The sequence below is a fragment of the Paraburkholderia sp. BL23I1N1 genome (assembly GCF_003610295.1).
In the GTDB taxonomy this organism is placed as follows: domain Bacteria; phylum Pseudomonadota; class Gammaproteobacteria; order Burkholderiales; family Burkholderiaceae; genus Paraburkholderia.
Genome location: NZ_RAPV01000001.1, coordinates 5,289,960 through 5,520,645, shown reverse-complemented (window position 1 = coordinate 5,520,645; position 230,686 = coordinate 5,289,960). Strand labels below are relative to the sequence as shown.

The window sequence follows — 230,686 nt, the reverse complement described above, 5'->3', positions numbered from 1 at the left end:
GCTTTCACATGCTTTCGACCGTCCTGCTTCTGTTGTATTTTTTGACCCGTGGCGCACGTTTCATGCACGAGCGCGATCCCGATGCCGGCAAGTACCGCGGCTTTATCCTCGGCTGGCGCGCCGGGGCACGCCGTCGTTGTCTGCCGTCGTTCTGGAAAATGATCACAGCAGCGCTACGCTATTTCAATCCGCGCCATACGCCGCATCACGAGGGCTCCACCGAGCAGGCGCTGGCCTATCTCGCCACCTCGCCGGCAGCGCAGGCCGCTGCGCATGGGGGCAATTGGGTTCGGAAGGCGAGTTGATACAGGGAGCCGAACTGGAGTCGTATTTAAACCGCCAACGACGCGTTTTGCGGGAACAGCGCGCGGCGGGTTTCCTCGTCGAATTCCGCCTTCAGCATGAGCTTTTCCTTCAGCGCCTGAGCGCGTGTAGCCGCAGGGCGTGCCGAGATTTCATCCACGAGACGTTTGACGTGCGGATAGTCGCTCAGACCCTTCTCGCCGAAGATGTAGCCGGCAAAATTGGCCCAACCCCATAGCGCCATATCGGCGATCGAGTACGTATCGCCCGCCAGATACTTCGAGACGGCCAGACGCGCATCGAGCACGCGATAGTGGCGCTCGACTTCCTTCAGGTAGCGGTTGCGCGCATACGGCAGCGGCTCCGGCGCATGGTGCTGGAAGTGCACTGCCTGGCCCGAGAACGGCGACAGGCCGGTCGCAACGAACATCAGCCACGACAGCATTTCCGCATGCTGCGACGGCGCGGACGGCACGAACTTGCCATGGGTGGTGCTCAGGTGCAGCAGGATCGCGTGGGAATCAAATACGGGGGTGCCGTTGTCGACAATAGCTGGCACCTTGCCGTTCGGATTGATCCTCAGGAACTCGGGCTTGTGCTGGTCGCCCTTGAAGGTATCGACGGCTACGAGTTCAAACGGCGTTTGCAGTTCTTCGAGCAAAAGCGCGACTTTCAGCGGATTCGGCGACGGATGGAAGTAAAACTTAAGCATGGTATTTCCTTTGATAAGACGAGGCGGATCGCAGCCACGCAGGAGAATGCGTGGCCGATCGTGGACTTGGCGCCTGCCTCGGGATGGCGCCGTTGAATGGGGTAATGCAGGTGGCGTGTTAGCGCTGCGAACGGTCATCGCGTTGACGGCGTATTGACGAACTGAACGATTGCCGGGATGGTCTGCGCGGGCGCTTCTTCCATCAGCCAGTGTCCCGAACCTTGAATGACGATCCCCTGCACGTTCGTATCGATCAGACGAGCCTGATTGATCAGGAAAGTGCCTGACGCCTTTTCCCCGGTCAGCACCAGCATCGGCATGGTCAGCGGGGTTTTAGCGAACTCCGCAAAGTCTTGCGCGTCTTGCGGGAACGCCCGGAAGTATTCGAAGCCCGCCCGCATGCGTCCCGGTTGGGCGTAAGTCGCCGCATACAGTTCGCGGTCGGCCTCCGGCATCGCGTGCTTCGGATCGGCCGCAAAGTCGTTCCAGAAGTGTTCGAAGTAGATCCGCTCGCGTCCTTCAACCAGTTTCAGAGGCGTCTCGCCGTAAAAGTTGAAGTGCCATTTGTCGCGCAATAACCATACTTTCTGCCAGTCGCCCACGCCGGGGAGGAATGCATCCATCAAGGTGATGCTTTCCACTTCGTCCGGATACTGGGCGGCGTAGGCGTAAGCCACCATCAGCCCGATATCGTGGCCGACGATCTTCACTTTGCGATAACCGAGTGCGTGAACCATCGCGTGAATATCCTGCGCCATCGCCTTCTTGTCGTAGCCCGTTTCCGGCATGGCTGAAGCGCCCGCCCCGGGGAGATCAGGCGCAATGACGACACGACGGTCGTCGAGCTGGTCGATGAGCGGCAGCCACATGTGACTGGATTCTGCATAACCGTGCAGCAGTACAACGGGCGTGTCGGCGCCATGCCCGGCTTCCAGGTAGTGCAATTCGACACCATTCGCGTTGATCGAATGGTCCTCGATGCGCGGATTCGTTGTGGCGTGTGCCGCGCCTTGCAACGCTCCAGCCATCACAAGCGCCGCGCCAAGTTGTCGGGATACCTTACGAATAATGTTCATGAACTTCTCCAGTGATGGACGGTTGCGCTTGCGCGATGCTTTGGACGTAGCGCGTGATATTCGACGAGAGACTGGCGATCCTGTGCGTGCTGCAGAGAGCGTCAGATTGCGTAGTGAGATGGTGGACTGCGCACGTGCGTTTGCCGTACGACTTTCCCGATGAACACGTTCGATGGAGTTGCACGTGTTTAAAGCGACTGATTCGCACCTTACATTTTGACATGCTATGATGCGAATCATTCGCATTTACAAAAGTGTCGAATCCACCGATCCGACGCGCCCAGTAGCCCATGGCGGCAAACGACCCGGCCCTGCATCACGAGATGCAGGCGCTCTACAGCAATCACCACGGCTGGCTTCAGGCATGGCTGCGTAAGAAGCTCGGCTGCGCGCATCGTGCGGCCGACCTCGCGCACGACACCTTCGTGCGTCTGCTTGCCCGTGATGAACCGCTCGGTCTGGAGGAGCCGCGTGCGTTCCTGACGACGGTCGCGCAACGCGTGATGGCGAACTACTGGCGTCGCGAGCAGATCGAGCGTGCTTACCTGGAAGCCCTGGCGCTCGTGCCCGAGAGTTTCGCGCCCTCGCCTGAAGAGCGCGCGCTGCTGCTAGAGGCGCTGTGCGAAATCGACAGTCTGCTGGAGCGGCTGCCGGTCGCCGTCAAACGAGCCTTTCTGCTGGCCCAGCTCGACGGCTTGAGCCATGCCGAGATCGCCGCACAACTGAAACTTTCCATCTCGACCGTGAAGCGCCATCTGGTGCGCGCCGGGGCCCAGTGTTTCTTTGCGCTGAGCGCGGCGTGACCAATCGTTGGATCGACGGATGAACGCAAGCGCGAGACCCGATATTCCCCGACACATCGCCCTGCGCGCCGTGCAGTGGTGGATGGAACTGCAATCCGGCGAAAAACACGGGCGCGCAGCAACTCGCGCTGGCGCGGTGGTGCGCCGAGCATCCTGATCACGAACGCGCGTGGCAACACATCTGCGGCGTCAGCAGCCGCTTCAGAAGCCTCGCTCAAGCAAGCACGGGAGCCGCAGGCAATGCGGACGCAGGCGGCGCCGCAGCCGCCCGCGCCGCACTGACGCGCTCCGGCTCGGCGAAACGCCGCGCGAGTGTCAAAGTCCTCACAACCCTGCTGTTCGCCGGGGGCGCGCCTTGGATCGCCGGCGAACACGTACCGTGGCGCGCGTGGAGCGCGGACGTGCACACCGCAGTCGGCGAGCGCCGCACCGTCACGCTTGCCGACGGCACCCGCGTCACGCTCAACACCGACAGCGCCATCGATATCGGCTTCAGCAGCACCGAGCGGCGCGTGCGCCTGATCAAAGGCGAAATCATGATCGCGACCGGCCACGGCGCCGGCGAACAGCGGCCGTTCATGGTCGAGACCGCGCAAGGCAAGTTGCAACCCTTAGGCACGCGCTTCGCCGTCAGGCAGCAGAGCGCGCTCTGCCGCCTCGATGTATTCGAAGGCGCCGTGCGGATCAGCCCACGCGATGCGCCCGGCCGCACGCCAGTCGTTCGTGCCGGCCAGCGCGCCCGCTTTACGCGCGACGACGTCAGCGCGCTCGAGCCGATCAGCGAGAACGACGCGGCATGGACGGATGGCCTGATCGTCGCGAGCGGCACGCGGCTCGGCGATTTCGTGACCGAGCTTGACCGCTACCGCGCGGGGCATCTGAGCTGCGATCCCTCAGTGGCTGGCTTGCGGCTATCGGGCACGTTCCCGCTCGCCGACACTGACCGCGTGCTCGACACCGTGACCCGGACCTTGCCGGTCGAGGTCGTCTTCATCACGCGCTACTGGGGCACCGTGCGCTCGTCCCGCGCCTGAAATTCCGAAACCGGCGCGCCTTACCGGCACTGAAAATTTTTTCGTCTGTTGTGAGCTGTTTTCGAATCTCGCGTGACAAGGGAGATGAGAGCAACACATCGTCTATCTTCCTGCGAGCTTTGAACATGGGACAGTATCGAAAGACCGGCGCCGGCAATGACGGCTACCGCAGCCATGGCAGCCGTGGCGCATTGCGCGCGCGACAGCCGGCACACTTCGCGCGGCATCTCGCGACGGCCGCGCTGATCTCGGCGGGATTGCCATTCAACGTGGCGCTGGCCGCCGATGCACCGTCCGCCGCCGAGGCGCCGTTGCGCAAGAGCTACGACATCCCGGCCGGCCCGCTCGAAGCGGCGCTCAATCGGTTCGGACGCGAAAGCGGGCTGCTGCTGTCGTTTCCGGCGGCACTGACGGACGGGCGCACGAGTGATGGCCTGCACGGCGATTACGAGGTACGGCAAGGCTTCGATCGAATCCTGCGTGGCACGGGGCTCGGCGCGGTGCAGCACTCAAATGGCAGCTATACGCTCGTGCCGCGCTCCGATTCGGCCGCGGACAACGGCACCCCGCGCGACGCCACCCTCCCCGCCGTGACGGTCAATTCGACGACCGTAAAGGCCGGTAGCTACCGGCCACCAGTCGACGCGGTGGTGACGCGTTCGGACACACCGGTGCTCGACACGGCCCAAGCTGTCAACATCGTGCCGGCGCAGGTGCTGCGCGACCAGCGTCCGCGTAACCTGGCCGATGCGCTCGCGAACGTGAGCGGTATCGTGCAAGGCAATACGCTGGCGGGCACGCAGGACACCTTGCTCAAGCGTGGTTTCGGCGGCAATCGCGACGGTTCGATCATGCACAACGGCATGCCGCTCGTGCAGGGGCGCGCGTTGAACGCGGCGGCCGACAGTGTCGAGGTGCTCAAGGGTCCGACTTCGCTGCTCTACGGGATCATGGACCCGGGCGGCGTGGTGAATGTAGTGAGCAAGCAGCCCTTACTCAAGCCCTATCACGCGATTTCCGTGCTCGGCTCGACATACGGACACGGCCGCAATGGGGCCGGCGCGACGCTCGATACAACCGGGCCGATTGGCGACTCAGGCCTCGCCTACCGGCTTGTGGTCGATCAGACCGAAGAGCAATACTGGCGCAACTTCGGCGAGCATCGCGAGACGCTCGTGGCGCCGTCGCTTGCGTGGTACGGCCGCGATACGCAGGTGGTGGTGTCGTACGAATATCGCAAGTTTAACTATCCGTTCGACCGCGGCACGGCGCTCGACCCGAAGACCAACAAGCCGCTCGCCATCTCGAGCCGCGAACGTCTCGACGAGCCGTTCAACCAGATGAACGGCGAATCGAACCTCGCGCAGCTTAGCGTCGACCATCAGATCAACGCCAACTGGAAGGCTCACTTCGGCTACAGCTACAACCGCGAGACCTACGACGCGGGGCAATTGCGCGTGCAGGGCATCAACAGCACGACTGGCGCCGTATCGCGCAGCAACGACGCGACGCATGGTGCGCTCAGTACGGACAGCTACGCAATCGCCTATGTGGACGGCCATTTCGACATTGCCGGGTTGCGCAACGATCTGCAGGTCGGCGTGGACGACGAATACCGCCGCATCTATCGCAAGGACCTGCTGCGCCAGGCCACGAAATATCCGTTCAACTATTTCAATCCGGTCTACGGCCTGGAGAGCCCGTCGACCACGGTGTCGGCGAGCGACAGCGATCAGACCGACACGCTGCACGACCGCTCGTTCTTCTTCCAGGACAGTTTGCATCTCACCGACAAATGGATTCTGATCGGCGGCGCACGTTTTCTGAGCTACAACCAGATCGCCGGAAAGGGCCGTCCCTTCGTCGTCAACACTGACATCAACGGGACCAAATGGCTGCCGCGCGCGGGCGTGGTTTACAAATGGACCGACACGGTATCGCTGTACGGCAGCTATACGCAGTCGCTCAAACCGACCTCGACGATTGCGCCGCTTGCCTCCGGCGTGGTGATCGATTCGTCGGTGCAACCTGAACAGGCCACCTCATGGGAGCTCGGCGCCAAGGTGGCGATGCCCAACGGCGTGAGCGGCACGCTGGCGATTTTCAATATCGACAAGAAGAACGTGCTGGTTCAGCAGTACAACGACGTCACCAAGCAGACCGACTGGCGCACGGCAGGCAAGGCGCGTTCGCGCGGCGTGGAGCTCGACGTGTCCGGCCAGATCGGCCAGCACTGGAGCGTGATCGCGAGTTATGCGTACATTGACGCGAAGACCACCGAGGACCCGCTGTACGCCGGCAAGCGCCTGTGGAACGCGCCGCAGAACACGGCATCGCTTGCCGCGGTGTACGACTTCGGCACGATCTTCGGTGGCGACCAGTTGCGCGTTGGCGCTGGCGCGCATTACGTCGGCGTACGCCCGGGCGATTCGGCCAACAGCTTCTCGCTGCCGGCCTACACCGTCGCCAATGCTTTTGCCACGTACGAGACGAAACTCGGCAATCGCCACCTGTCGTTCCAGCTCAACGTGAAGAATCTGTTCAACAAGACTTACTACCCGTCGAGCGTGAACAAGTACTTCGTATCGGTGGGAGACGCGCGCCAGGTCTCCTTGCTGTCGACGCTTGAGTTCTAGGCAGCCACGGCCAGGCCGCGGCTACACCGACACTGCGCGCACGACACACAAGTACTGCGTATCGGTTGGCGACGCGCGTCGGTCTCCTTGCTGTCGACGCTCGAGTTCTGGGCGTCTGCGCTGTCACTGCGCGTCCGAAACACCCGTTCAAATGATCAACATGAGATTGGATCTGTTATGAAGCTTTGGAACCGTTGTGCTGACAAGGGCTTGTTGCCCGTAAACAAACGCCGAACATTTCTCACCGCGGCAGCCGGCCTTGGCGCCTTACTGGCTGTCACGACACCGGCTGCGCGTGCCGCATCGATCGGGCCACGCGCGGGCAAAAAAGTCGTGATGGTTGTGCAACTGAACGGGCTGGAGCTGGCGGTGGACCAGAAGATCGCGGCACACCTTACCGCGCGTGGCTATAGCGTGCGGATGGTGGATCAGGCGCAACCGCCTGAGGCTGTCGGCGATGCGGATCTGGTGGTGATTTCCTCGACGGTTTCATCGAAGCAGGTGGTGGGTGGCTGGCGTTATTTGACCAAACCGTTGTTGACGTGGGAAAACGATTTGCTTGACGACTTTGCGATGACGGGCAAGCGTCACGACGTCGATTTTGGCGAAGCGGAGAAGGAACGTTACTTGTGGCTGGTCAACGCCCCGCACCCGATAGCAGCCGGCTTGCCGGCGGGCGTAACGAACGTCTATGTCAAACAGGCGGCGATGAGCTGGGGCAAACCGGGCCTTGGCGCGACGACGATTGCGACGTTGTATGGCCAACCGGAGAAGGCGGCGATCTTTGCGTATGAGAGGGGTGCGACGATGGACTACGAGTCCCTGGCCCCGGCGCGGCGTGTGATGTTCTTCCTGAACAACGACACATTCGGCAACCTCTCACCGGCGGGCAACACCCTGTTTGATGCGGCCGTCGACTGGACGGCGGGCTTGATGTGAGGGACGCGGTCTGGCTAATGTGACTGTGCGTAAAAAGGAGAAGGCGCCACTAACTCAAGGACAGCTCACGAGCGCAAGCATGGACGCCCAAGAACAAGCCCGTGATGCCCGAGGAACTGGAAGAGATACCACTGGGGCGACCGCGCCGAATGGTACTTGCGGGACCAAACGCAGCGAGTGGTTTTCTGAAGCACCGCTACGGCGCGCGCAGCGCCGCCGGAAGCATGACGCCTTTGTCACTCGCGCCGAATGTGCGAGAACACAGATTCCAGATGCACCACTACCGCAGCTGCGCGGGGGACCCGCTTAAGAGCTGGCGGTTTGAGCCGCTTTCTCTTGCTTACTTCTCTTTGCGGCCGGCAAAGAGAAGTGAGTGCCCCCCGCACAGGGGCGACGCTAATAAACCAAAAAGAAAACAAGGAAAGGCCAACGCCGCAGGCGAACAACCCGAGCATCAATTAGAAGCCCCGGCAGCACCCACCCCACCCGCTCCAGCCGTCTTCAAAGCCGCCGCTTCCCCCGGATGCTGAATAGCATAAATCTCCCGATTCCGGGCAATAGCAGCCTCACTAGGCGGATAGTCATCCTTAGGCGCCGGCACGAGACCTTCAGCCTGAGCCTGCTGCAACTGGGCCACGACTTCAGCCCGCGTCAACCCTGACGAATTAGACTGAGCAAAAGCAGTCGACCCAAACGACAAACCAAGCGCGGCAACAGCTACAGTCAAAGCGATAAAACGTTTCATGATGTCTCTCCGAGAATGTGCAAGAAATGAGTGGCTTGAACCACGCTTCTCATTCTTGTCATTTCACCTGTCGGAGCACTGACTTACGGATTACCGTTTTGTTATCTACGCACCAGGATCAAAAAAAAACCCAAAAACCAAACCACCAGATAACAGAACCGTAATCTACCGGACCACGCCCGGTAAGCGCCCAAACCCCACACTCCTGACTCACAAAGAAGCGCCAAGCCCCGTGCCGCCAGGCGCAGCAACAAGCCCGGCGCTTCCACCCGCCTCTTTTCAGGAAACCGTCATGTGGATCGTCAAGCTCGCGCTGCGCCGCCCATATACCTTTGTGGTTCTCGCCGTGCTGATCTTCATCGTCGGCCCGCTCTCGATACTGCGCACGCCCACCGATATATTCCCGAACATCAACATCCCGGTGGTCAGCATCGTCTGGACGTATAACGGCTTTTCCGCTCAGGACATGGCCAACCGCATCACCTCGAATTACGAGCGTGCGCTGACCTCCGACGTCGACGATATCGAGCATATCGAGTCGCAATCGCTAAACGGCGTCTCGGTAGTGAAGATCTTTTTTCACCCGGGCGCGGACATCAATCGCGCAATTGCCGAGGCGGCCTCCAATTCCGCGTCGATCCTGCGCGTGCTGCCGCCTGGCACGCTGCCGCCGAACATCATCACGTACAACGCGTCGACGGTGCCGATCCTGCAACTCGGACTCTCCAGCGACACGCTCTCCGAACAGCAGCTCTACGACCTCGGCAACAGCCAGATCCGCACCCAACTGGCAACGGTGCAAGGCGCGTCGATCCCGTTGCCGTTCGGCGGAAAGGTGCGGCAGATCATGGTCGATATCGATCCGCGCGCGCTGCAGGCCAAGGGCCTCTCCCCGCTCGACGTGGTCAACGCCGTCAACGCTCAGAACCTGATTCTCCCCGGCGGCACCGCCAAGATCGGCACGAAGGAATACAACGTGCAGATGAACGGCAGCACCGACACGGTGGCCGCGCTGAACGACCTGCCGATCAAGACGGTGGCCGGCGGCGTGGTGTATGTGCGCGACGTGGCCCACGTGCGCGACGGCTATGCGCCGCAAACCAACATCGTGCGCAGCGACGGCAAACGCGCCGCGCTCCTCACCGTCGAAAAATCCGGCAGCACGTCCACCTTGACCATCATTCAGCAGGTCAAAACGATGCTGCCGCATATCGCGGCCGGTTTGCCGAGCGCGCTGCATATCACCGCGCTGTCCGATCAATCGGTGTTCGTGAAGTCGGCGGTTGTGGGCGTGGCGCGCGAGGCGGTGATCGCGGCGGCCCTGACCGCCTTGATGATCCTGCTGTTTCTCGGCAGCTGGCGCGCCACGCTGATCATCGCGGTATCGATTCCGCTCGCCGTGCTGACCTCACTGATCGCGCTTTCCGCACTCGGGCAGACCATCAACATCATGACGCTCGGCGGGCTCGCGCTCGCGGTGGGGATTCTCGTCGACGATGCCACCGTCGCGATCGAAAACATCACGCACCATCTGGAAAACGGCGAGCCTTTGCACGACGCGATTCTGAACGGCTCGGGTGAAATTGCCGTGCCGACCTTCGTTTCGACTCTGTCGATCTGCATTGTGTTCGTGCCGATGTTTCTGCTCTCCGGCGTTGCACGCTATCTGTTCGTGCCGCTTGCCGAAGCGGTGGTGTTCGCGATGATCGCGTCGTATTTCTTCTCGCGCACGCTGGTGCCGACCCTTGCGATGTATTTGATGCGCGCGCGCAGTAACGCGCCAGTCACGGGCAACGGTCCGATTGCTCGCCTGATCCGCTTCCAGACCGCCTTCGAGCATCGCTTCGAGATGCTGCGCGAACGCTATCGCGGCGTGCTCGGCTCGGCGATCGCAAAACCGCGCCAGTTCATCGTCATCTTCCTGTTGCTGTGCATCGGCTCACTTGCTCTCGTGCCATTCGCCGGCCGCGATTTTTTCCCCGCCGTCGATACCGGCGAGATTCGGTTGCATCTGCGTGCGCCGACCGGCACGCGTATCGAGGACACCGCGCGCATCACCGATGAAGTCGAAGCCCGCGTGCGCAGTGTGATCCCGAAGCAGGAACTCGCGGCGATGCTCGACAACATCGGCGTGCCGGTGAGCGGCATCAACCTGACCTACGATTCATCCGACCCGATCGGCCCGGAAGACGCCAACGTGATGATCACGCTCGCCGCCGGGCACAAGCCCACCGCCGCCTATGTGGCGACGTTGCGCACCACGCTGTCGAAAGATTTCCCCGGCGTCACGTTTGCTTTCCTGCCCGCCGACATCGTCAGCCAGATTCTCAATTTCGGCCTGCCCGCCCCGATCGATATCCAGATCGTCGGCAACAAGCTCGACGCCAATCGGGTGGTGGCAAACCGTTTGCTGGAACAACTGCGCGGCGTGCGCGGCCTCGTCGACGCACGCATCCAGCAGCCGGGCGACGAACCCGCGATCAACGTGAATGTCGACCGTACGCGAGCGATTCAGGCCGGCCTGCTGCAACGCGACGTGTCGCAGAATCTGCTGATCGCACTCTCGGGCAGTTCGCAGACCACGCCGAATTTCTGGCTCGATCCCAGCAATGGCGTCAGCTATCCGCTGATGGCGATGATGCCGCAGTACGACATCAACTCGCTGCAGGCGCTGGCCAATATTCCGGTCGCGCAGAACGCTGGCGCAGGTGCGGGCGTGACGGCGGCGTCCACTGCCGGAAACGGCAACGGCCCCGCTCCGCAAAACCTGCTCGGGGCGCTGAGCACGCTGACACGCGGCACCCAGCAAGCCGTCGTCTCGCACTACAACGTGCAGCCGGTACTCGATATTTTCGCGTCGGCGCAAGGGCGCGACCTCGGCGGCGTGGCAACCGACGTGACCCGGCTCGTCGATCAGATCCGGCCACAATTGCCGCCGGGCGCGTCGATTGTGATGCGCGGCCAGGTGCAGGCGATGCACGACTCGTTCAGCGGCCTCGCCAGCGGTCTCGTGTTCGCGATCGCCCTCGTCTATCTGCTGATGGTCGTCAATTTTCAGTCATGGCTCGATCCGCTCATCATCATCAGCGGCTTGCCGGGCTCGCTCGCGGGCATCGCGTGGATGCTGTTCAGCACGGGCACGAGTCTGAGCGTGCCCGCACTGACCGGCACCATTCTGTGCATCGGCATTGCCACAGCCAACAGCATTCTCATGATCAACACCGCGCGTGAATTCCATCACGGCGGCAGGCCGCCGCTGCAGGCCGCGCTCGAGGCGGGCTTCAGCCGCTTCCGTCCGGTGCTGATGACCGCGCTCGCGATGCTGATCGGCATGCTGCCCATGGCGCTCGGTCTCGGCGACGGCGGCGAACAGAACGCGCCGCTCGGGCGCGCGGTGATCGGCGGCCTTGCAATCGGCACGGTGTCCACCTTGCTGTTCGTTCCGGTCGTCTACGGCATGGTGCATGCGTGGCTCGACAAACGCCGTGCGGCTCGCGCCGAGAAACAGGAATCCCGCGTTCCCGCCCGCACACTTTGACTCCGACGAGAACCTCCCCATGAACAATCCATCACTTCCGCCAGACCTCGGCGATCGGTCTGAACCGGCCGTCGAGGCAGATCGAACCGCTGAGACGACCCCAACCCCAAAGCCGCGCCGTCCCATCTGGCCGTTCGCATTGGCTGGACTTGCCGCGGCCTTGCTGATCGTCGGCATCGTGCCGCGTCTGCACGCAAGTGCCGCGCTGACGCAACAGACGCAAGCGCAAAGGGTGCTCAACGTTTCCGTGGTCATGCCGCGCCCCGCGCCGGCCGTCCACGAATTGCTGCTGCCCGGCGCGGTGGCGCCGTTCGCCGAAGCGTCGATCTATGCACGCACGAGCGGTTATCTGGCGCACTGGAACACCGACATCGGCGCGCAAGTGAAAAGCGGCCAAACGCTCGCCACGATCGATGCGCCCGATCTGGACGCCCAACTGCGCCAGGCCCGTGCCGACGAAGCCACCGCGCAGGCCAACTTCGACTTCGCGAAGACCACCGCGCAGCGCTGGCAGGAGATGCTGAAAACTCAATCGGTCGCGCAGCAGGACGCCGATACCAAAGTCAGCGACATGGAGGCGCGCCGCGCGATGCTGGCGTCGGCGCAGGCTAACGTCGCGCATCTGGCCGAACTGGTGTCGTACGAGAAGATCACCGCGCCGTTCGACGGCACGATCACCGCGCGCAACGTCGATGTCGGCGCCTTGGTGACGGCGGGCGGCACGCCCGGCACCGCCGGTATGTCGGGTGAGCTGTTTCATATTCAGCAGACCGGCGAGTTGCGCGTGTTCGTCGACGTACCGCAGAACGATGCGCCGTACGTCACGCCCGATACCGGCGTGTATCTGACCGTCCAGCAATATCCGGGGCGGCACATTGCCGCCAAGGTGGCGCGCACGACCGGCTCGATCGATCCGTCGAGCCGCACACTGCGCGTCGAGGTGGACGTCGATAACAAGGATGGCGAGCTGATGCCGGGCGCTTACGCGCAGGTGCATCTGCAGTTGCAGTCGACCACACCCGCGCTCGATCTGCCGGTGAGCGCACTGCTCTTCCGCCCGAATGGCGTGACGGTCGCCTTGGTTGACGGCAATGGCCGTGCGGTGCTCAGGACGGTGCACATCGGCCGTGACTTCGGCACGAATGTGGAGATCACCACGGGACTCGCGGCGACCGACCGCGTGATCGATAACCCCGGCGATTCGCTGAGCACCGGCCAGCTCGTGCAGATCGCGCCGGCCACGCACAGCTGAGCGCCAGTTATCGAAAGGACGAGCCGAATGTCTCCCATCTCTCTTTCACGCCGGGTGCTGCGCCGTTCGTTGGCGGTCACGCTGATCGGTGCGCTGCTGGGCGCCTGCTCGACGTTGCCGCCGTACCAGCGTCCCACCGCCGAGATCCCCTCGCAATATGCAGGCGCGGCGCCTGGCTGGGCCCAGGCCGCGCCTGCCGACGCCACCCCGCGTGGCCCCTGGTGGACGATCTTCAACGATCCCGTGCTGAATCAACTCGAAGCGCGCGTCGACGTCTCGAATCAGACCGTGCGCAAGGCGGTTGCACAGGTCCAGCAAGCGCGTTCGATGGTGGATTATCAACGCGCCGGCTTCTTCCCGACGATCACCGCCGGCGTCGCGCAGGACCGCTCGCGGACTTCGCAGAACGTCGAGGGCAAATCGCTCGCGGGTAAGACCGTGCCGGATTATTCAGCCGGCGTGTCGGCGAGCTGGGAGCCGGACCTGTTCGGCCGGGTGCGCGACAGCGTGACCGGCGCGAAGTCCGATGCCCAGGCGAGCGAAGCGGATCTCGAAGCCGTGCGCCTGTCGATGAGCGCCGATCTTGCCGTCGACTATTTCTCCCTGCGTTCGCTCGACACGCAAAAGAAGTTGCTCGACGACAGCGTGACCGCCTACGCCGCCGCCTTGAAACTGCTGCAACAGCAACTCAAGGACGGCGCGATCGATGCCTCCGCGGTTGCGCAAGCCACCACGCAACTAGAAGCGACGCGCACGCAAGACACCGACATCGACGTGACGCGCGCCCAGATGCAGCATGCGATCGCCACGCTGATCGGCGAGCCGGCCTCGACCTTCACGCTGCCGCCGAACGGCTCGGCGGCAACGCCGCCGGCGATTCCCGTTGGCGTGCCGTCGCAACTGCTCGAACGGCGTCCCGACATCGCCGCCGCCGAACGGCGCGTGGCTTCAGCGAACGCTCAGATCGGCGAGGCGCACGCGGCCTTCTTCCCCGATCTGGTGTTGTCGGCGAGCGCCGGCCTGGAAAGCACCTTCTTCGCGCCGTGGCTAAGCGCACCGAGTTTGTTCTGGTCGCTCGGCCCACAACTGGTCGGCACGCTGTTCGACGGCGGCAAGCGCACGGCCAGTCTGCACGGCGCGACCGCGCAGTACGACGGCGCGGTTGCGGATTACCGTCAATCGGTGTTGGTGGCCTTCCAGCAGGTCGAGGACAATCTGTCCGCCTTGCATTCGCTCGCCGACGAAGCCGCCAGCCAGCAGCGCGCCACCACGGCCGCCGATCTGTCGTTGCGGCTCACGACCAACCGCTTCAACGCGGGAGCGGTCAGCTATCTCGACGTGGTGACCGCGCAGACGATCGCGCTGACGAACCAGCGCACCGCGGATCAGATCGCGGCGCGGCAGTTGGAGTCGAGCGTGTTGTTGCTGAAGGCGCTGGGCGGGACGTGGCATGGCGAGAGCAAGGGCGCGGCGACGCCGGAGGTGGCCGCGACGACCCAGCCAGCCTCTACCCCCGCCGGAACGTAAGCACAAAACACGTGCTCCGCGCGTCGCTCTCCGCATACACCGTGCCGCCATGCAACTCCATGATCGTGCGGACGATGGCAAGCCCGAGCCCAGTCGAACCCGGGGACCCTTGCGATACGCCAGACGAAGGCAAGGCGCTGCGCGACGGGTCGACGCGATAGAAACGGTCGAAGATCCGTTCGAGATGTTCGGCGGCGATCGGTTGCCCCTGGTTCGATACGGTGACGCGCACGGCGTCGGCCAAAGCGCGAACATCGAGCACGATTTCGCCGCCGCGCGGCGTATAGCGGATCGCATTGGCAAGCAGATTGCTGACGGCGCGGCGAAACAGTTCGAGATCCGCGGTCAGCGTCGCGGCGCCGGTGACCTGCATCCTGACATTCGCATCGTCGGCGATACCTTCGAAGTATTCGGCGATGCGCGTCAGTTCCTGCGCCGCATCGAACTGGCGCATGTGTTTGACGAACTGCGGATGTTCAGCGCGTGCAAGAAACAGCACGTTTTCGATCATCCGCGAGAGCCGGTCGCATTCTTCCAGATTCGATGCGAGCACGGCTTCATATTCGTCGGTGGAGCGTGGCCGCGCGAGCGCGACTTCGGTGGCGCCGCGAATGTTGCCCAGCGGTGTGCGCATGTCGTGCGCGAGGTCGGCGGTGAAACGCGAGAGGCGCTGAAAACCGTGATCGACGCGTTCGAGCATGGCATTCAGTGCTTTCACCAGTGCGTCGAGTTCGCTCGGCACACGCGCCACCGTGATCCGCGTATTCAGGCGGTTGACCGTGACGCGGCCCGCACTCGCCGCCATGTCGCGCAACGGCCGCAGAGCTGCCCGAATCAGCAGATAGCCCAGCAGCATGGCCAGAATTACGCCGACCACGCCCGCGATATTGAGCTTGTCGCGATAACGGTCGAGCAGCCGCCAGCGGTCGCCCATGTTGCGCGCGATCAGCACGGTCGCCGTGTCGCCGTTGCGCAACCGCGCGTCCGCGAGAATGCCGCGGATCGGCGTGCCGTTGCGGCCGCTCCAGGCGCCGATGTCGGCATCGGTAATGCGTGCCGAAGCGGGAACGCGCGTGAGCGGCGGCAACGCGGCGATGGTCTCGACGCCGCCGGCTTTATCCGCTTCGCCGGGATCCTCGAGACCGCCTACATCGCCTACATCGCCCGCTTCGCCTGCTTCGTTCGCTTCACTCGTTTCGCTTGCCGCACTGAGTGCAACGGAAGCATCAGGCGCGTTTGACACCGTAGACGCAGCACTGTTTGCCGTGCCAGCCGGCGTCGCGAAAGTCTCCCCGGCGTTGTGCTCGATCGCCATGCGTCCATCGGGATCGAACACCTCCATCGACATCGTCCGATTGCCCAGCACGGTGCTGGTCAAGCGCTCAGCGTGTTCGCGAATCCCTTTCGCCGAATCGAGTTCCTGGGCAAGCCGCCGCGCATGGCGAGCCGCCAGCACAATGTCGAGGTCGTCCTGCATCTTGATCTGCTTGTCGAGCGCAAGGTACAGAAAACTCCCGACGAGCACGAAGACCGCGAGCGTGGTGACACCGAAGGCAAGCGCAAGCGTCGCGGCAAGCGAGCGGCCCTGCATCAGGCGGCATCCTTCAGTTCGAGCACGTAGCCGACGCCGCGCACGGTATGGATCAGTTTGACCGGAAAGTTATCGTCGATCTTGGTGCGCAGCCGGCGGATCGCGACCTCGACGACATTGGTGTCGCTGTCGAAATTCATGTCCCACACATAAGACGCAATCTGCGTGCGGGTTAGTACTTCGCCCTGGCGGCGCGCCAGCAACTGCAAAAGCGAAAACTCGCGCGGCGTGAGATCGATACGCGTGCCGCCGCGTTTCACGCGCCGGCGATTGACGTCCATTTCCAGGTCGCCCACCTTGATCAGTTCGCTTTCGCGCGGCGGCCCACGGCGCGCCAACGTACGCACGCGGGCCAGCAATTCGACAAACGCGAAGGGCTTGACGAGGTAATCGTCCGCACCGAGTTCGAGGCCGCGCACGCGGTCGTCGACGTCGTCGCGGGCCGTGAGGAACAGCACCGGCGTGGTACGCGTGCTGCGCAGGGTCTTGACGACGGTCCAGCCGTCCATGCCGGGCAGCATCACGTCGAGCACGATCACGTCGTATTCTTCTTCCTGCGCGAGAATGAGCCCTTGTGGACCGTCGTTCGCGACATCGACCGCGTAGCCGGATTCTTCCAGGCCTTTCTTCAGGTAAGCCGCTGTTTTGAGCTCGTCCTCGATCACCAGGATTCGCATGGGGAGTGCTCCGCTGTGCTTGAGCCTTAAATCATACCGGCAAGCAGAGCGGACGGTGATTACGATCCGGTAATGTTGGCTGTGGACGGCGATCCAACCCCTTCATGGCGCAGACGCTTCACGCGGGCGATGAACTCGCGCAGCAGGCCCCGCCCGCCAATCGCCAGCAGGCCCCACTGCGAGTTGATGGTCTGCACGGTCCACGCGGTGGATGCTTCCCCGCGGGACCAGTACGACTTGAAGCGCTCCGTTCCCACGCCGAAGTCCAGGTCGAAGCCGTTCTCGAAGGCCCATTTGACGCATTGCTCCACCGCGATCAAACCAGGGCAGCATTTGCTGTAGAACGGGTCGTAACCCGCAAAGATCGCGCTCGCGCAAGGGTTGCCGAGACTGACGATGATGCCGGCAACCGGCGTTTCATCCACCGTGACCACGATCAGACGCGCCATTGAGGGCACGTCGGGCGAGTAGATCAGCTTGCCGAGAAAGCACTCGAACTCAGCCGAATCGATCCATGGGTTGCGTTTGCCGACCCGCTCGCTCCACAGGCGTTTGCAGCGGAACATCCACGCGATGATGGACACGGTTTCGCTTTCGTCGACGGGGTCGACGATGCGCACGGCGACCTTGCCTTGCTTGGAGAGGCGTTTCGTGAAGGTGCCGGGCCGTTTGCCGAACAGCGTGCCTAGCGTCTGGCAATACTGGTCCCAGCTGCTCTCGCTGCGCAACGCCACGGCAGACGCGCTGTGCGGTTTGGCAAACATCACCCTGCGCGCCTGCGTCGCGAGCCGGTACAGATGCAGCGTGTCACGCACAAACTGCACGCGGATAAAATCGGCGCCGCAGTGCTGCTGCGCGGCATCCCACGCGCCCGCGATCACGGCCGGCGAAGATGCGCTGTTTTCCACCAGCACACTCGAGTAGTCGCCGCCTTCAGGTCCGAGCGGGACGAGATACGTCCAGAGCCAGCGCCGGTAGGTTTCGAGCGGCCAGATCATGACCAGTTGCCCGTCTTCCCGGCACACGATGCATCTGAGCCTGTGGCCAAGCGGCTTCGCTACGAGTTTCCACGAAAGCCAGCAAAAGCTGAACGACTGGTAGTAGTAGCCGGTTGCCTTCGACCACAACGTGTCCCATTCTGCCTGCAAGGCCCAGAATTCCGCCTCGTCGCTGATGATGTCGTAGCGACGAGTGATCTGTGTCGTCTGCGTCGCCGGTGTTGCCTCGTTCATATCGCCTCACATGAAGCCGAGCGGTGTGCTTTGTCCTCATGCCGGTCGATGCGAAACAAGGCGCGCGCAAGACGCTGGCGTGGACTGAAACACATGCACCGAGCATGCACCCAGGCGTTGTTACGGTGTGTGCGGCGGCGCACGCTGAAAGCGCCGTTTTAAACGGTGTGGCAGCGTGCCGGGGCGCCACCCGGACACTGTCACGACACGGAAATATAAGCGCCAGCACTCGCCCAATTTGTTGCGGCGCCGGAGGACGGCCACAAGGAGCTAAACGTGTATAAAAACCGGTCTTGCCACTCTGCCCTGCTTACACGGGCGCCGATGCCGATGCTGCTTTTATCGCTTCTGCTACTGGCACAGCCACGGCCCGCGTTAGCCAGCGAGGACAGCGCCAACGCCAGAGCGGAAGCCGCGGGCCAGCGTGCCCACTTTGTCCGGGAATTCTGCGGAGAATCCGCGCAGGACGTGGAGCAGTACAAGGAGAAACTGAGAACGATTTTCGCCGAAGCCAGCCAGTTCGATAGCCGCTGGCAGGCGGGTTGGCGGCGCGGGGATAGCGATGCGATCCAGATGCGCTCGCTGCAACTCAACTCCCCGCCGGAATTCGCGGCGCGGGTCAAAAGCAATTGCGAACGCATCAAATGGCAGGCCGATAATTCGCTGCGAGCACGCCCGCCCAGGTAGTCCCCCGCCCGAAGCTGTTATTCTTCCCTCTCTCCCGACCGCCACCTGGTCGCCTGCCGCCTCCGGGCGGCATTCCCGAGCGGCGCGCTTACGCGCCCGGCATCAGCGAGACAGGAATTTGCATGTTCGGTTTTCTGCGCGGCTATTTTTCCAACGACCTGGCAATCGACCTCGGCACGTCGAACACCCTGATCTATATGCGTGGCAAGGGCATCGTGCTGGACGAACCCTCCGTGGTCTCGATTCGTCAGGAAGGCGGCCCGAACGGCAAGAAGATCATTCTGGCCGTCGGCAAGGAAGCGAAACAGATGCTCGGCAAGGTGCCGGGCAATATCGAGGCGATTCGCCCGATGAAGGACGGCGTGATCGCCGACTTCAACATCACCCAGCAGATGATCAAGCGCTTCATCCAGATGGCGCACGAATCGCGAATGTTCGCGCCGTCGCCGCGCATCATCATCTGCGTGCCGTGCGGCTCGACCCAGGTCGAGCGCCGCGCGATCAAGGAAGCCGCGCATAGCGCCGGCGCCTCGCAGGTCTATCTGATCGAAGAGCCAATGGCCGCGGCCACCGGCTCCGGGTTGCCCGTCTCCGAGGCCACGGGCTCGATGGTGGTCGATATCGGCGGTGGCACGACCGAAGTGGGCGTAATCTCGCTTGGCGGCGTTGTCTATAAAGGCTCGGTGCGCGTGGGCGGCGACAAGTTCGACGACGCGATCGTCAACTACATTCGCCGCAACTACGGGATGCTGATCGGCGAACAGACCGCCGAAGCGATCAAGAAGGAAATCGGCTCCGCGTTTCCGGGCTCCGAAATCAGGGAGATGGAGGTCAAGGGCCGCAACATGTCCGAAGGCATTCCACGCAGCTTCACGGTGTCCAGCAACGAGATTCTCGAAGCGCTCACCGATCCGCTGAATCAGATCATCTCGGCGGTGAAGATCGCGCTGGAACAGACACCGCCGGAACTGGGCGCCGACATCGCCGAGCGCGGCATCATGCTCGCGGGCGGCGGCGCGTTGCTGCGCGATCTGGACCGTCTTCTCGCGGAAGAAACCGGCCTGCCGGTGTTCGTGGCCGAGGCGCCGCTGACCTGTGTGGTGCGCGGCTCGGGGATGGCGCTGGAGCGGATGGATAAGTTCGGCGGGGCGTTCTCCTACGAGTGAGCGTAGCGCCGCGCAGGCAAAAAAACCATTTCGCTACATCTTCTAAGAATCGACCAAATACTTGGTTGCTGGCACCCCTCTGCCTGCCGTACCGTTCTCAGCTTGCGGCCCCGCCAAGGAGAACTTATGCCAGCACCCAATTCGCCCCCAGACCAGAATCACCCAACCGCGGATGCAGCAACCCTCTTTGCTGACGACGAACTAACCCGTCGTTTCGCACCTGTATTCGCCCGCATCGCCGAGGGCGCCGTTCACCGCGAACAGCATCGCGAGCTCCCCTACGCTCCGGTGGAATGGTTGCGCGAAGCCGGCTACACCAAACTGCGCGTGCCAAAGCGCTACGGCGGCGAAGGCGTCACGTTCACAGCGTTCCTCGCGTTAGTCACGCGTCTTGGCGAAGCAGACTCGAACCTGCCGCAAATCCTGCGCGTGCACGGCGGCTTCATCGAATCGCTGCTGGAAAGCAACGACGAACCGCTGCGCGACCGCTGGCTCACGCGCATTGCCCAAGGCCAGATCATCGGCGGCGCCGTGTCCGAGCGCACCGGCGCCACCCGCAACAGCGTGCGCCTCACCGAAACCAACGGCGCGTGGCATCTCGATGGCGAGAAGTACTACGCCACCGGCACGCTCTACGCGGACTGGGTCGACGTCACCGCACACGACGGGCAAAGCGACGTGCGCGTACTCGTCAGGAGCGATGCGCCCGGTCTCGCCCGGATCGACGACTGGGATGGCTTCGGGCAGCGCCTCACCGGCAGCGGTACGGCGCGTTTCGACCATGTGCCGGTCTCCCTCGACAATCTGTATCGCCGCTATAGCGCCGCCGAACCACGCCGCAACAGCCTCCTGACCGCGTACTACCAGGCGCTGCACGTCGCGAACCTGGCGGGGATCAGCCGCGCAGCGTTGCGTGATGCGGTGGCGTTCACGCAGAGCAAAACAAGAACCTTCGGTATCCCAGGTGAATCGAGCCCGCGCGACAATCCGCTGGTCCATCGCGTCGCCGGCCGACTCGCTAGCCTGGCTTACTCCACGCAGAGCATCAGCGCGGCGCTCGCCCATGCAATCGATGCGGTGTCAGTCGCGCGGCAGGAAGGCCGTACCGACGAGCAAACCTATATCCACCTGGACATCCATACCTTCCAGGCGCAGCAGATTGTTATCGAGCAGACACTGCAGGCAGCAACCCTGCTGTTCGAAGTGGGCGGCGCAACGGCCACCAGCGAGACGCGCCGTTTCGATCGCTACTGGCGCAATGCGCGCGTGCTGGCGTCGCACAATCCGGCGATCATCCGCGAAGCGGCAATCGGTGACTTCTATCTGAACGGCAACGCGCATAACGAGCGGTTTAGCGTGAATACCAGCGCGTCCAGTTGAGCGCTCGCCTGTGGCACAGTATCGTCAAGCGCATGCACTACGCTTGCGATACTGGACAGCCCCGACGAGCGACATGAAGAACCCGACTGCCTACGAGCCCCCGGTCGACGAAGACCAGCTTTTGCTCAAGTGGATCCGCCGCGCGCGCGAATCCCAGATGAGTCACTACGACATGGCCGACCTGCTGTCCGCGCGGGACCGCAGCGTCGGCTGGCTGGTCACCGTATTGACTGCCTTTGTGGGCACAGCGGTGTTTGCGTCGTTGAGTTCAGCCACCGTCTCGCCGGCGCTCAGGATTTTCGTGGGCTTCGTGAGCGTGGCAGCGGCGGTCTCCGCCGCACTGCAAACTTTCCTCAGATACGCGGAGCGTGCGGAAAAGCATCGCGCGGCCGGTGCGCGCTATGGCGCTGTACGTCGCAGGCTGGAAGCGATCTTTGCCGGTGACGCCGACGCGCGCGACGGCCACTATCTCACCGCGATCCGCGACGAACTCGACCGGCTCGCCGAAGATTCACCGAACGTGCCGCCGCGCGTCTTTTATCGCACGCAACGAACGCTGTCCGATGAGCTGCGGCGAAGTCGCGATGCCTAAGCGGTCAGAACGCGGGGGCGTCGTAAGTGTTCTGTGTCAGTTGTAAATTGGCTTAACTTCAATTGAAGCAACGTGGCCGCTGATGTATGTGCACGACCATTCGCGGAACGCGGCGGCGAGTCATTTGCCCATGCAGTTCGGAAGCGGCGCTCGACCGCGGGTCCGGGCGAGGCGGCTGACGGTCCGGTAGAAGCCGCTTCCAGCCATTTAAGGGTCGCTTAAGCAGACTGCCTGCACACTGCTCGCCGGGCAGAATACCCCTATTTTCGGACTGGTTTTTCCATCGGGCATTCGAAGCACGATATGCCGCCCGGCCTGCCGGTATTGACCTCTTTTCGGGCTTTAGCGTCTGCCCGACTATGGTATTGTCCGACCTGCGCTTTAAAGCGCCTTGCCACACTCAATCGGGAAGCGCAATCGCTCCCTAAAAAAAAGATCATGGAAGTCCAAAACGCCCGTCGTTGGGCACCACGGGGAACACGCGTCTGGCTCACCGCGGCCGCCGCATTGGCGATCGCCAGTGGGGTGCGCATGTTGCTCCATCCATTTCTCGGACCGATCATGCCGGGCACCGCGTTCTGTATCGCGGCGGCATTGGTCGAGTATTTTTGCGGGCTGGCTCCGGCGCTCACGGTCATGCTGTTCGGCCTCTGTATCGCCGACTACCTGTTCGTCCCGCCGTACGCAAGCATCGCCGTATTCGACCGCGCCGACCTGCTTCTGCTCGTCTCGTACCCGCTGGTGACGCTGCTCGTCATCATATTGATCGAACGCCTGCGCCGCTCGCAGTTTCGTGCGGAGCTGATCGCATCGGTCGCCCAGTCGCGCTATGAAATGCTGCTGCGTCACGACAACGAACGCATGCTCGCACGCCGCGCCGTCGACGAAACACACCGTCTGCTGCGCCATCTCTCGCACCATCACAAGACCTTTATTTTCATTCAGGCGCTCGAGCGCAACGCGCTGCAACAGGTGGACGACATCAAACCGCAAGGTGTGCTGCCCCGTCTGCCCAACGAGATTGCACCGGGCCCGCGCTTCGCCGATGTCGATTCCGACGACATCCAGCGGCTCAGCAAGTCGCTGTGGCCCGGGAGTCATCGCGTGCATCTGAAAAGCGGCGACGGTACGTCGAGACTGACCGAGTGCGTGTGCGAACGGTTCACTACCCATGCCGGCGAGTTCCTCGTGCTGCGGATCGGGGCCTGATCCATGAGCCAGCCAACGAGTCTCTTCTTACCCGGCGACAATCATGCCGTGTTGATGCTGCACGGACTGTCGAGCTCGCCGCTCGAATTACGTTTTCTCGCACGCTATCTGAACGCCGAAGGCTTCACCACCTGCGCACCGGTCCTGCCGGGCTACAGCGCAGGCTCCGAAGAAACGGCGATGGAGGCCTGGCTCGAGGCCGCCATGCGCGAGTACGACGCGCTCGCCGCGCGCTTCACACATGTCTCGATCTGCGGGCTGTCAATCGGTGCGGCGTTAGCGCTGGCGCTGGCGCATCGTCGTCCCAAGGCGCGCTCGCTCGTGCTGTTGTCGCTGACGCTCTCTTACGACGGCTGGGCAATCCCCTGGTATCGTTTCGTGCTCAACTGGGCGTACTTCACGCCGATGCGCAAACGCTGGCGCTACCGCGAGGAAGCGCCGTTCGGTTTGCGCAACGAGGCGCTCAGGGCGAAGATTGCCCGCGCGATGCAGCGCAGCGACTTCAGCGAAGTCGGCCCGTCGACGATTTCGTTGCCGGCATTGCACCAGGCGAGCCGCCTCGCCGCGAGCGTGCGCACTCAGGTGCGCGACATCAAAACCGATTGCCTGATTGTCCACGCGATCGACGATGAGACGTCGAGCCCCCGCAACGCCCGCTTTGTCGCCGCGAATATCGACACTGCCTTTTTACGAACAATCTGGCTGGATGATTCGTATCACATGATTACGTCGGACAACGAGCGCGAAATCGTCGCGCGTGAAACCGCGCTATTTTTGCGCGAGAGCGAAGCAGCCCACAGCGGCGACGACAGCGGCAAGCAACAGGTCGTTTCGAAAGCCCTGGCGCGACGCCTCAGACAACTCGCGGCGCTGGGCAAGGAGCGCGCATGACGGCGCTTACCACGCTGAGAAACAGCCAAGGCCAGCGCCAGCCCACCGCACGCGCGTCGCGGCCTTCCACGCTCAGGCATGGTCAATCCGCACGCATGGCGCTCCTGCTCGCCGCTGCACTTGGCCTTTGCACAGCGCGCGCTGCCTACGCCGACGATGCAAATCCGAACGCGACGACAGACGCGAGCACGGGCACAGGCGCTGCCACCGAGAGCAAATGGAAAATCGGCGTGGGACCCGGCGTGGTGATCACGCCCAAGTACCCGGGATCGCGGCAGTTGACCGTATTCCCGTTTCCCGCGCTGGACATTTCGTACGACGACCGGATTTTCTCGCAGGGCCCCGACGTGCTTGGCGTCAACGTGCTGCGCGGTCCGGCCTATCACGTAGGCGCCGCGTTGAGTTTCGACTTCCAGACTCGCAAGGAGTCCGACGATCCGCGCCTGCATGGACTGGGCAACGTATATGGCGGCCCGAAACTGAAGCTTTTCGCCGACTACACGTGGTGGGCGTTTACCGGGTCGGTGGCGTTGTACCAGGATATCGCCGGGCATCATCAGGGCACCACGGTCAGCACGGATTTCGTGGCTTCCGCGCCGGTTGGCGGCTGGTTGTTCTCGGTGGGCCCAGGCTTTACCTGGGCGAACGGGACGTATACACGGACGTTCTTCGGCGTGTCGGAGCAGCAGAGCGCTGCGTCAGGATTGCCCACGTACAGCACGAGTGCCGGCGTGCGGGACGTCCATATGAACGCCATGGTGACTTACGACTTTTCCAAACACTGGAACGGGTCGGTCTCGGCTACGTTCGGGCGGCTTGTGCATGACGCGGCAAATAGCCCGATTACCGAAAAAAGATTCGAGCTCAATACGCTCGCTTCGGTAAACTACAAGTTCTAGCTTCCGGTTTTTCGCGCGTTCGCAGCGCGCGAAAAACCAGGAATGCTTCAACCGCCTGCACCAGGCTCTTCAACTTCCATTCCCAATTCAGCGGCCATGCGCCGCACCACTGCCTGAAGCCGGCTCACCTCATCGGCAAGCCGCTTCTGTTCAGCCTTTATCGCCTCGAACGCCGACAACGGCACCGCCTCATCTTCCTCGCCCGGCTGGGCAAGCTCGCTTGCGCTGACCTCACCGCATAGCAGATGCATCCAGCGATTTTCGCGCTCGCCCGGCGTGCGGGCCAGCTTCACTACCCGCGACGGATCGTTGGCAGCCAGTTCGTCGAGAAACGCCTCGACTGACGAGATGTCGGCAAATCCATGCAGGCGCGCGCTGTTCAGGCGCAACTCGGCCGCGGTCTGCGGGCCGCGCAACAGCAAGGTGGTGAGCAAGGCAGCCGACTGGCTCGGCAAGCCTAATACCCGGTTCATGTTGTGCTCGAAGCGCGGCACGCGGCTGCTGCTGCCCTCCATCACCAGGCTCAGGCGCTTCAATCCGTCGACGGCGGTAAGCACTTCGGCTTCGGTCGCGTTCATCACGGGGGCGCGGCCGGTCTTCTGATTGCAGCCCAAAGTCAGCGCGTTCAATGAAAGCGGATAACTGTCCGGCACAGTGTGCTGTTTTTCGACCAGCACGCCCAGCACGCGCCCTTCAAGCAAAGTCAACGCACGGATGGAGGGACGGGAAACAGCGTCGGGAGTGGAGTTCATAGAGGATGTCGCGGCAGGCGCCGCCGGGTCTCGTGGAAGGTGTGCCTGATCGATGCACAGCCCTGTTGCATAGCCGGGCGGCAGGTTTTGGATTGTGGCCACTATGATAAACGCCCCGGTCGCTCGCGGTGCACCTATCTCCGCCATGGTCTGGTGCGCCCCGAACACGTCCACACGTCGGCATCCGCATTTTTTGCGCCGTTGACGAATTTCCATATTCGAGATAATTTCCCGAATATGAAAAAAACACAACCTGACGACAACGTCATCGACCGTCGCATCGCCCAGCGTCTGCGCGCGTTGCGCGCCGAGCGCAACTGGTCCCTCGACGATCTCGCGAAGCTCAGCAACATCAGCCGCGCCACCCTGTCGCGCCTCGAAAACGCCGCCGTGAGCCCCACGGCGAGCGTACTGGGCAAGCTTTGCGTCGCCTACGGCTTGCCGATGTCGCGCCTCATGCACATGGTGGAAGAAGACTTTGCGCCGCTGGTGCCGCGCGAGGCACAAACCGTCTGGACCGACACGAGCGTCTGCTTCCGGCGCCGCTCCGTGTCGCCACCGGCCCAGGCGTTGAGCGGCGAGGCGCTGGAGTGCGAACTCGATGCCGGCGCGCGGATCACGTACGACGCGTCGCCGAGAGCCGGCCTCGAACATCATCTGATCCTGCTCGAAGGGCAATTGCAGATCACCGTCGACGGCCGGAGCCACGACCTGCAACCCGGCGACTGTCTACGCTACCAGTTGTTCGGTCCCAGTGCTTTCGTCACGCCCGCGCACAGCGCGGCCCGCTACCTCCTCTTCATTGTCTGAGTTCGAGCCACCATGAGCGCAACCGCCATCACGAGCTTTTCCGCCGACGACCTCGTTCGCCATCTGCCCGAACTCGGCGCGCTGCTGCATGCCTGCGTCCATGACGGCGCGAGCGTCGGTTTTGTCCTGCCGTATAGCGTCGAAGAGAGTGAAGCGTTCTGGAGCGGCAAGGTGCTGCCGTCGCTGCGCGCAGGTGGGCTCGTGTTGCTCGTCGCGTGCCATGGCGAGTCGATCGCCGGCACTGTGCAACTGGACTACGACACCATGCCGAACCAGCGTCACCGCGCCGAGGTGCGCAAGCTGCTGGTCCGCCCCGCGTTGCGCCGCCAGGGCATCGCCAAAGCGCTGATGACGGAACTGGAGCGCCGTGCGCACCAGTTGCAGCGCAGTCTGCTGACGCTCGATACGCGCACCGGCGACAAGGCCGAGCCGCTTTATGCCGCGCTGGGTTACCAGGCTGTTGGTGTGATCCCGCAGTTTTGCCGCGACACGCTGGAGGAGCGGCTTGATTCGACCACGATCATGTACAAGACGCTCTGAGTGCGGCGCCAGTGGGCCGCCCGTGATGCATGCTCAAAGCGGACGATACGCAATCAGGAAGCCCGCGATGAAGACTCAGGCGAGTCTTCAATCTGCGCTTTAGCATGCTTTAGCGGCGCGCATCGAACGCGATCCGCACGGCCAGACCGGCAAGCACGGTGCCCATCAGCCAGCGTTGCACCAGCAGCCACACCGGCCGCCCGGCGAGAAACCCGGCGATCGAACCCGCCATGCTGGCAATCAGCGCATTGATCGTGACGGCGATCACGATCTGCACGCAACCAAGCGCGATCGATTGCGTCAGCACGCTGCCATGCGACGGCGAAATGAATTGCGGCAGCAGCGACAGATACATCACGGCGATCTTCGGATTCGCGAGGTTCGTGATGAGGCCCATCGTGAAGAGCTTACGGCGGCTGTCGTGTGGCAGGTCGCGCACCTGGAACGGCGAGCGGCCACCCGGCTTGACCGCCTGCCACGCCAGGTACAGGAGATAAAGCGCGCCGCCGAAACGCAACGCGTCGTACGCGTAGGGCACCGTCAACAGCAGCGCCGTGATGCCGAACGCCGCGCAAAACATGTAGAACACGTAGCCGAGCGCGACGCCGCCAAGCGACACTAGCCCGGCACGCCGCCCCTGGCAAAGCGATCGCGAGATCAGATAAATCATGTTCGGGCCGGGCGTGAGCACCATGCCGAGCGAGACAAGGGCGAAGGCGAGCAACGTTGTGGCAGCGGGCACGGCGGTCTCCTCTGTGAATTGAAGTCGGGCAGTGCCGCCAAATATAGCCGATGCCGCCAATTCAAGCCTTTAATCCGGGCATAAATCCGCACATAAAAAATGGGCATTGCGCGCGGCTTCACAGGAAATGTTACAGGAAACACTTGCGAGGAAGTTTTTTGCCCGGTATCGTCGAGCCGTTCTGCAATGCAGCGCGGGAGAGATCGTCAGAGGGTTGTGACGACGCCGACGGAGCAACCGCCCCGGAAACTCTCAGGCAAAAGGACCGCGCAGCTGGAACATCTGGAGAGCGGCGCCGTGCGCGCCCACCGAAGGGGATTCCCTGCATACCGCTTGCATCGCGCGCGTAGGCTCACGGGAAGAAACTCTCAGGTACATGGACAGATGGGGCATCGACGCCGGTTTCGAAATGAAATCGACACCGGTGATGCTCAACTACTCTGGATCATGTCATGTCACGAATCGCCATTATCGGCGCCGGCATTACCGGCGTCACGACTGCTCACGCCCTGGCGCAGCGCGGCCACGACGTCACCGTGTTCGAACGTCATCGCTATGCTGCGATGGAGACCTCGTTCGCCAACGGTGGCCAGTTGTCCGCCAGCAATGCCGAAGTCTGGAACAGCGCGGCCACCGTGTTGAAGGGCCTGCGCTGGATGCTCACGCGCGACGCCCCGCTGCTGCTCAATCCGATGCCCACGTGGCACAAGTATTCGTGGATGGGCGAGTTTCTACGTCAGATTCCGCGCTATCGCGCGAACACCGTCGAAACGGTGCGGCTCGCGATTGCCGCGCGCGAGCATCTGTTTTCGATTGCCGAGCGCGAGGGGATCGACTTCGATCTGGAGCGGCGCGGCATCTTGCACATCTACAAGACACGCAAGGAATTCGACGCGGCGAGCAAGGTGAATGAAATGCTGCACGAAGGCGGCCTGGATCGCAATCCAGTGACGTCGAGCGAATTGCACGCGATCGAGCCCACGCTGCAGGGCGATTTTTTCGGCGGGTTCTTTACGCCGTCGGATTCGACCGGCGATATTCACAAGTTCACGCGCGGGCTTGCCGATGCGTGCGTGCGGCACGGCGTGGAGTTTCATTACGACGCGGAGATTACGGCGATCGAGCAGCCTGCTGAGGGGCGATTCTCGCTGAGCGTGAATCTGGCTGGCGAACCGCAACAGTTTGCGTTTGAGCAGATCGTGGTGTGTGCCGGCGTGAAGAGCCGGGACTTTGCGGCCATGCTCGGCGATCACGTCAACGTGTACCCGGTGAAGGGCTATTCGATCACCGTCTGTCTCGACGATGAAGTCAGTCAGCAGCAGGCGCCCTGGGTGAGTCTGCTCGACGATAGCGCGAAGATCGTGACGAGCCGGCTCGGTGTGGATCGGTTCCGGGTTGCCGGTACGGCGGAGATCAATGGGTTCAACCGGGATATCCGCGCGGATCGGATTGCACCGCTGGTGGATTGGACGAGGCGCTATTTTCCTGACGTGTCGACTTCGAAGGTGATTCCATGGGCGGGGTTGCGGCCTATGTTGCCGAGTATGTTGCCGAAGGTTGGGCGCGGGAAACGGCGCGGCGTTTTTTATAACACCGGGCATGGGCATTTGGGGTGGACGTTGTCGGCAGCGACGGCGCAAGTTTTGGCGGGGGCGATTCAGTAGGCGATTTTTTCGCCGCAGGCCCGGTGTCCGCAAGGACACCGGGCCTGTCAGAGATTGGTGTCCATGGGCCCGGCCAAAGGCAAAACCACCCGCATCTGTTAGTGTTCTCTAACCCCGGCAGCTCGATGGAGCCCACATGCCAAAATCCCGCCCGGCTGCGCACAGAGCAGGCAATATCGCGGGCAGCACGCGCCTGACCGACGGCCAAATCGCCGCCGAAGCCAAAACGCGGTTAGCGTGGGACGCGGCTGTTCCCCAGAACGCCATCAAGGTCAAAGTCTCCCACGGTCGCATCACGCTGCTGGGTGAACTTCACCGTGACCAGCAAAGAACCGCGGCACTCCAGGACGTCACCCGCCTGTTTGGCGTAGCAGGCGTCGTCGACCACACCACGATCAAAGCGCAATAGCATCAGTTGGGAAGCGGTCGATCCGATTGCCTGCCCGAACGTTGGTTAGCACCCCTTCGACTGAATGTTGACAGCAGCTTCGTTGGTGTTCAGCTCAAGGCTCTACGCCTCCTCTTTCTCGTTCCGCTTTGGTGGCTGGTAGCGCCATTTGCTCGCATTGGGGTCGTTGCGCGCGTCGTCGCGTTCACGTTGTTCGGCGCGCGCTTCATCGGCACGGCCAAGTTCGGCGCGCCGGTCGCGCACGGCGGCCGGCGAATCGGCCTGACGCAACGGCGACGCCGAACGTTTCGGAGAAGGTATTGATGACATGGTGCCTCCCTTTTCGAGGATGTGGAACGAATCAACGTTTCTTGCCGGTCCAGCGACGGTCCGGACGGTGTAGGAGACGAAGCTGACGCAGGTATATCGAAGCGCCTAACATCAGCGCCATGCCCGCCACGATGCCCCGGATTGCGGATGTCATGATTTTTCCTTGGCCCGCCGGCCGCACAGCGCTTGATCGCCTGCGACATGAGGGCGGGCATCCGATTGCGCGCGCGACTGCTTTTGAGCGAACCGGGTTGCGACAAGCCCTAAGCAAGGATCATGCGCTCAATTGACCGCTGTGTCTGTAAGCCATTGGAGCGGTGGGCCGTAAAGCCGTTGGCGCGGCCGAGGCCGCCGATCTTGCGCTCGACTTTAAGCGAGCATTAAGTGATTACGATTAAGCTCTTCATGCTAAATGCGCGACGGCGGACCGCATCTGGCGCGTTTTGCCCTGCTCGCCCATTGCCGGAACGGCCACCATGTCGACACCCAGCCGCCTCAAAACGCCTCTGATTCTTGCTCTCTCGCTCGTGCTGTTGTGCGCCGGCGTGGCCGTTCTGGTGGGCGTGTTCGGCTTGCTGGTGAAACTGCTGGGGCCGGCCTGACGGGCCTCGGAAGGCGGAAAACCTAAGCGCCCCCTGCCGTCCCGCCGCTCAGAAGCATATTGACGTCGATATCGGCGAGCTCCCCAATCCGCTCGATCGTCACGTCCGCGGGCGGATTGCTGGAAATCTCCTTGGGATCGAAAGCGTAGTGCCCCTGGCGAGGAAATACCGTAGTCAGCCTTTCTCCCCAGGACTTCTTCATGGCCGTCAGTATCCGCAACTTGTCGTCCACCATCACGTACTGCCGGGCCGGATAACACTCCATCACCTGATCGAGCATCTGCTCCTTATGGATGTAGATCAACACCCGCCCCTCGACCTCGTCCCATAAGCCCGAGCGGGCAATCTTGCGCGGTTGGAACACCACGTCGCCGTCGGACAGAATCACTGCGGGCCCCTGCTTCGATACGTGTTTGATCGCATCCAGGGCCCCCGGATACAGCCGGTTCGCAAACGGATAGTCGATCAGAAACGATGACATCAACAACAGGCGCGTGTCGCGCGGGTGCTCCCACCGATACCGCTGCAATGCCCCAAGGTAATCCGCATAGCCCAGCTCGGCGCGCAAGTCTTCAAAAATTTCCCAGTATCGCGTGCTGTTCTGCTCGCCGAACTCGCGAATCATGTGCGCACGTAAATCGGCCAGTACATGATCGTTGTCCAGCAGCGTGTTATCGCAATCGAACAGAAACACGACGTCGTGAGGCGTAGCGTGATCAGCTTGCATCGTGGCTCCCATGTCCCATGAATTAGCGCTTTGGTTCATCGGCCGGCGCGGCCGGTTTCTCGGCGTGACCGCCGAAGTCGTGCCGCATCGCCGACAACACCCGGTTCGCAAAATCCGCCTCGCCCCGCGAACTGAAACGCGCGAAGAGCGCTGCGCTCAGCACCGGCGTGGGCACGCCTTCGTCGATCGCGGCCGCCACGGTCCAACGCCCTTCGCCCGAATCCGATACGCGTCCTGCGTAGCTTTGCAGGTCGGCGTCGTTGACGAGCGATCCTGCTATCAGGTCCAGAAGCCACGAACCGATCACACTGCCGCGCCGCCAGACCTCGGTGACCTCGGCGAGATTCAATTGGTATTGGTAAAGCTCGGGGCGGCGCAGCGGCGACGTTTCGGCATCGGCTTCGCGCGCGTGTTTGCCGGCGTCGGCGTGGCGCAGAATGTTCAGGCCCTCGGCATACGCGGCCATCATTCCGTATTCGATGCCGTTGTGGACCATCTTCACAAAGTGCCCCGCCCCCTGCGGACCGCAATGCAGGAAGCCCTGATCGGCCGTACTGGCGCCTGGCGTGCGGCCTGGTATGCGACCCGGCGTGGCGGGCGCCGAGCCCGCACCGGGCGCGAGCGTCGAGAAAATCGGTTCGAGCCGCTGCACGACCTCGGCCTCGCCGCCGATCATCAGACAGTAGCCGCGCTCACGGCCCGCGACGCCGCCGCTCGTGCCGACGTCCACATAGTGAAGCTGACGCTTCGCCAGATCGGCGCCGCGACGAATGTCGTCGTGGTAGTAGGAGTTGCCGCCGTCGATCACGATGTCGCCGGGTTCCAGCAAGGGCACGAGGTTCTCAAGCGTCTTGTCGACCACCGCGGCGGGCACCATCAGCCACACCGCGCGCGGCTTTTGCAGTTGCGCGACCAGGTCTTCGAGCGAAGCAGCGCCCGCGATGCCCTCCTGCTTCAGTTTGTCCACCGCGGCCGGTTGCACGTCGTAAGCGATGCAGTGCTGACCGCCCTTCGTCAGACGGCGCACCATGTCCGCGCCCATGCGTCCCAATCCAATCATGCCTAGCTGCATTTCTCGCTCCGGAAAGTGTCTCGTTGCGCGCTTCGAGCCGGTTCGGCGTACTGGGGCCCTGCCGCGTGCTTCATCCGCGGCAAGCGGCTCTCCTGACTGCAGGTGCGTTTGATCTGATCCGACGGACAGACGGTAGCAGTCTCGGATCGTCCGTGCAGTGAAGCGGGCATCCCCGCCTGCACTGAACGACGATACGCTTCTTTACGGGAACGGAGAACCCTAGCGCCGCTGCGCCTGAACCTTCCTGTATTGCGCGCGCGCAAAACGCTGCACCGCGCGCCACATCTGCGGATAGCGGTAACCCGGCACGGCGAACAGCACCAGCGCGCAAAGCGCCAGCAAGCCGCAGAACAGGAACGTGCCGCGATAGCTGAACGCCTCGACCAGCAAACCCGACAACACGCCCGACAGAATCGAGCCGACCCGCGCCGCATTGAAGAACAGCGCGGTCGCGCGGCCCGGCGCGTTCGGCATCAGATCCTGTACGTAGGTCATGCCGAGGCACGAGGTCACCGCGACCACGAACGCATTGAGTATCTGCATCGGGATCAGCGCGTGGACGTTGCCCGCCAGCGACATCGCGATGAAATACAGGGCGTGAACCGCCGCGCAGGCGCCCAGCCAGTTGGGCTTGTGCAGGCTCGACGATTTCGCGCCGAGCGCGAGCATCATCGGAATCTCCGTCAAGGCGCCGAGGCCGAGCATGATCGACACGTCCAGATGCGTGCCGTTCAGGCCGTGCACGATGTAAAGCGGCAGGACGATCATCGTGGCGTTCGCGGCGAGACCGAGCAAGGTGAGCGCCGCCACCGCACGGCGGATGTCATTCTGCGAAGCGACGCCCGGCAGGTCTTCGTGCGCCTCTTCGCCGGGTGCGATCAGCGGCGGCACGGTGATCGAGGCCGACGGCTCCGAAGCCGTGTCTTCCACCGTGTGATCGCCCAGGTGCCCTTGCGGCTCGCGCATGCGCCAGACGATCGCCGCGCAGGCCCCGAAACTCGCCGCCGCAAACAGGAAGAGCCCATAGAAGCCGGCACCGGCAAGCACCAGCGCGCCCACCGACGGACCGAACACCCACGCCGCCGAGAGAATGGTCCGCAAGGTGGCGCTCGCGAACGCGCGCTCCGCGGGGTCCGGCACCGGCAGCGCCGCGCGGCTGAACGAGAACACCATCGAGATGGCTGAGCCGCCCGCGCCGATAAAGATGATGCCCACCGCCAGCAACAGCCGGTAGTCACGCACCACGCATAAACATAGATAGCCCAGTGCGGCGGCCACCAGTGCCGCCAGCAACAAAGGCCGATGCCGTCCGCTCGCATCGCTCCACCGCCCGGCGAAGGTGCTGGCGAGCACCCCGCTGGCGGCGATCAGCGTCATGAAGATGCCGAGCTTGAGCGGCGTCATGCCGGCGCGCTCGACGCCGAACAGTGAGAGATAGGGAGCGGTGAACGACATCGCCACACCGAGCAAGAGGGTGGCGGCGGCCAGCGGCTTGAAGCCAGCGATGCGCAGCAGCTCGAAAAAACGGGCGGTTTTCAACACGGATGGCGGTGGGTCAGGGAGAGCGAGTTGGCGACGCGCCATGCGCCATGCGCGATACGCCGCGGACTTCGTGGCCGGAACAACTGGGGCATTATCGTCCTGGCTTGCGGGCGCGTAAACCTGCGGCGCCGCATCCCAAATTCGTGTTGCGCACCGTTATGCGCCATGTCGAACAATCAGGGGGTTTGCTCAGGGGGACGAACACGCGTGCCTTGAGGCCTGGCAATATCCACTCCCGTCGCACTGCCCTCACCCGCCGGCTGCACAACGATGTATCCGCTCTTTTCGAGCGTCCAGCGGTGCCATTGATTGCCATAGGCGCCACAGGCAACACCGAACACTACAGACAGCACCAGTCCGATCGTGCCGATCGTTTCACCCCACAAACCCGAGAAGAACAGCAGCGTATTGACCGCCAGCATGATGAATGTGGCGAACCACATTCTCTTCGACATGGCCCAGATGAAGCCCAGCAGCAACGCGCCCCAACTGAAGCCGGTGCCGACTGTGACGGTTTCGTCCTTGCCGGGGTGCCGAAGGTAGATCTTTTCTGCCATTTCCTTTCCTGAACGCGATGGTGCATCTAGATGCGAATCATGACGTCTAACATGTCGCGCTGACAAGACCATGAGTTTCTTTGAAATATGCGCGGTGAGGCACTGTTGAGCAATGCGCGAGATAGCCGCGTTACCCCGCCGTTTCGGGCCGGCACTGTGAGTCCACAAGGTCAATGAAAGCCCACGCTGCACGCAAAAACGTCCTCGCCCACGTCACTGACGATCCCGGCCATAGCTGCTACTCTTTACCCAATCAATCGGAGCACCGCACCCATGGCAAGCCAAATCCCCTATTCCCCGCAAGCGCCCTCGCGAGCCGAAGTCGACGCCCTGCCCGGCACCACGGTCATAGAATTTGGCACGAACTGGTGCGGTTTCTGTCAGGGCGCGCAAGCCTCGATTGCCAAAGCCTTCGAACCTCATGCCGGCATCCGGCATCTCAAAGTCGAAGACGGCCCCGGCCGCCCGCTCGGCCGTTCCTTCAAGGTCAAACTCTGGCCCACGTTGATTTTCCTGCGCGATGGCGCCGAGGTTGCACGTATCGTGCGTCCAGGCAGCGCAACGGACATAGCCGAGGCTTTTGCGTCGCTCTGACGCAAGACTTCATCCGCAAACCGGCTTCAAGGGAGTACACCTCATGGACACCCGTAGCGAGCTGCAAGCCACCGTCAATGCGATGGTCCAACCCGGCAAAGGTCTTCTCGCCGCCGACGAAAGCGGCCCGACCATCGCCAAGCGCTTCAAGACGATCGGCCTCGACTCCAGCGAGGAAAACCGCCGCGCCTACCGCAACCTCCTGCTCACCACGCCGGGGCTCGGCGCATTCGTGAGCGGCGTGATCCTTTACGAAGAAACGCTCGGGCAAAAAGCGGACGACGGCACGCCTTTTCCGCAAGTCGCCGCCAAAAACGGCATCGTGCCCGGCATCAAGGTGGACCTCGGCAAGATTCCGCTCGCGCTCGCCCCGGGTGACGAAATCACCGAAGGTCTCGACGGCCTCGCCAAGCGTTTCGTCGACTACAAGCGGCAAGGCGCGCGCTTTGCGAAGTGGCGCGCGGTTTACAACATCACGGCGAGCTTGCCGAGCCGCCTCGCCATCGAGGCGAATGCCGACTCCCTCGCGCGCTATGCGGCGATCTCGCAGGAAGCGGGCATCGTGCCGATCGTCGAACCGGAAGTGCTGATGGACGGCGATCACACGATCGGGCGCAGCGCGGAAGTGACCGAGGCCGTCTTGCGCGAGGTGTTTAACGCCCTGCACCGGCATCGCGTGGTGCTCGAACATATCCTGCTGAAGCCGAGCATGGTGTTGGCGGGCGCCGAACATGCGCAGCAGTCGGCTATGGCGGATATCGCGGCGCACACCGTGCGGGTACTCAGGCGCACAGTGCCGTCGGCGGTGCCGGGGATCGTGTTCCTGTCCGGCGGGCAATCGCCGGAAGAGGCAACGGCCAATCTCGACGCCATGAATCGCCTCGGGCCGCTGCCCTGGAATCTGAGCTTCTCGTATGGGCGCGCATTGCAGGAGCCGCCGCTACAGGCATGGAAGGGTCAGACGAGCAACGTCAAGGAAGCCCAGGCGGCGTTGCTCAAGCGCGCCCGTCTGAACAGCGCGGCGGCGCTCGGCAAGTACGACGCGGCGCACGAAAGGAGCTAGTATCTGCGCTGGGCAGCCGGTGCATGCCGCCGTTTGTCGGCAAGCTCGATCCCTGCCGAACAGGCTTCAACCGAAGCCGTCGGCAGGGACGATCAGACCCGACTCAACGATTCGCGGTGGTGGCGCGCGCAATCTTGTCGAGCAGCGCCTGCAACGAAACCGGCTTGCCGAGGTGGCCGTCGTAGCCGGCGCGGATGGCACGCGTAGCATCTTGCGGCCGGCCGAAACCCGTCAGCGCGAGCGCCGGCACCGAGGCGGTGGCCGGCAGTTTGCGCAGCGCCGTGATCAGCTCGTAGCCGTCCATGCCCGGCATGCCGATATCCGACAGGATCAGATCGAACTGCTGGTGGGCTGCAACAGCAAGCGCGTCAGAACCATTGGTTTGCGGCCACACTTGCGCGCCTTCAAGTTCGAGCAGACTCTGGAACGCCTGCAAACTTTCGACCGCGTCGTCCACCAGCAGAATCCGCATGCCCTTGAGCAAACTGGCGTCGCCCGGCATTTCCCGGATTTCGGGCTGCGCCACCGTGCTGTCGGCCGGCAGCCAGACGCGAAAACGCGCGCCCTTCCCGAGCCCGGCGGATTCCGCCTGCACATGGCCGCCATGCATTTCGGCAAGCTGTTTGACGAGCGCGAGCCCGATCCCCAACCCGCCGCTATGACGCCGATGCGCGCCCTCGGCCTGGCTGAACATGTCGAACACGTTCGGCAGGAAGGCAGGCTCGATGCCGCGCCCGGTATCCTGAACGTCGACAACCGCATAGCCGCCGTCGCGCGAGAGCGTCAGCTTCACCCGCCCGCCCTGCGGCGTGAATTTCACCGCATTGCTGATGAGGTTCCACAGAATCTGTTCGAAGCGCACCGGATCGGCGTCGATAAAGAACGGCTCGGACACGCCGTGCACGGACACATTCACGTGATGCGCCAGCGCATCGGCCTCGATCGCGCTGCCAACCAGCGCCGTGATCGCCGCGATATCCACGCGCGAGCGCTCCAGCGCCAGTTTGCCGGTGCGCACACGCGACAGATCGAGCAGGTCGTCGATAATCTTGGCGAGGCTGATCACCGAGCGGCGAATCGCATCGGCCGCATCGCGCACCACGGGCAGCCCTTGCGTCGACGGCGCGCGGTCCAGCATGTCCGCTTTCACGTGAATCAGGTTCAGCGGGTTCTTCAGTTCGTGCGACAGCACCGCGAGGAACTCGTCCTTCAACCGGCTGGCCGCCTCCACCTTCAGGCGCACCGAACGTTCAAGAGAAATCTTGCGCTGTTCGAGCGCCTCGGTGCCCTTGCGCTGCGTCAGATCGCGCACGATCTTCGCGAAGCCGCTGAAATTATCCGACGACACCTGCGTAATCACGCCGCTGCAATAGAGCCGCGAGCCGCTTTTGTGGATGTACCAGCGCTCGTCTTCGACACGGCCATCGTTCCGCGCACGCTGCCGTTCCGCTAGCGGTTCGTTGGCTTCGCGCTCCTCCGGCAAAAAGAGCCGGTCGAGCAATTGCCCCGTCATCTCGCTCTCGCTGTAACCGAAGATCCGCTCCGCCCCCTTGTTCCACGTCACCACACGGCCGTCCAGATCCTGCACGATGATCGCGAAGTCGTTGGTGCTTTGCGCGGCGAGATGCAAACGCTCTTCGCCTTGGCGCACCAACTGCTCGGCACGCCGCAATGCCGTGATATCGACGATGGTCAGCACCGCCCCTTCGATGTGATCGTCGGTGGTGCGATAAGGCGAGAGGCGCGTCAGGAAATAGCGGCCGTCGACGCCGCGAATCTCACGTTCGATCAGCTGCAGCGATTCGAAAACGGTGACCGTGTCCTCACCCATCTGCGGATAGTCGAGCCGGTGCGTGATGTCGTGCAGCGGGCGGCCCACGTCGGAGGGAATCACGTTGAACAGTTCGGTCGCGGCCGGCGTATAGCGCTTGATGCGCATCTGGCGATCGACGAACAGCGTCGCGATGCCGGTCGAGGCAATCACGTTCTGCAGATCGTCTGTGGCCTTGCCGGTTTCCTCGATCCTGGCCTGCAACTCGGCGTTGACGGTAAACAACTCCTCGTTCAACGATTGCAATTCTTCCTTGCTCGTCTCGAGTTCTTCAGTGGCCGCACGGAGCTCCTCGTTAATCGCCTGCAGTTCCTCGTTCGATGCCTTCAGCTCTTCAGTCGAGGCCTCCGACTGCTCGACTGTCGAGCGCAACTCCTGCTTCGTGCGATGCAGTTCGTCTTCGAGGTGCCCCAGCAGCGAATCCTGGGTGCTCGGACCGGCCTGCTGAACGAGTGGCGCGGGCGCGCCGGCTACGGTCTCTTCAAACAACACCAGCGCGAATTCCAGTGAATCTTCCGTACGCCGGTAGGGGCGCACGATGATTCGCACGTGCGCCTCGGACATGAACTCAATCGGCTCGGTCACGACCTCGCCCTGGCTGCGCAACGCCTGGAACAACGCGCCGCGCAGTTGCAGGCGCAACGCCGGATTCACCAGCATGACCAGGTTGTACGACGGCTCGCCGCGCACAAAGCGCAGGAAGCGGCCGGCGTGCTCGGACATATGCAGGATGTTCGCATCCATATCGACCACCACACTCGGCGGCGCATACAGCTCGAGAATGCGGTGATGCAAGGCCGAAAACGGCAGGCTTTGCGGCAAGGCCGGCGCCGGCCCGACGCTGGCGACGGCGCTCACTCCGTCGTGCTGTATCACCGGCATGCTGATCGGCGGGCGCACCGCGGTGGTGACCAGGTTCGCGCGATAGATGCGGTTCTTCTTATCGACCGGGGTGAACAGATCGCCCGCGGCCTCCGCGGATTCCGAGCTGCCGAGCAGCAAAAAACCGCCGGGTTGCAATGCAAAGTGAAACATTTGCAGCACCTGGTTCTGCACGCTGCGATCGAGGTAGATCAGCAGATTGCGGCACGACACCAGGTCGACACGCGAAAACGGCGGATCGCGCAGCACGTTGTGCACGGCGAACAGCACCTTTTCGCGGATGGTCTTGGTGACGCGAAAGTGCGAGCGTTCGGGCGTGAAGAACTGGCGCAGGCGCTGCGCGGAGACATCCGCGGTGATCGACTCGGGATAGATGCCCGCACGGGCGAACGCAATGGCCCGTTCGTCGATGTCGGTCGCGAATAGCTGGAACGGTATCCCTTCATGCCGCTCCGGATGATCGGCCAACAGCATGGCCAGCGAATAGGCTTCTTCCCCCGTCGCGCAACCGGCGATCCAGACGCGCACCGGATCATCTTCGGTTTTCTTCTGGAACAGCTTCGGCACGATCTCGTGCTCGATCACGTCGAAGGCTTCTCGATCGCGGAAGAAGTTGGTCACGCCAATCAGCATGTCCTTGAGCAGCGCCGGCGTTTCCTCGGGATGCGTGAGGACATAGTCCTGGTATGCCTGCAGATCGGGGATGCCGTTGACCTGCAGACGGCGTTCGATACGGCGCAGGATCGTGGCGCGCTTGTAGTGACGGAAATCGTGGCCGGTGCGGGCACGCAAGGTGGCGAGCACGCCGAGCAAAGCCCGCTCGGCGTTCGACGCGGGGGTGCCGGCCACAGCGTCTGGCTGCGCGACAGCCAGCGTTTCAGGTTCGTCGTCAGTGGGTGGCAGGCGGATTGCGCGGGCGTTGTCCGCAAGTTCGCGGAGCTTGCGCGGCATCTGTGCGGCCGGCAGCGAGAGGTCGATCATGCCGGTCGCGATCGCGTTCTGCGGCATTTCCGGGTACTCGGCGTCCCCCGGGTCTTGTGCAATCGTCACGCCGCCCTGTTCCTTGATGCGGCCGATGCCGGTTGCGCCATCCGCGCCCGTGCCCGACAGCACGATCGCAATGGCCCGCTCGCGGTGAGTGTCGGCAAGGCTGCGGAAAAACAGGTCGATGGCAATCGGGCGGGCACGTGACCGGTCAGCTTCGACGGGTGTCAGACGGCCGTTGTCGAGCGACAGATCGTTCGACGGCGAAATCACATAGACGTGATTTTTGTCGACCTGCACAGGGTGCAGTACCTGGCACACCGGCATGCCGGTCGCGTGTTGCAGAACCTGGTCGGCACTGCTGGCATGGTCGGGCGAAAGATGCAGCACGACCACAAAGGCCATGCCCATATCGGACGGGGCATTCTCGAAGAAGCGCAGCAGCGCCTGCACGCCGCCCGCGGACGCGCCGATGCCGACTACCGGAAATTCCAGCGAATGGGTGTCCGGCTCGCGCGCGTTTGCCGCGTTTGCCGCGTTTGCCGCGTTTGCCGCGTTTGCCGCGTTTGCCGCGTTTGCCGCGTGGGCCGCATCGGCCGCTTCGGTGTCCGCGCTAGCGGTGTTCGCCGGTGTGGCTGTCTGCGTGCCCACCTGCGCGGTCGACTGCGTGTTCGTTGGAGACGCCCCTGCTTTCCTACCCGCCATACCCATCCCTTGTGCGCTACGTTGCGTCCCGGTGCCCTCGCCTTTTTTGCGGCGTTGGGCCCTTGCTGCTTCCGCTCGCATTGTCGCGTGTGTCGTGCCGCATTGCAAAGGCCGGCATCCGAGGGCGCGCACCCGCCTGTTATGGTTCGCACACCACCAGTGCGTGCAGTTCGTCGATATTGAAGGGTTTGGCGAGTATCGCCACGCCGAGCCTGCGCGCCCGTTCGAGTTCGTCGGCGTAGCCCGTCATCAGCGCGATCTTCTGCGCGGGCCACGCGCTGCGTACCTTCTCAGCAAGATCGATGCCGTTGAGCCGGCCCGGCATCTGGATGTCGGACAGCACGAGTTCGAACTTTGCGCCGCCGCTCAGCACGTCGAGCGCCTGGTCGGCGGTCGGTTCGTGCCGCACCTCGCAGCCGAAGGTTTCGAGCACGGCGGCAACGCCCGCCGCCACGTCTACGTTATCTTCCACCAGCAACACGACACCCTTTGAAACCAGCAGCGGCTGTTGCGTCGTTTCGACCTCCGGCACCAGCGCCTTTTGCCGATCGCGATAGCGCGGCAAATAAAGCCTGACTGTTGTGCCGCGGCCTTGCACGCTGTCGATTCTGGCCGTGCCGCCCGCCTGTTCACACATGGCGAGGACCTGAGCGAGGCCGAGGCCGGTGCCTGAGCCGCGCAGCTTGGTGGTGAACAGCGGTTCGAATGCGCGGCGGGCGACGGCTTCGGGCATGCCCTCGCCGTCGTCGGAGCAGGCGATGAGCACGTATTCGCCGTCGGGCAGCAAGGTGTCGCTGCCCACCAGACGGTTGTTCTGGCAACGGATCACGAAACGGCCGCCGCGCGGCATCGCATCGCGCGCGTTGACCGCCAGATTCATGATCGCGAATTCGAGGTCGGTCGCATCGGCCAGCACCTGCCAGACGTTCTCGACCATGTTCAAGGCCATTTCGATGTTGTCGCCGAGCGCCGCGTCGATCAGCGGTGCGGCGCTCGGCAGCCAGGTGGCAAGGTTGACCGGTTCCTGCTTGAGCGGCCGTTTCTTCGCCACGCTCAGGAGCTGCCGCGTGAGCGATTCCGCCGTAGCGGTGGCGCGCTCAACGGCATGCACCTCTTTTTCCAGGTTGTTGTAGCGCTTCAGGCGCGCAAGTTCGGTGTTGGCCGAAACCACCATCAACAGATTGTTGAAGTCGTGCGCGACATTGGCGACGAGATTGCCGAGCGCGCCCATGCGCTGCAATTGCCGGCTTGACGCCTCCGCGGAAAGACGCATGGCCACTTCGCCTTGCCAACGCTCCCACGCGCGGCGCTCGCCAGCGAGCTGGCGCAGCGAGAAAAACACCAGCAGCCAGATAGCCATGCAAGGTAAAGCCGTGATCGCCGCGATCGCCATGAAGTGTCGGCGCCAGGCGGCGTCGATTGAATCAGTCGCATACGCGCTCAAGACGTAGAGCGGATAGTCGCCGACCCGGCGAAACGCCAGCAACCGTTCGGTGCCGTCGACCGTTGAAGTGAGACGGATGTGACCGAATAGCTGCTTGTCGCGCATTGCCGCGGTAAACGCGCTCAGCTGGGTAGGTTTCGCGCCGGCCGCCCACGCCGGATAACGCACCAGCAGACTGCCGTCCTGCCGGTACAGCCCCAACGAGAGCGACGTGTCGCCATTCGTCAGCTCACGGTAGAAACGCGAAAAGTACTCGGTGCGCAGCGCCACGGACACCACACCGAGGAATTGGCCGTTCTCACCCGAGCGGCCGGTTGCGGTGTTGAACACATTGGTCTGCGACAGTGATCCGAACATGGGCTCGGAGAAATAGGGCTGCGGCCGCATCGCCTTGGCCGCGGTGAAGTCTTCGCGCTGACTCGTCGACATGACCGGCGCCGGGTAAGCGCGGCTCGACACCAGCAAATCGCCGTTCGCGCCGAGCACGTAAATCGACGCGACCTGTGCAAAGTCGCCGCCGATCTGCCGCAAACGGTCGTGCAATCCGGCTTCCTGTGCGCGAATCTGCGCATCGTCGTCATTGCCGAGCAGGTCGACAATGCGCGAGGCCATCTGCTGGTTGAGGTCCAGCACCTTGACGGCCTGTTCCTCGGTCACGCGCGCAAGCCGGTCGATCATGTCGTTCGAATCGGCAATCCGGCGCTGGTAATCGAAATACCCATAACCCGCGAGACAGGTCAGAGGAAACACAATCGAAACGGCGAGCACGATCAGAAGCATGCGCCGCGTCGCCGCGAAATTACGCGACGGCATAGGGAAATCGACTGCGACACGCTCCGCACGTTGCACGGTCACAATCTCCATGAAGGATGAGTACAGGATGGGCCGGCAGTGCGCAACGCGCCCACGTTGTTCGTGCGCTATTTCCATTTCCCCGAATTACCGGAATTTACCGCACTTCCGCCGTTCCCCATAGGGTGCCGGGTAATGAAAACGACACACGTGCCACGGTTCTGGCCGGGCACACGGATTGCTGACGGTTGCGCGTCCCCTGACAGGCCGCTCGCTGCGTGTTGCAGCGCGGCGAAGTGACCGCGCACAGCTATGTGGAAATCAGCAAACGCCATACCTGGCGGCCAACGCTTGCGCGAGACCCTAACCTCGTCAGGTGGCCGGGGGCCGTTCGCTTTCGTCAGAGGTCAGTTGTTCTTCCAGCCGATCAAATACGCGTTGGGTCGCGCGGCTCGGCGCATCGAGTGCGAACAGCAGCAAGGAGCGGCCGGTTACCTGATACGCGTCGCCGGCGCTGAATTGGGGCAACTCGGCGCGCACCGGCATGTTCGTATCCAGCAGACACATCCACTGCTCGCCTTCGGGAACATCGGGCAGAGTGAAATTGACCACGTCGTGATGCGCGTTCAGCACCAGCAGCAACGTGGCATCGGACGCTGGACGTCGAATGCCGCTCGCCTGAGCGCGTCCATCGATCACGAGGCCGAAGCAGCGCATCGACGGATCGTCCCACTGTTCCTGCGAAAGATCGGTACCGTCGGGCGAAAGCCAACGCGCGTCGGTCACCTCGAGCGCCTCGTTGAATTCGCCGGTGAGAAAGCGTCCGCGACGCAGTACCGGCAGACGGTGGCGCAACGTGGTCAGATTCTTGACGAACTCGGTGAGCGCGCGCCCGTCGTCGTCAATGCCATTCCAGTCGACCCAGCTAATCTCGTTGTCCTGGCAATAGGCATTGTTATTGCCCTGCTGCGTGCGGCCAAATTCGTCGCCCGCGAGAAGCATCGGCGTGCCCTGCGAGAGCAGCAGCGTAGCCAGCAGATTGCGCTTCTGGCGCTCGCGTTGCTGACGGATATCCGGATCGTCGGTGGGGCCTTCCACGCCCATGTTCCATGACTTGTTATCGGAGTGACCGTCGTTGTTGTCTTCGCCGTTGGCCTCGTTGTGCTTGTCGTTGTACGAGACCAGATCGTTGAGCGTAAAGCCGTCGTGTGCGCTGATGAAATTGACGCTCGCCCACGGACGCCGCCCGCGATGGTTGAATTTGTCGCCCGAGCCGGTCAAACGTGTCGCGAGATCGGCCACCTTGCCTTCGACGCCCTTCCAGTATTCGCGCACCGTGTCGCGGAAACGGTCGTTCCATTCGGCCCAGCCCGGCGGAAATCCGCCCACCTGATAGCCGCCTGGGCCACAGTCCCACGGTTCGGCAATCAGCCGCACGCTCGAGAGCACCGGGTCTTGCCGGCAACTGTCGAGAAACCCACCGCCTTCGTCGAAACCGTGCGTCTCGCGACCGAGAATCGTTGCGAGGTCGAAACGGAAACCGTCGACCTTCATCTCCGTCACCCAGTAGCGCAGACTGTCGGTCACCAGTTGCAGCACGCGTGGATGAGACAGATTGAGCGTATTGCCGGTACCGGTATCGTTGATGTAATAGCGCGGCTCGTCCGGCATCAGGCGATAGTAAGACGCGTTGTCGATACCTTTGAAGCAGATCGTCGGGCCGCGCTCGTTGCCTTCGGCGGTGTGGTTGTAGACCACGTCAAGAATGACTTCGAGGTTGGCGTTGTGAAAGCGGTCCACCATTTCCTTGAATTCGCCAACCGATTCGGTCGACGAAGCGAAGAAGCGCGGATCCGCCGCGAAGAAGCCGATCGTGTTGTAGCCCCAGTAATTGGTGAGACCTTTGTCGAGCAGATGGCTGTCGCTGACGAAGGTCTGCACCGGCATCAATTCGACCGATGTCACGCCGAGACTCTTGATGTAGTCCACCACAACCTGCTGGCCAAGTCCCGCGAAGGTGCCACGTAGATGGTCCGGTACATCGGGATGACGTTGCGTAAAACCGCGCACGTGCGTTTCATAGAAAATCACGCGCTCCCAGGGCAGCGGATTGCGCTCCGGATGACTCCACGAAAAGTTGGCGTCGACCACCTTGCACTTCGGCACGAAGGGCGCGCTGTCGCGCTCGTCGAATGACAGGTCGCCTTCTTCCGAATCGAGCGTATAGCCGAAGATTTCTGGCGCCCACTTAAGCTCGCCAATATGCGCTTTGGCGTACGGATCGAGCAGGAGCTTGTTCGGATTGAAACGGTGTCCTTTTTCCGGTTCATAGGGACCGTGGACCCGATAGCCGTACACCGCGCCCGGCTTCAGATTCGGCACGAACACGTGCCAGACTTCATCGGTATATTCCGGCAACTCGATGCGTTCGATTTCCGTTTCACCGGTTTCATCGAACAGGCACAATTCGACCCGGCTGGCATGCGCGGAGAACAGCGCAAAGTTGACACCGCTTCCGTTCCACGTTGCACCGAGCGGGAAAGGCGTGCCTTCCGCGATGCGCGTCGAATAGCTGGACTGCAATGGCATAAGGTTTCCTGTGGAAGCTGAGGACGCCCGCACATGTGTTTGAAATGCGCAAGCTCGCTGCTTCAGCAAATTCTGGACCCGGGCGTTGCGCATGGTGCAACGAACCTTCGGGCTTTCACGGAGAAACGCTTGAATATGGCGCGCTAGCACTACGCGTCACGCGTGCGCCGTGGATATGAAGGGGGACGGTAATGAAGTGAGGAGGAAAGTGCCGCTAAACCGCTTATGCGGCTATGCCGCTATGCCGCTATCGGGTGAGGACATCGCAGCCCAATTAACGCATCGGGCATGATTCACGGCGGCCCGATTGCATGCAGTGCGGCGGCCGACTCGAGCAAGCGCAAAAGGCGCTGCGGCGTCAGGGGTTTGGCGCAATGCGCGTCGAAACCCGCTGCCCTGGCACGCACCCGGTCTTCGCGCGAAGCAAAGGCCGTACAGGCCACCAGCAGCATGTCCGATGTCGACGGGTTGGCGCGCAGGCGGCGAGCCAACTCAAGCCCATCCAGAACAGGCATCTTGATGTCGAGCACAACGGCGAACGGCTGCCATTCACACGCCATGCCGCAGACGGCAAGCGGATCGATCAGCGCGCGGCACTCGAAACCGTCGGCATTCAGCAGCATTTGCAGCGCTTCGGCCGCTTCCCGGTAATCGTCCACCACGAGCACGCGGCGGTTCGATGCCATCGCATACGGGATAGGCCGCCAGACCACGACGTCTTCGTTCTCGTCCATTCTGTTGTCGAACGTCACCCTCTTCTCCCTGGCTACTTCATGGTGCCGTTTTGGACACCCAGGAACATGCGTGCAAGATTCGCTCCCACCGCGCGGCAAGCACTTTTTTACTGCATAGCACGCGACGCATACGCTTCGGTTTTCACCACGCCACGCCCGTTCCGCCGCCACGCACGCCCTACCTCAACACCATAGCGCAGCGGGCGAACTGCCGCTTCCTGATTTATGCTGTCTTGACGCCTCCCGATACATCGTGGGCAAACACGGGATATTGCGTTGAAATCTGGATGAAACGCACTTCCGTCGTGCATGCCGCCCTTGCTGCGTGCATTGCGCATGACTTCGTGCTCGCCTCACGCATCATCAACCGCTGTATACGACCGGATATAGTCGTGTCGAGTTGGGGAAAACACCCAGGGGTGTCAAAGCGAACCGGGCGGGCGAGCGAAACACATAACGTCTGCATGACTCCGTGCAAACCCGGCCTCGCGGCAAGACTGCGGTAACATGCCCCATCGATGCCGGGCCAGGCGTATTCGCCGCCGATCCCGGCCACGCAACAGGACTCGACGATGAGCTTCAGCAAGCGCAACAACGTAAAGATCTTCGATAGCGGCAAGCGGGCCATGGTGCTGGCGGATGGCCTCGGCTGCGATCGGACCCAGTGGCGCGAACGCGAGCCGCTGAGCCCGTAAGACGATGCAGAGTACGCACCTTCCGTTGCCCTCCTCCGATGCCTTGTTCGAGCACGCTGCCTGCGGCCTGCTCGTGACCGCCTCTGACGGCTTGATCCTGCGCGTCAACGCCACCTTCTGCGGCTGGCTCGGCTATAGCGCCGCGGAGCTCGCCGAGGCGAAGCCTATTCAGGATCTGCTGACCGCCGGCGGCAAGGCGTTCTATCAGACGCACTGGTCGCCGCTGCTGCATATGCAGGGTTCGGTGGCCGAGGTCAAACTGAACATGATGCATCGGGACGGCCACCTCGTGCCGATGCTGCTCAACGCAGTGAGCCGCCGCCACGGCGACAGCAGCTACCACGAAGTGGCGGTGCTGATCGTCCCGGATCGTCACAAATACGAGCAGGAGTTGCTGCTCGCGCGCCGCAACGCCGAAGCTTCAGTCGCCGCGCATCAACTCGCGCAGAAAGAGTTGCAGGAAAGCCGTGACGTGTTGAGCCTCGCCATGCGCGGGGCGCGCATGGGTGCGTGGTCGCATGAGCCGAAGTCAGGCAAATTCTGGTGGAGCCGCGAACTGGAAGCGCTCGCGGGCTACGCCGAGGGACGTTTCGCGAAAATGCCCGGTGGCTTTTTCGAACTGATTCATCCCGGCGACCTGGTCGCGCTCACCGAAGCGGTCGACCACGCCGTGTCGAGCGGTGACGACTACGTCGCCGAATTCCGCTTCATGCATGCAAGCGGCGACTGGTGCTGGATGGAAGGCCGCGGCCGCGCCACCTATGACAGCAACGGCGAGCCGCTGACGATCTACGGCCTCGGCACCGACATTACCGAACGCAAGGATGCGCAGACCGTGCTGTTGCGCCAGGCGGCCATTTTCGAACACCTGAGCGACGCGATCGTCATCACCGATCTGCGCGGCAACATCACCGATTTCAACGCCGGCGGCGAGCGCATGCTGGGCTACCGGATGCGCGACATTCTCGGCAAGCCGATCGCGATGTTCACGCCGCCGCAAGACGCATTGCGCATCCGCCGGGAAGCGCTCGCCGCGCTCGCCGCCGACGGCACGTGGCGCAGCGAACTCACGTTCGTGCGGCGCGACGGCACGCACGGCGTCTGCGAAACAGTGGTCAAGCCGCTGGCGAACGCGCGCGGCGACATCTACGGCGCGGTTAGCGTGAGCCGCGACATCACCGGGCGCAGACGTGCCGAGCAGCAATTGCAGCGGCTGAATCTGGAACTCTCGAAGGCCGACCGCCGCAAAGACGAATTTCTCGCCACGCTCGCGCACGAGTTGCGCAATCCGCTCGCGCCGATGCGCAACGTGCTGGAAATCCTGCGTCTGAAAGACTTCGCCGATCCGCAACTGAGCTGGTCCCGCGACGTGTTCGACCGGCAATTGCAACACATGACTCATCTGGTGGACGACCTGCTGGAAGTGTCGCGCATCACGCAGGGCAAGCTCGAATTGCGCAAGCAGCGGCTCGAACTCGCACGCGCCATGCAGGCTGCGATGGAAGCGGCGCGACCCACCGTGCAGGCCTCGGCGCACCATCTGAGCGTGACGTTGCCGCGCGAGGCGCTCTACCTCGACGCCGATCCCACGCGCCTGTCGCAGATGATCCTGAACCTGTTGAACAACGCCGCCAAGTACACGCCACCCGGCGGCAGCATCTCGCTCGCCGCATCGCGTGAAGGCGATGAAGCCGTGATCGTTGTGCGCGATTCAGGTATCGGCATTCCGCGCGAGCATCTGGAAAGTGTGTTCGAAATGTTCTCGCAACTCGCCCCGGCGCTGGAGCGCTCGCAAGGCGGTCTCGGCATCGGCCTCGCGCTGGTGCGCGGTCTTGCCGAACTTCACGGCGGCACGGTGGCCGCGTTCAGCGGCGGTCCGGGCAGCGGCAGCGAGTTCGTGATCCGTCTGCCGCTATCGAAAGCGGTCCCGGAGCCGGTGAATAGTTCGCCCTCCGAAGTGCCACGCTCGGCGGGCTTGCGCGTGGTGATCGTCGACGACAATGCGGATGCCGCCGATAGTCTCGCGATGGTGCTCGAACTCGAAGGCCACGAGGTACGCACAGCCAGCGATGGCGTCGCCGGGCTCCACCTGATCGGCGAATTCGCGCCGCAGGCGGTGATTCTCGATATCGGCTTGCCGCTTCTGAACGGGTATGAAGTGGCGCGGCACATTCGCCGCGATCATCAGGACACCGGCATTTTGCTGATCGCCGTCACCGGTTGGGGCCAACAGCAGGACAAGCAGACCGCCGAAGAAGCCGGCTTTGATCATCACTTCACCAAGCCGGTCGATCCGCGGGAATTACAGCGGGTCTTGAGCCGCTAACACACAAAAAAATTCAGCCCATGCTCGATGAAGCTCAGGTAATCAGTGCCCTTGCCGCACACGATATCGTTCCCGACGCCACTCAGTGCGATGCCATTGCGGCGCTCGTCACTCTACTGGACGCTAATCGCCGGCGCGCGAAGTCCGGCTCCGCGCTTGCGCATCAGGGCGTCTATTGCCACGGCCTGCCTGGGCGAGGCAAGAGTCTGGTGGTCGATACGGTGTTCGAGCTGGCGGGTTGCCGGAAGCGGCGCCTGCACTTTCACGAATTCCTACGCGAGATGAACCGGCGGCTGGTGAGCGAGCCGCGCGGCGACGACCGGCTGGGGTCGGTCGCGAAACAATGGCTCGATGGTGTGGAGCTGCTGTGCTTCGATGAATTCCATGTGCACGATATCGCCGACGCATTCCTGATGGGCCGTTTTCTCGATACCGCAATCGGCCTCGGCACGCGCGTCGTGCTGACCTCCAACTACGCACCAGACGCCCTGCTGTCCGATCCTGAGTTTCACGAGCGTTTCCTGCCGACGATCGAACAGATCAAAAGCTGCTTCACGGTGATTCACTTCGACGGCGCGCGCGATTACCGTTTCGGTGGCGAAGAAGCGGCGCTGCCGCATTTTTTCGCACCGCTCGACGCGGCAACCCACGACGCGCTGCTGCAAATTTTCGTGCGCTATGAAGGCAGCGAGACGCTGGAGCCTGCCACCGTCAGCGCGGCAGGCCGGCCGCTCGCTGTACGCGCCGCCGGTGCCGCCTTGCTCTGGGCAGACTTCGAGAGCCTGTGCGTGGCGAGCCGTTCTCACCTCGACTATCTGGACCTGGCCGAGCAATGGCACGGCCTGATTCTCGACCATGTGCACACTGCCCGGCTTGCCCAAGGCCATACGCTGCAGCGGCTCATCTGGCTCGTCGATATCTTCTACGACCGCAAATGCGCGCTGTTCATCGCGTCCGATCAGCCGATCGAGGCGGCGCTAAGCGGACTCGAAGGCGCGCACGATCTCTCGAGAACGCTCAGCAGGCTCGCCGAGATGCAATCGCGCGGCTATCGCAACATGCTCGACGGCACGGCCGGAAGAGTTGAGATGGCAGCAACGCAGACGCTCGCTGAACCGTGATAGCGGCGATAGCCGCGCGAACGTCTGCAAACACGTCCTATTCCTTGCTGCTCTTTGCCTTCACCCGCGCAATCTGCTGCTTCGCCGCGTCATACACGTGTTCGGACGTGAAGCCAAACTTCTTCTTCAACTCGGCGAACGGCGCGGACGCGCCGAACGTGTGCATCACCACTTGCGCACCGAGCCGCCCGACATAGCGATCCCAACCAAGCGTTGCCGCCTGTTCGACCGCGACGCGCGCATCCACCTCGGGTGGCAGCACGGAATCCCGATACGCCTCATCCTGGCGCTCGAAGATATCCCACGATGGCATCGACACCACCCGCGCCGCAATCCCTTCGCTCCTGAGTTTCTCGCACGCATCGACGCAGAGCGACAACTCGCTGCCGGTCGCAAGCAGGATCACCTCGGGCTTCTGCCCATCAGGCGCATCGGCGAGCACATAAGCGCCCTTCTGCACGCCCTTGGCCGACGCATAGCGCGTGCGGTCGAGAGTCGGCAAGGCCTGACGCGACAGGACGATGCACGACGGCCGCTTCGGATCCGACATCGCTACACGCCACGCCTCGGCAACCTCGTTCGCGTCGCCCGGGCGCAGCACGGTCAGCCCCGGCACGGCGCGCAACGACGCCAGTTGCCCGATCGGCTGATGCGTCGGACCATCCTCGCCGACGCCGATCGAATCGTGCGTAAACACGAAGATGGATGGCACTTCCATGATGGAAGACAGGCGGATCGGCGGCTTCATGTAGTCGCTGAAAATCAGGAAGGTCGAGCCGAACGGCCGCAAATTCGACAACGCGAGGCCATTCACGGCCGCGCCCATTCCGTGCTCGCGAATCCCGAAGTGCAGGTTGCACCCGCCATAGTTGTCGTGTTCGAAACTGCCCGCGCCTTCAAACTTCAGATTCGTCTTGGTGGACGGCGCGAGATCGGCCGCACCGCCGATCATCCAGGGCACGCGCGCGGCGATCGCGTTGAGCACTTTGCCCGACGAGTCGCGCGAGGCGAGACCCTTCGGGTCGGCATCGAACGTGGGAATGTCGCTGTCCCAGCCCGCCGGCAACTCATGCGCTTCCATCAGCGCGAATTCGCGCGACAGTTCCGGATATTGCTTACCGTACGCGTCGTGCTTCGCTTGCCATTGTTCGCGCGCTGCCTTGCCGCGTGCGCCGATGCCCTGCGCGAAGCGTTCGTGCACACCGTCCGGCACATAGAAGAACTTGTCTTCGGGCCAGCCATAGAACTTCTTCGCCAGCGCGACTTCCTCGACGCCGAGCGCCTCGCCATGCGCGGCGGAGGTGTCCTGCTTGTGCGGCGCCCCCCAACCGATAATGCTGTGGACCACAATCAGCGTCGGCCGGTCCGTGATGCTTTTCGCTTCGACAAACGCGGCCTCTAGCGCCGCGGCGTCGTTCGCGTCGTTCACGCGCAGGGTGTGCCAGTTGTAACCGCGAAACCGGCTTTCCACATCGTCGCTATACGCAAGATCCGTGTGGCCTTCAATCGTCACGCGGTTACTGTCGTAGATCCAGATCAAATTCGACAGCTTCAGATGTCCGGCGAGCGACGCCGCCTCGTGCGAGATGCCTTCCATCATGTCGCCGTCACCGCAGAGCGCGTAGACGCGGTAATCGAACAGCGGCGCGTCCGGCTTGTTGAAGCGGCTTTCGTACCAGCGTGCCGCCATCGCCATGCCGACGCTATTGCCCAGTCCCTGGCCGAGCGGCCCGGTGGTCGTTTCCACGCCGGAGGTCAGGCGGTACTCGGGGTGGCCCGGCGTATTGCTGCCGATCTGGCGGAAATGTTCGATGTCGTCGAGCGAGACGGCGGGTGAGCCGGTCGGTTTGCCGTCGTGGCCCACGGCTTTGACGTTCGCCAGATGCAGCAGCGAATACAGCAGCATCGAGGCGTGCCCCACCGAGAGCACGAAGCGGTCGCGGTTCGGCCACAGCGGCTCGTCCGGGTCATAACGAAGGTGGTTTTGCCACAGATGATAGGCAACCGGTGCGAGTGCCATCGGCGTGCCGGGGTGACCGGAATTGGCCTTTTGCACAGCGTCCATCGATAGCGTGCGAATCGTGTTGATGCACAACTGATCGAGGGCGGGATCGTTTTGCATGGAGACACTCCTTGTTCGGCGGTTGGGAATTTCGCCGGGACGCACTGTTTCGACGTGGCCGGCGAACCGGGTTCGCGTGGAAGAACGTGGAAATAACGCATGAGGAACGCAAGGCTCATCGATGATGCGCCGATGCGCGCAAAACTGCACGGCGCTTTACATCCGCTGCCATGCTGTACCGATGATCGGAACGCGTCCTTTCAAGCGGCTTGCGGTTTTGATGGCGGCTCGCCGGCTTCAATGAGCATGCGGGACGGCACCCGGCGTACTAAGTCTCCGGGGCCGCGCGGTCGGCGGCCACGATTTCGCGGCCGTACGCGATCGCCGCGCGGCGCGCCTCGTCGGCGGTCGCGTAGGGGCCGATCTGCGGCGCACCATCGAATGGAAACAGAAGCCGCCGGTCAGCTTTTCTGATGACCTTCAGGCTGCCGACGTAACGGCCGTCGCCCGTGCCGTGATAGCTGGCATAAATCTCGAAGTCGTCATCAACAACGTCGGCCTTATGTCGCACCATGTGTATGTCCCTTATCCCGGTGTCGTATTCCATCGCCCGTGCCGATGGCGAGCAATACCCGTTCCACACGAAGCGGAGCCGGGTCACTGCGGGAATAAGGGAATGATGGCCACTTGCCGCTCAAGCTGCGTCAAAACTGATGCAACATCCCGAGATATGCGCCGGTTTGCGATTCGCCCGCGAGCGGACTCGTGTTATTGACGGCATCGCGCGGCGACGCTTCAAGCGAAAAATTCGAGTTGCTGCCGTTGCGCACGTAGCCCACTGTCCCGTACAGGAAGGTACGCTTCGACAGGTTGTAGGTGGTGCCGAGCAAGTACATCATGGCGTGACCGGACGGATCGTGCGCGGTATCGCCGCTGCCGTCGCCGACCTTGATGTAGTAGCCACCCGCCGTCACAGCCCAGCGCTGCTGAATGTTGTACGTAGCGCCGAGCCAGTAGTGATCGGCGCTGTCGGCTACGCCCGCCGGGGAATCCGGCGACGAGTAATGCGTATATGCGCCTTGAATCTTCACCGCGTCGAAATGCACATTCACACCGGCGAAGTATTCGCGCGAGGCCTGGAAAATGTTGCTGAAGCGGCCGTTGCTGTCGCGCAGCTCGTCATAGATGCCGCGTACGTCGAAGAGTGGCGAGTGATACGTCAGCATGATGCCGTCTGAGCGGCCAAATTCGCCTGGCGCGCCGCTGTTGAACGCGCCCGCCTGATTGCCGAGCGCATATTGCGCCTGCACATCGAAGCCCCACAACACCGGGCTGTGATACTCGACATTGTTATTGGTCTGCTGCCAGTTGCGCCCGCGCACGAGCGACGCCGACGAAAATGCCTGCTGCACGAACGGATCGAATTCCCACACCCCGTCGCTATCGATAAACAGATTGCGCCCGGCCTGCAGCGTACCCCACTGGTCGCTCTTCAGACCGACGAACGCACGCCGTGACCACAACCGTCCACCACTGGTGGTGCCGTTCATGATTTGCAGGCCGGTTTCCAGGTTGAACATCGCATTCAGCCCCCCGCCCAGATCTTCATTGCCTTTCAGGCCCAGCATGCTGGTGCCCCAATCGCCGCCTTCAGCGCTCCAGCGGCTGGAACTGCCGCCCGCGCCATTGTTGATGTGATTTAAATATTCCAGACCGCCGTCGAGACGGCCATACAACGTCACGCTGGTTTGACCGTATGCCAGAGGACTTGCCACCGCGAGCGCGGCGATTAATTTTGTAGGTAGTCTCATTGTTCTGCCGTGCGTTTCTTCTGTCGGATTGAATTGGCGCACCCCAAAGGAAATCCTTGTTGGGGAGATCGAAAGGTACTCACGATAAGATAGTCGGTCATTTGGCCACCGCCAAATCGAAACGCGCTAATCGTTCACCAATCGTTATTTGACCCGCCATTATTTGCCACTCGCCATGAATGCGCCTGAATTGACCGAAGACGAAAACCTTGGCCTTTACCAACGCGCGACGGAAACCGGCGCTGAATGGTGGCGCGTCAGCGTAGCGGACCGGCCGGAAAACTATCGGCTCGAGCATAGGGTCGACGACGGCAACGGTGCGGGATCGGTCGACATCGATCTGGTGGTCGACGCGGAGAACCTGCGCGCGAAGCTGAAAAAATGGCGCCGCGAGGGCTTTGCAATCGATACGCCCGACACCTCGGCCGAAACGCACGAAAGGGGCACGGCGCAACGGGTGGCCTTCATGCCGGAGTTGCAGCGCGTGGCAGCGCTGGCCTTGACGGCGAAAAAGCATCCGCAGGTTGAGGGCGCAGGCGCGGGCACAACCGTGCGCATCGGCCATATCGACGTGCCGTGCGGTGTGGACAATCCGCTGGTGCCGCGCATCAATCCGGCCTATCTCTTCTCCGAACGCTTTAACGACATTGTCGAAGACATCGTGGAGAACCGGCGCGTGATGCTGATCGGTCACACCGGCGCGGGCAAGACCAGCCTGATCGAACAGGTCGCAGCGCGCTCGCATCACGGCGTGTTGCGCTCGAACATGAACGGGCAAACCACGGTCGGCGATTTTGTCGGTTTCTGGACGGTCAAGGGCGGTGAAACGATCTGGGTAGACGGCGTGCTGCCCACGGCGATGCGTGAAGGCCACTGGCTGATCGTCGACGAAATCGACTTCGCCGAACCGTCGATTCTCGCTGCCCTCACCGCCGTGCTCGAACCGCACGGCCGCCTCGTGCTGAAAGAGAAAGGCAATGAGATCGTCGCGCCGCACCCTGCGTTCCGGCTGTTCGCCACGGCGAACGCGGTGGGTGCGATGAGCCAGTTCCGCCATCTGTATCAGGGCGCGAATCTGATGAACGAGGCGTTCCTCGATCGCTGGCGCGTCTACCTGCTCGACTATCTGACGCCCGCCGAAGAAACCGACGTGCTGATGCGCACCCTCGCCCCGCATATGACACGCGCGCTCGCCGCCACGCTCGCCGCGATTGCCGCCGACTGCCGCGCGGCGTTCGCCCGCGAGGATCTGTCGAGCGCCTTCTCCACGCGGCGCCTGCTCGACTGGGCCGAGCTGATGCTGCGCACCGGCGACCCCGAACGCGCCGCCGGTCCCGCGATTTACGCGAAGGTGAGTCCGGAAGACGCGGCGTTGATTCGCGGCATCGTTCGCCATCATATTGCGCCGGCCGCTTGACGCTTAGTGGGCGCAACGAACACAACGAACACCATGACCGCCATGCACTCAACGCGCGACACGCGAGGCTTCGCGTTCGAATCCACGCTCAGCAAAGTGGCGCGCGTGCTGACCGGGCAATACGGCGTGACGGTCGCCTTCAGTCCGGATGGGCCGCGTGTCGAGCCCGGCCGCATCGTGATTCCCGACTATGAGTTAAGCGGCGGCGTCGAGCGCGACGTGCTAATCGGTTATCTGGATCTGCTGGTGGCGCGCGCCAAGCATTCGTCGCTCGCGCAGATGGAGGCGCTGCCGGCCGGCGTTGCGGCGAATCTCGCGCAGGTGATCGAGGACCGCCGCGTCTCTGCACAACTGCTCGACGAGTATCCGGGCGCGCGCTGGTTCATCGGCAAACTGCGTGCGCATGCGGCCGACCAGGCGCGGCAGCGCTGGCCGAAGCTGCATTGGCGCGACCGGCTGGTCTGGCTGGTGGAACGCGCGCTGTGGGACGAACAGCCGACCCGGATCGAAGCAAGCCATTCCCTGCTGGCCGCGCTGCACGCCGCGCAGGATCTGCTGGACGAAGCACGGCAAAGTCGTTCGACGACGCATAGCATTGCGGCAGCGCGGGCCCTGGTAGCACGCGTGCGGGCTTTGTCGGCGGGCGACGTCAACAGCATGGTGTTCACCGCGGACCCGGTTGAAGACATCGACACGGAAACCGCTGCGTCTTTGTCCGCCCCGTTCAATGATGACGACACCGCCCTGCCCGACCACGACCCCGCAGCCTCGCCGCCCTCCGACAAAAGCGCCGGCGCGCAAGCGGAGAATGCGGTGGGCATGGGGCAATCGCTGGCCGATGCGCAGCAACTATCGACACGTTCCGATGGCGTTGCCGGTGCCGTGTCAGACGCGCCTCGCGCGCGGCTATCGATTCCACTCGCCACCGAATTCGACGAAATCACCGACCTCACCGGCCAGGGCGACAGCACGGCATGGCGTGAGCTTCGCGCGCAGGCCCGCGCTGACACTGCGCCGCTCAAGGAGAAACTCGAACGCGCGCTGAGCGCCGACGAACGCACCCGTTGGCGCCGCGAGCAGGAGCGCGGCGAAATCGATCGCACCGCGCTGGCGAAGCTCGCCACTTCGCCCGGTTACCGTACGCCGTTCCGCACGCAGCGGGCGGCCAAGGGGCGCGACGTTGCCGTGACCTTGCTGATCGATCGTAGCGGGTCGATGGCCGGGCGCAAGATCGAACTCACGCGCCTGTGCGCGACCGCGCTGTGCGATGCGCTGACGCAGTTGTCGTTCGACTGCGAAGTGCTCGGTTATTGCTCGCTAGAGTCCGTACCGATGAAGCAACTTTACGAACGGCAACTGGCGGCCGGTGCAGATTTGCGGCGCTATAACCGCTTCGTGGAACGGCTCGATCTGAAGGTCTACAAACGCTTCGGCGCGACGGATCTGAGCGGCATTGCCAGGATCGATTGCGGCAACGAGAATCCGGACGGCGAGGCGCTGGCCTGGGCTGCGACGCGGCTCGCGGATCATCAGGCCGAGCGGCGCATCCTGATCGTGTTCTCAGACGGCTATCCGTCAACCGGCGACGGCGACCCGCAGGTGCTGCGCCACGATCTGCGCGAACGCGTCGCGGCGATCCAGAAACGCGGGATCGAACTGGTGGGGATCGGCGTACTGACCGATGCGGTCGAAGATTTCTATCCGCACAACGTGGTGGTGAGCCGCCTGGCGGAATTGCCCTCGACGGTGTTTTCGGTGTTGAGTCCGATGCTGCTGACGCGTTAGCGCATCAAGCGCGTCACGCGTCGGCATGCGTCGGCCTAAGCGCTACATCAGCCTGGGTTCGAACGGATACTGGTCGATCTCCCCGCCCCTTGCGACCACGGCCGTGCTCTCCGGAATCTCCTCCCACCAGCCCGGCAAATCCGTGAGCGGCTCCGACAACACCAGGAAGGCGTCTTCACCCACCGCCGCGATGCGCGGGTCATCCGGATACAGGTCGTGCAGATGCCGGAACGAGGTGCTGTGGAAGAGCGAGCGCGACTGCTTTTCGCTCGAATAGCGAACCGTGACGATCTGCTCGCCGTCGGTGGCGCACACCGTCATGTTCAGCGGCTCGGCGACACCGTGTTTGCGCCCCACGTCTTCGACAAAACCCACCATCCGCTCAAGCGAGGTAACCGGTGCGAGTTCGAGACCGAAGGTCAGCGCGAGATAAAACAGCACCTCGGAATCCGTCGAGCCTTCAACCGACGCAAACAACTCGGGATCGATCGCCAGCATCAGATCGCGACGGACCACCGGAAAGTCGCGCACCAGCCCGTTATGCATGAAGAGCCAGCGGCCATGGCGGAACGGATGACAGTTGGTTTCCTGCGACGGCGTGCCGGTGGCCGCACGGATGTGCGCGACGAACAGCGGCGCGCGAATCGCCCGCGCGGCCTCGCGCAGATTGCGGTCGCTCCATGCGGGCTGGATGCAGCGGTAGCGAAACGGGATATCGGTAGGATGACCGTACCAGCCGATGCCGAATCCGTCGCCATTCGTGGTGGTCTGGCCGAGCCGCGAGTTCAGGCTCTGGTCGATCAGGGAGTGTTTGGCGTTGAACAGCACCGTTTCGAGGTGAAGCGGGTTGCCGGTATAAGCGAGCCAGCGGCACATGGGTTTCCCTCCTATCGCAACGAGATACGACGAAACGCGAAGAGATGCGACGAACTGTCTGACGAACCTCGAGCAGGCTCGCGCGCCGCCGTCCGCTATTTGACCACGGGTTGCATCTGCGCGATCGGAATCAGAAACTCGGAAAAACCGGTCAGGATAATCTGCACGCCAATGCACAACAGCAGAAACGACGAGACGCGCATGGCGACCTTGGTGCCGTCCACGCCGAGATACTTGGCGAACACCACGGCCCGGCTGTAGATCAGGTAGACCGTGAAAGCCACCAGGATCGAGATCACCACCGAAGCGATGCTCGACAGCACGAAGGCTGACAGCTTATGCGTGCGGTTCGCGGTCAGCGCGATCGCCGTGGCGATCGAACCCGGTCCGGTGGTGAGCGGAATGGTGAGGGGGAAGAACGCCTTCGACATGGCGTTATCCGAATCCACGCGCTTGACGGCCGGCTGCTCGGCCGGTTGCGTGTCGGGCGCATTGAGCATCTGCCATCCGCCGACGGCAACCGCGAGCCCGCCGCCGATACGCAACGCCTCCATGGAGATGCCGAAGAAATGGAGAATCGGGGTGCCGACAAAGAACGCAACCAGCATCACGCACATGACGTTGAAAGCGATTTTCTTGGCGAGCGCGGTGCGGTCTTCCGTGGTGAGCGATGCTGTCCGGTCGAGAAAGACGAACGCCATGCCGATTGGGTTGATGATGCTGATCAGCCCGGTGAAGCCAAAGAGAACGTCCGAGATCAGACTTTCGACCATATGCGATCCGTGTCGGGCAGCGGCTCGGGGGGCTGATTGACAGACTGCCCTCCGGCGCGCCGCGCTGAGTTGATGTGCTGGACGCCTTCGGCCTGTCCAGATTGATGCTCGCGTTGCGTGGCTCAGATGATATCGCGGCGCGGCACGCAAATTGGCAAAAAAGGGGGCGATGCAAGCAGCGTGCGGCGTTGCACTGCAGCAGACGAGTGCAGAAAGGTGTGCGCGCAACTTTCAGAAAGCCTACACTTTTTTGACTGACTTTACGTACCCGAAGCATCAGGCATAAAGTCCTCAGCGAAACTGCGCTTTCAACGAGACGTACTTACCGGTTCGAGGAGTTGCCCCCATGTTGCTTCGTGTACTCGCTGCGCTGCCGTTCGTCGGCATTCTGCTTGGCGTCCCGTTTGTGAATCGTGTCGAGCCACTGGTGCTCGGCATGCCGTTCGTGCTGGCCTGGATCGTCATGTGGGTGGTGCTGAGTGCGGCCATCATGGCGATCGTCTATCGTCTGGACCCGAGCAATCGTGAGATCGCTGTGGACGGCGAGGAGGTCCGATCATGAGCGCACTCGTTATCATTGCGGCCATTACGCTGTTTGCGCTGTACCTGGGCATGCGCGCACGGCGCGGCCACGACATGAGTCTCGAACAATGGACCGTGGGCGGCCGCAGTTTCGGCACCGCGTTCGTGTTCCTGCTGATGGCGGGCGAGATTTACACGACCTTCACCTTCCTCGGCGGCAGCGGCTTTGCTTATGGCAAGGGCGCGCCGGTCTACTACATTCTGGCCTACGGCACGCTCGCGTACATTCTCTCGTACTGGATGCTTCCGCCCATCTGGCGTTATGCGAAAAGTCACCGCCTCGTCTCACAGCCGCACTTCTTCGCGCGCAAGTACGACAGCCCGGCGCTCGGCACGCTCGTCGCGCTGGTCGGCGTGGCCGCGCTGATTCCGTACCTCGTCCTGCAACTCAAGGGCCTTGGCATCATCGTGGCAACCGCCTCGTATGGCGTGATTTCTTCGACTGCCGCCATCTGGATCGGCGCCGCGGTGGTGACGTCTTACGTGATCGTCTCCGGCGTGCGCGGCGCGGCGTGGAATTCGGTGGTGAAGGATCTGCTGATTCTGGCGATCGTGCTGTTTCTCGGCATCTACCTGCCGTTGCATTACTATGGCGGCTTGAGCAACATGTTCCACGCAATCGACGCCGCGCGCCCGGGCTTTCTGACCTTCCCGGCCAAAGGATCGAGCGTGACCTGGTTCCAGTCGACCGTGCTGCTGACCGCGCTGGGCTTCTTCATGTGGCCGCACACGTTCGGTTCGATTTTCACGGCGAAGGACGAGCGTATTTTCCGGCGTAACGCGGCGGTGCTGCCGCTGTATCAACTCATTTTGCTGTTCGTGTTCTTCGTGGGCTTTGCAGCGACGCTGAAAGTGCCCGGCCTGAAGGGTGGCGACATTGACCTGTCGCTGTTTCGCCTGTCGTTGCAGACTTTCGACCCGTGGTTCGTCGGCGTGATCGGTGCGGCGGGGATTCTGACCGCGCTGGTGCCGGGATCGATGATCCTGACGTCGGCATCCACCCTGCTCGCCAACGACGTGTATCGCGGCATGGTGAGCCGCCAGGCGTCGGATGCGACGGTGGCCAAGCTCGCGCGCTTCCTCGTGCCGGTGGTGGCGCTGGTGGCCGTGGGTTTTACGCTGCACGGGGGCGAGACGATCGTGGCGTTGCTGCTGATGGGCTACAGCTTCGTGACCCAGTTGTTTCCGGCGGTGATCTGCAGTTTGATGCCGCATAACCGGGCGACCAAATACGGTGCGTTTTGCGGGATTCTTGCGGGTGTTGCCGTCGTGACGCTGACGACCACGCTGCATCTGAGCGTTGGGCAGTTGATGCCGTTTTTGCCTGACGCGCTCAAGGACGTCAATATCGGCTTCCTGGCGTTGGCCGTGAACATCATTGTTTTTGTTGCGGTGAGCGCTGTGACGCAACCGCGATCGGCCGAGCAGACTCACGCATCGGTGCACTGAGTTTTTTTCGTTCCCAATGGACTACCTTCTCTACTACTCGCCGGGCGCAGCAAGCATGGCCGTCCACTGGATGCTGATAGAAATCGGCATCCCTTTCGACACCCGTCTCGTCGACATCGACGCCGGCAATCAGCGGAACCCTGACTATCTCAGGCTGAATCCCGCGGGCCGCGTCCCCACACTGGTCGTCGACGGTGCGCCGCGCCACGAGTCGAGCGCGTTGCTCATGCTGTTGGCCGAGCGGCATCCTGAAGCCGCCCTCGCGCCCGCGCCGGGCACTGCCGATCGCGCGGCATGGCTGGAACTCATGGTCTATTTCGCCAACACGCTGCTGCCCGCCATGCGCGACTGGTTTTACGCGGATGTGGACGGCGATCCGGCCGGCGCCGAAGGGGTCCGGGCACTTGCAGAGCGGCGCATTGAAGAAGCCTGCGATCGGCTCGACGCCGATCTCGCCGACGGACGCGCCTATCTGGTTGGCGGCAAGCTCAGCACCGCCGATTTCCTCGCGGTCATGCTGATGCGCTGGACCCGCAATATGCCGCGCCCCGCGCTCGGCTGGCCGCATCTCGCGCGCTATATCCGCGGGCTGCGTGCGCTGCCTTCGTTCGTCGAATTGAATGCGCGCGAAGGGCTTACCGAATGGCGCAACGAGGCCGCTTGATGCGCGCCTGGCGCATTGGCGGTGCGCTGCGGCTCGTGGGACTGACCGGACGTGGCAACCGCTAGCGGCCTAGTTCGTCCGCGCGCCGACGATCACAATGCCGCGCGAAAGTCCGCTCACGCTATCGGCCGCGAGGGCCCCCGCGTACAGTTGCGTGACCGGCACCCATACCGCCGGATACTTGTAGCGCGCAACGTCGAGAAGCAACGCACTATCGCTTGCGGCGTCGTATGCGGCAAGCGGCGACCAGTGGCCGCCACCCGCTTCGCCGATTTCCATGCGCCTGAAATTCAATAACGCAAAGCGGTTGCTGCGGCCCGTCGTGTCACGAATCAGATCGCGAAACTGACCGAGCGTCAGATCGCCGGCGTGGAAGCTCTTCACTTCGATAGGGAACGCGCCGAGAGCCGAACTGAGCTGGTCGAGCGTCATGCCCTCCTTCGATACCCCGGCGGCGGTGGCCACTTGCGGATCGACGCTGCGAAAGAAATCCTCTTGCGAGAAATAGGGGAAATCTGGGTACTGCGTCGACACAGGACGACGAATGCCCAATGCATTGAGCGCCATCACCGAGGTCGCGACCGAACAGTAGGCCTCGTTGCGCTGCGTTTCGAAGTACTGCGAGAGCGGCCAGTACGACTGGTTATGGGCGCTGGCCATCAAGCGCTTCTGGCCTGCCGGTTGCGTCAACGCGATCAGGTTCGGCGGAACCGGCAGCGGCCCGTCGGCTGGGCGCGCCGTGGCCGATGTCGCGGCTTGATGCGGGGGTTGATCCGCCGCCTGATTTCCAGCCGGCGGCAGCGGCGCACAGGCGGCCAGTGTCGCCGTGAGTACAGCAACGATCCACTCAGGCCGGCTTAGGCGCTCCACGGCGCGCATCAATGAATATCTGGACATTAACCCTTCCGCGGCGAATGAATTCGGAACGACTTCGGATCGGCAAGCCCCGATTTTTTAACACGAAATAAACCGGCGCGTGAGTTTGTGCGGAGTTTGTGCGGGGTTTGTGCATGAGGCACGTGGCGGTTCGGCCGCTTGCTATACTCCCGCGGGCATATTTTAGGCAGCACGGTCGACTGGTTTATCGCCGTCGCTCGCCGCTATTTCAAGTAGATCGGATTCGAAAATGAGTGACTTAAAGAGCGCGGCATGTGGCGCAGGATGCGACCCGACTTCTGCGGATGCATCCGATGAAAAACCCGCTCAAACCAGTGGAACCTATGCACCGCTTCCGATTGCAACGGTGCCTTCGCCTTGCATTGATATCTGCAAAATCGACGGCGATACGGGCTTGTGCATCGGCTGCCTGCGCACACGCGACGAAATTCGCGGATGGAAAAACCTGCCCGACGACCTGCGCATCCAGTTGATCGATGAACTGTCGCTCCGCAAAGCGAAGCTCGAAACCGTGAAAGCACAGACGTTGTAAAACGGGCATCGTCAACCGCACGCATCAATTCGGCTCGTCTGCGAACGCGTAACTGTTCTTGCCGCTGCGCTTGACCCGATACATCGCCTCGTCGGCCGCGGCCACGAGGCGATGGTAATCGTCGACAGGATCAGGAAAACTCGCGATGCCGATGCTGGCGCGAACCTGTCCGACGCCTATCTCCTTGTCCGTTTGAACCACGCAGCCGATGAGCCGCCGGGCGATTTCGCCCAGTTCCGCATTCGTCGAAAATTCGCGGATCAGAACGGCGAATTCGTCGCCGCCGATCCGGGCGACGACATCGACTTTACGCACCGACTCACGAAAGCGCTTCGACACCGCGATCAGAAATTCATCGCCGACGCGGTGGCCGAGTGAGTCATTGACCTGCTTGAATCCGTCCAGATCGACATACAGCACGGCAATTCTGCAAGGCGCCGTCAGCGCGACCGGTTTCGTCGCCGCTTTTTCGAGTGTGGCAAACAGCTTGCGCCGGTTCGGCAAACCGGTCATCGGGTCGTGCAGCGCCGCCCATTCGAATTCGTGCGAGCGGCCTGCCAGCAGGCGATTTCGTTTGGCATACATCCCCAGCGCGGTGATCAGCATGCAAAACAGCAACGCCGCCGACGCGATCAGCGTGCGCGCAACGTGGGCAATCCGCACGCGCACATCGGCGCCGTCGGCGTCGCGCTGCGCTCGCCACCAGGCCGATACGGAACTGAGCACGGCGTCCGTCTCGCGCAGATCGGCGCCGGGCGTGAGGGAGGATGGCGGCAAGTGCGGCGCCGCGGATGGACTCGCGCTCACCAGCGCCGCGAGTGACGCGACGCGCTGCGTGAGTTCGTTTCGCGCAAGCTGATACCCGGCGGCTTTGGCTTCCGTGGCGTCCGGCAGTTGCTGCCAGATGCCGACCAGACTCCGGGCACTTTCCGCGCGTTCGACCGCGTCCAGAACGAGCCCCGCATATTCCTGCTTCAACTGGTCGGAAAGGATCGTCCGGATCTGCAACGCAAGATACAGAAGGCCGATCAGCAGACACACCAGCGCGGCGGCGGCGATGGCAGCCGGACCGGGTCTGAAGCGGATTGCGAAAGCGCGCCCACGAGCGGCGCGCAAAGTACGGGTCCGCTCAGGGATGGGAATAGACGTCTTGCTGGCTTCCGGTGCCATGCTTGCGATAACTTACGCGACGAAAGAACGAACCCATCCGCGCGAACAGATTGCCCTTGTGTCTCGCATTCGCTGTCGAAGAAGCTCGACGATCCTGCTGCGCGAGACGCGCATCTTTGGCGGGCCGGTTGGACACCAACTGCTGCGCTACGGGATTGGCTGGCGGCGCCGCGCTCTGAGCGGCAGGCACGGAGGACGCGGCCACGACGGGCGTGGTATCGGCCACGCTGATCTGGCGCGCCGCGGACCCTGGTAGCTGCCTGACCGGGCCGGACCAGGAAGCCAGCTTTCCGCCTTCTTCTCCATCCGCCTGTGCCGCTGCTGCCGCTGCTGCCGCTGCTGCCGCTGCTGCTGTTGCCGCCGGTCGCGGCGCTGCAGAAATTGCCGGCGCTGGCGGTGCAGTCGATTTCGCCATTGCCTGTCCCACCGTTGCCGACACGGCCGGACCGAGCGCTCGCCGCGCGCCCGACATGGCGTCGGCATACGCCTGTTGATCGTGGTTGAACCAGATGCCATACGCGACCGTGCCCAGCACGCCAAAAGCCAGCGCACTTGCCGCCGCGACGAATAGTGCAAGACGTCCGAATCGCACGGGTGGTGCCGTAGCCGTCCGCTCAGCGCCGGTGTCGAAATCGGTATCCGGGCTCTCTACCTCAGATTTTGGCAAGTCTGGATCGTTGAACATCGCAATACTCTCCGGAATCCTTGCGTCTGACAGGTCGGCAGACTTTCGTCACACGATTCAGCGGGTCGATCTGGAGTTCTTGGAAGAATTTATCCCGCTCGCCGGGACGCGACAATACGGCAATGCTGCGCTTTAAACGTCAGTTTTGCGAGCCCGTGGCGCGCCGGCAACGCAGGTAAAAAATTCAACGCCGGGCACCTCCACGGACTGGGCCGTGAGCGCTTGCAGGCCACTTGCACGTTAAGTCGGGGCGGCGGCGATGCGAGCATGCACCGCGCTTCTCTGCCACGCAATAAACACGCCAATAGCGTGGGGGCCAATCAACTTCTGTTTGAAACGCCGTGCACGCGCAGCAGGGCGCCGCGCGCCCCATTCCGGATCCGGCACCTATTGCACGGTGATCGTTTCTTTCATGTTTGGATGAATGCCGCAAAAGATCTTGTACACGCCCGGTTTATCGAATTTGAACTGGAACGTATCGTTCTGATCGAGCGCGGCGGAGCGGAACATGCCGGCGTCGTTCACGACGGTGTGCGGCTCGCCATCGAGATTTTTCCACGTCACCGTCGAGCCGGCTTTCACGGTGAGCGCCATCGGCGAAAACATGAAGTTCTTGATGACCACGGCGTTGGGCGTCTCCGCCCGCGCAACGGAAAATCCGGCCGATGCCGCGATGAGCGCTGAACTTCCGAGCAGCAAGAAAAACGTACGGCGAATAGTTTTAGTTTGCATCACTGATCTCCTGCGAGAAAAAAAATCCTGAAGTCAAACGAGTGTCGTGTCGGCAAGCGTCGCCTTGAGCGGATGCCGTTCGATCTTGATGCTGGTCACGCCAAGCATTTTTGGAAGTTGATCGCCCGCTACCGTGAGTGGCCCGGGGCCGGGGCCATTGCCCGCGGTCGGCTGCGGATAGGCTGTCGAGCGGGCGGTATGGAAGGTGATATTGCCTTCGACCTTCGAGACGATCTGGTGAATATGGCCGTTCAGCACCGTCACTGAGCCAAAGCGCTTCAGGTAACTCATGGCCTGCCCGGCGTCGCCCGTACCCCACCCCCACGGCTCGTAGATCGTCCACATCGGCATGTGGGCAAAGACGACGATCGGTGTGCTGGCCGAGCGGCCCTTCAGGTCGTTTTCGAGCCAGGCCAGTTGATCGTCGCCGAGACCACCCAATCCGTTCGGCTTGAAATGCATGACGTTGACGAGTGCGACGAAGTGCACGCCGTTGTGGTCGAAGCTGTAATAGCCTTTATTGTCCGAAGGCTTGCCGAAGCGGCTGAAGTATTCGGTTCCGGGGCCATCCGTCACGTCGTGCTCGCCCGGCACGGTGTGGAGCTCCGTGATATTCAGACCCGACATCAACTGCTGCGCGAGATCGAACTCGGCCGGCTTGGAAAGATGCGTGATATCGCCCGTGTGGATGGTCAACGCCGGCTTGACCGGCATGGCATTGACGTAGTCGATCGTCTGCTTGAGCGTGCCCGCCACGTCCGGGTTGGCTTCTTTATTGAAGCCGATATGCGAATCGCTGATCTGCAGGAAAAGCGGCACACCCTTAGACGTCGCAGATGATTTCGCGTCGGCCGCAAGCGCCAGTTCCACGGGCGTGAGAATGCCGCCCGCAAGAACGAACACCGTGCCTACGCCGCCGAAAGCGAGGCATTTCAGCGCGCCGCGGCGTGATGAATTAAATGCAGGATCGGATGAATGATGTGACGACATGTCGACCTCACGATAAGGATTCGCAGGCAATCCGCGGGATCATCCTGCGGGCCACACGACTCGGTTCACCAGCAAGACTGCGGCGCCGCCAGATTTATTCCCGGCAGAGAAAATTTGTTTTGGCCGGCGAATCCTGCCGCGTGGGCTGACATGTTCACGTGCCGCAACAAACGGGAATAGCCGCGCCGCGGCGGCGGTCTTGCAGATGAGAGAACCTGAAAGGAGTAGCCAACATGGACATCATCGACATGGCCCGTGCCTCGGGCATGGCGGTTATCCTCGACGGCCGGATTGGCCGCGAGGAATACCAGAGCGTGTGCGGCTCGCTGTCCGCGCTACAGCGATTTGCCGAAGCGGTGCGCCAGGGGACGGTGCAAAAGCACGGACGTCAGAAGCGCGCCACCCCACCCGCTCGCCGAACGTGAGGAGCACGACGATTGTGAAACCAGGCCGGCGCAGCGGCACGCACAATGCCGCTCGACCACGGTCTCCGAAGCCGTTTTCCGGCGCATACGAATTGAAAGGAGGGTAAGGTGCGACCGGACTTGCGGCCTGTTCTGCGCCGTCTGCAACTCGGATCGGGCGTGGTGCTGCTCATTTATCTATTTTTGCACCTGGTCAATCACGCGCTCGGCATCTGGTCGCTCGACCTTGCCGGACGCGGACTGACGTTCGCGCTGTGGATCTGGCATAGCGTGCCCGGCACGATCCTGCTGTACGGGGCGGCCCTTCTGCATTTCGCGCTGGCGGTGCGCACGATTTACGGGCGCCGCCACTGGGCGCTCCCGCCAGCCGAATGGATCCGCTTGTGGGCCGGACTCAGCCTGCCCTTGCAGCTCATCCGCCATGCAGTGGCGACGCGCCTCGCGGCGTCGCTGTATGGCTTCGAGCCGAACTACGAGCGGATCGTGATATCGCTGATTACGAGCGGCACGCAGGGTCTGCAGCTTGCGCTGCTCGCGCCGGGCTGGATCCATGGCTGCCTCGGCGTGTGGTTTCGATTGCGTCACCATGCAGCGGCGCAACGCGCGAAACCCGCCCTGCTCGCTCTGCTCGTTTTTTGCCCTTGCTATCCGCCGTGGGTTTTCTGCGGATGAAGCAAGCGGTCGTAGCAATGCATGCTGTCCTCCCTGCGCCGGATTCCAAACTGCTGACGCACCAGCTTGCGCTCGATGCGTGGCGTCACAACCTCGTCACGCTTTACGTTGTCGTGCTCGTTAGCGCGCTGCTGGCGGGTTTGTTGCGGAATTGGCTGAAGCGCCGACTGAGTTCGGCGTGAGCCGACAGCGGCGGCGATCTCTTCGTTCCAGTCGCGACTTTGCTGGATGATCGACGGTTGCGTCGCGTCCTGCGAATGCATGCAAACGTGCCGTGGCCCGCATCGCTGAGAATGCGGGCCACGGCTCTTTACTGCCCTTCTTTACGGTTCAACACCGCTCATTGCGTCGACTGCGCTTGCGGCTTCAGTTTGAACTTGCCTTGATAGCGGATCGTCGGATGCAGCGATTGCGTTGTCGGCGCCGTCATCAACAACTGACGTGCGAGCGGCGCGGCCGTTGCGCCAAGCGAACCGATGCTGCTTTCACGCGACGGATCCGCCAGACCGTTCTTCACCAGCAGCTTGGCCTCGAGTTGCAGACTGGTCAGCAGAACCGGATCCTTCAGCGCGTTACCCTGCGCCAGCAACTGACTCCACGCATTGTTGCTGTAGTTCGTCACGTAGTAGTCGAGACCGCTCGGGTCCGCAAGCACGGCGGAACAGCCGTTCAGGCGCACCTGCGTTTGCGTGTCTTTCATCGCGATCGTCTTGCGCGAGGTCAGTCCGTCGCCGTAGGCGAGCGTCAACGGAATAGTCCACTGCGTGCCGGGATACTGGTTCTGGTTCGGGAACGGCTGCTGTTTCAACGTGACCACGGTCTGATTGGTCGTCAGATCGCACTGGGTGTCGAGCGAAAGCAAAGGCACGCCGGTTTGCCGCACGAAACTGTCGCCGATCGCGACCATCGGCTCGCCGCTTGCCTTCGCCAGTTCGTCCCACAACCGCTTGGGCGTGCCGTTACCGAGCGCATAGTCGGCCAGATACGCCTGCAGCCCGCGGCGCAACACGTCTTCGCCGAGATAGTTTTCCAGCATCTTCAGTACATGGCCGCCTTTGTCGTACGTAAAGGCGCTGGCGCTCAGCACGAAGTCGTTCGAGGCCCAGCCATTGAAGTTCGGCTGCACCGGGAACGAGGTGGATTTCAGATCGGCGTTGATCACCGCGTACTTGTTCTTCACGTCGTCGACCCAGCTGAAGCGGTCCGGGAAGAAGCGCACCTTCGTCTTGTTCTCGAAGAATGTCGCGAACGATTCGTTCAACCACACATCGTCCCACCAGTCGAGCGTGACCAGATCGCCGAACCATTGGTGCGCGGCTTCATGCGTCAAAACCGTCACGCCATAGTCGGACATGGTGGTGCCCGGCGCCGGCAGAATGTCGTCGGCGAATTCGAGAATCGCACCCCAGTTCTCCATCCCGCCGAAGTTCAGATCCTTTTGCTCTTTGAACGCGTCGTTCGCGGCGATCGTGTCGAACTTGGTGAGCGGCAACGGAATACCGGTGTAGCGATAGTAGTAATCGAGCGCCTGCTTGGTCTGCTGCATCGCCGGTTTCGCCCAGTCACGCATGCCGGGCGGCGTGAAGATACGCAGATGCAGACCCTTGTGGTCGGGCAGCGGGCTCGAGAAGTCGTCTTCGAGAATGTCAAATTGACCGCCGCCAAAGAAGAGCAGATACGAAGGCATCGGCGGCGTCTTTTCGAACGACACCAGCTTGTAGCCGCTGTCCACGTTCACCGCCGGCTTCTCGGCCGCGTTCGACACCACGTTCCAGTTCTGCGGGACTTCCGCGCTCACCTCATACGTAGGCCGGAAAGCCGGTTCGTCCCAGCCTGGAAACCATTGCCGCGCGAGGTTCGATTCACCTTGCGTGAGAATCGCGCCGCTTGTCGTGCCATCGGTCGACTTCAGATCGACGCGAAACACGCCCTCCGCCGCGGAACACCCCGGATAGGGATCGTTGCCGCAACTACCGCCGGTCTTGGCGACAGGATCGTCATAGGTCTTGAAGTTGATGATGCCGCTCCACTCCATGTGCAGCGAGTAGTTGCCCGTGGCGATCTGCCCACTCACGGGCCGAAGCTGGTAGAAATCGCCGTCATCCTGCGGCGTGGCGATCAGCTGGATGTTGCCGGGCTGCAGCGTGATCGTGCCGTTCATGAACTTGATACGGTGCCCGGCAATCGTGATGGCGTTGACGGCCTTCAGCACCTTGATCTGGACGTCCGCGCGGCCGTCAAAGGACGACAGCGCCGGGTTCGGCCTGAACCACAGCTTGTAGTTGATCGGGGTGACCGTGTCCGGCAATTCGACCGGCGGCACGCTCTTGTTGATCGATGCGTCCGCAACGATCGGCGCGGTAGGCGGCGCAAGCGCCACTTCGGAGGCGGCAGCGGGCGTCTGGGCGGATTTGCCCGTCGGCGTAGGCGAGCCGTCTGAACCGCCGCAACCCGCCAGAACCATTATTCCGGCTAACGCCAGGCACTGTATCTGCAATCGGAAATTTATACGCATTATTAATCCTCGACTGACAAAATCGGCATAAAGAAAGTGCGTTGAGTGCTTAAGCTGTGTTTCTCTGTTTTTTCAGCGAAAAGGTCTCCCGCACTAGCGCCGGATTGCTAGCGAGAATATATGGACGTGTTACTACCTCAGCACTTGTGGCTGATTTTAAATGGCCCCACCAAATCATTACAACGCTTTCAGAAAGAGCGATGTGAGCCGCTTTCCTGGGTTTTAATGCGATCGCCTGACTGACGGACAAAGCAGCGGCTTACCTGCGTCTCCGGGCAGGTGGACAGGAACAGGATCAGTTTTTAGCGACAGTGCGTAGCCTAGTTTGGCAAACGTTCCTGTGTCAACTTCCTTTCACAATCTTTCTTTAATTCGTGCATGGTGTATGCAAATCGAATGGATAGCGTAATCGCCAGAGTTAATACTCTAAAAGGTTCTAAAAGTCTAGCGCGCACACGTTTCTACGGGAAACTTTATTTTATTGCGGTGCGGAGTGTGATAAGCGATGTGACGGCAGTCAACGCGTTTCTAAAATGAACTAGCCGTTGAGTTCACGAAACAAACCAAACCGTTAGCGGATGAAATGTCCGCAAATCGGCATTGCGCTGAGCCGCGTATAGAACGACGACTCGCCGCTTCTTACCTTGGCGAATTGATCGGCCGCCAGCGCGGAGCCGGTTGCGGAGCCAATCGCAATCAACACGATTACGATCCGGCGCAGCCACCCGGCCCGGCCGGTCAACGTGCTCGACACACTGCGCCAACTGGCGAGCAACGCCATGGCAAGTGCGACGATCGCACAACACATGGCCGTGCCCTCAGGCGTTGAGTGCAGCGTTTGCGGAGGACGTCACGGGCCGCACCGGAAACGGATTGCGCCATGCCTCGAAGGCGTTCAGTTGATCGTGCCAGCGCCGTACTTCCGGAAATTCGTCGAGCGGGATCGCCGCGCTTTTCGCATACGGCAGCGACACGGCAACGGAAAAGTCAGCGATCGTCAGGCCCTCCCCGAGCAACCATTTACGGCCTTTGAGGTGCTGATCGAGCACGGCGGCAAGCTTGCGAAACGAGCCCTGCTCCTCGGCAACTTTCGCCGGATCGGGGTCGCCTAGTCCAAACCCCGGCTTGATGATGTGCTCGAAGTAAAGCGAGCCGGCATGCGGGTATAAATGATGGCCGTTCCAGCTCAGCCAGCGCATGACGTCGATCTGCCGGCCATCACGCGGCCAGAGGTCGGATTCCGCACGCTGCGCAAAATGGCAGATGATGGCGTCGGCTTCCCAGAGGCTTTTCCCACCATCCACGAGACACGGCACCTTGCCGTTCGGATTGATCGCCAGATAGTCCGGCTTCTTGTGTTCGCCCTTTTTCAGATCGACGAAAGCATATTCAATCGGTATGCCTAAATATCTTGCAACTGCGCACGTTTTCCGTGGGGCCAGCGTTTCGGCGTAATAGAGCTTCATAGTCGACCTCGTCATGAGTTGAATGCGATCCGATGCGTGTCAGTTTCCTTCTTCTTCCAGGCTGGCCATGAATGCCTCGAACTTGTCGAATGCATCGTTCCAGCCGACGTAATGATCGTCGCGCGCGCGCTCATCGAAGAACTGCGCGTGGGTGAACGTGAGTTCGGTGCCTTCTTCGATCGGGCGCAGCCTGATGGTGACGAGCGAGCGCCGTTCGGGCAGCGTGACCCACTCCCACGTGAAGACAAGCTTGCGGTCAGCTTCGACTTCCAGGTATTCGCCGCGACAGTCGTGCGTTTCGCCATCCAGAGTCTGAAACACCACCCGAAAGTGGCCGCCCACGCGCGGGTCGGCTTCGGCGCTTAGCACCGGCCCGGCATCGGGCCCCCACCAGCGCGCCATCAGTTCGGGCCGCGTCCACGCCGCGTAAACTCGGGCTGGCGGCGCCTTGATGCGCCGCACGATAGTCAGGCTCGGCTTTTCCTGGGTCATTCCTCGTGTCCCTCCACAAAATTGGTCAGCCGGTCGAGGCTCGCGGACCAGAAGCGCTCATAGCGCCTCAACCATGCCATCGCCTCTTCCATCGGCCCTGCCACCAGATCGACCGAAACGGTCCGCCCGCTCTTGGTACGCGACACCAGACCCGCGTCGCTCAGCACGTCGAGGTGCTTCATGACCGCGGGGAGCTTGAGCGGCAGCGGCCGCGCGATCTCCGTGATCGACAGGCCGGGCTCCCGCTCGAGGCGAGCGAGGATGGCCCGGCGTGTCGGATCCACGAGGGCGGAAAACGTACGATCGAGTTGACTGACTGGATACTTTGCCATGTGGTGAACTATAGGCGGAGCGCGAGCGCTGTCAAGATTTTTTGTGACCGGCTCACCCTACGCAGAATCCTGTTTGCGGCGCATCGCCAGTCCGTTCTAGACTGCGGTTCGTCCACATTTGAGAGGACAACCCCGTATGGACCTGCTTCAAGGAATGGCGGTATTCAAGCGTGTCGTCGACGCCTCGAGCTTCTCGAAGGCGGCCGATTCGCTGGAAATACCGCGCGCATCGGTGTCGACGCTCATGCAGAATCTGGAGAGCCATCTGGGGGTGCGTCTGCTGAACCGCACCACGCGCAGCGTGCAGGTCACCGACGACGGCGCGCTCTACTACGAATACTGCGCGCGCATTCTGGCCGAGGTCTCCGACGCCGAGTCCGCGTTGTCGAACAAGCGGCTGAACCCGCGCGGCACGATTCGCGTGGACACCTCCGCTACGTTTGCCGCCAACGTGCTGCTGCCCGCCATGCGCGATTTCAATGCGCGCTTCCCTGACATCACCGTGAAGCTCGGACTCGCCGACCGCAACGTCGATCTCGTGCAGGAAGGCGTGGATTGCGTGATCCGGATCGGCGTTCTCGACGATTCAAATCTCGTCGCGCGCCCGATCGGCGGTGTCCGCACGACCGTCTGCGCCTCGCCGGCGTATCTCGAACAGATGGGCGAGCCCACCACACCCGACGAGCTCGACCGCCACCGGGCCGTGAATTATTTTTCCGCGCGCACGGGGCGTCTCTATCCCCTCGAGCTTGAAGTGGACGGCGCGTGGATCAGAAAGTCAGTGAACGGCATACTCGCCGTCAACGAGGGACTGGTGTATGTCATGTCCGCGATCGAAGGATTGGGGATCATTCAGGTTCCGCGTTTCATGGTCGCGAAGGCGATTCAGGCCGGCACGTTGCGCGAAATCCTTTGCACCTATCCACGCCCGTGTTTGCCACTCTCCTTGCTGTATCCGCATCGTCGGCTGAGCACGTGCGTGCGGATATTTAGCGAGTGGGTTCACGAACTCGCGCAGAACAATCCGGACCTTAACGGCGAGGGATTGCCCGAGGGCAGCGCATCTCGCGCGGCCTACGCGCGTTAGAGACCTGCGCTGAGCCGGCGTCATCCGCACGGGTTTCCTGCGGACGTGCCACACTGATGGAACAAGTGATGGAATAAGCAGCGCGAACGCCGAAAACCGCGAGAACAATCCGGATACCAGCAGAAGCGGAGGCCAACATGTCGTCAATTGAATCCACACTGTCGGATCCGCCGCCGCGCGCTCCGCTAACCGCCTTCCGTGTTTTCCGGCGGCGGCAGTCTGGGGGCCATCGAAGTCGGCATGTTGCGGGAACTGCTCAATCGCGGCACCCATCCGGATTTCGTAGTCGGTGCCTCCGCGGGGGCGATTAATGCCGCCTATTTCGCGGGAATGCCGAATCGTGACGGTGTGGCCATGCTCGAGTCCTTGTGGTGCCGCATCCGCCGGCAGGACATCATGCCGTTCTCGATGTTTGCGCTGCTCGACATCGTGCTACGGCGCCGGCCGCATCTCGTAGAACCGACGGCATTGCGTAGGCTGCTCGAAAAGAACCTTTCATTTGCGCGCGTGGAACAAGCGGTGTTGCCATTGCATATTGTCGCGACCGACGTGCTTTCGGGGAACGAAATCGTCATATCGTCCGGTCCGGTGGTCGATGCCGTGTTGGCAAGCGCGGCGATTCCCGGGGTGTTTCCGCCCGTACGAATCGACGGCAGGGATCTCGTCGATGGCGGTGTCGCCAATAACACGCCGATATCCGTAGCAGTCGCGCTTGGCGCGACCCGCATTATCGTTCTGCCAGCAGGTTTCGCCTGCGCGCTCAATGCGCCGCCTACCAGCGCAATCGCTCAGGCCACACACGCGCTCACGCTCGTCATTGCACGCCAGCTGGTTCGCGATCTGGAGCACTACGCCCCCCGCGCCGAGATTTTCGTGGTGCCCCCGGTTTGTCCGCTCGACATTTCACCTTACGACTACACGCAGTGCGATCGCCTGATCGACCTGGCCGCCGGGACAACACGCGCCTGGCTCGATGACGGCGGTCTTGAACGTGCCTTTATTCCCGGCGAATTGCGCGAGCATTCGCACGCGGCGCAGTGACGCCCGCCACCCTCTGAAATTTTTTGCAAATCCCTGTAAGAATTTCGTCCCCGCACCGACTAAAGCCAATTAGACTTTTCGGGCGAGGGATCCACAATGAATGACATCGATTTCGAATGTACTGAATGCGGCAAATGCTGCCACGACTTGCGCCTCGCGCTGACGATTGCCGAGGCCGTCGCCTGGCTGGAACGCGGCGGGCAGATGGAGGTTATCTGCGAGGCCATACCGTGGCCCACCGAGCCCGAGCCCGGCAATGCGCAAGCCGAGTACAAACGGGTGCGGTCAACGCCGGCCATGAGCGGCAGCCTGCCGGTCCGCATTTCGATCGTTCTCGTCGCGGCATTCAACGGAGCATGTCCCAATCTGCGCCCCGACATGCGCTGCGGTATTTATGAACAAAGACCGCTGGTTTGCCGGATCTATCCCGCCGAAATCAATCCGTTCGTCGAACTGGCGCCGGAACACAAGGCCTGCCCCTCCGAAGCATGGCAGAACAAACCGCTGCATAGGCAGGGCATTCTTGTCGATGCGACGACCGTCGAACAGATCGAGCAGTCGCGTCGCGCGAATCAGCTTGAGGCACCGTTGCGCATGCAGGTATGCCTTGAGCTGGGACTGACCCAGGCTGCGCTTGCGAACGAAGGCTTTGTAATGTATTCACCGGATAGCGAAGCGCTGTCGACTGCCCTGCGCCGGATTCACGCGACCGCCAGTTCGCAGGAAGCCTCCGCACAGTGGACATTCGTTTCGAATCGCACCGGCACACTTGAAACGCTCCTATCGGTGGGCGCAGCCGGTCACCTCGCTGAGCCCACCGCTGCCGGCAATTTCCGGTATCACGGTTTTTTCCCGGCCTCATAGACGCGAATAATGGGCCGGCAAGTGCGCTTCCCGGCTCGACACCGGGCGCGTCCTACGGCCAGGTGGCTCACCGTATCGGCGGGAGATGAAACGGCGTGGGCTGCGTGAGTACTTCTGGCTTGAGGATCTCGTCGAGTTGTTGTTTGGACAACAGTCCCCGCTCGAGCACGATGTCGCAGACGCGTCCACCCGAGGCATGGGCCTCCATCGCGACCGATGTCGCGTTGGCGTAGCCGATATACGGATTGAGTGCCGTCACGATGCCGATCGAGTTCTCGACCGACGCGCGCAAGCGAGCCTCGTTGGCGGTAATTCCTTTGACGCAGCGCTCGGCGAGTGTCAGACAGCCGTTGCGCAGGTGGGTCACGCTCTTGAACAGGCTGTGCGCGATGATCGGCTCGAAAGCATTCAACTGGAGCTGACCGGCCTCGGCCGCGAAACTGACGGTGACATCGTTGCCGATGACCTCGAATGCAATCTGGTTCACGACCTCCGGGATAACCGGGTTGACCTTTCCCGGCATGATGCTCGAGCCCGCCTGCATGGGCGGGAGGTTGATCTCCCCAAGGCCCGCGCGTGGGCCGCTGGAGAGCAGACGCAAGTCGTTGCACGTTTTCGAGAGCTTCACTGCCACGCGCTTGAGCACGCCGGACAACTGAACGAACGCGCCACAGTCCTGGGTCGCTTCCACGAGGTTGGGTGCCGTGATAAGTGGACTGCCCGTAATGTCCTTGAGGTGCTTCAGGATCAGCGGTGCGTAATCGGGGTGCGCGGTAATACCCGTTCCGATCGCCGTCGCGCCCATGTTGATTTCGCAGATCAGCAAAGCCGCCTCCCGAAGCCGTTCCTCATCCTCTCCGAGCATCACGGCGTAGGTGCTGAATTCCTGACCGAGCGTCATCGGCACCGCATCCTGCAATTGCGTACGTCCCATTTTCAGAACGTCCTTGAACTCCAGCGCCTTGGCTTCAAAAGCGTGCCGCAAAACCTCCATTGCCTCGATGAGACCCAGGATGCCGAACCAGGTTGCGACTTTCAGGGCCGATGGGTACACATCGTTGGTGCTCTGGCCGATGTTGACCTGCTCGTTCGGATGCAAATACTGGTATTCGCCCTTCTTCTTCCCTAACAGTTCGAGCGCGCGGTTGGCGATGACCTCGTTGGCGTTCATGTTGGTCGAGGTCCCGGCGCCGCCCTGAATCACGTCAACCACAAACTGATCATGCAGCTTGCTTTCCAGTAATTCAGCGCAGGCACCGACGATCGCGTCACAACGCGCCTTGTCGAGCAGACCCAGCTCATGATTCGCCTGTGCGGCGGCCTGATTTATGCATGCCAGTGCCTTGATCAACTCCGGGTAGACGGAGATCGGTGAACCGGTAATGGGAAAATTTTCCAGCGCACGTAGCGTGTGAACACCATAGTAGACGTCAGCGGAAACTTCACGATCGCCAAGCAGATCATGTTCGGTTCTAAAGGAAGTCTCGGCAGCCATGGACATGCTCCTCACGCGGAAATGGAGTGGATTGGGGTTGAAGACAACCGTTGAACAGCGCGCCCTGGCACCAAAGTCAGAAGGTGCCAGAGAAGGCTTGCTGAACCTTGCCAGGGTTCGTTATGCCGTTTGCGATGAGTAACTAGGTAAGCAACCGCGCCTTTTGCGGATTCAGATCGAATGAGACGACGAAGCCGCGCTTGTCGATCCGCCCGGCCGCATTGACCCTACAAGTACCACCGGCTTGTCCGAATGCACAACGTTCTGCAGAAAGAATGCCGTTTCTTCCATCGTATCCGTGCCGTGGGTGATCACGATTCCGTCTGCTTCGTTTCGATCGAAGGCCTCCTGAATACGTCGCACAAGCCGGAACCAGATCTCGTCGCTCATATCCTGCGATGCTGATCGCTTCGATCTGGATCGAGGACGGCACGGCGCGTCACATCATGGACGCGCAGCTTGCCGAGATTCGCGCGCGGCAAGATCTGGCGCGCGAGTTGCTGCCGCAGGAATTGCTGCAGACCGATCCAGCGTGCATGTTCGTTTGGCTCAAGTTGCCGCCGCCGTGGCGTGCCGACGACTTCGCGGCAAATGCGAAAGCACGCGGCGTGGTGGTGATGCCGTCGTCGGCGTTTGCCGTGGACAGGTCGGAGATCGAACACGGCGTCCGGATCAACCTTGCATGCGCGACGAGCCGCGATCAGCTCGTGAGTGCATTACGGCTGTTGACGGGCACGCTGAAGGATCGTCCTCGGGCACTGTTCGGCACGATCTGAAAGAAGGACACCAGGCACGCGCCTCCTCTCCCATCAAATTCTTCAACGGCCAAAGGAATAAACCCATCACGCTGCACGTTCATTCACCGCAACGACCATCGTCATAAGCGAGGTGCGGTCATGAAATCTGTGCTTAACGTGTTGAGCGCCATGGCGGGCGGCGTGGCATTGATGGGTCTGGTCGCGTGCGGGGGCGGTTCGGGGTCGATCACCGCTCAGTCGTATGCGACCAGCACGCTGGTCTCCGACCGCGCGGTTTCCGCGCCACACACCGACGCAAATCTGAAAAACGCGTGGGGTATCGCGTTCAATCCGAAGGGCTTCGTGTGGGTTGCCGATAACGGAACCTCCCTCGCCACGCTCTACGATGGCAATGGTGTGCCGCAATCCCTTGTCGTCAGCATTCCGAACGGAATCAGCGGACCGGCAAACCCGACCGGTATCGTGTTCAACGGCACGACGGATTTCACGGTCACGCAGGGCGCCAAGACCGGCGTGGGCGCCTTTATCTTTTCCGGCGAAGGCGGCACGATCACCGCATGGGCGCCGGCCGTCGCGCCCACGACCGCGATCGTCATGTTCGACGACGGTGCGGGTGGCGCGGTCTACAAGGGGCTCTCGCTCGCCAGCAACGGCACGGCGAACTTTCTCTATGCCACCGACTTCCATAACAACAAGATCGACGTGTTCGACAAGAACTTCGCGAAGGTCGCGATGCCCGGCAAGTTTCAGGACGCTTCGCGGCCGGCGGGGTTTGCGCCGTTCGGCATTCAGGCGATCGGCTCGAAACTGTTCGTGACCTACGCAAAACAGAACGCGGTTGCGCATGACAATCTCTCCGGTGCCGGGCTCGGCTTCGTCGACGTATTCGATACGGGCGGCAATCTCCTGCAGCACTTCGCCTCGGCCGGTCCGCTGAACGCACCGTGGGGCGTCACCCAGGCACCGGGCAACTCGGCAGCTTCAGCGGCGACATCCTGATCGGCAATTTTGGCGACGGCACGATCAACGCCTTCGATCCGGCAAGCGGGCAATCCCTCGGCACCGTCAACCTGTCGAACGGAACCACGTTTGTGCAACCAGGGTTTTGGGGGTATCGCATTCGGCAACGGCTCGATAATCAGCCGGTCAATACGCTATTTTTTGCCGCGGGGCCCAATGACGAAGCAGACGGAGTTTATGGCCGCATCGACGTGAAAATGTGAACGGCGCCGCGCGGCGTGAGCAGCTAACTCTTCACGCTGCGCAACGCACAAGCGGACAGCGTGGCGAGACGCTCCACACTCAGCAGACGGGCGATGCGTTTCAACGCATGGCGCGCGCGACCGCGCAGATGCGCCATGCGCAACCGGCGCCAGAAACGGCCCGGCACAAAATCGTCGAAACGCGCCTCTCTTTCCAGCAACGCCTTACCGCCCGGCAAATGGACGAACGAACAGCAGCGAAACCAGCGCACGTCCCGATAGTTATTGCCGGGCCAATGGCGGCCCACGGCCTGATAGGCGCCCACCTCGATCAGACCGTGCCCCTCGTCGGCCAGCACATTGAGTGCCGCCGAGATGAACGCTTCGTCGCCATGATGTTTCAGTCGCTCGATTTCGGCGATATAACGCGCGTAACTGGCGCGAGCACGCGGCACCAATTGACGTAATGCGGCGGGTGTCGCCAGAAGAAATTCGCCGCCGTACCAGCGCGGATTCTTGAGCCGCCGGTCCGCCACGATTTCCAGATCCGCGACCACCCGTTCGCTGCCGTACGGCGGAAACACCTGATCCGAAATATCGAATGCGCCGAGCCCCATTTCAGCACAGCGCTCGATCAGATCGTGCGCGAGCGGAAGCAACGCGACCATGTCGGCGTCGAGCAGCAACAGCATCGTGTCGGCGGGCAGCGAATCGGCCATCTGGTCCATCAGATCCAGCTTGAAATGCGCGGCGTAGAACGGCGTGTCCTTCGGCAACTCGATCGTCGCATTCAGGATCATCAGCGCGGGCCGGTGCTCCGGCGTCATGCTTTCGAGCCGTTGCGCGACCAGCTCCGGCGCATTGGTCATGATGGTCAGCCTCGGCATGCCAACCTGCCGCAAGCTGTTGTTCAGGCAGATCGCCTGACTCACATACGATAGCGGATCGCGATTCCTCGAGTTGGGACCCGGGCTCGCGTCGACATCCACATAAACCAGCGTGCAAGGAAAAAGATTCACGTTGCTCCTCACGATGCGTGAGAGACGGTTCGCTTTTTCCAGCGCTGCCGTGATCGTTCGCGGATTGATCCACAGGTGCTTTCGTAAGGCAGGCCAGAAGCTCGCGCGAGGCGCGCAGCCGTCATGCCGCGGCTCGCGCCATCATGGCGTCACACTCGAGCCGGGTGTGCTGATCTGCGGCGATGGACTCGGATGAACCGGGGCGCAGGATCAGGTATGAGCTATCGTTTCACGTCCTTGCATGACCTTTCCGCCAAAAGTCAGCGAGACACAACGCCGGTGCCGTCAATCGGCTTTTCGCCGGTCGAAAGTACGCGGCACGGTCTGGTGTTTTTTACAGTTCGGTGAACAAGTTACCTGAGTGCCCTGTGTCACTGCCGCGCGATTTTCGCGTCAACTTTCAGCCGCGCTGTTTTGCTCGTATCGCATGCCGTGCGAGCCGAGCAAACGGTACAGCGTCGTGCGCGAAATGCTGAGTTCGCGCGCGGCGTCGCCGAGCCGCCCGCGATGCCTTAGCAACGCGAGTTCGATGGCCTGTCGCTCCGCCGTCTCGCGCGCCCGGGCGAGGGTCACGGGCAACACCGCGACGTAGGCGGAAAGTTCGAGGTCGTCCGCGCTGATCGTTCGCCCTTCCGACATCACAATGGCGCGGCGAACCCGGTTGATCAGTTCCCGCACGTTGCCAGGCCAATCGTATTGATGCATCGCTGCGATCGCGTCCGGCGAAAAACCAACCAGCCGGCGACTCGCATCCTTCCTGTAGCGATCCAGCGTGTACAGCGCGAGCAATTCGATGTCCTTACCGCGCGTGCGAAGCGGCGGTTCGTCGATTCTCAGTACGCACAAGCGGTGGTACAGGTCCGCGCGAAAGCGCCCGTCTTCGATCGCGGCCTCCATATCGACGTGAGTCGCGGAAATGATCCGCACGTCGACATTGATCGAACCGTTGCCGCCCAGGCGGTCGATGGTGCTTTCCTGCAGAAAACGCAACAGGCTCGCCTGACTCTCGAACGGCAGATCGCCGATTTCATCGAGAAACACGGTGCCGCCATGAGCCGCTTCCACGCGCCCTATTCTGCGTTGACTCGCGCCAGTGAAGGCGCCGCGCTCGTAGCCGAACAACTCGGACTGCAACAGGTGGGGCGGAATCGCACCGCAATTGATGGCGACGAACGGCGCGTCGCGACGCGCAGAGCGCGCGTGAATCGCCGCCGCGGTCAACTCCTTGCCCGTGCCGGATTCGCCGGAAACGAACACGGGGGCATCGTTTGCCGCAACTTTGCGGATCGCCTGGAATAACGCGAGCATGGCATCGCAGGTGCCGATCATGTCGCCTTCCGCCGTGGACGTATCGACGAATACGGGCTCGCCGAGCGAGATCATGCCGCAGGCATGGCCTACCGTATCGACAATCCTGGCGTTTGCCGCAGGGAGCGTCACGTAGTCGAAACAGTAGTCGCGCACCAGCCGGCGTACGGCAGCGTCATCGAATTCCGGGGTCGCGGTCATCGCCACCCAGCCGACGTTCGGCATGGCCACGCAGGCTTCCAGCGCGGCAAGGTCGTGGGAATCGAACACGCTCGACAGATCGAGCAGCCCGGCCGCCAGTGAGCCGTCATCCACCGCTTGCTGTACCTCACGAACCGAACCGATGACTTCAACCTTCCAATCGCGCTCCTCGAAGCTCGCCAATAGATCCGGCGAAGGATCGCGCGTGAAGTAGATAACACGCCGCGTAATGGCTTTGATTTTCTGCATTGTTTTTTGTTGTCCCGCAGAGCCTGCTCTGAAACGCGTTGCGTTCAGGAGCCGCGCTGCTGCTTTGGTCCTGTTGCCCCGTGAACGCGGATGCCTGTCCTCGCAAATCAGGCGCGTGCTTGGAGCTGCCATTTCATGATGCATCGGTTCCGGCGAGCCGACGGTGCTGCTCAACGTTGGCTCGAGAGAAACCGGATGCGATAACGACAGCCGATCATACGCGGCTGCCGGCTTGCTGCAATGCGGCCTGACTATATTTGATAATTGCGTTTGATAATTGAGCTTGATGAAGGGCCCCTGCCGCGTTGCCCAGGTTGGCTAGACAAAAATATCGCACGGCCGGTCGGCCCCTTGAGTCGATGCCTAGTGCCTCAGCTTCCTGAAAAACTTGCGGATCTCGGCAGCGAGCATATCGGGTTTTTCCATCGCGGCGAAATGGCCACCGCCCGGCATGTCGGTCCATTGCACCACGTTGAAGGTCCGTTCGAGCCACGTGCGCGGCGGATGATGGATCTCCTTGGGAAACCGGGCGAATCCCACCGGCGGTACGACGCGTTGCCCCTCGGCGAAGCGCATCGGCTGCAAGCGGTTTTCCCAATACATCTGCATGGCTGAACCGATACTCTGCGTGTACCAGTAGAGCGAAATGTTGGTCAGCAACGCGTCTTTCGAAAACACGCGCTCGATGTCGCCGTCGCAATCGCTCCATGCGCGAAACTTCTCGCCGATCCAGGCGGCGAGCCCCACCGGCGAATCGTTCAGCGACGCCGCCACGGTCTGCGGTTTCGTGGTGTGCATATGCGCATAGCCGCCTTCGAGCGCCGCCCATTCGCTCTTCTCGCGCAGATAGGCTTCCTCTTCGGGTGTAAGCGGCATCTGCGCGGCGCCGCTCGCGGGCTCATATGAGCTCGGCAGGAAGTTGAGATGAATACCGTCGACAACCTCGCGATGCCGTGCCGCGAGCGCGATCGAAACACCCGCGCCAAGATCGCCGCCTTGAGCGCCAAAGCGTTCGTAACCGAGGCCACGCATCAGCGAAGCCCACACATCCGCCACCTGAAACGCGGAGGTGCCGGGCGCCGCGGGCGCCGGCGAAAACGCGAAGCCGGGCAGCGACGGAACGACGACGTCGAACGCATCGGCCGGGTCGCAGCCGAATGCGGACGGATTGCATAAACGCTCGAGCAGCGCGTGGAATTCGAAAAACGACCCCGGCCAGCCATGCGTAATCACGAGCGGATAAGGCGCCGGGCCGACGCCGCGCCGATGCACGAAGTGCACGCGCTGACCCTCTACTTCGGCGAGAAATTGCGGTTGCAGATTCAACCGGCGCTCGGCCTCGCGCCAATCGAAACGCTCGGCCCAGTACTCCGCGAGTTCGCGCAGCCACGGGGAATCGGCGCCTTGCTGCCAGGCGGGCGACGGTGTCGCCGGTGCCCAGCGTGTTGCTCGAATACGCTGGCGAAGATCGTCTATGTCGGCGTCCGGTACGGCAATCTGAAACGGCTCTATCTGCATGTCAGTTCATCCAGCACAAGGTGTGGGGATAGCGGGCGCTTAGGACTCGACAACGCCGGTCACGGCAATTCAGTGGGGAGCGAAGGGTCAAAACGGGCACCGAGCGTACGCGGCAATTCTGCATGGTACACAATGAGCGGATTTTCCGTTCTGCGTCCCGGAGACCCCCATGCTTGCAGCGCTCGCGGCACTACTCATCTTTCAATGCCTTGGAGAAGGCGTGTCCTATGTGTTCCATCTGCCGGTGCCAGGTCCGGTGATCGGCATGCTGCTGTTGTTCGGTTTTCTCATGCTGCGCCCGCGGGCCGCCGATGCAATCGAGCCGACCGCGCTCGAATTGCTGCGTCATCTGTCTTTGCTCTTCGTGCCGGCGGGCGTCGGCATCATGGTGTCGGCGAGCCGGATTCGCGGCGACGCAGTGGCGGTGATCGTCTCCGTTGCAGTCAGCACCACGCTGGCGATCGCCGTCGCCGCGCTCGTGACCCGCGCGCTGATGCGGCGCCAACGCCGGGATCCGGGCGCTTCGGAGGTGGTGTCGTGACCGCCATTCCGAAGCTCGGCGCCATCTGGGTCTATCTCGCCGCGAGCCCCTTGCTCGGCCTGACCATTACGCTGGTCGCCTATCTGATCGCCCAGTCCATCTACGCAAAGGCACGCTTCAATCCGCTCGCCAATCCGGTGCTGATCGCCGTGGCGCTGCTGGTGGTGCTGCTCGAAATTACGCACACGCCGTATGCCACCTACTTCGAAGGCGCGCAATTCGTCCACTTTCTGCTCGGGCCGGCGACGGTCGCGCTAGCACTGCCGCTCTACCGGCAGTGGCCCAAACTGCGCCGGTCCGCCCTGCCGCTGCTCGGCGGTCTCGTTGCCGGGTCGTTGACGGCCATCGTCTCGGCCGTCGGCGTGGCGGCGCTGTTCGGCGCGTCGCATCAGACTGTCGCGTCGCTTGCACCTAAATCCGCGACCACGCCGATTGCGATGGCGGTCGCCTCCGAGATCGGCGGCATTCCGTCATTGACCGCGGTGCTCGTGATATCCACCGGGGTATTCGGCGCCGTTTCGGCTCGTTTCATTCTGAACACGTTGAGTATCGACGAGCCGGAGGTGCGCGGTTTCGCACTCGGGGTTGCGTCGCATGGGATCGGCACGGCGTGGGCGTTCCAGGTCAGCGAGGAAATGGGCGCATTTGCAGGCCTCGGCATGGGCCTGAACGGCATCTTCACCGCGTTTGTCGTGCCGGTGCTGATGCCGCTTGCGGCGCGCTGGTTGTTTGCTTGAGGGCTTGAAGGCTTGAGTGCTTCACCGTCATAAGCAGAAAAGCCCGCGAAATGCGGGCTTTGCTACAACTTACAGCCAGCACCGCCTGCTTAGAAGCGGTGACGGATACCCACCGTGCCGACCACCTGCGAGTCGGTCGCCGAGCGGCTCACGCCAACGATATCCGCCGTGATGCCCGAGTCACCCACGCTGCCGACGTGCTGGTATGCCGCTTCAACATACACGTCGGTACGCTTGGACAACGCATAGTCGGTCTGCACCGTGATCTGCTGGTACTTCGGGCTCGCGCCGTTCAGACGGGCATCGGTGTACGTGTACGCGCCCGACAGCGTCCATGCCGGCGTGAAGGCGTAACGTGCGTTCAATTCATAGTTCGTGAAGCGCGCGCTGCCGCCCGTCAGCGCGAATCCGCTCGACGTACCCGACGCCGACGATCCGATCGCCGTGGCGTTGTTCAGTTGCGTCTGCGTGAACAAGAGGCCGACGTTGGCCGCGCCGAACGCATAGTTCACACCCGCGCCATAGGTGCGCTGACGGCTCGCGTTGAAGGTGGAGTCGCCGTTTGCCACGGCGCCGTTCGTGTTGGTGGTCGAGCCGCCGCCGTTCAATTGCAGGTAGCCCGCGGCAAATTTCAGACCGCCGAATGCGTACGATGCGCCGACGCTGTAGGCGCGGCTGTCCGCGAAGCTGCCCGCTGCATTCGAGAAGCCGTACAGCGCGCCGAACTTGAAGCCGGCGTAGTCGACGCTCTGGAATTTGACGGCGTTGTTGATACGCACCGAGTTGTTCAGGTTGTCGTTGTCGTACGGGTGCGACGCGAGCGTGCCGCCGTATTGCGTGCCGTTCAGCGCGAGCGGGGCAAGATAATCGACCACGCTGTCGTACTGGCGACCCAGCGTGACCGCGCCGAACTGGTCGCTCGACAAACCGACGAAGACCTGACGGCCGAATTCACGGCTGTTCTGACCGAGCTTGCCGGTCGACAGATTGAAGCCGTCTTCCAGCACGAAGATAGCCTTCAGGCCATTGCCCAGGTCTTCCGATCCACGCAGGCCCCAACGGTCGCCGTTCAGGATGCCGCTGGCTTGCTGGAAGTTTTTGCTGCCGCCCGAGTTGCTGGTGTAGGTCAGGCCCGTGTCGATCAGGCCGTACAGCGTGACCGAGCTTTGTGCGTGGGCGGCGCCCGCGGCGCCGACGAGTGCGAGCGAGAGGCCCGACAATACGAATTTGTTCATTGATTTCTCTCCTGTTTCGAATAGCGGATGCTATTGAGCGGCGGAGAATATCTCGCGGATCAAAATACTGTTTTTCAGTAAATTACTGACGTTGCGTTTATGCGACGCCATTGATTTTTTACTTTCAGATCGTTTCATTGGGGCGGCTAGTCTGGCGCCAGATAGGAAATGGAGCGCACTCCTCTCGCGAGCACGCTCCAAGTGCCTGCTTTAATGCTTCTCCCGGAGAAGCAAGCGGGCGCAGAATAGCATGCGGCATGCTCTCCAACGATTCACACTGGCCAATTTATTATTCCAATTAATTTCCACGGAAAGTATTTGGAATACATTTTCAGTCGAATAAACGCATTACGCCGATTATTTCGGCAATTGAAAATAGTCATTGCCAATTTTAAAAGCCGCTGGAATATCGCACGATCGGCAAAAAAGATGCACCCCATCCGCGATCTGTGCAGCTTCAAGGACGCGGCGCGGTGGTCAGGCTCGGTGCGCCGCCGGGTCCAGCCGGGTCTGGATTGCCGAACGCGGGAAGACTGCCGTCGGCGCGAGCGCGGGCGATTTCCTCGCGCACCTGGGCGCGTGTTTTCGGGCCGCTCTCTGACTTCAACGGGGTATCGGTGGCGGGCGTGAACTGCGGTGTCCGTTGTGTCGATTGCGCGGGTGCGGCTTGCGGGGTTGGCGGCGCTGCTGGGGTCAGCTGAATCGGCTGTATCGGCTGCGTCACAGCAGACGCTCTGGTTACGTTAGCGATGACCTTCGCCTCGGCCGGCACAGAAGGTGGAGAACTCGCAATGGCAGGCGCGCCGACGCCATTCGCTTTCCCGCCCGCCATGCTTCCCGCGCTAACTGCGGTTACTGCGGTTACTGCGGTTTCGGGAACCCGCGTGTTTTTCGCGTAACTGGAGGATGGACGGTTCGAGTGTTCGCGTATTGCAACGTGGCTTGCGTGGGGTCGACCTGTTTTCGAGGAAGACGACGCAAGTCGTGCCGATTTCACCCCTTGCCGCGTCGGCTTCTCCACATGCGCAGCAACTGGCGCGTGCTGCGCCTGCTCCGTGCGTGCTTCGACTTCTCTTTGCAGCGCGAGATCCTGTTCGTCATCCCGGTGTGCCGGCCGTATCGCGTCCAGTTGCGCCTGCGCAGCGGCAAGATCGTTGCGCTGCAAACTTCTTCGCGCCGCCCGTAGATTCCCGTCAATGGCCGCAGCGGATTCGCTGCGTGCAACGACCGGTCCGGAACTCACCGAACCGCTTATCGTGTCGCCGCGTGTGTAATGAGCCGACGCACTGTCGCGCTCAAGACCGAGCTCGTCCGTCGGCAACCAGCCTTTTCCCGACTGCGAAATAAAAGCCGCGATTGCCACCGCGCCGACAAAAAGGCTCGTCAGAACGATCTTCCTGGGTTCGCTCACGATGACGCCTCCCTCTCAATTCGTGGACATGCGCGTGTGCGGGATCGCAAACGCGCCCGAATTCATCAGAGGGTTCACAGCGAATCAATAGATGCCGCCGCAACGACCGCGAGTTCGGGCCGATACAGTCACAGACGAACAAGTGTGCAAGCTGGACGCGTCCTATCTGCTATTTATAGTCGCGAAACGTCGATTCGTCCGCTGGCATAGGTGTGTTGGCCGAAAAAGCCAGCTTGCTGGCCAGGCTTTCCTAGGACGATTGTTTGAACTGCGAATCAATGAAATAGCGGCTTTGAATTCGGCGTTTGAATTCGACGCATGCAGCGCGCGCCTACACGAGCGGCCCCTCGGTCTGCTTGCCGCGCACAGCAACCGCAATCGAGCTTCCGACAATCAACGCGATACCGAACAGCGACATGCTGCCGATCGTCTCGCCCCACGCGATATAGCCGAATAGCGCAGCCCACACTATGCTGGTGTAGTTATACGGCGCGAGCGCGCCGGCATCGGCCTGGCGGAATGCCATCGTCATCAGCAACTGCCCTGCCGTGGCAAATCCACCGAGCAACGCCATCACCGCGAGCGCCTGGATCGAAGGCGTACGCCACGCGAAAAATAGCGAGGCCCCGGCGACAATCGTGCCGATCACCGTGAAATACAGCACGGTGGTGCGCGAATCGTCAGTGGCGCGAATCCGCTTGATCTGGATGATCGATAACGCGCCGAAAAATGCGCTTGAAATCAGCAGCGCCGGACCGAGCCAATTCGAATGCGAACCGTCCGGGCGCACCACGAACAGCACGCCGACAAAACCGACCGCGGCGGCCAGCGCATCGCGCGGCTTGAGCGTTTCCTTCAGAATGAGTGGCGCAAGAACGATGACCAGCAAGGTCTCCGAGTAGACGATCGCCACCGCTTCGCTGAGCGGGACATAGGGCAGCCCGGCAAAGAACAGCCCCGAGGCGCCGAGCAACGTCAACGAACGCAAAGTCTGTCCGCGCACATCCATCTGCCTGAAACGATCGACAAGCGGTTTGCCGCGCAGGCAAACCGCCACGGCTGGCAACAGGCCGAACGCCATCCGGAAGAACGTCACTTCATTGGACGGATAGTCAAGCGTCACGGATTTCGCCAGAGCATCGACAAGCGCGAAGCAGAACATTGAAACCAGAATCAGCGCGACACTGCGCAGCGGCACGGCTGCATTCCGGACTGCGGTGATGGGCGGCATGAATTTTCCTCAGAGCGTGCGGAGAAGGCTGCGCCGCTTTGATTTCACCCCGATGAAAGGGTGGCGTAATGGTGACGTAATCGGAAAATGGATTATGCCTGCAGTGCCTCGCGGCATCGACCGGAAAAGCGCACCGAAAATACTGTATAAAAACACAGTATAATATCCAGGATGAACAGCCCTGCGCGCCTTGCGGGGCCATCGCTACGCCACGGTTGGAATGTATGGTGCATCAACAAGGCTTATTCGCACCCGAACCTGTGTCCCTCATCCATGATAAGGAGGGCGGGATTCGTTATTTACCTGATTCGATCCCGGCCATCGCCGCGCAGCAGTGGTTCAACCAGGCGCTCGGGAATATCGGCTGGATGAGCCAGCAGCGCATGATGTACGACCGGGAAGTGGCGGTGCCACGTCTGCTCGCCACTTTCTCGCGTGAGTCCGGAGATCTGCCGGCGCCGCTGGGCGAAGCATTTGAAGCCGTCCGCGCCCTGGTCGGCGCGCCGTTCAATCGCGTCGGCCTCAATCTCTATCGCGACGGCAACGACAGCGTCGCGCTCCACGGCGACAAGACGGAAAAGCTGATGCCCACCCAGCCTATCGCCATCATCTCGCTCGGCGCGAGCCGCCGCATGTCGATCCGGCCGAAAGCGGGGTCCGGCCGGATCGTGCATGTGGACCTGGAGCCAGGCAGTTGCATCGTCATGAGCTACGCCTCGCAATTCACGCATGAGCACGGCATACCCAAGGCGGCCGGCGTAACCGAGCCGCGTATCAGCCTGGCGTTTCGCTGCTTTGCCGTCTGACGCGGCTTCCGAGCCTGATTATTTTGCCGCGAGTTTCGCGGCGATCTGAGCGACGTGTCGGCCCTGGAAGCGTGCAATGGCCAGTTCGTTCTCGCTGGGGTGGCGCGAACCGTCGGCCTTGGTGAGCGTAGTGGCGCCATACGGCGTGCCACCCGAGATTTCGTCCATGTTGAGCAGGCGCGATTCGGAATACGGCACGCCAACGATCACCATGCCCTGATGCAGCAGCGTCGTGTGAAAGCTCGTGATCGTGGTCTCCTGCCCGCCATGCTGGCTCGCGGTACTGGAGAACACGCTGCCGACTTTGCCGATCAGGCCGCCGCTCATCCACAAGCCGCCGGTCTGATCGAGGAAGTTGCGCATCTGCGCGCACATGTTGCCAAAGCGCGTGGGCGTGCCGAAGATAATGGCGTCCGCGTTGCCCAACTGCTCGACCGTTGCCACCGGCACATGCGCAAACGCCGCGCGCGCCGCTGTGGCGCCGCTCTTCTCCAGCACCTCGTCGGGCACGAGTTCCGCCACCTGAAACAGCGAGACGTCCGTATCGGCCACCTCGCGCGCACCTTCCACCACTGCCTCGGCCATTCGATAAATGTGCCCGTACATGCTGTAGAACACCACCTGAATCGTGGTTGCCATTGCCGCTCTCCTGGTTGGTCGGATCACACCGGTTTCACGCTCGCGTCATCTCAGCTTCACATCGCATTTCCACTTCACCGCTCGCTTACGTCACGCCAAGTTTCGCGAGCAGTGCTTTAGCGGCCGCTTCCGAGGACGCGGGATTTTGCCCCGTGATCAGATTGCCCGCGATCACGACATGCGACTGCCAATCCGGCCCCTTCGAATATCTGCCGCCGCTCTTCTTCAACATATCTTCGACGAGAAAAGGCACCACATCGGTAAGACCGACCGCCGCTTCCTCGGCATTGGAAAAACCGGTAACCGGCTTATCGCACACGAGCGGCGTTTCATCCGGCGCCTTCGTATGCCGTAGCACACCAGGCGCGTGACATACCGCGCCGACGGGTTTTCCCGCGGCATAGAGAGCTCCGATCAGGGCAATTGAATGCGGGTCTTCGGCAAGATCCCACAGCGGTCCATGACCGCCGGGATAGAACACCGCGTCATAGTCCGCAGCCGACACTGTGGAAAGCTTCGCGGTATTCGCTAATGCTGCCTGCGCGTCTGCGTCCTTCCTGAATCGACGGGCCGCGTCGGTCTGCGCATCGGGATCGTCACTCTTCGGGTCGAGCGGCGGCTGGCCGCCTTGGGGTGAAGCGAGCGTCATCTCGACGCCGGCATCTTTGAACACGTAATAAGGTGCGGCAAACTCTTCGAGCCAGAAACCGGTTTTCCGGCCTGTGTTGCCGAGCCGGTCATGTGACGTCAGTACCACCAGAATCTTCATGGAAACCTCGCGAGTCAGTTCAATTCGCGCTGCACCAAGCCGTCGATCGGCGTCGCCGGCTCCAAGCGTTCTGGCAGTATAGGCGGCTATCCGGAACGCAGAAGATGTTTTCCCGTTTGCTAAGCGCGGCCGACGCGATTGGCACGATTGTCACGATTCGCAAACAGCCGCGCCGCACATTACAACGCCGCGTCAGACAACATAAATTTCAGGGTTCTCCACCAAGGGCAAGAACTGCCCTGTGCGCCCATCCAGTGCGAGCATCGCGCCACTTCCGATGTTGAAAATCCAGCCGTGCAATCGCAGTGTTTTGTTCGCGAGGCCCACGGCCACCGACGGATGCGTGCGAATGTTCGCCAGTTGAGCCATCACGTTATCTTTGACCAAAGCGTCGAGACGCTCCGCATCCGATGCGTAAGTTCGTGACGCGTTAATCGCTTTCGCCGCATCGGCGTGACGGAGCCAACCCGCCACTGCCGGCAGATGATCCAGGTTCTTGCACGTGCAGATCGCCGTCATCGCCCCGCAATTAGAGTGCCCGCAAATCACGATATCCTGCACGCCCAGTACCGCCACCGCATATTCGACGGTAGCCGAGACCCCACCCGGCTCCGGGCCATATGACGGCACGATGTTGCCCGCGTTGCGGATGACGAACAGTGCGCCGGGCTCCACCTGGGTCAGTAGCTCGGGAACGACACGGCTGTCCGAGCAGGTCACGAACAACGTGTTCGGACGCTGCGAGATCGACAAACGTTTGAACAATGCGCTTTGCTGCGGGAAGACCTCGCGTTGAAAGCGGATGAGCCCATCTATGATTTCCTGCACGACGTTCTCCGGATAGTCAAAGCCTTAAGCCTGCCGAACCTGCGGCAAAGGCCCGAGGCGTGTCTGCGATCGGTTCGCGCGACTATACCGCAGCCGCGGTCACGGCCTTATCCTTCATCGGTCGACGTTGCAAGCTTGTGGTCGATTCTTAAACACAAACTGTACGCCCGCCCATCCTGACGCCGAAGATAAAAAAACCCCGGATGTTGCCAGCCGGGGCCAACTCTCTCGCTCGCACACCGGAAACCGTGCGTGCATCAGTACTGTACCTGCGCGGACGAAGCGGATATATACGCGAGTCTGGAAGAATCCTTTCCATCGCTCGCCCGCTTCGTGGCTTGAACCCAAACGCGTTGCGCTAATGCGCGCCGTCACTTCGCTGCACGCATAAGCGCAACACAACCGGGTCGATCGCCACCGACCGCGTCTTTGGAAAAGCGAATGATTTAGCGGCTATACATCGCATTCCAGTCGGCAGAGGAAACCGCCGGGCGTCCGCTCTGCGATGTCCCTGCAACGCTGCCGCCGTAGCCGCTCATGTTGCTGTTTTGCGCGGCAATCCGTGCTTCCGCGGCCTGGATCGCGTCGGGATAATGCGCTTCGTCGCCGTCACCGACGCGATAACCCGCCTGCTGAAGTTGAACCAGTTCGGCACGCACCTGCTCGCGCGTGATACGGGAATTCGATTGCGCAAAAACGGTGGCCGAGGCAGCAAGCGAAGCAACGATAACGACGGCCTTGATCAAAGACTTCATGATAAAAACAACCTCCGATGAGTGATGGGTTGCGGTCTGTCGAGCGATGCGCTCCGTGACCGCAGAACCTATTATTAGCCCCAATTCCTCCGGGAATAACTGGCGCACATCGAAGGGATTGTTGTTGAGTCTGGAGAAATCGCCCGGCCACGCACGGCCGGAGGAATATCGCAATGTTTGCAACTGCGCCATGCATTGCGACATGAATGACGCGTGCCGCGATCAGAAGCGCGTGCGCAAGCCCACCGTACCCACCACCTGGTTACCGGTCGAAGACGCGCCGCCCGCCGTATTGATGAAGGCGGTGTAGCCCTCACCGCTCACGTGCTGAACCATCGCCTCGGCGTACACGTCCGTGCGCAGCGACAACGCATAGACGGCCTGCAGATTCACCTGATTCCACTTCGGATCGGTGCCAAATGTCGACGTGCCGCCAACATGCGCGTTCGTGTATGTGTACGAAGCACCGAGGCTTAGTGCAGGCGTCACCGCGTACTTGCCATTCACTTCGAAGTTGTTGAAACGCATGGACCCATGCGTCGCACCGAACGACGCCGTATTCTGAAACTGGCTATGCGTGTAGACAAAACCCGTCGTCACCGGCCCGAAGCCGTAGCTCAATGCCGCCCCGGCCGTGCGCTGAACATCCGCGCCAAGCTGGAAACCGACCGTGCCATTGGCCGTCGATTCCGCGAGATCGACCGCGCCGCCCGTGTTCGTCGTCGAGTTGGAACCGTTGATCTGCAGGTAGCCCGCGGCCGCCTTGAACGGACCGTTGCTATAGCTCACCCCCGCGCTATAAGCACGATTGATCGCAAAGCCGGTGTTGTTCGAAAACGCGTAGAGGCCGCCGAACTTCAGCCCGCCGTAGTTCACGCTTGTGTACTTGACGGCGTTGCTGATCCGTACCGAGTGATTCAGGTTGTCGTTGTCGAACGGATGGGCGAAGCCTGTATCGCCGAAGGTGCCGGCCGTGCCCGATAGCGGCGCGACGAAGTCGACGAGCGAGTCGTACTGGCGACCGAGCGTAAGCGTGCCGAATTGCGTGCTGCTCAGGCCGGCAAATGCCTGGCGGCCGAACATGCGGTTGTTCTGGCCGAGCTTGCCGTTCTGCACGTTGTAGCCGTTTTCAAGCACGAAGATGGCCTTCATGCCGCCGCCGAGATCCTCGCCGCCGCGCAAGCCGAAGCGGCTGCCGTTGATATTGCCGCTCGTCGCCTGAACGAGCGCGCCCTGCGAGCCGCCCTTCTTGACGTTGTTGGTATACATCACGCCCGCGTCAATGAGGCCATACAGCGTGACCGAACTTTGTGCGTGCGCCGCGGTAGCGGCAAGTGCTGCGAACGCCGCGACTGCGGCGGAAATCTTTTTCACGGTAATGCTCCTGCGTAGCTGAGGTCGGGTGTTGAACAGCGACGCGGAGTATAAAAACCCGGAACCGTAAAACGAATGGCTGGGCCTTGGAGCAGTCCTTTATAAATTCAGGAACAATCGTTCATCAACATGCAGCAATCCTGACGCGATGCGACAGTGCGCTGTGTCTTGACCACCCGAAGACGCTGACCGGCACGCCGGCGCCGCGGGACAGGTTGCGTGCGAACAACAAGCCGGCCCGCCGGTGCAGTGCGCTATTTCATGCGTTGCCACACGACTTTCGACGATCCATAGCCGAAGGCACCCGGCGTGATGTACGTCAGCCGGTTGCCGTCGAGCGTAAATGGGCGGCGCTGAACGTCGGCGTCCCAGTTCGGAAAGGTGCTCTTCCTGATGTGAAAGACGATAACGTGCGCCGCCGTGTCCACGGTATACGTGCCGAAATGCGCGACGTGGCCGCGGGCGACCTTCGCGTTCTCTTCCGGCGTGCCTTGCTGCCGGTCCCCCGACGTGAATTTCGGCAGGTCGGCACTCAGCACGAGCAGCACGTAGCGGCCGTCGTTCCCGAAGATGAGTTGCCCTTGCGGATGCGGGCCGAGCAATTCTGCTTCGTTGCCGCTCTTCGCCACCGTCAGCGAGACGAGCGACCACGATCCCACGAGGCTGTCCGCCGCCTGAGCAACAGCATTTGGCACTGGCGCGCAGAATGCCATGAGCGCCAGTACGATGGCGGCGAGAAACTGCTGCGTTGGTTTCATGACGTTCTCCACGCGCGCGGGGACGTGAAGTCAGACGAATCCGTCGCGCTTCGCCAGCACCTGCGGAAAGATCCGCCGTCCGATTACACGGCGCGCCATTCCCGGACTCGACCGCGTACCGGCGTCCACAATCGCGTGGAGGCGACGATGTCGGGCGAGACAACAGACAATGGGGATTGTGGCCGGGTGCTTTGAAGCGTAGGTGGTTTGCCGGTGAAAAGCTATGGGAGCGGGCCCGGCGCTCACATGCCGGCCCGCCCTCCCAGGTCAGGATCGGGGCCGCTCGGGCCTCAGTTGAAATCCCCGGTTTCGAGTTCCACGGATTTTCCCCCATTTTTTTCGAGGACCCGGCGCGTAGCATTTTCAATCCGCGCGCGATTGGCTTCAAAGGTCCCGACCAGATTGTGGGCCGATGGACCCTCGTTGCCGAAATGGTCGTTCAGCGCATCCAGCGACACGCTGCACCAGACGTCAGTCCCATCGACATTGGCTTCGAAGGCGACGCGCGCCGCTGCCACCACTTCACGGCGTCCGGTGAATTCGATCCTCATAATGACCCTCCATTTGGCGAAATTCACGCTGAATGGGCGAAACTTGTGCCAGGGCGCTTTGGCGTTGCTTTAACTCCGCTTTGACTTCGCGCTTCAACTTCGCGCTTTAAATCCGCTTACTTGCCGCTTTAGCCCGGTCACCGCTTTCCGCGTTCAGCGCATATTCTCCGCAAGGTGCATACTCGACCTCGGCCGCCTTCTGACGGCCGCGCTTTTGCGTCCCGGCATGGCTCTCACCTGTCACACCGCCGGACGCTTCCCACATCCTAATACTACCGCCCCATGTCCCGCAGCCCGCAATCGTCGCGTCCTTTAGTCATTGCCGCAGTCATGGCCTCAATGGCGATGGTCGCCATCGAAGCCACCATCGTGTCCACCGCCATGCCGCAGATCGTCGCGCAACTCGGCGATCTGCATCTGTATAGCTGGGTCTTTTCATCGTTCCTGCTAACGCAAACCGCCATGACCGTGGTCTTCGGCAAGCTCGCCGATCTCTATGGGCGCAAGCCGGTCATGCTCGCCGGCATCGCGATCTTTCTGCTCGGCTCGGTGTTGGCCGGCTTCGCCTGGTCGATGCCCGCCATGATCGTGTTCCGCCTGATTCAAGGCATCGGCGCGGGCGCGATCCAGCCGGTCACGCTCACCATCGTCGCCGATCTCTATCCGGCGCGCGAACGCGGCAAGGTGCAGGGTTATCTTGCCAGCGTGTGGGCCATTTCAGCGGTGGTCGGGCCAATGGTCGGCGGCTTCATCATTCACAACCTCTCGTGGGCGTGGATCTTCTGGATGAACGTACCGATCGGCCTTGCCTCCGCAGCCGGCTTCATCGCGTTCCTGCGCGAATCGGAGCGGCATGCGCGTCCGTCGATCGACTTCGCGGGCGCGGCGCTGTTCATGGCGGCCATCGCGGCTCTGATGATGGCACTGACTTACGCCGGCGACGACGACATGGCCCGTGCCTCGCTCGCAGGCGCCGCGTTCGCACTGTGCCTGTTGCTGTTCGTATTCCAGGAGCGCCGCGCGGCCGAGCCGATGATCTCGTTCGCGCTCTGGAGCCGCCGGCCGATTGCCGCGTGCAATGCCGCAACCGTGCTGTCCGGCATGATCCTGATGGGTGCCACCACCTTCCTGCCGATGTATGTTCAGGGCGTGCTGCACCGCTCGCCGGTGGTCGCCGGTCTGGCACTCACGATGATGATGGTGGGCTGGCCGGCGGGCGCGACGCTCGCGGCGAAATCGTTTCACCGCATCGGCTTGCGGCGCATTCTGATCGGCGGCAGCGCGTTCGTGCCGCTCGGCGCGTTCCTGCTCATGTTCCTGCAGCCTGGCGGCTCGCCGCTCGTCGCGGCGTTCGGCTCGCTCATCATGGGCTTCGGCATGGGCACATCGAGTGTCAGTTCGCTGGTGCTGATTCAGGAAATCGTCGAGATGAACGAGCGCGGCAGCGCCACCGCGTCGAATCTCTTTTCGCGCAATCTCGGCAGCACGCTGGGCGCGACCCTGTTCGGCGCGGTGCTCAACTTCGGGCTCAGTCACTCGAAGGACGTCGCCGTGGTCACCTCGGATCAATTGAAAGCGTTGCTGCAGAATCACGTGGCGAGTCTCGCCGACAGCGACATGATCCGCATGGTGTTGCATCAGTCGCTGCATCTGACCTTCATCTCGATCTTTGCGATTGCGATTTTTGTGGTCGTGCTGCTGGGCTTCGTGCCCGCAGTCAATATCGGGCCGGCGAAGAAGGTCCCGCTGGAAACGTTGTCGCCGCTTGAGGACTGAGCTTCGCTACGCGCCGCCCGCGGGCAAGGCGGTGGCAAAAAAATCGACCGCCCGTTGGGCGGTTTGCGCATGCACCACGTCGCGATCGACACCCGGATCGTCCTTGCAGATCGTTGCAAGGCGTTCCATCGCTCCGGGGAGGCAGGTGTCCAGAAACGTGTAGTGCGAGGCGCGCGGGACCATCGTGATGCTTGCCTTGGGCATCAACCCTGCGATGCGGTGAATGTTGGTGTCCACCGGCGCGGTCACGTCGGCCATGCCCGCCAGCAGCGACACGGGAATGGTCACGTCCGCGAGCGAGGTGCTGTCGAACGCCTCGCCTAGCGCCGGCGCGATCGCAAAGACCGCCTTGATGCGCGGGTCCCGGTACGAGTCGCCGACTCGCGCCTGTGACGCCTTCGTTTCCGGCGACAGCGCGGCGAGCATCAAGGGGGGCGCGCCGGGGTCCTCATGGAGTCTGGCGAGTTCCGGCGGGTGGCAGATGGCATCGGCCTCCGGTGACGTGCAGAAGCGCTCGAACGCCGCCAGATTGGTTCGCGCGCCCGCCAGTTCGAGAACCGTATACCCACCGAGCGAGAAGCCCACTGCGCCGATCCGGTCCCGGTCGACATGCGGACCCAGCATCGGGTCGGCGAGGACGCCGTCCAGCACTTCGCTGGCATCTGTCGCGCGTTCCCACCAGAGCATGAAGCCGTCGCGGGTCAGCGGCTCCAGGGCGTTGTTCCCCGGATGATTGGTGCCCGCCACGATATAGCCCTCGGCGGCGAGCGCCGATGCCAGCCAGTCGAGACTGTCCGCGCTGCCGCCGGTACCGTGCGACAGCACGAGGAGCGGATAGGTTGCGCGCGCACTGGAAAGCGGCGCATCAACGGCAGCCGGATGCCCGTGGAAAAGCCGATGACCGGGCGCGCCGATGTCATGCGCAACCTCGGGGCGAGCCGGATCGGCCGGATACCAGATGGTCGTCACCAGCGCCTGGGTCCGCGCCTCGCGCCAATGACGGGCCACAGCGGGATGAAAAACGCGCGTCGCCTCGCCCACATGCCAGGAAGCATGATCTGCCGGCACGGCGGCGCCCGCCCAAAACAACGCCGCCGAACACCCGAGCGCGGCACAGCATGAACGAAACATAGTTAGTCCTTGCGAGTGGGGATCGTCAGATTCGTCGCGTTCGGTGCGGGACTTCGTCATGGCGCTAGGATAGCGGCCTCAGTGGCGGAAGATGGTGCGGAGTTTGCGAAATTTGTTGAGGCGCGGATGGCATGGCGGCGCCTCAATCACCGCCCCGGCGGAGCCCCATCATCCACGTATAGACAGCATCCACCGCCGCGGAGCGCGCCGGCTGCGCCGAGCGCATCAACCAGAGCGGCGCGAGCGCGAACCCCGGCACTTGCGGCAAGACCTCGACGCGCCCGCTCGTCAATGCGTCGCCAGCCGTGAGGCGGGACACCATCGCGATACCGCCTTCCTGCTCGGCGGCGGCCACGAGGATGCGAGCATCGTCGACCGTCATCGCACGCCGCGTACGCAAACCGCCGCGCCTCAATTCAGGCAACCAGGGCGCCCACTCCGGACGCGGCTCGTGAACCAGCAGCGGGGCCTGCGTCAGGACTTCGGGAAAAGGCGCCGAACGTAGACGGCGCGCGGTCATGGGCCCGCAAATAGCGATCGCTTCCTCGTCGAGCAAAGGTTCGCAGATCACTTCTGGCGTGCGGATTTCCTTGGCAGACACGACCAGATCGACATCGACACGATCGATCTCGTTCACCTCGTCCCCGGTGATGAGCCAGATCTCGATGTTCGGCAACGCTGCCGAAAACGCCGGCATGCGCGGCATGATCCAACCCGTCGCAAACTGCGGCGCGCAATAGACGATCACCGAATCGGGATTGCCGTACGGCTCGATGCGATCGCGTCCATCCGCGAGGGTCGTCATCGCCGACGTCACGGTCTGCGCATACAACGCGCCGGCGGCCGTCAGCGCCACGCCACGCCCGATCCGCCGGAACAGCGGCTGCCCGGTCCATTCCTCGAGTTGCTGGATCTGATGGCTGATCGCCGATTGCGTCAGCGCCAGTTCCTGCGCGGCGCGCGTGAAGCTGCCGAGGCGCGCGGCAGCGTCGAAAGCGAGCAAGGCCTGCAGTGGGGGAAGTCTACGCATTGGGTCACCATGGCCACGGTCAGCTATTAGAAATATCGATACTTCCAGCAAGATTCTTCGCTATTCGCCGGAATATTGCCTCGCAATGATAGCGCCAGTTGCCCTTCACACGTCGTCTGCCGCGCAGTTTGCCACTGCGACAGACATGAGAAATATTTGTGTGACGGCTCTCATTGAAACTGACCGGATCGACACTGCATGTCCCAGAACCTGCCCCTGAATCTGAACGCTTTGCAACCCACCGCCGGCGCTGACCCTGCTGCCGCGCAACCCGCTGCCCCCACTTACGCCGGCGTGCTCTCCTTCATGCGCCGGCCCTACACGCGCGACCTCACCGGCGTCGACGTCGCCGTATCGGGCATTCCACTCGACCTCGCGACCACCTTCCGCCCCGGCACGCGGTTCGGCCCGGCGGGCATGCGCGCGGCCTCGGTGCAACTGGCCGAGCTGGGCGCGTTTCCGTGGGGCATCGACCCATTCGATCATCTCAACGTAGTCGACTACGGCGACTGCTGGTTCGACGCTCACAACCCGCTTGGCATTCGCGACGCGATCATCGCTCACGCCCGCGAGATTCTCGCGACCGGCACCCGCATGCTGACGCTCGGCGGCGATCACTACATCACTTATCCGCTGCTGGTCGCGCACGCTGAAAAATACGGCAAGCCGCTGAGCCTGATTCATTTCGACGCGCATTGCGACACCTGGCCGGACGACAACCCCGATTCGCTGAACCACGGCACGATGTTCTACAAGGCGATCCGCGAAGGGCTGATCGACCCTGCGCGTTCGGTGCAAGTCGGCATCCGCACCTGGAACGACGACTTCATGGGCGTGCGCATTCTCGACGCGCCATGGGTCCACCGCAACGGCGCGCAAGCGACGATTGACGAAGTGTTGTCGATCGTCGGCGATGCGCCCACCTACCTCACTTTCGACATCGACTGTCTCGATCCGGCCTTCGCGCCCGGCACTGGCACGCCGGTGGCGGGCGGACTGAGTTCGGCACAGGCGCTGGAGATCGTTCGCGCGCTGGGCGCCGTGAATCTGGTGGGCGCGGACGTGGTGGAAGTGTCCCCGCCCTACGATCACAGCGACGTCACCGCGCTCGCCGCGGCCCACCTTGCCGCCGACATGCTGTGCCTGATGCGCAATCAGAAACTGCAACGCCAGCAGCGCGTGTCAGACCACAACCGCTCCGTTGAACCCATCGCAGGATGACCACCATGCCCCATACCGTCACGAAGCGGACGCCCGCCGCACCCTTGCTGGCCGCGCTCCTGTTCTGCGCATTCGGCGCCACCGTGCACGCCGACGAGAAGCAACTCAATCTGTACAACTGGGCCGACTACATCGCGAAAGACACGGTGCCGAACTTCGAGAAAGAGTCCGGCATTCATGTGCAATACGACGTCTACGACGGCGACGAAACCTTGCAGGCGAAACTGCTGACTGGTTCGACGGGCTACGACGTCGTAGTGCCGACCTCGAACTTTCTCGCCAAGCAGATCGAAGCCGGCATCTACCAGAAACTCGACAAATCGAAACTGCCGAATCTGGCGAACCTCGATCGCAGCCTGCTCAAACTGGTCTCGGATGCGGACCCCGGCAATCAGTACGCGGTGCCGTGGGCGTGGGGCACCACGGGGCTTGGCTACAACGTGACGCGGGTCAGGAAGATTCTCGGCAACGATGCGCCGCTCGATAACTGGGACATCCTTTTCAAGCCCGAGTATCTGGGCAAACTGAAGAGTTGCGGCGTGTCGGTGCTCGATGCGCCGACCGATGTGTTCGCGGTCACACTGCACTATCTCGGCCGCGATCCGAACAGCGCGAACCCGGCCGACTACCAGGCCGCGTACGAAGCGCTGAAGAAGATTCGCCCGTACATCACGCAGTTCAACGCGACCAGTTATATCAACGATCTCGCGGGCGACGACATCTGCTTCGCGCTGAGCTGGTCGGGCGACGTGTCGATGGCGAGCCATCGCGCGCGTGAAGCCAACAAAAGTTACGAGGTCAAATACTTCATTCCTCAAGGCGGCGCGCCGGTCTGGTTCGACATGATGGCGATCCCGAAAGATGCGCCGCATCCAGAAGCCGCGCTCGACTGGATCAACTACATCGAGCGCCCCGAAGTTCATGCGGGGATCACCAACGCGGTGTTCTATCCGAATGCGGATGCCGCCGCGCGCAAATTCGTGCGGCCGGAAATTCTCAACGATCCGACCGTGTATCCGCCGGAGTCCGTGCTGAAAACGCTGTTTCTGCTCAAGCCGCTGCCGGCGCAGATCAAGCGCCTGGAAGGCAGGCTATGGGCGCAGTTGAAGACAGGCGGATAACCGAAAGGCGGCTGCGGTTCAGCCGCCTTTCGCGTATAGCGTCGACTCCGCGAACCCTTCGGCGGCGAGCACCTGTCCGACAAGAATCAGCGCCGTCCGCTCGATGTGAGTCGTCTGCACTTTGCCGACGATGTCGTCGAGCGTACCCGTGATCTTTTCTTCGTCCGGCCAGCTCGCCCGATAGATCACCGCGATCGGACACTCACCGCCGTAATGCGGCCGCAATTCATCCACAATGCGCGCGAGATGGCGCACACCGAGGTGTATCGCCATCGTCGCGCGATGTCTTGCCAGGTCGGCGAGTTGCTCGCCTTCCGGCATCGTTGTTTTGCTTGCGAAGCGCGTGAGGATCAGCGTCTGCGAAATATTGGGCAACGTGAGTTCACAACCGAGCGTTGCCGCGCAGGCTGCAGTCGCCGTCACGCCGGGCACGATTTCGTAAGGAATGCCGAGTTCGCGAAGTCGGCGAATCTGCTCGCCGATCGCACCATACAACGACGGATCGCCGGAATGCACGCGCGCCACGTCCTGGCCCTTCTCGTGTGCGGACTTGAGTAACGCGACGATCTGATCGAGGTCGAGATCGGCCGTATTCACGACCTGCTCCGCGTGATGCCCCTCCAGCACAGCGGCCGGCACCAGCGAACCGGCGTACAGGATCACGGGGCAGCCGCGCACGAGGCGCTGCCCTTTCACTGTGATCAGTTCCGGGTCGCCGGGACCCGCGCCGATAAAAAACACCGTCATTCACGACTCCATGATTCGTTCGGCAGGCATGTCATGCATGCATGCATGCATGCATGCACGCGCCATTTAACTTGAAACTCGCAGTGCTTCCAGCAAGTCGGCCACGTTCGCAAACTCGCGATCGACCGCGGGCAACTCGGGGCGCCGCAGCATCACGACCGGCAAGCCGCGTTCGCGCGCGACTTCGAGTTTCGCTTCGGTGGCGCTGCCGCCGCTGTTCTTGCTGACGAGGACATCGAACGCTTCCGCGCTGAACAGCATTCGCTCGCCTTCAAGCGTAAACGGGCCGCGTGCCGCCAGAATCCGCGCGCGTGGATTGGTTTCATGCGCGTCGAGGCAGCGCACCGTCCAGAACTGCTGCGGCGGAATGTCGTCGAGATGCGCAAGCGGTTCGCGTCCGAGCGTGAAGAGCGGCCGACTGAACGGAGCGAGCGCGGCCGTAAGTTCGGCCCAATCGCCGACCATGCGCCAGTCGTCGCCGGCTTGCGGCTGCCAGCCTGCGCGGCGCAGCGCCCAGCACGGCACGCCCGCCTCCCCAGTCGCTTTGGCGGCATTGGCGCTGATCTGCGCGGCGTACGGATGCGTTGCGTCGACCACGAGGCCGATACGTTCGTCCGCGATGTAACGCGCCATGCCTTCACAACCACCGAAGCCGCCCACACGCACGCCGCACGATAGATCGTCCGGCACCTTGCCGAGGCCCGCGAGACTGTACACGTGCCCGGGGCCGAGTTGTCTTGCGATCCGCAAAGCGTCGCCGGTGCCGCCGAGTAGCAGGACCCGCGTCATTTCGCGGCTCCGATCAGATTGCCCTGGCGATCGATCGCGAACATTTCGACCGCGACCTGCGGCGGCACGATATCCCGTGCGACAGCAAGCGCATGCCGGCAGACGATATCGCCGAGCGGCACCTGTTGCGCGTGCGCCAACGCGACGGCCTGCTGACTCGTATTGGCGGCGAGGATCGCCGCCTGCAACGCGTCGTCTGCGCCATGCGCGGCGGCCCATGTGGCAAGCCGTTCCAGATCGATGCTCGAATTGCGGCTATGCAGATCGAGGTGCCCGGCTGCCAGCTTGCTGAGTTTGCCGAAGCCGCCGCACACGCTCAGCCGCTCGACCGGTGCGCGCTTCATATGCTTGAGCACCGCGCCGACGAAGTCGCCCATTTCGATCAGCGCGATATCCGGCAGACCGTAGTGCGCGCGCATCGCGTCTTCGCTTGCATTGCCGGTGCAGGCTGCGAGATGGAGGTAACCGTTCGCGCGCGCGACGTCGATGCCCTGATGAATCGACGCGATATAGGCCGAGCACGAAAACGGCCGCACGATGCCCGTGGTGCCGAGAATCGACAAGCCGCCGAGAATACCGAGGCGTGGATTCATTGTTTTCAATGCGAGCGCTTCGCCGCCTTCCACACCGATCGCCACTTCGAAACCGCCGCTGTATCCATGCTCCGCCGCGAGCTCGCTCAAATGCTCGGTCATCATCTTGCGCGGCATGGGATTGATCGCGGGTTCGCCGACCGGCAGCGTGAGGCCCGCGCGCGTCACGGTGCCGACGCCCGGTCCTGCACGGAATTGCACACGGGCTTCGGCGATCAAGCGCACGCGGGCGAATACGATTGCGCCGTGCGTTACGTCGGGGTCGTCGCCAGCATCTTTCACCGTGCCGGCTTCTGCGCCGTCGGCGGTCAGGCGGCAGAACACCAGCGGCATGGGTACATGCTGGCACTTCGGCAACACGATCTCCGCGACCTCGCTAACGATACCCGCGAGCAACAGACGCGCGGCTGCGAGCGACGTCGCGGTGGCGCAACTGCCGGTCGTGTAGCCGCTACGCAGCGGGACGGGTTGTTCGGGCGTTTCGTCGCGCATTACGGTTGGGGGGAGTCGGCTGGGGTAGATATGGCGCGCTTGGTGAGCTCCAGCAGCGTAATCGGCAACGCCTGACGCCACGTATCGAAGCCGCCGAGCGGCTGCGCCTCGGCCAGCGCGATGCGGGTCAACGTGCCGCCGTGCTGCTCCCGCCACGCCGCGAGCGCCGCCTCGCCTTGCAAGGTCACCGCGTTGGCGACCAGTCTCCCGTCGTCGCGCAGGCGCGCCCAGCAGGCGTCGAGCACGCCCGGCGCCGTGACGCCACCGCCGATGAACACGGCATCCGGCGCCGTCAATCCTTCCAGCGCCTCGGGCGCGCGGCCGGCCACCAGCTGCAAACCCGGTACGCCCAACGCATCGCGATTGTGTTCGATGAACCGCTGCCGCTCCGCGTGCCCTTCGATCGCGATCGCGCGGCAAGTCGGATGCGCGCGCATCCATTCGATGCCGATCGAGCCGCTGCCCGCGCCCACATCCCAAAGCAGTTCGCCAGGCGTCGGCGCGAGGCGCGCCAGCGTGATCGCGCGGACGTCGCGTTTGGTCAACTGACCGTCGTGGCGAAAGGCGTCGTCGGGCAAGCCGGTAGTCAGCGGCAGACGCGGAGCGCCCTCCGTGGCACGGCATTCAAGCGCAATCAGGTTCAGCGCCGCCACCTCGCCCGCGGACCATTGGTCAGCACGGCCGTCGATACACCGCTCCAGATCGCCGCCCAAATGTTCCAGCACGGTCATCCGGGTCGCGCCGAAAGCGCGCGCATTCAGCAGTTCGGCCAACGCGGCGGGAGTGCGCCCATCGGCGCTCAGCACGAAGACGCGCGCGCCGTCGTGCAAATGCGCATTCAGCGTCGGCAACGGCCGTCCTACCAGCGAAACCGCGGCGACATCCTGCAACGGCCAGCCAAGCCGCGCGGCTGCCAACGACAACGACGACGGCGCGGGCAGCACCCGCAACTCGCCTGCCGGCAACTGCCGCGCCAGCGTCGCGCCGACACCGAACAGCATCGGGTCACCGCTCGCCAGCACACAGACGGACCCGTTCCGCTCCGCCAGCAAAGGCGCGAGATCGAACGGCCTCGGCCATGCCGCCCGGCGCGCGGCGAGACGTGCGGGCAGCATCGCCAGATGCCGTTCACCGCCGTACACCACCGACGCCTCCAGCAAAGCACGCCGCGCGGGCTTCCCCAAGCCGGCGAAGCCGTCATCGCCTATGCCTACCACGGTCAGCCACGCCGGCATGCATCCATCCTCATTCTGTATCTTCAAATAATGCGCTGTGCCACGCCGATCAAAGCGTCCAGCCTCGTTGTGCTGTTCGAAAAAAGGCATAATACAGCCGCCGGTGCCCTTCGGGGCCGAAGAGGGAACACAGTGCCACTGTGGCTGCCCCCGCAACTGTATGCAGCGAGTCCGCCTGCGCTCCGCGCCACTGGTTCGACCGGGAAGGCCGCGGCGGACGCTGACCTGCCAGCCAGGAGACCTGCCGGCCAGACTGTTCGTGCCAGCCTACATCGGGCGGGGTGTACCGATGCCGCAGCAATGCCCGCCTGGGCGGCGCTCGGGCCGTCGCGCGACCCTCAACCCGGTGTCCGTCTTGAATCAAGCTTCGCCCTCCACGGTTTTGCCCGACGCGGCCCTCGCGCTGCGGCCCTCGGCATGTCCGGGGTTGCTGCGCATCGTCGCCGCGCGCGATGGCGGGATCTGCCGGATCAAATTGCCTGGCGGCGAGCTGAGCGCGGCGCAAGCTGGCGTGATCGCCGACGTCAGCGAGCGGCATGCGGCCGGCGTGATCGAACTCACGAATCGCGCGAATCTGCAGGTGCGTGGCGTGCGCGGCGGGCATGAAACGGCGTTGATCGCGGCGCTGATCGAGGCGGGTCTTGGACCCGTTCCGGCGACGCGTGCAGCGGATGCTTCAAAAACACCATCGCCGGCCACACAAACAGCGCCTAGCCCGCTATCAGCGACCGCTGCGGACGATGTGCGCAATCTGATGACGAGCCCGACTGCCGGGCGCGATCCATTTGCGCTCATCGACACAAGGCCGCTCAGCATCGACCTGCTCACCCTGCTACAAACCGAAGCGCGTTTCGCGGCACTATCGCCCAAATTCGCGCTATTGCTCGACGGCGGCGAGCGCCTGGCCAGGCTCGATCATCCGCATGATGTCTGGCTGGCGGCGACGCAAGCGCGAGACGGTGCGCGATTTGTGTTTGGTCTGGCGGGTTGTCCGCCTGGGGTGGCAAGCGCGAACGCGGATGCGGATACCGATGCGTTCCGGCATGCCGAATACGCCGACTCGCATGACTCCACCGAGCGTCCTCGCACGGATAGCACCGGCGCCCTCGCAGCCGTGCTGCCATCGCAAGTCGCCGTCCTTGTTCGCGCGCTCTTGCACACGTTCCTGGATCTGGCCGCCGCCGATGCCACGCGCATGCGTCATCTGCTTGCCACGCATTCCGTCGACGCACTTTTGCAGCACGCTCAGACGTATGCCGATTTCCCGCTATCACGCGACACGTCGCTCGCAAGCTGGCAACGCGGCACGCCTGCCGACGCCACGTTACGACTCGGCGCACACGCTCAACGCGTAGTGGGCATGCTGCACGTAGGCGGCCAACCGCCGCTCGGACGCCTCGACGCCGCAAGCTTGCGCGGCCTCGCCGCACTCGCGCAACAGCGAGGCAATGGCACGCTGCGCATGACGCCCTGGCAAAGCGTATTGCTGCCCGATATCGCCGCCAATGACGCGCCCGCCGTGCTCGCCGAAATGAACGCACTGGGCCTTGCCTGCGATCCCGCGCAGCCCATAACACACCTGATCGCCTGCGCCGGCTCCACAGGCTGCGCAAAAGGCCTCGCCGATACCAAAGCCGACGCACTGCTTCTAGCCGAGCGCTTGCCCGACGGCATCGACGTCCATCTGAGCGGCTGTCCGCGCTCATGCGCCGCCGCACATTGCGCGCCCTACACGCTGCTGGCTGCGGCGCCCGGCATCTACGACCTTTATCGACCCGACGGCCAGCCGGATTTCGGCTCGTGCGTCGCGCGCCAACTCACGATCGACCAGGCCGCCGACCTGCTCGGCCAATTGGCACACTCGGCACACCCGGCCCGGAGCCCTTTAGATGCTTGATTACATTCGCGACGGTCAGGAGATCTATCGCCAATCCTTCGCGACGATACGCGCGGAGGCCGATCTCTCGCGCATCCCCGCCGACCTCGAGAAACTCGCGGTGCGCGTGATCCACGCCTGCGGCATGGTCGACGTTATTGAAGACCTTCAGTTTTCCGCGGGCGCAGGTGCTGCGGGCCGCACAGCGCTGGCACAAGGCGCGCCGATTCTGTGCGACGCCGGCATGGTGGCGCAAGGCATCACGCGCGCGCGGCTGCCCGCGAACAACGAGGTGATCTGCACGCTCACGCATGAGGACGTGCCCGGGCTCGCGCGCGAACTCGGCAATACACGCTCGGCGGCCGCGCTTGAATTGTGGCGGCCGCATCTGGCCGGCAGCGTCGTCGTGATCGGCAACGCGCCGACCGCCCTCTTTCATCTGCTCGACATGCTCGATGCCGGCGCGCCGAGGCCCGCATTGATACTCGGTTTTCCGGTCGGTTTTGTCGGCGCGGCCGAATCGAAAGCGATGCTTGCCGAAGACAGCCGCGGTGTGCCCTACGTCGTAGTTCACGGTCGACGCGGCGGCAGCGCGATGGCCGCCGCCGCGGTGAATGCGCTGGCGACGGAGGTCGAGTAAATGACCGTGCGAGGACGTTTGTTCGGACTGGGCGTCGGCCCCGGCGACCCTGAACTCATCACACTGAAAGCGCTGCGATTGTTGAAAGCGGCACCCGTGGTCGCGTATTTCGTCGCAAAGGGTAAAAAGGGCAACGCCTTCAGCATCATCGAGGCGCATCTGCATGACACGCAACAGCATCTGCCGCTCGTTTATCCCGTCACGACCGAAGCGCTCGAACCGCCGCTTTCGTATGAAGCGATCATTGCCGATTTCTATGACACCGCGGCGCAGGTCGTCGCCGGCCATCTCGACGCGGGCCGCGATGTCGCGGTGATTTGCGAAGGCGATCCGTTTTTCTACGGCTCGTATATGTATTTGCACGACCGCCTCGCGCCACATTTCGAGGCCGAAGTCGTGCCCGGCGTGTGCTCGATGCTCGGCGGCGCAGCGGTGCTCGGTGCTCCGCTGGTGTATCGCAATCAGAGTTTGTCGGTGCTCTCCGGCGTCTTGCCCGAGGACGAATTGCGCCGTCGTCTCGCGGATGCGGACGCGGCGGTCATCATGAAACTCGGCCGCAATTTCGATAAAGTGCGGCGCGTGCTCGGCGAACTGGGGCTCGCGCATCGTGCGCTTTACGTCGAACGCGCGACCATGGGCAATCAGCGCATCGTGCCGCTCGCCGAAGTCGATCCGATGGCATCGCCGTATTTCTCACTGCTCGTGGTGCCGGGGGAAAAATGGCAAGGTTGACGCCTCCTGCGATTGTGATTCTCGGCGCGGGCGCGTTGGACACCGCACGGCGTATCCAGATGCTGTATGCAGGTAGCCAGGTGCATGCCTTGCAGGGACGTGTCGAAGCGGACGTCTCCTACACGGAACTCCGCGCGCATCTGTGTGATCTGTACGCGCGCGGCACGCCGGTTATTGCGCTATGCGCCGCCGGGATTGTGATTCGTTGCGTGGCGCCGCTGCTGTCGAACAAGGGTGTCGAACCGCCGGTGCTGGCCGTTGCAGAAGACGGCAGTGCGGTCGTGCCATTGCTCGGCGGCCTTGCGGGCGTCAATGTGATGGCGCGCGAGATTGCTGCTGAGTTGGCTGTGTCGCCTGCGATTACGACGAGTGGTGAACTGCGCTTTGGAACGTGTGTGCTCAATCCGCCTGAAGGCTATGCGCTCGCCGACATTGCGCAAGGCAAGCGCTTCGTGTCGGACTTGCTGGCTGGAGAAAGCACGCGCATTGAGGGCGAAGCGCCGTGGCTCGATGATGCGCAATTGCCGCGCTCGGAGCCGGCACGTCTGGCGATTCGTGTGACGCCGCGTGCGTGGGATGGGCGGGATGATGAGTTGGTGATTCATCCGCGGAGTGTGGTGGCGGCGGTGACGGGGGCTGGTTCAGGCGCCCAGATCGCCGCGCTGGTTCGCGAGGCCTTAGACGCGCACGGTCTGGCGACACTCTCGCTCTCGGCATTGCTGGCTTCTGCCGAACACATGACGGACCCCGCGCTCGTCGAAGCCGCAGCAACCCTGAACGTGCCACTGCGTTTTACCCAGCCACGCCCGGAAGACGGCAGGCCGCCGAGCAATTTGCTACATGCCGCGCTGCACGTCCCCTATCAAACGCTGCGTGACGACGCCGACACAGGTGTTGCAATCGCGCTAGCCGCGTTGGCAATCGACCCCAACACAATTGGCCGCGCACGAGGCCGTTTGACGGTGATCGGCCTCGGCCCCGGCAGCGCCGACCTGATGGTGCCTGCCGCCCGAACCGCGCTGAACGAAGCCACCGATATTCTCGGTTACGAGACCTACGTGAAAATGGCCGGCCCCTTACGCGCCGATCAACGCGTACACGGCACGGACAATCGCGAGGAGATGCAGCGGGCGCGTCATGCGTTCGAACTCGCCCGCACCGGACGCTCAGTCGTGATGGTGTCGTCGGGCGATCCAGGCGTGTTTGCGATGGCGGCTGCGGTGCTTGAAGCGCTCGAAGAAGGCGGTTCGACGAACGCCGACTGGCGCGCGGTCCAACTCGCCATCGTGCCGGGCGTGTCCGCTGCCATGGCGACCGCGGCGCAAGCTGGCGCGCCGCTGGGTCACGACTTCTGCATGCTGTCTTTATCCGACAATCTGAAACCGTGGAGCATCATCGAAAAGCGGCTCAGACATGCGGCCGAAGCCGATCTGGTCATGGCGCTCTACAACCCGTTCTCCCGCGCACGGCCATGGCAACTGGATAAAGCGCTGGACATCGTGCGGGAATACCGCGCGGCGGCGACGAAAGTCGTGCTCGGACGCGATATCGGCAGACCGGGCAGCACACTGCGTACGATCACGCTCGGCGAACTGCGCTCGTCGGATGTGGATATGCGCACGATGGTGATCGTGGGGTCGTCGACGACGCGCGCGTTTGCTAACGGCGTCGACGGTGGCGAGTGGGTTTATACGCCGCGGTGGTATGAGTGAGCCGTTAGCTGCAACGGCACACAAGCCCGCTACGCCGCCACCTTCAAATCCTCAATCGCCCGCTGCCTGACACCCAGATCGTCCCAAAGCTCCGGATGGCACGTGAACACCAGAATCTGGTGTCGCGTAGCCGCATCGATCAGCGCGCGTTTGATCGCATCGCGCCGTGCGGCATCGGTATGCACGGCGGCATCGTCGAGCATCAGCAAGGTCGGGCGGCCCGATGCCTTCAACAGGTCCGCATACGCCAGCCGCGTCAAGATACCCAGTTGCTCCCGCGTACCGAAGCTCAATACATCGAGCGTATCCGCGCGACCATAACGATCCAGCGTCGCGGGACTCAGATCGTCGCCGAGCGCAATCGTCGACTGCGGGAAAATCCGCTTCAGGTAGTGCCCAAGGCGCTCGGTCAGTGGCGCACGCAATTGCGCCACCGCCGCGTCGCGTTCGTCGACGAGTACTTCGTCGAGCAGACTCAACGCGCTCGCCCGCAAGCTGAGTTCGTCCTTGCGGCGCGTGGCCTGTTCGACTGAAGCTTTCACCGAAGCGAGACGTTCTCCAAGCCCCGAAGCGCCCACCGTCTCAAGTTGACTGCGCAATTGCGCGATCCGCACCTGCCGCTCGTGCTGTTCGTTGCGCGCAAGTTCTGCCGACGCACGATAGCGTTTCGCTTCGGCAGCCGGGTCGTCGAGACGCGCCGCTTCCAGTTCACGCGCCCTTCCTCCCAGTTGTTTTTTCAGCGCCTCAACCTGCATTCGCTGCTCAACGATTTTCGTCTGCCACTGCGCACGGTTGCGGCGAAACGCTTCGTCGCCGAGTTGGGCTTCCTTCCGCTGCAACTGACCGGCGAGTGATTCTGTCGTCGCCGTGGCGGTGGATTTGCTTTCCGCCGCCTGCGTCAGCACTTTTCTGGCGGCTTCCACCGCATCGCGCGCGATATCGGCGTTGCGGCGAGCCTCGTCGAGCGGAGGCGCTGCGGACACGTCCGGCAATAGAGCCAGGCGCTCATTCGATGTTTGCAGCCGCGCGGCAGCGGAAGCCAACGCAGCACGCAGCGCGTCGATGCCTTGCGGCGCATGCACCTCAAGAATCTTCGCCTGGCTTTTCTGCTGCGCGACCAGCGCCTTCCACTGCTCATGCCTCGCCTCGGCCTCGCCCAACGACGCCACGCCCAGCGCCTGCAACACCTGCGCATGCCGGGCTTCGAGCGACGCCAGTTCGGACAACTGTGCCGGCAGATCGGAAACACCCGGAATGACGCGCAATTCGCCGAGCTCGCCAAGACCGACCAGCTTCTCCTCATCGAGCCGCAGCACGCCCTCGCCGCTGATCTTCGCATCGCCGACGGTAATCGCGCCGTTCAGCCGATATTCGATGCGCGTCATCGCCGCCTCAGTCCGCGCGCGCAGTACGGTCAATTCCGCATCGAGCGATTGGAGTTGCTTCAGTTGTGCCGCGTCGATTTCGACCGCCGCGGCGGCGCGCGTCGCTTCAAGCACGGCGTCGTTTGCCTTGCCGGCGTCTGAGATCGCCGTTTCAAGCCGCTCGCTCTCCGTGCGGTGCAGCGCTATCTGACTGCGCAAATCGCCCGCGGTCACCGCGGCATTCGCCAGTTCGAGCGCGCGGCTGGCGTCGGCGTATGCCTGTTCGAATTGCACGACGCTCGCCTGGGCCTGCGCATGTTCACTCTGTACCACCGACACGTTGGCTCGCGCGGCGTCGAGTTGCTGCCGCTCCCGAGCCACGGCCGCTTCGAGCTCGTTCGCAGTCTGTTCCTGCTGCAAGGAAAGCGCCTGTTCCGCCTCGCTCAATTGCAGCGACTTCGCAAGCGTCTGAAGACTACGTTCGAGTTCCGCCGCGGCATCGGCGCGCTGTTGCGCCTGCACGGCTTTCTGCTCATGAAGCTCCCAGGCGCGCTTGCTTTGTGCGTCGTCGAAGGCTTGCTGCTGCGCGGCGAGGCGCACGATGTTCTCGTCGAACTGCTGGCGCTGCTGCTCCAGCTCGTCACGCTCGACAATCAGCGCCGCCAGCGCCTGTTCGGCTTCGGCCAGCGGCCCGGTGGACTTCTGCGTGCGCGCCGTGAGCAGTTGCCGAAGCTCGCGCTGCACGGCGGCGATCAGCGCGTCCTCGCCCCCGGATTCGCTGCTGCCCGAGAGCTGCGAAAGCGCATCGCGCAGATACTGCGCCGCGTGCCCCGTGGAGTCGCGCACTTCCTGCGTATCGCCTTGTTGCACCCACAACAAACCGGGAACGCCAGCGTTTTCTGCCTTCAGCGGCCCACGCGCGGCACGCGAAAAACCGAGCAACGCGGCGAGCTTGTCTTCGGCTTCATCTTCGCCGAACACCGCCTGGCCGATTTTCAGCTCGCAGCGCTGCCGGGTGACAAACTGCTTCGACAGCCTGCACGCCGTGCCGTCCATCTCGAACGTCACTTCAACCGAAGGCTGACCGCTCGCCTTGCCCCACGGCAGCAGATCTTTCAGATGCGAAGCCTTGTAGCGTTCGAGGAACACCGCTCGCACAGCTTCGGCAATCGTGCTCTTGCCAGCCTCGTTCGGACCGGTGAACAGGTTGAGCCCGGGCTCCAGATCGTCGATCACGAGCCGGCCGGCGAACTGCTTGAACTCCTGAATCGCGATACGTTCCAGCTTCATGCGGACCTCGCTTCGCGCGGCAGTTCACGTTGAAAACGCGCGAGGAGCAACAACGCCTCCGCCGCCCGCTTGACTTGTTGCGGATCGGACTGCGGGTCCTCCTGCAGACCACGCAAGCGCGCCACCACTTTCGCGAGGTAGCCGCTTTGCGCGCCGAGTTCGGCGAGGTCGTCGGCAGTGGGCAGCACCTGCAGGCCACTCAGATCGACGCGTAGCGCCCGCACCCGCGCGCGGGTTTCTTCCACCGCGACGTGAATCGCTTCGGCCTCGGCCAGTGCGGTCGTGCCGCTGACGGTGACCCGCAGCACGTCGTGACTGCTCAATGCGCTGAGGCGCGTCTTGAGCGAATCCACATCGGTCGGCACCGAGATCGTCTCTTCCCAGCGATGCCATTGATATTTACCCACCCGCACCGCTTCGACTGCCGGCACGGCGCCGGGCGCGGTTAGCGTCACGTCGAGCATGAAGCCCGGATCGTTGGCGCGAAAACGGTCCTGCTCATGCGTGCCGGCGTACCAGGTGCGCTCGTCCACACGCAGATGGCCATGCCAGTCGCCAAGCGCGAGGTAGTCCAGACGCGCACTCGCGGCACGCGTCGGCGCAATCGGATTCGACGAATCGATGCCCTCCTGCAGAATCCCGCTCACGCTGCCATGCGCGAGCCCGATGCGGTGATAGCCGTTCGGCGTCTCCGTGGTGTCGAAGAAACCGGTTGTGTCGTCGTAAGTAATACGCTGCGTGAGCGGCGCGCAGAGCAACGCGCATTGGCAGGCGTCGAGCGTCACCACGCCGGGTTCGAGCACCACCCGCACGTTCGGCGCGATGCAGTTCAGGCGCTGCGCACGGGTCCACACGCTCTCGACCAGCGCGGCGTCGTGATTGCCCGGCAGCATGATCCACGGCCCGGAAAACGCCTGCAGCGCGCCGAACAGGCGGCGGATCACCGTGTCCGAAACGGTCTGCAGGTCGAATACGTCGCCCGCGACCAGCACGGCGTCGACCTTGCGCGCCGCCGCTTCCTCAGCGATCCGGCGCACGGTGTCGAAGCGCGCTTGCGCAAGGTGCGCGGCTTCATCCGGCTCGAACTGGCCGAATTGCGTCCCTATCTGCCAGTCCGCGGTGTGCAGAAACCTGATCACTGTGCCTCCATTCCATTCAATTGCATCGTCACTCAACGGTTGTTCGGCACTTATTCAGCGCGCATTCGAGATTCGCCCAGCATTCTTTAAGCACTCACCCAAGCATCGCCCCGCAGTCTAACCGCAGATGTTACCGCGCCAGTGGGACAAAGAATGTCCCAAGCCGGCGCCACACGGCCGCAACAGCGGCGCTACACTCGCGTTTCCGGACGACCCCGCCAATCGCACCGCACCATTTCAATCGACTTGAACCCCGCTGCCCTGCTGCCGATGAACAAAGAGACCGAACTGAAGAAGGCCAAGCGCACCCCGTTGCTGTTGCTGGCGGCCGCCGCCTGCGTTTTCGTCGTCACGGCTTTCATGCCGCGCGGCATCTGGGTAGACGGCATCAAGGCAATCGCCGAAGCCGCCATGGTCGGCGCGCTCGCCGACTGGTTCGCCGTGGTCGCGCTGTTTCGCCGTGTGCCGATCCCGATCGTCTCTGCGCACACAGCAATCATTCCGAAGAACAAGCACAAGATCGCCGAGAACCTCGCCGTGTTCGTGCAGGACAAGTTTCTGGACGTGCCGTCGCTGGTCGGGCTGATCCAGAAACACGACCTGGCGCAAAGCATCACCGGCTGGCTGACCCAGCCGGCCAATACCGCGCGCCTGGGCGACTACGTGGTCAAACTGACGAGCGGCATTCTCGAATTGACCGACGACGTGCGCATCCAGGTCTTCATCAAGGACGCGTTGCGCGACGTGCTGGCCAAAGTCGATCTGTCGCAATCCATGGGCGCGATTCTCGACACGCTCACCAAAGACGGCCGTCATCAGGAACTGCTCGACGCCGGCATCGAACAGGTCGTCGCACTGCTGCGCGAACCGCAGGCGCGCGAGTTTATCGCAGAGCGCATTGTCGAGTGGGTGAAGAGCGAATATCCGAAGATGGAGATGATCCTGCCGTCGGCGTGGCTCGGCGAAAAAGGCGCCGAGGCGATCGCCAATGCGGTGAACCGGATGCTGGAGCAGATCAGCGAGAACCCCACGCATCAGCTGCGCCAGAAATTCGACGATGCTGCGCAGAAGCTGATCGTCAAACTCAAAAGCGATCCGGCGTTCCTGCAGAAAGGCGAGGAGCTGAAGCGGTATCTGGTGGAAGGCGAAGCGCTGAGCACGTACGTGAAGGACATGTGGGGCGAATTGCGCGCGTGGCTCAAGCGCGATCTGCAAAGCAGCGACTCGGCCCTGCACGCCAGAGTGATGGCGATGGGCCAATGGGTAGGCCGCGAACTGGCGCACGACCCCGCGCTGCGTCAGTCGCTGAACGATCATCTGGAAGAAGCGGCACGCGCCATGGCTCCGGATTTCGCCCAGTTCCTCACCCGCCACATCAGCGATACAGTGAAGAACTGGGACGCGCGCGACATGTCACGCCAGATCGAGCTGACCATCGGCAAGGATTTGCAGTACATCCGCATCAACGGAACGATTGTGGGCGGCTTTATCGGTTTGCTGCTGTATGCGAGTTCGCGGCTGTTTGAACTGCTGCGTTTGCACATGGGCTAAGGGATACGGACCGCCACACGCCAAAGCGCCTACAATCCGGGCATATGAATTGCTCAGGCGCTTTACCTGAGCGCCGCCGTTCCGTTCGCGCGTGCCCTCAATCAAAGCGACAGCGCCACCACATCGAGAAGTGTGTTCATGAAAATATCGTTACCGCCGCATGAGCGGCCGAACCGCGTATACCCGCCGGGCACGCCGAGTCTGCATGGTTTGGCCTCGATCATCACCGGCGTGGTGGTGGTCTGCGCACTGTACTTCGGCCGTGAGGTGTTGATCCCGATCACGCTCTCCGTGCTGCTCAGCTTTCTGCTCGCGCCGCTGGTGCAGGCGTTGCGGCGCTTTCACATGGGTCAGTTGCCGTCGATTTTTATCGCCGTGCTGTTCGCCCTCGCCACCTTGCTGGCGGTCGGCGGCCTGATCGGGGCGCAACTGGTGCAACTGGCGGGCGACCTGCCGCAGTATCAGGAGGCCATCGAGCAAAAGATCGAGACGGTGCAGGAGAAAACCGTCGGCCGGGCCGATTCGCTAATGAGCCGCGCCGCCGCCACGCTGCAGCGCGTCGCGCCCAGCAAGCCGAGCCCGCCGCGCCTCACCGGGCGCGCGGCGCGTAATGCGCCCGCCGTGCCAACGCCCGTCGAAGTGCACGAGCCCTCGCCCACGCCGATGCAACTCGCGCAACGCGCGCTGTCGCCGGCGATCGCGCCGATCGAGACCACCTTCATCGTGCTGGTCGTCACAATCTTCATCCTGTTGCAACGCGAAGACCTGCGCGACCGTTTGATCAGTCTGTTCGGTTCGCGCGATCTGCACCGCACCACCACCGCGATCAACGACGCCGCCGGGCGGCTGAGCCGCTATTTCGTCGCGCAACTGGGCGTGAACGTCAGCGCGGGCGGAGCCATCGCCATTGGGCTCGCGATCATCGGCGTGCCGGGGGCGCTGCTGTTCGGCGTGATTGCCGCGTTGCTGCGTTTCGTGCCGTACATCGGCATCTGGATCGCCGCGATTCTTGCCGTGTTTCTCGCCGCCGCCATCCAGCCTCAATGGACCATGGCGGTCTATACGCTGATCCTGTTTATCGTCGTCGACGTGGTGGCCGGCCAGATCGCCGAGCCGCTGCTATACGGGCATCGCTCGGGGCTGTCGCCGCTGGCGGTGGTGGTGGCGGCGATTTTCTGGAGCTGGCTGTGGGGGCCGGTCGGCCTCGTGCTGTCCACGCCGCTCACGCTGTGCGTCGTCACGCTGGGCCGCTACGCCGACCGTCTGAACTTTCTCACGGTGCTGCTGGGCGATCAGCCCGCGCTAACACCCGCGCAGACTTTCTATCAGCGGATTCTGGCGGACGATCCGCATGAAGCCATCGTGCAGGCCGAGCGCCTGCTGCGCGAGATGTCGCTGATCGATTACTACGACAAGGTCGCGCTGGAGGGACTCAAGCTCGCACGCAACGATGCGATGCGCGGGGTGTTGATGCCCGAGCAGTTGGCGCGAATCAATGATGCCTTGGTCGATATCGTCGAAAACCTGGAGATCGCCGACGGACTGCCGGATCGTCTGCCGCGCACGGACCCGGGCGAAGCCGCCGGGGCGATACTGGCTTCGGCGTCCGCCGATCTTTCGGAGCGGCACGACGGGCACATTCCGGCCCGCCCGTCGCTGCGCCATGACACCGTCAAGACGTCGGTGCTGTGCGTGCCCGGACGCGGCGCGTTCGACGAAGTCACCAGCGCGATCGCCGTGCAACTGCTCGGCCGCCAGGGATTCACGCCGATGATGGCCACGCACTCCGGTTATCGCAGCGCGCATACCGGCGAATCGAGCTTCAAGGACGCGTCCATCATCTGCATCGTCACGCTCGATGCGCCGGAGTCGCCGCCGTACCTGCGCAATATGCTGCGGCGCACGCGGGAATGGCGGCCCAGGGCGACGCTGGTGGTCGGCGTCGGCGGCGCGCCCGAAGACGGCCCGGAAACGGGCGCGACCGGCGCTTCGCAGGCAGCGCCGACGTTCCGCGCAATGATCGAGCAATGCCAGGTGGCGGCGAGCGTGCAGCACGCGCGCCAGCCTTCGCATGCGGCCGGGGCGGATTGAGCTAGTCCGCGCAATCCCTGCCTGATCGAATAAGAAAGCCGTGAGGTGCTGACGCGCCTTGCGGCTTTTTCATGTGTGGAGCGCGAGCGCGCTGTACCCAAAATGAGGACAGGCGCGCGCCAGTCCTCCTTCATACTTCCCCTATCGATTCGCACCGCTTTTAGAGCGCTCTCAGGCCCCGGCGGGCAATCCATCGGCATTGAAGATCCAGGAGACACGCATGAGCCGCAGCTTCAAACCCTATCCCTTCACGCGTCGTCACTATGCGGGTGTGGTGCCGCCACTGGTCGACGGGCACGATCCCGTGCGGCGCGCCGTGGCGATCGTCGGTGGCGGTCCGGTAGGCATGACGCTGGCGCTGGCGCTCGCTCGCCAGGGCGTGCGCTCGGTGCTGATCGAAGCCGACGACGGCGTTTGCACCGGCAGCCGCGCAATCTGTATTTCACGGCGCAGCCTGGAGATTTTCAAACGCCTGGGCGTCGTACACGGCTTCCTGCAAAAAGGCCTGCCGTGGACAGGCGGCCGCAGCTTCTACCGCGATACCGAAGTGTTCCGCTTCGACATGCATCAGGATGACGAGCAATCGCTGCCGCCGATGATCAACATCGCGCAGTACCAGATCGAACAGTTGCTGCTCGATGAGGTGGAACAGCACGCCGATCTGATCGACATTCGCTGGCAAACCCGCGTGACCGGGATCGAACAGCATCTTGGCGACGACACCGTCGGCGCAACGCTTAACCTGAGCACCGGCGACACCACATGGACCATGCACGCGGATTGGGTCGTCGCATGCGACGGCGGGCGCAGCACGATCCGCGAGGCGCTCGGCCTCAAGCTCACGGGCACGTCGTACGAGGGCCGTTACGTCATCGTCGATATCGAACTGAAGAGCGCGCGCGCTACCGAGCGTCTCGCCTATTTCGATCCGCCCTCCAATCCCGGCTCCACAGTGCTGGTGCACAAGCAGCCCGACAATGTCTGGCGCATCGACTACCAGCTTCGCGACGATGAAGACCCCGAGGCCGCAATCCAGCCAGACAACGTGATGCCACGCGTGCAGAGCGTGCTCGACTCGATGGGCGAAACCGGCGAATGGTCGCCGATCTGGATTACGGTCTACAAGGCCAACGCCTTGACGCTCGAACGCTACCGCCACGGCTCGGTGCTGTTCGCGGGCGATGCCGCGCATCTCGTGCCGATTTTCGGGGTGCGCGGGGCGAATTCCGGCATCGACGACGCAGACAATCTCGGCTGGAAACTCGCTTGCGTGGTCAACGGCATTGCGTCGGCGCGTCTGCTCGACAGCTACAGCGACGAGCGCGTTTTCGCGGCGCGTGAAAATCTGAGCTACGGGATGAAGAGCACGGAATTCATGGCACCGCCCTCGTTCGCATTCGACCTGATGCGCAAGGCCGTGCTCGGACTGGCCGAGCATCATCCCGCCGTGCGGCCGCTGATCAATCCGCGGCAGACCCATGCGATTGCGTATGCCCAGTCGCCGCTCAACCGGGTCGCGGCCGCTGCATCCGGCGCGTTCGCCAAGGGTCCGGCGCCAGGCACGGTACTGCCGGAGTGCCGCCTGCAACGCATGTGCGATGGCGTAGCGGTCGATATCCATCTCACCGATCTGCTTGGGCCATGCTTCACCGCACTTCGCTTCGGCACGGACGCGGCGCAAGACGCAGCATGGCGACAATTGCATCATGCGCTCGGCGAACACAGCATTCCGTTCAAAGCAGTCCCTCTGGTCACAGGCGATTCGCCGCGCGCCGCCAGCCCGCATGTGATCGATCCGGCAGGACGCTTGCACGAGATGCTCGATGCGACGCCGGGCACCGTTTATCTGATCAGCCCGGACGGCCATGTGCTCGCCCGCTGGCGCAACGGCACTGCGGCGAACGTGCAAAGCGCCATCACGGCCAGTCTGACGAATTGATGCAAGAGGAGCCCACACCATGACCGATAGCGAACTCGACCTCGTCTACACGACGCTCTGCAAGACACTGACCGCCGAAGGCGAAGCGCAAGCGCCCTTGTATCTGGCGCGCCTTGCGCTGCTATCCATGACGGAGCTCGGCGACACCCAGCGGGCGTTGTCGTTGATCGAGGCGGCGAAACTACAGTGATTGCGTAATGCGGGGGAGTCTGGCGCAAAACCGAAGAGGTAAAACATAAGGCGAAACAAAACCGCCCCGTCGATAACGCGGGGCGGCTTCCTTTTCGCTGCGGCTCTCACTGTCGCGGATACAACCCCAGCGTGCTCGCATGCAGGCGCGCGAGCCCGAGCAACGCGTCCGTGTAGGGCGTCGGCACATCGGTAAGCTGCCCCAGTTCACGCACCGCGGCCACCAGCGCGTCGAGCTCGACCGCCTTGCCCGCCTGCACATCCTGCAGCATCGAGGTGTTCATCGCGCCGAGTTTGAGCGTGACCTCGTGGCGATCCGCCGGCGCCTGCTCGATCGGAATACCGAAGCGCGCGCCGATCTCCTTCGCTTCCAGCATGATGCGCGTGACGAAGTCGCGCACCAGTTCGTCGCTGAGAATCCGGTCGGTGGTCGCGCCGGTGATGGCGCTGATCGGATTCATCGTCATGTTGCCCCACAGCTTGTACCAGACGTCGCGCTGAATCTGCTCCGACATCGACGCATTGAAGCCCGCTGCGGCCAGCGTGGCAGTGAGCGTTTTGACGCGGTCGCTCGGCTGCCCCGACGCCTCGCCGACAATCAGTCCGTTGCCCTGATGATGCTTGATGACACCCGGCGAATCGATCAGACAACTGGCATGCACCACGCAGCCCACTGTCTGCGCGGTCGGAATAGCCGCGGCAATCGCGCCTTCGGGATCGATCGACTTCAGCCGTTTGCCGGCGAAATCGCTGCCGAGTCCGTCGCAGAACCACCACGGCACGCCGTTCATCGCTGTCAGCACGATCGACTGCGAATTCAGCAGCGGCGCGATATGCGTGGCCACCGACGCCATTGCCGGGCCCTTGACCGCTACCACGATGAGGTCCTGCACGCCGAGATCAGCCGGCTGTTCGCTCGCCTTCACCTTCACGGTATGCCTCACGCCGCCTTCGATCAGACGTAACCCATGCTGCTGCAAAGCAGTAAGTGTCGCGCCGCGCGCCACCACGCTCACGTCGTGGCCGGCCTGCGCGAGCTTCACGCCCATCCAGCCGCCGATCGCACCTGCACCGTAGATTCCTACTTTCATCGCTTCAATCCTTGCGTTATTTCTTGCGTGAGTCCTCGGGTTAGTCCCGGCGTCAATCCTTATAACTCGCGTCGACGCGATCCACGCGCCTCACCAGCGCGTCGAACACATCCTGTCCCGCACCGTGACGCGGATCGAACTGCAACGAGTCGCGCGAGCAACGGATCGCGACCTCTTCCGGCACCGGCCGCGCGCGGCCCATGGAAAACGTAGCCATCTGAATTTCGCACGCGCGATTGAGCGTCCACAGAACAGCGAAAGTTTGCGGCAGCGTGTGCCCCCATGCAAGCAGACCATGGTTGCGCAAAATCACCGCCTGCCTGTTGCCGATATGTTCGAGCAGACGCGGGCCTTCTTCCGCATGAATCGTGATGCCTTCGAAATCGTGATACGCGATGCGGTCATACAACTGCGCGCTATAGAAGTTGGTTTGTTGCAAGCCGTCTTCGAGACAGGCCACCGCCACGCCCGCCGTGGTGTGCGTGTGCATCACACAGTGCGCGTCGGCTAGGCCTTCGTGAATCGCTGCATGCACGACGAATCCCGCGGGATTCACCGGATACGGCGAGTTGTCGAGCACGCGTCCTTGCGCGTCGATCTTCACGAGATTGCTCGCCGTCACTTCGCTGTAGTGCAGGCCGAATGGATTGATCAGGAAGTGGCGCTCGCCGCCGCTGACGCTCGCCGGCACACGCAAGGTGATGTGGTTGTAGATCATCTCGGTCCAGCCGAGCATGTCGAAGATGCGATAGCACGCGGCCAGTTGCACGCGCGCCTGCCATTCGTCGGGATGCATCGCGGCGGACTTAGGCACGCTCGCCGGTTGCATTTCAAGAGTCGTCATCAGGGTCTCCGTGATTATCGTTGTGCTCGCCTGTTGCGAGTCACCGCCGTTATGCAGCCGTTATGCAGCCGTTATGCAACCGTTATGCAACCGTTATGCAACCGTTACGCGCCCGCCACCACCGCGGCGATCGACGACGCCACGTAATCGGCGTTGCGCGCATTCAATCCGGCGACGCACATGCGCCCCGAACGCAGCACATACACCGCGTATTCGTTGCGCAAACGCTCGACCTGAGCTTCGCTCAAGCCCGTGTATGTAAACATGCCGCGCTGCGCAACGTAACGTGCGCGCATCACTTCATCCACGCGCCCTGCAAGACCTTCGTGAATCGTGCCGCGCATGGCGAGAATCCGTTCGCGCATGGTGGCGAGCTCCGCTTCCCACGAAGCACGCAAGGAGGCGTCCGACAGCACATTAGCCACGAGACGCGCGCCATGCGTCGGTGGATTGCTGTAGTTGGCGCGCACCGCCGACATCAATTGACCGAGCACGCGAGCCGCCTCGTCCTTGCTATTGCACACCACGCTCAACGCGCCACAGCGCTCGCCGTACAGCGAGAAATTCTTCGAAAACGAATTGGCGACGATCAACGGCACACCGGCATCGGCGAGCAGGCGCACGCAGGCGGCGTCCTCCTCCAGGCTCGCGCCGAAACCCTGATACGCCATGTCGACAAACGCAATCAGCTTGCGACGCTGCAATAGCGGCACCAGTTCCGTCCATTGCGCCGGGCTCAGGTCAACGCCCGTCGGGTTGTGGCAGCAGGCGTGCAGCAGCACGATGCTCTGTTCCGGCAAACGGCCGATCGTGTCGATCATGTCGGCGAAACGCAGGCCACCGGTCTGTTCGTCGTAGTAGGGATAGGTGTTGACCGTGAGTCCCGCACCTTCGAACACCACACGATGGTTTTCCCAGCTCGGATCGCTGATCCATAACTGCGAGGCCGGGAAATAGCGCTTCAGAAAATCCGCGCCGACTTTCAGTGCGCCCGAGCCGCCAATGGTCTGCACGGTCGCGATACGGCCCGTTGCACGCGCTTCGCTGTCCTCGCCGAACACGAGAGCCTGTGCTGCGTCGCGGTAGAGCGGCAGACCGGCCATCGGCAGGTAGGAGCGCGGGCCGATCGCGCCCAGCAGCGCGGTCTCGGCGCGTCGCACCGCGTCCATCACCGGCAGCCTGCCGGCGTCGTCGAAATAGATGCCGATGCTCAGATTGACCTTGTTGGGCCGGGGATCGAGTTGAAAATCTTCGTTCAGGCTCAGAATCGGGTCGCCCGGATAGGCGGGAATGTGGTCGAACATGGCAATTCCTTGAGTGGAGCCCCGCATGTGGCTTGACTGCGAACGACGTATACCCTGAATGTGGATTGTTGCAGCCGGGTTGCTGTCGGGTTGTAGCCGGGTTGCTGTCCGATCATAGCCGCGTGGGCGAGACGAAAGTCTAAGCGGGTTTCCAGCTTCGCGTCGACCAGCACGAGTGTCGGCTAATAGCTCGCTGCCCACAATCAATCGATTTTTCACGATTCGTAAGTTTTTCTTTAGAATCGCCTGATGCCACTTACACGCGTCACCATCCGTCAGTTCGAAGCGTTTCTCGCCATCGTCGATTTGCACAGTATCGGCGCGGCGGCGGAACGGCTCGGGCTGACCTCGTCGGCGGTCAGCCAGTTGCTTGCCGAACTGGAAACGGAACTGGGCTTTCGCCTCTTCGACCGTACGACGCGGCGCGTCAATCTCTCGAGCGCGGGGCAGGATTTTCTGTCGTCGGCCGAATCGGTGTTGCGCTATGTGCGTGCCGCCGCCCAATCCGCCGACGACATCCGCAATCGCGCGGCGGGCATCGTGCGAGTCGGCGCGCCGCTGGTGCTCGCGGCGACCGCGCTGCCGGCGGCCATCGCCGAATACGCGCTCGGAAAACCTAAAGTGGTCGTGCGCATTTGCGACACCGTGGTCGAGCAACTGGTGGAGCGCGTGAAAAGCGGCGACGTGGATCTGGCAATCGGCCCGGATCGCCAGAGCGGCACGCGGGTGCGTTGCGATCCGGCCTTCGCGAGCCCATGGGTGATGTGGTGCGCGCCGACCCATCCGTTGAACGCACGCCGCCGGGTGCAATGGCAGCATTTGCGCGACGTACCGATCGTGGCCACCGGCCGCGATCACGAGCGCGCGGTCGAACAGATGCTGGCTAATCTGCCGGTGGAGGCGCGCATTATTCCGGTGGACGTGGTGGACAACGTCACAACGGCGTTCGGCCTGGCGTCACAGGGGCTTGCCGTGACGCTCGCGCCCGCCTATGTCGCGCCGCTCGCGCGAACCTTCGGGCTGGTGATGAAGCGGATCGTCGATCCTGAAACGATCCGCGAAGTGTGTGTGTATCGCTCGACCGAGCGTGCGTTGTCACCGCCCGCGGACGGTTTCGCGGAATTCATCATGCCGTGGCTGAAGCGCTGGGATCGTGAGACGCAGGCCGACGCGCGGGCGAAGCGCGGGTGATGTTTCATGCATGTTCGATTGCGCTTCGGCTGTTGATTGGTTGCTCGTCAGCTCTTCTTTGACTGCATCTCGGCTGTTCTTTGGCTATGCCCATCCACTGCAACGCAGTTAACCCACGGCCGTAACGTCCTCGCACCGCATCAGGACCGCTCAGGCTGCAAACATAGCGCGAACAACTGGCGCTGGCTCGCGATACCCAGCCGCGCATAAGCGCGCTTCTGATACGTCACGACGCTGGTGGCTTTAATGCCCATTTGCTCGGCGATCTCCGCGGCGCTTGCGCCTTCGAGCGTGCCGCGCAGCACGTCGATCTCGCGCGGCGTCAGCGCCGGGCAGGCGCGTCTGACGCGTGCCAGCATCGCGGCAGCCGTTCCTTGGTGATGCTGTCCGTTGAGTGCGTAATGGCCCTTCGCCGCATGCGCGAACAGATGCGCCATGCTTTCCACATGCTCCAGTTCACCCGGCTGAAACATGCCGTAGGCGCGATCACGATACAGATTGATCGACAGCCAGACGCTTTCCATTGGTTGCAGAAGCAACGATAACCGGTCGGACACATTGGGCTGCGCGTAGCAGGCGGCGCGATAGGCTTCGTTTTCGATTTCTTCGCTTTGCTGCTGGTGCAGCACGAGTGCCTCGTGCGGCTGTTTCGCTCGCGGACGGCCGACGATGGCGCGGTTGCCGTCGAGCGCATAAAAGTGCGTGGCGTAGCGGTCGGCGACATCGCGGAGGAAGCGGCCGCCGCGATGGTCGGCAGCGGAGACCGTGCGCGGCCTCGCGTCGAATTCGTAGGCGAAAATCGTGCACTGCGAAACAGGCAGCGTGTCGCCGACGGTTTTCAGAATGCTTGCAGCGAGCGCGTCCGGGTCGGCATGGGAAATCGACATGACGAGGTCGGTCACGCGCGAAGTGTCGATGTGCCCGCTGCGGGGCGGTGTGGATACGCGCCAGGAACGCATGATAAAGGCGAGGTCGCAGTGCTTGGGTTTCGGTCCGGCAAGCGTAGCACAACGGCGCATTTCGGCTCGCGCTGCTCTGCCTCCACGGCGAAGTCCACTTACGCCACCGCGGCCCACGCGAACCGTGCGGCGGACGAAAAACTACAGCGTTCCCAGTTCGACAGCCAGGAAATCGACCAGTAGACGTGTTCGTTGCGGCAAACGCCGCGTCCTCGCCCACATCGCATGCAACGGCAAAGGCGTGAGCTGAAAATCCGCCAGCAAAACCTCAGCCCTGCCTGACTCGACCCATTCCTGAACCTGCCAAAACGCGGCGATTCCGATCCCCATGCCGCCAACCACACCGGCATTCACCGCGGCCACCTGATTGCTGTCAAAGCGCCCGCCCACGTTCACCGCAATCTCGTTTCCGTCGGACGACGTAAACGCCCACCGCGCAGGATCGGGCACCCCCGTTCGAACGACACAATCGTGTCTCGCCAGATCGCGCGGATGCGACGGTCTGCCGTGTTCGGCAAGATAGGCTGGCGCCGCGAACACCACCCGCCGAAGCGTGCCAATCCGGCGCGCGACCAACCGTGAATCAGGCGTTTCGCCAATGCGGATCGTCACGTCCGCACCGGTCTCCGCCGGATCGCGATACGCGTCGCTCAGATCGAGCGACAACTCCAGTTGCGGATGACGCTGCAAAAACTCCGCGGCAAGTGGCGCGACGAATTGCGGTCCGAACAGCGTGGGCGCATTGATCAGCAATCGGCCGGTGAGCCGGTGCGCTTCCTCGGCAAGTTCGGTGCGCGCCAGTTCGAGTTCGGTCAGCGCGCCTTTGACGCGTTCGTAAAAACGCATGCCGGCGGCGCTCGGTTGCGAAGTGCGCGTGGTCCGCACGATCAAGGTCGATCCGTGCGCCCGCTCGAGCACCTGCAGGGACCGGCTGACGGCCTGCAACGATCGGCCAAGCCGGCGCGCGGCGCTCGTCAGACTGCCCTCCTCCACGATTGCCACCAGGGTTTCCAGATCGCGCAACGCATCCATCGTCGATTCTCCCGTTTTTCGTGAGGATGTATCCAATTCAGTGCGAATTGTGTTTGTCTAACGTGAGAGTAGCATCGATTCACCTTCATTTAACGGCCAGCCCAACAATGGACTCTCCCTCGATCCAGTGCCAGACCGCAGTCCGCGCGGCTACGCCGCCGGCACACAGCGTTCCGACCGCGCGCTTTGCCGCGATGGTCGCGGTCGCCGTGCTGCCCCTGTATGCGTCACAAACGTTGATCGCCCCGCTCAATGCCTCGCTGCACCTCGGCGCATGGACCACGCTCGTCACCGCATTGACGTTGTTCGGTTATGCGGTCGGCCTCGTCGGACTCGTCCCGCTGATCGACCGCTTGCCCAATCGGCCCTTGATTGCCGCGACATTGTTCGCGCAGATCGCCTGTCTCGCACTCGCCGCGTTCGCGCCGCTGGCATCGGTGTTTCTGGCGGCTTCGTTCGCTGTCGGCGTGACGTCGAGCGTCGTGCAGATGCTGGTGCCCGCGGCGGCATCGCTCGCGCCACCGGCTTCGCGCGGCAAAGTCGTCGGCAACGTGATGAGCGGCTTGATGCTCGGCATTCTGTTATCGCGGCCGCTTGCCAGTGTGATCGGCGGCGCATTGGGCTGGCGCGCGTTTTACGCGGCCGATGCCCTGTTGCTCGCCGCCGTCACGCTCGCCGTGGTGCCGCGTTTGCCGGATGCACGCCCTGCGAACGCGCCGTCGTATGCCGCCTTATTGGCGTCGATGGCGCGGTTGCTGGCGCATGAGCCCGTGCTGCGCCGGCGGGCTCTGTATCAGGGCCTGCTGATGGCCGGCTTCAATGCGTTCTGGAGCAGCGTGGCGATCGTCCTGGCGCGTGCGCCACTCGGTTTGAACAGCACGTCGATCGCCTTGTTCGCGCTGGCCGGCGGCGGCAGCGTGTTCATCGCACCGTTGGCGGGACGGGCCGGCGACAGGGGCTGGTCGAAGCCCGCCACCCTGCTCGCTCATGCGCTCGCCATCGCGGCAGCCCTGATGGCGGCGCTGGCGTTGAGCTCGGGCGTGTCGCGCGCCGCCTCGATCGCGATGCTGGCCGTGGCCGCCTTCTTTATCGACGGCGGCGTGGTTGCCGATCAGGCGCTCGGCCGGCGCGCGATCAATCTGCTTGCGCCCGAATCGCGTGGCCGGGTGAATGGACTCTATACGGGGCTCTTTTTTGTCGGCAGCGCGGTAGGCGCCACGGTTGCCGGGCCGGCGCTCGCGCGTTGGGGTTGGCCGGGCGTATGCGCGGCCGCATTGGGTTTTTTCGCCGCGGCAGCGGCGCTGCATCTGCGCGACAGTTCGCGCGGCGCATGACCGATCTTACAAACGACTGAAGGAGCCTGTTCATGACATCCACACGCACTGGAATACGGTATCGCAGCATCGAGATCGACGGCCTCGACATTTTTTATCGCGAGGCAGGACCGCGCGATGCGCCTGTGATTCTGCTGCTGCACGGGTTCCCGTCGTCGTCGCGCATGTACGAGACGTTGATGCCGCTGCTCGCGCAGGATTACCGCCTGATTGCGCCGGATTACCCCGGTTTCGGCCACAGCAGCGCACCCTCGCCCGCTGCATTCGAGTACACGTTCGACCACCTCGCCGAGGTGATGGCGCGTTTCGCCGATGCACTGGGACTGACGCGCTATACGCTGGTCATGCAGGACTACGGTGGTCCGGTGGGGTTTCGACTCGCGCTCTCGAACCCTGAGCGGATTGAAGCGTTGGTGGTGCAAAACGCAGTGGCGCACGATGCGGGTCTCGGTCCGTTATGGCAAACGCGCAAGGCCTTCTGGAACGATCGTGCCGCACATGAAGCGGCATTGCGCGCCAATCTCCTTTCGTTCGAGGCAACGCGGTTACGGCATGTTGGGCGGAGTCCGAATCTCGATCGTTACGACCCGGATACCTGGACTGATGAGTTCGCGTTTTTATCGCAGCCCGGACAGATCGATATTCAGACTGAGCTCTTCTATGACTACCGGACGAATGTCGAGCGGTACCCATTGTGGCAGCGGTATCTGGAAGAACGTCAGCCCCCCATGCTGGTGCTGTGGGGGAAGTACGATCCTTCATTCGAAGTGGAAGGCGCCCACGCGTATCGCCGCAATGTTCCTGGCGCTGAGGTACACCTGCTTGAAGGCGGGCACTTTGTGCTGGATGAAGCCGTCGATCAGGTTGCGGCGTTGATGGTTCAGTTTCTTGATGTGCGGCTGTCCCAAAGCTGAAACGCAAAAAACGCAAAACTCGGCATCAGAACCGATAGTTGATGGAGACATCGGCAACGCCGGTGGCCCTGCTATGCGTAATCGGGCTATTGCCCGCGCTGCCGACCAGTTCTTCGAATGCGCCGTCGGCAGTAGCAAACCAGTGTTTGTCGAATAGCCACACCATGCTAACGCCGAAACCCACCGACTTGAAACCGGCGCTCGCGTGATACTGCGAGTATTGCGAGTGCGCTGCCTGAGTCTGATTCACACCGTACCAACTATTCATGTAGTTCGAGTCCGCAACTGTCACGTTCGGCCCGGCGAACCAGAAGAATTTTTGCGTGCTGCCCGGCAGTGGCATATAAGCGCCGAGATCGCCGATCCAGCCGTTCGAGCCGCCGAAATAGCGCCGCACGTCGGCGCGCAGCACGAGCGGGAAATCCTTCGAGACGACATATTCTCCGGAGAGTTTGAGGCCCGGCGCCTGATTGATGTTGCCAAGGCCGTTCAACTCCTGCGGATCGTCATGACCGCGACGTCCGAGATCGTAGACGGCCCCGAGACTCGCGCGCCAGTTCTGCCCTTGCGCGAAGTTGACCCCAAGGCCCTCGCCGCTCGAAAAGTAGAACAGGTCCTTGTAGCGCACGTCGATGCTCGGACCGGCCACCACGTGATACCGGTCGGAGCCCTCGTAACGCGGCTGGAACGATGTCGCCGCGCCGACGCGCACCTGCCAGTCCGGAATATTCGCCTGCCACATCTTCTGCAGCGGAATGCCCACGGAGTATTGCCACTCGCCCAATGGCGAAGGGGTTTGGGCCAGGGCCGAACCCGGCAGAACGCCCAACCCTCCGATAGCTCCGAGGGTCACGGCGGCCAAAGATGCTGCCGCGATGCCTGTTTGTTTATTGCGAATCCTGCCGATCCGTTTTCTACGGCTGATCAACACCAGAAGCCTCCGTTCTCGCGTATCGCGAAGGGGTTTGGGTTCTCATCCGATGTCCGCAATGGATTGCAAAACATCCGGGTGACCGCCGCATTGCTACGCGCGGCATGTAATTCTTTCAGCAGACGACACGCATTGCCCGGAAAAAGGCACCGACCGAACCCGATGCAGCCCCGCAAATTGGGCATTCGTACGAACAGAGATGATCAAAAGGCTCGCAAACGCACGCTCACGTGCAAAATGCGGGCCTGGTCGCCGGAGAGCCGGTTCGGATCGAGACAACGAAAGGACAGACCGACGGACGCTCGCAAGCATGCCGTGGCGATGGTGACAGGCAGAATACAGCCACAAAAAAATGTCCGGCGCCGCGCGATGCGGCGTCGGACAGGGAAGCTTGCCGCTGGTGCGGCGTAAGCCGTTTTACTGTGCCGCTTCGACCAGCACTGCTTTGTCGCGATAGAGGTTCGGGAACAGACGCTTCAGGTTGGCGACCTTCGGCATATCGTTGATTGCGATATACGCGGAGTTCGGATGCAACGTCAGGTAGTTCTGGTGATATGACTCGGCAGGATAGAAGCCCTTGAACGGCTCCGCCTTCGTGACGATCGGCGCCGGGAAGGCGTGTGCCTTATCGAGTTGCGCGATGTAGCTTTGCGCGACATGCCGCTGCGTGTCATTCAGCGGAAACACCGCCGAACGGTATTGCGTGCCGCTATCTGGCCCTTGCCGGTTCAACTCGGTCGGATCCTGAATCACCGAGAAATAGACCTGCAATAACTGCCCGTAGGTGACCTTGGTGGGGTCGAACGTGACCTGCACGGATTCCGCATGACCCGTCTCGCCGCCACTGACGGTCTCGTACTGAGCCGTGTCGCGCTGGCCGCCCGAATAACCCGACACGGCCTTCGTGACGCCCCGCACGTGCTGGAACACGCCCTGCACGCCCCAGAAGCAGCCGCCCGCGAACACGGCGGTTTCTTCATGCGCGGTCGCGGCGGAGACCTGCTCGTCGACTGCGGGCGGCGCAATGACAACCCCGGCTTCCGACGAGAAGGCCATGCGTTGCGCCAGCAGCAGCGCCAGTGCGCCGAGCCCGACCGAAAGCGCGAGGGCCGCTTTGCGCGAGCGGGCCGGTTTGCCGATGATGCGTTTCTCGATGTTCATGATGTGCGTCCTGATTCGATCAGCTCGTGCCGCGCGAGGCGGGCGCGAAAGTTAAGGCGAGGCCGTTCATGCAATAGCGCAGGCCGGTCGGTTTCGGCCCGTCGTCGAATACGTGCCCCAGATGGCCGCCGCAGCGCCGGCACAGGACTTCGTCGCGCGTCATGCCGAACGACTTGTCGGTACGCGTGATGACAGCGTGATCCAGCGGCTGCCAGAAACTTGGCCAGCCGGTGCCGCTATCGAACTTCGTCTTCGACGAAAACAGCGGCAGCGCGCAACCGGCGCACGCGAATGTGCCGACGCGGTGCTCGTCGTTGAGCGGGCTGCTGAATGGCCGCTCCGTGCCCGCGTCGCGCAGCACGCGGTACTGCGCCTCGGTCAGGAGCTTGTGCCATTCCGCGTCGCTGTGCACGACCTCGTAGGCCGCTGCCGCGCCCAACTCCGCCGTGCTTGCCGTGCGCCATGCCGCGGTGCCGCCGGCTAGCGACGCCGCACCGATTAACCTGAAGAAAGTCCGTCTGCTGCAAGCCATGATGATCGTCCCGGAAAGTCCGTACCGTTCACCCGTTCAGGCGCTGAATATGCCGCCCGCGAGTGGTCCCGACACTTAGTCGGCCGGCCCGGCGATTTATGACAGCATGCGCGTCTTTTTGGCTCACGGCGGCGGTTACAGCGGAAATTTCGTGGTCGACAGGATTTCCTTGAGCACCATGAACGAGCGGATTTGCCGCACGCCTGGCAGGTAGAGCAACTGCTCAGCGTGCAGACGATTGAAGCTGTCGCTATCGCGGGTACGGATCGTCATGAAATAGTCGAACTCGCCGGTCACGACATGACATTCCATGCACCCCGCCACCTTCTGCGCCGCTTTTTCGAACGCCGCGAATGACTCCGGCGTGGACCGGTCCAGCACCACGCCGATGATGACCAGCATGCCCGCCCCGGCTGCTTTCGGGTCGATCAACGCCACGACCCCGCGAATCAGCCCCGATTCCTTTAGCCGCTCGACGCGCCGCAGACACGCCGGCGCACTCAGTTTGACTTTGGCCGCGAGCGCGACGTTCGAGATTGACGCGTCGGTTTGCAGTTGCCGCAGGATCGCCCGGTCGATGCGATCGAGCGGGTGATGAGGGTCGGATTTCGAGGTTGGGGTTGTCGTGGCGGTTGCAGGCGCGGTTGTGGCGGCGGCGGTTGCAGCGGTTGCAGGATCGGTTACGTCCGTCTTGACCTGCGTGCTGCTAACTTTTCTTGCGTTCATTGGCTTCAAATCGGATTTTTGTTAGGCAAATTTCCGCCGAATATTATTAAAAGTATGCTGGACGGAATTTCTTTGCAAGCTCATTTCTAGCGCTTTTCCCTACTATTTATTTAGCGCGATGGTTTGCTGGTCGCGCCGGACCTAACATTTCGGAGCTGCCATGAACCTGCAACGATTCCCTCGCTACCTGTTGACTTTCGGGCCTACGCCGATCCAGCCGCTGAAGCGTTTGAGCGACCACTTGGGCGGCAAGGTGCATTTGTATGCGAAGCGCGAGGATTGCAACAGCGGTTTTGCGTTTGGCGGCAACAAGACGCGCAAGCTTGAGTATCTGATTCCCGAGGCCTTGGCGCAGGGTTGTGACACGTTGGTGTCGATTGGCGGGATTCAGTCGAACCAGACCCGCCAGGTTGCGGCTGTCGCTGCGCATTTGGGGTTGAAGTGTGTGCTGGTGCAGGAGAACTGGGTCAACTATTCGGACGCCGTGTACGACCGGGTCGGCAACATCCAGATGTCGCGCATTCTGGGCGCTGACGTCCGACTGGTGGCTGACGGCTTCGACATTGGTTTTCGCAAGAGTTGGGAGGATGCACTGGAGAGCGTGCGCGCTGCGGGCGGCAAGCCGTACGCGATCCCGGCGGGGTGTTCGGACCATCCACTGGGCGGCCTTGGCTTCGTCGGCTTTGCTGAAGAGGTGCGTCAGCAGGAAGCCGAACTCGGCTTCAAATTCGACTACATCGTGGTGTGTTCCGTGACGGGCAGCACCCAGGCCGGCATGATCGTGGGTTTCGCCGCCGACGGACGCGCCGAGCGCGTCATTGGCATTGATGCCTCGGCGAAACCGGCCAAGACGCGCGAGCAGATCACGCGAATCGCGAAGCAAACCGCGGAAAAAGTGGGCCTCGCCCGCGACATCACGGCCGACGACGTGGTGTTGGACGAGCGTTACGGCGGCCCTGAGTATGGCTTACCGAACGAAGGAACATTGGAAGCGATCCGCCTGTGTGCGCGACTCGAGGGCGTACTGACCGACCCCGTCTACGAGGGCAAATCGATGCACGGCATGATCGACAAGGTGCGAAACGGCGAATTCCCGGAGGGTTCGCGGGTGTTGTATGCGCACTTGGGCGGCGTACCGGCACTGAACGCCTACAGCTTCATTTTCCGGGACGGGTAAGCAGCGAGAAGCACGTGAGCGAGCGACCATTGACGATCGACGTGCGGCGAGCAACGGCCGATGCACACCGCACGGCACAAAGCGGAGAGCGATAAGCCTACCGCAACAAAGTCCGTCGCCGCTCCGCGAAATAGCGTGGACCTGACCGCCCCGAAGACTCGAACGCAGCAGGCGCTTTTTGAACGACGCATCGGCGCGCGCAGCGCCGCCGGAAGAATGACGGCCTTGTCACTCGCGCGGAGTGTGCGAGGGCACGGATTCCAGATGCACCACTACCGTGGCTGCGCGGGGGACCCGCTTAAGAGTTAGCGGTTTGAGCCGCTTTCTCTTGCCTACTCTTTGCGGCCGGCAAAGAGAAGTAGGTGCCGCCCCGCACAGGGGCAACGCTAATAGACCACTAAGTATTCACGAAAAATCGGTTTGAAAATCTTGACCGTATCTGCTTGGCAGTGCTGTAAGTTCGGTGCCGATGGTTTCGCGTGTCCAGGTGAGGGCTCGACGCCATCGATATTTCAGGTGCCGCCAGACGATCTCGATCATGTTCAGTTCGGGACTGTACGCAGGCAGATAAAACAGGACGGTCTTATGTTCAAGCAGCCAGCGTTGCCGCGTTGCCTCGCTGATAGCGTGATGGATGCTCGCATTGTCCAGCACGATCACGGTGGGCATACTGGCGGCGCGCGCAAGCACGCCGTCGATGAAGTGCTCGACATTCGGGGCTTTGATAGTCCCGCTATGTGCGGCGTGGATCAGCGTGTTTTCGCCGAAGTCCAGCGCGCCGATCACGCTGCGACGGCAATGATGATTTGGTTCGACCTGATGGGGCAAGCCTCGCGGTGACCAGCTACGCTGCACCGGCGGCGATCCATGAAAGCCGGCCTCGTCCAGATACAGCAGTCGCACGACTTTGTCTCGTACAGCCCGCTGGAGCTTCGCGAGCGTGGCCTGCTTCATGGCGAACGCTTCTTCGTTGCGCTTTTTTTGAGCGAGAAACGGTTGCGTTTGAACGAGAAGCCGCTGCGCTTGAGCGCCTCGCCGAGCGTTTCGATTTTGCATGGCAGTGGTTCGTTGAGCACGGCCTCGACTCGCTGTGCAATACGTACCAAGGTCAGTGGCTCGGTCCGCGCGATCTCAAGGGCCACCGCGATCTGGGCTTCGGACAGCAGCGGCCGCCGCAGTGACCGCCCATCAGGCCGCATATGCCACTTTCACGCCACGCGTGAAACCAGTTGTAGACGCTCTGGGCACTCACGCCGAACTGTTCGGCAATCGCCTGCGGCCTGATCCCACGCCCCAGCTTCAGCAGGCCAGCTGCACGCGTGCGCGTATCCCGGTAACGGTGGTTGATCGACAACTGCTGCAATGTCAGTTCCTCGGCTTCGCTCAGTTCTACAACGCACCTCATCCGCTACCCCAGCCTCATGAAGGCGCCAGGTTAGCGGAATTCAAATCGGATGACCAGGAACACTTAACAAAGCAAGGAAAGGCCAACACCCCAGGCAAACAAACAAAGCGCCGCGAAGGCAAAAAAAATCAAACCCTCAACTTCCCCCTCAAAAACTCCACAAAAACCCGAATAGTGACCGAACTCTGCCGATGCTGCGGATAAACGGCATAAACCGTAGCCGCCGAAGGCAAAAACTCCTCCAATACAGTCACCAACTGCCCACGACCAAGCGCCTCAGCAACAATAAAATCAGGAAGCCGAACAATCCCCAACCCAGCAACCGCAGCATCCCTAACCAATTCCCCATTATTAGCCCGCAGCGGCCCACGCACTTCAAACCCTTTCAAAACACCATCAACAACAAAATCCCAACTCACAGCCCCACCATGCCCATACAGCAAGCATGAATGCCGCACCAGATCGGCAGGATGCAAAGGCGCGCCCCGCCGCCGCACATACCCCGGACTACAACACGCCACCATCCTGACATCGACGAGCTTCTGCGCGATCAGCGTCGAATCCTGCAACGTTCCGATCCGGATTGCCATATCGAACCCCTCACCCACCACGTCGACGGTTCGATCGCTCAACTCCATATCGAAGCGCACGTCCCCATGTTCGCGCAGGAAACTCGCCACCAACGGCGACAAATGCATCATCCCGAACGACATCGGCGCGCTGACCCGCAACAGCCCGCGCGGCCCGGCGCGGCGCAGCGACATCGCCTGTTCGGCGTCTTCCACCTCGCCAAGAATGCGCCGCGCACGCTCATAAAACTCCTGACCGAGTTCAGTCACGGCCAGCTTACGCGTATTGCGGATCAGCAACTGCACGCCAAGCGCCTCTTCCAGCGCCATGACGCGCCGGCTGACGAACTGCTTCGATAACGCAAGCCGCTTGGCCGCTGCCGTGAAGTTATGGGCGTCGACCGTGGCGACGAATATCCGCATATCATCGAGTTGCATCGTATTGTCCACCTCAAAGAGACAGTGTTTCCTGTTTACACACGATTATATCCATCCTGATTGACCTACACTGTCATTCATGGATCGCGGACAAACTTCTGGCCGGATCGCACAACAGAACCAAGGAGAAATACGATGCTCGATATCAGACACGCCAATCAACGCGGCCGCGCGGAGCACGGCTGGCTCAGTTCGCGTCATACGTTTTCTTTCGCGAGCTATCACGATCCGAAGCAGAACGGCTTTTCCGACCTGCTCGTGATCAACGACGACCGCGTCGCACCGGCCCAAGGTTTCGGCAAGCACCCGCATCGCGACATGGAGATCTTTTCGTACGTGCTGGAAGGCGCGCTGGAACATAAGGACACGATGGGCACCGGTTCGGTGATCGTGCCTGGCGACATCCAGTTGATGAGCGCCGGAACCGGTGTCGCGCATAGCGAGTACAACCATTCGAAGAGCGACCCCGTGCACTTCATGCAGATCTGGATTGCACCGGGGCAGAAAGGCACCACGCCGCGCTATCAGCAGCGTCACTTTGGTGCGGACGAGAAACGCGGCGTGTTGCGCCTCGTGTTGTCGCCGGACGGTGCGGACGACTCGCTGGTGCTGCAACAGGATGCGCGGGTCTATGCCGGTCTTTTCGACGGTGACGAAACTGCGCGGCTCGAACTGGCCAGTAATCGTTACGCGTATATTCAAGTGGCGCGCGGCAGCGTCGCCGTGAACGGCGTCGAGTTGGGCGAAGGCGACGGCGCGCGGGTCCGCGACGAAAAAGTCCTGACCTTCACACAAGGTCACGATGCGGAAGTGCTGGTGTTCGATCTGCGTAACATCGAAATGTCGGAGTTCTGGGCTTAAGCGGCTTATTTAACCGGCTTACTTGAGCGATTTACTTAAGCATGGCTCGCCGCGAAGATTGCGGCGAGCCGCACCCATCCTTACCTATTGAGAAAAATCATGCGCTATACGCTATTTGAAAACCAGAAAGACGCAGCCGTTCTCGTCGCCCGCATCCTGTTGATGGTGTTGTTCATCACGTTCGGCTGGTCGAAGCTGACCGGCTTTTCCGGCACCGTCGCTTATATGGCGTCGAGCGGCGCGCCGATTCCTGAGTTGTCGGCGATCATCGCCGTCGTGATGGAGTTTGTTGTGGGCATTGCGCTGCTGGTGGGCTTCTACACGCGGCCGCTGGCGTTGCTGTTGGCGCTTTATACGCTCGCCACGGCGATCATCGGCCACCACTACTGGAACATGACGGGTGCGGTGCAGTACGACAACCTGATCCACTTCTACAAGAACGTCAGCATCATGGGTGGACTGCTATTGTTGTGCGTGACCGGGCCTGGCAAGTATTCGATCGACCGTCGTTAAAGCCGCGCTACGAGTGTTCGACAAGCTCGTAAAAAAAGCCGCCTGGCATTTCGCCAGGCGGCTTTTTCATTGCGTGAAGCGATCCACGCTAGCCGGCAAACTGCGCCAGCACGCGCTCACGAATGGCCGGCCGGACATTCGACTGCGCCATATTGCCTTGATAGTGCGCGACCACGCGCGGGTTCATCACGCGAAACCACAGAGGCGGCACGTACGCGAGCATGATCATCGTCGCGTAACCGGAGGGTAATTGCGGCGCGCCGTCGAAATGACGCAGCGCCTGGTAAGAGCGCGTCGGGTTTGCATGATGATCGGCGTGACGCTGCAACTGGTACAGAAACAGATTCGTCACGATGCGATTGCTGTTCCACGAGTGCTGCGGCTGGCAACGCTCATAACGGCCGCTCGCGAGTTGTTTTCGGCCGAGCCCGTAGTGCTCCAGATAATTGACCACCTCGAGCAGTGAGGCGCCATACGCCGCCTGAATCAGCAGAAACGGAATCGCCGTCTTGCCGAACAGCGCGATCATCGCGCCCCACAGCACCGCCGTCATGGCCCACGCGTGCAGGACTTCATTGCGCCATGTCCAGGGCGATTTGCCAAGGCGTTCGAGCCGGTGTTTCTCGAGACGCCACGCCGACGCGATGCTGCCGAACACCGTGCGCGGCAAAAAAAGCCAGAACGATTCGCCGTAGCGCGCGCTCGCCGGATCGGGGGGCGTCGCCACGCGCACATGGTGTCCACGATTATGTTCGACGAAGAAATGACCGTAGGCGACCGGCGCCAGCGTGATCTTGGCGAGCCATCGTTCGAAGCCGTCGGTCTTGTGGCCGAGCTCGTGCGCGGTATTGATCGACACGCCGGTCGCCGCGCCCAGCGAAAGCGCAAAGCCGAGATAGTCGTACCACGCCAGGGCATGCGTACCGACGATCCACAGCGCGCCAAAGAACGACACGTATTCGATGAAGGTGGCGAGGTAGACCACGCGGCGGTAGTAACGCTCCCGTTCGAGCGTGGGGACGACTTCCTCGGGGGGATTGCTCGGATCGTCACCGATCAGGTAGTCGAGCACCGGGATAATGCCGAACACGAAAATCGGCCCGAACCACCAGAAAATATGCCAGCCGGTCTGCAACGCCAGATTGGCGGCGTGCAGCGGCAAGGTGATGGTGAGCGCACCGAGCAACCACAGATAGCGCTTGCCGTCGACCCACCGCGCGGGGGCCGCTTGCGATGTTGCCATTGTCTCCCTCCTTGTTTTATGTCGCCTGGTATCGGCAAGCTGTGCGCTTGCCAGCCAGTACGCATGCCGCCAGAACCTTGTCCGGCTCCCAGATTTATATGGCTTGACGGGCGGGTTAGCCAAGGAATTGGCCTAGGTGGGAGGCTCCAAACAACGGGGCCGTTGGGGCGGTATGGGGGATGGGCGTCGAGCGGGTGAATGAAACGGGTGTTTAGGCTGCAATTCATGCTGTCTGCGAGTTGTAGCCTGGCCTGGGGTTCCGCCTGCTGCAGCGTGCCGAACCGTCGGCTGCTTGACCGCGACTGACCAACTTCATATGATTACCGCTCAAAACTACGTACGAGCGGGTGTGAAAAACGTAGCGCCGCCCGGGTCACCGGGTTCCACCTGGAGTGGAAATTTCGCCGCAAGGTGAATAGAGGATCCCGCATGCGACGGCTGCCGAACGGCAGCCGTTGGTTTTTGTGGCGGGCCGGCGTGAGTCGGATTGCCCTGACAGACACAGTGGTCTCAGCCATCGCTTAGCCCGAAAAAAAGCCCGCTCAAAAGCAGGTCCGGTCCCATCAGAAACAAAAACGGCGGCCCGAAGGCCGCCGTCCCGCCATTCACTACTCAAACAAGCACATCACACTGCCGCTTCGGCCACTTCTGCTTCGCTCACCACTTCGTCCGTATCGCTACTGCGGATCAGGTGATCGAACGCGGAGAGCGATGCCTTCGCGCCCTCGCCCACTGCAATCACGATCTGCTTGAACGGGACCGTGGTCACGTCGCCGGCGGCGAACACGCCCGGCACCGACGTCGCGCCGCGTGCATCGACGACGATCTCGCCGTGCTTCGACAACTCGACCGTGCCCTTCAGCCATTCGGTGTTCGGCACGAGGCCGATCTGCACGAACACGCCTTCGATCTCGATGTTCTTCGCTTCGCCAGAACGCAAGTCCTTATAGACCAGACCGTTGACCTTCTTGCCGTCGCCGGTGATTTCCGTGGTCTGTGCCTGCGTGACAATCGTCACGTTGGCGAGGCTGCGCAGCTTGCGTTGCAGCACCTCATCAGCACGCAGTTGTGCGCCGAATTCGAACAGCGTCACTTCACGCACGATGCCCGCGAGATCGATCGCCGCTTCGACGCCCGAGTTGCCGCCGCCGATCACCGCCACACGCTTGCCCTTGAACAGCGGACCGTCGCAGTGCGGGCAGTACGCCACGCCGTGGTTACGGTACTCACGCTCGCCCGGCACGTTGATTTCGCGCCAGCGGGCACCGGTTGCCAGAATGATGGTCTTCGCCTTCAGCACCGCGCCGTTCGCCAGACGCACCTCGTTGATGCGGCCCGGGATCAGCGCTTCAGCGCGCTGCACGTCCATGATGTCGACTTCGTAGCTCTTCACGTGCTGTTCGAGCGCCATCGCGAACTTCGGTCCTTCCGTTTCCGTCACGGAGACGAAGTTCTCGATCGCCAGCGTATCGAGCACCTGGCCGCCGAAGCGTTCCGCCACCACACCCGTGGCAATACCCTTGCGCGCCGAGTAAATCGCCGCAGCCGCGCCCGCGGGGCCGCCGCCGACGATCAGCGTATCGAACACCGGCTTCTTCGCCAGTTCCTTAGCCGCACGCTCACCGGCATTGGTGTCGAGCTTCGCGAGGATTTCCTTCACGCCGCTGCGGCCCTGGCCGAACACTTCGCCGTTCATGAACATGGTCGGTACCGCCATGATCTGGCGCGCTTCGACTTCGTTCTGGAACAGCGCGCCGTCGATCGCCACGTGACGGATGCGCGGGTTGATCAGCGCCATCACGTTCAGTGCCTGGACCACTTCCGGGCAGTTCTGGCATGACAGCGAAAAATACGTTTCGAATTGATAGTCGCCGTCGAGACCGCGGATCTGTCCGATCACCGCGTCGTCGAGTTTGACCGGATGGCCGCCGACCTGCAGAAGCGCGAGGACGAGCGACGTGAATTCATGCCCCATCGGAATACCGGCGAAACGGATACCCGTTTGCTTGCCCGGCTCGCCGATTGAAAACGACGGCTTGCGCTCGCTGTCGCCGCGGCGTTCGATCACGGTGACGCGCTCCGACAACGTCGCGATATCGCTCAGCAACGCCAGCAGCTCCTGCGATTTCGCACCGTCGTCGAGCGAGGCGACGATCTCGATAGGCCTGCTAACTTTTTCGAGGTAGGATTTCAACTGCGTCTTGAGATTGGCGTCCAGCATGGCTTTTTCGATTCCGTGACGAGGGGTGTTAGGTCCCGGGCACCGCACGCATCCGGATAGGAGGCGCACAGCCCGGGGGCGCACGAACCGCTGTAAGACGCGGTCCGCGCGGCGATACGCCGTGAGGCGCTTACTGCGTGAGGCTTTTAGACCTTAGATCTTGCCGATCAGGTCGAGCGACGGGGTCAGCGTTTCAGCGCCCGGCGTCCACTTGGCAGGGCACACTTCACCCGGGTGAGCCGCGATGTATTGCGCAGCTTGCACCTTGCGCAGCAGTTCGCCGGCGTCACGGCCAATGCCGTTGTCGTGAATTTCGGCCAGCTTGATCTCGCCTTCCGGGTTGATCACGAACGTGCCACGCAGTGCCAGACCTTCTTCTTCGATCAGCACGTCGAAATTGCGCGAGATGGCCAGGGTCGGATCAGCGATCATCGGGTACTTGATCTTCTGGATCGTGTCCGACGTGTCGTGCCATGCCTTGTGCGTGAAGTGCGTATCGGTCGACACGCTGTAGATTTCGACGCCGAGCTTCTTGAATTCGGCGTAACGATCGGCCAGGTCACCCAGTTCGGTCGGGCAGACAAACGTGAAGTCGGCCGGGTAGAAAACGAAAACCGACCACTTGCCCTTCAGGCTTTCTTCAGTGACGGTCTGGAAATCGCCGTTGTGATAGGCCTGTGCTTTAAACGGTTTGACTTGACTGTTGATGATCGGCATTTACTGAGTCCTCTTTCAGGGTGGTTGGAAAGTGGAGTCAGTATGTCAGACACCGCTTAATAGGTAAAGTGGTGTGTTTCAATTATTTCGATAGTTTATTGCTATTCTGATGCCGACCGACGGCTATTGCACCGCACCAATCCTGGGCTCAGTCCTTCATGAGCCGCCAAAGGGTTGTGCGGCCGATTCCCAGTGCCCGGCTTGCTGCAGCGCGGTTGCCGCCTGCCTGTTCGAGGGCGTGCATGACATCCTCGCGGGTGGGTGAGTGACGAACTGGGGCGTCCCCATTGGCGTGGACCTGGGCCACCGCGCCCTGCACGTCCGCGACCCTCTGCCGCATCCGCCCGAATTCCGGAAACACCGCCTGCAGGTCCTGCCCGCCAACGCCCGCCGGATCGCTCAGATAAATCGCAGCGCGCGCCAGCAGATTTTCCAGCTCCCGCACATTACCGGGCCACGCATAGTGCTCGAACAAGGGCGTGAGGAATGTCAGCACCCGCTCGAGCGCGGCACCCGACAGTCCATATTGGAGCGCGCTGCGATTCAACAAGTGCCGCGCCAGTTGCGCGACATCGCCGCGCCTTTCGCGCAGCGGCGGCAAGGCTATCTGAAGCAGGTTCAGACGAAAGTACAAATCCGCGCGAAACACGCCCTGCTCGACCAGCGCGTGCAGGTCGCGATGCGTGGCGGCAATCACTCGCACGTCGACCGGGGTCGCGCGCCCGGCACCGAGCTTCATGACTTCACGCTCCTGCAACACGCGCAGCAGCCGGCTTTGCAGCGCCGCCGGCATCTCGCCGATTTCGTCGAGAAAAATCGTGCCGGTATGGGCGATTTCGAAGAGGCCCGGCTTGCCGCCGAGGCGCGCGCCGGTGAACGCACCTTCCTCATGGCCGAACAGTTCGCTTTCGATCAGCCCTTCTGGGAGCGCCGCGCAATTGAAGGCGACAAACGGATTGCCGCGCCGCCGGCTGGCCGTGTGGATGCCCTGTGCGACCAGTTCCTTGCCGGTGCCGCTTTCGCCGCTCAATAGCACGGTGGCGTCGTGCGCCGCACCTGCGCGCGCGAGCCGCCGCACCCGTTCGAGCGCCACCGAGTTGCCGATCAGATCGTCGAGATGGTGCCGCGCGACCAGATGCTTCGGCCGCTGATTCGTGCGCAGCGAGCGGTCGATCCGTTGCGCGACCAGCGCGTCCTGCACCGTGACCACCGAGCCCGAGCGCAGACCCTGCTCGACGATCGGCACGCAATTGACGATCAGCGCGCGGCCGCCGATCTGCTCGATGCGCTCTTCAACCGGCATGTCATGCTCGAGCGTCTCGCGCAGCAACGGGCCGACGGCGCGTGTCAATTGCGCCGGGATGTCCTGTTCGCGGTCGAGTCCGAGCAGATCGAGCATGGCCGGATTGACGGCTTCGAGTTGGCCGGCGTCGTCGAAGGCGGCCACGCCGTCGCGCAGATGAGCGACGATCGTGTTCAGGCGCACCCGCTTCGATTCCTTCTGTCGGCTCACGCGCGCCAGCTCGACCGAGCGCTCGAACGCCTCTTCGACCGCGCCGAGCGAGTACAGAAAGACGCTCTCAAGGCCGGCCTGCTGGGCGAGGTCGCAGGCCATGCCGGGGCCGATGATCACGCTGCAGCCTTCGGCCGCCAGATTGTTGACCGCGAGCCGCACTTCGTCGATCGAGCGGTAGGCCCGCTGCTTCAGGCCGACCTTCAGCCACGCGCTCAGGTCCGCGAGTTCGTGCGCGATGGTTTCGTGCAGGACAAGGCCGATCTGTGCGCCGGGCCAGGTCGTCGTAGCGCGGGTGATCGCGCTCAGCACGTCGAACCCGTTCACCTTGACCATGACCACCGGCACGCTCAGGTTGTCGCGCAAGTAGGCGCCGTTCGATCCGGCTGCCAGCACGACGTCGACCGAGCCCGCGTCCACATAGGCCTGCAGGGCCGTCACGGCGGCGCCGTAGCCTTCCCGGACCGAAAAAAACCTGGCGCGCCCGGTGTATCGCGGCGCGACTGTCTCGCAAAGCGATTGCAACCGGCTGATACTCACCAATGCGACACCTGGGCGGCCGGGATCGGGGATGGCGAGGGACGACGTGAAAGTGGACATTGCAACGCTCCGCTTGTAGCAGGAACGTTCCATGAAACGTTTCATGGAACGCACTGACATTTTGCCATGAACCGCAACGTCAGCCCCTTTTTGCCTAACCAATTGATTATTCGGCACAAATTCTGAGTGCCGACGAATGGCACGCTTCCTGCGCATACAGTCCGGCGTTCTACCACTCACTTCCTATCCGGAGACACACAGCCATGACCACTTCCGCTACCCGCCGCGCCGCCTTCCGCGCCAAAGTCAACCAACGCCAGGGCCTGCTCGTGCCGGGCGCCTTCAACGCCATGAGCGCGCGAGTGATTGAAGACGCCGGCTTCGAAGCGATCTACATCACGGGCGCGGGCGTCACCAACATGTCGCTCGGCTTGCCCGATCTCGGCTTCATTGGCCTTGCCGAAGTCGCCGAACATTGCGCGCGGATTCGCGACGCGGTCGCGCTGCCGCTGATCGTCGACGCCGACACCGGCTTCGGCAACGCGCTGAACGTGCGCCAGACCGTGCGCGTGCTGGAGCGCAGCGGCGCCGACGTGATCCAGTTCGAAGACCAGGTCATGCCGAAAAAATGCGGCCACTTCTCGGGCAAGGAAGTGGTCAGCGCGAGCGAGATGGTCGGCAAGATCCGCGCGGCCGTCGATGCCCGCGAAGACGGCAATCTGCAGATCATGGCGCGCACCGATTCGGCGGCGGTCCACGGCATTGAAGACGCGATCGAGCGCGGCCATCGCTTCATCGAAGCCGGCGCGGACATTCTCTTTATCGAAGCGACCGAGTCGCTTGCCGACATCGAGCGTTTGCCGGGACTGTTCGACAAGCCGCAACTGATCAACATCGTGATCGGCGGCAAGACACCGGTGCAATCGCGCGAAGCGCTCGGCAAACTCGGCTACGGCATCGTCCTGTACGCGAACGCGGCGCTGCAAGGCGCGGTCCTCGGTATGCAGCGCGCGCTCGGCACGCTGAAGAGCAATGGCCGCCTCGATGAAGACGCGACCCTGGTTGCCCCCTTCAGCGAACGCCAGCGCCTCGTGAACAAGCCGCTGTACGACAAGCTCGATCGGGAATACGCGGCGAAGGACTGAGCGGCAAGAAAAACCGTGTTTCAGGCGGGTCCCGCGCGCGACGATCGACGTGTTGCCGCGTGGTGCCCGCCTCCGCTGTGTGCCACGAAATGTTGCGTTACGATGCGGCATTAGCGGCTACGCGGTGACGGTCGAGACATGACGGCTACGATTTGGCCAGTCCCGCATGGCTCCGCTGACGCCAAACAGGCCGCGACCTCGTTGCACGTCTACTGAGGGGCGCCGGAAACACGCTTACGAAAGGTTGTCGCAAGAACATGAAATCACCAGAAATGCGCGAGCCATGCCGGCACGCTAGCGGCGTGATCGAAACCACCCGCAACGGCAAGGTGCCGGGGACGGTGCAATGACCGGTGGCACGCGCAATTCGCACGTCGGCTGGCTGCCGTATATCGTGGCCGCCACCTTCTTCATGGAGTATCTCGACACCACGGTGATCGCGACCGCGCTGCCGCAGATGGCGCACTCGTTCGGCGTCGGTCCGAACAGCCTGAGCCTCGGCATGACGGCTTATATGCTGGCGCTGGCGATTTTTATCCCGGCGAGCGGCTGGGTCGCCGACCGTTGCGGCTCGCGTACGGTGTTCTTCAGCGCGATCGGGGTGTTCACGGTGGCCTCGGTGTTATGCGGCTTGTCGCAGAACGTGACTGAATTTACGGCCGCGCGGCTGCTGCAGGGCATAGGCGGCGCGATGATGGTGCCGGTCGGGCGGTTGATCGTGGTCCGCAACACAGAGAAGAGCCGCATGATGCAGGCGATCTCGACCATCACCTGGCCGGCGATTGCCGCGCCGGTGGTTGGACCGCCGGTGGGCGGCTTCATCACCACCTACGCATCGTGGCGCTGGATCTTCCTGCTGAACGTGCCGTTCGGTCTGGTCGCCATGGCCGTTGCGCTCGCGCTGGTGCCGAACCTGCGCGGCGCCGAACGCAAACCGCTCGACGTCGTCGGCCTCCTGCTGAGCGCCACGACGCTGACCGCGATTCTGTATGGCGCTGAACTGGCAAGCCAGCCCGGTGAGAATCCCTGGGTGGCCGCAGCGCTTATCGCCGGCGGATTGCTGATGGGCGTGGTGGCGTTCCAGCACGCAAAGCGTCACCCGCATCCGCTGATCGACGTCTCCACGCTGAAGATCCCGACTTTTTCCGTGACGGTGGTGACCGGCTCGTTCACGCGCATCGGCATTGGCGCGGTGCCGTATCTGATGCCGCTGCTGTTTCAGGTCGGCTTCGGGTTGTCGGCATTCAAGTCGGGCCTGTTGCTGCTCGCGAGCGCGCTCGGCAACCTCGGCATGAAGGCGCTGACCACGCGCATCCTGCAACGCTTCGGTTTCCGCATGGTGTCGATCGTCGACGTCGCCGTGGCCGGTGTTTTCATCATTGCCTGCGGGCTGTTGACGCCGAACGTGCCACTCGTGCTGGTGTTGTTCGTCGTGTTCATTTACGGCGTCGCGCGTTCGATGCAATTTTCGACGCTTGCCACCCTCGCCTACGCCGACGTCGCGCAACCGCAGATGAGCGCGGCGAGCACGCTATGGAGCGCGGCCGCCCAGATGACGATCGGCCTGGGCATTGCCTTCGGCGCCGTTTCGCTGCGCGCGGCGGCGTTTTTCAACGGCGAGACGACCGGCCGTGTATTCACCCTGGACGATTTCCGCCTGGCGTTTCTGTTTGCCGGCGTGCTGACGCTGCTGTCCGTGACCGGCTACCTGGGTCTCGCGGGCAACGCCGGACAGAGCATCGGCGGCGGTTCCCGTGGCGTCGAGGACCCGGCGAAAAGCTGAACGCAAACCGGGCTGAATGGAACGGTTTGAAGCGGGAGTTGAAGTAGTTGCAACCTTTGAATACTTGACCAGAACAGGCGGAGACACGCGGTGCACGCAAGCGAGTTGACGATTTCGAGCAACAAGGCCGACCTCGACATGGAGACGGTCTACGCGTTCCTTTCGCAGGAGACCGCATGGGCGAAGGGCATGCCACGCGAGACGTTCGACCGGGCGATCGGGGGGTCGCTATGTTTCGGCGCGTATAGCAAAGGCAAGCAGATCGCCTTTGCCCGTCTGATAACGGACCAGGCGACCTTTGCCTACCTGTGCGATGTTTTTGTGCTGCCGACGTACCGCGGCAAGGGAGTCGCGTCGGCGTTGATGAAGCACGTATTCGCCAGCCCGTCGCTGACCGGTTTGCGCCGAATCGTGCTGGTGACGAGCGACGCTCACCACGTGTACAAGCCGCATGGCTTCAAGGAACTGACGACGCCCGAGCGCTATATGGAAGTGCATAACCCCGACGTCTACAAGACGGCTTGAGCGGAGTGCACGCGAAGAGTGATTGGGCCGCCGGTTGACGATAAACGAAGTGTGGGATGGGTGAACGGAAACCAGCGCGCCAGATCCAGAAGGTTCTGGAACGCCGGGCGCACTAAACAAAAACCCCTTCCCTGACCCACTTGGTCATGATCCACTTCTCGCCGTCCAGAACCGGCGCGCCCCCGTGCAAGCTCAAAGGATCGACCTGCTGCGCCCCATTCATGTAGCGAAAATAAACAGCGCCACCCCGCTTCGGGGCGACCGACACGCCCGCATCGGGGAAAAAAGTCTCCCCGCCAGCGGCCACGTCATTGAGATACAAAACCAGCGTGGCAACCCGCTGCCCGCCGCGCGTCATGTGCACGGCACTGCCCGTCTGCGACGGCGGAAAATAATCGAAATGCGCCCGATACTCGGCGCCGACCCCATACCTCAGCACCTGCAGCCCTTCACCGTGATCGACCGGCCAGTTCATCAAACCGGCAAAGCGCTTTTCGAGCCGCTCGATGAACGGGTCCGCGCCTCGGTGATACCAGGCGCCTTCGCTCGTGCGATTGGAGATCACGTCGTTCGAACCGTTCTCAGGATTGACGGTAGTTGACCGCTTGAGCAGGGGACGCGACCGTTCGATCATCTCATCGGACTCTTCGTCCGACATCACGTCGGCGAACGCGACGATCTGCGGCCGTTCGCAGCGCATCAGCACCTTGACGTCGCGATCATAAGCACGAATCACATTGCCCGCCGCAACCGGCACCGGATCGTAGCGGTATTCGCCTGCGGCCGCCTCGACGCCGCATGGCACGGCTGCAAGTTCCGCGCGAGCGGTTTCTGCTGCTTCGAACGAAGCGTTCACCGTGGTTCGCGCGAGTTCGGACTCGAAGCCGGCACCCACCATGGCATCCACCAACGCCGCAGGGCTAAAGCCGCGCTCGACATGACTGTTCAACCACGTTTTCACGGCATCATTTACAACATGCATACGTCTCGTCCCACATCCAGAGTTCGCTCGCTCAGCATGCGTGGACCGGGCGCGTGGCCAATCGGCGATGCTGACCAAAGCAAAGGATGATAGGTGGCCGTCCCGTTTCGTTTCACGCGACGATTCGGAAATGGGCGTTAGCTGAAACGCATTTAGCATCGGATTCGACGCTTCGCGAACTACGAATTTTCTTACTCGCCCCTGCCTGGGCGGACTAGATCGCACTGATCGACGGCAGCCGTTGCAGCACGGTCATCGGAGCGCCATGTTCGCCAGGAGCGTGGCAGGCGCGGCAATCATGCGCGTGGGGTGCATCAGCGCGCGCAGCGCATTGACGCAACGGTCAGTCGTTGCCGCGGAAGGAGCCGCCGCACGTCGCGCGGCCAAATAGCGAGCGCCTCAGCCGTAGGCCCGCTCGCGCATCCACTTCGTCATGATCCATTTGTCGCCGCCGAGCACCGGCGCGCCGCCGTGCAAGGTCAGCGGATCGAGTTGACGCTGGTCGTTCATATAACGGAAATACACCGCACCGCCCTTGACTGCCGCGACTGACAATCCCGCTTCCGGGAAAATCGTTTCGCCGCCGTCGGGCACGTCGTTCAGATAGATCACGAGGGTCGCCACGCGCTGGCCGCCCTGCGCGGTATGCACCGCACTGCCGGCCTGATCGGGCGGAAAATAGTCGAAGTGCGGGCGATATTCGCCGGTCGTGCCGTAGTGCAGAATCTGCAGCCCCTCGCCGTTTTCGACCGGCCAGTTCATCAGACTCGAAATACGGCGGTCCATCTTTTCGATGAACGCGTCTTCCCCGCGCTGGTACCAGATACCTTCGCTGGTGCGGTTGCGGATGACGTCTTCCTTGCCCGTCTCGGGATTGACCGTGGTCGAGCGTTTCAGCCTGTGACGCGACCGCTCGATCATCTCGTCGCATTCGTCGGGCGAGAGCACATCGGCGAACACAATCACCTGCGGCCGCTCGCAGCGCATCAATACGCGGACGTCGCGATCGTCCGCACGGATCACATTGCCGCGCGCGACGGGCGGCGAGTCGTACTGGTAGGTTTGCGGCCCGGCTTTGACCAGCGCGGCCTCAGTCGCGACCGGCGGCGAGCTCCCGGCGTCCGGCGGGCTCATGCCGAACGCTTTGTGCACTTCCGCGCGCGCGGCTTGCGTGGCGAAACCGGCTTGCACCATTGCATCGATCATCGAGTCGATGCTGCAACCGCGCTCGACATTGCTGCTCAGCCACGCTTCCCATGACGCATCTACGACCGGCATCGAACTCCCCCGCTTGTTCATCTCACGAAATACTGCATCAACTGGACGGCTCATAGCAAGGCTGGGCGGTTTTCGCCGGGCTGACCGGCTACGTGCGGCGCTGCCGGCGCCGGTACAGGTCGAGGCCTTTTCTCGCCTGCGCCCTGATTGCGCGCTGCACGAAAGGCGTCCAGCCGAGCAGCGCGCCCTTCGTGCCCAAAGCCTGACGGGCCCACCGCCAAAGGTCGAAGGTATCGCGGTGTTCGACGATGCGGCCCTCGCGAAACGCAAAACGGGCGTCGATGCGGTTGACCACCGTGCGGCCCGTCTGACTGAAGGTGTAACCGGCCACCCAGTGGGCGCGGCCGTTGCGCTCATCGGCTTCGACGCTGTCGAACGTCAGCGAGAAGTCCTGCGCGCGCGACACCAGCATACGCCACATGTCGCGCGCCTCTTCGCCGCGCAGTTCGCCAAAGGCCGGATCGCTGAAGACCACATCGTCGGCATAGCAGGCGGCCATTGTTTCGGCGTCGCGCTGCTGGAACGCGGTGTAAAACCGCTCGATCAGTTCGGTGTTGGGATGGCTCATGGTCTCGTGTTTGTGTTTGTGTTTGTGTTTGTGTTTGTGTTTGTGTTTGTGTTTGTGTTTGTGTTTGTGTTTGTGCTTGTGCTTGTGCTTGTGCTTGTGCTTGTGCTTGTGCTTGTGCTTGTGCTTGTGCTTGTGCTTGTGCTTGTGCTTGTGCTTGTGCTTGTGCTTGTGCTTGTGCTTGTGCTTGTGCTTGTGCTTGTGCTTGTGCTTGTGCTTGTGCTTGTGCTTGTGCTTGTGCTTGTGTTTGTGCTTGTGTTTGTGCGTGGCCGCTCGGAAAACGACCCGGAAAGTAGCGCGCACCGAGGTTTGAGCGCGCATAAACCGTACACGATATCGGAAAACGCCATTGCCTTTCGAAAGTTCGAACAGGCGCCGGCCGTGCGGGCGTTTCCCGGGTTCGCGCGAAGCAGGTAAAACCGCCTCCGCAACACTCGCGCCGCCTTTCGTTATATCCTGTTGAATATCACGGTATGCTCTCGTGGAGCGCGGCGGCTCGCCCCGCATCCGCGTACGACGAAGCGAAACAAACCAGCAGGAGCCCGCAGCGGTGCGTAATCCACCTACATCGCCATCTATATCGCCATCCACACCGCGTTCCACTTCGCAATCCACCTTGCGATCGACCTCATCCAACCCGGCGGGACGCCTCCCGACAGGGCTTTCGTCGGCCATCGTCGCGGTGAAGTTGGCGTCTGAACGCGGCCGCGCCGAACTGATCCGCGATGTTGTCGATGCTTACAGGCGCCTTTATGGCAGCGTGCAGCGCTTCGTGCTGATGCTGACGGACGATCAATTGAACTTCGCCTCGGTGGGCACCTCGGGTCCGCATTCGTTGAATCAGTTGCATCGATCCTTGCCGAACAGGCCAAGGCGGCGGCTTTCGTCCGTCTGCGCGATCTGAAAGCCTCGATCGAAGAGGCGCGCTCGGCCGAGCAGCTTCGCGACGCGATTTTCTCGGACGCGCTTAGCAACGACCTGGCCGCATTGCGCAAGGTGGTGGCGGAGCTCGAACGGCTCGACATGGCCTTTATCGGTCTGTGCGTTGGGCATGTTCTCGATCGTCATTGCCGGATATGAACGTTTTCATTTGTCCATCGTTATATCGTCGCGAATATATCGCCAGCTCCACCTGCATGGCGCGCGTGTCCCGCACGCACATTCAGTCAACCTGACGCCAGAACCGGATTCGAGGTCCTCATGCACACGCCCCCGTTTCGTCTCGCCCAGCCCCCGCGTCTCAAACTGTCCAGCGACGAGTTGGCCGGCACCGGCTTGCGCGCGGCCGACCCGTGCTGCACGCCCGCCAAGGTATCGTTCCCGAATACCAAACGGCGCGCGCGCCTCGACGAGCTCGATGGCCAACTGCATTGCTCGATCATCGGCACCTGTCTCAGCACGCACGAACTGCGCAAGCTGGTGCCTAAGTTCACCGGCCTCGACAGCCGGGACGCGAGCGATCTGGAGATTCATCACTCGGCCGTCGAACTCGCGATCGATGGCGGCGCCGGCGCCAAAGCCCTGCACAAGCTGCTCGACGAGCGCTATGCGGGAGCGATCCGTCGCTTCGAGAAAGCCGCCGACGACGTCGATCTGCTGAAACTCTGGGACGAAGCGCTGAAGAACGGTGATATTCCACCGGCTTACTGGGCGTTGATGACGCATCCGTACGCGACCTTGTACGTGCGCCAGAAAGCGTTCGGCGAATTGCACATGCTGTCGCATCTGGTCGGCGCGGCGAATCGCGCGGACATCCGCAGGCTGGTCGCGCTCGAAGCGGAAAACGCCGAATTGAAGGAGAAAGTCGAGCGGCAGCAACGCCGCTTGCAGGAAATAAGCATGCAGCGCGACGCGTCGATCGCCGCGCTCAACGAGCAGATCGCGCAACTCACCGCCCTTGCCACGCGCCAGACCCCGACGGATCCCACCGATCTCGAAGCCGGGATCTCAAGGCTGCGCGACAAGCTGACCGACACCGACCAGCGGGTGGCGTTGCATACCAGCCGACGTGAAGCCGCTGAACAGCGTGCGCTGCAGGAACAAGGCGCGGCGCTCGCGTTACGCAAGAGCCGCGATCAGGCCTTGGCGCTTCTCAAACAGGTGCAAAGCGAATGCGATGTGCTGGAACGCGCAACGGTGGATGCAGCCCACAGCGATAGCGCACAGACGCGGCAAGCCAGCCTCGAGAGCCTGCGCGGCAAACGGATTGTGTATGTGGGCGGCCGCCCTGGCTCGAATGCCGCGCTCAAGCGACTGGTGGAGGCTGCCGGCGGTGATCTGTTGGTGCATGACGGCGGCGTGGAAGATCGTAAAGGTCTGCTTACCGCTGCGTTGCCAGGCGCTGACATCGTCGCGTTTCCGGTCGACTGCGTCGATCTCGATTCGATGAATACGCTCAAAAGAGTGTGCGAGCGTCATCAGATCGACTACCACCCGTTGCGCACGGCGAGCGTGGCGAGCTTTGTCGAATTGGTGGACCGACTGCGCCCCGAGCAGGTTGCCCAGTTGGGCAATCCACCGCCCTCTGCGTTTTGCCTGCGCCACGGCTGAGCGCTGAACTGCAGAGCCGTCAGTCCCAGCCTCCGTTTCTCAGGAGCGAATCATCCGGGTCAATTCGGCGATCTGTTTCGCACAGCTTCGTTGCGCCTCGACTTCGACGTCACGGTATAGACGGATGATGTTTTCGCCCACTGGCGTGAGCGTACAGCCACCGCCGCTTTGACCGCCCTGCTCCGAGTGCGTGGCGGGCGATTTGAGCGAGCGGTTCAGTTCGTCGATCAGCAGCCATGCACGCCGGTATGACATGCCGAGACTGCGCGCTGCGGCCGAGATCGAACCGTACTCGCGCACGGCTTCGAGCAGTTCGACTTTGCCCGGCCCGAGCGCGACGGCGTCGCCGTTGCGGATGCGCATTCTGAAGCGCACTTCCGGACGCGGTTTCGCGGATTGAGTCGCGGGTCTTGGTTTGGTTTTCGCGGTTTCAGCCATGCGCGAAAGCATACACGAACCATCTCGCGCTGCCACCTGGCCGAACGGCCTTCAGGGGTGGCCGGGAAAGCAATGCCCGTAGTCTTCACAGCCCGGGCAACCGGGAGCCGGGCCGGGCTGAAGTCCTAAGGAAAGTGCACGCTGCTGGGCGAGGAATTTCTTCCAGCGCAGATTATCGACATTCAGTTCGACGAGCGTCGGGAAATAACGCGTCAACATCCACGTGACTTCTTCGCGGCCCGCAAGACCGAGGTCGCGCCACAGGTGATCTGGCCGCAAGCACGCATGAGCGATGATCGAGGCAAGACAGCGAGTGTCGTCCGCGTTGACCGTGGTGCTGGAATGGGCGAGCAGCAGCGCGCGGAGCGTTTCGACGAATGCCGTGTGCTCGTTGGTGTCGATGCGAGGCAATGCAGACAAACGGACAGGCAAGGCCGCGTGCACAAAATGCCGCCCCAGCAGCGCGCGCCACGCCTGCTGCGGCAACCCAAGCAGCGCAAGTTCATTGCGTACGTCGCGAGCGGCAATCAGCTTCGCGAAAAGTCGCGTATCGGGCGACGCGGCGTCCGTGGCCACGGCCAGCCACGCTGCCGCGCGCTCGGCAACCTGCGTATCGACAGACGCACGCAGCGGTTCGATGCCGGGCTCGGCAGTCTCGGCCACAGGCGAAAGCGGTTCGTCAGGCATGGCGGCAACGCGATATTGAACAGGGGATCATGTTACGCCTGTCGCTGGGGTCCCCTACGCCAAAGGCTTCAAAACATGCGCCTCGATACGCGCGAGACGTTTGACGTGACGTGGCGCAGGCAGAATGTCCGAACCGGAAAACAGAATCGGCGCGCCTTCGTCAGCATCGAGCGCGCGGCCACCGCATTCGTACGCGACCAGCACATTCTCGCCGACCGGCGTGTTGAACAGTTCATGCCATGAAAACGTCACGACATAGCCATCGTGCCCCACCGCCACGAACACCGTGCGCTTGAACTCGCCCGGCACGTCGTTCGGGAGGCCCGCTTCCGAGATCAGGGTCGTCAATCGCACGCCGCGGTAAGGCTCGACGCTGCGGATGAAGCGGTTCGTCGTTTAGCAGCGCAGATCGAACGGCGTGGCCAGCACGCTTTCGTAAGCCTTGAGCCGCTCAAGGTCGAAAGATAGCGGGCGCTGGAACCGTCCGCTCAGGACAAGCGCGCCTTCGACGGCAGGCGCGGCAATCGCATTCACACTATCCATACGCGGTTATCTCCAGCGTTGATGCCTGAGCGGCTTGGTCGCTCGTTATGTCCGTGTGTATATTACGCTGCGATGGCCGCCGCGGCGCAAAAATGCATCGGTACGTACTATATCGCCAGACATATCGGCGCCAGTCTGGCGCGACACCGTCTCGGGCTCATCCCGATCGAGCCTTGTGCGGATTTTCCCGCTCTATTGCTCAATTGAATTGCCCCCCACAGAGCGCGCAGCAACACACGCCACACAATGGCGTCGTAATATAACGCTCTTAATAACGCACCGGGGTTAATCGCATGATTCGCAAGCTGCTCGCATCTTTCATGGTCGTCGCCGGCGTGGCGACCGCCGCACCCGTCTTCGCGCAAGACGACACCGTCAACGTGCTGTACGCCGGGTCGCTCGTCAATCTGATGGAGCGCAGCGTGGGGCCCGCCTTCGAGAAAGCCACGGGCCAGCACTTCCGCGGCTACGCAGCGGGCTCGAACAAGATTGCTAACGAGATCAAGGGCAAGCTGCGCCGCGGCGACGTGTTCATCAGCGCGAGCCCGAAGGTGAACAGTAGCCTGATGGGCGAGGCAAACGGCGACCACGTTACGTGGTATGTGAACTTCGCCGAATCGCCGTTGATGATCGGCTATAACCCGCAAAGCAAGTTCGCCGCGGACTTCAAAAACAAGCGCTGGGACCAGGTGTTGCAGGAGCCGGGCATCCGCATCGGGCGTACCGATCCGAAGCTCGATCCGAAGGGCGCATTCACGGTCGAGATGATGACGAAAGCCGCGGACCTCTACCATCAGCCGGATCTTGTCGAGAAGACGCTGGGCGCCGCGGAAAATCCCGCGCAGGTTTTGCCTGAAGAAACGCTGGTGGGCCGCCTGCAATCCGGTCAGCTCGATGCCGGCTTCTTCTACTCGACCGAAACGTCTGACCTGAAAATTCCGGCGATTCGTCCGGCACCCGAATTGCAGGCCAAAGCAAGCTACACGCTGACGATTCTCAGCGATGCCCCGAACCATGCGGGCGCGAGCACCTTCGTCGACTTCCTGCTGAGCGCACAAGGGCGCGCGCTGCTCAAGCAACACGGTGTCGATGTCGTCAAACCGACCGTTACCGGCAACGTGCAAGCCATGCTGCCTTCGGTGCAAGCCGTGATCGACGCTGCGCAGTAAGGTGGTGGTGAAACAGGCGGTGAATCAGCAGATGAATCAGTCGGCGAGTCAGGCGGCGAGTCAGACTGTAAGTCAGACCGTGAAGCCGTCCGCGTCCCGACCGCTGCTGTGGCTGGCGGCACTGCTTGCCGTCTATCTGTGCGCCCCGTTTATCGCGAGCGTGCCGCAACTCGGCGCGGCCGATTGGCCGAATGTCGACTGGACCGCGGTGTGGTCGGCGGTCGGCGTTTCGGCGGCGAGCGCCAGTGTGGCCTCGTTCGCGATTCTGCTCGGCGGCGTGCCGCTCGGCTATCTGCTGGCGCGCTCCAACTCGCGCAAGATGGCGCTGCTCGGCTTCGCCGTGCAGTTGCCGCTCGCCTTGCCGCCACTCACGAGTGGCGTCCTGCTGCTGTTTCTACTGGGCCCGTATAGCTGGATCGGCCGGTTCACCAGCGGAATGCTGACGGATTCGTTCGCCGGCATCGTGCTCGCGGAAATTTTCGTGGCCGCGCCCTTCCTGATCATCGCCGCAAAATCGGCATTCTCCGCCGTGGACCCCGTGCTCGACGACGTGGCCGCAACGCTCGGCCATCATGCGGGCAGCCGCTTTTTCCGCGTGATGTTGCCGGTTGCATGGCCGGCGATTCGCGCGGGACTCGCGCTAGCCTGGTTGCGTGCGTTCGGCGAATTCGGCGCGACGGTGATGGTGGCTTATCACCCGTATTCGCTGCCGGTCTACACATACGTCGTATTCGGCGGCCAAGGCTTGCCGGCGATGATGCCCCTGCTGCTGCCGACGCTCGCGATTGCGATTGTCTGCGCGGCGCTGTCGATTTACAGCCTTCGGCAGAAAGCCTCGCTCGAACAAACCGAAAACGGCGACGACGCGCTGGAACCCGGCACGGATTTAACGGCGAGCCGTGGCGAGCCTTCCGATCGTCGCCTCACCTTCCATTTGCAGCGCCGCCTGGGCGCGTTCGAGCTCGACATCGCGTGGACGCCCGCAACGCGGCGGCTGGCGATCATCGGGCCGTCGGGCTCAGGCAAATCGTTGGCGTTGCGTCTGATTGCAGGGCTCGAATCCAACGCGTCCTGTTCCGTCCGGCTCGGCGCAACCGACTTGAGCCCGCTGCCGCCCGAGCGCCGCCAGATCGGCTACATGCCGCAAGACTATGGCTTGTTTCCGCATATGACGGTTGCGCAGCAACTCGCGTTTCCCGTCGACGCCGACGCAGCCAGCGCGCGTTACTGGCTCGATCACCTCGGCCTCGCGCAATTGGCCGCGCGTTTACCGCATCAACTGTCGTTCGGTCAGCGGCAACGTGTGGCGCTGGCGCGGGCGCTCACACGCCATAGCGAATTGCTGCTGTTCGATGAACCGTTCGCCGCGCTCGACACGCCACGGCGGCGGCGTTTGCAGCAGTCGCTGCGCGCGTTGCAGCGCGAGATCGCGGCGGTGACGATCATCGTCACGCACGATCCCGACGAAGCGGCGCTGCTTGCCGACGAGGTGCTGGTGGTCGAACAGGGGCGCGTGCTGCAGGCGGGTTTCATCGACGCGGTGTTCGAACGACCGGCTTCGATGCGGGTGGCCGAACTGCTCGGCTTGCACAACGTCGGCGAGGGGGTGATGACGGCGCCTCGTCACGTCGAGATCGGCAAGGGGTTGGCGATCGCAACGAACGATAGCGGCTCGGCCATTCCGGCCGGGCAACGGGTGATGTGGCGCGTATCTTCCCACGCCGTCGTTATCTCGCCCGACGGCGCTTATGCCGGCGTGGTCGAAGCGGTCGAGTTACGGCGCGGCGAACGGTATGTCCGCTTGAATATCGCAGGGGTACGCTTCGACATCGCGAACGAAGATACCCGGCTGCGGGAAGGAAGCCCTTGCCGGATCGATATCGAGGGGTCTGGCGTGTCGGTCTGGAATGTGATCTGACGCGTTTGTTTTAGCTCATTTAGCTCCGGCAGCGGCATGACGGTCTAGTCGCCACCGGAGGCAAACCGCCGGCTAACCCTCACCTGCGTGAGCCCGCTTCCTGACTTCAGAAAACGCCATATCGACGAGCAATTTCCCGGAATCGAAAACGGTGCCGAGCGCCTCGTCCCAATCCGCTTCGACGGTCCGGTCATCCCACGCCACCGGCAGCGTCACCGTCCGATATTCGCCGGTGTGACGGTTCACCAGCAAGGTAAGCCGCCCTTTCATCGAGCGCTTGCCGGCATCCGTGACCGGGTCTTTGTGTACGTCGTGCCATTCATCCGCAAGCCGGATAGCCGAACACTTCATGGCGAACCGTTGCGTATCGCGGTTGATCTGCTGCAACAACGCGCCGCCCATGCCGAAGACGATGTTGTCCGCTGCAAAGCCGGCCTGATCCATACCCGCCAGGATCGCCTCGATCGAGTCCGGATTCACGCCGTCGCCCTGAATCACGCGAACGTTGTTGAGCACGCGACGCCCCTTGCCGTTCACCGTCGAACCGAATGACGCCTCGAGCGCCCGCATGGTCTGCAGGACGATCGTCAGCGGATCGCCGGAATCCGGCCGGATCACGAGCGTCCCGCCGGAATCGAGCACCGCCTGCTTCAACTCCGTGCCCCATGCCTTGAGCGCGGAGAACAGGTCGTAGGAATCGGACACCACCGAAACGATCGCCCCGGGCTTGCCGAACTTCGCGATCATGTTGCGGAACGCGTCGGTTTCACGCTCGCGGCCCCATGAGGTGATCGTGCTGTGCTCCGCGGCCGGCACGGAAAACGCCGCCATCGGTTCGTTGTAGTAGTGATTCGCGGCAACCACGCCGAGCACCGTATCCGAGCCCATGAAACTGACGAGATGCGCCGAGCCGCCGATCGCCGCCGACTCCGCACTCGACACGCCGCGCGCGCCGAAATCGTGCAGCTTGAAGGGCAATTGCGTGAGGTCGTCGCTACTCTTCTCCAGATAAGCGCGGATCGTTTTGCGCAGATGCCAGCTTTGCGTCGCGACCGTGATCGGATACCACACGCGTAGCAACATGGTTTCCAGATACGTGGCCAGCCAGAACACCTGGGGATCGTCGCATTCGACCGTGACCAGCACGTTGTGCGTAGGCACAACCGAGCCTTCCGGTACCGCGCGAATCCGCACCGGCAGATAACCGTCATGACGCTCGACGATGTAGCGCCAGCCGGCTTCGTTGAACGGCTCGCCGTGCGCCGTGAAGAACGCCTTCGCCTGATCGATCATCCCGGCGGTAACAGGCCGGCACAGATACTCCTTGATCAGCATCTGGAGTCCGAAGAAAAGCGTGCGGTCATAGCGCCCGCCGCGCGACTCGATGTATGAAAACATCGCCGACGCTTCGGGCGGATATTGCAGATAGTGCGACGCCTTATACGAATCCGTGTTGAGAATCGGATTGGACAGGATCGACGCCATTGCGCTGAAAGGGTTGATTTCGCTTTGCATGGGTGACGGTGTGCTCGTGCGGATCTCTCAAGAGTAATCAGGCCGGCAGCGGCTCTTGCCGCTTACGCTGTCCGTACCCAAAACTACACCATACACTGTCAAAACACGCCCGGAATGACCCGGGACCGCACCTTGCCCCGGTAAGCACGATACCGCTCGTCATCGGACAGCAGCCGCACTTCCCGCACAATGCGCCCAACCTGCAATGCGAACAGGCATCCGTAGGCAATCGCGCTCTGAACCCCGAAGTTCGCGGGCAAAATACCAAAGGACCTGCGCAGCGACACCTTGGCGAACTCCCGGCGACCGGATTGGCTCAGTGCCCCGGCTTCAGTTGCCGCGACAAGTTGGGCCGCGTAGCAAACAGACGGCCGAGCATGCCTTTGCGGGGCTCGGCGATGACCGGCCACAGCATATCGGCGAGCAGACAAATGCCTTGCGCCAGCGCGCTGTCATGGGCGGAAGTGATGAGCGGCACACCGCGGTTGAGCGCCTCGTTGACCTGTTTTTCGTCGCGCGGAAGCTGGTGCGCGACCTTCGCGCCGAGGGTCTGTTCGAGCGTCGACAGGTTGATGCACGCGTCCTTGTCGTATTGATTCACCACGACCCGCACCTTGCTCGGCGGATAACCCAGTTCCTTGAAAATATCGAGCATCCGGCGGCCGCCGTGCAGGTAAAGTGGGTTTTGCCGCACGATCATGCAGATTGCATCGCTACGATCGAGTGCATGGATCGTCAGCGGATTGACGCTTTGGCCAATATCGATCAGCACTGCGTCGTACCGCTCGCGCGCCAGCGCGAGAATGTGCTCCAGTTGCCCGGGCAGCACCCCGGCCGCCTTGAGCGGGTCGCCGGCTCCCGCCAGCACGTCGAGGTTCGCGTGTGCATGCATCACACAGGCGTCCAGCAAAGCGGCGTCGAGGCAGTCAATCTGTGAGCACAGATCGGTGAGCGTCGCGGGCGGCGGTTTGTCGGCCATGAGCAGGCTGGCGTCGGCGAATTGCTGGCTGAGATCGATCAGCAGCACGCGCCTGTTACTCAGTTCGGCCAGCGACCAGGCGAGATTCACAGCGATCAGCGTGGTGCCGCTGCCGCCCTTGCACGACGCCAGCGAGACAACCCGTCCGGCGCGGCGCACCCCTGCACTTGGGCGCACGCCCGCACTTTTTTTTGCGGCGATATGCGTAAGTGCCGCGGTGATCTCATACACATCCAGCGGCCATGACAGTACATGCCGCACGCCGACGCGCGTCGCCGCGGTCAGCAAGGCAGCGGACGGTGCCGGTGTAATCAGCATGCAGTGCAAAGCAGGCGAGCAGGCCAGCGCCTCCTCGACGCCGCCCAGTTCTCGCGCGCTCAGATCGACGTCGTCGACAATCAGCAGATCGGCATTCCGGATTTCTCGGGCGTGCATGCGCAATTGCCGCACCGTGCAGGAAGCGGTGCGCAAACGATACACGACACCGCTTTCTTCGAGGCGCGCGACGATATGCAGCGCGCGCTCCGCGCTGGACGAAATCAGGAAAATGTCGATCATGTCGGGTCTCCGCCGGACTGAAGCCCTCCAGTAAGAAAGGCCACCTTAATGACAGTCGGCGTTCAGGCGCGTTCGCCGGGATCCGATGGGGAGATGTCCGCGGTCCAATCGTGGTCCCGTTCGGGCGAAACCGGCATTTCATACATCGCGTCGCGTAACGCGTCGCGTTGAATCTCGGCCTGTGCATTACGTTTCATTGCCTCGGCGATCACCAGCGTGAACAGATCGGATGACGGCGCGGCGAACAAGGTACGCTGGCGCCCGAAGTGACGTTGATAGGAGAGCCCGGCGCCGTGCGCCGCGGTGTGATGGTCCGGCCGCGATGCGACCGGCTTGCTGATCGTTTTCATGACAACCCCCGCGCTTGATTAGTCATTTCAGGACCCTATCCAGGTAAGCCCCAGGTCAGGCCCAGGTAGGCCGTGCCCGCGCTAATGCGCAGGCACGGCGCCCGGTCCACCTCGTAGCGTGTGTCCCTCTATGGAGACTCAGGCCACTCCTCCCCGCTTCTTCGCGCCGGCCGGCCTGACCGTGCGCTGCCCCTTCCCTGTTCTGTGCGTCGAGCGCTCGCGAATGGCTCGAGCGCGGTACCTGTCGCTATCGCCGGCCATGCCGGCCATCCAGTTCGATTCCGCCCAACTTGACGGAAAAAGTGGCGAGGTCAGTGCTTGACGTTGTCCGGTGAAGAATGAGCGATACGCCGTATCGCCCATTCATCCCGTTTTTTTGACATCCGTTTTTCATTGGCCCCGCCGTACCCTCGTAAGACACATTGGCTTCCCCGGCCGCGCTTACGAAGACGATGTTTGCCGCCGGTCTCCGGCTGTTGTTTCCCCGCGCCTCAGGAACCAGGCGGCAACGCATTCGTTCGTGAGACTCCTATTGCAATGGCTGTGCCACGTACCTTCAACCCCTTGCTGCACGCTGATCTTTGCTGCAACGCACCGCGCCTGACCATGCCTCGCGGCACACGTTGATTCGAATTCGACACGCGATTGGCTCACCCTTTGGCGCAAGACAGAAGGATCTACCTGGCTGCATCACGAAATGCGAATCTCATCGGCCGCGTCTGGCCGCGCTTTGCGGCGCGGCCCGGTCAAATGTGCCGATGCTTCGGGCCACGAAGCACCGCCGGCAACCGCTGCCCAATGTGTCGCAAGCCTGAGACACGGGCATTCGACGGCAAAGTATCCGTTGCATGATGACTGCCGTGGAGTTTGCAACTGCTGTGTGGCATTGCGCGCATAGCAGGGGTTGACTGGCTATTTTTGAACATCAAGCTGACATATCGCGGTAAGAAAAACGTTTCTGAATCCAGATTTGTTTGTATGGCGCTCGAAAGCGCTTTCGCTTATCGTTAAGCCATGCGCCACGTAGAGCGCCTGTGTCAGGCCACCGAGGTATAACGGCTTTTGTGATTCGGGGATGAAATAGTCGCGCGGTTTCAGCGTTGAACGCTGTTCCGTTATCTGGACAATGCGCACCCAGCGGCTCACGCCGCTGCTTCATCCCCCCGCCATTGCCGCTTACCGTGATTTGTCATTGCCGGTCTGTCCAATTCGTCGAAAAGAAGTTCTGAGAGCAGCATCGATCCGGGGGTTACATGAATACGACTTGCACGCCTGTCGACGCCGAACGCACCGTCCTTTACGTATCGGACTCGCCCGATCAGGATCTCACCCGCTTCCTGGCCTCGTCGGGCTGGCAGGCGGTGCACGCAAGGAGCACGGCGGTCGCCGAACGCATGATCGAGCGGGGTAATATCAAGGTCGGCCTCGTCGAATTGCCCAATGACTGCACGTCGCAGCATTTGTCCGCGCTGGCGTCCTGCATGCGCCGCGTGGAAACCAATTGGGTCGCGCAGATCGCGCCGGGCCAGTCTGAAAACGAGCTGGTCAGCCGCTTCATCCTCGATTACTGCTTCGATTTCGTGACCCGGCCGTGGCTGAACGAGCGGCTGGTGTTCGCGCTCGGCCACGCACACGGGCTGTCGAGCCTGCGGCACGAACCAACCACGCCGGAACCCTCGCTCGGCCGGCACGGCATGGTTGGGCAATGCGAGGCAATGCAGCAGTTGTACCGGCGCATCGACAAATGCGGCGTGACCGAAGCCCCGGTGTTCGTCGCCGGCGAATCAGGCACCGGCAAGGAACTGACCGCCCGTGCGATTCATGACCGCTCGCAGCGCGCCGGCCGGGCGTTCGTCGCGATCAATTGCGCGGCGATTCCGCCGAGCCTGCTGCAAGCCGAATTGTTCGGCCACGAGCGCGGCGCCTTTACGGGCGCGTTACAACGCAAGATCGGCCGGATCGAAAGCGCTAACGAGGGCACCCTGTTTCTGGACGAAATCGGCGACATGCCGCACGAGTGCCAGGCGGTGCTGCTGCGATTTCTGCAGGAAGGCACCATCGAACGGCTGGGTGGCAATGGGCCGATCAACGTCGACGCACGGGTGATTTCGGCGACCCACGTCGATCTGGACAAAGCCGTCGAAGACGGCCGCTTCCGCTCCGACCTGTATCACCGCCTGTGTGTGCTGCGGCTCGTCGAGCCGCCGTTGCGCGAGCGCGGCGGCGACATCAAGCTGCTCGCCAACTATGCGCTCAGCATGTACAAGCAGGACGGCGCGCGCAAACTGCGCGGGCTGTCGAGCGACGCGATTGTCGCCATGTCTAACTATCCGTGGCCGGGCAACGTGCGCGAGCTGATCAACTGCGTGCGCCGTGCCGTGGTGATGAGCGAGGGGCGCTTTATCACGGCGAGCGACCTTGGCTTGCCGGAAGCCGACAACGGCCCGGCCGTGACGCTGGCGGAGATCCGCAGCAAGGCCGAAAAGGACGCCATCGAGCACGCGTTGCAGCGGCACGGCTATAAATTGTCCGAGGCCGCGGCCGAACTCGGCATTTCCCGCGCGACGCTGTACCGCCTGATGCATGCGAACCGGCTGCATCAGGAACCGGTGACCAGCCGCGCGACGAATGCCAACGGCGGCGCGGATGCCGATGAAGAGGCGGAGCGGCAGGCGTCCTCGCTGGTTTGATCTTGTGGGGCGCCCCTCTTCCGTCCTCCCCGCCCAGGCGAGCCCGTGCGACACGCTCGCCATCGGCGCCCAGCCCCTTAGCCTCGATTACCCGTGCAGGCGCAAAAAGCTTGCGCTTGCCGCGACCATCCTCGGTTCGAGCATGGCGTTCATCGACGGCTCCGTGGTCAACGTCGCGCTGCCGTCGATCCAGACCGAATTGGGCGCGAGCGTCGCGGCGATCCAGTGGGTGGTCAACGCGTATCTGCTGTTTCTCGGCGCGCTAGTGCTGGTGGGCGGCTCGCTCGGCGACACGCTCGGCCGGCGCACCGTGTTTATCGCGGGAATCGGTTTGTTCACGCTGGCCTCGATCGGCTGCGGCGTAGCGCCTGGCGCTGGCGCCCTGATCGCGGCGCGCGCCGTGCAAGGCATCGGTGCGGCGCTGCTGGTGCCGAGCAGTCTCGCCATCATCGGCGCGGTGTTCGACGACAAGGAGCGTGGCCGGGCGATCGGCACCTGGGCCGGCGTCGGCGCGATCACGTCGGCGCTCGGGCCGGTGGCGGGCGGCTGGCTCGTCGATGCATTTTCGTGGCGGTCGATTTTCTTTCTGAACGTACCGATTGCGTGCGCAACCATCGCGCTGGCGGTCATCGCCGTGCCGGATAGCCGGCAAGACGATACCACCGGCACGGACCCTGCGCCGAAAGGGCGCACGCTGCCCAGGCTCGACTGGCCGGGCGCCGTCACAGCGGCCGCGGGGCTCGCCGCGTTGACCTACGGCTTGACCCTCGCCTCGGCGCGCGGCTTCGGCGACCGCTGGGTGCTGGCATTGATCCTCGGCGGCCTGCTCGTGCTGAGCGGCTTCGTCGCGCTCGAAGCGAGGACCCGCAATCCGATGATGCCGCTTGACGTGTTCCATTCGCGCGACTTCGTCGGCGCGAACCTCGTCACGTTGCTGCTCTACTTCGGGCTGGGCGGCGCGCTGTTCTTCCTGCCGTTCACGCTGATCCGCGCGTATGGCTATAGCGCGACCGAGGCAGGCGCCGCATTGCTGCCGGTGCCGGTCACAATCGGCCTGTTATCGCGTTTCACCGGCGGCTTGACGAGCCGTTATGGCGCGCGCGCCCTGCTGGGTATCGGGCCGGGAATCGCGGCAATCGGCTTTGCGATGCTCACGCTGCCCTGGGTACGCGGTGACTATTGGCGCGGCTTTTTTCCAGCGCTTGTCGTGCTCGGGCTCGGCATGACGATTACCGTCGCACCCCTGACGACGACCGTGATGACATCCGTATCCGCCGCGCGGACAGGCGTCGCCTCGGGTATCAATAACGCCGTCGCCAGGGTGGCGAGTCTGCTGGCGATTGCCGTGCTCGGGATCGTGTTCGTCTGGTCGCACGACGCGGCGCTCGACGCGCGGCTCGATGCGTTGAATATCCCTCAGGAGGTGCGTCAGGCTGCGCGTCAGTCGGCAAGTCTGGCAGAAGCCGGTACGGATGCGGACGAGGCGCCGTCCGGTGCCGCGCAAAGCGTTTCGCATGCCGAAGTGACCCGGGCTCAAACGGAGGCCTTGGGCGCGGCGCTGCGGGCGGTGGCGCTGGTGTCGGCGTTTTGCGCACTGGCCGGCGCCGTTCTGGCGGCGTTGACTATCCGCTCGCCACGCGAGCCCTAGCACGGCAGCGCTATTTCATCGACAGTTCGGAAAACAGTGAAACGTCGAGCGCAACCGCGTCCCATACTGGTACCCAGTGACCTCAGACCACCACGACCCGATCGGGAGCTTGCATATGTCGATTACCTGCTTTATCCGTTATCAGATCGACCCATTCCAACGCGATGCCTTCAACGACTACGCTCGCAACTGGGGCCGCATCATTCCGCGCTGCGGCGGCCATCTGATCGGCTACTTTCTGCCCCACGAAGGGACCAACGACGTCGCCTGGGGCTTGATTGCGTTCGACAGCCTCGCCGCGTATGAAACCTATCGGGCACGGCTGCGAACCGACTTCGAGGCGCGGGAAAATTTCCAGTTCGCGCAGACCAAGCGCTTCATCCTGCGTGAAGAGCGCACCTTCACCGAGGTGGTCGAAGGCACACTCGGGGTGGCGGCAATGGGCACGGTGGACGCAACGGAATAGGCGTCGCAGGGGCTGCGGGTCCATCGGGGCTGGCGACGCCGGTGGGCAGGCAGGCTTTTTGCTGCCTGCCGTTACAATTCGAACCGGCCAGGCAAGCACCAGGTGACCACCGAAAGCCCCCCGGATGGAACTTGTACGACCCAACCCGTGTCGGTTCAAGGTCACGCCGCCGAACCGATTCACGTGTTCCGGCACACCACCGTCCGCACCTGGTACCCCCGCCTTACACCCTATGCGCAAAATATTCCAAGCCTGGCTTCTCGTTTTTCTCATCCTGAGCGCCTCGCCGGTCTTTGCCGCCGTGGCGCAACCCGCCGCCGCATCCCCGGCCTCCAGCGCCGCGCTCACCCTGACGCCCGAACAGGCCCGTCAGGCCCTCGGCGTCCTCAACGACCCCACACGCCGCGCGAAAGTCAGCGACACGCTCCAGGCGATCGCCGCAGCGGGCGAGCTCAGCGCGCCGCCGGCGCCGGCGGCGGCTTCGGCCCCTGCCGCGGCCAGCGGCGGCGCCGCGCCAGCTCCGGGCGCATTCCAGTCCAATGGCCTCGCTTCGCAACTGGCGCGCCAAGGCGCGCATTGGGCGGTGCGCTTCGGCCTGTCCTTACGCAGTTCGGTCGCCGCGCTGCTCGACGTAACGTCGGTGCGTGCCTGGTGGCATTGGCAATCGACCAACCCGCAAGCGCGTAGCCTGCTGGGTCACGTTGTAGGGTCGCTGCTGGCGGCGCTGCTGCCCGCGCTTGGTCTCGAATGGCTCGCGCGTCGCCTGTTGCGTCGCGCGTATGCGGCCCTCGCCGCGCGTCGCGAGCGGGACATTGACAACGCTGACAACGCGGCGAAGCAAGCCGACCTGCCCTTTGTCGTTCCGCCGCAACCGGCCGATGCGCCGAAAGCAGCTTCATCCGCTTCGTTCGTTTCTCCCGAAGCAACGGCACAAGCAGCGAAGCCTGGCGCGTCCGCAAGCACACCCGCGCCCACCACCGGCAAGGCTATCGAAGCCAAAGGCAAGCAGCACGCCGCGCATCACTGGACGCTTCTGCAGCGTCTGCCTCGCGCGCTGCTGACGATGGTGCTGCGCCTGTTGCCGCTGGCGGTGTTCGTTGCCGCGGCGAGCGCGCTGATGTCGGTCTTCACCGAAGACGGCACGCCGCAAGACCGTGCGCTCGATTCGCTAATCGACATCTACGTGTTGTGCCGCCTGATCGTGATCGCCAGCGGCTTCTTCCTGCAACCCACCGCGCCGCGCCTGCGTCTGCTGCGCATGAGCGATGCGTGGGCCGTTTTCGTGCAGCGCTGGATCGTGCGGATCGTCACCGTGGTCGGCGCAGGATCGGCGATCGCGGAGATCGCGCAGTCGCTCGGCCTGAACGACGCGGCGCATCTCGCGCTGATGAAGGTGGTCGCACTCGCCGGCCACATCATGATCTCGATCCTGATCCTGCATTGCGCGAAGCCGGTCGGCGAATTGATCCGCAAGCGCTTCGCCGCGGGCAAATCGCTGGAAATGTTCGGCAATGCGCTGGCCGACGCGTGGGCATGGTTTGCGGTGTTCATCGTGATGGCGCTGTGGTTTATCTGGGCGCTGGACGTGCAGAACGGCTATCACACGCTCTTGCATCTCGGCGGGATTACGCTCGCGATCCTGGTGGGCGCGCGGGTCGTCGCGATCGTGATTTTCGGCGCCATTGCGCGGCTTTTCAACGTACAGGGCGACGCGGAGAAGACGCTTGTACAGCAGCACGCCTATCGCTATTACCCGCTGCTGCGGCGGGTCGTCATCTGGATCATCGGCATCATCACCGCGCTCGCGCTGCTGCAGGTATGGGGCGTCGACGTGGGCGAGCTGTTCCGCGCCGGTTCGATCGGCCATCGGCTGGCTTCGGCGCTGATCACGATCGGTGTCGCTGCCGCGATCGCGCTGTTGCTATGGGAAAGCGCCAACGTCGCGATCGAGAAGCGGCTGGACCTCTGGACCACCACGGGCGACCTGGTGCGTGCCGCGCGTCTGCGCACACTGCTGCCGATGCTGCGCAGCGTGCTCTTCTGCGCGATCGCGCTGGTCGTGGTGCTCACCGGCCTGAGCGAACTCGGCGTGAACATTGGGCCGCTGCTGGCGGGCGCAAGTATCTTCGGTGTGGCGCTCGGCTTCGGCTCGCAAAAGCTGGTGCAGGATTTCATCACCGGCATGTTCCTGTTGATGGAAAACGCCATGCAGGTCGGCGACTGGGTTACGCTCGCGGGCGTGTCCGGCACGGTCGAATATCTGTCGATCCGCACCGTGCGGTTGCGCGGCGGCGACGGCTCGCTATACACCGTGCCGTTCAGTTCAGTCTCGACGGTGAACAACACCAATCGCGGACTCGGCAATGCGGCGGTGAAGGTGAATATCGTATTCGGCGAGGACGTCGATCTGGCGATCGACACGCTGAAGGAAATCGGCGCGGCGCTGCGCGAAGATGAAAAGTTCAAGGACGGCATTCTGTCCGACTTCAGCTTCTGGGGCGTGGATGGCGTGGATGGCTCGGCGGTGACGCTGGCCGGCCAGATCCAATGCCGCGACAGCGCGCGCTGGGGCGTGCAGCGTGAATTCAACCGGCGCATTCTCGACCAGTTCAGCGCGCGCGGCATCGAAATCGCGAATCCGCAGCGGCATTTGCTGACGTGGGACCCGGAGAGCGTGCCGGCCAAAGTCGAATCGAACGGCGCACTGAATGGCGTCCCTGGGGCCGCAGCGAAGGACGCCCCCGCGGCCGCTGCGAAGGACGAACCGCCTTCAACGGCGGCCGCCGCGAAGGCCGACGCGCCGGTGGAAGATCAACTGCCCGTCGCCCCTAAGCCGACTGGTGGCCCAGGAACGCCAGCAAATCCTGGTTCAGTTTCTCCGCATGAGTGAAGTACAGGCCGTGGCCGGCGCCTGCATAGATGTTCAGTGAAGCGCCTTCGATCAGGGCCGCGGTCGGCCGCCCCGTGAGTTCGAGCGGCGCGGACGCGTCGCAGTCGCCATGCACGACCAGCGACGGCACCCGGACGCGGGCCAGCTCCGCGCGGAAATCCGTGATCGTCTGAATGCGGGCGAGTTCGAGCATGGCCTGATGCGAGGTTTGCAGCATCATGCGGATCGTCCAGTCGAGCGGTGCGCGCGACACGCCCGGGCCGAAGTAAGGTCCGGCATTGGCCTCGATCCAGTCGGGGAAGGAACGGCTCAGCGCGAGGCGGCCTTGCTCGAACAGGGCGGCGTCGATCCCGTTCGGGTTGTCTTCGGTTTTCAGCAGATACGGCGTGGCGGCGGGCGCGATGAACGCAATCCGGGCCACGCGTTCCGAACCATGCCGCGTCAGATAGCGCACTGCTTCGCCGCTCGCGATCGAGTGCGTCACCAGCGTCACGTTAGTTAATTCGAGCGTGGTCAGCACGCTATCGAGGTCGTCGGCGAGCGTGTCGAAATCGTAGCCGCGCCCCGTGTCGCTCGAACGGCCGTGGCCGCGGCGGTCATAAGCGATGCAACGGTAGCCGAGGTGCGACAGGGGTTCCATCTGATAGACCCACATGTCTGAATTCAGCGTCCAGCCGGACAGAAACACGATCGGCGTGCCGTGTCCCCAGTCGCGGTAGAAAAGGCGCGTGTAGTCGGCGGTGCGGATGATGTTGGGGTCGTCGGTGAGATACGGTGCGGTCGCGTTCATGGAAGCCTCTTTGCCGTGGGTCGGAATCGTTGTGCCGTGCCGCCACTTTGCCTGGCGGCGGTACACGGGTCGATTACCTGGGAGGTAAAGAGATGAAGTTGCGAGCCGACGGTGAGCCGCTTATTGCCCTTCCCTACTGCACCTGCCACCAGCGCGGCAACAGCCGACGCACTTCCGGACGCCGGTAACGGTCGTCGATCAGGTGCACCACACCCTGATCCTGCTCCGTGCGAATAACCCGGCCCGCGGCCTGCACCACCTTCTGCAAGCCCGGATACAGATACGTGTAGTCGTAGCCGTTGCCGAACTTTGCGTCCATCGTGCGGCGCATCTGCTCGTTGACGTCGTTGATCTGCGGCAGGCCGAGTGTTGCGATGAAGGCGCCGATTAGCTGCTGACCGACCAGATCGACGCCCTCGGAGAACGCGCCGCCCAACACGGCGAAGCCCACGCCCTGCCCCATAGTGCGAAAGCGCGCGAGGAACGCGTCGCGCGCCGCTTCGTCCATGCCCGGTTCCTGGGTCCATACCGGCAGGTCCGGATGACGCTCGCGCATCAACGCCACCACGCGCTGCAGATATTCGAAGCTGCTCAGAAACCCGAGATAGTTGCCCGGCTGCGCGGCGTACTGCTTCGCGATCAGATCGACGATGGGCACGAGCGAACGTTCGCGGTCACGCCAGCGCGTCGATACATTGCCCGCCACACGCACCTGCAATTGCTCGGCGCGAAACGGACCTTCGACGTCGAGCCAGTTCGTCTCTTCGGGCAGACCCAGCGTGTCGCGATAGAAATGGTGCGGATTGAACGTGCCGGAGAACATCACCGTGGTGCGCGCGGCAGCGTAGCGCCCCGCGAGGAACGGTCCCGGAATCACGTTGCGCACACAGAGCGTGGCGCTCGTTTTGTCGCGTGGCGCGTAGCGATCCCTGGTGAGCGTGATATCGAAAATCGAATGCTCGCCGAACTGTTCCGCCAGCGCGACGAAATGCATGGCGTCGAAGAAAAACCGCAGCGACGCTTCGTCGATCGAAAGCGGCGCATCGGCGAGTTGATCCGTCACTGCGCCGATCAGATTCTGGGCGGCCGACAGCAGTTTGCCGGGCACGTCGGCGTGGACCTGATAGGTGGCGGTCTGCGCGCGCTTGACGGCGTTCCACTCGCGCTGAAGTCGTTCGAGTGGCTTCTTCAACGTGGCAGGCGCGGTTTTGCGGACGAGCCGGAACGCCGCCTGATCGAGCGACGCGCTGTACATGCGCCGCGCCCGGTCGAGCAGGTTGTGCGCCTCGTCGACCAGCACGCCGACGCGCCACTGATTGATCTGCGTGAGCGCGTACAGCATCGCGCTACTGTCGTAGTAGTAGTTGTAATCGCCGACCACCACGTCGGACCAGCGCGCCAGCTCCTGCGCGAGATAGTACGGGCAGACGTCGTGTTCGAGCGCCGCTTCGCGCACCGACGCCCGATCGAGCCTCGGCCCGGCTAGCGCTGCGCTGCGAGCCGCGTCGAGCCGGTCGTAGAAGCCGTGCGCAAGCGGACAGGACTCCCCGTTGCAGGCCTTGTCGGGATGCTCACAGGCCTTGTCGCGCGCGACCAGTTCCAGCGTTCTGAGCGGCAACCGCGCAACGGACGGCGCGGCGCTTTGATGGAGCGTTTCGATCGCATCGAGGGCGAGCGCGCGGCCCGGCGTCTTCGCGGTGAGGAAAAACACGCGGTCGATCTGCTCGGACGCGCACGCCTTGAGCAGCGGAAAAATCGTTGCCAGCGTCTTGCCGATGCCGGTAGGCGCCTGCGCCATTAACGGCTTGCCGTCACGCGCCGCGCGATACACCGCCACCGCCAGTTCGCGCTGCCCGCTGCGGAATTCGCCATGCGGAAACTGCAAGGCGTTGAGCGCCGCATTGCGCGCGGCGCGATGGGCCTCTTCCTGCACGGCCCAATCGAGAAAGCGCTCGCAATGCTCGACGAAGAAGATCTCCAACTCTCGCGCGGTGTGCGTTTCAGTCAGCGAGGTTTCCTTCTGACTGCCGATATCGAAGTACACCAGCGCGACCGTCAATTCGGCGAGCCCGCGGGCGCGGCACAGCAGATGGCCGTACACCAGCGCCTGCGCCCAATGCAGCGCGCGATGATTGGCGTGCATCCGTTCGAGCGCGCCACGATGGGTCTTGACCTCTTCCAGCCGGTTTGCCGCCGGGTCGTAACCGTCGGCGCGGCCGCGCACGGTCAAACCACGGTGCGTGCCGGTCAGCGCGATTTCGGTTTCGTAGCTGCACGCGCGCCGCCCGGCGACCGTCACGTGACCGGCCATGCCTTCCAGCGAGGTGGGCGCGGGTGTGAAGCGCAGATCCAGATCGCCGCGCCTCGCGGTGAATTCGCACATCGCCCGCACGGCGACGGTGTAGGTCATGGGGCGGCCTCTGCCGCCACTTCGGGCACGGCGACGTCCTCATCGGCCCAGCGCACGTCGAGCACGCGCACCGGCATGCCGTGTTGCGCGCAGTACGCGAGCCAGCGGATCTGGTTGTCCTGCAAGCGGTCGCCGGGGCCTTTCACTTCGATCAGCTCATAACGGCGCTCGGTCGGCCAGAAGCGGATCAGATCCGGCAGGCCTGAACGGTTGCCGCGGATGTCGCGCAGCAGGCGCTCGAACCACAGTTTCAGATGAGCGGCAGGCAGGCAATCGAGCGCCAGCACGACCAGTTCCGGCGTCAGCAAGCCCCGTAATACGAACGGCGATTGCAGACCTGCCTTGCTTTGGAGATGCCGCAGAATCGTCTCGCGATAGTCACCGCTGTCGAGTTGCGCGAGACACGCCGCGAATTGTTCCGCGCGGCGCGCATGAAAATCCGGCGCATGCAGATCGGCCGGCCCGCGCTGGAACGGATGGAAAAACGCGCCAGGCAGCGCCGCGAACACCGGCTCCCAGCACAGCAAGCCGAACAGCGAATTGATCAGCGCGTTTTCGACGTAGTGAACCGGCGCCGACTCGCAAGTCAAATAATCGCGCGCAACATATTCGACCGCTTGCGGCGCCTCGGGCCTCGGCAGCACCAGTGTGCTGCGCTCGACCGGCCGTGCAGCAGGCACACGCGCCACCCGCTCGCCGCGCTTGCGCTGCAAACGCGGCAACATGCGCGCGACGCGCTGCATTTCCTCTTCGTTTTCAGGCCGGGTAGCGGCTTGCGAAGCGAGGGCGAAGGCTTCGTCGAATCGTTCGCTGCGCTCGAGCACACGCAAGCGCCGATGGCGCGCGCCGGGCCACGCGCAACGCTCATAGACGGCGAGTGCCGCAGGCCAGTTCTGTTGACGCTCGCAATGTTGGCCGATACGGAACAGCAATTTCGCGCGACGCGTTTCGAGCCAGGGGTTCGAAGTTTCAATCGCCCCGATCACGGCAACGAGCTCGTCGATTGCCCCAGCTTCCGGGTCGCCCGGCGGCAGCCGGTCGAGTGCTTCGCGGCATGCATGCAACGCAAGGTACACGTCCACGTCCGCACGTTGCTGGAATGCGCGCGACGACGGCGCAAAGGCAACCTTCTCGTACTGGAACACGCCAAGATCGGCCAGCACGAACTCCGACCAGTCCTGCTGCAGATTGCCGAAGAACATCAGCCGCAGACGGTCGCAAAGCGGCGCAATGGAGACGTGGAAGACTCGGTCGGTGGTCTCGCTGTGCCATGTGGACAACGAATGCACAGCGGCGCCTCCTTCCCCGTCTTCGTCCTCAAGGTCGTAAAACGGCCGCAGGGTTTCCAGCAGATCGGGTTTGCGCAGGCCCTTCGCGCCGGGAATCAAGGCGATGGCGTCCGCAAAGATCAACAGCAACTCAGGGCGGGTGGTGAGCGCGAACAAATCGTCGAGCGTCAGGCCCGGTTCGGTATCGACCCAGCCGAGCGCGGCGAGAGGCGCAACTGCCTGCAAGGGGCAACCGATCTCGTCATAGGAAAGACGGCTGGCGCGGAACAGCGTGCCCTTGCGCATCAGCATGCGAACCAGCAACGCGCGCGACGGCTGCGGCAAAGCGGCGAATTCGCGCAGGAAGCCATGTTCGTGCGCGTCTAGCAGATCGTCGTAACGCTCGGCAAGCCACGCCAGCGCACGCTCGAAGTTCAGCAGGTAGTAAAGGGCATCAGCGCGGAAGTCTGACGGAGCATCTGTCGCCACGGGGTTTCACGGAACCTGTATGTTTATACAGTGATGATATCAAAAACCGTGGGAGAGACGGCTGGCAAGCGATTAGCCGAACGGGGTGTGAGGTCCGGTGGTTGTTAAAGTGTTGAGAGAAGCCGTAATGCCGTCGACTTGAATACCGCGAAAGCCTCTCCGAAAGTCGGCTTCGTCTCTCCATAGACAAGCGGCAGCAGCACCTGCTCATACTCGCGTTTCGTCTGCTCTTCTGTTTCCGCTGTCGCAAGGGCCGCCGCCATGGATCGCTTCGGATCGTCGACAAACGCCGTGTGATGATGAAACTCTCCGGGATCGTATTCGACGCAGTCCTTGAAGTGAGCCGCTGCCCGGTCGACGAATTCCGCGTTCGAGCCGACGATGCAGTAGGTGTCGTAGATATGGCGCACCAATGCCTGGTCCCACTTTTCCCGCACACCCGCCCGGTGTTCCGCATGAAGGCGCAAGAATGACAGCACCTTTTCGGCGAGTGTTTCCTCGACAGCGACGCACGGCATGCGGACACGTGCCCCTTCGCGACTCGCCAAACGATCGGTCAGATACCCGATCGGCTTTTGCGCAACGGCAAAGCTCGGCGTGCGCACCGTAAATTCGAGACTTAAATGAGGTCGCAAGCTGGTGTGAGCGGTATAGCGCGCTTTGTAACTCCAACCGGATGCGAAGTAACGGTTTGCGTTGAGCGCCAGTTTTTTTTAATGATGTGGAAGCCCAATGCTTTCATCGCATTGATTACGGCGTTTTTCAGCTTGCCAAGATGGGTCTTCACGCCGCTTTGCGTGAGCCCGTGATCCGCATTCAGCACCACCTTCAGATCGACATCCTCGGACATCCGCTCGATCAAATTGTGCGCTTTGGACAGGCTCGTGCCGCCGCAAAACACGAATTGAACGTGCTGATGCTGTAGTTTCGCCAACGCGTGCAAGGCGTCAATGACATGGATATCTTTTTCGAGGATGAAGGCAGAGAGGTTTCCAGCCAACCCTTCCGCCGTGATCGAATCAATAAGCTCTTTCTGTTCTTCCGAGATTATTTTCATATTGAACAGTTTTCTTGCCGAAACCCAATTTCCGCACGACGCGGCGATTGCCGGTATTGATCACGGTTCCGGCTGGCAGTTGAGTCGTTTTCCCCGCGTTGTATAACTCGACTTGCCTGCTCGGGTAGACCTTGACGCCCATCCTGGTCAGGGCTTCCTCGGCCAGGACTTCAACTGGCTGGACAGGAATCGGCGCGCCTGACAGGACGCTGCGCTTGGCTTTTGCATACACGCCGACGCCGAGCTTAACGATGACCCCGCTATCGAGCAGCTTGCGAAGCGCCCGCCCGACTTGAGCCTCGCTGCCAAGACGGGCGAGTTCGGTCCGCAGGAACACGTCGGACGCCCGCTTGGCAATTGCTATCTTCAGCCGGTCTTCGAGAACCATGACAAACTCCGCTCATCAAGTTGATCTAAAATACTTCACAACTTTATGATTATAAATACAAATCTATAACAAATATCGATCACCGGATTAGTATGACACGCACCCGGAATAAACCCGGTCTTGCCTCCTGGAGCCAAGGCGCCCACCAGAATTCTTACCGTTCAGCGACTCGCCGCCGCTGATGAAGGCGAGCCCGCGCCCGCCGCATAGAAGCTCGCCAGATCACGCTTGAGCGCATGCAGCGCGGCATCGTCGAGATAGATCATGTGGCCGGTCGGGTAGTAGGCGATTCGCACGTTGGCGCGTAGCGGCGCATCGACACCCAGATGCGCGAGCGCGTACTCGGTCGCATAAAACGGCGTGGCGAGATCGAAATAGCCATTCACCGACATCACGCGCAGTTGCGGATTCTGCCGCATCGCTTCGGCGAGATCGCCCGCCGCATACGGCACGGACAAGTGTTCGCCCCACCACTCTTTGTGTTTCCAGTCCCACTGCGTCAACGCGTCGTCATTGAAGACGCGATACGCGTCGGCGGGCGTGAAGTGCAGGTCCTGCGCAAGATGCTGATGAAGCGCGGCGTCGAAAGCGCTCGACACGCTGTTCACCGACGCATCGAAATCGGGACGTTCGGACACGCCGTCAAATTCGATTCCTTCGAAACGTGCATCGAAACGGCCGACACTACGCGACTGATCGCGCAGCAATTGACTGCGAAAGCGCGACGGATAGAGGCGCAAGCGGCTTCGCTTCACGTAATCGACGTCGAGCCCCGTGAACTGCGCGACGCGTGCGGCAATCTCGTCGCGCTGCGCGTCCGGCAACGCGTCGCCCTGCGCGAGTGCTTGCGCATAGGGCCCACGTGCGAACGCGCGGGCCTCGTCGAGAAAGGCCGGCAGACTGGCGGGCTTCGGAACGATCTTGTCGTGGTACCACGCGATAGCCGCGAAGCTCGGCAAGTAGCTCTCGCTCTGGAAATCGAAGCCCGGTGAAAACGCCGAGGAAGCGAGCACCGACGACATCAGGATCACGCCGTTGAGCGCGATATTGTTTTGGCCCAGCTGGTACGCGAGCATCGCGGCGCGCGCGGTGCCGTACGATTCGCCCAGCAGATACTTGGGCGAATTCCAGCGCTGGTTCAGCGTCAGATAGCGATCGATGAATTGCGAAAACGCGCGGAGGTCCTGATCGACGCCCCAGAAGTCCTTCCCCGTGCCATGCCCCACAACCCTCGACAAACCCGCGCCCACGGCGTCGATAAAAACCAGATCGGTAGTGTCGAGCAGGCTATCGGGGTTGTCCTCCAGCACATACGGCGCGGGCGGCGTGCTCGCGGGACTCGATGTCCGCGCCCGCTTCGGCCCGAAGGAGCCGATCATCAGGAACACCGTGCCCGCACCCGGTCCGCCGTTGAAGAGGAAGGTGACGGGGCGCGTCGAAGGACTTTTCGTGGGAAAGGTGTAGGCGACATAGAAAACGCTCGCATTGCCCTGGCCGTTCTTGTCGCGCAGCAGCAGATTCCCGGCAGTCGCCGTGTAGTCGATCTTGCGGCCGTCGAGCCGGATCGAATGCTGGGTCACCGCAGCGCTTTCCGGCGGCACGGGGATCGCCGCGGCCCCGGGTTTGGCGTCGTGCTGCAGATCGTCTTGCATATCGTTCTGGCTGGCGGCGGCAAGCCGTGGTGGACGGCCGGTACGCGCTGGATTGGCGCGCGGCTCCTTGACGGGCTGGCCGTTCGTATCGGCAGCCTCGCCGGCGGGCTCTGCCTGAGTGCCCGGCACGCCAGGAACAGCCGGCACGCTCGCCGCGCTGGCCGACGACGTGGCTGTTTCCGTGCTGGCCGTTGCCGGGGATGCGTCGTCCAGTTCGGCCGCTGCGCACATCTGACTGAACGCGGCAATGATGGCGAGGACAAGCGCCATCGCCACCAGGGCGGCCGCCACGGATCCTGCCACCAGTGATCGGCGCAACAAGAGATAGAAGCGAAGGGCCATGGCGTTTCCGGCTGCGAATCGATAGGCGTCGATGTTCCGTTTGTCCGGATTAAGACGAACTCGGCGAACGATTCTTTACGCAAGCATCGAAGACGTCAATCGAAAACCGGTTGCAATGCACAGCTTTCCCATGCCGCATTGTTTCGGCGTGTTTCATTGAGGAAAACGAAAACAAACCGAAACGATAAAGAAAGCCGGCGTCAGCCCAGGACCCGTCCCTACCGCGTCGTGTAACCGCCGTTGGCAAAGATCGTCTGGCCGGTAATCCACCATCCGTCCGTCACCAGAAACGTCACCAGCGGCGCAATATCCTGAATCTCGGTCAGCCCGCTGCGCGTTCGCTTACCCAGCGCCGCTGCACTGGCGTTGTAGGCCGCCGAATCCGTGGTTTCGGCGGGATAGAAAAACGGCGTATCCATCGGTCCAGGCGCCACGCCCACCACCGAAACGCCACGCTCGCCGAATTCCTTCGAAGCCGCCGGCGTGAAGTGTTCGATCGGCGCCTTGCTGCCCGCGTAGATCGCATAAAACGGCGTATAGGCAGCCAGCAGCGACGTCACGATCGTGACGATATTGCCGTTGTCGGCGAGCTTCTTGCCCGCTTCCTGCAGAAAGAAAAACGCCGCCTTCGAGTTGATCGAAAAATTGTGTCGTAGTCGTGCTCGGTGAGCTCGACAATCGGCTTCTTGATCACCATCTCCGTGGTATTCACGGCGATGTCGATCTTTCCGAAGTGGCTCAGTGCCTCGTCGAATAATCGTGTGACGTTTGCAGGTTGTGTCAGATCGCCCTGAATCGCTACGGCTTTCGCGCCGACGCTCTGGACCGCGGCTACCGTTTCCTCGGCGGCACCTTTGGTCGCTTCGCTGTTGTAGTGCACGACCACGGCTGCGGCCCCGGCGTTTGCGAGTTCACGCGAAATCAAGCCGCCGAGATTCTTCGCGCCGCCGCCGATTAGCGCCACTTTTCCGGCAAGAGAATGGTCCGCCATGACTGCCTCCGTACGTTGAGATGGACTCCAAAGTATAGAAGCGCATGACGCGTCGCAAAGGCGCAAATAGACCGCGAGCGGGTCAATGATTGTCAAATCGTTGACGGTTGACGCCGCTCGTTTCGACCGCCGCCGGACACACGCCTAAGCGCGTTTCAATCCGCCGACGAATGCGGCAATCCGTTCGCACGCATCGATCAGGCTCGCTTCGTCAACGACGAAACCCAGCCGGACGAAGCCATTCGCGGTTTCGCCGAATGCGCTGGCGTCGAGCAGCGACACGCCTTGTGCGTGAAACAGTTGCCAGGTGAAATCAACCGTGTCGAGACCCGTGCCGCTGACGTCGACCATCATGAACATGCCGGCTTCCGGCAACAGACAGCGCAAACCCGCCACGCGGTGCAGGCGTTCGAACACCACGTCGCGGCGGCGCCGGTAAATCTCGCGCATCTCCGCGACGATCGGCGCCTTGTTCCGCACGGCCGCCAAAGCAGCCTGCTGGATGAAGCCCGGCAACCCATAAAGCATAGCCAGCGCGAGCCGCCCCATATGCTCGATCAGCGTGGCTGGTCCGATCGCCCAGCCCACGCGCCACCCCGCCATGGCATGCGATTTCGACAGGCTGCCGAGCGTCACCGTGCGCTCCGCCATGCCCGGCAACGCGGCGATGCTAACGTGCTCGCGTTCGAAGGTGAGATCCGCATAAACCTCGTCGGACAGCACCCAAAGGTCATGCTTGCAGGCAAGCTGCGCGATGCGCTCGAGGTCGGCGCGCGGCATCACCACGCCGGTCGGATTGCAGGGCGTGGCGAAGAAAATAGCCTGAGTGCGCGGCGTGATCGCCGCTTCGAGTGCGTCGCAGTCGAGGTGAAACGCTCGCGCGGGATCGACCGGCACCGGCACGAGCGTGGCACCCGCAGCGCGCACACAGGCCTCGTATGTCAGATACATCGGCTCGGGGACGATCACTTCGTCGCCCACTTCCAGCAGGCACAGCGAGGTGGCGAACACGCCGTTCTGCGCCCCCGCCGTCAGGATCACGTTGGCCGCGCTCGCGGTGCAACCGGCGGTCCGCGTGTGTTCTTCGGCAATTGCCGCACGCAGCGGGTCTCGCCCCGACACGGCGCTGTAATGCGTATCGCCGCCACGCAATGCCTCGATTGCGCACTCGACGATCGGCGCGGGCGTCGCGAAGTCGGGGTCGCCCACGCTCAGCACAATCACGTCTTCGCCATTGGCGAGCGCCTGTTGGGCGACACGATGGATTTCCCACGCCGACGTGCGCCTGCCTTGCAAACGCTCGACCAGATTCGAATACTTCATGGACGTATCCCGTTTCGACTTGAGCCGCCAATGTAATGGGGCACGCACGAAACGTCCAGATACGAAAAAGAGTCACACGAGCGCGTGGTCTCGCGTGACTCTTCGATACAGCCCCGCTTCAACGAGGGAGAAATCCGTTTAAATCTGGCGGCGCAGTTCGGCCGGCGGCACCTTCATCAGATGGCGGTATTTCGCCACCGTGCGTCGTGCCACCAGCACCCCCTGATCCGCCAGCATCCTCGCGAGCGTCACATCCGATAGCGGATCGCGCGTGTTCTCCGCGGCGATCATTTCCTTGAGCAGCGCGCGCACAGCGGCGGCCGAACAGGTGCCGCCACTTTCCGTGCCGAGCTCTCGCGGGAAGAAGTGCTTGAACTCGAAAATGCCGCGTGGCGTGGCCATATATTTGTTGCCGGTCGCGCGCGAGATGGTGGACTCGTGCAGACCGAGTTCTTCGGCCACATCGCGCAGCACCATCGGTTTGAGCGCGATTTCACCGTATTGGAAAAAGGCCTTCTGATACGCGACGATGCATTCGGCCACGCGCTGAATCGTATCGAAGCGCTGCTGCGCATTGCGGATCAGCCAGCGCGCTTCCTGCAATTGCTGCGCTAGCGGCGAGCGGCTTGCACCGGCCGACTGCGCGAACAGCTCGGCGTACATGCGATGAATGCGCGCGCGCGGCTGCACGGCGGGATTGATCGTCACCACCCATTTGTTGCGCACCTGACGCACGATCACGTCCGGCACCACGTAGTTGTCGTCGGTGCGGCCGTAGTTGTTACCCGGCTTCGGATCAAGCTTGCGCACGAGTGCGCAGGCTACCCGCAGTTCTTCGGCGCCGCAGCCGATCTGCTTTTGCAGTTCAGCCTGTTCGCGGCGCGCGAGCCGTTCGAGATGATGCTCGACGATTTGCCGCGCCACATCGCGTCCCGGCGTGTCGGCGGGTAAGGCATTGACTTGCAGCGACAAACACTCGGACAGCGAGCGAGCGCCGAGACCGGGGCGATCGAGCGATTGCACGAGGCGCAACGCCACCAGCAATTCTTCTTCGGTCAGTTCGGGGTCGAGATCGACGCTACCCGCAAGATCGCAGAGATCCTGACGCAGATAGCCATCGTCGTCGAGCGCCTCGATGATGAAGCGGGCCACTGCCCGGTCACGGTCATCGAGCCGATACAGACGCAATGAATCGTGCAACTGCTCGCGCAAGGTCGGCTGGGCGCGCGCCCATTCGGCGGGATCGTTACTGTCGGCATCGCCGTTCTGGCGCATCGAACCGCGGCTACCGTAATCACCCGAAAAATCGCCGGGCATATCGTCCTGCCCCGCGCTCTCCATCGGGTCGCCGCCGCTGGCTTCAGCCGGCGACGATACAGGTTCGGCTGCGGCAACCGTGTCCGTGGCGAGCGTCACGCCAGTGTCATCACCCTGCGTGGTGGTGGCGAGCGCGACGTCTTCCGTGTCTGTCGAGTCGTACTCGAGGAACGGATTGGTGTCGAGCGCAGTGCGCAACTCCTGCTGGAACTCCAGTGACGACAACTGCAACAGACGCACCGATTGCTGCAGACGCGGCGTGAGTGCGAGAGACTGCCTTGTGCGTAGTTCAATTGACGGCATTGTAGTGAGGTCCCGTTAATAGCTAAGAAAGGGTGCGTGGCCTCGATAGAGCAACTGTCATACCAACTCGCCCAACACGCTGTTTTTTCTCAGCTTTGCCGTTTCAGGGCCGCCGTTTGCGCAGCCCGCGAAGCCCATTTTTACAAGGACCCGGCAATTTCCGGTCGCGAGCCTTACAGACTGCCGTATCGCGCGCCGGCCCCTCCTCTCCCCGCTATTCCTCAGCTAAATGCATAAGGCGTAACAGCTTTTCCCGCCATCGGGGCAGCCGTACGGCGCGCTGGGCACGTGCCTTGCGGACCAGCACGATGTGGACGGACCTGGGTCTTGATACGCGAATCGATCGACCGCAGGCAACAGGACCGCATCTTTCATCACTATCCAAAGGAGAACCTATGAAGACGATCCAACTTCTGAAGACCGCAGGCAGCATCGCTTGTGTCGCATTCGCGCTGAACGCGACGGCGCAGACCAGCACGTCGGCCCCCTCGGCAGCATCCGAAACCGTCGGCCAGCACATCGACGACGGCACCATCACCACCAAAGCCAAGGCCGAATTGCTCAGCGCGAAGAACGTCAAGTCGACCCACATTCACGTGAAGACCCGCAAGGGCGTGGTGTGGCTCACGGGCTCCGTGCCGACGGCGGACGACAAGGCCGCCGCGGAAGAAGTCGTAAAAGGCGTCGATGGCGTGTCCAGCGTGAAGAACCATTTGAAGGTCGCGGCGGAATAGGCGCTGGCGGTCCGATAGAAGAGAGTCGGCTTCGGCCGGCTCTTTTTGCTGGGACATCGGTTGGTACAGTTGCAGGTACAGCGCAAGATGCGCGACGTAAAGTCTCTTTGCGACAAGTACCTCAGCGGCTTTCAGTTTGACGAATGGTGTTGATGGGCTTCATTGAACCGCCCTCACACGTGGTTCGTCAGCGGGAGCGGCCAGTTCGTTAGCAAGGAGTTCCAGTTTGAGCGGCGCATCGGCGGAGAGCGTTTTCTTTGGAACGACACGACGCCAGGCCCCGTTCGAATCCGGGTCCCGGTAGAACGCGACGATACCGACGTATTCCGTGTCGGGCTGCATCGGCTGCGACACGCTTGCGGAAGCGCCGGGATTGACTACCGTCGCAATGCTGGCCTGCAGATCCTGCGCGAGAACGGTTTTGTCGTTCTTCAGCAGATCGTCATGCGACGCCTTGTCGAAGAGCTTGCGATCCTTGAGCTGGTACACACGCACGGCGACTGACGTCGATCGCTTCGCTTCGTCGGGATTGACCGAGGCGCGCGCGGTCAGGTCGACGTTCAGCACTTTGACCTGTTTGTAGAAGACGGCGTGATACGCGCTCGAGGTCGAGTCCGACACGGTCTGCCATGCGCCACATGCGCTGAGCATCAGGCTGGCGGCAAGAAGGGTCACGGTTAAGGTGGTCGAGCGGATGGGCATTGAGACTCCAGAATCAGGCAGGCGACGCGAGGAATGGGTTTGGCCCCGGTGCCGGAAACGCTTCATAAGAACCGAGCGCAATGGTGATCAGACGTTCGTCGTCTGAAGGCAGGACGGTGGTCCAGGCAAGACGCGGCAACGGACCTTCGTGCGCCACGCCGATTTTCGGCGCAGGGGCTATTCGCGACGATACTTCCATGCGCAGGAACACATCGGCCTTGGTGCCCGCGTATAGACGGATAAAGGCCATCAGCTCGCGGTGCAGCCACGCGCCGGGCAACAGGTCGTGGGCCTGTTGCGCACTCGCCGGCCGCAAAGTCACGCGGGCGGCACGGCTCCGATACACGAGGCGCGTGCCGAGCACGTAGCCGCCACCGAGGCCACGGCGCCTGTCCTCACCCTGTGCGCCGTCGGCACGGCCCACAGACGTGAGCGGTTGAGGTCGTCCGGCGCCCTTGAGGGTCGGGAAGAACTCGTCGACACGAACATCGACGCCGGGCGCGGCCAGTGCGACGACTCCGGCAAGACCTTCAGGCGTGCGCGTGCGCTGGATCAGCAACCCTAGCAACGCGAGTACACGCGAGTCGGGCAACCCGGCGCGCGCCGGCTTCTCGCCCCAGCCGAAACCCGCCAGAGACAGCAGCTTGCGCGAATGCGCGTCGGTGCCGCCCGGACGAAAGCCGATCGGATAGCGGTACTTTTTCCACGCGCGAAACAGCAGCGTGACAAACCGGTGATTGAACTGGTCGAGAAACGCTTCGAGCGCTTCGTGCCCTTCCGTTCGTAGCACGATGTCGTCGATCATGTGCGAGGGCATGGCTGCGTCCACGCCGTACAGGCCCATGAATGTCGTGTACACGGTCGGCGGGGCGATGAGTCCGTTGGGTCCGTTCGTGACGCCCTGCTCGCCAAACTCGACCGAGGCGATTTCGCCCGCCGGAAAACCAACGCGAGCGCGCGGACGGAATCTCACGGGCTCGTGCTCCGGCGTGTCCCGCGTACCGAAGCCGGGGCGTTCAGGTACGCGCACTTCGAGCAATTGGCATAACTGCATGAAGTTCATCATCGGCGCGCGTGCAAGCAGCGATGCGACCAGCGGCTCCAGGTTGGGCAGCTCGCTCGGCTTCATAGCGGGGAGCGCAGCGCCTTGCTGCGCGGCCATTCAGTGCGTTGCTGCGACGGCAGGCTCACGATCGCGAGCTTCGTGAACAGGTTGATTTCCGCATACAGCGCGAAGAACCGGTGCAGCAGTTCACCGAACAGCATCACGTCGCCTTCGCCCGCGAATGCGTGGCTGTCGAGCGTGACCTCGATCAGCACACCCCGTTCGACCGAACCGCCCGACACCTCTTCGAGCAGTTCCTCCGACACATGCAGGATGCCCGCGAGGTGCGAGAGCACACGCCACTGGAAGCGGTCGCCGGTGGGTGGATAAAGCGGCAGCGTCGGCGCCGCCAGATTGCGCACGGCCGACACATTCGGCGTGCTCTCGCACAGTTCGTTGATGTTCGCTTCGCGCAACCCCTTTCTCGGCAGCATGCCGTTCGTGCCCGTGACGCGTAGCGACAGGTTTTCCGCTGGCAGATCCTCCATTGACTCCCACGCGTGGCCGCCAAGGATGAGCCACGTGTCATGCAGGCCTGTCACGCCCTGCCTTACGCGCGTATGGAAGTACCGCTCTGGTGCCTCATGGCGCAGCATCCCGCCGCGATGCCGGAACGTCGCGAACGGCACATACTCGTAACGCTGTGCATTGGCATGATCGAACGACTCGATCGCGTCGACCGAGTAGGTTTCGACGTTGCCCCCTGGTGGCCGGCGGCCACGACCCGGTATTCCGTCTCGTGATGGTTGACGTCGATCGGCTCGGCGTCGAGCGGAAACAGGTTGATGACCGGCGTGCAAAAGAGCCGCACGTTCTCCGCCGCGAAGCGCTGGTCGGAGGGGTAAGCGTGCTTGAGCAGGATTTCCAGTTCGAAGCTGAACACGTTCGCTGGCAGTTTTGCCAGGTCCAGACCGCACAGATCAACGAACAGGAATTTCTCGCGAAACACGAAGTATTCGAGCAGCAACTGGTACCTGTACAAGGCGGTGACGAGCGGCCAGACGCTGAAGTCGATCGAGATCAAGTGGTACAAGATCGATGATGCGGGCAAGGAAAAGGAATACTTCAACACGAAGCTCGACAACGTAAAGGTCGTGTTGGTCAAGCCGAAGATGCTCGACATCAAGAACCCGGCATTTGAAAAGCACAACCACCTCGAAGAAATCGAATTGCGCTACGAAAAAATTACGTGGTCGTACAAGGATGGCAACATCATTCACGCCGACAGCTGGAACGAACGCTCGTAAGGTTCTCTGAAAGACTGGCACACGCCTCCTGATCCCCCGCATCAGGTGCTCGTCCGCCTCCTTTCGCCAGCCCACCCTGTGGTGCTGGCGCTTCTTCACATCCCGGGGCCGCGCACGCTCCGGGCTCTCTCTTTTTTCGTGACGACCATGACGCTGCGCGACGACCCAAGGAAGTCCCCGCGGGACTCCACGCATCTGCTTCGCAAGCTCAACCCGCACTGCGCAAGCGTGCTGGCCGACGCAGCCAGTCTGTGCAACGCACGCCTGCACGGCGAAATTACGCCTGAACACTGGTTGCTAAAACTGATCGAGCGCGGCGACGGGGATATCCCGGCGATCCTGCGACACTACGAAATCGACATCGACACGGTGTGGGATGCGTTGCTTGCCTCGCTCGAACGTCTGCCACGCGAGTTGCGCGGCAAGCCTGCCCTGTCGCGCTCGCTCGCCGAGGTGCTGGAGGGCGCATGGTTTCACGCATCCGCCGTCGGCGATATGCCCACGATACGTTCGAGCCACGTATTGCAGGCGCTGGTGGACGCCCCCCACTGCATGCGCGCCACCGACGCGTGGCCGCTCCTGTCCATCAGTGCGGCACAGATCCAGCGGCTCGCCGCTGTGATCGACCGGCAATCGGTCGAAGCCCATGACGATACGCCGCCTGGAACACCCGACAGCAATACGCTCGAACCCGAGCAGACGAGCGGCACAGAAAACGAAACCGCTCCGAACAAATCCACGAAACCGCCCTCCCGACCGCGCACGATGCATCCAGACGGCGAGGCCCTCGCCCGCTTCGCCATCGACCTGACGGCAAAGGCACAGCGCGGCGAAATCGATCCGGTATTCGGACGGGATCGCGAAATCCAGCAGGTTGTGGACGTACTCGCGCGGCGTCGCAAGAACAATCCGATCCTGGTCGGCGAGCCGGGCGTGGGCAAAACCGCCCTCGTCGAAGGCCTGGCGCTCCGCGTCGCAGAGGGATCCGTGCCAGACGTGATCCGCGACGTACGCATATTGACGCTCGACCTGGGCCTGCTGCAGGCAGGCGCCGGTGTAAAGGGGGAATTCGGGCAGCGCCTGAAAAACGTGATCGACGAAGTGCAGCAGTCGGATGTACCGGTACTGCTCTTTATCGACGAGGCGCACACGCTGATCGGCGCCGGCAACGCGACCGGCGGCGCCGATGCGGCGAACCTCCTGAAGCGCGCCCTTGCGCGCGGCGAACTGCGCACGATCGCCGCAACCACCTGGTCCGAGTACAAGGAATATTTCGAGCGCGACGCGGCGCTTGAACGGCGCTTCCAGGTAATCAAAGTCGACGAGCCGGATGACACCGCCGCATGCCTGATGCTCCGGGGGTTGGCAAGTCGCTACGCGAAACACCACGGCGTACACATCCTCGATGAGGCCATCACGGCGGCGGTCAAACTGTCACGCCGCTATATCCCGGCCCGCCAACTCCCCGACAAGGCAGTCGATCTGATCGACACTGCCGCTGCGCGGGTGCGCATGGGGCTGGAATCGCCCCCCGTTGAGCTCCAGCGAGCCGGCGCTACGGTCGCCGCACTCGAACTGAAAATCAGCACGCTCGCCGCAGACCAGCGGGCCGGTGCGCCGAACCTGCAGGAGCGGCATGATGCCCTGCAGGCCGCGGTAACCGATGCGCGTGCGGAACGTGATGCGCTGCAACAACGCTACACACACGAGCTTGAACTGGTCAACGCGGTGTTGAAGGGGAAGCATCGTGCGATGGCAATGACGCGCTCGCTATCGCCAGGCAGGCGGTAATCGACGCACAGCGAAAGACGCCCCTGGTCTTTATCGATGTGGATGGACAGGCCATCGCCCGCGTGGTGGCCGAGTGGACCGGCGTGCCGGTTGGCAATCTGCTCGAGGACGAACTGACCGGGCTGAGAGGCAAAACCGAAACGGCACTCGCGCTTGCGGACCTGCTGTTTGGCGGCGAAGCCGCGCTGACAACAATCAATATGTCGGAGTATCAGGAGGCTCATACCGTTTCTCAACTGAAGGGGGCGCCTCCGGGTTATGTCGGCTACGGCCGCGGCGGAATTCTGACCGAGGCCGTCCGGCAGCGGCCCTATAGCGTCGTATTGCTCGACGAAGTTGAGAAAGCACACCGTGACGTACTCGATATGTTCTATCAGGTGTTCGATCGCGGCACGATGCGCGACGGCGAAGGCCGTGAGATCGACTTCCGCAATTGCGTAATCCTGATGACGTCCAATCTCGGCAGCGCGCAGATCGACGAGGCCACGACGGAGAACCCCGGCATTTCGCAGGCGGCACTTCTCGACGCGATTCACCCGCAGCTTGTCGCGCATTTCCAGCCCGCGCTGCCTGCCCGGTTCCAGACGCTGGTCTACCGGCCGCTCGACGCCACGGCACTCGCGTCGATCGTGCGACTGAAGGTTGCGAAGATCGCCGAACGTCTGCGTCGTCTTTACGACGTCGTGCTCGTCTGCGACGACGCGTTGACCGGATCGCTCGCGCAGTTGTGCCTCGCACGGGAATCCGGCGCGCGCAGCGTCGATGCGTTCCTCAACGAGCGCATTCTTCCCTCCGTGTCGCGTGAACTCCTGGCACGGAGTGCTGAAGGCTTGCTGCCAGCAGAAATTCACCTGTCGATGTCGCCCGGGACGTCGCAGAACGAGCGTCTCGTGATTGACTTCATCGATCGCCTCGACAAATCGTCGCCTGCCAATGCAGTCGCTAACGATCCGGTTACGGCCGGTACCTGACGGAGAACCCGATGCCAGCCGGCCCTTCCCTGTACGACAAGCTGCTCGGCCAGATCGGTGGCGAGCCGCTGGATGCTTACGACGACAGGACACTCGAGATACTGAGCATTCAGCAGAACATCCGTCGCATTCTCAACGCGCGGGCCGGCGCGCTCAAGCACCTGCCGGACTACGGACTCCCGGATCTCACGAATATCTACAAAGCGCTACCCGCTTCGGCCCATTTGCTCAAGCAACAGATGGAGGCGACATTGCTGGTGTACGAACCGCGAATCCGGTCAATCGACGTGGAATACATCGACAATCCTGACCCCGGCGTCCTGGTGAGCTACGAAATGACGTGTCATCTGAAGAAAGCCGGACTGGTGCGGTTCGGAACATACTTCGAGCCGCCGGGCCGGATGCGGGTACAGCGGATTCAGGCGGAACGCTGAAATCGGCCGCTCAGGCATCGAGCCCGACTTGCGCCGGGCCGTTTTGCCGTCTGTCGCATCCACATCCACACGCAAGCTATCCCCTCGCTCAAGCATGCTTCTCGCTGAATTCGTTGCTGAATTCATTGAGCGGCTCGGGCGTTTTGCGTGGATCGAAGTCGGCCCAGCGCCCTTGTTGCCAGCGCCCGCTCGCCCGTTCGATTGCCGCGCCCCCTGCTTCGCGTAAAACGCGAGCGGCGTCGAGTTGATTGTCGGGCGACACATGCACGGCTACCAGCACGCCGGAAGCGCGCATTTCTTCATGAAATGGCAAATGGTGGCCGACATGGCCGCCTTCGCGAGCGCGCGCCATCGCCCCGACCCACGAGCCAAGGTAAGCACCGACGCCAGCCGCAATCAGCAACACCGGTAGAGACGCCGAGAATGCCGCGAAAATCGCAACGCCGACTACCGCGCCCGCCACCGCACCAATAGTGACGCCCATCCTGTGGTACCCCTTCGGCGCTTCCCTTGCGCCCGGCTCGCTATGGGTATCGCCGCCGGTCGCAAAACGCGCGTGCTGGCCGCGCGGATTGACGAAAAACAGCGTCACGTCTTCTTCGACGAAACCTTCATTGAAGAGCTTTTGCGCCGCATCTTCAGCGGCGGGGAAAGTCGTAAACCGTGCTGCGACGATGAGTGACATAAGGCCTCCTTACATCGTTGAATCGCGTTTTGCGGACCCTGCCGCTGCACAGCATCGCGTTAAAAATACGCGCATGCGGCAGGTGGACGGACAGTTGGAATGCCCCCGAATTACGCGGTGGCGCCGCGATCGGTTTCCATGCCTTCCCCTCCGAACAGTCCACCCTGCAACACTACGCCTTCGCCGCCGTTCTGGTCGAGTGTTTCCACCGCTAGAATACGGGTCTTTCATGCTGCGACAGGCCCTTTCCCCTCCGATGACCGCTCCCGACGACTCAAGACGTGCAGCGCGGACGAACGCCGCCGACTCGCTGTTTACTTTTCTCAAGTCGCTCCCGCTTCGCGACCGGCTGGCGGAAGGCGGCGTGATGGCCGCGCAGGCGGTGGCCGGCGCAAGCCTCGCTTTCGCGATCGGCCGCTGGTTGCATACCGAGCAGGCCTTCTGGGCCGCGATTACGGCGATCGCAGTCAGCCAGCATAGTTATATCGACACCCGCAAACTCTCGCGTGATCAGTTCATCGGCGCGATGGTCGGGGGCGTCTGCGGTCTCGTCGGCGCAACGCTCGGTGCTGGCAGTCTCGCGGCTTACGGGGCCACCGTTGCTGTGGCAATCGTGATTTGCTGGGTCGTGAACGTGGGCAGCGCCGCACGTCTGGGCGGCATTACCGCGACCATCATGCTGTTGGTGCCGGGCGTCGGTTCGCCATGGGACAAGGCCCTGCTGCGCCTCGGCGAAGTCACGCTGGGCACGGTCTGTGCGTTGCTGGTGACCGTGATCATGTCGTGGATCGAAAAACGCTGGCTCGGCAGACCCGAGAAGGCCTAGCCGGTTTTCTGATCGCTCTCTGGCAGTTGACGCCGGTATCGTCCCGGCGTCACGCCGACGCTCTGCTGAAACGCCTTGCCGAACGCGGCTTCCGATTGATACCCCACTGCCTCGCCGATCTCCGCCGCGCTGCGTTGCGTGCGTCGCAGCAGATCGCACGCAATTGTCATGCGGATTTGCGTAAGAAAGTCCATCACCGTCATGCCCGCGCGCTCATTGAAGTGACGTGCGTAGGTTGCGCGGGACATCGCCGCGAGCTCGCCCAGTTCCGCGATCGTCCACGCCCGCTCAGGAGCACTCAGCATGCCTTGTACAGAAGCGCCGAGACGCGCATCGGCCAGCAGCGCCAGCACGCCTGAGCGGGATGCATTCTGTTCGCCATGCACGCGCAACGCCATCGCGAAGAGTGCGTGGCTCAATGCGGTGACGATCGCGAGCGCGCCGGGCTGACGTTGCTCGGCTTCGGTGCGCATCAATGCGATCACCGTCTGCAACGCGCCGAGCGTTTGCACGCCGCCGAGCGACACATGGAAGGGATCGGGCAGCGCGTTGAGCAGCAACGCGGAAGACCCGGGCGCGTAGACGAACCGGCCGCATAAAAGATCGAGATCGGCGCCGACGGGGGGATTGTGCGCATGGCCGTCGTTTCCGACGATTTCGACGTTTGCGCGCGCCTCGTTGGCCGCTTCGCTGGCGCCGTGATGGTGGGCAACATCACGGCCGTCATTGCGGCGTAACGGCAGCATGCCGTCATGACTCAACGTCAGCGGCGCACCGGCAGCCACCCGCCCGACATCGCGCACCCGATGCGCGGCGCCACGCGGAAACAGCATGAAATCCCCTGCGTGCAATGCAACCTGCGTGCCCCCCGCTGTCTCGACGACGCAAGCGCCGCCTAGCACCAGATGAAACGGCGCGATACCCGCCTCCATCGGCGCATGGTCGATGTCGAAGCCGCCCGTGAGCAGGCAGCGCAGATCGAGGCTGGCCTGCGGCCGGGCAAGATCGATCAGTCGGCTGAGTGTGTCCATGAGACGATCGCGCTAAAAGTTGAGCGAATCGAGTATTCAGGATGTCGCGGCACAGCGCAATACTTTGTCTCACGACACCGGCACCCGCTGGCTCGCTGCAACCAAAGGAGCACTGTCATGTTGAACTGGATCGATTACCGTAAGGAACTGGTTGGCCGCATCGGCGAAATCGCGAAGCTGTCGCCGGAAACCGTGAAGGGCTATCAAGCGATGTCGAGCGCAGGCCAGAAGACCGACCTTCTCGGCGCGAAGACGCGTGAGCTGATTTCGCTTGCGGTAGCCGTGACCACGCATTGTGACGGCTGTATCACCGTGCACGCCGCCGAAGCGCTGAAACACGGCGCCACACGCGAAGAGATCGCCGAAGCGCTCGGTGTGGCGGTGGCCTTGAACGCCGGCGCCGCGATGGTGTACTCGGCACGCACCATGGACGCCGTTGCCGCTTATCAAGCGGACAGCAAGTCTGCCGCGTGAGGCACGCAGCGTAACGCTGTTGTGGCACGCGGTGTAACGGCATTCGGTGTAGCAGCACGCCAAGCCTACGGCGGCCTGCTACACCGCCGCTGCCCTGGCGCCCATCACCTCCCGGCCACACACCGCACGCAGAACCTTCCGGCTAGCGTTGCACCGGATAACGCGCCTCTTCAAGCTGCTTGCGACGCACGTCGCCCTGACGTTCCAGCATCCAGCCCGGGTACTCGGCCGGGAGCGTGCTGACCTGGTCGAGCTTCGCCAGCTCGTCGGCGGTCAACGTGACGCCGGTGGCGGCAATGTTGTCGTCGAGTTGCTCGATTTTCTTCGCCCCGACGATCACCGAGGTCACCACGCGTTGATGCAACAGCCATGCGAGCGCGATCTGCGCCACAGAGGTTTTCTTCACCTCCGCGATATCGCGCATCACGTCGATGCAGTCATAAGCACGCTCGCGATTGACCGGCGGAAAATCGAACGTCGTACGGCGGCTGCCTGCCTCGCCCTGCTGCTCACGCCCATATTTGCCGCTCAGCAAACCGCCCGCGAGCGGACTCCACACCATCAGCCCAAGACCTTCGCTGTGCAGCATCGGCACGAGTTCGCGTTCGAGGTCGCGGCCCGCCAGCGTGTAATACGCCTGTAGCGTTTCAAACCGCGCGAGGCCGAGGCGTTCCGAAATGCCCAGCGCCTTGGCGATCTGCCAGGCGGCCCAGTTCGACACGCCGACATAACGCACGTGACCATGCTGAACCAGCGTATCGAGTGCGCGCACGGTTTCTTCGATCGACGTAGCCGGATCGAAACCGTGGATCTGATACAGGTCGACGTGATCGAGTTGCAGGCGCTTCAGACTCGCCTTGACACCGTCGATGATGTGGTAACGCGAGGCCCCGCGCGCGTTCGGAAACTCTGCCGTCGCGCCGAATACTTTGGTTGCGATCACAACTTTGTCGCGCGGCACTTTAAGGTTTTTCAGCGCCTGGCCGGTGATCTGTTCGGACACGCCCTCTGCATAGACGTCGGCCGTGTCGATGAAATTGATGCCCGCGTCGAGCGCCCGGCCAATGAGCCGCTCCGCGTCCCCCTGCTGCAGATCGCCAATCTGCTTCCAGATGCCTTCGCCACCGCCGAAGGTCATCGTGCCCAGGCACAGCTCTGAAACAAACACACCGGTAAGGCCTAACTGGTTGTATCGCATCGTCGAAACTCCATCGTGGATTCGTGGAACGGTGAGCCGTACAGAGTACTGCACCTGGCGAATTTCGACAGGACACGACTTCAGTCCGAGGCAACCGCGATGCGAACGCGTGTTTCAAATTCCTGACGGTTCGCATCGCGGTTGCCGCAGTATTTTTTACAGGCCAAAGAAATCACCTGTTCTTCTGCAAGCAAGGCGCCATGCGGGTCTCCTGCAAGCGTCGGCGATTCGCAACACATCCGTAAGTTATGCCGGGGGCATTTGGAAAGTTTCAGTAAGACGTGTATAAGTCGGACCATTCCGCTCGCATGGTGTAGTGCCTTTACCAAAAGGACCGCGCGTATGAAGAAGAAGAAGAAAAGGTTTGGAATCGGCCTGGGTAGCGTCGTCCTGCTCTCCAAAGCACTCACCCCTTCGGCGATGGCCGCGTGCAGCAATACCGCGCCGCCGAGCAATACCACAGTCACCTGCACGGGCAGCGGCCTCGCCGCCGTCGTCGCGCAAACCGGCAGCACCGGTGTCACGATCAATGCCGATAGCACCGCCTCGGGCAGCTTCGTGCGCAGCGCCAACCCGGTGGTCTTCAGCGTCGACACGAACAGCACGATCAACGGCAGCGGCAATTTCTCGCTCACAGGCGGCGGCGGAACGGGCACCGTGCGCGGCGCCGTGCTGCTCGGAGTGGGCAACGGCAATCAGGTTACCAACGCTAGCGGCGGGGTCATCACCACGAGCGGCGCCTTCAACGACGGCATGGCCGCCAACGGCAGCGGCAACACGCTGACCAATCGCGGCTCGATCACGACCAGCGGCCCCAACGCATACGGCATGACGGCCGCGTGGGGACAAACGAACGTCGGCCAGTTGAACAACACGCTGATCAACAGCGGCACGGTGACGACCTCGGGCAGCAACGCGCGCGCGGCATCGATTCTGGGCGGCAGCGGCACCATCAGCAACAGCGGCACGCTGTCCACCACGGGCGCGGCCAGTCCAACCGCTTATCTGCAAGGCAATAACGACCAACTGACCAACAGCGGCACGATCAGCGCGAGCGGCAGCGGTTCGGATGCGGTGTTTTCCAACACCGCGGGATCGAGCTTCGTGGCGACGATCCAGAACCTCGCGGGCGGCAGCATCATCAGCCAGAACGGCTCCGGCATCCGCACGCTCAACGGCAACAGCACGATCATCAATGCGGGGCTCGTGCAGAGCGGCATCGGCACCGCCATCACGATGGGCAACGGCAACGACTCGCTGATCCTGCAAACCGGCTCCGTGATCAACGGCACGGCCGATGGCGGCGCGGGAACGAATACGGTGACCTTGCAAGGCTCAGGCACGGCGTCGAATGCGTTTACCAACTTTCAGACCTTGCAGATGCAAGGCGCGTTATGGAACTGGACCGGCAGCGGGACCTTCTCGCTGGCGCACGTGCAGACCGGCACGCTCAATCTCACCGGCACGCTCGGCGCGAGCGCGTCGGCACTCGTCGATAGCGGCGCAACCTTGCAGGCGAATGCGCAGAACCTGCCCGCCAACGTCACCGACAACGGACTCGTGCGGTTTGCCCAGGATACTGCGGGCACCTATGCGGGATCGATCAGCGGCACGGGCGCGCTCGATAAAACCGGTGCCGGCGTGTTGACGCTCGCACCGGCTGCGGCGACTGGCAACACCTACTCGGGAGGCACGACCATCGATCAAGGCACGATCGCCGTCGGCGCGGACAATGCGCTCGGAGCGAACACGGGCGGTGTCACATTCAACGGCGGTGCGCTGCAATTGACGACGAGCTTCGACCTCGCCGGCACGCGTGCGATCACGCTGGCAGCGGGCGGTGGCACGATCGATACGCAAGCGTTCAACACCACGCTCACACAGGCAGTCACCGGGACCGGCGCCCTGACGAAAGCCGGCAGCGGCAGCTTGCTGATGACCGGCGTGAGCACTTATAGCGGCCCGACCACGGTCGCGGCCGGCACCCTCGCGATCGGCGACGCAGCCCATGCCAACGCCGCGCTGACCGGCGGCGGCGCCACCACGGTGGCCGCGGGCGCAACGCTCGGCGGCTACGGCAGCGTGACGGGCGCGGTCACGAACAACGGCACGCTCGCGGTGGCGAATGCATTGCCGTCGTTAGCAAGCGGGGGGAACGGCGCGTTTTCGATCAACGGCTCGCTCGTCAATGCCGGACTCGTGCAGATCGGTGGCCCTGCCGGCGCGGGTGTCGGCAATAGCCTGAATGTGACCGGCAACTATGCCGGACAGAACGGCACCATTGGACTAAACACCGTCGTCGCCGGCGACGGCGCGGCGTCCGATCGTCTCGTGCTGAGCGGTGGCACGGCTACTGGCTCGACGCGACTGCAAGTCACGAATGTTGGCGGCCAAGGCGCACAAACGGTAGCGGACGGCATTCAACTGATTCAGGCGACCAACGGCGCCACCACCGCGTCGAGCGCTTTCACGCTGGCCGCGCCGGTGAAGGCCGGCGCGTACTCCTATTACCTCGCCAAAGGCGGTGTGAGCGGCGGTACGACGGAAAGCTGGTATCTGCGCAATACGGTTGCGCCGCTGCCGAGCGCGACGACAACACCAGGCGGGCCGCCGGTCACGACGCCTGGCGAGCCACCCGTTGCATTGGCGGGCGTACCGCTTGCGGCAGAAGGCACACCACCGCTGCCTCCCGCGCCGCCGGCCGGCTCGGCCGCCACGCCGCTGTATCGCGTCGAAGTACCGGTCTACGCCGCGGCGCCCGGCGTCGCGCGTGAACTCGGCCTGATGCAGATCGATACCTTTCATGACCGGCAAGGCGATCAGGCCTTGCTGAGCGAAAGCGGCAAACTGCCTGCCGCGTGGGGCCGCGTGTGGGGCGGCCATAGCGTGCTGAGCCAGGACGGCGCCGCGAGTCCGCAATTCGACGGCTCCGTGTACGGCATCCAGGCCGGGCAGGACCTTTACGCGGATCGCAGCGCGAGCGGCCAGCGCAATCACTACGGCTTGTTCGTCGGCTTCGCGCGGGCCACTGGCGACGTCGACGGATTCGCGCTCGGCATGCCCAATCTCGCCGTGGGCCACCTCGCGATCAATGCGTATAGCCTCGGCGGCTACTGGACGCATATCGGTCCGGGCGGCTGGTACACGGACGCCGTGCTGATGGGGAGTTCGTTGACCGTCGATCCGGTCTCGCGCGACGGCCTTAACACGACGACGCACGGCAACGCGGTGACCGGTTCGGTCGAAGGCGGCCTGCCGATTCCGCTCGGCGCCGGGCTCACGCTCGAACCCCAGGCGCAACTCGTGTGGCAGCACCTCGCGCTATCCGATTTCAACGATGGCGTGTCGAGCGTCAGTTTTAATAGCGGCAATACTTTCGTAGGACGAATCGGTGCGCGCCTGCAAGGTCAGCTCGATGCGTTCGCGATCGCCTGGCGGCCTTATGTGCGCGTCAGCTTCCTGCGCGAGTTCGGCTCCGACGACAAAGTCACCTTCGACGGCGGGACCGTGTTGCCGGGCAGCGTCGGGCAAAGCGCGGCGCAACTCGGCGCGGGCGTGGTCGGCAAATTCAGCACGTCGGGCAGCGTGTTCGCCACGCTCGGCTGGGTGACGAACCTTGGGGGCGCGCACCAGAGAACGGTGACGGGCGACGCGGGCGTGCGCTGGGTCTGGTAGTTTTGCGCCGTGCTGTACAGGGTGCGCTGCCGGCCCGGTTATTGTCGGCGGTTATTAACGGCGGTTATTGCCGCCGGTTTCCACACGACCTTTGCCACCTGACCATCGGCAAAGCCGGTAAAAACCTGCCAGACTGATCGCTTCTCTTCGTTACAGGCGGGCGTTTGCCGCCCTCTGGATATGGCACGTCGCGCCCCCATTTATGCCAGCATGACCTCGGCCTCGACATCCGCCACCGACTTAGCCGCGCGCTCTGATTCTTCGGGCTTCGATCCGGCATCGCGGGCGGCTTCACGTATCGCGTCGACCCGCGCTTCGGTCTCTCCACCGGCCGCCGCGCTGGACGACTTCCATCCCGCGGTCGCCGGCTGGTTCCTGAAGACTTTCCCCGCCCCCACCGACGCCCAGGCTGCCGCCTGGCCGCAGATTCGCAGCGGGCGCTCGACCCTGGTGGCCGCTCCCACCGGTTCGGGCAAAACGCTCACCGCCTTCCTGTCCGCGCTCGACGATCTCGTCAAGCAAGGCCTGGCCAACGGCGGCGTGCTGCCCGACGAAACCCTGGTGGTCTACGTCTCTCCGCTGAAAGCGCTCTCCAACGACATCCGCATCAACCTGCAAGTGCCGTTGCAGGGCATCGCCGCGGAACTCGACGCGCGCGGCCTGCCGCCGCTCGACATCCGCACCGCCGTGCGCACCGGCGACACCACGCAGCAGGAGCGCAACGCGCTGAAAAAGCGCGCGCCGCATATTCTCGTGACCACGCCCGAATCGCTATACGTCCTGCTCGGTTCGGATTCCGGCCGCCGCATGCTGTCGACGGTGCGCACGGCGATCGTCGACGAAATTCATGCGCTCGCTGGCAGCAAGCGCGGCAGTCACCTGGCGCTCAGCCTCGAACGGCTCGACGCGCTATGTCAGCGGCGCTTGCCGCGCATCGGCCTGTCTGCGACGCAAAAGCCGGTCAGCGCTGTGGCACGGTTTCTGGTGGGTGGCGCGAGCATCGAAAGCGGCATTCCCGCGGACTGCGCGATCATCGACGTGGGGCACATCCGCGAGCGCGATCTCGCGTTGGAGATTCCGCCGGTGCCGCTCGAAGCGGTGATGCCCAACGAGGTGTGGGAGCGCGTCTACGACCGCCTCGCCGAACTGGTGGCGACGCATCGCACCACGCTGATTTTCGTCAACACGCGCCGCATGGCGGAACGCGCCGCGCGCCACCTGACCGAGCGTTTGGGCAAGGACGTGGTCGCCGCGCATCACGGCAGTCTCGCCAAAGAACATCGTTTCGACGCCGAACAGCGCCTGAAACGCGGCGAGTTGCGTGTGCTGATCGCCACCGCGTCGCTGGAACTGGGCATCGATATCGGCGACGTCGATCTGGTCTGCCAGATGGGTTCGCCGCGCGCGATCGCGCCGTTCCTGCAACGTGTGGGGCGCTCGGGCCACCATGTCGGCGGTATGCCGAAGGGCCGGCTTTTTCCCGCCTCGCGCGACGATCTGATCGAATGCGCCGCGCTGCTCGACTGCGTGCGGCGTGGCGAACTTGACGCGTTGCGGATTCCGCGCGCGCCGCTCGACGTGCTCGCACAACAGATCGTGGCCGAAGTCTCGAGTGCCGAATGGAGCGAAGACGCGTTGTTCGACATGATGCGGCGCGCGGCCCCCTACGCCGGCCTCGAACGAGAGCAATACGACGCCGTGCTGCGCATGCTGGCTGAAGGCTATACGAGCCGTAACGGCCCACGCGGCGCCTATATTCATCGCGATGTGGCGAGCGGCACCTTGCGTGGCCGGCGCGGCGGCAAACTGGTTGCCGTGACATCGGGCGGCACGATCCCCGAGAACGCCGACTATGCGGTGGTGCTCGAACCGCAGGCGATCACGATCGGCACCGTCAACGAGGATTTCGCCGTTGAAAGTCTTGCCGGCGATGTGTTTCAACTCGGCAATGCGTCGTACCGGATTCTGCGGATCGAGAGCGGCCGCGTGCGAGTCGAGGACGCGCAAGGGCAGCCGCCGAATATTCCGTTCTGGCTTGGTGAAGCGCCAGGGCGCAGCGATGAACTGTCGTTCGGCGTCGCGCGCTTGCGTGAGCAGATTGGGCGCTTGCTCGATGGGAAAGAGGTCAATGGAGACTCCGTAGTGTCGCCCGGCGAGCCGCATTCGCCACGGCGCAAGTCCACACGCGCCGCGTCGGGCATGGTCACAGAGTCGAGAGCCGCTGACGGCGGGTCAGCCCTGACGATCGCCGAGGCGACGCCGTCTGAAAATCAGGTGCTGACCGCGCGCCTCCAACGCGCAATCGACTGGCTTGTCGACACCCTTCATCTCGACGAAGCCGCCGCCCGCCAGATCGTCGACTATCTTGCTCGTGCACGCGCTGCGCTCAGCGTGCTGCCCTCGCAAAACACGCTCGTGATGGAGCGCTTCTTCGACGAATCCGGCGGCACGCAACTCGTGATCCACGCGCCCTTCGGCAGCCGCGTGAACCGCGCGTGGGGCCTCGCGTTACGCAAGCGTTTTTGCCGGACCTTCAACTTCGAACTGCAAGCCGCCGCCACCGAAGACGCAATCGTGCTGTCGCTGACCGGCAGCCATTCGTTCGTACTCGACGAGGTGTGGCGCTATCTGCATTCGAACAGCGCCGAGCATCTGCTGATCCAGGCGCTCCTCGACGCGCCGCTCTTCGGCGTGCGCTGGCGCTGGACCGCGACCACCGCGCTCGGCCTGCCGCGTTATACCGGCGGGCGCAAGACCCCGCCGCAATTGCAGCGCATGCGTAGCGAAGATCTGCTCGCGAGCGTGTTTCCCGAGCAGGCCGCGTGCCTGGAGAACATCGTCGGCGAGCGCGAACTGCCGCATCATCCGTTAGTGGACCAAACCGTCGACGATTGCCTGCATGAGGCGATGGACTGCGAAAGCTGGCTTGCTTTGCTGCGTCGTATCGAACAGGGCAACGTGCAACTGATCGCCCGCGATTTACCGGCACCCTCGCCGCTTGCCGCCGAAATCCTCACCGCAAAGCCCTACGCCTTTCTCGACGACGCACCGATCGAAGAGCGCCGCACGCAAGCCGTGCTGAACCGCCGCTGGTCCGATCCATCCAGCGCCGACGACCTCGGCGCGCTCGACGCCGACGCGATCGAGAGCGTGCGCGACGAAGCATGGCCGCAAGCGCGCACCGCTGACGAGATGCACGAAGCGCTGACGGGCCTCGTCTGCATCACCGAGGCCGAAGTGCGCGACAATGAGGGCTGGCCGGCATGGCTTGCATTGCTGGCCGAATCCGGCCGCGCGACCCGCCTGCGGATCACTTCAGATGAGGCACTGTGGCTATCCGCCGAGCGCCTGACCAGTTTCCAGGCGCTCTACCCCGACGCCCCGTTTGAACCGCCACTCACCGCACCAAAGGGCTTCACCGACGCCTGGAGCGCCGACGACGCATTGCTCGATGTACTGCGCGCCCGGCTGACCGGCTTCGGTCCGCTGCCGGTGCGCGCGATCGCACAAGTGCTGAGCTTGCCCGCGGCATCCGTCGAACAAACCTTGACGCGTCTCGAAGCGGAAGGCTACGTGATGCGCGGCCGCTTCTCGCCGGGCGCCACGGAAGAAGAATGGTGCGAGCGTCATTTGCTTGCGCGGATACACCGCTACACAGTGAAACGCTTACGACGCGAGATCGAGCCGGTGGAACGGCACGACTTCATGCGCTTTCTCTTCGAGTGGCAGCATTTGACGCCGGACACCCGCAGCGAAGGGCGCGACGCCCTGGCCGCGGTGCTGGACCAGTTAGAGGGTTTTCAGGCCGCGGCGGGCGCATGGGAAGAAGATATTCTGCCGGCGCGCGTGAAAGCGTACGCGAACACTTCGCTGGACGAACTATGCCGTGCCGGCAAGATCGTCTGGACCCGTCTGACCGAACGGGCCCGCGGTGCCGCAGGGCCGGTGCGCAGCACGCCGATCGTGCTGTTGCCGCGCCCCCAGGTGCGCGTATGGAGCGCGCTGATCGACCCGTCGAAAGAGCCGGAGCTATCGGCTCGCGCGCAAAGCGTGCATGACACGTTATCGCAACATGGCGCGATGTTTTTCGACGAGTTACTGGCCGAAGTCAGCGGTTTGCGTATGGAACTGGAGAACGCGCTGGGCGAACTGGTTGCAGCGGGCCTCGTGAATTCCGACAGTTTTGCCGGCTTAAGGGCGTTGCTGAAACCCGTCGCCAAACGCAGTGCTTATAGTGCCCATGCGAGCAGCCGGCGTGTCAGGTCGAGCGCATTGATCGGAGGAATGGACGACGCCGGACGCTGGGCGCTCGTCAACCGCCAACCCGTTGCCGCTGCAGCGGAAACCGCGCCGACGCGCCGTCAGCAGTTCGCCCCCGACATACTCGAACATGTCGCGATGACTTTGTTGCGCCGTTATGGCGTGGTGTTCTGGCGTCTGCTCGAACGCGAGGCCGAATGGTTGCCGCCGTGGCGGGATCTGTTGCGCGTGTTTCAGCGGCTCGAAGCGCGCGGCGTTGTGCGTGGCGGGCGGTTTGTGAATGGCCTCGCTGGCGAACAATTTGCTTTGCCGGAAGCAATTCCCTTATTGCGGGAGGTTCGACGGCATGCGAACGACGGTGCTTTTGTGTGCGTCGCCGGAACCGATCCTTTGAATCTCGCGGGCACGTTGCTGGTTGGCGAACGGGTGCCGGCTGTCGCGGGAAATCGGGTTCTGTATCGGGATGGTGTTGTTGTCGCAACACTTGTGGCCGGGGCTTTCTGGTTTGCCCCTTCGGTGGAAGCGATTCCCACAGAGCGGGAGCGCGCCCGGAGCGCGTTGGCCTGGCGGTTCTGAACTGCTTATGACGCAATTTTGGTGCGTTTTTTTATGCAATTTCACCGCTTCGCGCCAGCGCACGCCCCAAATAAAAGCCTAAAGCCAAAGATAATCCTAACCGTTAATGTTTATAGGTCCGTTTATAGGCCCGAATGCCAGCCGCTTCGCTACAATGAGGCCTGTCTTTAAGTATGATGAGACTGTCTGCCGCCAACCCGCCTTCACGGTGGGACCATCGGCACACACCGCCCGGGGATCTCATGAACGACGACCAACACGATCAGGTGCTTTTTGCCCAGTTCGGCACAAGCAGCCCATGCTGGCGTCTGTCGAACGACAGCAACGCGCTGGAACTCACGCCCGTCACCGGCGACGTGCCGGCTAATGTCGCCATTCCGCTGAATCCCCAACAGGCTTCGCAAATCCGCTGCCTCACCGGTATCACCTCGCACCTCATCCTCGACGTGCGCCTGTTTGGCGAACCGCTGCGCCTGCACCTCGTCGGTAAAAAGCTCGCGAGCAATACGTGGGCAGGCACCGCCTCGGCCTACGACGATACGGAGTCCGTCGCGCGCGATCTGGTTCACGGCCTCTCTTTCGCCGAACAGGTCGTCTCCGAAGTCAATTCGGTCGTGGTCATCGTCGACAGACACGGGCGTATACAGCGCTTCAATCGTCTCGCCGAAGAACTCACCGGCGTCAAGGAAGAAGACATCGTCGGCCGCAATGTGTGGGCGCTGTTCATGTCCAGCGAATCCGGCGCGGCGTCGAGCCAGAACATCACGGGCTTCTTCAATCGCGGCGTCGCGTACGAAGTCGAGCGGCGCGTGAAAACGATTCACGGCGAACGGCTCTTCCTGTTCCGCAACAAGTTCGTTCACAGCGGCAGCGGCGTCGAAGAACAGTTTCTGATCTGCTCGGGCACGGACATCACCGAAGAACGGCTCGCGCAGGAACGGCTCACCGAACTGGCGAACACCGATTCGCTCACCGGCCTCGCCAATCGCAACGCGATCCAGGACAAGATCCGCACCGCGATCGAAGAAGCAAACCCCGGCGAATCGGTCGGCGTGCTGTTCCTCGATCTGGATAACTTCAAGAAAGTCAACGACCACTACGGCCACGTCTTCGGCGACCGGCTGATCCGCGACGTGTCGGCGGCCATCAGCACCTGCCTGAACGAAGGCGATACGCTGGCGCGCCTCGGCGGCGATGAGTTCATCGTGCTCGCCGCCAAAGGCACCGCCCACGATCTCGAAGCGACCGCGCAACGCATTCTCGAACGCATGCGCACGCCGTTCAGCCTGGGGCTCGTCGAGGTCTACACCGGCTGCTCGATCGGCATTGCGCTGTACCCGGAACACGGCGACAACCTCGAATCGCTGATCCGTTCCGCGGACACGGCAATGTATGTTGCCAAAGATGAAGGCAAGCGCACCCATCGCGTGTTCTCACCCGACATGAACCGCAAGGTCGCCGAGTACATGTGGCTCGACACCAACTTGCGGCGCGGTCTCGACGAAGGCCAGTTGACGCTGCACTATCAACCCAAGCTCGTGCTCGCCACCGGCGCGGTGCAGGGCGCGGAGGCGCTGGTACGCTGGAATTCGCCGGAGCGCGGGCAAATCATGCCGGCGGAGTTCATCCGCTATGCGGAAGAATCCGGGCTCATCGGCGTGCTGGGCCGCTGGGTCATGGAAACGGCTGCGAGGCAAGCTGCGAAATGGAAGGCGGACGGCTACAACCTGCGCATCGCGATCAACGTGTCGGCGCGGCAACTGGTCGATACCGCCGTGGTGCGGCATTTCAACGAGGCGCTGCAGCGCGCGAATCTCGATCCCTGTCTGATCGACCTGGAGCTCACCGAGAGCTGCCTGATCGAAGACGAAGCGGCTGCAATCGATCTGATCAAGCAGTTCCGCCAGCTCGGCGCACAGGTTCACCTGGACGACTTCGGCACCGGCTATTCGTCGCTGTCGCAGTTGGGCCGCATTCCGCTCGACGTCATCAAGCTCGATCGCAGTTTTGTCCGCTCGATCAATGCCGATACCAAAGCGCAAGCACTGGTGCGCTCGATGGTGGTGGTCGCGCAGGAACTGAATTTCAAAGTGGTCGCAGAAGGCATTGAAACGGAATCCGAAGAAATGTTCATGAAGGGGCTGGGCGTCGACTACGTGCAGGGCTTCCTGTACGGTCAGGCCATGCCGGCCGCAGAATTCGAACGCTGGTTGCAGGATAGACAGAAGCTCAGACTGATTGCCTGAGCTTCCCTGCGCTGCGCGCCGGATCGATTCAGGCGAAATTAGCTGCACTGGAGGCTGTCTGGCGCAGATTTGAAGTGCGGCGATTCTGCAGCATCACCAGCCGCTCCATGAACGCGAGATCCTTCTCCTCGATCATGAAAGCTGCGTTCACCCAGTCCTCGGTAATTTCCATCAACTCGGCGCGAGAGAGTTGCAACACGCGCTGGCGCGCCCGCAGCATCGCGCGGATGCCGTTCATCTTCGGCCTGAGCGTGTCGATGAAGGTACGTGTCGCCATATAGGCGTCGCCCGGCTCGAATAGCTGGTCGACCAGCCCCTTGCCGAAGTGCCACTCAGCCGTATGCGATTCGCCCACGCCGATCAACTCCTCGGCCAGACGCATGCCCGCCTTGCGCGCGACCAGCGAATAGCCGCCCATGCCCGGGAACAGGTTGAAGGCGATCTCCGGAAAGCCCATACGCGCATCGTTCTGCGCCAGCAGGAAATGGTGCGCCAAGGCCGCCTCGAAACCTCCGCCAAGCGCTGTGCCCTCCACCATCGCGATTGAAATCGCCCCCGTATCGAAGCCGCGCGCCGCCGCGTGCACGCAATCGACGCAGGATCGCGCGTACGACATCAACGCCTGACGCTTGCCCGAGCGGATCGAGTCGGCAAAGAAATCGAGGTCGCCCCCGACGTTGAACATGGTCGGAATCAACGACCCTGTCACCCAGAAGTCGATCGGCAAGCCGGATTCTCGTGCTGCCTGCGCGAGACCCAGAATGTCGTGGACCAGATCGAGATTAAAACAGGGACGCGGCTGCGCGCGCAGCATCATCCACATGATGTTGCGTCCTTCTTCGTAGTAAGCGGAGACTTGCGACAGATTGCCGGCCTCAAGGAACGGACGGCAGGCGTGGTGGTTATGCAGATTCATTTTGAACGGTCCTTTTAAGGTTAAACACTGGCATTGCAATGCGAGCCTAAAGCAGACCGGAATGTGATGGGAGCGGGCTAACCAACAGATGAATGCAACACACACGTGAAGCCCCGTCAGACAGAGCGCTGCGGGGAGGTCGACCGTCGGATAAAAGATACTGTGGACGCAAACGCTTGCGCACCGAAGATGGGCGAAATTAGCCCTCAAATGAGCATCCGGCCGCTAGCAGTTAGCGTTCGAACAATGTTTGAATTTCTTGCCGGATTTGGAAGAGAAAGAAATAGTCTTCGATTAGGTAATGCAATCGAAAATATCGCTTGCGGAGGTTTGCTTTCTGATTTGTGGGCTAACAGACGGACTATTCAATTCGCATAATTAAACGCGGGCGCCCTAAAGCGCCCGCTGAATCGCCTGCAACGCTAACAACAGCAGAAAGCATCACGACATCACGACGAAACGCTCATCAAGGCGCTGCCGCGATCACCTGAGCAACGGCTGCCGTCAGCTTCTTGCCGTACGGCACGTGCAGGAACTCGTTCGGCCCGTGTGCGTTCGACTTCGGCCCGAGCACGCCGCACACCATGAACTGCGACTTCGGGAAGCCCGACTTCAATACGTTCATCAACGGAATCGTGCCGCCCTGCCCCATATACGCAACGTCCGCGCCGTAGTGCTCGCGCGACGCATCGTTAAGCGCGGTGGCGAGCCACGGGGCGAGATCGGGCGCGCTCCAGCCACTCGCCGCGCCGGCGTCCGGCTTGAAGGTGACCTTGGCGTTGTACGGCGGATCGAATTCGAGCAGCGCCTTCAGTTCGGCGACGGCTTTTTCCGCTTCGATCATCGGCGGCAGGCGCAGCGATAGCTTGAACGCCGTGCGCGGACGCAGCACGTTGCCGGCGTCGGCGAGCGCAGGCAAGCCGGCCGCGCCGGTCACCGACAACGAAGGACGCCACGTCGAGTTGAGCAAGGCTTCTTGCGGGTTTGTCGTGGTGGGCAGCACCTGGCGGCCGTCCTGCCCGCAGGCCCATGGCAGCTTCTTCCAGACATCGTCGCCGAGAATCTGAGCGGTTGCCTCCGCTTCGCGCAGCCGGTCCGCCGGGATTGAAACGTGAAAACCCTTCGGCAACAACGTGCCGTTGGCCGAGTCTTCGAGACGGTCGAACAGTTGCCGCATGATGCGGAAGCTCGACGGCGCGATGCCGCCGTAACCGCCCGAGTGAATCCCTTCGTCGAGCACCTGGACTTCGAGGTCGCCGGCAACCAGCCCGCGCAACGACGTAGTGAGCCACAGTTGATCGTAGTTGCCCGCGCCCGAGTCGAGACACACCACGAGCCCGACCTTGCCGAGCCGCTCACGCAATGCATCGACATACGGCAGCAGATCGTAGCTGCCCGATTCCTCGCAGGTTTCGATCAGACCGACACAGCGCGGACGCTCGATGCCTTGCGCGTCCAGCGCGGCCAGTGCCGTGAGGCTTGCGTAGATCGCGTAGCCGTCGTCGGCGCCGCCGCGGCCGTAGAGCTTGTCGTTTTCGAGCTTCGGCGTCCAGGGGCCGAGATCGTTGCGCCAGCCGTCGAATTCAGGCTGCTTGTCGAGATGGCCGTACAGCACGATGGTTTCTTCGCTGCCCGACCGGGTCGCGGCCGTTTCGAAGAAAATCACCGGCGTGCGGCCCGGCAAGCGGATCACTTCAAGTTTCAGGCCGCGCACGGGTTGCTGCTCGGCCCATTTCGCCGCGTCGGTCACGACACGCTCGAGATAGCCGTGTTTAACCCACTCGGGATCGAACGCCGGACTCTTGGCCGGCACCGCAATGTAGTCCGTGAGCGCAGGCACGATCTCGTCGTTCCATTTGCGGTCTACGAATTCGCGTAGCGTGTCCTGGTTGATGCGCTGAGCCTGCTGGGTCGTGTCGTCGGAGATCATGGTGGCGGTCCGTGGCGGTTCTGTTCAGTCGAAACGCCCATGATAGTCCTGATGCGCGATGCGCTGAACCCCTCGCCGCGCACGGAGGCTTACGGCAACGCTGCGCAAAGCCAACAATCGCGCGACAATCGCGGGATACATCGCGTCCTGGGGAGCCAGATTATGGGTGGCAACGTCGTGGTTCAGGCCGTCGCCGCGGTGCTCGCGCTGGCGCTGTATTTTCTGCCGAGCATTCTCGCCGACCGGCGCAAGCGTCATGATGTGCTGACGCTCGCGCTCTTCAATGCGTGCCTGGGTTGGACCGGGTTTGGCTGGCTGCTCGCGCTCTACTGGTCGTTGCAGCCGAACCCGCCTAAAAACGTGGCGGGTGAAATCAACGAGACGCGAAAGATCGTGCGGATGCGCGACTTTTCGTCGGCGCTTCTGATGCGCGTGCAAAGACGCACGACGGCGCGTGAGCGCAGGGAGAAATAACAGGAAGAAACGACGGGCCGAAATACAGCGGCAAGACAGCGGGAAGAAGCAATCAGGCCGCGCGGCCCATTCTGCCCCACACCACGGAGCCAGCGGGAATCGACCGCGGTTCAGCCCGCACGCTCTCGTGCGCGAACATCTCGCGGCGCAGTTCGCCCTGTTCGTCGAACCACTCGCAAATCAGCCAGTCGCCAGGATTGAGCGCCACCGGCCCCGCGTACGTCACGGTCATGCGCGGGCCGCCTTGCTTCAACGCGACGACGTCGCCAACGTTGAAGCGGGCAACTGGCGGTGTTTCAAATGCGTCAATGATAGCGGTCAGCATATTCGATCCCCACGGAGCCCGTTGAGCGGAATTAAAGTTATCGCTGGTGCTTTGCAACATCGACCTACCGAATGAAAACTCTAAAAAGTTTGCCAAGATTAACAATCGAAATTAACAACGGCAAGTGCTTTTTATTGATACCGTTTTCATCCACGCCGGAATGGGTTCACCACGCCGACCGCCACCGCAAAGCTGGTAAAAACCCTGAATGCGACGCCAGGCGGCCATCCTGGCAACGCTACCCGACTGTATAAATTACGGCGAGAAAACCCGGCGTGCAAGTAGAAAATGCAGGTTGCATTTGTCATATTTAACGCGCGGCCGGCAAACCGATCCGGGTTTATTCCAATGACCTTAAAATCGGAATTACCAGTGAACAAAAAACTAACCGGTAAATGCGCCCACCGCGAAACGGGTTTGGTTTAAGTGCATAAAAGTGTGCGGTGACCATCATTGAAAACGATTACCGCCCTGGTATTTTCAAACCGGCTGTGCAATCCGGCGCAGTGCAATCTGTTGATGACGCACCAGCAGCACGCTCAAACCGATACACACGAACATCAGGCACGCGTTGATCGCGAGGCTGAACTGGAACGCGTGCGCATAAGCGCCTGGCGTTTCGCGCCCACCGATCACACCGAAAAACGCGCCGCTGATCGCCGCCGTGCCGAACGCCGAGCCGATCTGCAAAGTCGACGACACCACACCCGAGGCGAGCCCCGCCTTTTCCGGCACGACTTCCAGCAGCACGATGCGCATGATCGAAGGCAGCAGCAGGCCGTGGCCGACACCCGCGCACACCAGCCCGCAATAGAACAGCAGATCCGGAGTGGCGGCATGCGTCGCGGACCAGCCGGTGACCGTGAAACCGACGGTCATCATCGAGAATCCGAGCGCCAGCACATGGCCGCCGATACGCTTGACGACCGCGGGTGACGTCAGCGGACCGACCACGAAGCCGATCGCGAACGGCATGATGGCCATGCCCGAGGCGAGCGGCGTCCAGTGCAGACCGGTTTGCAGGAAGATTCCGTAGGTCAGAAAAAACGCGCTGTTGCAGTAGAACAGGAACGCGAGCACGAGACCCAGTGCGAAGGCCGGGTTGCGGAACAATTGCAGATCCACGAGAGGATGGCCACCGGCGCGTTCGACACGCCGCTCGGTCGCCACGAATAGCGCGAACGCGGGCACCGCAAGCGCGAACATCACGAAGGTCCACGCAGGCCAGCCGGCTTCACGGCCATGCGTCATCGGATAAATGACCAGCAGCAGCACCACCGAGAGCAGCGCGACGCCCTTCAGGTCGATGCCGGTGTGCGTGGCCGGCTGATTTTCCGGTACGAACTTCCAGGTGCCGATGAACGCCACGATGCCGATCGGAATGTTGATGAGAAAAATGATGCGCCAGTCGAGCCCGAACGGGTGATAGGTGATCAACGCGCCGCAGCCCAACTGCCCGACGATCGACGAAAGTCCGAATACGAAACCGTAAAGGCTCATCACCTTGGTCTGCCGATGCAGCGGCACCACCGCGCGGATGGTCGCGAGCACTTGCGGCGCCATGATCGCGGCGGCGATACCCTGCACGATCCGCGAGATCACCAGCATATGGCCGCTGGTGGCGAAACCGCACAGCGCGGAGGCGACCACGAATGCGGCCATCCCCGTCATGAACATGCGACGCCGGCCGAACAGGTCGCCAAGGCGCCCGCCCGTGATCAGCAGCACGGCATAAGCGGATGCATAGGCGGACACCACGAGTTGCAACTGCGCGTCCGTGGCGTTCAGGCCGGTGTGAATCGACGGCAGCGCGAGGTTGACGATGAAATAGTCGAGCGGCGCGAGAAAGGCGCCGACAAACAGCACGGCGAGCGCGAGCCCCTGGCGCTGCCCGAAGCCGTTCGCGGCCTTCTCCGTTGCCGCCTTCCCTGCACCTGCAGCTGCCACACGGGCGGCAACCGCCCCCACGCCCGGGCAGACGGCGGCAGGTCCGCCTGCCGCGTCAACGAATGCCGCCGAAGCGGGCTTGATGGCCTCTCTATTCATGACTGATCGTTCAAGAAATAGGTAAAAGAATTAGACGAGCGCGCGCATGGCGACGTCCACGATGCCGATCAGCGCATCTTCCTTGTGAGCGACGCGCCCCAATACGCGCAGCCCTTGCATCACGCACAGCAGGAAATCGCCGACGGCTTTTTCGTCGAGCGTGGAATTGAATGCGCCGCTCGCCTGGCCGCGAATCACCGAGGCCGCCAGCAACGTCGCCATGCGGCGTTGAATGGCCGCGACACGGGTGCGCAATGCCTCGTCCCCGGGTTGCATTTCCAGCGTGGTATTGGTGATGAAGCAACTGCGCTCGCCGGTCAGCGCGCAAGCGACCCGGGCGTAATGCAGCAAGGCGTTGCGCAGCGCCTCTTCCGTCGGCACCGGCGCGTTCAGCCGCTCGGCCAGCCGCGCGACCGACCCTTCCGCGTAGTGATCGAGCGCGGCGAGCATGATGCCGTGCTTGTCGCCGAATACGCCGTACAGACTGCCGCGCAACAGACCGGTGGCCTTGCAGAGGTCGTCGATCGAGGTGGCGTGGTAGCCGTGATTCCAGAAAACCTGGCTTGCGCTCGTTAAAACCGTGTCCGTATCGAACTCGCGCGGACGCCCCCGAGGGCAGGCTTCGCCCCCTTTTTTCACGGATTGCTTCCAGTTGCCAGATTGCTTCATGTGACGGATATTATGACTAAGCGTTCAACAATGCAAGGTGGAATTGGCGGGTGACGCTGTGCGGGAAGCTGGCTAATTCAGACGCCCCTTCCCCGCGCCAGCAGCCGGCACCGCCTTCACGGTGCCGGACCACGGTCCTCCGCAGCAAGAGCAGCGACTACGAAAATTCGCTTGGTTGAAGCGCCTCGCACACGCCCTGGATCAAGCCACCCGCCTACTTGCCCCACTTCTGCGCGGCGGACGTGAAGAGCTGGTTGAGCTCGTTGCCGCTGGCGGCTTCTTTCGTGTAGTTGAAGCTGCCGTGATCGCGCATCTCGTGCGTGGCGCGGAGAAACGCGCCCAATGCCGCGCGCGCCAGCGAACCGCCCACGCTGACTCGTCGCACGCCCAGCGAACGCAGGTCGTCGAAGCTGAGCAGGACGCCCTGTAACCCCATCAGCACGTTGACCGGCCGGTCGAGCGCGCCGACCACGGCGGCGATCTCTTCGCGCGTTTTCAGGCCGGGTGCGTAAAGCACATCCGCCCCGGCCTCCTGATACGCCTGCAAACGCCGGATCGTATCGTCGAGATCGGGCCGACCTGCCAGATAATTCTCGGCGCGCGCGGTCAGCGTGAATGGGAACGGCAGCGTACGGGCCGCCACGACTGCCGCGCGCACGCGCTCCACGGCGGCTTCGAACGGATAGATCGGTTCGTCCGCGCGACCGGTCGCGTCCTCGATCGACCCGCCGACCACGCCCGCAGCCGCGGCCTGCATGATCGTTTCGGCGCAGTCTTCCGGCGCATCGCCGAAACCGTTTTCCAGATCGGCGCTGACCGGCAAATCGGTCGCTCCCGCAATTTCGGCGAGATGCACCATCATCTGCGCGCGGCCGATCGCGTTATCCGGCAGGCCGCGCGAAAACGCATAGCCTGCGCTGCTGGTGGCGAGCGCCTTGAAACCGGCCAGCGCGAGCAGCCGCGCCGTGCCGATGTCCCACGGATTCGGGATGATGAAGGCCTCGCCCGCTGCGTGATATGACTGGAATTGCCGTGCTTTTTCGGTTTGCGTTGTCATCGACGGTCCCATTGAAGACGGCGGCCGGCGTTTCGCCCCTACGCGCTGCCGGATCGTCGTCATGTTGATTAGGTTGCAAATAGGCGGCTAATGAGGGAAATGAACGGAAAGTGGCGGCCGGCGGCCTGGCTGGCCCGCCGGCCCTTTCCCTATGCTGAGTGGAGGAGCCGCGCGCTCAGGTTTCGAGCTTCGCGTCCATCGTGATGGTGGCGTTCAGCACCTTCGAAACCGGGCAACCCGCCTTGGCGTCCGCGGTAGCCTTTTCAAATGCGGCTTTGTCGCCGCCAGGAATTTTCACGGCCACATCGAGATGCACGGCGGTAATCGTAAAGCCGCCGCCGTCCTTGTCGAGCACGACGGTCGCCGTCGTGCCGATACGTTCAGGGGTGATGCCGGCCTTGCCCAGTTCAGCCGACAGCGCCATCGAGAAACAACCCGCGTGCGCGGCCGCAATCAGCTCTTCCGGATTCGTGCCGATGCCGTCCGCGAAGCGTGTGGCAAACGAGTATTGGGTGTCTTTGAGGACGCCGCTGTCGGTGGAAATCGAGCCCTTGCCGTCTTGCAGGCCGCCTTGCCAGACTGCTGATGCCTTGCGCTTCATCGCTCTCTCCTGTTTGTGCCCTGCTTCGCGCCGCCCCTCAACCCTACGTGATGCCGCCCGCGACGGTCCAGCCCGGATTTTCGTGGTGTCGGCATCGGTCGCGAGTTCCGCGCGGCGCGAGAGGCGCGGGCGTGGACCGAACTTCATCATAGGCGCTTACGTGTGCCAGTGTCGTGACGACGCGGTGATGCGGCATTGGGAAAGCACGGCGCCGCTGCGGCGAAGATCGCGGCAGCGGCATTTTTCAGCGGAAGAGTTGACAGCAGGATCGTTGTGAAAGGCGCCGGTGCGAAGCAAAACCCGGCTATGCAGCCGCTACTCGGCGAACGGCAAGCTCGCCTGCCCCACCGCGCGCATGTCGAACACGTTCAGCGTCATCGCTACCAGCGCGTAGTAGCCGAGCAGGCCCACAAGGTTGATCACTACCTGATGGCCGAAGCGCCCGACTGCCTTCGCGTAGGTAGGATCCGAAACCCGCTTCGTGTCATACAGTTCGCTCGCGAAGTCGTAAATCAAGGCGTCATCGGCGTCCGCGAAAGTTGGGCGATACCCCTGGCGGATCGCTTCAGCATCCGCTTCGGCCACACCGGCTTCGAGAGCAATCGGATAGTGGATATACCACTCGGCCTGCGCCTGCCAGCGCGCCGCAGTCACCAGAATCGCCAGTTCCGACAAGCGCAGCGGCAAGCCGGTGCGATAGCGGCAGAACGCGCCGAGCCGCTGCGCCTGCTGCGCCAGCTCCGGACTATGAATCCAGCCGAGGAACGGCCCATTCAGATTGCCGCGCGGGCCTGACAGGATCTCGTCGAGCACGGCCTTCTGTTCGGGCGTGGCATCGGACAGTTCGAAGTGAGGCAAACGCTCGGTCATCGTCAATCTCGCGGGAATGGAAAGGGTGTCAGATAGCGGACAGCGCGCCTTCGATCGCATCGGTCAGACGATTGACGATCTCGTCGATGTCGCGCGCGGAGCAGATAAACGGTGGCGCCAACAGCACATGATCGCCGACCTTGCCGTCGACGGTACCGCCCATCGGGTACACCATCAAGCCACGCGCGAAGGCTTCGCGCCGGATCGCCGCTTGCAGTTTCAGCTTCGCGTCGAACGGCGCCTTGGTGGCGCGGTCCTGCACCAGTTCGACGCCGACAAAGAGGCCTCGTCCGCGGACGTCGCCGACATGCGGATGCTGCGCATAGTGCTCACGCAGCCGGCCACGCAACTGTTCGCCACGCGCCTGCACATTCGGCAGCAGATGGTCGTCGGCAATCACGCGTTGTACTTCGAGCGCCGCGGCGCAGGCGGTAGCGTGGCCGATATAGGTATGTCCGTGCTGAAAGAAACCCGAGCCACCGACGATCGCCTGGTAAATCCGCTCGCTCACCAGTGTGGCGCCGATCGGTTGATAGCCGGCGCCGAGCCCCTTGGCAATGGTCAGGATGTCCGGCGCAATGCCGTCTTCCTCGCATGCGTACAGATAGCCCGTGCGGCCCATGCCCGACATGATCTCGTCGAGGATCAGCAACACGCCGTAGCGATCGCACACCGCGCGGATCTTGCGGAAATACTCGCGCACCGGCGGCACGGCGCCCGCCGTTGCACCCACCACCGTTTCGGCGACGAACGCGGCCACCGTGTCGGCGCCAAGTTCGAGAATCTTCTGTTCGAGTTCGTCCGCGAGACGCTGCGCGAACTGTTCTTCGGTTTCATCGGCGCGCTGCTCGCGGTATGCATAACACGGGCTCACGTGATGCGCTTCGATCAGGATCGGCAGAAACGGCTCGCGCCGCCAGGCATTGCCGCCGATCGCGAGCGCCCCCAGCGTGTTGCCGTGATAGCTCTGACGCCGAGCGATGAAGTGACGGCGTTGCAACTCGCCCTTCTCGACAAAATACTGCCGCGCCAGTTTCAGCGCCGCCTCGATCGCCTCCGAGCCGCCCGACACGAAGTACACGTGTTCGAGCCCTTGCGGCGCGCTCGCCACCAGACGGTCGGCGAGTTCTTCGGCGACCTGGGTCGTGAAGAATGACGTGTGCGCGTACGGCAATTGCTGCGCCTGACGCTTGATCGCGTCGATCACGCGCTGATTGCTGTGCCCGAGGCACGAAACGGCTGCACCGCCCGAGGCATCGATATAGCGCTTGCCGGTGGAGTCGATGATTTCGATGCCGTCGCCGGCGACTGCCACCGGCAGTGACTGCTTCGGCGAGCGATGGAATACGGTGGACATGGTTTTCCCTTTCCTTTTTATTGGCGCCGGCCGCTCAGGCGCGAGGCTGCGCGGGCGGCATGCATGCGATGACGGTGTCGAATGCGCATTGCCCCTGTCGATAAACTTTCATCGAGACGCCGTCGCTGCCGATCTCGAAGAGCGCCGTAGCGAGCGTGTTCTCGTCGTCGGGATCGAGCGGGTCGTCGCGGTAGATCGGCAGGCCTGCGGGCGCGCGATCCTGCAACACGTCGAGCAATGCGGCGGGGTTCACTGGACCGGCGAGTTCGCTGACGCTCAGCAAATGTTCGACGCGAGCCTGCCGGTCACGCGAAGAATCGGTGACGATTTGCGCCTCGGCTTCGCAACCGGAATGAATCAGATGGTTCGCGTGGCCGGCGATCGTGGACACCGTTTGCACGGAACATCGCCGTGCGCTTGCCTCGACGCTTAAAAGACGCGCGTCGCCCGCACCACCGAGCGTGTGATGAAAACCGCTTGCTGCCGGCGTGCCGCGCAGGATGTGCAGCGCCTCGTCGAGCGAGGCCGCATCGAGCACTGCGCGCGCGAGAATCATCCGCGGCACGCCGGCTGCGGGCACGCGAATGCGCAGGTTGTTGATGGCTTGCACGAGACCGGCGCGATTGGCCGCAAAGGTGTGACCCGGCAACGATCCAGGGTAATAGAAGCTCACGAAGCCGGGCTTGCCGGCCGGTTGAACCTCGACCAGCGCGCAACGCTCGCGCAGGAAAGGATCGCCGTCTTCATTGTGTGCAATGAAACGCGCATTGCCGTCGACAGCGGCCAACGTCGTGCAACCGTCCGGCGCGTTGTGAATCAACTCGCCGCGGCAATTCCACAAAAAGATGTCTTCCGCCGACCAACCCAGCCCTGCCGCCATGCCGTCGAGTTCGGCCAGCAGCGTCGGAAAATGGGCCTGGGCCGCCTCGCGCAGTTGCTGCACGAACGGCTCGCCGCGCCAGCGCCGAACCGCTTGCCAGGCGCTGCTTTGCTCCATGTATTCGGCGAACACCGGTCGGGCGAGTTCCCCCAGCCGGTAGCCGATGCCGTACGGCTCACCGCCTACCTGAAAAAGACTCAAATCCTGCTTCGACGCCACGGCTCGCACCTATTCAACAATCGGTACGTATTTATACTTCCAAACAACATTTGTTGTCAAACGATGTGGACATGAAGCAAACGGAGCGACCTCGCTCCGTAGCCGATAGCCGGCTGATTCAGACGACGAACATCAAGGCACGTACGCGCCCTTGTCATGCAGCGATTGCTCCGCAATGCCGAGTTGTTCGACAGCGCCCGCCCCTTCCAGCGCGAGCAGATGCGCGACCAGCGATTCGGCAATTGCCGTGGCCGCTACCAGCGAAGGAAAGAACGAAGGGCTTTCGTGCGAAAAGATCAGCACCTTGTCGGCGTTCAACGCGATCGGCGAGACCGCGCTGTCCGTGATCGCGATCAACTTGCTGCCTTTCTCCAGCGCGGCTTCGGCCACGCGCGCCGCTTCGACTGAATACGGCGCGAAACTGATCACGATGGTGGCGCTGTCGCGTTCGACCGTGCGCAGTTGCATTTCGAGCGTGCCGGCTTCGCCGTTGAGCAGCGACACCGAGGGGCGGAACAGCCGGTAACCGTAGACAAGGCCAAACGCCACCGCGTAACAGGAGCGAAAGCCCGCAACATGCACATGCGGCGCGCGCCGCAACAGACGCGCTGCTTCCACGATCACGCGGCCGTTATGCGCGGCAGTGACGTCAAGATTGTGTTGTTGCGCGACCAGCAGATCGTTGGCGAGCGCATCTTTGGATTTGACGAGCGAACGGGCGCGGCTGGTCAGCGGTTCGGGCCGCGTGCGCACACGTGCGACGAACAGGTTACGCAACTCGTTCCAGCCGGGAAAACCCAATTGCTGCGAGAGGCGCACCAGCGAGGCGGGTTGCACCTGCGCCCGCTCGGCTACTTTGCGCATCGACGAGACGGCGACTTCGTCGGGATGATCGAGCAGGAACCCTGCTCCCATCTGGAACTGTGGACTCAGTTCGGAAAAGCGTGCCCGGATCAGGGCGGCGAGCTGGTCAAAACTGTCTGGCATGCGATGGTCCGGGCGAGCGGTCGAAAAGAATGACAACAAATGTTACCACCCGATGCCTTGCATCCAACAAATTCTGGCGCGTGTACTCATGGCGCAAACAGACTGACGCGCAATGATGTCCCTATAACGCTTAACGACCAACCATTAACGATTGGCCCGCGCCTGGTCCCTTAAGTCGAAGAGAATACAACCGCCGCAGTTCCCTCGATGTCCGCAAAGCTGCGAAAGAACCGGTACGTTCTGCCCTCGATGTCAATCAGGTTTGGTCCGGTGCGAGTCGCGTCGAGAATGCCGATGGCCTGCGATGCTGCCACCGTTCCGCGCTGCTTCAACTCCTCTCGCGGCCCCGCTGCGTCGCCCACATATAGGGTGGCTGTATCAGCGGTGTGCCGCATCACAACAAGGCTCCCGCCTTCGTCGAGCGACAACTCAAGATACTCGGCCAAAACCCGCAGCGCCTCCGACGGAGGTTCCTGCTGGTTAGTATTCGCCCCGGATACGTTTGTCATGTCTTTCTCCGTCGCGTTGGAATGCTACCCGGATAGTCTATCCGACTGCCGGTAGCGGCAGGCACTCAGCTCTCGAAGTAATTCAAGCCGAGCGCATGCTTCACCTCCGATACCGTCGCACCGGCCACTTCCCGCGCACGCAGGGTCCCGCGACGCAGAACGTTCAGCACCTCCGCACGGTCTGCTTCGAACTCGCGGCGGCGCTCCCGAATGGGCGCGAGCATCGACTGCAGTCGTTCGTTGAGCGCGCGCTTGACCTCGCTGTCGCCGAGACCGCCGCGACGGTAGTGTGCCTTGAGTTCGTCAACCATCGGCACGTCCGGCTCGAACGCATCGAGGAACATGAACACGACATTGCCCTCGACCTGGCCTGGATCGCTAACCCGCAGATGGTTCGGGTCCGTGTACATCGCGTTCACGGCCTTGGTGATTTCGTCCGGGCTCGCCCCCAGCGTAATGGCATTGCCCAGTGACTTGCTCATCTTGGCTTTGCCATCGATGCCTGGCAGCCGCGCCACGTGCGAGAGGACCGCTTCGCATTCCACCAGCACCTGTTTGTCGACCGTGTTGTTGAAACGTCGCACCAGTTCGTTGGTTTGCTCAATCATCGGCAACTGATCGTCGCCGACGGGCACGCGCGTCGCCTTGAACGCAGAGATGTCGGCGGCCTGACTGACCGGATAGGTCAGGAAACCGGCGGGGATGTCCCGCTCAAAACCGCGAAGCACGATTTCCGCCTTGATGGTCGGGTTGCGCTCAAGGCGCGCGACTGTCACGAGATTGAGCAGATACTGCGACAGCTCTGCCAGCTCCGGCACCTGCGACTGGATAAAGATGGTCGACTTCGCCGGGTCGATGCCGAGCGCGAGATAGTCGAGCGCCACCTCGATGACGTTTTCAGTCACTTTCTTGTGTCGGCCGACGTTGTCGGTCATGGCCTGCGTGTCGGCAAGCAGGAGGTATTGCTGTGCTTCGTGCTGGAGTTGCACACGCGAGCGCAACGAGCCGATGTAGTGGCCCAGGTGAAGCGGGCCCGTGGTGCGGTCGCCGGTCAGGACGACGGGCCGTTTTTCAGATTGGTTTGCGCGCGACATGGTCACATATCCGTGTTTGCGACACCACCAGCCATTAGCGCGCACAATAAAAATGCCGCCAGGACTGGCGGCATCACGTTTTCGATGGTCGAAGAGAATCGGGCCGCTCAGGTCAGGCGCGCCACCAACGATACAGTTTCGACGAGGTCAGATTCGTATTCATAGGCCTGAGTATAGCGCCCGTCGTGCCGACGTGTCATTCACACCGGGCCAGTATCTGAATCCAATTCTGCGAGCGAGCCATTCGCGGCTAGCTGCTGCCATGCCTTTTCCCAATACTCCTGGGAACGTCCGTCCGGACTTCCTTCCTTCTCCCAAAGATAAAACGTGAGCGTACGAATTTGCTCCTCGGTAACAGGCACATCCATTTTCAATCTCCCCAAAAAAAAACCTTCAATTGGCGAGAGCGGTATCGCTATAGCCAATCGAATCGGCAGCTCGAAAGGGAAGCACCACACGGTGCCCGGCTCCCGAATGCCGAACCACCCATTTACGCGTGATCCGCGACAATGGCTAACCTCTTTGTTGATGACGACTGCCTGCTGCGATTCGCGCGACCAATGGCACCAAACGGGGGTTGACCACAGGAATCGAGCCGGCGCGACTTTCAGCTCGAGCCACGATTGCGTCGATGGTGACGCGTGCGACGGCACGTTGTGCCCGCCTCGCGAAGTGCTTCAGACGGCGGTCGCTGACCGGATGCCGCGCCCATACCAGCGCTGCGAACCAACCGATAACCGTCCATCCGAGTAGGATGTTCACGATGGTCACCGCAAAGGCGTCTTCGCGTTCTCTAGCATCTGCAATCATTGCGGGCACCAGATAGAGCACCAACGCACCCAGGAATACTGCACCTTCGATAATTTTCAACATGTCGACACCTCGCTACGGCTTCTGTCAGCAGACAACCTTCTGATTAGTGACCTGCGTACACACGGCCAACAGACTCGGCAGGTTGACGGACGCCAGACTCCGAAGACGAAGCAACTACGCCGCCATACGAATCATTAACGGAGCCGACCGCATTGTTGCGCTCGGCCGCAACGGTTTGCGCACTCTCGCCTCGCTGCGATGCGGGAGCGCCCACCGAAGGGCGGTAGGAAGGTGCCGGACCATAGCCGCTGGCAAACGCAGGCGCGGCGATAGCGGTAGTAGCTGCGATGAGCAGAGCTGCAAGAAGTTTGCTTTTCATGATGAATCCCCAATGCGATTTTTAGGAGCGCCACGAGTCGGGTGAGACGCGCGCCGCTGACAGGATTCAGTTTAGGCGGTACCTATCTTTTTTCTATGCCGATAGCGTGAAATCACAATTGCAAAAGGCCAAACAATGGCGTTCCTTGCAGCCATCGCGGATGTGGAGATAGACGACGTAAGTGGCAATCCCCGTCTGGAAAGGCTTACGATGAAGACCTGCTATCCGTAATGTGGACAGTGTGGCCGCAAACTCACGCGGAGTTGCGCGCCAAAATCCTGGCCACTGAAATCCTGGCCGCTGTTGAATCCGGAGGAACTATGAATCGAACAAAGACGGCACTGATTGTGGGTTCAGGAAAGGGACTGAGTACCTCCCTCGCGCGCCTGTTTGCCGCGGAAGGAATGCAGGTGGTGCTCGCTGCCCGCGATACCAGCAAGCTGACGGATCTCGTCGACGAGACAGGCGCTCTGGCCTTAAGTTGTGACGCCAGTCGAGCGGACCAGGTCACCGCACTTTTTGAAAACGTTGAACAAAGGTTCGGTGCTCCTGACCTCGTTGTGTACAACGCGAGTGGCCGCTATCGCGCGGCAGTTGAAGACATCGACCCGGAGAAACTCGAGGACGCGCTTAAACCGAAGTTCCAGTATTGGCCGGGCGAGTTTGCCCCCGTGCCACAGGCACCGGCATAAATTCGGAGATCCGGTTTCTGTCTACGGGTGGATCTGTCTGATCAGATCGAGTGCGTGACGCTGCGTCACATTGGGCGTGGTGATGATGTCGAACGTCGGCGCCTCGGGGCCAGCTCCTGGTGTGCGGCAGGTGTTGCGCACAATGCTGCCCAGCTCGGCCATCAGCGTGGAGAAGCTGTGGACGGGCGAGCCATCCGCCACGGTGCGACTCACCACCTTCTCCTGCGCCTGCTGCGAGCGCTGCGCCGGCGCCACCGGGTCGCGCGTGGCCTTGGCCGCCAGGTCGGTGTCGGCGAACATCAGTTCGCGCCAGGCTTCGAGCATGTGCCATTCCACGTAGTAGGCGAGCATGCACAGCAGAATGTGCGCGCGCACCCGAGCAGCCGTGCGATGGTGGATTGGGCGCACCTTCAGGTCCACCGTCTTGAGGCTGCGGAAGGCCCGCTCGACGTTGGCCAGCGCCTTGTAGTTGCGCACGCACTCGGCCGCCTCCATGCGCGTGGCCTCGACCGAAGTACGGATGATGTAGATGCCGTCCAGCGCGGCCTCCGCGGCGATCGCCTCGTGCTTGCGCGTAAACGAGAAGCTCCCGTCGCTGATCTGCAGTTCAAAGTGTTTGGCCACCTTGTACTGGTTGACCACCTTGCCCACGCGCAGCCCAATCGCATCGGCGCCCTTGAGTCTGCCCGCTTCCACGCGTTCCTTGATCTGCTGCAGGTTCTTTTCGGTAGCAGCGAGCAGGTCCTGCCGCTTGTGCGCTCGCAGCGTCGCGAGCTGCGGATTGCGACACGCCACCAGCCGCTCGCCGGGATACTCCGGCGAGGCGATCTCCATGAGGTTGTGCTCATCGAACAGCCCCAGCTGCAGTTGGCCCTGCTCGACCAGTGCGCGGATCGATGCACTCTTCAAGGCCGTGATCCAGTCGATGCCCTGCGTCTCGCGCAGCTCGTCGATGGCCTTGCTGGAGATCATGCCGCGATCGCCGACCATCACCAGCTGCCCGACGCCGAAGCTCTCGCGCAGGCGCTGCACCTCGGGCAGGAAGGTGCTGCTGTCGGCCACGTTGCCTTCATACACCGACACCGCTACCGGGCAGCCCCGCGCATCGGTGAGCAGTCCGTAATTGACCTGCAGCAGTCCCTTCTTGCCGTCGCGGTTGTGGCCCAGCCGGGCCAGCGGGCAGGTGGTGCCCTCGAAGTAGCTCGAACTCAGGTCGTACAGCACCAGGCCGCCGGCGCTCAAATGCCGCGCGGCGAGCTTCTTCTGGATCGCGTCCTGGCGCGCGAGCAGCCAGTCCATCGCCGCGTACAGATCGTCCTCGTTCGCGTCGGCCACGCCGAAGTCCGTCGCCAGCGTGGTGGTGTGCCACCAGCGCGTGGTGGCCAGCTTTGTGTGCGGCGCCACGATGCGCGCGGCCACCATCGCCAGCACCCGTTCGCGCTCAGGTGAGGGCTTGCTGCCCAGCAGCGACGCGAAGTCCAGGCGCTGCATCGCCAACTCAACGGCCTGCACATGGCCGTGAGCGAGGGAGCCGGTGACTTCGAACGCCTGGCCCAGCGGGACGAACGTCTCGCCCTGCAGCGAGCGCCGAATGATCTCGATCAGCGGCTCGGGCAGATGCGAGAGGTTGCCCAGCGTCTCGTTCTTGACCTTGCCGTCCTCGCGGTAGCTACGTCGCAGCAGGTGCGTGCGGTACACCGTGCCCTTGTAAGTGCGCGTTGTGGTGACGACGTGAGCGGTTCCAGTCCTGCTTGCCATAGAACAAATATAGGTAATATTGCGTAGATTTCAAGAAATTTTAGTGACTACATTTTGTAATCCACAGGAAGGGCTTCGAAAGCGCGGATGCCTTGAAACACGGGGGCTTGCACCCGCTTGGTGGCTTGGGTGGATGGGGGAACTTCGGCTTAAAGTGACCGCCGTCGGTGGCTTTCTCGTCGCCCAGGCAGCAGCCATTCGAATGCTGGCGCGCGGCAACGGCACGATCCTCCTGACCGGCGCAACCGCAAGTGTGAAAGGGCTACCTGGCTCGACGCCATTTGCGATGGGCAAATTCGCGTTGCGAGGAATGACGCAATGTATGGCGCGCGAGCTCGCCCCAAAGAACATTCATGTGGCGCATTTCGTGATCGACGGCGGCATCGCAAGCGGCCGTCCGCAATCAGACGGCGGCGTTAGCGACAATTGGTTGGACCCCGACGCCATCGCCAATGAATACCTGCATATTCACAAGCAGCACCGTAGCGCGTGGGCATGGGAGGTTGAACTGCGGCCGTGGGTCGAAAAGTTTTAGCACGTGAGGCGTTCGTCGGACCGCTATCGTTTGCCCATAGCGGATATGGCCCGCTTCGGCTTGGGCCACTTTGATTTGCAATCCGACGCCCGTGTGGTCCATGTGTCTAGAGAAGCGCGACCACCCGCACGTCGCCCTGCTCGGCCGACGCAACCACCTTCTCGCCGATCCGCCGGAACGTGATCGACACCGAAGAATCGCCTACTTTCAGATCGCCGACTTCGAGCCAGTCGATGCCCTCGGGTAGCATGGGCTGCTCGATCACGACTTCGCGCCGCTCCGCGTCGATCGTGATGCCCAAACAGGCTTCGAGCATCATGAACGGCGAGCCCGCCGCCCACGCTTGCGGCAGACAGGCGACCGGATAGGCGGTGGGTGGCTCGCCCCGGCGCCGCGGGAAACCGCAGAACAGTTCGGGCAGGCGCATGTCGAAGTTGACCGCCGCCTGGAACAGCGCCTGCAACAGCCGCACGGCCGCCGCCTTGCCGCCATAGCGTGACAGGCCGCGCGCGCAGAGTGCGTTGTCATGCGGCCAGACCGAGCCGTTGTGATACGCCATCGGGTTGAAGCGCGCCTGGCTCGCGGCCAGTGTACGCACGCCCCAGCCGGTATGAAACAGCGTGGAGTCGAGCGCATGCACCACGGCTTCGCCACGCTCGCGCGAGGGCAGACCGAAGGCCAGCAGGTGGCCCGCATTCGACGCCATTACACGGCACAGTTCGCCGTGGCCGTCGAGCGCGATGCCGTAGAAACCGGACTCTTCCATCCAGTACTTTTCTTCGACGCACTGACGGATTTTCTTCGCGCGCTCGCTGTACTGCTTTGCCTGATCGTGCAGACCGCGCAGCTTGGCAAAGTGAGCCATCGTGTCGAAGGCGGCACTCGCGTACGCCTGCACTTCGACGAGCGCAATCGGGCCGTCGGGGAACCGGCCGTCGGCGTGGAAAACCGAATCGTGGCTGTCCTTCCAGCCTTGATTGGCGAGACCGCCATCGGACTCGCGCTGATAGTCCAGCAGCCCATAGCGATTCTTGTCGCACACGCCCGCAACCCACTGCGCCGCACGCTCCAGCGCCGGCCACAATTCGTCGATCAGCGCGAGGTCTGCCGTGCGTGCCGCATAGGCGCCGGCCAGTACGATGAACAGCGGCGTGCTGTCGACGCCGCCGTAGTACAGCGCGAACGGCACTTCACCGGTGGCGGCCATTTCGCCCTTGCGCATCTCGTGCATGATCTTGCCGGGTGCGGCGTCGCGAAACGGCGAATTCTCGCGCGCCTGATGTTCGGCGAGAAAGCGCAGCACGCCCGCGGCCAGATTCGGTTGCAGCCACAGCGTCTGTAACGACGTGATGATCGCATCGCGGCCGAACGGCGTTGAAAACCACGGAATGCCGGCGTAGGGGTACGGCCCTGTGGCGAGATCGGTGGTCAGCAGACCCAGATCGGCCAGCGAACGCTCGATCCATGCGTTAAAGAGCGGATTGCTCGAACGCACGCGCGCCGTGACGCGGCGCCGTTCGCGCATCACCAGGTGGGCGTCGACCATCGCGGCGCGCACTGCGGCGCGGCCGACGCGCGGGCGTTCCGCATCGATTTGCGACAGATGGGCTTCGCTCATCGCGTGCGTGGGTTGTGCGACACCCGCGGCCGGTTTGTTGGGCTGCGCGATCACTTGCACCGAGACAGACAGATAGATCGAAACGCACGCTTGCGCGGGCAGTTTGACCGTGTAGTCCGCGCGATCGGCGAAGAGCTTGTCCGGTTCCGGCGAGAACGCGATCTGCACATTACGCGCCACGTCATCGAGACCGATATAGCCGAGCAACACTTCGCGGTTCTCGACGCGCGCCGGTTCGACACGGCCCTGTTTATCGCGCTTGAGGCCGCGCACTTCGAACATGTCGCGGAAATCGCTGGCGAAGGAGATGGACAGCGGCACGACTGCATCGCTCGTGCCGTAGTTGGTGAGTTCGATGGCTTCGTTGAGCACGGTGCCCGAGAGCACGCGCACACGTTCGACGTGGATCACGCCTTCCGGAGTGCTGTCACCGCCTAGCGGCGGCAGGGGACGATTGGTCAGATGCGCGGTGAACGACGTGTTGTCGCTGCTGACGCTGCCTGACAGCAGCGAGGGCGCGCGGCCGCCGAAGGTGAGGCGCAATGCGGAGAGAACGCGGGTGTCGTTGACGAACAGGCCGTCGTCGTGGCCGGTGATATCGCCGAGGGGATCGTTGACGATGAAGGTGTCGCCGGATTTCAGCACATGCTGGGTAGCGCTCGCGACGTTGAGGTTTTCCGTCGGGATGAATGCGCCGTCCTGCTCGGGTTCGCGGTGGTCGATTCCGCTCGAGTGGGACAGGCCGCCGAGGGCTTCTGGCTGCTGCATCAGGGTCGCTCCTATGGGTTCGCTGTTGCTGTTGCTGTTGCTTTCGCTTTTGCTTTCCGCTTTCGCGGGGGTTTTCGGTTTCGGTGCTGCGTGCTGGCCGTTGCCGGTCGGTTGCTTCCGATTGTAGAGGGTCTGTTTGCGTCAGACGAACTTATCACAGGGGAGTTTCGAATTTTTTGGTTTTGGCATGGGACGTGCAGGCGGGGGTTTTGTTCCGTGCGCGGGGGTTGGTGTCTGTAGGCCTGCGGTGTTGGCCTTTCCTTGTTTTGTTAGTGGTCTATTAGCGTTGCCCCTGTGCGGGGCGGCACTCACTTCTCTTTGCCGCCGCAAAGAGGCAAGAGAAAGCGGCTCAAACCGCTAACTCTTAAGCGGGTCCCCCGCGCAGCCACGGTAGTGGTGCATCTGGAATCTGTGTTCTCGCACATTCGGCGTGAGTGACTAAGGGCTCATTCGCTCCCACTCCGCACTGCGTGCGTCGCGGATGGGTATGCATGGGAAACCAAGAGCTTCAGGTTCGCGTGGTGAGAGCTGTCGGCGTCACCTCGGCGCGGACGAGTCTGCACGGCAAACTCGGGACTTCAGTTGAGATCCGAGGCGATCGCCCCCATCGCCGCGGCGAGATGCAAAAAAAAATACATCTGCTTCGCGACGCGCCGCCCCGCGCTCCGAGCGGGACAAGCCGTAGCAGCGCAAGCACGTGTGAATTCGCACTTCGAAAGAAGCGGCGCCGCATTGGAGAAACGTGAGGGATACAACGGAGAGCCGGAGCGGCGAGTGAAATTCGCACGAAACCGAACCGATGGTTCGATGAAGTAAGCGTCGGCGCGCGCAGCGCCGCCGGAAGTATGACTGCCTTGTCACCGGAGCTGAATGTGCGAGGGCACGGATTCCAGATGCACCACTACCGTGGCTGCGCGGGGGACCCGCTTAAGAATTAGCGGTGTGAGCCGCTTTCTCTTGCCTACTCTCTTTGCGGCAGGCAAAGAGAAGTAGGTGCCGCCCCGCACAGGGGCAACGCTAATAGACCACTAACAAAGCAAGGAAAGGCCAACGCCCCAAGGCGAACAACCCCAAAACGCCGCGCAGGCAAACACATCAAGAAAGCCCACCGCCGCAGGCATACAGACAAACAAGCGCTGCGCAATGAAACCCTTATCGTTTAGCCAGCGGCAAAGCCTCCCGCTGCGTCTCACCGACAAACAACTGCCGCGGCCGCCCAATCTTCTGCTCCGGATCCGCAATCATTTCATTCCACTGCGCAATCCACCCCACCGTACGCGCCATCGCGAAGATACACGTAAACATCGCTGTAGGAATACCCAACGCCCGCTGCACGATCCCCGAATAAAAATCGACATTCGGATACAACTTACGCGAAACGAAATACTCGTCCTCAAGAGCAATCTTCTCGAGCGCCATCGCAAGCTTGAACAGCGGGTCATCATGCAACCCCAGCTCTTCCAGCACCTCATGGCAAGTCTCACGCATCAGCTTCGCACGCGGATCGTAGTTCTTGTAAACACGGTGACCAAAACCCATCAACTTCACACCGGAATTCTTGTCCTTCACCTTCTCAATGAACTCAGGAATATTGTCGACCGAGCCAATCTCCTCCAGCATGTTCAACGCAGCCTCATTCGCACCACCGTGCGCCGGCCCCCACAAACACGCAATGCCCGCTGCAATACACGCAAACGGATTCGCACCCGACGAACCGGCCAAACGCACCGTCGACGTCGACGCATTCTGCTCGTGATCCGCATGCAAAATCAGAATGCGATCCAGCGCGCGCACCAGCACGTCGTTGACCTCGTACTCTTCCGCCGGATTGGCGAACATCATCCGCATGAAATTCGCGCTATATGACAGGTCGTTCTTCGGATAAACGAACGGCTGGCCAACGGTGTACTTGTACGCCATCGCGACCAGCGTCGGCAGCTTCGCGATCATGCGAATCGCGGATACGTCGCGGTGCTGCGGATTATTGATGTCGAGCGAGTCGTGATAGAACGCCGAAAGCGCGCCAACCGCCGCCACTAGAATCGCCATCGGATGCGCGTCACGGCGGAAACCGCGGAAGAAGAAATGCATCTGCTCATGCACCATCGTGTGCTGCGTAACCGTGGTGACGAACTCTTCCTTCTGCTGCGCATTCGGCAATTCGCCCTTCAGCAGCAAATAACACGTTTCAAGGAAGTCGGCGTTTTGCGCCAGATTGTCGATCGGATAACCGCGATACAGCAGCTCGCCTTTGTCACCGTCGATATACGTGATTTCGGAATTGCATGCCGCCGTGGACATGAAACCCGGGTCGTACGTGAACTTGCCGGTCTGGCCATACAGCTTGCGGATATCGATGACATCCGGCCCAAGCGTGCCCTGATAAACAGGCAAATCAATCGTCTGATCGCTGTCGGAAAAGCTCAGCGTTGCGTGTGTCTTCGAATTCATCTACCCGTTCCTTTTACTTTCACATCGCACACATGCCGGCATGCTCGATCATCGGATCACCGCTTGGCATGCTCAGGCTCCGCTTCGCATTCTACGGTCCGAAGGGGTGTTGATTGCGTCGATTGACGGCAACAATCCATCTCGACTGGCGCAACATTCGTTACCGTAAAGATGGGCGTCAGCGCCTGAAATACGCGGAAATCTGTGGAAGTCAGCGGAAGAACCCCCGCACGACAAGACACCGTGTACGCAGACCCGCGTTGCCAGTTCAACGAAAGTTAGCACGCTTGCTGCAACAATGTTTTGCGGTAGGCAAGCTGCACAAGCAACGCGGCTCTGCGATACTGAATCCGTGTTTTGCTTCCCCTGCGAACACATCGCTGTCTTTGGCCCGCCGTCTTTCGGCGGGCCTTTTTAATCAGCCAGAAGAACAGGAAGGACCAGATGAACGCCTCGCTCGAAACACTGTTTCCGGATCACGTCCACAACGAAGAGAACATCGTCACCGCGTTGAATCATCAGGACATCGTCGTTGCGTTGTCCGCGGCGCTGAAGACGCAAGACGTGGCAGTGCTGCATATGCTTTACCCGCGTACCGACGCGCGCACCCATCGCAGTCTCGATACGCTCGTGGATGTGTTGCACGGCCATGGCCTGCATGAAGTCGCGGATCTGATCGCGCAGGAAGCGCACTATCTGCTGTTCAAAGACCCCGTGAAGGCATGGAAAGCGTTCCACGAAATTCGCAACGACTCGCTCGCGATCGGCGTGCATCTGTACTACCACGGCCTCGTCGGCGAAGCTGCGGAACGTGAGCTCGACAAAGACGCGCATCGCAAGGGCTGAACAGCCTCGGCGATTCAAACGTCCACTGAGCGAATGAACTCGTCGACGTAGCGGTTGAACGCGGCCGGATGCGCGAGATTCATCCCATGCGAAGCGCCACGCACCGTTTCCCGGCGCGCATCCGGCAGCCATGTTTGCAGCGCCGTGGCAGTACGGCGGAACATGTCGGGACTCTTTTCGCCGTCGATCAGGAGCACCGGGCAGCGCACCTCGGCCGCCTGCTCAGGCACGTAGGCGGGCAACGGGTCGCGGAATTGACGCGCGAGCGTGTGCGCGTTGTCGGTCGCCATCCTGCGAAAGCCCGGCGTGCTCATCGCCCAGAAACCGGGACGGCTCACCGAATCGACGAACAGCTGCAAGCCTGCTTCCACCTCCCCTGTTTCGATCAGTTGCGCGGCCTTCGCGCGCAATGCGTTGACGGTCTCCGGCAAACTCGCGGGCGCTCGCCCGGCAATCTGCAACGGGCCTCCCGGGTCGGCAAGCGTGAGCGTGCGCACGTACTGCGGATGGCGCCGCGCGAAATGGAATGCCACGCAGCCGCCGCGCGAATGACCCACCACATGAGCCGGCCCGGCACCGAAACGATCGATGAATTCGGCCACGTCGTCCGCATGTTCGCTCCAACTGAACGGCCGATCGGGCCCGGTATCCGTCACCGGCCAGTAATGCGTGAGACTCACCGAGACGCAGCGATATTTAGCGGACAGTCCCGCGAGTTGCGGCTGCCAATAGCGGTAATCGCACAGCGAGCCATGCACGAACAACAGCAGTTCACCCTCCCCGGCTTCCACATAGGGCATGCGTAGGCCGCTATGCAGCGCGATAAAGGACGGGGATGCGGGAGAAGACGAAGCGGAAACGGATTGATTCACGGGTGGTTTACGGGCAGCGCGGCAACGGCTGAAACCATCAATGGTGCCGGCTAAAAATGGATTCGAAGAGGAAAACGTGTTCGCGTCCCTAAAATTGGGATGCGGAAGGTATTGTCACACAGCCATTGAATATGCGCCGAAGGCTGTTCAGTGTGTGTATCGACTTCGGCGTGCGTCGCGCGATCGCTGCCTGGCGGCGCATGCGCGACGTCCCCGCATCAAATCATTCGTAGGCGCTGTCGTCGAGCAAACCCGCGGCGGCCGCCGCGCCCGCCCCTCGCACCGCGCATGTGAGCGGTTCATCGGCGACGTGGACCTCGAGTCCGAGTTCGTTAGTCAGGCGTCGCCCCAGATTGCCCAGCAGCGCGCCGCCACCGGTCAGCACGATGCCGCTGTGCGCGATATCGGTCACCAGTTCGGCCGGCGCCGTTTCAAGCGCGCGTTTCACGGCGCCGATCACCTGACGCAGCGGACCCTCGATCGCATCGGCGATATCGTGGTTGCTTAACTGAACCGTGCGCGGCAAACCGTCGTCGACGCTGCGACCGGTCGCGTTCATATGCTCGACCGGCACGTCGCGCACGGCCGAGCCGATGCCCTTCTTGACGTGTTCGGCGGTTTGCTCGCCAAGCAGCACGCCATACAGACTACGCACGTAGCTGACGATCGCCATGTCAAAACTGTCGCCGCCCACGCGGATCGAGCCGCTATACGCGAGACCGCCGAGCGAGATCACGCCGACTTCGGTCGTGCCGCCGCCGATGTCCACCACCATCGAGCCAACCGCCTCCGATACCGGCAGACCCGCACCGACCGCCGACGCCAGCGACTCGCCGATCAGACTGACCTTCCACGCACCGGCCGCCACCGCGGCTTCCCTGATCGCGCGACGCTCGACCTGGGTTGCGCCTTCAGGCACGCACAGGGTGAACGCGGCGCGTCGGCTGAACAGCGGCCGCGGGCGCGCCATGTCGACGAATTGCCGGATCATCTGTTCGGCAGCGGAAAAATTGGCGATCACGCCGTGCCGCATCGGCCGCACGGCTTCGACGTTGTTGGGTGCGCGGCCGAGCAGCTGGCGCGCTTCGGCGCCCACTGCCGTCACACGTTTTTGCCCGGCGGCGGACTCTTTCTGAAACGCCACGACGGACGGCTCGTTCAGGACGATGCCGCCGTTGTCGGTATAGATAAGGGTATTGGCCGTGCCGAGGTCCACCGCCACGGAATGACGGAACAGTCGATCGAAAAGCGGGTAATGCGGCGTCGGTCTGGCCATAGGAAGGCTCTGGTGTGTCGTTATCCGCCCTTGCCGGGCAGTCTGGAAAATGCGCCCCCGGTCACCCGAACCGCTTGGCACGCCTGGATGGGCGTTGCGCGATCCGCGCGGCGGGGTGATTTTCATGCTAATGAGCAGTTAACGGCAAGCAAATCAGAATCTTTAGGGCCACTTTTTAATCTCGACCGTATCAGTCGCGCGACAAAGCGCCGAGTGCGCGCTCCAGCGCCTGTTTGCCGAGCTCGACGCCGTCTGCGTTAATCGTGTGACCAATGCCGGGCAACGCGTAGGCGTCGACCGTATAGCCGGCGTTGCTGAACGCATCCGCAGCAGATTCCAGCTCCTGCACCGGGATCACTTCGTCGTCTTCGCCATGCACGAGCGTGAGCGGTATGCCGTTCTGCGCCACGATCGCCGACGCGAGCCGCCCCGAATACGCGACGACGGCAGCAGCGCCTTCCACGCTGGTCGCGACGTGATGCATCGCCATGATCGAACCCTGCGAGAAACCGACCAATGCAAGGCGATCGAAAGGAAGCTGCCAGTGCGCGAGTTTCCACCCCGAGCATGCGCCGCAACGCCGGATAAGCAGCCTCGACGCGCACCTCGCGATTGCTCTCGTTGACGTCGCGCAGACTGAACCACTGGCGTCCGCCGAAGCCGCCGTCGAAGGCTTCGGTGCCGTCGAGCGACGTGAACGCCACGTCCGGCAGGCTCTCGCTCCAAATGTCCGCGAGCGGCATCAGATCCCGCGCATTGCTGCCTACGCCGTGCATCAGCACCACCAACGCCCTGGCTGGCATTGTCGCCGGCGCGCGCCGCCAGCCGTGTTCGAATTGCTCCCAGGCCATATTCAACTCCTCTCCGTAGTCGCTGCTTTTTCGATTCGTGTTTCCGCATGCATCGCCAATCACGACGCAACGCACTGCTGTCTTGTCACAACACCTCACGTCGCTTCGCGAAGCGCGATGCAGCCTCAGCCGCGAGCATACGCTGCCGGATGGGTTTGCGCCGCAGGACCTGCATGGCTCGACGACGCCAGAACGTGAATACAGGTATGCTTTTGCGAGCATCCGACCGACCGGCTCATTGCCCGGGCCGAGAATCAAGCACCGCGTAGACCATCCGTCGCATTGCAATCCGGAGAATCGTCTTGAGCCAGCCGCCTTCAGCACCTGCTGCCGCGCCGCCCGCACCACCGCCGCCGCTACAAGGCGGCAAACTGGTTCTGGCGACTATCGCCGTCGCGCTCGCCACCTTCATGAACGTGCTCGACACGTCCATTGCGAACGTTGCGATCCCAACGATTTCGGGCAACCTCGGTGTCTCGGTCGACGAAGGCACGTGGGTCATCACGGTGTTTGCCGCGGCCAATGCCGTCTCGATTCCGCTGACCGGCTGGCTCACGCAACGCATCGGCCAGGTCAAGCTGTTCGTCGGCGCGATTCTGATGTTCGTGCTGGCCTCGTGGTTATGCGGCATTGCGCCCACGCTGCCGATCCTGCTAGTCGCGCGGATCTTCCAGGGCGCGGTGGCCGGCCCGCTGATTCCACTCTCGCAAGCGATTCTGCTCGGCTCGTATCCCAAGGAGAAATCGTCGACCGCGCTCGCGTTATGGGCCATGACCGCCACTGTCGGCCCGATCGCGGGCCCCGCGCTTGGCGGCTGGATCACGGATAGTTATAGCTGGTCGTGGATCTTCTACATCAACATTCCGGTCGGCATTTTCGCGGCCGGCGTCACGTGGATGATCTATCGCACTCGCGAGTCCGCAACCCGCAAGCCGCCCATCGACGTGGTCGGGCTGGGCCTGCTGATTACGTGGGTCGCGTCGCTGCAGATCATGCTCGACAAGGGCAAGGACCTCGACTGGTTTTCGTCGCCGGTAGTCGTGATTCTCGGCATCACCGCGCTGATCAGTTTTGCGTTTTTCCTCGTGTGGGAGCTGACCGAGGAGAATCCGATCGTCGATTTGCGCCTCTTCCAGCAACGCAATTTTCTCGGCGGCACCATTGCGATTTCAGTGGCGTACGGCGTGTTCTTCGGCAACCTGGTGCTGCTGCCGCAATGGATGCAGGAGTATCTGAACTACCGCTCCGTGGATGCCGGTCTCGTTACCGCGCCGCTCGGCGTCTTCGCGGTGCTGCTCGCGCCGGTGATGGGCCGCGTACTGCCGCGCTCGGACGCGCGCATCATCGCGACTCTCGCGTTTATCGGCTTTGCGATCGTGTTTTATATGCGCTCGAAGTACGTGATCGAAATCGACACGTGGCACCTCGTGCTCCCCACCCTGCTGCAAGGTATTCCGATGGCGCTGTTCTTCGTGCCGCTGACGGCGATCATTCTGTCGGGGCAGCCGCCGAGCAAGATTCCGGCGGCCGCCGGCCTGTCGAATTTTGTGCGGGTGTTTTGCGGTGCGGTGGGCACGTCGATCGCCGGCAACGAGTGGAATAACCGCACGGTGCTGCACCATGAACGGCTGACCGAGCAGGCCACCATCAACAACCCGGTGTTCACCCAGCAGATCGATTCGACCCAGTCGTTGCTGCAACTGAATCCGCAATCCGCGCATGCACTGTTCGACTTCACGGTGAATACCCAGGCCGCGATGATGGGCCTGAACGACATCTTCTATGTGTCGGCGATCATTTTCATCCTGATCATTCCGTTGATCTGGATTACCAAGCCGGCCAAGGGCGGCGGCGGAGCGAGCTCGGCGGGCGCGCACTGATCGCGGTGTGTTTCGGCGCGGCGTCAGCGGAAATAGCGCGCTGGCGTGTCGCCGAAGGCGTCGCGGAACACCGCAATAAACGAAGACACGTCGTTG

194 protein-coding genes, 12 pseudogenes and 2 riboswitches (2 of these 208 only partly in view) are annotated in these 230,686 nt (G+C 62.6%); of the genes and pseudogenes, 83 read left to right on the top strand and 123 right to left on the bottom strand.

Features of this window, described 5'->3' with window-relative positions:
* A protein-coding gene (locus tag B0G76_RS25760) for a metal-dependent hydrolase (protein ID WP_120296807.1) crosses the window boundary here: on the top strand, positions 1 to 305 show its end. It extends 598 nt beyond the left edge of the window; 305 of the gene's 903 nt are visible here — the last part of the coding sequence; the start codon falls outside the window, past its left edge; its stop codon occupies positions 303 to 305.
* 26 nt (positions 306 to 331) lie between these two features.
* Here B0G76_RS25760 and B0G76_RS25755 read toward each other — a convergent pair whose 3' ends face one another.
* A complete protein-coding gene (locus B0G76_RS25755; protein ID WP_120295016.1) occupies positions 332 to 1,015 on the bottom strand; it encodes a glutathione S-transferase family protein in 684 nt (227 codons plus the stop codon).
* Between the two features lie 134 nt (positions 1,016 to 1,149).
* Positions 1,150 to 2,091, bottom strand: coding sequence for an alpha/beta fold hydrolase (locus tag B0G76_RS25750; RefSeq protein WP_120295015.1), 942 nt, complete (start codon positions 2,089 to 2,091; stop codon positions 1,150 to 1,152).
* A gap of 290 nt (positions 2,092 to 2,381) precedes the next feature.
* Between B0G76_RS25750 and B0G76_RS25745 the strand changes: the two genes are divergently transcribed.
* The 5 genes and pseudogenes from B0G76_RS25745 to B0G76_RS25730 all read left to right on the top strand — a co-directional run bounded on the left by B0G76_RS25745 (position 2,382) and on the right by B0G76_RS25730 (position 7,503).
* A complete protein-coding gene (locus B0G76_RS25745) occupies positions 2,382 to 2,894 on the top strand; it encodes a sigma-70 family RNA polymerase sigma factor (protein WP_120295014.1) in 513 nt (170 codons plus the stop codon).
* Positions 2,895 to 2,935: 41 nt separating this feature from the next.
* Positions 2,936 to 3,043 (top strand): annotated as a pseudogene (locus B0G76_RS44920) (hypothetical protein); the annotation flags it as partial.
* A 252-nt stretch (positions 3,044 to 3,295) separates the two neighbouring features.
* Complete coding sequence (locus B0G76_RS44915; protein ID WP_409076730.1) at positions 3,296 to 3,928, top strand: FecR domain-containing protein; 633 nt, start codon at positions 3,296 to 3,298, stop codon at positions 3,926 to 3,928.
* A gap of 125 nt (positions 3,929 to 4,053) precedes the next feature.
* Positions 4,054 to 6,564, top strand: a complete 2,511-nt coding sequence (locus tag B0G76_RS25735; RefSeq protein ID WP_120295013.1) for a TonB-dependent receptor — start codon at positions 4,054 to 4,056, stop codon at positions 6,562 to 6,564.
* 177 nt (positions 6,565 to 6,741) lie between these two features.
* On the top strand, positions 6,742 to 7,503 hold the full coding sequence (locus tag B0G76_RS25730) for a hypothetical protein (protein ID WP_120295012.1): 762 nt from the start codon (positions 6,742 to 6,744) through the stop codon (positions 7,501 to 7,503).
* Positions 7,504 to 7,957: 454 nt separating this feature from the next.
* Here the strand turns inward: B0G76_RS25730 and B0G76_RS25725 are convergent, their stop codons facing one another.
* Positions 7,958 to 8,248 carry a DUF4148 domain-containing protein gene (locus B0G76_RS25725; RefSeq protein WP_120295011.1) on the bottom strand — a complete coding sequence of 97 codons (291 nt, stop codon included), beginning with the start codon at positions 8,246 to 8,248 and terminating at the stop codon, positions 7,958 to 7,960.
* Between the two features lie 292 nt (positions 8,249 to 8,540).
* On the opposite strand from B0G76_RS25725, the gene B0G76_RS25720 reads away from it, so the two are divergent.
* From B0G76_RS25720 to B0G76_RS25710, 3 genes are read left to right on the top strand one after another with little or no spacing between them, the layout of a single operon-like run.
* Positions 8,541 to 11,786, top strand: coding sequence for an efflux RND transporter permease subunit (locus tag B0G76_RS25720; protein WP_120295010.1), 3,246 nt, complete (start codon positions 8,541 to 8,543; stop codon positions 11,784 to 11,786).
* 19 nt (positions 11,787 to 11,805) lie between these two features.
* Positions 11,806 to 13,038, top strand: coding sequence for an efflux RND transporter periplasmic adaptor subunit (locus tag B0G76_RS25715; protein ID WP_120295009.1), 1,233 nt, complete (start codon positions 11,806 to 11,808; stop codon positions 13,036 to 13,038).
* Between the two features lie 27 nt (positions 13,039 to 13,065).
* A complete protein-coding gene (locus B0G76_RS25710; RefSeq protein WP_120295008.1) occupies positions 13,066 to 14,565 on the top strand; it encodes an efflux transporter outer membrane subunit in 1,500 nt (499 codons plus the stop codon).
* Here the strand turns inward: B0G76_RS25710 and B0G76_RS25705 are convergent.
* The 3 genes from B0G76_RS25705 to B0G76_RS25695 are packed head-to-tail and all read right to left on the bottom strand — an operon-like array spanning position 14,546 to position 18,065.
* Entirely contained in the window at positions 14,546 to 16,156 is a 1,611-nt protein-coding gene (locus tag B0G76_RS25705) for a heavy metal sensor histidine kinase (RefSeq protein WP_120295007.1), read from the bottom strand. The two genes, B0G76_RS25710 and B0G76_RS25705, sit on opposite strands and share 20 nt — an antisense overlap.
* On the bottom strand, positions 16,156 to 16,833 hold the full coding sequence (locus tag B0G76_RS25700) for a heavy metal response regulator transcription factor (protein WP_120295006.1): 678 nt from the start codon (positions 16,831 to 16,833) through the stop codon (positions 16,156 to 16,158). Before B0G76_RS25700 ends, B0G76_RS25705 begins: the two co-directional genes overlap by 1 nt.
* A 59-nt stretch (positions 16,834 to 16,892) precedes the next feature.
* Positions 16,893 to 18,065 carry a GNAT family N-acetyltransferase gene (locus tag B0G76_RS25695; RefSeq protein ID WP_120295005.1) on the bottom strand — a complete coding sequence of 391 codons (1,173 nt, stop codon included), beginning with the start codon at positions 18,063 to 18,065 and terminating at the stop codon, positions 16,893 to 16,895.
* 324 nt (positions 18,066 to 18,389) lie between these two features.
* Between B0G76_RS25695 and B0G76_RS25690 the strand changes: the two genes are divergently transcribed.
* The 7 genes from B0G76_RS25690 (at position 18,390) to B0G76_RS25660 (ending at position 24,889) form a co-directional block, all read left to right on the top strand.
* Positions 18,390 to 18,752: a hypothetical protein gene (locus B0G76_RS25690; protein ID WP_120295004.1), complete on the top strand. Its 363-nt coding sequence runs from the start codon at positions 18,390 to 18,392 to the stop codon at positions 18,750 to 18,752.
* A 122-nt stretch (positions 18,753 to 18,874) separates the two neighbouring features.
* A complete protein-coding gene (locus B0G76_RS25685; RefSeq protein ID WP_120295003.1) occupies positions 18,875 to 19,918 on the top strand; it encodes a rod shape-determining protein in 1,044 nt (347 codons plus the stop codon).
* A gap of 126 nt (positions 19,919 to 20,044) precedes the next feature.
* Positions 20,045 to 21,298, top strand: coding sequence for an acyl-CoA dehydrogenase family protein (locus B0G76_RS25680; RefSeq protein ID WP_120295002.1), 1,254 nt, complete (start codon positions 20,045 to 20,047; stop codon positions 21,296 to 21,298).
* Between the two features lie 73 nt (positions 21,299 to 21,371).
* Entirely contained in the window at positions 21,372 to 21,890 is a 519-nt protein-coding gene (locus B0G76_RS25675) for an SLATT domain-containing protein (RefSeq protein WP_120295001.1), read from the top strand.
* Between the two features lie 438 nt (positions 21,891 to 22,328).
* A complete protein-coding gene (locus B0G76_RS25670) occupies positions 22,329 to 23,099 on the top strand; it encodes a DUF4118 domain-containing protein (RefSeq protein ID WP_120295000.1) in 771 nt (256 codons plus the stop codon).
* A 3-nt stretch (positions 23,100 to 23,102) separates the two neighbouring features.
* Positions 23,103 to 23,990, top strand: coding sequence for a carboxylesterase (locus B0G76_RS25665; protein ID WP_120294999.1), 888 nt, complete (start codon positions 23,103 to 23,105; stop codon positions 23,988 to 23,990).
* A gap of 95 nt (positions 23,991 to 24,085) precedes the next feature.
* Entirely contained in the window at positions 24,086 to 24,889 is an 804-nt protein-coding gene (locus B0G76_RS25660; protein ID WP_120294998.1) for a MipA/OmpV family protein, read from the top strand.
* Between the two features lie 47 nt (positions 24,890 to 24,936).
* Here B0G76_RS25660 and B0G76_RS25655 read toward each other — a convergent pair whose 3' ends face one another.
* Positions 24,937 to 25,641 carry a YceH family protein gene (locus B0G76_RS25655; protein ID WP_120294997.1) on the bottom strand — a complete coding sequence of 235 codons (705 nt, stop codon included), beginning with the start codon at positions 25,639 to 25,641 and terminating at the stop codon, positions 24,937 to 24,939.
* Between the two features lie 237 nt (positions 25,642 to 25,878).
* Between B0G76_RS25655 and B0G76_RS25650 the strand changes: the two genes are divergently transcribed.
* Positions 25,879 to 26,451 (top strand): helix-turn-helix domain-containing protein, encoded by a 573-nt coding sequence (locus B0G76_RS25650; RefSeq protein WP_120294996.1) that lies wholly within the window; start codon positions 25,879 to 25,881, stop codon positions 26,449 to 26,451.
* Positions 26,452 to 26,463: 12 nt separating this feature from the next.
* The gene (locus tag B0G76_RS25645) at positions 26,464 to 26,991 is read left to right on the top strand and encodes a GNAT family N-acetyltransferase (RefSeq protein WP_120294995.1); all 528 of its coding nucleotides are present in this window, start codon (positions 26,464 to 26,466) and stop codon (positions 26,989 to 26,991) included.
* A 109-nt stretch (positions 26,992 to 27,100) separates the two neighbouring features.
* Here the strand turns inward: B0G76_RS25645 and B0G76_RS25640 are convergent, their stop codons facing one another.
* A complete protein-coding gene (locus B0G76_RS25640) occupies positions 27,101 to 27,733 on the bottom strand; it encodes a LysE family translocator (RefSeq protein ID WP_120294994.1) in 633 nt (210 codons plus the stop codon).
* Between the two features lie 184 nt (positions 27,734 to 27,917).
* Positions 27,918 to 28,011, top strand: a riboswitch (glycine riboswitch).
* 174 nt (positions 28,012 to 28,185) lie between these two features.
* Between B0G76_RS25640 and B0G76_RS25635 the strand changes: the two genes are divergently transcribed.
* Together B0G76_RS25635 and B0G76_RS25630 are read left to right on the top strand one after the other, a co-directional pair.
* Positions 28,186 to 29,397: a D-amino acid dehydrogenase gene (locus B0G76_RS25635; RefSeq protein ID WP_120294993.1), complete on the top strand. Its 1,212-nt coding sequence runs from the start codon at positions 28,186 to 28,188 to the stop codon at positions 29,395 to 29,397.
* A gap of 136 nt (positions 29,398 to 29,533) precedes the next feature.
* On the top strand, positions 29,534 to 29,806 hold the full coding sequence (locus B0G76_RS25630; RefSeq protein ID WP_120294992.1) for a BON domain-containing protein: 273 nt from the start codon (positions 29,534 to 29,536) through the stop codon (positions 29,804 to 29,806).
* A 102-nt stretch (positions 29,807 to 29,908) separates the two neighbouring features.
* Here B0G76_RS25630 and B0G76_RS42535 read toward each other — a convergent pair whose 3' ends face one another.
* Complete coding sequence (locus B0G76_RS42535) at positions 29,909 to 30,115, bottom strand: hypothetical protein (protein WP_147394083.1); 207 nt, start codon at positions 30,113 to 30,115, stop codon at positions 29,909 to 29,911.
* Between the two features lie 31 nt (positions 30,116 to 30,146).
* Positions 30,147 to 30,269, bottom strand: a complete 123-nt coding sequence (locus tag B0G76_RS44090; protein WP_259460725.1) for a hypothetical protein — start codon at positions 30,267 to 30,269, stop codon at positions 30,147 to 30,149.
* Positions 30,270 to 30,591: 322 nt separating this feature from the next.
* On the opposite strand from B0G76_RS44090, the gene B0G76_RS44085 reads away from it, so the two are divergent.
* A complete protein-coding gene (locus B0G76_RS44085; RefSeq protein ID WP_259460724.1) occupies positions 30,592 to 30,717 on the top strand; it encodes a hypothetical protein in 126 nt (41 codons plus the stop codon).
* A 22-nt stretch (positions 30,718 to 30,739) separates the two neighbouring features.
* Here the strand turns inward: B0G76_RS44085 and B0G76_RS25625 are convergent, their stop codons facing one another.
* From B0G76_RS25625 to B0G76_RS25610, 4 genes are all read right to left on the bottom strand, one after another.
* The gene (locus B0G76_RS25625) at positions 30,740 to 31,444 is read right to left on the bottom strand and encodes an HAD family hydrolase (RefSeq protein ID WP_120296803.1); all 705 of its coding nucleotides are present in this window, start codon (positions 31,442 to 31,444) and stop codon (positions 30,740 to 30,742) included.
* A gap of 22 nt (positions 31,445 to 31,466) precedes the next feature.
* The gene (gene gnd / locus B0G76_RS25620) at positions 31,467 to 32,516 is read right to left on the bottom strand and encodes a phosphogluconate dehydrogenase (NAD(+)-dependent, decarboxylating) (protein WP_120294991.1); all 1,050 of its coding nucleotides are present in this window, start codon (positions 32,514 to 32,516) and stop codon (positions 31,467 to 31,469) included.
* Between the two features lie 219 nt (positions 32,517 to 32,735).
* Entirely contained in the window at positions 32,736 to 34,058 is a 1,323-nt protein-coding gene (locus B0G76_RS25615; RefSeq protein WP_120294990.1) for a sugar efflux transporter, read from the bottom strand.
* 176 nt (positions 34,059 to 34,234) lie between these two features.
* Positions 34,235 to 34,615, bottom strand: a complete 381-nt coding sequence (locus tag B0G76_RS25610; protein ID WP_120294989.1) for a DUF2628 domain-containing protein — start codon at positions 34,613 to 34,615, stop codon at positions 34,235 to 34,237.
* A gap of 273 nt (positions 34,616 to 34,888) precedes the next feature.
* Between B0G76_RS25610 and B0G76_RS25605 the strand changes: the two genes are divergently transcribed.
* Positions 34,889 to 35,209 carry a thioredoxin family protein gene (locus B0G76_RS25605; RefSeq protein WP_120294988.1) on the top strand — a complete coding sequence of 107 codons (321 nt, stop codon included), beginning with the start codon at positions 34,889 to 34,891 and terminating at the stop codon, positions 35,207 to 35,209.
* A gap of 43 nt (positions 35,210 to 35,252) precedes the next feature.
* Entirely contained in the window at positions 35,253 to 36,272 is a 1,020-nt protein-coding gene (locus B0G76_RS25600; protein ID WP_120294987.1) for a class I fructose-bisphosphate aldolase, read from the top strand.
* 103 nt (positions 36,273 to 36,375) lie between these two features.
* Here B0G76_RS25600 and B0G76_RS25595 read toward each other — a convergent pair whose 3' ends face one another.
* From B0G76_RS25595 to B0G76_RS25580, 4 genes are all read right to left on the bottom strand, one after another.
* Positions 36,376 to 40,674 (bottom strand): CheR family methyltransferase, encoded by a 4,299-nt coding sequence (locus B0G76_RS25595; RefSeq protein WP_120294986.1) that lies wholly within the window; start codon positions 40,672 to 40,674, stop codon positions 36,376 to 36,378.
* A gap of 139 nt (positions 40,675 to 40,813) precedes the next feature.
* Positions 40,814 to 42,982: a hybrid sensor histidine kinase/response regulator gene (locus B0G76_RS25590; RefSeq protein ID WP_120294985.1), complete on the bottom strand. Its 2,169-nt coding sequence runs from the start codon at positions 42,980 to 42,982 to the stop codon at positions 40,814 to 40,816.
* Positions 42,983 to 43,282: 300 nt separating this feature from the next.
* Positions 43,283 to 45,499 carry a glycogen debranching protein GlgX gene (glgX, locus tag B0G76_RS25585; protein ID WP_120294984.1) on the bottom strand — a complete coding sequence of 739 codons (2,217 nt, stop codon included), beginning with the start codon at positions 45,497 to 45,499 and terminating at the stop codon, positions 43,283 to 43,285.
* Positions 45,500 to 45,792: 293 nt separating this feature from the next.
* Positions 45,793 to 46,251: a response regulator gene (locus B0G76_RS25580; protein WP_120294983.1), complete on the bottom strand. Its 459-nt coding sequence runs from the start codon at positions 46,249 to 46,251 to the stop codon at positions 45,793 to 45,795.
* 554 nt (positions 46,252 to 46,805) lie between these two features.
* On the opposite strand from B0G76_RS25580, the gene B0G76_RS44080 reads away from it, so the two are divergent.
* The 3 genes from B0G76_RS44080 to zapE are packed head-to-tail and all read left to right on the top strand — an operon-like array spanning position 46,806 to position 50,375.
* Positions 46,806 to 46,928 (top strand): hypothetical protein, encoded by a 123-nt coding sequence (locus B0G76_RS44080; RefSeq protein ID WP_259460723.1) that lies wholly within the window; start codon positions 46,806 to 46,808, stop codon positions 46,926 to 46,928.
* Between the two features lie 4 nt (positions 46,929 to 46,932).
* Positions 46,933 to 49,254 carry a PAS domain S-box protein gene (locus B0G76_RS25575; protein WP_120294982.1) on the top strand — a complete coding sequence of 774 codons (2,322 nt, stop codon included), beginning with the start codon at positions 46,933 to 46,935 and terminating at the stop codon, positions 49,252 to 49,254.
* A gap of 20 nt (positions 49,255 to 49,274) precedes the next feature.
* The gene (zapE, locus tag B0G76_RS25570) at positions 49,275 to 50,375 is read left to right on the top strand and encodes a cell division protein ZapE (protein ID WP_120294981.1); all 1,101 of its coding nucleotides are present in this window, start codon (positions 49,275 to 49,277) and stop codon (positions 50,373 to 50,375) included.
* A 37-nt stretch (positions 50,376 to 50,412) separates the two neighbouring features.
* Here the strand turns inward: zapE and tkt are convergent, their stop codons facing one another.
* From tkt to B0G76_RS25555, 3 genes are all read right to left on the bottom strand, one after another.
* Positions 50,413 to 52,497, bottom strand: a complete 2,085-nt coding sequence (gene tkt / locus B0G76_RS25565; protein ID WP_120294980.1) for a transketolase — start codon at positions 52,495 to 52,497, stop codon at positions 50,413 to 50,415.
* 268 nt (positions 52,498 to 52,765) lie between these two features.
* Entirely contained in the window at positions 52,766 to 53,011 is a 246-nt protein-coding gene (locus B0G76_RS25560) for a DUF6723 family protein (protein WP_120294979.1), read from the bottom strand.
* Positions 53,012 to 53,141: 130 nt separating this feature from the next.
* A complete protein-coding gene (locus B0G76_RS25555; protein ID WP_120294978.1) occupies positions 53,142 to 54,248 on the bottom strand; it encodes a porin in 1,107 nt (368 codons plus the stop codon).
* Between the two features lie 175 nt (positions 54,249 to 54,423).
* Here B0G76_RS25555 and B0G76_RS25550 point away from each other — a divergent pair, with 175 nt between their 5' ends.
* On the top strand, positions 54,424 to 55,665 hold the full coding sequence (locus B0G76_RS25550; protein WP_120294977.1) for an AAA family ATPase: 1,242 nt from the start codon (positions 54,424 to 54,426) through the stop codon (positions 55,663 to 55,665).
* 42 nt (positions 55,666 to 55,707) lie between these two features.
* The gene (locus tag B0G76_RS25545) at positions 55,708 to 57,450 is read left to right on the top strand and encodes a cobaltochelatase CobT-related protein (RefSeq protein ID WP_120296801.1); all 1,743 of its coding nucleotides are present in this window, start codon (positions 55,708 to 55,710) and stop codon (positions 57,448 to 57,450) included.
* 42 nt (positions 57,451 to 57,492) lie between these two features.
* Here B0G76_RS25545 and B0G76_RS25540 read toward each other — a convergent pair whose 3' ends face one another.
* The gene (locus tag B0G76_RS25540; protein WP_120294976.1) at positions 57,493 to 58,326 is read right to left on the bottom strand and encodes a class II glutamine amidotransferase; all 834 of its coding nucleotides are present in this window, start codon (positions 58,324 to 58,326) and stop codon (positions 57,493 to 57,495) included.
* Positions 58,327 to 58,421: 95 nt separating this feature from the next.
* On the bottom strand, positions 58,422 to 59,099 hold the full coding sequence (locus tag B0G76_RS25535) for a MarC family protein (protein ID WP_120294975.1): 678 nt from the start codon (positions 59,097 to 59,099) through the stop codon (positions 58,422 to 58,424).
* A 346-nt stretch (positions 59,100 to 59,445) separates the two neighbouring features.
* Here B0G76_RS25535 and B0G76_RS25530 point away from each other — a divergent pair, with 346 nt between their 5' ends.
* From B0G76_RS25530 to B0G76_RS25520, 3 genes are read left to right on the top strand one after another with little or no spacing between them, the layout of a single operon-like run.
* Positions 59,446 to 59,661, top strand: a complete 216-nt coding sequence (locus B0G76_RS25530) for a DUF3311 domain-containing protein (RefSeq protein WP_120294974.1) — start codon at positions 59,446 to 59,448, stop codon at positions 59,659 to 59,661.
* Positions 59,658 to 61,130 carry a sodium:solute symporter gene (locus B0G76_RS25525; RefSeq protein ID WP_120294973.1) on the top strand — a complete coding sequence of 491 codons (1,473 nt, stop codon included), beginning with the start codon at positions 59,658 to 59,660 and terminating at the stop codon, positions 61,128 to 61,130. Before B0G76_RS25530 ends, B0G76_RS25525 begins: the two co-directional genes overlap by 4 nt.
* Positions 61,131 to 61,146: 16 nt before the next feature.
* Complete coding sequence (locus tag B0G76_RS25520) at positions 61,147 to 61,794, top strand: glutathione S-transferase family protein (RefSeq protein WP_120294972.1); 648 nt, start codon at positions 61,147 to 61,149, stop codon at positions 61,792 to 61,794.
* A gap of 69 nt (positions 61,795 to 61,863) precedes the next feature.
* Here B0G76_RS25520 and B0G76_RS25515 read toward each other — a convergent pair whose 3' ends face one another.
* Positions 61,864 to 62,691, bottom strand: coding sequence for a phytochelatin synthase family protein (locus B0G76_RS25515; RefSeq protein ID WP_120294971.1), 828 nt, complete (start codon positions 62,689 to 62,691; stop codon positions 61,864 to 61,866).
* 229 nt (positions 62,692 to 62,920) lie between these two features.
* Here B0G76_RS25515 and B0G76_RS44605 point away from each other — a divergent pair, with 229 nt between their 5' ends.
* A complete protein-coding gene (locus B0G76_RS44605) occupies positions 62,921 to 63,223 on the top strand; it encodes a DUF1289 domain-containing protein (RefSeq protein ID WP_120294970.1) in 303 nt (100 codons plus the stop codon).
* Positions 63,224 to 63,247: 24 nt separating this feature from the next.
* Here B0G76_RS44605 and B0G76_RS25505 read toward each other — a convergent pair whose 3' ends face one another.
* From B0G76_RS25505 to B0G76_RS25490, 4 genes are all read right to left on the bottom strand, one after another.
* The gene (locus tag B0G76_RS25505; protein WP_120294969.1) at positions 63,248 to 64,393 is read right to left on the bottom strand and encodes a GGDEF domain-containing protein; all 1,146 of its coding nucleotides are present in this window, start codon (positions 64,391 to 64,393) and stop codon (positions 63,248 to 63,250) included.
* Positions 64,353 to 65,078 (bottom strand): hypothetical protein, encoded by a 726-nt coding sequence (locus B0G76_RS43010; RefSeq protein ID WP_183082143.1) that lies wholly within the window; start codon positions 65,076 to 65,078, stop codon positions 64,353 to 64,355. Before B0G76_RS43010 ends, B0G76_RS25505 begins: the two co-directional genes overlap by 41 nt.
* Before the next feature lie 387 nt (positions 65,079 to 65,465).
* Positions 65,466 to 65,810 (bottom strand): cupredoxin family copper-binding protein, encoded by a 345-nt coding sequence (locus B0G76_RS25495; protein ID WP_120294967.1) that lies wholly within the window; start codon positions 65,808 to 65,810, stop codon positions 65,466 to 65,468.
* A gap of 33 nt (positions 65,811 to 65,843) precedes the next feature.
* Positions 65,844 to 66,800, bottom strand: a complete 957-nt coding sequence (locus tag B0G76_RS25490; protein ID WP_120294966.1) for a metallophosphoesterase — start codon at positions 66,798 to 66,800, stop codon at positions 65,844 to 65,846.
* 233 nt (positions 66,801 to 67,033) lie between these two features.
* Here B0G76_RS25490 and B0G76_RS25485 point away from each other — a divergent pair, with 233 nt between their 5' ends.
* Together B0G76_RS25485 and B0G76_RS25480 are read left to right on the top strand one after the other, a co-directional pair.
* A complete protein-coding gene (locus B0G76_RS25485) occupies positions 67,034 to 67,225 on the top strand; it encodes a hypothetical protein (RefSeq protein ID WP_120294965.1) in 192 nt (63 codons plus the stop codon).
* Positions 67,226 to 67,345: 120 nt separating this feature from the next.
* Positions 67,346 to 68,079, top strand: a pseudogene (locus tag B0G76_RS25480) (hypothetical protein).
* A gap of 158 nt (positions 68,080 to 68,237) precedes the next feature.
* Here B0G76_RS25480 and B0G76_RS25475 read toward each other — a convergent pair.
* The 5 genes from B0G76_RS25475 to B0G76_RS25455 form a co-directional block, all read right to left on the bottom strand.
* Entirely contained in the window at positions 68,238 to 70,412 is a 2,175-nt protein-coding gene (locus B0G76_RS25475; RefSeq protein WP_120294964.1) for a M1 family metallopeptidase, read from the bottom strand.
* Positions 70,413 to 70,983: 571 nt separating this feature from the next.
* Positions 70,984 to 71,220 (bottom strand): hypothetical protein, encoded by a 237-nt coding sequence (locus B0G76_RS25470; protein WP_120294963.1) that lies wholly within the window; start codon positions 71,218 to 71,220, stop codon positions 70,984 to 70,986.
* 10 nt (positions 71,221 to 71,230) lie between these two features.
* Entirely contained in the window at positions 71,231 to 71,878 is a 648-nt protein-coding gene (locus B0G76_RS25465; protein WP_120294962.1) for a glutathione S-transferase family protein, read from the bottom strand.
* Positions 71,879 to 71,917: 39 nt separating this feature from the next.
* Positions 71,918 to 72,370, bottom strand: coding sequence for an SRPBCC domain-containing protein (locus B0G76_RS25460; RefSeq protein WP_120294961.1), 453 nt, complete (start codon positions 72,368 to 72,370; stop codon positions 71,918 to 71,920).
* Entirely contained in the window at positions 72,367 to 72,702 is a 336-nt protein-coding gene (locus tag B0G76_RS25455; RefSeq protein ID WP_120294960.1) for a helix-turn-helix transcriptional regulator, read from the bottom strand. Before B0G76_RS25455 ends, B0G76_RS25460 begins: the two co-directional genes overlap by 4 nt.
* Positions 72,703 to 72,838: 136 nt before the next feature.
* Here B0G76_RS25455 and B0G76_RS25450 point away from each other — a divergent pair, with 136 nt between their 5' ends.
* The 3 genes from B0G76_RS25450 to B0G76_RS25440 all read left to right on the top strand — a co-directional run bounded on the left by B0G76_RS25450 (position 72,839) and on the right by B0G76_RS25440 (position 75,694).
* Positions 72,839 to 73,789 carry a LysR family transcriptional regulator gene (locus B0G76_RS25450; protein WP_120294959.1) on the top strand — a complete coding sequence of 317 codons (951 nt, stop codon included), beginning with the start codon at positions 72,839 to 72,841 and terminating at the stop codon, positions 73,787 to 73,789.
* Between the two features lie 240 nt (positions 73,790 to 74,029).
* Entirely contained in the window at positions 74,030 to 74,830 is an 801-nt protein-coding gene (locus tag B0G76_RS25445; RefSeq protein WP_409076729.1) for a patatin-like phospholipase family protein, read from the top strand.
* 96 nt (positions 74,831 to 74,926) lie between these two features.
* Positions 74,927 to 75,694 carry a YkgJ family cysteine cluster protein gene (locus B0G76_RS25440; protein ID WP_120294958.1) on the top strand — a complete coding sequence of 256 codons (768 nt, stop codon included), beginning with the start codon at positions 74,927 to 74,929 and terminating at the stop codon, positions 75,692 to 75,694.
* Between the two features lie 67 nt (positions 75,695 to 75,761).
* Here B0G76_RS25440 and aspA read toward each other — a convergent pair whose 3' ends face one another.
* On the bottom strand, positions 75,762 to 77,189 hold the full coding sequence (gene aspA, locus B0G76_RS25435) for an aspartate ammonia-lyase (RefSeq protein ID WP_120294957.1): 1,428 nt from the start codon (positions 77,187 to 77,189) through the stop codon (positions 75,762 to 75,764).
* A 195-nt stretch (positions 77,190 to 77,384) separates the two neighbouring features.
* A pseudogene (locus tag B0G76_RS25430) lies at positions 77,385 to 77,588 on the bottom strand (asparaginase domain-containing protein); the annotation flags it as partial.
* On the opposite strand from B0G76_RS25430, the pseudogene B0G76_RS25425 reads away from it, so the two are divergent.
* Both B0G76_RS25425 and B0G76_RS25420 read left to right on the top strand, forming a co-directional pair.
* Positions 77,585 to 77,965: pseudogene (locus tag B0G76_RS25425) on the top strand (PLP-dependent aminotransferase family protein); the annotation flags it as partial. The pseudogenes B0G76_RS25430 and B0G76_RS25425 sit on opposite strands and share 4 nt — an antisense overlap.
* A 120-nt stretch (positions 77,966 to 78,085) precedes the next feature.
* Positions 78,086 to 79,170 (top strand): annotated as a pseudogene (locus B0G76_RS25420) (TIGR03118 family protein).
* A gap of 23 nt (positions 79,171 to 79,193) precedes the next feature.
* Here the strand turns inward: B0G76_RS25420 and B0G76_RS25415 are convergent.
* From B0G76_RS25415 to B0G76_RS25405, 3 genes are all read right to left on the bottom strand, one after another.
* A complete protein-coding gene (locus B0G76_RS25415) occupies positions 79,194 to 80,168 on the bottom strand; it encodes a hypothetical protein (RefSeq protein WP_120294956.1) in 975 nt (324 codons plus the stop codon).
* A gap of 393 nt (positions 80,169 to 80,561) precedes the next feature.
* The gene (locus B0G76_RS25410; protein ID WP_120294955.1) at positions 80,562 to 81,926 is read right to left on the bottom strand and encodes a sigma-54 dependent transcriptional regulator; all 1,365 of its coding nucleotides are present in this window, start codon (positions 81,924 to 81,926) and stop codon (positions 80,562 to 80,564) included.
* 363 nt (positions 81,927 to 82,289) lie between these two features.
* The gene (locus B0G76_RS25405) at positions 82,290 to 83,444 is read right to left on the bottom strand and encodes an epoxide hydrolase family protein (RefSeq protein ID WP_120294954.1); all 1,155 of its coding nucleotides are present in this window, start codon (positions 83,442 to 83,444) and stop codon (positions 82,290 to 82,292) included.
* 169 nt (positions 83,445 to 83,613) lie between these two features.
* Here B0G76_RS25405 and B0G76_RS25400 point away from each other — a divergent pair, with 169 nt between their 5' ends.
* Together B0G76_RS25400 and B0G76_RS25395 are read left to right on the top strand one after the other, a co-directional pair.
* Positions 83,614 to 83,985, top strand: a complete 372-nt coding sequence (locus B0G76_RS25400) for a CidA/LrgA family protein (protein WP_120294953.1) — start codon at positions 83,614 to 83,616, stop codon at positions 83,983 to 83,985.
* A complete protein-coding gene (locus B0G76_RS25395) occupies positions 83,982 to 84,722 on the top strand; it encodes an LrgB family protein (RefSeq protein ID WP_120294952.1) in 741 nt (246 codons plus the stop codon). The genes B0G76_RS25400 and B0G76_RS25395 overlap by 4 nt, the downstream gene beginning before the upstream one ends.
* 89 nt (positions 84,723 to 84,811) lie before the next feature.
* Here B0G76_RS25395 and B0G76_RS25390 read toward each other — a convergent pair whose 3' ends face one another.
* The 3 genes from B0G76_RS25390 to B0G76_RS25375 form a co-directional block, all read right to left on the bottom strand.
* On the bottom strand, positions 84,812 to 85,957 hold the full coding sequence (locus B0G76_RS25390) for a porin (protein ID WP_120294951.1): 1,146 nt from the start codon (positions 85,955 to 85,957) through the stop codon (positions 84,812 to 84,814).
* Between the two features lie 457 nt (positions 85,958 to 86,414).
* A complete protein-coding gene (locus B0G76_RS43005; RefSeq protein WP_183082142.1) occupies positions 86,415 to 87,368 on the bottom strand; it encodes a hypothetical protein in 954 nt (317 codons plus the stop codon).
* A 331-nt stretch (positions 87,369 to 87,699) separates the two neighbouring features.
* Positions 87,700 to 88,599, bottom strand: coding sequence for a DMT family transporter (locus B0G76_RS25375; RefSeq protein WP_120294948.1), 900 nt, complete (start codon positions 88,597 to 88,599; stop codon positions 87,700 to 87,702).
* Positions 88,600 to 88,823: 224 nt separating this feature from the next.
* Between B0G76_RS25375 and B0G76_RS25370 the strand changes: the two genes are divergently transcribed.
* The gene (locus tag B0G76_RS25370) at positions 88,824 to 89,405 is read left to right on the top strand and encodes an alpha-ketoglutarate-dependent dioxygenase AlkB (RefSeq protein ID WP_120294947.1); all 582 of its coding nucleotides are present in this window, start codon (positions 88,824 to 88,826) and stop codon (positions 89,403 to 89,405) included.
* Between the two features lie 18 nt (positions 89,406 to 89,423).
* Here B0G76_RS25370 and wrbA read toward each other — a convergent pair whose 3' ends face one another.
* The 7 genes from wrbA to B0G76_RS25335 all read right to left on the bottom strand — a co-directional run bounded on the left by wrbA (position 89,424) and on the right by B0G76_RS25335 (position 95,079).
* Positions 89,424 to 90,044, bottom strand: coding sequence for an NAD(P)H:quinone oxidoreductase (gene wrbA / locus B0G76_RS25365; RefSeq protein ID WP_120294946.1), 621 nt, complete (start codon positions 90,042 to 90,044; stop codon positions 89,424 to 89,426).
* Positions 90,045 to 90,129: 85 nt separating this feature from the next.
* Positions 90,130 to 90,813 (bottom strand): type 1 glutamine amidotransferase domain-containing protein, encoded by a 684-nt coding sequence (locus B0G76_RS25360; RefSeq protein ID WP_120294945.1) that lies wholly within the window; start codon positions 90,811 to 90,813, stop codon positions 90,130 to 90,132.
* Positions 90,814 to 91,005: 192 nt separating this feature from the next.
* Positions 91,006 to 91,641 carry a carbonic anhydrase gene (locus tag B0G76_RS25355; protein WP_120294944.1) on the bottom strand — a complete coding sequence of 212 codons (636 nt, stop codon included), beginning with the start codon at positions 91,639 to 91,641 and terminating at the stop codon, positions 91,006 to 91,008.
* 446 nt (positions 91,642 to 92,087) lie between these two features.
* Complete coding sequence (locus B0G76_RS25350) at positions 92,088 to 92,396, bottom strand: DUF4148 domain-containing protein (RefSeq protein ID WP_120294943.1); 309 nt, start codon at positions 92,394 to 92,396, stop codon at positions 92,088 to 92,090.
* 222 nt (positions 92,397 to 92,618) lie between these two features.
* Positions 92,619 to 93,770: a porin gene (locus tag B0G76_RS25345; protein WP_120294942.1), complete on the bottom strand. Its 1,152-nt coding sequence runs from the start codon at positions 93,768 to 93,770 to the stop codon at positions 92,619 to 92,621.
* Positions 93,771 to 94,024: 254 nt separating this feature from the next.
* Entirely contained in the window at positions 94,025 to 94,528 is a 504-nt protein-coding gene (locus B0G76_RS25340) for a lipocalin-like domain-containing protein (RefSeq protein WP_120296799.1), read from the bottom strand.
* A gap of 290 nt (positions 94,529 to 94,818) precedes the next feature.
* The gene (locus B0G76_RS25335; RefSeq protein ID WP_120294941.1) at positions 94,819 to 95,079 is read right to left on the bottom strand and encodes a DUF1488 domain-containing protein; all 261 of its coding nucleotides are present in this window, start codon (positions 95,077 to 95,079) and stop codon (positions 94,819 to 94,821) included.
* 282 nt (positions 95,080 to 95,361) lie between these two features.
* Here B0G76_RS25335 and B0G76_RS25330 point away from each other — a divergent pair, with 282 nt between their 5' ends.
* Complete coding sequence (locus tag B0G76_RS25330; protein WP_120294940.1) at positions 95,362 to 96,855, top strand: MDR family MFS transporter; 1,494 nt, start codon at positions 95,362 to 95,364, stop codon at positions 96,853 to 96,855.
* Positions 96,856 to 96,861: 6 nt separating this feature from the next.
* On the opposite strand, the gene B0G76_RS25325 is transcribed toward B0G76_RS25330, so the two are convergent.
* A complete protein-coding gene (locus B0G76_RS25325) occupies positions 96,862 to 97,986 on the bottom strand; it encodes a peptidase (protein WP_120296798.1) in 1,125 nt (374 codons plus the stop codon).
* Positions 97,987 to 98,128: 142 nt separating this feature from the next.
* Positions 98,129 to 99,016, bottom strand: a complete 888-nt coding sequence (locus B0G76_RS25320) for a LysR substrate-binding domain-containing protein (protein ID WP_120294939.1) — start codon at positions 99,014 to 99,016, stop codon at positions 98,129 to 98,131.
* Positions 99,017 to 99,214: 198 nt separating this feature from the next.
* On the opposite strand from B0G76_RS25320, the gene speB reads away from it, so the two are divergent.
* The gene (gene speB, locus B0G76_RS25315) at positions 99,215 to 100,237 is read left to right on the top strand and encodes an agmatinase (protein ID WP_259460721.1); all 1,023 of its coding nucleotides are present in this window, start codon (positions 99,215 to 99,217) and stop codon (positions 100,235 to 100,237) included.
* Positions 100,238 to 100,242: 5 nt separating this feature from the next.
* On the top strand, positions 100,243 to 101,358 hold the full coding sequence (locus B0G76_RS25310) for a polyamine ABC transporter substrate-binding protein (RefSeq protein ID WP_120296794.1): 1,116 nt from the start codon (positions 100,243 to 100,245) through the stop codon (positions 101,356 to 101,358).
* 18 nt (positions 101,359 to 101,376) lie between these two features.
* Here B0G76_RS25310 and cobM read toward each other — a convergent pair whose 3' ends face one another.
* From cobM to cbiE, 4 genes are all read right to left on the bottom strand, one after another.
* The gene (gene cobM, locus B0G76_RS25305; protein ID WP_120294938.1) at positions 101,377 to 102,105 is read right to left on the bottom strand and encodes a precorrin-4 C(11)-methyltransferase; all 729 of its coding nucleotides are present in this window, start codon (positions 102,103 to 102,105) and stop codon (positions 101,377 to 101,379) included.
* A 66-nt stretch (positions 102,106 to 102,171) separates the two neighbouring features.
* The gene (locus tag B0G76_RS25300) at positions 102,172 to 102,894 is read right to left on the bottom strand and encodes a cobalt-precorrin-6A reductase (protein WP_120294937.1); all 723 of its coding nucleotides are present in this window, start codon (positions 102,892 to 102,894) and stop codon (positions 102,172 to 102,174) included.
* Complete coding sequence (locus B0G76_RS25295; protein ID WP_120294936.1) at positions 102,891 to 103,979, bottom strand: cobalt-precorrin-5B (C(1))-methyltransferase; 1,089 nt, start codon at positions 103,977 to 103,979, stop codon at positions 102,891 to 102,893. The genes B0G76_RS25300 and B0G76_RS25295 overlap by 4 nt, the downstream gene beginning before the upstream one ends.
* Entirely contained in the window at positions 103,979 to 105,214 is a 1,236-nt protein-coding gene (cbiE, locus tag B0G76_RS25290) for a precorrin-6y C5,15-methyltransferase (decarboxylating) subunit CbiE (protein WP_120294935.1), read from the bottom strand. The genes B0G76_RS25295 and cbiE overlap by 1 nt, the downstream gene beginning before the upstream one ends.
* An 84-nt stretch (positions 105,215 to 105,298) precedes the next feature.
* Positions 105,299 to 105,478, top strand: a riboswitch (cobalamin riboswitch).
* 82 nt (positions 105,479 to 105,560) lie between these two features.
* Between cbiE and B0G76_RS25285 the strand changes: the two genes are divergently transcribed.
* The 4 genes from B0G76_RS25285 to cobJ are packed head-to-tail and all read left to right on the top strand — an operon-like array spanning position 105,561 to position 110,174.
* Complete coding sequence (locus B0G76_RS25285; RefSeq protein WP_310793964.1) at positions 105,561 to 107,111, top strand: oxidoreductase; 1,551 nt, start codon at positions 105,561 to 105,563, stop codon at positions 107,109 to 107,111.
* Positions 107,104 to 107,730, top strand: coding sequence for a precorrin-8X methylmutase (locus tag B0G76_RS25280; protein WP_120294933.1), 627 nt, complete (start codon positions 107,104 to 107,106; stop codon positions 107,728 to 107,730). Before B0G76_RS25285 ends, B0G76_RS25280 begins: the two co-directional genes overlap by 8 nt.
* Complete coding sequence (locus B0G76_RS25275; RefSeq protein ID WP_120294932.1) at positions 107,731 to 108,462, top strand: precorrin-2 C(20)-methyltransferase; 732 nt, start codon at positions 107,731 to 107,733, stop codon at positions 108,460 to 108,462. It abuts the gene before it with no gap.
* On the top strand, positions 108,450 to 110,174 hold the full coding sequence (cobJ, locus tag B0G76_RS25270; RefSeq protein WP_120294931.1) for a precorrin-3B C(17)-methyltransferase: 1,725 nt from the start codon (positions 108,450 to 108,452) through the stop codon (positions 110,172 to 110,174). The genes B0G76_RS25275 and cobJ overlap by 13 nt, the downstream gene beginning before the upstream one ends.
* A gap of 29 nt (positions 110,175 to 110,203) precedes the next feature.
* Here cobJ and B0G76_RS25265 read toward each other — a convergent pair whose 3' ends face one another.
* Positions 110,204 to 112,828, bottom strand: a complete 2,625-nt coding sequence (locus B0G76_RS25265) for an AAA family ATPase (RefSeq protein ID WP_120294930.1) — start codon at positions 112,826 to 112,828, stop codon at positions 110,204 to 110,206.
* Positions 112,825 to 113,967, bottom strand: coding sequence for a DNA repair exonuclease (locus B0G76_RS25260; protein WP_120294929.1), 1,143 nt, complete (start codon positions 113,965 to 113,967; stop codon positions 112,825 to 112,827). Before B0G76_RS25260 ends, B0G76_RS25265 begins: the two co-directional genes overlap by 4 nt.
* A 270-nt stretch (positions 113,968 to 114,237) precedes the next feature.
* Here B0G76_RS25260 and B0G76_RS25255 point away from each other — a divergent pair, with 270 nt between their 5' ends.
* From B0G76_RS25255 to B0G76_RS43000, 4 genes are all read left to right on the top strand, one after another.
* Positions 114,238 to 115,518 (top strand): DUF445 domain-containing protein, encoded by a 1,281-nt coding sequence (locus B0G76_RS25255; protein ID WP_120294928.1) that lies wholly within the window; start codon positions 114,238 to 114,240, stop codon positions 115,516 to 115,518.
* Between the two features lie 138 nt (positions 115,519 to 115,656).
* Positions 115,657 to 117,609, top strand: coding sequence for an AI-2E family transporter (locus B0G76_RS25250; protein ID WP_120294927.1), 1,953 nt, complete (start codon positions 115,657 to 115,659; stop codon positions 117,607 to 117,609).
* Between the two features lie 220 nt (positions 117,610 to 117,829).
* Positions 117,830 to 119,548: an FAD-dependent oxidoreductase gene (locus tag B0G76_RS25245; RefSeq protein ID WP_120294926.1), complete on the top strand. Its 1,719-nt coding sequence runs from the start codon at positions 117,830 to 117,832 to the stop codon at positions 119,546 to 119,548.
* Positions 119,549 to 119,567: 19 nt separating this feature from the next.
* A complete protein-coding gene (locus B0G76_RS43000) occupies positions 119,568 to 119,738 on the top strand; it encodes a hypothetical protein (protein WP_183082141.1) in 171 nt (56 codons plus the stop codon).
* Between the two features lie 106 nt (positions 119,739 to 119,844).
* Here the strand turns inward: B0G76_RS43000 and B0G76_RS25240 are convergent, their stop codons facing one another.
* The 3 genes from B0G76_RS25240 to B0G76_RS25230 form a co-directional block, all read right to left on the bottom strand.
* On the bottom strand, positions 119,845 to 120,828 hold the full coding sequence (locus B0G76_RS25240) for a 2-dehydropantoate 2-reductase (protein WP_120294925.1): 984 nt from the start codon (positions 120,826 to 120,828) through the stop codon (positions 119,845 to 119,847).
* A gap of 52 nt (positions 120,829 to 120,880) precedes the next feature.
* Positions 120,881 to 121,672: a class II aldolase/adducin family protein gene (locus B0G76_RS25235; protein WP_120294924.1), complete on the bottom strand. Its 792-nt coding sequence runs from the start codon at positions 121,670 to 121,672 to the stop codon at positions 120,881 to 120,883.
* A 104-nt stretch (positions 121,673 to 121,776) separates the two neighbouring features.
* Positions 121,777 to 122,976 carry an amino acid aminotransferase gene (locus B0G76_RS25230; protein WP_120294923.1) on the bottom strand — a complete coding sequence of 400 codons (1,200 nt, stop codon included), beginning with the start codon at positions 122,974 to 122,976 and terminating at the stop codon, positions 121,777 to 121,779.
* A 249-nt stretch (positions 122,977 to 123,225) separates the two neighbouring features.
* Between B0G76_RS25230 and B0G76_RS25225 the strand changes: the two genes are divergently transcribed.
* Positions 123,226 to 124,167 carry a LysR family transcriptional regulator gene (locus tag B0G76_RS25225; protein WP_120294922.1) on the top strand — a complete coding sequence of 314 codons (942 nt, stop codon included), beginning with the start codon at positions 123,226 to 123,228 and terminating at the stop codon, positions 124,165 to 124,167.
* 140 nt (positions 124,168 to 124,307) lie between these two features.
* Here the strand turns inward: B0G76_RS25225 and B0G76_RS25220 are convergent, their stop codons facing one another.
* Positions 124,308 to 125,126, bottom strand: a complete 819-nt coding sequence (locus B0G76_RS25220; protein ID WP_120296792.1) for a helix-turn-helix transcriptional regulator — start codon at positions 125,124 to 125,126, stop codon at positions 124,308 to 124,310.
* 141 nt (positions 125,127 to 125,267) lie between these two features.
* Positions 125,268 to 126,158 (bottom strand): LysR family transcriptional regulator, encoded by an 891-nt coding sequence (locus tag B0G76_RS25215; protein ID WP_120294921.1) that lies wholly within the window; start codon positions 126,156 to 126,158, stop codon positions 125,268 to 125,270.
* Between the two features lie 107 nt (positions 126,159 to 126,265).
* On the opposite strand from B0G76_RS25215, the gene B0G76_RS25210 reads away from it, so the two are divergent.
* Positions 126,266 to 127,492 (top strand): MFS transporter, encoded by a 1,227-nt coding sequence (locus tag B0G76_RS25210; protein ID WP_120294920.1) that lies wholly within the window; start codon positions 126,266 to 126,268, stop codon positions 127,490 to 127,492.
* Between the two features lie 32 nt (positions 127,493 to 127,524).
* Positions 127,525 to 128,406: an alpha/beta fold hydrolase gene (locus B0G76_RS25205; RefSeq protein ID WP_120294919.1), complete on the top strand. Its 882-nt coding sequence runs from the start codon at positions 127,525 to 127,527 to the stop codon at positions 128,404 to 128,406.
* Positions 128,407 to 128,431: 25 nt separating this feature from the next.
* On the opposite strand, the gene B0G76_RS25200 is transcribed toward B0G76_RS25205, so the two are convergent.
* From B0G76_RS25200 to B0G76_RS25185, 4 genes are all read right to left on the bottom strand, one after another.
* The gene (locus B0G76_RS25200; protein ID WP_120294918.1) at positions 128,432 to 129,337 is read right to left on the bottom strand and encodes a MipA/OmpV family protein; all 906 of its coding nucleotides are present in this window, start codon (positions 129,335 to 129,337) and stop codon (positions 128,432 to 128,434) included.
* A gap of 417 nt (positions 129,338 to 129,754) precedes the next feature.
* On the bottom strand, positions 129,755 to 130,498 hold the full coding sequence (gene msrA / locus B0G76_RS25195) for a peptide-methionine (S)-S-oxide reductase MsrA (RefSeq protein ID WP_120294917.1): 744 nt from the start codon (positions 130,496 to 130,498) through the stop codon (positions 129,755 to 129,757).
* A gap of 19 nt (positions 130,499 to 130,517) precedes the next feature.
* Positions 130,518 to 131,030: a peptide-methionine (R)-S-oxide reductase MsrB gene (gene msrB, locus B0G76_RS25190; RefSeq protein WP_120294916.1), complete on the bottom strand. Its 513-nt coding sequence runs from the start codon at positions 131,028 to 131,030 to the stop codon at positions 130,518 to 130,520.
* Positions 131,031 to 131,165: 135 nt separating this feature from the next.
* Positions 131,166 to 131,756 carry an Lrp/AsnC family transcriptional regulator gene (locus B0G76_RS25185; RefSeq protein WP_259460720.1) on the bottom strand — a complete coding sequence of 197 codons (591 nt, stop codon included), beginning with the start codon at positions 131,754 to 131,756 and terminating at the stop codon, positions 131,166 to 131,168.
* Between the two features lie 160 nt (positions 131,757 to 131,916).
* Between B0G76_RS25185 and B0G76_RS25180 the strand changes: the two genes are divergently transcribed.
* Positions 131,917 to 132,933, top strand: coding sequence for a 1-aminocyclopropane-1-carboxylate deaminase (locus B0G76_RS25180; protein ID WP_120294915.1), 1,017 nt, complete (start codon positions 131,917 to 131,919; stop codon positions 132,931 to 132,933).
* A 405-nt stretch (positions 132,934 to 133,338) separates the two neighbouring features.
* On the opposite strand, the gene B0G76_RS25170 is transcribed toward B0G76_RS25180, so the two are convergent.
* The 3 genes from B0G76_RS25170 to B0G76_RS25160 all read right to left on the bottom strand — a co-directional run bounded on the left by B0G76_RS25170 (position 133,339) and on the right by B0G76_RS25160 (position 135,345).
* A complete protein-coding gene (locus tag B0G76_RS25170; protein ID WP_120294913.1) occupies positions 133,339 to 133,989 on the bottom strand; it encodes an IS630 family transposase in 651 nt (216 codons plus the stop codon).
* Positions 133,990 to 134,041: 52 nt separating this feature from the next.
* Positions 134,042 to 134,338: a helix-turn-helix domain-containing protein gene (locus B0G76_RS25165; RefSeq protein WP_259460719.1), complete on the bottom strand. Its 297-nt coding sequence runs from the start codon at positions 134,336 to 134,338 to the stop codon at positions 134,042 to 134,044.
* Positions 134,339 to 134,466: 128 nt separating this feature from the next.
* The gene (locus tag B0G76_RS25160) at positions 134,467 to 135,345 is read right to left on the bottom strand and encodes a LysR family transcriptional regulator (RefSeq protein ID WP_120294912.1); all 879 of its coding nucleotides are present in this window, start codon (positions 135,343 to 135,345) and stop codon (positions 134,467 to 134,469) included.
* 135 nt (positions 135,346 to 135,480) lie between these two features.
* Between B0G76_RS25160 and B0G76_RS25155 the strand changes: the two genes are divergently transcribed.
* Both B0G76_RS25155 and B0G76_RS25150 read left to right on the top strand, forming a co-directional pair.
* Positions 135,481 to 136,206, top strand: coding sequence for a pirin family protein (locus tag B0G76_RS25155; RefSeq protein ID WP_120294911.1), 726 nt, complete (start codon positions 135,481 to 135,483; stop codon positions 136,204 to 136,206).
* Positions 136,207 to 136,305: 99 nt separating this feature from the next.
* Complete coding sequence (locus tag B0G76_RS25150; protein WP_120294910.1) at positions 136,306 to 136,719, top strand: DoxX family protein; 414 nt, start codon at positions 136,306 to 136,308, stop codon at positions 136,717 to 136,719.
* A gap of 88 nt (positions 136,720 to 136,807) precedes the next feature.
* On the opposite strand, the gene B0G76_RS25145 is transcribed toward B0G76_RS25150, so the two are convergent.
* The 4 genes from B0G76_RS25145 to prpR form a co-directional block, all read right to left on the bottom strand.
* Positions 136,808 to 137,962 carry an alkane 1-monooxygenase gene (locus tag B0G76_RS25145; RefSeq protein ID WP_120294909.1) on the bottom strand — a complete coding sequence of 385 codons (1,155 nt, stop codon included), beginning with the start codon at positions 137,960 to 137,962 and terminating at the stop codon, positions 136,808 to 136,810.
* 625 nt (positions 137,963 to 138,587) lie between these two features.
* The gene (gene ahpF / locus B0G76_RS25140) at positions 138,588 to 140,183 is read right to left on the bottom strand and encodes an alkyl hydroperoxide reductase subunit F (protein ID WP_120294908.1); all 1,596 of its coding nucleotides are present in this window, start codon (positions 140,181 to 140,183) and stop codon (positions 138,588 to 138,590) included.
* Positions 140,184 to 140,336: 153 nt separating this feature from the next.
* Entirely contained in the window at positions 140,337 to 140,900 is a 564-nt protein-coding gene (gene ahpC, locus B0G76_RS25135; RefSeq protein WP_054035375.1) for an alkyl hydroperoxide reductase subunit C, read from the bottom strand.
* A 148-nt stretch (positions 140,901 to 141,048) separates the two neighbouring features.
* Complete coding sequence (gene prpR / locus B0G76_RS25130) at positions 141,049 to 143,013, bottom strand: propionate catabolism operon regulatory protein PrpR (protein WP_120296790.1); 1,965 nt, start codon at positions 143,011 to 143,013, stop codon at positions 141,049 to 141,051.
* A gap of 203 nt (positions 143,014 to 143,216) precedes the next feature.
* Between prpR and B0G76_RS25125 the strand changes: the two genes are divergently transcribed.
* The 3 genes from B0G76_RS25125 to B0G76_RS25115 all read left to right on the top strand — a co-directional run bounded on the left by B0G76_RS25125 (position 143,217) and on the right by B0G76_RS25115 (position 146,406).
* A complete protein-coding gene (locus B0G76_RS25125; protein ID WP_120294907.1) occupies positions 143,217 to 144,098 on the top strand; it encodes an oxaloacetate decarboxylase in 882 nt (293 codons plus the stop codon).
* A 346-nt stretch (positions 144,099 to 144,444) separates the two neighbouring features.
* The gene (locus B0G76_RS25120; protein ID WP_120294906.1) at positions 144,445 to 145,881 is read left to right on the top strand and encodes an MFS transporter; all 1,437 of its coding nucleotides are present in this window, start codon (positions 144,445 to 144,447) and stop codon (positions 145,879 to 145,881) included.
* A 90-nt stretch (positions 145,882 to 145,971) separates the two neighbouring features.
* Positions 145,972 to 146,406: a GNAT family N-acetyltransferase gene (locus tag B0G76_RS25115; RefSeq protein WP_120294905.1), complete on the top strand. Its 435-nt coding sequence runs from the start codon at positions 145,972 to 145,974 to the stop codon at positions 146,404 to 146,406.
* Between the two features lie 112 nt (positions 146,407 to 146,518).
* On the opposite strand, the gene B0G76_RS25110 is transcribed toward B0G76_RS25115, so the two are convergent.
* From B0G76_RS25110 to B0G76_RS42995, 4 genes are all read right to left on the bottom strand, one after another.
* Positions 146,519 to 147,388 carry a 2OG-Fe(II) oxygenase gene (locus B0G76_RS25110; protein ID WP_120294904.1) on the bottom strand — a complete coding sequence of 290 codons (870 nt, stop codon included), beginning with the start codon at positions 147,386 to 147,388 and terminating at the stop codon, positions 146,519 to 146,521.
* Positions 147,389 to 147,787: 399 nt separating this feature from the next.
* A complete protein-coding gene (locus B0G76_RS25105; protein ID WP_120294903.1) occupies positions 147,788 to 148,666 on the bottom strand; it encodes a 2OG-Fe(II) oxygenase in 879 nt (292 codons plus the stop codon).
* Between the two features lie 88 nt (positions 148,667 to 148,754).
* On the bottom strand, positions 148,755 to 149,234 hold the full coding sequence (locus B0G76_RS25100; protein ID WP_120294902.1) for a nuclear transport factor 2 family protein: 480 nt from the start codon (positions 149,232 to 149,234) through the stop codon (positions 148,755 to 148,757).
* Positions 149,235 to 150,071: 837 nt separating this feature from the next.
* Positions 150,072 to 150,299, bottom strand: a complete 228-nt coding sequence (locus tag B0G76_RS42995) for a hypothetical protein (protein ID WP_183082140.1) — start codon at positions 150,297 to 150,299, stop codon at positions 150,072 to 150,074.
* A 132-nt stretch (positions 150,300 to 150,431) separates the two neighbouring features.
* Between B0G76_RS42995 and B0G76_RS25085 the strand changes: the two genes are divergently transcribed.
* Positions 150,432 to 151,781: a DUF2325 domain-containing protein gene (locus B0G76_RS25085; protein WP_120294900.1), complete on the top strand. Its 1,350-nt coding sequence runs from the start codon at positions 150,432 to 150,434 to the stop codon at positions 151,779 to 151,781.
* Positions 151,782 to 151,820: 39 nt separating this feature from the next.
* Here B0G76_RS25085 and B0G76_RS25080 read toward each other — a convergent pair whose 3' ends face one another.
* The 3 genes and pseudogenes from B0G76_RS25080 to B0G76_RS25070 form a co-directional block, all read right to left on the bottom strand.
* The gene (locus B0G76_RS25080) at positions 151,821 to 152,231 is read right to left on the bottom strand and encodes a winged helix-turn-helix domain-containing protein (RefSeq protein WP_409076728.1); all 411 of its coding nucleotides are present in this window, start codon (positions 152,229 to 152,231) and stop codon (positions 151,821 to 151,823) included.
* A 39-nt stretch (positions 152,232 to 152,270) separates the two neighbouring features.
* Positions 152,271 to 152,906 carry a nitrogen fixation protein NifQ gene (locus tag B0G76_RS25075; protein ID WP_120294898.1) on the bottom strand — a complete coding sequence of 212 codons (636 nt, stop codon included), beginning with the start codon at positions 152,904 to 152,906 and terminating at the stop codon, positions 152,271 to 152,273.
* Positions 152,907 to 152,960: 54 nt separating this feature from the next.
* Positions 152,961 to 153,449, bottom strand: a pseudogene (locus B0G76_RS25070) (molybdopterin-dependent oxidoreductase).
* A 293-nt stretch (positions 153,450 to 153,742) separates the two neighbouring features.
* Between B0G76_RS25070 and B0G76_RS25065 the strand changes: the two are divergent.
* Positions 153,743 to 154,618, top strand: coding sequence for an extracellular solute-binding protein (locus B0G76_RS25065; protein ID WP_120294897.1), 876 nt, complete (start codon positions 153,743 to 153,745; stop codon positions 154,616 to 154,618).
* 79 nt (positions 154,619 to 154,697) lie between these two features.
* Positions 154,698 to 156,536 carry an ATP-binding cassette domain-containing protein gene (locus B0G76_RS25060; RefSeq protein WP_183082228.1) on the top strand — a complete coding sequence of 613 codons (1,839 nt, stop codon included), beginning with the start codon at positions 154,698 to 154,700 and terminating at the stop codon, positions 156,534 to 156,536.
* Between the two features lie 72 nt (positions 156,537 to 156,608).
* Here B0G76_RS25060 and B0G76_RS25055 read toward each other — a convergent pair whose 3' ends face one another.
* From B0G76_RS25055 to B0G76_RS42525, 5 genes and pseudogenes are all read right to left on the bottom strand, one after another.
* Entirely contained in the window at positions 156,609 to 158,051 is a 1,443-nt protein-coding gene (locus tag B0G76_RS25055; protein WP_120294896.1) for a nicotinate phosphoribosyltransferase, read from the bottom strand.
* Between the two features lie 98 nt (positions 158,052 to 158,149).
* Positions 158,150 to 158,347 (bottom strand): annotated as a pseudogene (locus B0G76_RS44070) (isoprenylcysteine carboxyl methyltransferase); the annotation flags it as partial.
* A 20-nt stretch (positions 158,348 to 158,367) separates the two neighbouring features.
* On the bottom strand, positions 158,368 to 159,588 hold the full coding sequence (locus B0G76_RS25045; protein WP_120294895.1) for an AAA family ATPase: 1,221 nt from the start codon (positions 159,586 to 159,588) through the stop codon (positions 158,368 to 158,370).
* A gap of 62 nt (positions 159,589 to 159,650) precedes the next feature.
* Positions 159,651 to 159,938 carry a hypothetical protein gene (locus B0G76_RS25040; protein WP_120294894.1) on the bottom strand — a complete coding sequence of 96 codons (288 nt, stop codon included), beginning with the start codon at positions 159,936 to 159,938 and terminating at the stop codon, positions 159,651 to 159,653.
* 912 nt (positions 159,939 to 160,850) lie between these two features.
* Entirely contained in the window at positions 160,851 to 161,084 is a 234-nt protein-coding gene (locus B0G76_RS42525; RefSeq protein ID WP_147394080.1) for a hypothetical protein, read from the bottom strand.
* Positions 161,085 to 161,191: 107 nt separating this feature from the next.
* On the opposite strand from B0G76_RS42525, the gene B0G76_RS25035 reads away from it, so the two are divergent.
* From B0G76_RS25035 to B0G76_RS25020, 4 genes are all read left to right on the top strand, one after another.
* Complete coding sequence (locus B0G76_RS25035; protein WP_120294893.1) at positions 161,192 to 162,628, top strand: sigma-54 dependent transcriptional regulator; 1,437 nt, start codon at positions 161,192 to 161,194, stop codon at positions 162,626 to 162,628.
* On the top strand, positions 162,591 to 164,276 hold the full coding sequence (locus B0G76_RS25030; protein WP_120296786.1) for an MFS transporter: 1,686 nt from the start codon (positions 162,591 to 162,593) through the stop codon (positions 164,274 to 164,276). Before B0G76_RS25035 ends, B0G76_RS25030 begins: the two co-directional genes overlap by 38 nt.
* Positions 164,277 to 164,391: 115 nt before the next feature.
* Positions 164,392 to 164,742: an NIPSNAP family protein gene (locus tag B0G76_RS25025; protein ID WP_120294892.1), complete on the top strand. Its 351-nt coding sequence runs from the start codon at positions 164,392 to 164,394 to the stop codon at positions 164,740 to 164,742.
* 232 nt (positions 164,743 to 164,974) lie between these two features.
* Positions 164,975 to 167,632 (top strand): mechanosensitive ion channel family protein, encoded by a 2,658-nt coding sequence (locus B0G76_RS25020; RefSeq protein ID WP_120294891.1) that lies wholly within the window; start codon positions 164,975 to 164,977, stop codon positions 167,630 to 167,632.
* On the opposite strand, the gene B0G76_RS25015 is transcribed toward B0G76_RS25020, so the two are convergent.
* The 10 genes and pseudogenes from B0G76_RS25015 to B0G76_RS24975 form a co-directional block, all read right to left on the bottom strand.
* Entirely contained in the window at positions 167,571 to 168,422 is an 852-nt protein-coding gene (locus tag B0G76_RS25015; protein WP_120296784.1) for an alpha/beta fold hydrolase, read from the bottom strand. The genes B0G76_RS25020 and B0G76_RS25015 overlap by 62 nt on opposite strands.
* A gap of 133 nt (positions 168,423 to 168,555) precedes the next feature.
* A complete protein-coding gene (locus tag B0G76_RS25010) occupies positions 168,556 to 170,832 on the bottom strand; it encodes an ATP-dependent DNA helicase (RefSeq protein WP_120294890.1) in 2,277 nt (758 codons plus the stop codon).
* Positions 170,829 to 172,589 carry a VRR-NUC domain-containing protein gene (locus B0G76_RS25005; RefSeq protein ID WP_120294889.1) on the bottom strand — a complete coding sequence of 587 codons (1,761 nt, stop codon included), beginning with the start codon at positions 172,587 to 172,589 and terminating at the stop codon, positions 170,829 to 170,831. The genes B0G76_RS25010 and B0G76_RS25005 overlap by 4 nt, the downstream gene beginning before the upstream one ends.
* 104 nt (positions 172,590 to 172,693) lie before the next feature.
* The gene (locus B0G76_RS44065; protein ID WP_259460716.1) at positions 172,694 to 173,194 is read right to left on the bottom strand and encodes a nucleotidyl transferase AbiEii/AbiGii toxin family protein; all 501 of its coding nucleotides are present in this window, start codon (positions 173,192 to 173,194) and stop codon (positions 172,694 to 172,696) included.
* Between the two features lie 14 nt (positions 173,195 to 173,208).
* The gene (locus B0G76_RS44060; RefSeq protein WP_259460715.1) at positions 173,209 to 173,646 is read right to left on the bottom strand and encodes a nucleotidyl transferase AbiEii/AbiGii toxin family protein; all 438 of its coding nucleotides are present in this window, start codon (positions 173,644 to 173,646) and stop codon (positions 173,209 to 173,211) included.
* Positions 173,609 to 174,034, bottom strand: a complete 426-nt coding sequence (locus B0G76_RS24995) for a type IV toxin-antitoxin system AbiEi family antitoxin domain-containing protein (protein WP_120294888.1) — start codon at positions 174,032 to 174,034, stop codon at positions 173,609 to 173,611. The genes B0G76_RS44060 and B0G76_RS24995 overlap by 38 nt, the downstream gene beginning before the upstream one ends.
* Positions 174,035 to 174,195: 161 nt before the next feature.
* Positions 174,196 to 176,028: a S10 family peptidase gene (locus B0G76_RS24990; RefSeq protein ID WP_120294887.1), complete on the bottom strand. Its 1,833-nt coding sequence runs from the start codon at positions 176,026 to 176,028 to the stop codon at positions 174,196 to 174,198.
* A 218-nt stretch (positions 176,029 to 176,246) separates the two neighbouring features.
* Positions 176,247 to 177,019: pseudogene (locus tag B0G76_RS24985) on the bottom strand (SDR family oxidoreductase).
* A 144-nt stretch (positions 177,020 to 177,163) separates the two neighbouring features.
* Positions 177,164 to 178,342 (bottom strand): pyridoxal phosphate-dependent aminotransferase, encoded by a 1,179-nt coding sequence (locus tag B0G76_RS24980; RefSeq protein ID WP_120294886.1) that lies wholly within the window; start codon positions 178,340 to 178,342, stop codon positions 177,164 to 177,166.
* A 138-nt stretch (positions 178,343 to 178,480) separates the two neighbouring features.
* Entirely contained in the window at positions 178,481 to 179,962 is a 1,482-nt protein-coding gene (locus tag B0G76_RS24975) for an RNA polymerase factor sigma-54 (protein ID WP_120294885.1), read from the bottom strand.
* Positions 179,963 to 180,357: 395 nt separating this feature from the next.
* Between B0G76_RS24975 and B0G76_RS24970 the strand changes: the two genes are divergently transcribed.
* Positions 180,358 to 180,696 (top strand): BON domain-containing protein, encoded by a 339-nt coding sequence (locus B0G76_RS24970; protein WP_120294884.1) that lies wholly within the window; start codon positions 180,358 to 180,360, stop codon positions 180,694 to 180,696.
* A 159-nt stretch (positions 180,697 to 180,855) separates the two neighbouring features.
* On the opposite strand, the gene tssJ is transcribed toward B0G76_RS24970, so the two are convergent.
* The 3 genes and pseudogenes from tssJ to B0G76_RS24955 form a co-directional block, all read right to left on the bottom strand.
* Positions 180,856 to 181,398 carry a type VI secretion system lipoprotein TssJ gene (gene tssJ, locus B0G76_RS24965; RefSeq protein WP_183082139.1) on the bottom strand — a complete coding sequence of 181 codons (543 nt, stop codon included), beginning with the start codon at positions 181,396 to 181,398 and terminating at the stop codon, positions 180,856 to 180,858.
* Positions 181,399 to 181,411: 13 nt separating this feature from the next.
* On the bottom strand, positions 181,412 to 182,527 hold the full coding sequence (gene tssG, locus B0G76_RS24960; protein ID WP_120296780.1) for a type VI secretion system baseplate subunit TssG: 1,116 nt from the start codon (positions 182,525 to 182,527) through the stop codon (positions 181,412 to 181,414).
* Positions 182,524 to 183,479 (bottom strand): annotated as a pseudogene (locus B0G76_RS24955) (type VI secretion system baseplate subunit TssF); the annotation flags it as partial. The pseudogene B0G76_RS24955 and the gene tssG, both read right to left, overlap by 4 nt.
* On the opposite strand from B0G76_RS24955, the pseudogene tssD reads away from it, so the two are divergent.
* The 3 genes and pseudogenes from tssD to tssE all read left to right on the top strand — a co-directional run.
* Positions 183,463 to 183,750: pseudogene (gene tssD / locus B0G76_RS24950) on the top strand (type VI secretion system tube protein TssD); the annotation flags it as partial. The pseudogenes B0G76_RS24955 and tssD sit on opposite strands and share 17 nt — an antisense overlap.
* A gap of 147 nt (positions 183,751 to 183,897) precedes the next feature.
* A pseudogene (locus B0G76_RS24945) lies at positions 183,898 to 186,512 on the top strand (AAA family ATPase).
* 11 nt (positions 186,513 to 186,523) lie between these two features.
* A complete protein-coding gene (gene tssE / locus B0G76_RS24940; protein WP_120294883.1) occupies positions 186,524 to 186,946 on the top strand; it encodes a type VI secretion system baseplate subunit TssE in 423 nt (140 codons plus the stop codon).
* 88 nt (positions 186,947 to 187,034) lie between these two features.
* Here the strand turns inward: tssE and B0G76_RS24935 are convergent, their stop codons facing one another.
* Positions 187,035 to 187,631: a glycine zipper domain-containing protein gene (locus B0G76_RS24935; RefSeq protein ID WP_120294882.1), complete on the bottom strand. Its 597-nt coding sequence runs from the start codon at positions 187,629 to 187,631 to the stop codon at positions 187,035 to 187,037.
* A gap of 256 nt (positions 187,632 to 187,887) precedes the next feature.
* Between B0G76_RS24935 and B0G76_RS24925 the strand changes: the two genes are divergently transcribed.
* Positions 187,888 to 188,457 carry an aromatic acid exporter family protein gene (locus B0G76_RS24925; protein ID WP_120294881.1) on the top strand — a complete coding sequence of 190 codons (570 nt, stop codon included), beginning with the start codon at positions 187,888 to 187,890 and terminating at the stop codon, positions 188,455 to 188,457.
* On the opposite strand, the gene B0G76_RS24920 is transcribed toward B0G76_RS24925, so the two are convergent.
* Complete coding sequence (locus B0G76_RS24920) at positions 188,454 to 189,488, bottom strand: AraC family transcriptional regulator (protein WP_120294880.1); 1,035 nt, start codon at positions 189,486 to 189,488, stop codon at positions 188,454 to 188,456. The two genes, B0G76_RS24925 and B0G76_RS24920, sit on opposite strands and share 4 nt — an antisense overlap.
* A gap of 117 nt (positions 189,489 to 189,605) precedes the next feature.
* Here B0G76_RS24920 and B0G76_RS24915 point away from each other — a divergent pair, with 117 nt between their 5' ends.
* Complete coding sequence (locus tag B0G76_RS24915) at positions 189,606 to 189,962, top strand: carboxymuconolactone decarboxylase family protein (RefSeq protein WP_120294879.1); 357 nt, start codon at positions 189,606 to 189,608, stop codon at positions 189,960 to 189,962.
* A 142-nt stretch (positions 189,963 to 190,104) separates the two neighbouring features.
* Here B0G76_RS24915 and B0G76_RS24910 read toward each other — a convergent pair whose 3' ends face one another.
* Positions 190,105 to 191,160 carry an aldo/keto reductase gene (locus B0G76_RS24910; protein ID WP_120294878.1) on the bottom strand — a complete coding sequence of 352 codons (1,056 nt, stop codon included), beginning with the start codon at positions 191,158 to 191,160 and terminating at the stop codon, positions 190,105 to 190,107.
* A gap of 342 nt (positions 191,161 to 191,502) precedes the next feature.
* Here B0G76_RS24910 and B0G76_RS24905 point away from each other — a divergent pair, with 342 nt between their 5' ends.
* The 3 genes from B0G76_RS24905 (at position 191,503) to pdeR (ending at position 201,917) form a co-directional block, all read left to right on the top strand.
* Positions 191,503 to 194,835 carry an autotransporter domain-containing protein gene (locus tag B0G76_RS24905; protein ID WP_120294877.1) on the top strand — a complete coding sequence of 1,111 codons (3,333 nt, stop codon included), beginning with the start codon at positions 191,503 to 191,505 and terminating at the stop codon, positions 194,833 to 194,835.
* Between the two features lie 180 nt (positions 194,836 to 195,015).
* Positions 195,016 to 199,671 carry a DEAD/DEAH box helicase gene (locus tag B0G76_RS24900; RefSeq protein ID WP_120294876.1) on the top strand — a complete coding sequence of 1,552 codons (4,656 nt, stop codon included), beginning with the start codon at positions 195,016 to 195,018 and terminating at the stop codon, positions 199,669 to 199,671.
* Positions 199,672 to 199,913: 242 nt separating this feature from the next.
* Positions 199,914 to 201,917, top strand: coding sequence for a cyclic di-GMP phosphodiesterase (pdeR, locus tag B0G76_RS24895; protein ID WP_120294875.1), 2,004 nt, complete (start codon positions 199,914 to 199,916; stop codon positions 201,915 to 201,917).
* Between the two features lie 28 nt (positions 201,918 to 201,945).
* Here pdeR and B0G76_RS24890 read toward each other — a convergent pair whose 3' ends face one another.
* Positions 201,946 to 202,833, bottom strand: coding sequence for a crotonase/enoyl-CoA hydratase family protein (locus B0G76_RS24890; RefSeq protein WP_120294874.1), 888 nt, complete (start codon positions 202,831 to 202,833; stop codon positions 201,946 to 201,948).
* A 466-nt stretch (positions 202,834 to 203,299) separates the two neighbouring features.
* Positions 203,300 to 204,763 (bottom strand): M20 family metallopeptidase, encoded by a 1,464-nt coding sequence (locus tag B0G76_RS24885; protein ID WP_120294873.1) that lies wholly within the window; start codon positions 204,761 to 204,763, stop codon positions 203,300 to 203,302.
* Positions 204,764 to 204,925: 162 nt separating this feature from the next.
* On the opposite strand from B0G76_RS24885, the gene B0G76_RS24880 reads away from it, so the two are divergent.
* Complete coding sequence (locus B0G76_RS24880) at positions 204,926 to 205,237, top strand: superinfection immunity protein (RefSeq protein WP_120296778.1); 312 nt, start codon at positions 204,926 to 204,928, stop codon at positions 205,235 to 205,237.
* A 52-nt stretch (positions 205,238 to 205,289) separates the two neighbouring features.
* Here the strand turns inward: B0G76_RS24880 and B0G76_RS24875 are convergent, their stop codons facing one another.
* The 14 genes from B0G76_RS24875 to B0G76_RS24810 form a co-directional block, all read right to left on the bottom strand.
* Positions 205,290 to 205,562, bottom strand: a complete 273-nt coding sequence (locus tag B0G76_RS24875) for a YodC family protein (RefSeq protein ID WP_120294872.1) — start codon at positions 205,560 to 205,562, stop codon at positions 205,290 to 205,292.
* A 480-nt stretch (positions 205,563 to 206,042) separates the two neighbouring features.
* Entirely contained in the window at positions 206,043 to 207,608 is a 1,566-nt protein-coding gene (locus B0G76_RS24870) for an MFS transporter (protein ID WP_120294871.1), read from the bottom strand.
* A gap of 30 nt (positions 207,609 to 207,638) precedes the next feature.
* On the bottom strand, positions 207,639 to 208,277 hold the full coding sequence (locus B0G76_RS24865; RefSeq protein WP_120294870.1) for a TetR/AcrR family transcriptional regulator: 639 nt from the start codon (positions 208,275 to 208,277) through the stop codon (positions 207,639 to 207,641).
* 214 nt (positions 208,278 to 208,491) lie between these two features.
* The gene (locus B0G76_RS24860; RefSeq protein WP_120296777.1) at positions 208,492 to 209,334 is read right to left on the bottom strand and encodes an oxaloacetate decarboxylase; all 843 of its coding nucleotides are present in this window, start codon (positions 209,332 to 209,334) and stop codon (positions 208,492 to 208,494) included.
* A 175-nt stretch (positions 209,335 to 209,509) separates the two neighbouring features.
* On the bottom strand, positions 209,510 to 209,935 hold the full coding sequence (locus tag B0G76_RS24855; RefSeq protein ID WP_120296775.1) for an OsmC family protein: 426 nt from the start codon (positions 209,933 to 209,935) through the stop codon (positions 209,510 to 209,512).
* 315 nt (positions 209,936 to 210,250) lie between these two features.
* Positions 210,251 to 210,805, bottom strand: coding sequence for a carboxymuconolactone decarboxylase family protein (locus B0G76_RS24850; RefSeq protein WP_120294869.1), 555 nt, complete (start codon positions 210,803 to 210,805; stop codon positions 210,251 to 210,253).
* Between the two features lie 28 nt (positions 210,806 to 210,833).
* Entirely contained in the window at positions 210,834 to 212,162 is a 1,329-nt protein-coding gene (locus B0G76_RS24845) for an aspartate aminotransferase family protein (protein ID WP_120294868.1), read from the bottom strand.
* 34 nt (positions 212,163 to 212,196) lie between these two features.
* A complete protein-coding gene (locus B0G76_RS24840) occupies positions 212,197 to 213,261 on the bottom strand; it encodes a C45 family peptidase (protein WP_259460714.1) in 1,065 nt (354 codons plus the stop codon).
* Positions 213,262 to 213,393: 132 nt separating this feature from the next.
* Positions 213,394 to 214,248: a MurR/RpiR family transcriptional regulator gene (locus B0G76_RS24835; RefSeq protein WP_120294867.1), complete on the bottom strand. Its 855-nt coding sequence runs from the start codon at positions 214,246 to 214,248 to the stop codon at positions 213,394 to 213,396.
* 170 nt (positions 214,249 to 214,418) lie between these two features.
* Complete coding sequence (locus tag B0G76_RS24830) at positions 214,419 to 214,757, bottom strand: hypothetical protein (RefSeq protein WP_120294866.1); 339 nt, start codon at positions 214,755 to 214,757, stop codon at positions 214,419 to 214,421.
* Between the two features lie 65 nt (positions 214,758 to 214,822).
* Positions 214,823 to 215,851, bottom strand: a complete 1,029-nt coding sequence (gene trpS / locus B0G76_RS24825; protein WP_120294865.1) for a tryptophan--tRNA ligase — start codon at positions 215,849 to 215,851, stop codon at positions 214,823 to 214,825.
* Between the two features lie 200 nt (positions 215,852 to 216,051).
* Positions 216,052 to 216,309, bottom strand: a complete 258-nt coding sequence (locus tag B0G76_RS24820) for a DUF2934 domain-containing protein (RefSeq protein ID WP_259460713.1) — start codon at positions 216,307 to 216,309, stop codon at positions 216,052 to 216,054.
* Between the two features lie 55 nt (positions 216,310 to 216,364).
* Positions 216,365 to 216,724: a superinfection immunity protein gene (locus tag B0G76_RS24815; RefSeq protein ID WP_120294863.1), complete on the bottom strand. Its 360-nt coding sequence runs from the start codon at positions 216,722 to 216,724 to the stop codon at positions 216,365 to 216,367.
* 43 nt (positions 216,725 to 216,767) lie between these two features.
* Positions 216,768 to 217,043 (bottom strand): hypothetical protein, encoded by a 276-nt coding sequence (locus B0G76_RS24810; protein WP_120294862.1) that lies wholly within the window; start codon positions 217,041 to 217,043, stop codon positions 216,768 to 216,770.
* 320 nt (positions 217,044 to 217,363) lie between these two features.
* Between B0G76_RS24810 and B0G76_RS24805 the strand changes: the two genes are divergently transcribed.
* Positions 217,364 to 217,735, top strand: coding sequence for an SDR family oxidoreductase (locus B0G76_RS24805; RefSeq protein ID WP_259460712.1), 372 nt, complete (start codon positions 217,364 to 217,366; stop codon positions 217,733 to 217,735).
* 21 nt (positions 217,736 to 217,756) lie between these two features.
* Here B0G76_RS24805 and B0G76_RS24800 read toward each other — a convergent pair whose 3' ends face one another.
* Positions 217,757 to 219,493, bottom strand: a complete 1,737-nt coding sequence (locus B0G76_RS24800; protein ID WP_120290289.1) for an IS1634 family transposase — start codon at positions 219,491 to 219,493, stop codon at positions 217,757 to 217,759.
* Positions 219,494 to 219,626: 133 nt separating this feature from the next.
* On the opposite strand from B0G76_RS24800, the gene B0G76_RS24795 reads away from it, so the two are divergent.
* Positions 219,627 to 220,028, top strand: coding sequence for an SDR family NAD(P)-dependent oxidoreductase (locus B0G76_RS24795; protein ID WP_259460867.1), 402 nt, complete (start codon positions 219,627 to 219,629; stop codon positions 220,026 to 220,028).
* 106 nt (positions 220,029 to 220,134) lie between these two features.
* On the opposite strand, the gene B0G76_RS24790 is transcribed toward B0G76_RS24795, so the two are convergent.
* Positions 220,135 to 222,414, bottom strand: a complete 2,280-nt coding sequence (locus tag B0G76_RS24790; protein ID WP_120294861.1) for an amylo-alpha-1,6-glucosidase — start codon at positions 222,412 to 222,414, stop codon at positions 220,135 to 220,137.
* 1,152 nt (positions 222,415 to 223,566) lie between these two features.
* Complete coding sequence (gltA, locus tag B0G76_RS24780; protein WP_120294860.1) at positions 223,567 to 224,865, bottom strand: citrate synthase; 1,299 nt, start codon at positions 224,863 to 224,865, stop codon at positions 223,567 to 223,569.
* Positions 224,866 to 225,309: 444 nt separating this feature from the next.
* Here gltA and B0G76_RS24775 point away from each other — a divergent pair, with 444 nt between their 5' ends.
* Positions 225,310 to 225,711: a hypothetical protein gene (locus B0G76_RS24775; RefSeq protein WP_120294859.1), complete on the top strand. Its 402-nt coding sequence runs from the start codon at positions 225,310 to 225,312 to the stop codon at positions 225,709 to 225,711.
* 14 nt (positions 225,712 to 225,725) lie between these two features.
* On the opposite strand, the gene B0G76_RS24770 is transcribed toward B0G76_RS24775, so the two are convergent.
* From B0G76_RS24770 to B0G76_RS24760, 3 genes and pseudogenes are all read right to left on the bottom strand, one after another.
* Positions 225,726 to 226,511, bottom strand: coding sequence for an alpha/beta fold hydrolase (locus tag B0G76_RS24770; protein WP_120294858.1), 786 nt, complete (start codon positions 226,509 to 226,511; stop codon positions 225,726 to 225,728).
* 295 nt (positions 226,512 to 226,806) lie between these two features.
* Positions 226,807 to 227,859, bottom strand: coding sequence for a rod shape-determining protein (locus tag B0G76_RS24765; RefSeq protein WP_120294857.1), 1,053 nt, complete (start codon positions 227,857 to 227,859; stop codon positions 226,807 to 226,809).
* A 190-nt stretch (positions 227,860 to 228,049) separates the two neighbouring features.
* A pseudogene (locus B0G76_RS24760) lies at positions 228,050 to 228,710 on the bottom strand (alpha/beta hydrolase).
* A 302-nt stretch (positions 228,711 to 229,012) separates the two neighbouring features.
* Between B0G76_RS24760 and B0G76_RS24755 the strand changes: the two are divergent.
* Positions 229,013 to 230,590 carry a DHA2 family efflux MFS transporter permease subunit gene (locus B0G76_RS24755; protein WP_120294856.1) on the top strand — a complete coding sequence of 526 codons (1,578 nt, stop codon included), beginning with the start codon at positions 229,013 to 229,015 and terminating at the stop codon, positions 230,588 to 230,590.
* A gap of 23 nt (positions 230,591 to 230,613) precedes the next feature.
* On the opposite strand, the gene B0G76_RS24750 is transcribed toward B0G76_RS24755, so the two are convergent.
* Positions 230,614 to 230,686 carry the 3' portion of an AraC family transcriptional regulator gene (locus tag B0G76_RS24750; protein ID WP_120294855.1) on the bottom strand. Its footprint extends 680 nt past the window's final position, so only the last 73 of its 753 coding nucleotides appear in the window; its start codon lies off the right edge, out of view; the stop codon is at positions 230,614 to 230,616.

Coding starts and splice junctions, on each gene's coding strand:
- B0G76_RS25755 (WP_120295016.1), bottom strand. CDS start 1,015: ATGCTTAAGTTTTACTTCCATCCGTCGCCGAATCCGCTGAAAGTCGCG.
- B0G76_RS25750 (WP_120295015.1), bottom strand. CDS start 2,091: ATGAACATTATTCGTAAGGTATCCCGACAACTTGGCGCGGCGCTTGTG.
- B0G76_RS25745 (WP_120295014.1), top strand. CDS start 2,382: ATGGCGGCAAACGACCCGGCCCTGCATCACGAGATGCAGGCGCTCTAC.
- B0G76_RS25735 (WP_120295013.1), top strand. CDS start 4,054: ATGGGACAGTATCGAAAGACCGGCGCCGGCAATGACGGCTACCGCAGC.
- B0G76_RS25730 (WP_120295012.1), top strand. CDS start 6,742: ATGAAGCTTTGGAACCGTTGTGCTGACAAGGGCTTGTTGCCCGTAAAC.
- B0G76_RS25725 (WP_120295011.1), bottom strand. CDS start 8,248: ATGAAACGTTTTATCGCTTTGACTGTAGCTGTTGCCGCGCTTGGTTTG.
- B0G76_RS25720 (WP_120295010.1), top strand. CDS start 8,541: ATGTGGATCGTCAAGCTCGCGCTGCGCCGCCCATATACCTTTGTGGTT.
- B0G76_RS25715 (WP_120295009.1), top strand. CDS start 11,806: ATGAACAATCCATCACTTCCGCCAGACCTCGGCGATCGGTCTGAACCG.
- B0G76_RS25710 (WP_120295008.1), top strand. CDS start 13,066: ATGTCTCCCATCTCTCTTTCACGCCGGGTGCTGCGCCGTTCGTTGGCG.
- B0G76_RS25705 (WP_120295007.1), bottom strand. CDS start 16,156: ATGCAGGGCCGCTCGCTTGCCGCGACGCTTGCGCTTGCCTTCGGTGTC.
- B0G76_RS25700 (WP_120295006.1), bottom strand. CDS start 16,833: ATGCGAATCCTGGTGATCGAGGACGAGCTCAAAACAGCGGCTTACCTG.
- B0G76_RS25695 (WP_120295005.1), bottom strand. CDS start 18,065: ATGAACGAGGCAACACCGGCGACGCAGACGACACAGATCACTCGTCGC.
- B0G76_RS25690 (WP_120295004.1), top strand. CDS start 18,390: ATGCCGATGCTGCTTTTATCGCTTCTGCTACTGGCACAGCCACGGCCC.
- B0G76_RS25685 (WP_120295003.1), top strand. CDS start 18,875: ATGTTCGGTTTTCTGCGCGGCTATTTTTCCAACGACCTGGCAATCGAC.
- B0G76_RS25680 (WP_120295002.1), top strand. CDS start 20,045: ATGCCAGCACCCAATTCGCCCCCAGACCAGAATCACCCAACCGCGGAT.
- B0G76_RS25675 (WP_120295001.1), top strand. CDS start 21,372: ATGAAGAACCCGACTGCCTACGAGCCCCCGGTCGACGAAGACCAGCTT.
- B0G76_RS25670 (WP_120295000.1), top strand. CDS start 22,329: ATGGAAGTCCAAAACGCCCGTCGTTGGGCACCACGGGGAACACGCGTC.
- B0G76_RS25665 (WP_120294999.1), top strand. CDS start 23,103: ATGAGCCAGCCAACGAGTCTCTTCTTACCCGGCGACAATCATGCCGTG.
- B0G76_RS25660 (WP_120294998.1), top strand. CDS start 24,086: ATGGCGCTCCTGCTCGCCGCTGCACTTGGCCTTTGCACAGCGCGCGCT.
- B0G76_RS25655 (WP_120294997.1), bottom strand. CDS start 25,641: ATGAACTCCACTCCCGACGCTGTTTCCCGTCCCTCCATCCGTGCGTTG.
- B0G76_RS25650 (WP_120294996.1), top strand. CDS start 25,879: ATGAAAAAAACACAACCTGACGACAACGTCATCGACCGTCGCATCGCC.
- B0G76_RS25645 (WP_120294995.1), top strand. CDS start 26,464: ATGAGCGCAACCGCCATCACGAGCTTTTCCGCCGACGACCTCGTTCGC.
- B0G76_RS25635 (WP_120294993.1), top strand. CDS start 28,186: ATGTCACGAATCGCCATTATCGGCGCCGGCATTACCGGCGTCACGACT.
- B0G76_RS25630 (WP_120294992.1), top strand. CDS start 29,534: ATGCCAAAATCCCGCCCGGCTGCGCACAGAGCAGGCAATATCGCGGGC.
- B0G76_RS42535 (WP_147394083.1), bottom strand. CDS start 30,115: ATGTCATCAATACCTTCTCCGAAACGTTCGGCGTCGCCGTTGCGTCAG.
- B0G76_RS44090 (WP_259460725.1), bottom strand. CDS start 30,269: ATGACATCCGCAATCCGGGGCATCGTGGCGGGCATGGCGCTGATGTTA.
- B0G76_RS44085 (WP_259460724.1), top strand. CDS start 30,592: ATGTCGACACCCAGCCGCCTCAAAACGCCTCTGATTCTTGCTCTCTCG.
- B0G76_RS25625 (WP_120296803.1), bottom strand. CDS start 31,444: ATGCAAGCTGATCACGCTACGCCTCACGACGTCGTGTTTCTGTTCGAT.
- gnd (WP_120294991.1), bottom strand. CDS start 32,516: ATGCAGCTAGGCATGATTGGATTGGGACGCATGGGCGCGGACATGGTG.
- B0G76_RS25610 (WP_120294989.1), bottom strand. CDS start 34,615: ATGGCAGAAAAGATCTACCTTCGGCACCCCGGCAAGGACGAAACCGTC.
- B0G76_RS25605 (WP_120294988.1), top strand. CDS start 34,889: ATGGCAAGCCAAATCCCCTATTCCCCGCAAGCGCCCTCGCGAGCCGAA.
- B0G76_RS25600 (WP_120294987.1), top strand. CDS start 35,253: ATGGACACCCGTAGCGAGCTGCAAGCCACCGTCAATGCGATGGTCCAA.
- B0G76_RS25595 (WP_120294986.1), bottom strand. CDS start 40,674: ATGGCGGGTAGGAAAGCAGGGGCGTCTCCAACGAACACGCAGTCGACC.
- B0G76_RS25590 (WP_120294985.1), bottom strand. CDS start 42,982: ATGGAGATTGTGACCGTGCAACGTGCGGAGCGTGTCGCAGTCGATTTC.
- glgX (WP_120294984.1), bottom strand. CDS start 45,499: ATGCCATTGCAGTCCAGCTATTCGACGCGCATCGCGGAAGGCACGCCT.
- B0G76_RS44080 (WP_259460723.1), top strand. CDS start 46,806: ATGAGCTTCAGCAAGCGCAACAACGTAAAGATCTTCGATAGCGGCAAG.
- B0G76_RS25575 (WP_120294982.1), top strand. CDS start 46,933: ATGCAGAGTACGCACCTTCCGTTGCCCTCCTCCGATGCCTTGTTCGAG.
- zapE (WP_120294981.1), top strand. CDS start 49,275: ATGCTCGATGAAGCTCAGGTAATCAGTGCCCTTGCCGCACACGATATC.
- tkt (WP_120294980.1), bottom strand. CDS start 52,497: ATGCAAAACGATCCCGCCCTCGATCAGTTGTGCATCAACACGATTCGC.
- B0G76_RS25560 (WP_120294979.1), bottom strand. CDS start 53,011: ATGGTGCGACATAAGGCCGACGTTGTTGATGACGACTTCGAGATTTAT.
- B0G76_RS25555 (WP_120294978.1), bottom strand. CDS start 54,248: ATGAGACTACCTACAAAATTAATCGCCGCGCTCGCGGTGGCAAGTCCT.
- B0G76_RS25550 (WP_120294977.1), top strand. CDS start 54,424: ATGAATGCGCCTGAATTGACCGAAGACGAAAACCTTGGCCTTTACCAA.
- B0G76_RS25545 (WP_120296801.1), top strand. CDS start 55,708: ATGCACTCAACGCGCGACACGCGAGGCTTCGCGTTCGAATCCACGCTC.
- B0G76_RS25540 (WP_120294976.1), bottom strand. CDS start 58,326: ATGTGCCGCTGGCTCGCTTATACCGGCAACCCGCTTCACCTCGAAACG.
- B0G76_RS25535 (WP_120294975.1), bottom strand. CDS start 59,099: ATGGTCGAAAGTCTGATCTCGGACGTTCTCTTTGGCTTCACCGGGCTG.
- B0G76_RS25530 (WP_120294974.1), top strand. CDS start 59,446: ATGTTGCTTCGTGTACTCGCTGCGCTGCCGTTCGTCGGCATTCTGCTT.
- B0G76_RS25525 (WP_120294973.1), top strand. CDS start 59,658: ATGAGCGCACTCGTTATCATTGCGGCCATTACGCTGTTTGCGCTGTAC.
- B0G76_RS25520 (WP_120294972.1), top strand. CDS start 61,147: ATGGACTACCTTCTCTACTACTCGCCGGGCGCAGCAAGCATGGCCGTC.
- B0G76_RS25515 (WP_120294971.1), bottom strand. CDS start 62,691: ATGTCCAGATATTCATTGATGCGCGCCGTGGAGCGCCTAAGCCGGCCT.
- B0G76_RS44605 (WP_120294970.1), top strand. CDS start 62,921: ATGAGTGACTTAAAGAGCGCGGCATGTGGCGCAGGATGCGACCCGACT.
- B0G76_RS25505 (WP_120294969.1), bottom strand. CDS start 64,393: ATGGCACCGGAAGCCAGCAAGACGTCTATTCCCATCCCTGAGCGGACC.
- B0G76_RS43010 (WP_183082143.1), bottom strand. CDS start 65,078: ATGTTCAACGATCCAGACTTGCCAAAATCTGAGGTAGAGAGCCCGGAT.
- B0G76_RS25495 (WP_120294967.1), bottom strand. CDS start 65,810: ATGCAAACTAAAACTATTCGCCGTACGTTTTTCTTGCTGCTCGGAAGT.
- B0G76_RS25490 (WP_120294966.1), bottom strand. CDS start 66,800: ATGTCGTCACATCATTCATCCGATCCTGCATTTAATTCATCACGCCGC.
- B0G76_RS25485 (WP_120294965.1), top strand. CDS start 67,034: ATGGACATCATCGACATGGCCCGTGCCTCGGGCATGGCGGTTATCCTC.
- B0G76_RS25475 (WP_120294964.1), bottom strand. CDS start 70,412: ATGCGTATAAATTTCCGATTGCAGATACAGTGCCTGGCGTTAGCCGGA.
- B0G76_RS25470 (WP_120294963.1), bottom strand. CDS start 71,220: ATGTGTTGTGCGATCGTCGCACTTGCCATGGCGTTGCTCGCCAGTTGG.
- B0G76_RS25465 (WP_120294962.1), bottom strand. CDS start 71,878: ATGAAGCTCTATTACGCCGAAACGCTGGCCCCACGGAAAACGTGCGCA.
- B0G76_RS25460 (WP_120294961.1), bottom strand. CDS start 72,370: ATGACCCAGGAAAAGCCGAGCCTGACTATCGTGCGGCGCATCAAGGCG.
- B0G76_RS25455 (WP_120294960.1), bottom strand. CDS start 72,702: ATGGCAAAGTATCCAGTCAGTCAACTCGATCGTACGTTTTCCGCCCTC.
- B0G76_RS25450 (WP_120294959.1), top strand. CDS start 72,839: ATGGACCTGCTTCAAGGAATGGCGGTATTCAAGCGTGTCGTCGACGCC.
- B0G76_RS25445 (WP_409076729.1), top strand. CDS start 74,030: ATGTTGCGGGAACTGCTCAATCGCGGCACCCATCCGGATTTCGTAGTC.
- B0G76_RS25440 (WP_120294958.1), top strand. CDS start 74,927: ATGAATGACATCGATTTCGAATGTACTGAATGCGGCAAATGCTGCCAC.
- aspA (WP_120294957.1), bottom strand. CDS start 77,189: ATGGCTGCCGAGACTTCCTTTAGAACCGAACATGATCTGCTTGGCGAT.
- B0G76_RS25410 (WP_120294955.1), bottom strand. CDS start 81,926: ATGCAGAAAATCAAAGCCATTACGCGGCGTGTTATCTACTTCACGCGC.
- B0G76_RS25405 (WP_120294954.1), bottom strand. CDS start 83,444: ATGCAGATAGAGCCGTTTCAGATTGCCGTACCGGACGCCGACATAGAC.
- B0G76_RS25400 (WP_120294953.1), top strand. CDS start 83,614: ATGCTTGCAGCGCTCGCGGCACTACTCATCTTTCAATGCCTTGGAGAA.
- B0G76_RS25390 (WP_120294951.1), bottom strand. CDS start 85,957: ATGAACAAATTCGTATTGTCGGGCCTCTCGCTCGCACTCGTCGGCGCC.
- B0G76_RS25375 (WP_120294948.1), bottom strand. CDS start 88,599: ATGCCGCCCATCACCGCAGTCCGGAATGCAGCCGTGCCGCTGCGCAGT.
- B0G76_RS25370 (WP_120294947.1), top strand. CDS start 88,824: ATGGTGCATCAACAAGGCTTATTCGCACCCGAACCTGTGTCCCTCATC.
- wrbA (WP_120294946.1), bottom strand. CDS start 90,044: ATGGCAACCACGATTCAGGTGGTGTTCTACAGCATGTACGGGCACATT.
- B0G76_RS25360 (WP_120294945.1), bottom strand. CDS start 90,813: ATGAAGATTCTGGTGGTACTGACGTCACATGACCGGCTCGGCAACACA.
- B0G76_RS25350 (WP_120294943.1), bottom strand. CDS start 92,396: ATGAAGTCTTTGATCAAGGCCGTCGTTATCGTTGCTTCGCTTGCTGCC.
- B0G76_RS25340 (WP_120296799.1), bottom strand. CDS start 94,528: ATGAAACCAACGCAGCAGTTTCTCGCCGCCATCGTACTGGCGCTCATG.
- B0G76_RS25335 (WP_120294941.1), bottom strand. CDS start 95,079: ATGAGGATCGAATTCACCGGACGCCGTGAAGTGGTGGCAGCGGCGCGC.
- B0G76_RS25330 (WP_120294940.1), top strand. CDS start 95,362: ATGTCCCGCAGCCCGCAATCGTCGCGTCCTTTAGTCATTGCCGCAGTC.
- B0G76_RS25325 (WP_120296798.1), bottom strand. CDS start 97,986: ATGTTTCGTTCATGCTGTGCCGCGCTCGGGTGTTCGGCGGCGTTGTTT.
- B0G76_RS25320 (WP_120294939.1), bottom strand. CDS start 99,016: ATGCGTAGACTTCCCCCACTGCAGGCCTTGCTCGCTTTCGACGCTGCC.
- speB (WP_259460721.1), top strand. CDS start 99,215: ATGTCCCAGAACCTGCCCCTGAATCTGAACGCTTTGCAACCCACCGCC.
- B0G76_RS25310 (WP_120296794.1), top strand. CDS start 100,243: ATGCCCCATACCGTCACGAAGCGGACGCCCGCCGCACCCTTGCTGGCC.
- cobM (WP_120294938.1), bottom strand. CDS start 102,105: ATGACGGTGTTTTTTATCGGCGCGGGTCCCGGCGACCCGGAACTGATC.
- B0G76_RS25300 (WP_120294937.1), bottom strand. CDS start 102,894: ATGACGCGGGTCCTGCTACTCGGCGGCACCGGCGACGCTTTGCGGATC.
- B0G76_RS25295 (WP_120294936.1), bottom strand. CDS start 103,979: ATGCGCGACGAAACGCCCGAACAACCCGTCCCGCTGCGTAGCGGCTAC.
- cbiE (WP_120294935.1), bottom strand. CDS start 105,214: ATGCCGGCGTGGCTGACCGTGGTAGGCATAGGCGATGACGGCTTCGCC.
- B0G76_RS25280 (WP_120294933.1), top strand. CDS start 107,104: ATGCTTGATTACATTCGCGACGGTCAGGAGATCTATCGCCAATCCTTC.
- B0G76_RS25275 (WP_120294932.1), top strand. CDS start 107,731: ATGACCGTGCGAGGACGTTTGTTCGGACTGGGCGTCGGCCCCGGCGAC.
- cobJ (WP_120294931.1), top strand. CDS start 108,450: ATGGCAAGGTTGACGCCTCCTGCGATTGTGATTCTCGGCGCGGGCGCG.
- B0G76_RS25265 (WP_120294930.1), bottom strand. CDS start 112,828: ATGAAGCTGGAACGTATCGCGATTCAGGAGTTCAAGCAGTTCGCCGGC.
- B0G76_RS25255 (WP_120294928.1), top strand. CDS start 114,238: ATGAACAAAGAGACCGAACTGAAGAAGGCCAAGCGCACCCCGTTGCTG.
- B0G76_RS25250 (WP_120294927.1), top strand. CDS start 115,657: ATGAAAATATCGTTACCGCCGCATGAGCGGCCGAACCGCGTATACCCG.
- B0G76_RS25245 (WP_120294926.1), top strand. CDS start 117,830: ATGAGCCGCAGCTTCAAACCCTATCCCTTCACGCGTCGTCACTATGCG.
- B0G76_RS43000 (WP_183082141.1), top strand. CDS start 119,568: ATGACCGATAGCGAACTCGACCTCGTCTACACGACGCTCTGCAAGACA.
- B0G76_RS25240 (WP_120294925.1), bottom strand. CDS start 120,828: ATGAAAGTAGGAATCTACGGTGCAGGTGCGATCGGCGGCTGGATGGGC.
- B0G76_RS25235 (WP_120294924.1), bottom strand. CDS start 121,672: ATGACGACTCTTGAAATGCAACCGGCGAGCGTGCCTAAGTCCGCCGCG.
- B0G76_RS25230 (WP_120294923.1), bottom strand. CDS start 122,976: ATGTTCGACCACATTCCCGCCTATCCGGGCGACCCGATTCTGAGCCTG.
- B0G76_RS25225 (WP_120294922.1), top strand. CDS start 123,226: ATGCCACTTACACGCGTCACCATCCGTCAGTTCGAAGCGTTTCTCGCC.
- B0G76_RS25220 (WP_120296792.1), bottom strand. CDS start 125,126: ATGCGTTCCTGGCGCGTATCCACACCGCCCCGCAGCGGGCACATCGAC.
- B0G76_RS25215 (WP_120294921.1), bottom strand. CDS start 126,158: ATGGATGCGTTGCGCGATCTGGAAACCCTGGTGGCAATCGTGGAGGAG.
- B0G76_RS25210 (WP_120294920.1), top strand. CDS start 126,266: ATGGACTCTCCCTCGATCCAGTGCCAGACCGCAGTCCGCGCGGCTACG.
- B0G76_RS25205 (WP_120294919.1), top strand. CDS start 127,525: ATGACATCCACACGCACTGGAATACGGTATCGCAGCATCGAGATCGAC.
- msrA (WP_120294917.1), bottom strand. CDS start 130,498: ATGAACATCGAGAAACGCATCATCGGCAAACCGGCCCGCTCGCGCAAA.
- msrB (WP_120294916.1), bottom strand. CDS start 131,030: ATGGCTTGCAGCAGACGGACTTTCTTCAGGTTAATCGGTGCGGCGTCG.
- B0G76_RS25185 (WP_259460720.1), bottom strand. CDS start 131,756: ATGAACGCAAGAAAAGTTAGCAGCACGCAGGTCAAGACGGACGTAACC.
- B0G76_RS25180 (WP_120294915.1), top strand. CDS start 131,917: ATGAACCTGCAACGATTCCCTCGCTACCTGTTGACTTTCGGGCCTACG.
- B0G76_RS25170 (WP_120294913.1), bottom strand. CDS start 133,989: ATGCAAAATCGAAACGCTCGGCGAGGCGCTCAAGCGCAGCGGCTTCTC.
- B0G76_RS25165 (WP_259460719.1), bottom strand. CDS start 134,338: ATGAGGTGCGTTGTAGAACTGAGCGAAGCCGAGGAACTGACATTGCAG.
- B0G76_RS25160 (WP_120294912.1), bottom strand. CDS start 135,345: ATGCAACTCGATGATATGCGGATATTCGTCGCCACGGTCGACGCCCAT.
- B0G76_RS25155 (WP_120294911.1), top strand. CDS start 135,481: ATGCTCGATATCAGACACGCCAATCAACGCGGCCGCGCGGAGCACGGC.
- B0G76_RS25150 (WP_120294910.1), top strand. CDS start 136,306: ATGCGCTATACGCTATTTGAAAACCAGAAAGACGCAGCCGTTCTCGTC.
- B0G76_RS25145 (WP_120294909.1), bottom strand. CDS start 137,962: ATGGCAACATCGCAAGCGGCCCCCGCGCGGTGGGTCGACGGCAAGCGC.
- ahpF (WP_120294908.1), bottom strand. CDS start 140,183: ATGCTGGACGCCAATCTCAAGACGCAGTTGAAATCCTACCTCGAAAAA.
- ahpC (WP_054035375.1), bottom strand. CDS start 140,900: ATGCCGATCATCAACAGTCAAGTCAAACCGTTTAAAGCACAGGCCTAT.
- prpR (WP_120296790.1), bottom strand. CDS start 143,013: ATGTCCACTTTCACGTCGTCCCTCGCCATCCCCGATCCCGGCCGCCCA.
- B0G76_RS25125 (WP_120294907.1), top strand. CDS start 143,217: ATGACCACTTCCGCTACCCGCCGCGCCGCCTTCCGCGCCAAAGTCAAC.
- B0G76_RS25120 (WP_120294906.1), top strand. CDS start 144,445: ATGACCGGTGGCACGCGCAATTCGCACGTCGGCTGGCTGCCGTATATC.
- B0G76_RS25110 (WP_120294904.1), bottom strand. CDS start 147,388: ATGCATGTTGTAAATGATGCCGTGAAAACGTGGTTGAACAGTCATGTC.
- B0G76_RS25105 (WP_120294903.1), bottom strand. CDS start 148,666: ATGCCGGTCGTAGATGCGTCATGGGAAGCGTGGCTGAGCAGCAATGTC.
- B0G76_RS25100 (WP_120294902.1), bottom strand. CDS start 149,234: ATGAGCCATCCCAACACCGAACTGATCGAGCGGTTTTACACCGCGTTC.
- B0G76_RS42995 (WP_183082140.1), bottom strand. CDS start 150,299: ATGACGATCGAGAACATGCCCAACGCACAGACCGATAAAGGCCATGTC.
- B0G76_RS25085 (WP_120294900.1), top strand. CDS start 150,432: ATGCACACGCCCCCGTTTCGTCTCGCCCAGCCCCCGCGTCTCAAACTG.
- B0G76_RS25080 (WP_409076728.1), bottom strand. CDS start 152,231: ATGCTTTCGCGCATGGCTGAAACCGCGAAAACCAAACCAAGACCCGCG.
- B0G76_RS25075 (WP_120294898.1), bottom strand. CDS start 152,906: ATGCCTGACGAACCGCTTTCGCCTGTGGCCGAGACTGCCGAGCCCGGC.
- B0G76_RS25065 (WP_120294897.1), top strand. CDS start 153,743: ATGATTCGCAAGCTGCTCGCATCTTTCATGGTCGTCGCCGGCGTGGCG.
- B0G76_RS25055 (WP_120294896.1), bottom strand. CDS start 158,051: ATGCAAAGCGAAATCAACCCTTTCAGCGCAATGGCGTCGATCCTGTCC.
- B0G76_RS25045 (WP_120294895.1), bottom strand. CDS start 159,588: ATGATCGACATTTTCCTGATTTCGTCCAGCGCGGAGCGCGCGCTGCAT.
- B0G76_RS25040 (WP_120294894.1), bottom strand. CDS start 159,938: ATGAAAACGATCAGCAAGCCGGTCGCATCGCGGCCGGACCATCACACC.
- B0G76_RS25035 (WP_120294893.1), top strand. CDS start 161,192: ATGAATACGACTTGCACGCCTGTCGACGCCGAACGCACCGTCCTTTAC.
- B0G76_RS25030 (WP_120296786.1), top strand. CDS start 162,591: ATGAAGAGGCGGAGCGGCAGGCGTCCTCGCTGGTTTGATCTTGTGGGG.
- B0G76_RS25025 (WP_120294892.1), top strand. CDS start 164,392: ATGTCGATTACCTGCTTTATCCGTTATCAGATCGACCCATTCCAACGC.
- B0G76_RS25020 (WP_120294891.1), top strand. CDS start 164,975: ATGCGCAAAATATTCCAAGCCTGGCTTCTCGTTTTTCTCATCCTGAGC.
- B0G76_RS25015 (WP_120296784.1), bottom strand. CDS start 168,422: ATGAACGCGACCGCACCGTATCTCACCGACGACCCCAACATCATCCGC.
- B0G76_RS25010 (WP_120294890.1), bottom strand. CDS start 170,832: ATGACCTACACCGTCGCCGTGCGGGCGATGTGCGAATTCACCGCGAGG.
- B0G76_RS44060 (WP_259460715.1), bottom strand. CDS start 173,646: ATGAAAATAATCTCGGAAGAACAGAAAGAGCTTATTGATTCGATCACG.
- B0G76_RS24995 (WP_120294888.1), bottom strand. CDS start 174,034: ATGGTTCTCGAAGACCGGCTGAAGATAGCAATTGCCAAGCGGGCGTCC.
- B0G76_RS24990 (WP_120294887.1), bottom strand. CDS start 176,028: ATGGCCCTTCGCTTCTATCTCTTGTTGCGCCGATCACTGGTGGCAGGA.
- B0G76_RS24980 (WP_120294886.1), bottom strand. CDS start 178,342: ATGAAGTATTCGAATCTGGTCGAGCGTTTGCAAGGCAGGCGCACGTCG.
- B0G76_RS24975 (WP_120294885.1), bottom strand. CDS start 179,962: ATGCCGTCAATTGAACTACGCACAAGGCAGTCTCTCGCACTCACGCCG.
- B0G76_RS24970 (WP_120294884.1), top strand. CDS start 180,358: ATGAAGACGATCCAACTTCTGAAGACCGCAGGCAGCATCGCTTGTGTC.
- tssJ (WP_183082139.1), bottom strand. CDS start 181,398: ATGCCCATCCGCTCGACCACCTTAACCGTGACCCTTCTTGCCGCCAGC.
- tssG (WP_120296780.1), bottom strand. CDS start 182,527: ATGAAGCCGAGCGAGCTGCCCAACCTGGAGCCGCTGGTCGCATCGCTG.
- tssE (WP_120294883.1), top strand. CDS start 186,524: ATGCCAGCCGGCCCTTCCCTGTACGACAAGCTGCTCGGCCAGATCGGT.
- B0G76_RS24935 (WP_120294882.1), bottom strand. CDS start 187,631: ATGTCACTCATCGTCGCAGCACGGTTTACGACTTTCCCCGCCGCTGAA.
- B0G76_RS24925 (WP_120294881.1), top strand. CDS start 187,888: ATGACCGCTCCCGACGACTCAAGACGTGCAGCGCGGACGAACGCCGCC.
- B0G76_RS24920 (WP_120294880.1), bottom strand. CDS start 189,488: ATGGACACACTCAGCCGACTGATCGATCTTGCCCGGCCGCAGGCCAGC.
- B0G76_RS24915 (WP_120294879.1), top strand. CDS start 189,606: ATGTTGAACTGGATCGATTACCGTAAGGAACTGGTTGGCCGCATCGGC.
- B0G76_RS24910 (WP_120294878.1), bottom strand. CDS start 191,160: ATGCGATACAACCAGTTAGGCCTTACCGGTGTGTTTGTTTCAGAGCTG.
- B0G76_RS24905 (WP_120294877.1), top strand. CDS start 191,503: ATGAAGAAGAAGAAGAAAAGGTTTGGAATCGGCCTGGGTAGCGTCGTC.
- B0G76_RS24900 (WP_120294876.1), top strand. CDS start 195,016: ATGGCACGTCGCGCCCCCATTTATGCCAGCATGACCTCGGCCTCGACA.
- pdeR (WP_120294875.1), top strand. CDS start 199,914: ATGAACGACGACCAACACGATCAGGTGCTTTTTGCCCAGTTCGGCACA.
- B0G76_RS24890 (WP_120294874.1), bottom strand. CDS start 202,833: ATGAATCTGCATAACCACCACGCCTGCCGTCCGTTCCTTGAGGCCGGC.
- B0G76_RS24885 (WP_120294873.1), bottom strand. CDS start 204,763: ATGATCTCCGACGACACGACCCAGCAGGCTCAGCGCATCAACCAGGAC.
- B0G76_RS24880 (WP_120296778.1), top strand. CDS start 204,926: ATGGGTGGCAACGTCGTGGTTCAGGCCGTCGCCGCGGTGCTCGCGCTG.
- B0G76_RS24875 (WP_120294872.1), bottom strand. CDS start 205,562: ATGCTGACCGCTATCATTGACGCATTTGAAACACCGCCAGTTGCCCGC.
- B0G76_RS24870 (WP_120294871.1), bottom strand. CDS start 207,608: ATGAATAGAGAGGCCATCAAGCCCGCTTCGGCGGCATTCGTTGACGCG.
- B0G76_RS24865 (WP_120294870.1), bottom strand. CDS start 208,277: ATGAAGCAATCTGGCAACTGGAAGCAATCCGTGAAAAAAGGGGGCGAA.
- B0G76_RS24860 (WP_120296777.1), bottom strand. CDS start 209,334: ATGACAACGCAAACCGAAAAAGCACGGCAATTCCAGTCATATCACGCA.
- B0G76_RS24855 (WP_120296775.1), bottom strand. CDS start 209,935: ATGAAGCGCAAGGCATCAGCAGTCTGGCAAGGCGGCCTGCAAGACGGC.
- B0G76_RS24850 (WP_120294869.1), bottom strand. CDS start 210,805: ATGACCGAGCGTTTGCCTCACTTCGAACTGTCCGATGCCACGCCCGAA.
- B0G76_RS24845 (WP_120294868.1), bottom strand. CDS start 212,162: ATGTCCACCGTATTCCATCGCTCGCCGAAGCAGTCACTGCCGGTGGCA.
- B0G76_RS24835 (WP_120294867.1), bottom strand. CDS start 214,248: ATGCCAGACAGTTTTGACCAGCTCGCCGCCCTGATCCGGGCACGCTTT.
- B0G76_RS24830 (WP_120294866.1), bottom strand. CDS start 214,757: ATGACAAACGTATCCGGGGCGAATACTAACCAGCAGGAACCTCCGTCG.
- trpS (WP_120294865.1), bottom strand. CDS start 215,851: ATGTCGCGCGCAAACCAATCTGAAAAACGGCCCGTCGTCCTGACCGGC.
- B0G76_RS24815 (WP_120294863.1), bottom strand. CDS start 216,724: ATGTTGAAAATTATCGAAGGTGCAGTATTCCTGGGTGCGTTGGTGCTC.
- B0G76_RS24810 (WP_120294862.1), bottom strand. CDS start 217,043: ATGAAAAGCAAACTTCTTGCAGCTCTGCTCATCGCAGCTACTACCGCT.
- B0G76_RS24805 (WP_259460712.1), top strand. CDS start 217,364: ATGAATCGAACAAAGACGGCACTGATTGTGGGTTCAGGAAAGGGACTG.
- B0G76_RS24800 (WP_120290289.1), bottom strand. CDS start 219,493: ATGGCAAGCAGGACTGGAACCGCTCACGTCGTCACCACAACGCGCACT.
- B0G76_RS24795 (WP_259460867.1), top strand. CDS start 219,627: ATGGGGGAACTTCGGCTTAAAGTGACCGCCGTCGGTGGCTTTCTCGTC.
- B0G76_RS24790 (WP_120294861.1), bottom strand. CDS start 222,414: ATGCAGCAGCCAGAAGCCCTCGGCGGCCTGTCCCACTCGAGCGGAATC.
- gltA (WP_120294860.1), bottom strand. CDS start 224,865: ATGAATTCGAAGACACACGCAACGCTGAGCTTTTCCGACAGCGATCAG.
- B0G76_RS24775 (WP_120294859.1), top strand. CDS start 225,310: ATGAACGCCTCGCTCGAAACACTGTTTCCGGATCACGTCCACAACGAA.
- B0G76_RS24770 (WP_120294858.1), bottom strand. CDS start 226,511: ATGCCCTATGTGGAAGCCGGGGAGGGTGAACTGCTGTTGTTCGTGCAT.
- B0G76_RS24765 (WP_120294857.1), bottom strand. CDS start 227,859: ATGGCCAGACCGACGCCGCATTACCCGCTTTTCGATCGACTGTTCCGT.